The following is a 221,297-nucleotide window of genomic DNA, read 5'->3' on the forward strand; positions in this document are numbered from 1 at the left end:
AGATCCAGATCCGCATCGCCATCATGAACAGATACAACGCCCTCGGCACCGCCGAGATCACAGCCGTTCGCTGAACGCAGAGCGGGAAAGGGTCACCTTGGCCTCCATCCGATTAACGCAACAACGCCTGTCGCAACGATCAGTATAGAGGGAAGTTCCCCTCAAGACAATTCGCATAATCAGTATTATGTAAAATATATCCGTAACACCTCAGACGATGGCACGTTCCAGCATGGGTGTTCCGGCCAGCACGCGGTCTACAGAAAGCTCTGACAAATCAATCGACTGCCAGCCGCCGTTGAGAATGTGTTCGGCGATGCCGCGGCCGATGGCGGGTGATTGTTGCAAGCCGTGGCCGGAGAAGCCGCTCATCAGGTACAGGTTGGGCAGTGCCGGATGCGGGCCGAGGATGGCGTTCTGGTCCAGCGTGTTGAAATCGTAATGGCCGACCCAGTGCCGCACGACCTTGACCGCGTCGAAACCGGGCGCGCGGTGCCAGACCAAGGGCCAGATCACATCTTCGAACAGATGAAGATCAGGCTCGAAATCATCGGGATCGCAGGCGGAATCGCCTTCGGGAACGGTGGCGATGATCCAGTGGCCATGCTCGGGCCGCATGTAGAAGCCGGCGTCGATGAACAAGGGCGCGTCGGGATGGCGGGCATTCGGCGCGTCGATCACAAAGACGGTGCGCTTGCGTGGTTCCACCGGATGGGGCAGGCCGGCCCAGCCCATCACGGCGGCGGCCCGGGTGCCTGCGGCATTGATCGCGGCACCGCAGGGCACAAGGCCCCTGCCCTTGATCTCCACCCCCGTCAACCGGCCGTTTTCGACCCGCAGCCCGGTGGCCTCGGCTTTCAGGAACTGCGCCCCTTGGGCGCGGGCCGCGTTGCGGAAGCCCGCCAGAAGGCCCATGTTGTCGAACCAGCCCTCATCGCGCGGGCCAAAGCTTCCGGCGACCAGATCTTCGGTGTTCAGCCACGGGAAGCGTGCGGAAATGGCCTCGGGTCCCCGGACCTCGGTCGCGGCCCCCTCGGCGCGCTGCATGGCGGCGATCTCGCGCATGACCTCGGCCTGATCTTCGCGCGTGGTCACGAAGAGATAGCCGTTCTCCTGCAGGCCCAAAGACGGGATGCCACCCGCGGGGCCAAGCCGTTCCGCGAAATTGCGGATGAAATCCACCCCGAAGCGCGAAATCCTCACGTTCACGGCATGGCTGAACTGCTGGCGGACCGAGGCGACCGACAGCGCCGTGGCCGCCCGGGCATAGGTGGGATCGCGTTCCACAACCAGAACCCGCAGGCCCGGCTGCATCTTCGTCAGCCAGTAGGCTGCCGAAGCCCCCATCACGCCACCGCCGATGATGATGACATCTTCCGTCATGATTGTTCTCAACCCGCTCCAAGGCTCGACAGGCCAGTTGCGTCTGCATAGACAGTTGTATGTAGAAGAACAACGGGCGCGCCCCTGTGCGGGCAGCCCGCCGTTCGTGAAGGAGATTGAAGATGACCGATTGTGCCGTTTTGGGCCTGCTCTGCCGGATTGCCGAGGCGCAGAGCATCGACGCCGCCTGGGATCTGGCGACAGGACATTTCCGAAGCATGGGTTTTTCCCGCATCAACTATGGCTTCACCCGGTTCCGCCATCAGCGGACCATCGGGGATCCGGATGATGCCTTGTTCCTGACCACCTGCGATGCCGATTATGCGCAGCGCTATTTCCGTGGCGGCTTCTATGCCCGCACCCCGGCCTTCCGCTGGGCCGAGCGGAACTCGGGCGCCTGCACCTGGAAATGGGTGAAAGAGGCCTTTGAAGCGGGCCGGCTGTCGGCGGATGAGGTCGAGGCGGTGCGCCAGAATGTGGGCATGGGTGTGCTGGCCGGGATTTCCGTCAGCTTCCCCGAAGCCTCGCAGCGGGCCAAGGGCGCGCTTGGGCTGATCGCCGATCCCGGGATGGATACCGAGGCGGTGGAGCAGCTCTTCGCCGCCCGCAAGGATGAGATCGTGGCCGTGGCACAGATGATGCATCTGCGGATCGTCCAGCTGCCGCATCTGGCCCGCGCGCGCGCGCTGTCGCCGCGCCAGCGCGAGGCGCTGGAATGGGTGGCGGATGGCAAGACCACGCAGGATGTGGCGCTGTTGATGGGCGTCAGCCCGGCCATGGTGGAAAAGCACCTGCGCCTTGCGCGCGAGGCGCTGGCGGTAGAGACCACCGCCCAGGCGGTGGCCAAGGGCGCGCTGCTGAATATGATCTTCCAGTATCCCCCCGCCAGTCAGCCGCAGGCGCATGCGGCGCGCTAGCCGCACCCGCAAAGGGTTATGGTAAGGAAATCCCCACTGGATTGACGTTGCGTCAGCCGACAAAGTGCAGGCGTTCCGTGAGTGGTGGCATTTCGCCTGGAACATGCAGGCCGGGCTTCCGCGATTACGGAGCGGTCAGGCCTGCAATTCGGACCTCCTGCCCGGTCCCCTGTCCCATTTCCCCAATGGCGGGATCGGCAGGCAGAAGGCGCGGCCCAGTCCCCGGGCCGCGCCTTTTTTTTATTGCCGAATGGTAGGGATCAGCCAAAGCGCCCTGCCCCCGCACCGCCGTGATGGCCAAGGCCCTTGCAGCGCAGATCCATCGCACAAAGCAAAAGGCCGGACGCTGTGGCCCGGCCTTTCGTATTGTTCTCTCAAGGGCAGTTCAGCCCTGCAGCGCCTTGGCCACTTCGGCGGCAAAGTCTTCCGACTTCTTCTCGACGCCTTCGCCCACGGCAACGCGGGCATAGCCGGTGATTTCCACGCCCGCTTCCTTGGCCGCGGCTTCCACGGTCAGGTCGGGGTTGATCACGAAGGCCTGGCCCAGCAGCGTGTTTTCCGCAAGGAAACGCTTCATCCGGCCCGGGATGATGTTGTTGTGGATCACGGCATCGGGCTTCGGCTTGGCCGAGGCGGTGTTCTCTTCCAGCGCCTTGGCGGTCTGCACGGCCAGCTCACGCTCCACCACCACCGGGTCAAGGGTCGATTCCGACAGCGACAGCGGGTTCGTCGCCGCGATGTGCATCGCGAATTGCTTGCCGATGGTCTGCGCGGCTTCGGCCGGGCCCTTCAGCGCGACCAGCACGCCGATCTTGCCCATGCCTTCGGCAGCCGAGTTATGGACATAGGACACCACGGTGTCGCCTTCCAGAACGTGCAGGCGGCGGAAGTTCAGATTCTCGCCGATGCGGGCGATGGCTTCCTGGATCACGGTCTCGACGGTCTTGCCGTTCAGATCGGCGGCCTTGACCACCTCGACCTGATCGCCGGTTTCCAGCGCAACCTTGGCCACTTCGCGGACCAGCGCCTGGAAGTCGGCGTTCTTGGCCACGAAGTCGGTTTCCGAGTTGATCTCGACGGCGACGCCCTTGCCATTGGCGACGGCCACGCCGATCAGGCCTTCGGCCGCAACGCGGTCAGCCTTCTTGGCGGCCTTGGCCAGGCCCTTGGTACGCAGCCAGTCCACGGCGGCTTCCATGTTGCCGTCGTTTTCGGTCAGCGCCTTCTTGGCGTCCATCATGCCTGCGCCGGTCGCTTCGCGCAGCTCTTTCACCATCTGAGCGGTGACGGTCATGTTGCAGCTCCTTCAGAACGGGGCACCGGCGGGGTTATCCCCGCCGGGCAACGATAGCGTGACGGAACGGGGGCGAAACGCCCCTGCCCCGCAATAATCAGGCTTCGGCGGCTTCTTCAGCCGGCGCTTCTTCCAGCGCGCCCAGATCGACACCGGCGGCGCCCAGTTGCGCCGACATGCCGTCCAGAGCCGCGCGGCTGATCAGGTCGCAATACAGCGCAATGGCGCGGGCCGCGTCGTCGTTGCCGGGGATCACGTAATCCACGCCCTTGGGCGAGTTGTTGGTGTCCACCACGCCCACGACCGGGATGCCCAGCTTCTTGGCTTCCTGGATGGCCAGATCTTCCTTGCCCACGTCGATGATGAACAGCAGATCCGGAACGCCGCCCATTTCACGGATGCCGCCCAGCGAAGCCTGCAGCTTCGTCTGGTCGCGTTCCATGTTCAGACGCTCTTTCTTGGTCAGGCCTTCGCCGCCCGAAGCCAGGATCTCGTCGATGTTCTTCAGACGCTGGATCGACTGCGAAACGGTCTTCCAGTTGGTCAGGGTGCCGCCCAGCCAGCGGTGGTTCATGTAGTATTGCGCGCATTTTTCGGCGGCTTCGGCGATCGGCTTCTGGGCCTGACGCTTGGTGCCGACGAACAGGATGCGGCCACCCTTGGCCACGGTGTCGCGCACGACCTTCAGCGCCTGTTCCAGCATCGGAACGGTCTGGGTCAGGTCAACGATATGAATGCCGTTGCGGTCGCCATAGATGAACTCCGCCATGCGCGGGTTCCAGCGTTGGGTCTGGTGACCGTAGTGAACGCCAGCTTCAAGCAGCTGACGCATCGAGAAATCGGGGAGCGCCATGTCCATTCCTTTTCCGGTTTGCGCCTCGGCGGATGTTCTCAGGACCCCTTGTTTCCTTGGTGCCCCAACCGGTGGACCTGAACGGGATTTCTCCCCGCAAAGGCCCGCATCCGCCTGTGAAGTGGCGCGCATATAGACGGCATGCGGCGAAAGCGCAAGCAGCTTAGCGCAGACGCGGCGGTTTTGCCGGATCACTGCCGGGGGCGGCGGGACGAGGCGCCTCGGCGGCATGGTCCTCGGGCTGCGGCAGGTCGAAGCGCAGCGCCACCTTTGCCAGTGCCGCCAGCGCCGGATCGCCGGGGGGCAGGAAAGCCACGTCCATCTCTCCCGCCTCGATGCCGGAGAAGACCAAAGCCTCGCGCGCGGCGCGCGCCAGTGCGGGCTCCGCCCCGGCTGTGGCCCCCAGAAACACCAGAAGATGCCCGCGCCGCCCGTCGGCATAGCGTACGCCGGTCAGAAAGGCCGCCGCCGCCAGCCCGCCCGCGCGGGCCAGCTTGGCATCCAGCCCGGTGATCAGCGCCTCGGGCGCCGAGGGCGGCACGAATTCCTCGGGGCTGCCTTCGGTTTCCTCCGGCCCGCCCTCCAGAGTCTCGGCCAGCCAGTCCATCGCCTCGGGCGGCAAAAGCATCTCGGACGGGGCCACGCCAAGATTGACGCCCAGCCCGATCCCCTGCCCTTTCAGCTGCGCCGCGATCACCCGGCCCGGCAGCGCCGCATAGGGCGCGACACCGCCGGAGAATTCGGCCAGCCGCTCCTCGCGGTCGAAGACCAGCACCACCGGCCCGCTTTCCAGATCGAAGACCCGCGGCTCGATCGTGCCGCCGGTGGCCTCCCGCTCCAGAAGCAGGAACATTTCGCCATCGGCCAGCCGTTCATAGAACCGCAGCCGGGCGGTTTCATTCTCCGGGTCGGCCGAAACAGCGGCATGGGCGGCGTCCAGCAGGGTCAGGATCTCGGTCATCGGGCCTCCAGCACCGCGCGGACGCGGGCACGCAATTCGGGCAGCAACTCCGCGGCGAACCACGGGTTGCGCTTCAGCCACCCCGTATTCCGCCAGGACGGATGCGGCAAGGGAAAGACGCCGCGCGCCGCCGGTTCGCGCCAGTTGCGCACCGTCTCGGTCACGTTGGACCGGCCCAGATGCCAGCGGATCGCCGCCCCGCCCACCAGAAGCGTCAGTCGCAGCCCCGGCAGCGCGGCCATCACCGGCGCGCGCCATGTGGCAGCACAAAGGGGCGGTGGCGGCAGGTCGGACCCCTTGGCGTCATAGCCCGGAAAGCAGAAGGCCATGGGAACAATGGCCACCCGATCCAGATCATAGAACTCGTCCGTTGAAAGCCCCGTCCAGTCGCGCAGCCGGTCGCCCGAAGGGTCGGTGAAAGGCTGCCCCGAGGTATGGACCCGCGCGCCCGGCGCCTGCCCCGCAATCAGAAGCCGCGCGCCGGGCCGGAACCAGACCACCGGCCGCGGGCTGTGGCCGGTGGCGGTGGCGGCAAAGCGCTCTGCGCAGAGGCGGCAGGCCCGGATCTCTTCGGCAAGGGTCATGCGCCAGAGATAAGAGCGCAGCGCCCCATGGTCCATGGGGTGCGGGCGGCGATGCAACACCCTGTGCCTTCCCCGCCGCCGGGCCGTTGTCTCGATCCGCAGAGGGGGGTAATCCGGAAGGATAACCTTCGCCTGCTGCACCCGCCATGTATCGTATCTCTCCTTTTGTCCGCCATTTTGCGGTTGCCCTTCTGTCAGGTGCGGCGCTGGCCACGCTGTGGGTCAATCTGGCCCCTGCGGCCTATTACGATTTCGTCGAATGGCGGCTGGCCGATCTGGTGCTGCCGGGCTGGGTCTGGGCCGGGTCCGTCACCTTCACGCCGCTGATGATCGTCACCGACATGCTGATGGCGCTGTTCTTCTTCTTTATCGGAAAAGAGCTGTGGGAGGCGTTGATCCTGGAGCGCGGGTCCATGGCGGGCCGCCGGTCGCTGCTGCCTCTGGGCCTGACGCTGGGCGGCATGGCGGGTGCGGTCGCGCTGTGGCTGATCCTGTCGGCGCTGATCGAAACGGCCGAAGAAGCGGTGGCGGGCGGCGGGTGGACGGTGCCTTTGGGCACGGATACCGTGCTGGTCTATCTGGTGGCACGGCATCTTTTCGGACAGGGCAGCCCGGCCCTGCATCTGGCGCTGCTGACGGCGATCCTGACCGATATTCTGGCCCTGCTGATCCTTGGCCTGTCCAACCCGCATCTTTCGGTCCGGCTTCTGTGGCTGGCCCTGCCGGTTGCATCCGCGCTTGCGGTCTGGGCGCTGCACGGGCGCACACCGCCCCCCGACGCGACAGAGCGGCAGCGCCGCGCGGGCCGTGCGCTCTGGCCCTATGTGCTGGCGGGGGCGGCCTCATGGTTCGGCACCGCCGCGTCGGGCCTGCCTGCGGCGCTTGGCCTTCTGCCGGTGATCCCGGCGATTGCCCATGCCGACCGCAGCTTCGGCCTGTTTGCCGAGGCGGAGGGGCTGCTGCACGACCCGCTGAACCGGCTGGCCCATGCGCTGGTCTGGCCGGTGACGGCAACGCTGTTCCTGTTCGGCCTGATCCGGGGCGGGGTGGATCTGGCGGCCTTCCAGCCCACCACGCTGGTCACGCTGGGCAGCCTGTGGATCGGCCGGCCCGCAGGCATGGCCCTGGGTTGGGCGCTGGTGGCGGTTCTGCCCGGCTTTGCGCTGGCACGGGGGCTGCGGGCGGCGGATGTGCTGCGCCTTCTGCCGGTTCTCGCCATGGGCTTCACCGTTCCCGCCGTGGCGGTGGATGCCAGCCTGCCGGGCGGCGCCATGCAGGAGGCGGCACGCCTTGGTCTTGCCCTCAGCCTGCTGGTGGGGCCTGTGGCGCTGATCCTGGGGCGAAGGGGCGGCTGAGAGGCCGGGTTTCGGCCTTATTCGGGCCGTATTGCAACGGCATCTTGCCGAATGGAAGCCGGGCGTGAACAAAGGTTCCGGCAGAATGGAAGCGGTCGATTCGCATTCGCGTCCGGCCGGTGTGGCAGAGCAAGGCAAGGTCCCGCGCTGGTCGTCCCGCGCGAGGGGCAGGTTGGGATGATCGAGTTCGAGAATGTCTCCAAATCCTTCTGGACCGGCACCCGCCGCAAGGTGATCCTTGACCGGGCCTCCTTCCGGATCGAGCTTGGCCGCTCTCTGGGCATTCTGGCGGCCAATGGCACCGGCAAGACCACCGTCATCAACATGATGGCGGGGCTGGAAAAGCCGGACGAAGGCTTTGTGAAACGCGGCTGCCGGGTTTCATTCCCGCTGGGGTTCATGGGCGGGGTCAACGCCAAGCAGTCAGCGCATGAGAATTGCCGCTACATCGCGCGCCTCTACGGGCTGGATCCGGATTATGTGGAAAGCTTCTGCCGCTGGCTCTGCGGTCTGGGCGAATATTTCAACATGCCGCTGGCCACCTATTCCTCGGGGATGAAGTCGCGGTTCACCTTTTCGCTGATGCTGGCGATCGAATTCGACATCTACCTGATCGACGAGGGCATGCCCTCCACCTCGGATGTGGAATTCAACCGCAAGGCCGGCGCCATCCTGCGTGAGCGGCTGAAGAATTCCACCGTGGTCATCGTCTCGCATTCGGCGCAAACACTGGAACGGTTCGCCCGTCAGGCCGCGGTCCTGCGCAACGGGCAATTGTATATGTTCGACACACTGGAAGAGGCGAAGCGTCTTTATGACTACACTTAAGGCAACCCGCTTCCACATCCGTCGCCCCGATCCGGCCGCTGCGCCGAAACCGGCGCCGCGCCCCGTCGCCCCGCCCCCGGCCGAGGAGATGCCCTTTGCCAGCACGGATGACGGTTTCGGCGACATGAACTTCCGCCGTGACGAGGCCCCTTCCCGGGCCTCTGCCCCTGCCCCCTCTGCCACGCCTGCCGCCGATGCCTCGGTTGAGGCGCAGCTTGAGGCCATCCGCAAGGAAGGGCTGACCGGGCGGCAGCTGCGCACCGCGCGGCGTCTGGCGCAAAGCCGCAACATGCCCGCCACGTCGGATTACGATGCCGTGCGCCTGCTGCGCGAGGCGGGGGTGGACCCGTTCCAGCGCGGTTCCATGCTGGAACTGGTGATGGCGGAACCCGGCGGAGAGCCCGCCCCCCTTTCGGGCTCGGCCACCGGCCGTGCCCTGACGCCGCTGCCCGGCGACGGTGTAAAGCTGCCCCAGACGGTGAAGCCCATCCAGCTCCCCTCGACCGAGCAGCGGGCCGAGGTGAACCACGCCGCCGAAATCCTGAAGATGCAGGCCGATATCGCCCGTCGCCGGCGGCGCAAGCTGGCGCTTCTGGCGTCGCGGCTCTTCGTCTTCATCCTTCTGCCCACGATCATCGCAGGCTGGTATTTCTCTGCCGTCGCCACGCCGATGTATGCGACCAAATCGGAATTCATGATCCAGCAGCAGGAGCCTGCCGCCGCCGCCGGGATGGGCGGGCTCTTGCAGGGCACCTCGCTGGTGACATCGCAGGATTCCATCGCCGTTCAGGGCTATCTGCAATCGCGCGATGCCATGCTGCGGCTGGAGCAGGACCACGGCTTCCGCAGCCATTTCCAGGGCGAGGAGATCGACCCGATCCTGCGCCTGCCCGCCGATGCCTCGCTGGAAGAGGCCTACCGGCTTTATGCGCGCTATGTGCTGATTTCCTACGACCAGTCCGAAGGCATCGTGAAGATGGAGGTCAGCGCCCCCACGCCCGAGCTTTCGGCCGAATGGTCGCGCCAGCTGATCAAATATGCCGAAGAGCAGGTGGACCAACTGACACAGCGCCTGCGCGAGGATTCCATGAAAGGCGCGCGCGAAAGCTATGAGGAAGCGGAAAAGGCCGTTCTTTCCGCGCAGCAGCGCGTCGTCGAGCTGCAGGAGCGCTACAAGATCCTGTCGTCCGAGGTTGAAGTCACCCTCCTGACATCACAGATCGGCGCGCTGGAAACCCAGCTGACGCAGGAAAAGCTGTCGCTTGCTCAGATGGAATCGAACAGCAGCCCCAATACCGCCCGGATGGACCCGGTGAAGCGTCGCATCGCCACGCTGGAGGCCGAAATCGCCGAGCTGCGCCGCAAGCTGACCGAAGGCAGCGGCGACACCGAATCCCTTGCCCGGATTCAGGGGGAACTGCTGGTCGCCCAGGCCGATGTGCAGACCCGGCAGATGATCCTGGCCCAGGCGGTGCAGGCGATGGAGAATTCCCGCGTCGAGGCGAACCGGCAGGTCCGCTATCTCGCCCCCTCGGTCAACCCGGTTCCTCCCGATGAGCCGACCTATCCCCGCGTTTTTGAAAACACGCTGGTCACGCTGCTGATCCTGCTGGGCGTCTATCTGATGATCTCGATGACGGTGGCCATCCTGCGCGAACAGGTCTCGGCCTGATCCCGAAGCCGGCCAGCACCGCACAAACCAAAGGGCGCCCGACCGGGCGCCCTTTGGCATGGGCCACAGTGCACCGGATACAATCCTTCCCGCCCCAGTCCACCACCTGCCTTGACCAGCCGAGCTCTGCCCTCATGTGGCGAATGGCATTCGGGCACCCGAGCACCTCGGGCTGTTCCCCCCTTTGCCGCAGGTCCGGCGCGGTGCAGGCTGGAACCGGCCGAGATACCGCCTGCGTGGCTGGCACAGTTCCCGACCGGCGCGGAGATCATTCACAAGACGGTGGAGCGTCGGCCTGAGCATGGCACGCCACCTGACAAGTGGCTCCTGCGGCGGCGCGAATGCGAGTTCGAGATTTTCCGCAGCGTGGAGGAAACCGTGGAGCTTCCCGCGATCGGGGCGGGTTTCACAACCTTGGAAGATTTCATTTCCCGGGGCGCAAACGGTGCTGCAACGGCGCAAGGCGCGCTCCGGCAGCGCGCTGGAACTGCACATCCGCGAAATCCTGATCGAGGAACGGCTCCGCGAGGGCGTGAATTTCCGGCACGGGCCGCAATGGGAGCCCGGCAAGCGCCCGGACTTTCTGTTTCCGTCGCAAAAGGCATACCGCGATCCAAGCTTTCCAGTCGCCCGGCTTCGGATGCTCGCCACCAAAACCACTTGCCGCGACCGCTGGCGGCAGGTCATCAACGAGGCAGACCGCATTCCGGTCAAGCACCTGCTAATCTTGCAGGAAGGTGTATCCGAGACGCAGTTCCAGTTCCGTGCGATGACGCAGGCGAACGTGCAGCTTGTGGTGCCCGACCCGCTGATCACCAAGTTTCCGACCGGCATCCGGACGGATATCAACGCTTGAGAGTGTTCTGGCCGATCTTCGACTTTTGATTTAGCGCATCGAACAGGTTGCAACCCGTTGCAAAAAGCGGGGACGTCAAACTGACCGTTGGGCCGCAAAGAAAAGCTAGGCATCTGCCGAGAGGTGGTCTTGCGGGTGGATCAGCTACGGCATCCGCCAAGAGGCCAGATGATAATGCTTGTTTTTCTTCAAAATATTGGTGCCCGGTGAGGGAGTCGAACCCCCGACCCTCGCTTTACAAAAGCGCAGCTCTGGCCTCTGAGCTAACCGGGCATGCGCAGTCCTGTAGCAGCAGCAGCCGCACAGTTCAACGGTCCTGCGGACGAAATGCGGCAGGGTCGATGCGATGGCGGGCGAGTTTGTCGTAAAGCGTCTTGCGCGGCAGGTGCAGGGCCTTCATCGCGCGGGTGACCTGCCCGCCGCTGCGGCGCAGGGCCGAGCGCAGAAGCTCTGCCTCATAGGCGGAAACCATGGCAGTCAGCCCCTCGCCCGCCGGATCCGGGCCCGAGGGCGAGGGTGCAAGGCCAAGTGCCACGGATTCGGCCAGTTGCTGCAGCTCACGCAGGTTTCCCGGCCAGTCCTGCGCCATCAGCCGGGCCTGGATGGCCGCGTCCAGCGCCGGAACCGGCAGATCGGCCCGGCGGCAGGCGTCCCGCACGAAACGGCGGAAAAGGCCCGGCACATCCTCCAGCCGCGCCGAAAGCGGTGGCACCTGCAAGACGATTCCCGACAGGCGGTAGAACAGATCGGCCCGAAAGCTGCCCGCTGCCGTCAACGCCCCCAGATCGGCCGAGGTGGAGGCGATCAGCCGCAGCTCCAGTGCCCGGGGCGCGGCGGCCCCGGCCGGACGGTATTCCCCTGCCCCCAGCACCGTCAGCAACCGCGCCTGCGCCGCAGGGGGCAGATGTTCGATCCCGTCCAGATACAGCGTGCCGCGATGCGCCTGTTCCAGCGCGCCGGGCAGCCGTCCCTGCCGCGGTGATGCCCCCGCAGGCCGGCCCAGCATCTCCCCCTCGAAGGCCACCGGGTCGAGGGCGGCACAGATGATATGCACAAAGGCCCGCCCCCGCCGGGCGCCCTGCGCATGAATCGCCCGCGCGACGGCCTCTTTCCCTGCCCCCACCGGGCCGGAGATCAAAGCATCCAGCCCCGCCTCGGCCACGCGGGAGAGGGTCTGGCGCAGATGGACCATGACCGCGCTGTCGCCCAGAAGGCGCGGATCGCCCGGCTCCGGTTCAGGGCGGCTGGCGCGCAGCAGGCGGTTTTCCAGCACCAATGCCCGGGCGGAAACGGCCCGGCGCAGCGCGGCGGTCAGCGCATCGGTTCCGGCGGGCTTGGTCAGGAAATCCCAGGCGCCCGCCTTCAGCGCGGCCACCGCCATGGGCACATCGCCGTGCCCGGTCAGGAGGATCACCGGCAGGTCCGGGTCCAGCGCCTGCAGACACCGCTGCAGCTCCAGCCCGTCCATGCCGGGCATCCGCACATCCGACAGCACGACGCCCGGATAATCCGGCGTCAGGCCCTGAAGCGCGGCTTCGGCAGCCTCAAAAGTCTCCACCCGGAACCCGGCCAGCCGCAGCGCCTGTGCCGTGGCGGCCAGCAGATCGGCATCATCATCCACCAGCCGGACCAGAGGTTGCGCCATCATGCCGGCCCCCGTTTCAGATCAAAGCGGAAGGTGGCGCCCTGCCCCGGCTGCGGCGGGTCGGCCCGCAGCTCTCCGCCGAAGTCGCGCACGATTTCCTGCGCAATGACAAGCCCAAGACCCAGGCCGCCGGGCCGGGTGGTGGCAAAGGGCGTGAACAGCCGGTCCGCCACCGCGCCAAGGCCGGGGCCGTTGTCACTGACCGCAACCTCGGCCCGGTCGCCCTGCACGGCCACGCTGATCCGGATACAGGGATCAGGCCGCCCGGCCAGCGCCTCCTGTGCATTCTGGATCAGGTTGACCAGCACCTGTTCCAGCCGCACCGCCTCGACCATGACGGTCAGTTCGGGGCCGATGTCCGGGAGTTCGATCCGCGCGCCGACCTCATGCCGGCGGCTGGCGGTCAGCAGGACCGAGGCTTCGATCACCGGGCGCAGTGCCACGGCGGCCGTCTCTCCGGTGGCCTTGCGGGCAAAGCCGCGCAGGCCGGTGGTGATCTGACCGATCCGCTCGCTCATCCGGACGATAGCCGAGAGGTTGTCCGCAACATCGGCGGGCGCGCGTTTCGGCAGCAGGACCTGCGCATTTTCGGCCAGAAGGCGGATCGTGGCCAGCGGCTGGTTCACCTCATGCGCCAGACCCGCCGTCACCTGCCCCAAGGTGGCCAGCTTGTTGGCCTGCACCAGATCCGCCTGAAGCCCGGCCAGACGCGCCTCGGCCCGCGTGCGCTCGGCAATCTCATCGCGCAGGGCGCGGGTGCGGTCGGCGACCGCGGCCTCCAGTTCGGCCCGGCGGCGGGCCTCTTCCGCGCCCCGGGCCGCGGCCCGCACCCGAGCCCGGCGCCAGCGGCCAAAGCCAAGAAGTGCCAGCGCCGCAAGGCTGCCCGCCGCGCCGGAGGCCAGCGCCGCCGCCTGCCGCGCGGGTGCGACCGGCACCGCCAGCACCAGTTGCCACCCGGGCGAGGGCACGGTCTGCGTCACCGCGATCTGATCGGCGGGAACCGGAGGCTGCGGGGCAAACCGATCTCCGGTTCGGCTGGACAACAGCACCTGCCCGGCCCCGTCGGTGACCCAGGTGGTATCACGGCTGGCGGCCCATGCGGATTCGACAGCATCGAACTCCACCTTGACCACGATGACACCCAGCACCTGCCCCGCCTGAGTTACCGCATGCGAAAGATAAAGCCCGGGCCGGTGGCTGACCGTGCCAAGCGCGAATTCCAGCGCGGTCCCGTCGCGCAAGGCGCCCTGGAAATAGCCGCGGAACCCGTAATTCGACCCGACGAAACTGTCCGGCTGATCCCAGTTCGAAGCCGCCACCGCCATGCCTTCGGCGTCCAGAAGATAGATCACCGCACTTTGCGTCTCGTCCCGCAGCCGGTTCAGCTTGCGCGACACCACTGCATGATCTGCGGCCGCCCCCTGCCCCAGATCGTCGCGCACTGCGGTGTCATCGGCCAGAATAGCCGCCACGGCGCGCTGCTTGGCCAGAATGCTCTCCAGCGTTTCAACCCGCAGCCGGGCGGCGGCCGTGGCCTCATCGCGCAACCGCTCAGCCACCGGCGCATGCACGGCCAGCGCGGCCAGAGCCATGACGGCACCAATGATCCCGGCCCCGGCCAGCCGCATGATCCACCGCCGTCTTGCAGATTCGGTCCCGGCCATTCGGCGCTCCTGCGTGACCCTATAGTGCGGATATCCGCACATCATACGAAAAATTGTGCGGATTTCCATACATATTTGACACCCATGACGGTACTGAATGTCATGAAATCAACGCATTGCCGCTATGCGCCTCATTCCGCACCGTTCTGGCACCTTTCTGTATCATGCCTGACACATAACGTCACGAGCCCGCCGGAGGAGGCATCATGCAGCTCGACACCACGGCCGCGCGCGCCCATGCGCCGCGCCCCTTTTACCGTCATCTTTATTTTCAGGTTCTGGTCGCCATCGCCGCGGGCGCCCTGCTGGGCCATTTCTGGCCAAGCGTGGGCGAGGCGATGAAACCCCTTGGGGACGGGTTCATCAAACTGGTGAAGATGATCATCACCCCGGTGATCTTTCTGACCATCGTGACCGGCCTTGCCGGGATGACCAGCCTGCGCGGCGTGGGGTCCGTCGTGGGCAAGGCCTTCGCCTATTTCCTGTGTTTCTCGACCCTTGCGCTGATCGTGGGGCTGATCGTCGCCAATGTGGTGCAGCCGGGCGCGGGCATGAACATCGACCCGGCCACGCTGGATGCGTCCAAGGTCACCACCTATGCCGAAAAGGCGCATGAGACGACGCTGACCGGCTTTGTCATGGACATCATCCCGACCACGATGACCTCGGCCTTTGTCGAGGGGAACATCCTGCAGGTGCTGTTCGTGGCCATCCTGTTCGGCGTGTCGCTGATCCTGATCGGCGAGCGGGCCAAGCCGGTGCTGACCCTGTTCGAGGCCGCCGGGACCGCCATCTTCCGCATGGTCGACATCCTGATGAAGGCCGCCCCCATCGGCGCCTTCGGGGCATTCGCCTTCACCATCGGCAAGTACGGCATCGGGTCGATCATCAATCTCGCGGCGCTGGTCGGCACCTTCTACCTGACGGCAGCGCTGTTCGTCTTTGTCATCCTTGGTGCGGTGGCGCGGCTGAACGGCTTCTCCATCCTGCGGTTGATTGCCTATCTGAAGGCGGAACTGCTGCTGGTTCTTGGCACCTCGTCCTCGGAATCCGCCCTGCCCTCGCTGATGGAAAAGATGGAGGCCGCAGGCTGCCGCCGCTCGGTCGTGGGGCTCGTGGTGCCCACGGGCTATTCGTTCAATCTGGACGGCACCAACATCTACATGACGCTGGCGGCGCTGTTCATTGCGCAGGCCACCGGCATCGACCTGAGCCTTGGCGATCAGGTGCTGCTGCTGCTGGTGGCGATGCTGTCGTCGAAGGGCGCGGCGGGTGTGACCGGCGCGGGCTTCATCACCCTGGCGGCGACGCTGTCGGTGGTGCCGACTGTGCCCGTGGCCGGCATGGCGATCATTCTGGGCGTGGACCGCTTCATGTCGGAATGCCGCTCGCTGACCAATTTCATCGGCAATGCGGTGGCCACCATCGTCGTCAGCCGCTGGGAAGGCGCGCTGGATCAGGAAAAGCTGGCCGCGGCGCTTGGCGGCCGCCCTGCGGAGGACGCCCGGCCCTTCGGCACATTGAACGGCGCCCCTGTCGGCCTGAAACTGGGCGAGGCCAGCGCAGACTGATCCCCAGAGGTCTGCCTCTCGCAGGCCCGGTGCGGATCTCCGCGCCGGGTCTTTTCCGTTCAGAACGGCGGCCGGTCGAGCGGGGCGATGCAGACAGCGTTGCACTCCGTTTCACGCTCGGCCCGGGCCAGTACCGGAAGCACCAGGCCCACCACGATCAGCGCCCAGACGATCAGGGCACGCAGGGTCTGGCGCAGGATCAGGCGGGGCAGGCTGGGGAACAGGGCGGGCATCGGCGGCCTCTTTGCGGTTCATGTCCCCCTGACACGTCCCGCGGTCACCGTTCCGTCGCATCAGCCGTAAAGCTGTGCCGCCCGCGTCTCGAACGCGCGAACGATCCGCTGCATCGCCTCGTTGAAGACCATGCCGATGATCCCCTGCAGAATGGCGTTGCGGAATTCGAAATCCACGAAGAATTCCACCTCGCAGCCGCCTTCCACGTCCCGGAATGCCCAGGTGGAGCGCATATAGCGGAAAGGCCCGTCCAGATATTCGGTCAGGATACGGCTTTCCCCCGGCATGAGCGTGACCCGGCTGCCGAACCTTTCGCGGAATACCTTGAAGCTGATGACCAGATCGGCCTCCATCACCTCGCCCCCCTCCACCGGGTGGCGCGTGCGGATGCGGGCGGCGGCGTTCCACGGCAGGAACTTCGGATAGCTTTCCACATCGGCGACCAGATCGAACATCTGGCGCGCGGTATAGGGCAGGCGGCGGGTTTCGTGATGGGTCGGCATGGGTCCGGGTCGCAGGCAGTCCGCTTCCATCTCGCCCGACACGTCCCGGATTTCAAGGGCCGGGACCCGCGGCCCTTGCGCGCGGGGGCAGCTATTCCGCCAAAGCGATGGTTTCGGCCAGATTTCGGGCGGCGGCGCGGTCGGCTTCGGTCAGCCGGGCCAGCGCCGGGTCGCAGCGGCCCGTGTAATCGGTTCCGCCCTGCTGCGGCGGTTGCGCCTCGGCCCAAAGGCACCATGCGGCGGCCTGCACCTTGTCCGGAAACTGATCCGGATGGTCCCAGGCCAGTTCGGCAAGGTCCATCCCGGCCATCGCATAACCCTGCCGCGCGGCCCGGGTGTAGTAGTCCTGTGCCCGGGCCAGATCGACCGGCCCGCCCTCCCCCAATTCCAGCATCTCGGCAAAATCGCGTTCGGCCCAGTCGATGCGATGACCCGCCGCGGTTTCATATAGCGCCCGCGCGCGGAGAAGATCGGCGGGCAGGCCGTCGCCGGTGGCAAGGACATAGGCCAGATCGGCAATCGCCTCGGGGTGGCCAAGCGACACCGCGCGCTCCAGCAGCGCGCGGCCGATGGCCGGATCGGCCGGCCCGCCCTCTCCCCACAGCCACATCCGGCCCAGATTGTGCAGCGAGGCGCCAAAATCCAGCGCCGCCGCCTGTTCATACAGCACCCGGGCGCGGGCCTTGTCCTCGGCCAGCCCAAGATCGCCCACCTCATAGCTGCGGGCCAGATTGTGGATGGCCTGCGGCTGGCCCTGCGCGGCCGCCTTTTCATACCACGCCACGGCCAACGCCGGATCGGCAGCCACGCCCAGACCGTTTTCGTGGAAATAGCCCATCAGAAGCTGCGCCCGTGCCACCCCCTGCTCGGCCAGCGGGCGGGCGGCCGCGGCGGCCTCGTCATATTTGCCGTCGATGAACAGCTGCCGCGCCAGCAGCGCCTCCAGATCCTCCCCTTCAGCCCGGACCGCTGGAGACCCGACCAGAACGGCCAGAACGGCGGTTGCCATCAGAACCAACTTCATCGCAAATGCTCCTGCCGGAAATGCCGGCAGTCTACGCTCGTCCCCCTGTCCCACAAAGGCCGGAAATCCCCATGACGCACCGCCCCTATGTCATCGACCAGATGATCAGCGCCAAGGCCATCGCCGCCCGGGTCGAGGCGCTGGCGCGCGAGATCACCACGCATTACGCGGGCACGGACAAACTGGTGGTCGTGGGCCTGCTGCGCGGCAGCTTTGTCTTCATCGCCGACCTCGTGCGCGAGATCGACCTGCCGGTTGAGGTGGATTTCCTGGAGGCCAGTTCCTACGGCAATGCCATGGAAAGCAGCCGCGAGGTCCGCATCCTGAAAGACCTGCGGGGCGAGATTGCCGGCCGCGATGTGCTGGTGGTCGAGGATATCGTGGACACCGGCTTTACCCTGCACCACGTCAAGAACCTGCTGCTGAGCCGCGAGCCGAAGCGGCTGGAGATCTGCGCCCTGCTGGATAAACCCACCCGCCGCGAGGTGCCGATCCGCGCCACCTGGACCGGCTTTGAAATCCCCGACGAATTCGTCGTGGGCTATGGCATCGACTTTGCCCAACGCAACCGCAACCTGCCCTTCATCGGCAAGGTGCGGTTTACCGACGGCGCGTGAATGGACCCGATCCGCTGGCTTTTGCGGGCGAAACGCTGGGCGCAGCATCCGCCCTCGATGCGGCAGGTCCTGCTGGTCTTGGGCGTGATCGCGGCCTGCCTGCTGCTGGTCGCGGTCGAGGCCATGGGCCTGTGGCCAGATGCGCTGTCGGTCAATTCGCTGCGGGCGCGCCCCTAGGCGGGTGACGCCCCCGGCGATCCGCGCTAGGCTGGCCGCAATCCCAGCCCGCTGCCCGGAGGCCCCGATGCGAATCCTGCGCTATCTGATTGTTCTCGCGCTGGTGGCGGGGGGCGTGGCATTCTGGCTGACCCTGCCCGCCCCCCTGAACGAAGATGCCGTTGCCGGGCTGACCGGCGATCCGGCGGCGGGAGAGCGGGTCTTCCTCGCCTCGGGCTGCGCCTCCTGCCACATGGCCCCGGGCGCCACGGGCGAGGCAGAGCTGGTGCTGGCGGGCGGGCAGGAATTCCCCTCTCCTTTCGGCACGTTCCTTGCCCCCAATATCAGCCAGGACCGCGAACAGGGCATCGGCGACTGGAGCCTTCTGGACCTTGCCAATGCCTTGACCCGCGGCGTGTCGAAAGAGGGGCAGCACCTTTATCCCGCCCTGCCCTATGCCTCTTACGCCAAGATGCAGCTGCAGGATGTGGCCGACCTTTACGCCTATCTTCAGACCCTGCCCGCCGACCCCACGCCCAGCCAGCCGCACAAGCTGTCTTTCCCCTTCGACCAGCGCCTCGCACTGGGCGGATGGAAACTCTTGTTCCTTGGCCCGGACTGGGCGCTCCCCGGCCCCCTGACCCCGACCGAAGAGCGCGGCCGCTATATCGCCGAGGCGATGGCCCATTGTGGTGAATGCCACACGCCGCGCAACCTGCTGGGCGGGATGGACAGGTCCAGATGGCTGGCAGGCGCGCCCAATCCTTCGGGTCAGGGCACGATCCCGAACATCACGCCCGCCGCGCTGACATGGTCGGAGGAGGAGATCGCCAGCTATCTGACCACCGGCTTCACCCCGGATTTCGACAGCGTGGGCGGGCATATGGCGCATGTTGTGGAAAACTTCGGCCGTCTGCCCCCGGATTATGCCGCCGATGTTGCGGCCTATCTGAAACGGGTGCCCCCTGTGGCCAACTGACCCACGGGATGGGGCACCGGGACATATGTGCCACAATATCTGCCAAACTGGACGCCTCACCGGGCTGTGATATCGGGTTCCGCCGCAAAGGCGGTTACACTGGCCGCAATCACAAGAAACTGTTGAGGTAAGCAGATGAAACGTGTTTCCCCGCTGGCGCTTGCGCTGGCCGTCCTTCCCGCATCCGCCTTCGCGCAAGGCATCGAGATTGCCCCCGGAATCGTCGTCACCGGCGATGTTGCGCTGCAATATTACCATGTCGGCGGCGGCGACGAAGGCACGCTGCTGGATGGCGACGTGACGCTTGGCTGGCGCAGCGCCTCGAACGGGGCTTTGTCCTTCGGGGCCGAAGCCACCTTTGACGGGCTTTATGACAGCGAAGCCGACGATCTGCTGGCCAATTACTGGGCTTCGGTTGTCATCGGCATCGCTCCGGGCGACATCCGGATCGGCGCCCCGCGCCCGGTGATCGAAACCATGTCGGTGATGCCCGAATTCGGCACCAACCGGCTGGTGAATCTGGCGCTGACCGGGATCAGCGGCTCGGCCACCTCGCTGCTGTCGCGCGAGGATGGCGGCATGACGCCGGGCATCTCGTTCCAGACGGCCGAGGGCGCGCCGCTCAGCTGGGGTGTCTCCTACCACCGGGTCGAGGCCGCAAGCACCGATGTGGACGCGCTGGAAGGTGTTCTGAACTATTCCACCGGCACGACCACGCTGTTTGCCAAGGCCCAGCATCTGGACCCGAAGGGCGGCGCTTCGGACAGCGCCCTGTCCATCGGCGCGCTCTATGAAGGCGGCCCGCTGACCCTTGCCATCGAAACCGGGCGCAGCGACCTGATCTCGGACACCGATTTCGGGCGGCTGCATGCGGGCTATCAGATCAGCGATGCGCTGAAAGTGTCGGGCGATATGCTCTATACCGACAGCGGCAGCAGCAACACGCTGTGGTCGCTGGGGATGGAATATGGCTTTGGGCCGGGGGCCTATGTCTCGGCCGGTGCGCTGACGGGCGACGATGCCGAGGTCTATGATCTGGCCGTTGGCTGGCGGTTCTGAACCGCTGCGCAGGAAATGCAAAGGGCGCCCCGCGGGGCGCCCTTTTTTCTGGCCTCAGGCCCGGCCCAGCTTTTCCAGCCGCGCCGCCCGCATCCGGGCGAAATCGTCCCCCGCATGATAGGAAGACCGGGTCAGCGGCGTAGCCGAGACCATCAGGAACCCCTTGTTCCAGGCCGATTTTTCATAGGCCTCAAAGGCTTCGGGCGTCACGAATTCAGCCACGCGGTGATGCTTCGGCGTGGGTTGCAGATATTGCCCCACGGTCAGGAAATCGACATCGGCCGAACGCATGTCATCCATGACCTGCAGAACCTGCGGCCGCGTCTCGCCCAGCCCCACCATGATGCCGGATTTGGTGAACATGGTCGGGTCCAGTTCCTTCACCCGCTGCAACAGGCGCAGCGAATGGAAGTAACGCGCGCCGGGCCGCACCTCATGGTAAAGGCCCGGGACGGTTTCCAGATTGTGGTTGAACACATCGGGCCGCGCCTCGACCACCTTCTCAAGGGCCGAGGGCGCGCATTTCAGAAAGTCGGGCGTCAGCACCTCGATCGTCGTCTCGGGGCTGCGGTGGCGGATGGCCCGGATGGTCTGGGCGAAATGCTCGGCCCCGCCATCCTCCAGATCGTCGCGGTCCACCGAAGTCACGACCACATGGTTCAGGCCCAGCTTCTGCACCGCATGGGCAACGCGGCCCGGCTCGAACGCATCCAGCGTCTGCGGCTTGCCGGTGGCCACATTGCAGAAGGTGCAGCCGCGGGTGCAGATCTCGCCCATGATCATCATGGTGGCATGGCCCTGCGACCAGCATTCACCCACGTTGGGACAGCCCGCTTCCTCGCAGACCGTCACCAGACGGTTTTCCTTCATGATGTCGCGGGTCTTCTTGTACCCCTCGGACGTGGGCGCCTTCACCCGGATCCAGGACGGCTTTTTCGGCTGTTCCTGATCGGGGCGATGCGCCTTTTCGGGGTGGCGCTGGTCGGGGATCTTCAGATCGCGCATGGGCAGACTTCCCGCAATTTCCCCCTGACGCGGGGTGCCCCCCCGACATAAGCCGAAAGTGCCCGCAAAGCAACGCCGCGGGATGCATGGCTGCCCCGCAAGGCAGTTCAACGGTGACGCCGGAGACCCGGCGCGCAGGAGGGACAATGTTCAGGATTTTCACCGCCGAGGTGATCGGCACATTCATACTGGTCTTCTTCGGCTGCGGCGCGGCCGTCATTGCCGGGGGCGACGGCACCACGGGTGTCGGGCTGACCGGCATCGCACTGGCCTTCGGGTTGGCCATCGTGGCGGCGGCCTATGGGCTGGGCCCGATCTCGGGCGCGCATCTGAACCCGGCGGTCAGTCTGGGCGTGATGCTGGCCGGACGGATGAGCGGTGGGCGCTTTGCCGTCTATGCCGTGGCACAGGTTCTGGGTGCCCTTCTGGGCGCGGGGATCCTGTATCTGATCGCCTCGGGCAGCGCAGGCTGGACCGGAGGCATGGGCACCAACGGCTATGGCGCGGGCTATGGCGGCGAATACGATGTGATGGCCGCCCTGCTGTTCGAGGCGGTGGCGACATTCCTTTTCGTGACGGTGATCCTTGGCGCCACCCAGCCGGGCGCGTCCCCGGGCTTTGCCGGGCTGGCTATCGGGCTGACGCTGACCATGATCCACCTTGTCGGGATCAAGATCACCGGCGTGTCGGTCAATCCGGCGCGGTCCATCGGGCCGGCGCTCTTTGCGGGCGGCGCCGCGCTGTCGCAGCTTTGGGTGTTCATCCTGGCCCCGCTCGTCGGGGGTGCGCTGGCCGGTCTGGCCCATGCCGCCGGGATCACCCGCGCAGAGTAATCCGCCAGCCGGGCGCCGCGGTCACACCAGCCGCGGCGCAGGCCCGGTGCAGCGCAGGCGCACGGTGGTGTCTGCCCCGGTCATGCGGATATCGGCCACTTCCATCGGCCGGCGGTCCAGCCCGCCGCCGATGACCTCGATCGTGCCCTGCCCGTGGAAGCTGGCATCCAGCAGCCGCAGAAGCGCCTCGCCCTTCAGACGCGCCTCGACCCCGCCCGAGACGGGTTGGATGGCCGAAGGCGTGATGCGCCGGTTGCCGACGATAAGTTCCATGGCGCCTGTCCAATCTGGGCCGTTGCCCGGATACAGGACCACAGGCCGCGGGCGCCCGCGACTCCGAATCTGTGGGTAAAACCTTGAGATCTGTGGAAAACCTGCCGAATCAGGCGTCCAGTTCGGCATCCCAATACAGGTAATCGGTCCAGCTGTCGTGCAGATAATTCGGCGGGAATCGGCGGCCGTGAATCTGCATTTCCTCGGCCGTGGGGGCGCGGGCGGGCTTGCGCAACCGCAGGCCGGATTGGCGCAGCGTCTTGGACCCTTTGCGTAGATTGCAGGGCGAACAGGCCGCCACCACGTTTTCCCAAGAGGTGATGCCCCCGCGCGACCGTGGCACGACATGATCGAAGGTCAGATCGCCCTTCCCGCCGCAATACTGGCAGCAGAATTCGTCGCGCAGAAAAAGATTGAAGCGCGTGAAGGCCACGCGCTTCTGGGGTTTGACGAATTCTTTCAGTACAACGACCGAGGGGATGCGGAACTCATGCCTCTGGCTTCGCACCGTATGGTCGTATTCCGCCACGATCTGCACCCGCTCCAGCACGGCGGCCTTGATCGCCTCCTGCCAGGGCCAGAGGCTGAGCGGATAATAACTGAGAGGGCGGTAATCCGCATTCAGAACCAGCGCCGGAAAGTGCTTCAGCGCGGCTGGTTCGCGCACGAAGGAAGTTCTGAAATCGCCGTCCATTCCGCCCGAGACTCCGCCTTCGACCTGCCTGACCGGACCCGGTCACCAGGGCGGGGAGCCCCGCCCCGTCAGGCCCGACTATATCTGGGCGCCTTGCCCGTGCAACCCCCCAGAACGGGTGCGGCTGCCGCGACAGAGTGCCGTGCCGAGGAAACAGGCAGATGACGGCGGCGGCCCGCCGCAGCCGGGCAGCGGGGATTGCCCTTCGCGCCCGTGCCGCCTATGGCTTGGGCACCGCAGACCGAGGCCCGCCATGACCGTTACCCGCCGTTTCGCCCTTCTGTCGCTGGCCGCGCCCGTGGTCCTTGCCGCCTGCGGCGGGCGCCGCCGGGAAGAGAAGAAGCCGTCGGTCGGCGCCGGGGCCACGCCCGAGATGAACGCGCTGATCCGCAAATATGCGCGGGTGCATGACATACCCGAAAGCCTGCTGCACCGGGTGATCCAGCGCGAAAGCAAATACAATCCGGCGGCCCGCAACGGCCCCTATTACGGGCTGATGCAGATCCATCCGCAGACCGCGAAAACCATGGGCTATCGCGGCGCGCCCGAGGGGCTGTTGGATGCCGAAACGAACCTGATCTATGCGGGCAAATATCTGCGGGGCGCCTGGCTGGTGTCGCGCGGGTCCGAAGAAAAGGCCGTGATGTGGTATGCCCGCGGATACTACTATGAGGCCAAGCGTCTGGGGATGCTGGAGGAAACCGGCCTCAGGGGCTGAGGCCGGTCTGCATCGGATCAGGTCACCACATCGGGCGCAGTGCGTCCGGTAAAGCTTTCGATCCCGGCAATCGCATGGGCCGCGCGGATGATCGGGGCCAGTGCCTCCTGCGGATCTTCGTCCAGCCCTTCCGGCCCCGGAACATACCGTTCCAGATAGACCCGCAGCGTGGCGCCCTCGGTCCCCGTCCCTGACAGGCGGAACACCGCCCGGCTGCCGCCCGCGAAAAGCACCCGCACCCCCTGTTTCGTGGAGACCGAGCCATCGACCGGATCGGTATAGGCAAAATCATCCGCCGCCTCGATGGTCAGCCCCTCCAGCTGCCGCCCGGGAAGATCCGGCAGCGCGGTGCGCAGGGCTGTGAACATCGCATCAGCCTTGGCCGTCTCGATCGCCTCGAAATCGTGGCGGCTGTAGTAGTTACGGCCGTATTCGGCGAAATGCGCGGCAAGGATGTCCGCGACCGATTCCTTGCGCACCGCAAGGATGTTCAGCCACAACAGGATGGCCCAGAGCCCATCCTTCTCGCGCACATGGTCCGACCCGGTGCCAAAGCTCTCCTCACCGCAGAGCGTGGCCTTTCCGGCATCCAGCAGGTTGCCGAAGAATTTCCAGCCGGTCGGCGTCTCGAAGGTCGCAATCCCCAGCTTCGCCGCCACCCGGTCCGCCGCGGCGGAGGTCGGCATCGACCGCGCCACCCCCGCCAGCCCGCGGGCATAGCCGGGTGCCAGATGCGCATTGGCCGCCAGCACGGCCAGCGAATCCGAGGGCGAGACATAGATCCCGCGCCCGACCACCATGTTGCGGTCGCCGTCACCATCCGAGGCCGCGCCGAAATCAGGCGCATCCGGGCCGAACATCTCATCCATCAGCTCATGCGCCCAGGTCGGGTTGGGGTCCGGGTGCATGCCGCCGAAATCCGGCAGGGGCGTGCCATGAGTCACCGTACCGGGCGCGGCGCCCAGGCGGTTCTCAAGGATCTCGGTCGCATAGGGGCCGGTGATCGCACACATGCTGTCCATCCGCATGCGAAAACCGCCCGCGAACATCGACCGGATCGCCGGGAAGTCGAACAGCGATTCCATCAGCGCGGCATAATCGCTGACCGGATCCACCACATCGACGATCATGCCGCCCAAGGTGCTGCGCCCGATGGTGGCAAGATCCACGTCCTGCGCCTCAAGGATGTGGTATTCGGTGATCGTGGTCGTGCGCTGATAGATCGCCTCGGTCACCTGTTCCGGGGCCGGTCCGCCGTTCGGCATGTTGAACTTGACGCCGAAATCCTCTTCGGGGCCGCCGGGGTTGTGGCTGGCGGACATGATGATCCCGCCATCGGTTTTATTCAGCCGGATCAGATGGCTGGCCGCGGGGGTGGACAGCAGCGCCCCCTGCCCCACGATGACCCGCGCCGCGCCGTTGGCCGCCGCCATCCGCAGGATCACCTGCGCCGCGCGATCGTTGAAATAGCGCCCGTCACCGCCCAGAACAAAGGTCTTGCCCGTGCAGCCCACCACATCCAGCACCGACTGGACGAAGTTCTCCAGATAATGGCGGCCCATGAACACCGGGGTCTTCTTGCGCAGGCCGCTGGTCCCCGGCTTCTGGCCGGAAATTGGCTGGGTGGCGACGGTCAGGCTCATTTGCTCTCTCCCTTTCGCGGCACCGAGGCGGGGGCCGCGCGCATCATCAGAACCGACCCGGCCGGAACCGCGGCGGGCGCGGTCTCCTGCACCAGATCGGGCCGGGTCGTATCCAGCACGAGTTCCCATGCCGGGGCGGTCTCTGGCAAGACCAGCGGCACCGCAGGTCCGGAATTGAACACCAGAAACACCGCCGCGGGCGAAGGATCGCCGCCTTCGGCGGACATCCGCATCTCGACGCAGAGACAGCGGAAGGCCGGATCGTGCCAGTCCTGCGGCGAAGGCTCGGCCCCGTCAGGACGGCGCCAGATCACATCGCGCAAACCATCGGCCGCGCGCGCCCGCGCATGCAGGAACCGCCGCTGCCGCAGCACCGGATGGTCGCGCCGCAGCGCCGCCAGCCGGGCGACAAAGGCCGTCAGCGCCGCATCGGTATCACGCCAGTTCAGCCATGAAATCTCGTTGTCCTGCGCATAGGCATTGTTGTTGCCGCCCTGCGTCTGGCCGATCTCATCCCCGGCCAGCAGCATGGGCACGCCCTGCGACAGGAACAAAGTGGCCAGCAGGTTCCTTTTGCGCAGATCCCGCGCGGCCCGCACCGCCTTGTCGGGCGAAGGACCCTCGACCCCCAGATTGTCCGAGTGGTTTTCGGAATGGCCGTCGCGGTTGTCCTCGCCGTTGTCCCAGTTCCGCTTGACGGTGTAGGAGACCAGATCCTCCAGCGTGAACCCGTCATGGCTGGTGATCAGGTTGACCGAAGAGGTGGCCGCCCGGCCCGAATGGTCGAACTTCTCGGCACTGCCGCAGATGCGCGCGGCCAGATCGCGGGTCAGCCCGGCATCGCCGCGCCAGAACCGCCGCACACCGTCGCGAAAGCGGTCGTTCCATTCCAGAAACGGATGCGGATAGGCCCCCAGCTGATAGCCGCCGGGGCCGATGTCCCAGGGCTCGGCGATCAGCTTCACCCGGCTCAGCACCGGGTCCTGCCGGATCGCGTCGAAAAAGCCGCCGTTCGGGTCAAAACCGCCGACCTCGCGCCCCAGAACGGTGGCAAGGTCGAAGCGGAAGCCGTCCACATGGCAGACCTCCACCCAATAGCGCAGGGAATCCATCACCATGCGCAGCACCATCGGATGGGTCAGGTTCAGCGTATTGCCGGTGCCGGTGTCATTGGCATATTTGCGCCCGCCCTCGGCCAGCCGGTAATAGCTGGCATTGTCCAGCCCCCGGAAGGACAGGGTCGGGCCCCATTCGTCGCCCTCGGCCGAATGGTTGTAGACCACGTCCAGAATGACCTCGATCCCGGCGGTATGCAGGCGGCGGACCATGGTCTGGAATTCCCACAACCCGCCCTTGCCCATATAGCGCGGCTCCGGCGCGAAGAAGGCCAGCGTATTGTAGCCCCAGTAATTGCGCAGCCCCTTGGCCAGCAGAAACCGCTCATCCGACATCGCCTGCACCGGCAGGATTTCCACCGCGGTGACGCCGGTCTTCAGCATATGCTCGATCATCGCATCCGAGGCGAGGCCGAGATAAGTGCCGCGCAACCCCTTCTCGACATGCGGGTGCCGCATGGTCAGGCCACGGACATGCGCCTCATAGATCACCGTCTCGGACCGGGTGCGGGCGGGCGGCTGGTCGTTGCCCCAGCCAAAGGACGGATCGGTGACCACCGCTTTCGCCACCGCAAAGGCGCTGTCGCGGGTGTCATAGCTGAGATCGCCCTTCGGGCTGCCGATCCGATAGCCCATCAGCGCATCGGACCATTTCAGCCGCCCTTCCAGCGCGCGGGCATAGGGGTCCAAGAGCAGCTTGTGCGGATTGAACCGATGCCCCCGCTCCGGATCATAGGGCCCATGGGCGCGGAACCCGTAGACCTGCCCCGCCGTCAGCCCGCCCACATGGATATGCCAGATGTCGCCGTCACGGTCGCGGATCGGGACCCGGGACAGCTCTTTCCGGCCATCGCCGGAGAACAGGCACAACTCGATCATCGCGGCATGGGCCGAGAAGACGGCAAAATTCACCCCGTCGCCGGTGATCGTGGCCCCCATCGGCCACGGACGCCCGGGCGAAAGGGCATGTCCGCTCATGCCAGCAGACCGTCATAAAGCGCGGCATAGGCCCGGGCCGAAACCTCCCAGCCCAGTTGCTGCGCCATGCCGTTGCGGACCAGCCGGGTCCAGCCCTTGCGGTCGGCATGCAAGGCAAGCAGGCGGCGCAGGGCCTGGCTCAGCCCCAATTCGTCAGTGGGCCAGAAGGTGACGCCCGTGGCCACCCCCGCGGCCAAAGCCATGGGCGAGGCATTGATCACCGTATCGGCCAGCCCGCCCACGGCCGCCACCACCGGCACCGTGCCGTAGCGCAGCCCGTATAGCTGGGTCAGGCCGCAGGGTTCGAAGCGGCTCGGGACCAGCACGGCATCGCCGCCCTGGAACATCCGGTGCGACAGGCCTTCGTCATAGCCGATCCTCACCGATACCCGCCCCGGATAGCGCGCCGCCAGATCGTGCAGCGCCGCCTCCATCTCCGCCGCGCCAGAGCCCAGAACCGCCAGACCGCCGCCGCCCTCGATGAAGGCGGGCAGCGCGGCGGGCAGCAGGTCCACGCCTTTCTGATCGGTCAGGCGGCTGACCAGAATCGCCAGCGGACCCGGCACCTCCAGCCCGAATTCGGCGCAAAGCGCGGCCCGCGCCGCGGCCTTGCCCGTCATCGACTTCGCCGAATAAGGGTTCACGTCCTCCACCTCGGGCGACCAGACGGCGGTATCCACCCCGTTCAGGATGCCCGAGACGACCGCGGCCCGCTCCACGATCACCCCCTGCAGCCCCAGCCCGAATTCCGGCCGCGCCAGTTCCGCCGCATAGCCCGGAGACACGGTGGTGATCCGGTCCGCCGTCACCAGCCCCGCCTTCAGACTCGACAAACCGCCATAATACTCCAGCGCCGCCGGGTGGAAGGCCCAGCCCGGCAGCCGCAGATCGTCGATCTGACTGACCGGCGCCCAGCCCTGAAAGGCGATGTTGTGCACGGTGATGACCGACCGGCAGCCGCCGTTGCCGTGATAGGCCAGATAGGCCGGGGCATAGCCCGCCTGCCAGTCATGCGCATGCAGCACATCGGGCTTCCAGCCTGCCAGCCCCTCGCGCGCGATGCAGGCCGCCACCCAGGACAAAGCGGCGAAGCGGCGGGGATTGTCGATCCAGTCGCCCCAGGGGCCGACATAGGGCCCGCCCTCACGATCGTAAAGATGCGGCGCGTCCAGGAGCAGCACCTCGGTCCCGTCCACGGTCCCCGCCCGTACCCGCCCGTCGCCGCCCCAGAGGTTTTCCTCATGCCAGACCTCGGGCCAGGCTTCCGGCGCCTCTTCGAACAGACGGCGCAGCGAACGGTAGGCCGGCAGAAGCACCCGCATCTCCCAGCCCAAAGGCGCCAGCGCCGCGGGCAGCGCTCCCACCACATCGGCCAGCCCGCCGGTCTTGATCAGCGGAACGCATTCCGACGCCACCGAAAGGATTTTGCCGCCCATGCCCGTCTCCTGCACAGCCTGCCCCGCGGGCCTGCCCCTTCATCTTGGCCCAAATATCCTCGGGGGTCCGGGGGTGGAAAACCCCCGGCGGCCGGGCATCAGGACCGCGCTATCCCAGCTTCGCCGCGCGGCGGTTCAGCATGTCCTGGGTGATCAGGACGATGCCGTTCTCGCTGCGGCGGAACCATTTCGCATCCTCCTCCGGGTCCTGTCCCACCACAAGCCCCTCGGGGATCTGCACCCCGGAATCGATGACGCAATTCTTCAGCTCTGCCTTCCGCGCGACATCCACCCGAGGCAGGGCCACCACATATTCCATGCTGGCATAGCTGTGGGTCCGGCAACCGGTGAACAGCAACGAATTGCGGATCTCCGACCCCGAGACGATGCAATCACCCGACACCAGCGAGGAAATCGCCTGACCGCGCCGTCCGCCGTCCTCGTCATGGATGAATTTCGCCGGCGGCACGATTTCGGCATAGGTCCAGATCGGCCAGCTGCGGTCATAGAGGTCCAGCTTCGGCACGAAATCGGTCAGGTCGATATTGGCCTGCCAGAAGGCGTCGATCGTCCCCACATCCCGCCAATAGGGCTCATCCTCCAGCCCGGTGGTGACACAGCTGTCGGCAAAGCGATGCGCCATGGCCTTGCCGTTCTTCACGATGTCGGGGATCAGATCATTGCCGAAATCATGGCTGGAATTGCCGTCCACCATGTCGCGCAGCAGAAGTTCGCGCAGGAAATCCCAGTTGAAGACATAGATCCCCATCGAGGCCAGCGCATGGTCCGGGTCCCCCGGAATCGCGGGCGGGTCCTTGGGCTTTTCCAGAAAGGCGGTGATGCGCATGTCTTTGTCGACATGCATGACGCCGAAAGCGGTCGCCTCCATCCGCGGCACGGTCAGGCAGCCGATGGTCACATCCGCCCCCGTGTCCACGTGCTGCTGAAGCATCACCTCGTAATCCATCTTGTAGATGTGGTCGCCCGCAAGGATGACCACATATTTGATGTTGTAGCTGTCGATGATGTCGATGTTCTGCGCCACGGCATCGGCGGTGCCGCGATACCAGTTCTCCTCATCCATCCGCTGGCTGGCGGGCAGGATGTCCAGATATTCGTTCCGCTCGGCCCGGAAGAAGTTCCAGCCGCGCTGCATGTGGCGGATCAGGCTGTGCGCCTTGTATTGCGTGGCAATCGCCATCTTGCGGACGCCCGAATTCAGCGCGTTGGACAGCGCGAAGTCGATGATCCGGGTCTTGCCGCCGAAATAGACCGCCGGTTTTGCCCGCCGGTCGGTCAGCTCCTTCAGACGGCTGCCGCGTCCGCCGGCCAGCACGAAGGCCATGGCCTGTGAAGACAGTCTCTTGTTCAGTCTCGCCTTCATTCTTCCCTCCCGGATCGGGGCAAAAGTCACGCGCCCCTTGCTATGCATGCCGGCGCGGCTGTCAGACCGCGGCCGCCTCCTCCTGAATGACCTGCCGCAGCCAGACGGCCGATAGTGGCGGCAGCCGCACATGGGCCGAGAACGGCTGTCCCCGCGCCGGCCCCTCCACCGCGGTCACCCCGCCCAGATTGCCGCGGTTGCCGCCGCCGTAGATTTCCGCATCGGTGTTGAGAATCTCTTCCCACAGCCCGCTTGCGGGCAGGCCAAGCGGATAGTCGCGCTCGACCGGGGTCAGGTTCACCACCACCGCCACCATCGGATCGCCGGGGCCGCCCCTGCGCAGCCACGACAGGACCGAGGCTTCGGCATCGTCGGGGTCGATCCATTCGAACCCTTCCGCCCGCGCATCGTTCAGATGCAGCGCCGGATTGGCCCGGTAGGCAAGGTTCAGGTCGCGCACCAGAAGCTGCATGCCCCGGTGCGGCGGCAGGTCGGCCTGATGCCAGTCAAGACTGCGGGCATAGGCCCATTCCGCGCCTTGCGCGAATTCCTGGCCCATGAACAACAGCTTCTTGCCGGGATGGCCCCACATGAAGCCGTAAAAGGCCCGCAGATTTGCGAACTTTTGTTCACCATCGCCGGGCATCTTGGCCAGCATGCTGCCCTTGCCGTGCACCACCTCGTCATGGCTGATCGGCAGGATGAAATTTTCGCTGAAGGCATAGACCAGACCGAAGGTCATCTGGTTGTGGTGATACTTCCGGTAAACCGGGTCCAGCGCCATGTAGCGCAGGGCATCGTTCATCCAGCCCATGTTCCATTTGAACCCGAAGCCAAGCCCGCCCTGATCCACCGGGCGCGACACGCCGGGAAAGCTGGTCGATTCCTCGGCCGCGGTCAGGATGCCGGGGCATTCGCCATAAGTAATTGTGTTCATCGCCTGCAGCATGGCGATGGCCTCGTAATTCTCGCGTCCGCCGTCCTTGTTCGGGACCCACTGCCCCTCGCCCCGGGAATAGTCGCGATACAGCATCGAGGCCACGGCATCCACCCGCAGCCCGTCGACATGGTATTCTTCCAGCCAATACAAGGCGTTGGAGACAAGGTAGTTCTCCACCTCGACCCGGCCGTAATTGTAGATGAGCGTGTTCCAGTCCTGATGGAAGCCTTCTTTCGGATCGGCATGTTCATAAAGCGGCGTGCCGTCGAACCGGCCCAGACCGTGCTGGTCGGTGGGGAAATGGCCGGGCACCCAGTCAAGGATCACCCCCAGCCCCTTGCGGTGCGCCGCATCGACGAAGGCGCGGAATTCCGATGGTGTGCCGTGGCGGATGGTCGGGGCAAAAAGACCGATGGGCTGATAACCCCAGCTGCCATCGAACGGATATTCGGAAACCGGAAGCAGCTCCAGATGGGTGAAACCCATCCACAGCGCGTAATCCACCAGCTCCTCGGCAAGTTCGGTGTAGGACAGCATCCGCCCGTCCGCCGCCCGCCGCCAAGATCCCAGATGCACCTCATAGACCGAGATCGGCGCATCGACGCTGTTCTTCGCCGCGCGGGTTTCCATCCAGTCCTGATCGCCGAAGGCGCCAGTGATCGGGCGGACCACGCTGGCGTTGCGCGGCGGATGTTCGCTGCCAAAGCCTGCGGGATCGGCCTTCAGCGGCAGAAGCGTGCCGCCGGGACCGCGGATTTCGTATTTGTAGGTCTCGCCCTCGGTCAGGCCGGGGACGAAGATTTCCCAGACGCCGGTCGGCCCGCGCCGCCGCATCGGATGGCGCCGCCCGTCCCAGACGTTGAAATCCCCCACGACCGACACCCGCTCGGCATTCGGGGCCCAGACCGCAAAATGCACGCCCGCCACCCCTTCATGGGTGATCAGATGCGCGCCCAGCACCTGCCACAACCGGCGGTGCTTGCCCTCGCCCAGCAGATATTCGTCCATCTCGCCCAGCACGGGGCCAAAGCGGAACGGATCCTCGAATTCCCACACATGGCCATCCACCGCCTCGGCCCGGAAACGGTAGGCCGCGCGGCGGGCCAGCACATGGGTGAAAAGGCCGGGAATCCCGGGAAACGCCTCAGCCTCGGCCGCGGTGCCCACCTTGCCGGTCAGCACCCACAGCCGTGCGACACCCGGCACGAAGGCAGTGATAACCCATTTCCCGCCCCGCTTGTGCGGGCCGAGGGCCGAGAAGGGATCACCATGCCGGCCCTCGGCAATCGCCTGGGCCTCCGCTTCGTCCAGCATTCCGTCCCCCCTCCGTTGCCCCGGCGCGTTACAGCGCCGAAGTCACGTTCCAGACATCTTTCATGTAACCCCGGATCGTCCGGTCCGACGAGAAAAATCCGCTGCGCGCCGTGTTCATCGCCGCCATCCGCAGCCAGCGCTTGCGGTCGGCATAGGCGGTGTCAACCTCTCCCTGCGCACGGTGGAAATCCGCGAAATCCGACGAGACAAGGAAGTAATCATGGTGCCAGACGCCATGGACAATGCCGTGATAGCGTCCCGGCTCCTCAGGCGAGAAGCGGCCCTCGGCGATCATCTGCAGCACATCCTGCAATTCCTGACTGCCCTCGATGGCCTGCTTTTCGTGGTCAGCCACCTTGCGGCGTTCCATCACCTCTTCGGCGGTCAGGCCGAACAGGAAGAAATTCTCAGCGCCCACTTCCTCAAGGATTTCTACATTGGCCCCGTCCAGCGTGCCGATGGTGGGGGCGCCGTTCATCATGAACTTCATGTTGCCGGTGCCCGAGGCTTCCTTGCCCGCGGTGGAAATCTGTTCTGACAGATCCGCCGCCGGGATCAGCCGTTCCGCCATCGAGACATTGTAGTTCGGCGGATAGATGATCTTCAGAAGATCGCCCGTCTTCGGATCGTTGTTCACGACCTGCGCCACATCGTTGATCAGACGGATGATTTCCTTGGCCACCGCATAGCCGGGCGCGGCCTTGCCGCCGAAGATCTTGACCCGCGGCACGGGATTTTCGATCCGGCCCGACCGCAGCTTGTGCCAATGCGCGATGGTTTCCAGGATGTTCAGCAGCTGGCGCTTGTATTCATGGATGCGCTTGACCTGCACGTCGAACAGCGCATCGGGGCTGACCTTCACCCCGAAATCCTGCGCAATCCAGTTTGCCACCTGCACCTTGTTCGCGCGCTTCGCGGCGCCGAAGGCCTCGGCAAAGGCCGCATCGTCGACATGCGCCTCCAGCCCCTTCAACCGGTCCAGATCGTCTTCCCAGCCGTCGCCGATGGTGTCGGTGATCAGCTTCGACAGCGGACGGTTGGCCATCTTCAGCCAGCGGCGCGGCGTGACGCCATTGGTTTCATTGATGATCCGCCCCGGATGCAGCGCATCCAGTTCCGGGAACAGGTTCTTCTTCACGAGTTCCGAATGCAGCGCCGAGACGCCGTTCACCTTATGCGCCATGATGAAGGCCAGCTCGCCCATCCGCACCTCATGGTGTTTCAGGATGCCCACGTAATGCGGGCGCGAGTGGTATTCGTCCTTGTGCCAGTAGTCGATCGCCTCGATCAGCTGCATGTGCCGCGGCAGCACATTGCCGAAGGTGAAGGTCGCCCAGCGTTCCAGCGCCTCGGGCAGCAGGGTGTGATTGGTATAGCCAAGGCAGCCTTGGGCCGTCTTCATCGCCTCGCCGAAGGGCATGCCGTGGTCGTCATGCAGAAGGCGGATCAGCTCCGGCCCGGCAATCGCCGGATGGGTGTCGTTCATCTGGATTGCCACATGCTTCGGCAGATCGCGCAGATCGCTGTAGCTGGCCAGATAGCGGCGCAGGATGTCCTGCAGCGCGGCCGAGGTCAGCAGGAATTCCTGCTTCAGCCGCAGTTCCTTGCCCTGATATGTCGTGTCATCGGGATAGAGCACCCGGCTCAGGGTGCGGGCCAGCGCCTCCGGCTCGGCCGCGGCGGCATAATCGCCCCGATTGAACCGCTCCAGATCGAATTGCGTCGTGGGTTTCGCGGCCCAGAGGCGCAGCGTATTGGCCCATTTCCCCTTCCACCCGATCACCGGCGTATCATGCGCCTCGGCGATCACCGTCTCGGCCGGATACCAGGTGTGGGTGTCGCCCTTGTGTTCGACATGGCCCTTGAAGCCGATGGTATAGGCGCTTTCGGGACGCGGGAATTCCCACGGATGCGCCTGTTTCAGCCAGTCCTCCGGCGTTTCCACCTGACGCCCGCCCTCGAACCGCTGGCGGAAGAGGCCATGTTCATAGCGGATGCCATAACCATAGGCCGGGCAGCCCACCGTCGCCATGCTTTCCATGAAGCAGGCCGCCAGCCGCCCGAGGCCGCCGTTGCCAAGCGCGGCGTCCGGCTCGTCATTGATCAGGGTGCGGATGTCCTGCCCGAATTCCAAAAGCGCCTCGGCCGCCTGATCGTAAAGGCCAAGGTTGATCGCGGCATCTTCCAGAAGACGGCCGATCAGGAATTCCATCGACAGATAGTAAACCCGCTTGTGCCCGGTGCCCCAGGTCTTGCGGGTCGAAGCGAACCACGGTTCCACGATCCGGTCGCGGATGGCGAAGGACAGCGCCATGCGCCAGTCATAGATGCTGGCATGGCCCGCATCCTTGCCCAGCGTGAAGGTCAGGTGGCGCAGGATGTCTGACTTCAGGGTATTCGGGGTGAGGCTGAGATCGGTCACGGGTCCACCTGGCAATTGGATCGGGTTGCCCAAGCCTAATTGCGATGCACCGGCGGTCAAGCGCTTGCTGCACGTGCAGCATGGTGCAGGGCAACGGGCCCGGGAAACCAAACCGCTTTTCTGTTAGCGCAATCATTTGATTCCGGAAAGCCATATTTCCAACCATCTTCTGTATATAGCAGATTTCAAATCGCTTTGATGCACTCGGCAGCCCGGGCCGCAGTGCCACCTTGGGCCGGGGTCAGCGCCCCTTCGCGGATCGCGCAGATAAAAGGCATTTCTGATCTATGTCATGGCACGACCCCGGCCAAAGGCCATGATCGCCCGGAAAACCGGCGACTGCCCCAGCCAGAGGAGCCCTGCGATGCGCCTGACGATGCGAACGAGTCTTGCCATGAAAACCCTGATGTTCTGCGCGGTGAACAGCGACCGGATCGTGCGGCGGCAAGAGGTGGCCCAGGCCTGCGCGGCATCGGAGAACCATCTGGCGCAGGTGATCCACCTTCTGGCGCAGAAGAAATACCTGCGCACCATTCGCGGCCGCGCGGGCGGGCTGATGCTGGGCCGTCCGGCGCATCAGATCACCGTGGGTCAGGTCTTCCGCGATTTCGAACAGGTGCTGCCCTTCAGCGAATGCATCGGCCAGACCGACGGCGCCTGCCCGCTGAACGGGTCCTGCCGGCTGACCTGCGTGCTGGCCGAGGCGCTGGATGCCTTCTATGCCCGACTGGACCGCGCCGTGCTGACCGATCTGGTCGATGGCAACCACGCGCTGCACCGAGTGCTGCGCGTGGCCTGACAGGCCGAAATGCCGCTGCAATTGCTGCGATTGTTGTATCTGTCGCACATGTGATCGCCCTGTCGCAGAACGGTCACACGGCGGCCTTGCCTTTGCCTTGCCGAAGGAGCAGATGAGACCTTCGACAAAGGCAAACCTTCGGAGCAGACAGATGTCGTCGAACCAGCCGCAACAAGGCGGCTCTCAAACCCCCGCGCAGCAACCGCAGCAGCAGGGCAGCGCACCGCAGCAGCAACAGGCCGGCAAGCCGATCTTCAAGGACTGGGCGTCGATCTGACCCCTGTGCCCCGGCGCCGCACGCCGGCCGCCGATCCGCTGTTGACGAAACCCGGGCCAGCCGTGAGGCTGGCCTTTGTCATTTCAAGGCGGCGCCGATGTCCGATCCCGTGTCTTCGATCCCCAATCTCGGCCCGGCTTCGGATGCGGCTTTTGCCCGTGCAGGCATCCATACCGCCGAAGAGCTGCGCCATCTGGGCGCGGATGAGGCCTACCGCCGCCTTCTGCTGTCAGGATCGTCGCCGCATTTCATCGGCTATTACGCCATGGTGATGGGGCTGCAGGGCCGCCCGTGGAACGATTGCCGGGGCGACGAAAAGGCCGCGCTGCGCCTGCGGTTCGATGCGATCAAGGCCAGCCTTGCGGGGACAAGCGAAAAGGGCCGCTCCGATCTGGAGACGGCCCTTTCCATCCTTGGTGTGGTGGAGCGCGCGAAGGCGCGCCCCTGACGGCAGATCAGCCGACCAGTTCCAGACCCGAGAAGAAGAACGAGATTTCGCGGGCGGCCGCTTCCGGGCTGTCCGAACCGTGGACCGAGTTTTCGCCCTTCGACAGTGCGAATTCCTTGCGGATGGTGCCTTCGGCAGCGGCGGCCGGATCGGTCGCGCCCATGACTTCGCGGTTCTTCAGGATGGCGCCTTCGCCTTCCAGAACCTGCACGACCACCGGCTCGGACGCCATATAGGCCACCAGCTCGCCATAGAAGCCGCGCTCCTTGTGCTCGGCATAGAATTCACCGGCTTGCGCGGCGCTCAGGTGGATGCGCTTGCTTGCAACGACGCGCAGGCCCGCGTCTTCGAACTTGGCAACGATCTTGCCGGTCAGGTTGCGCTTGGTGGCGTCGGGCTTGATGATCGAAAGGGTGCGTTCAATGGCCATTGCGGCTCTCCATCGGTTCGGGGGCCTCTGGCCCGTGCGGATGGCCGGGCTGCTAGCATGGGCAGATGACAAAGGAAAGATGCCGCACCTGCGGGATGGCCTTCAACGTGTCAGGACCATCCGGTCGCCCTCGATCCGGATGGAAAACCGCCGCAGGTAATCCATCCCCAGAAGCGAGATGTCCATGGCGCCGTCGGTGACATATGCCACAAGCCCGTCATCCCGGAACGGACCCAGCACCGTTTCCTTCAGATTGACCCGCGCCGTCCGCACCACGCCGTTCGCGGTGGAGGCTTCGCCCATGAAGGTCAGGCTGCCGGTGTCGATGCCCAGCCGGGCCGCATCCGCAGGCGCCAGCACCATGTTGGTCGCCCCGGTATCGGCCATGAAGAACACCGGAACATCGCCGATCATCAGCTCGGCATAGAAATGCCCGTCCGCGGCGCGCGGCAGCTCCACCTCGCCCTCGGCCGTGACCATCTGGCGTGCGGGGCTTTGGCGCTGGATGTCGTTCCACAAGCCATAGCCTGCGGCCACGCCCAGAAACAGCAGACCCCAGGCCGCGGCAAAGCGCAGGGCCTGCCCCATCCGCTGACGGAATTCCACGAAGGCCCAGCCCGCCACCGCCATCAGCAACAGCGCCAGATAGGCCGCGCGGCCAAGGGTATAATCATCCATCGCACACTCCTTTGGCCCGATATGGGGGCTGCACCCCTGCGGGCAAGGCTCAGCCGATCAGGCCGGTCTGTTTCACCCCGTCGATCACGAACTGCACCGACAGCGCGGCCAAGAGCATGCCCAGAAGCCGGGTGATGACAATGGTGCCCGTGCGGCCCAGAAGCCGCTCCAGCGGGGGGGAGGCGAGAAGAAACGCGAATGTGACCAGAAGGATGACCGCCAGCAGGCCCATCACCGCCAGCGTCCCGCCCCAGCCGCCGCCCGACTGGCCCATCAGCAGGATCATCGTGGCAATCGCCCCCGGCCCCGCGATCAGCGGTGTGGCCAGCGGAAACACCGAAGGGTCATGATCAGGGTCCGCCGTCTGCCCCTCACGCCTCTGGGTCCGGCGTTCGAACAGCATGTCCAGCGCGGTCAGGAACAGAAGGATGCCCCCCGCAATGCGGAAGGCGGGCATGGAAATCCCGATGAAGCCCAGAATGGCCTCACCAAACAGGCCGAACAGCAGAAGAAGTGCGCCCGCGATCAGGCAGGCCCGCTGTGCCATGGCGCGGCGGCGCGCCGGGTCCATCCCGCGGGTCAGCGCGATGAACAGCGGCACAAGGCCGGGCGGGTCGATCACCACGAAAAGCGTGGCAAAGGCCGTGATCAGAAAAGCGGTTTCCGGCATATCCCCTCGCATCTGCGGCGGGGACAGCGTGGCATGGCGCGGCCCGGTCAGGCAAGCGCGAAGGGGCGGGCCAGAACCCGCCCCGTTCTCTCAGATCACTCGGCCGCGACGGTCAGGCCAAGGGTCAGGAAACGGCCGTCATCGGGCACGAAGGTCTTGTCACCGAAACCGCCTTCGTTCGAACCGAACGGCATTTGCGCCCGCAGCTTCCAGCTGGCCGGCACGTTGAACGCCTTGGCCACAGCCGCGTCGATCACCGGGTTATAGTGCTGCAGGCTTGCGCCGATATTGGCATCGGCCAGCGCGGTCCAGACCGCCAGCTGCGCCATGCCCGAGGAATGCTCGGAATGGTGCGGGAAGATGTCGGCATAAAGCGAGAACTGCTCCTGCAGGTTCTTCACCACGGCCTGATCTTCATAGAACAGCACGGTGCCCGCGCCGGCGGCAAAGGCCTTCATCTTGGCCTCGGTCGGGGCAAAGCTTTCGGCCGGCACGATGGCGCGCAGCGTTTCGGTCACGATGGACCAGAACCGGTCGCTCTCGGCGCCGAACAGGATCACCGCGCGCGAGGATTGCGAGTTGAAGGTCGAGGGCGAGAGGCGGATCGCCTCCTTGATCAGCTCTTCGGTGGCTTCAACAGAGAGCGGCAGCTTGCGGCCAAGCGCATATTGCGTGCGACGGTTCTTCAGGCTGCGGAGGGTGGCATTGGTCATGGGAGGAGATCTTTCCGGCTTCAAACACCCCCTCAACATGGGGCGCACCCGGACCCGCCGCAACGCAGCATTATGTGCACCACCGCACGGCAAGCGTGGGCTGCTGAACCGTGCAAATGCGCAGGGTCTGCGTGAATCTACGCAGGTTGACGCAGCAGGACCGGTCAGGCGCCTGCCACCTCCAGCTTTTCCTGCGCTGACAGCCACAAGGCCTCGGCCCGGTCCAAAGCTTCCATCACCTCGGCATATTTGCCGTTCCAGACACCCAGATCGCCCTTGCGGTCATCTTCATAGAGCGCCGGATCGGCCAGCTTCTTGGCCAGCTTGTCGCGCATGTCGTTCAGCTTGGCCAGCCGGTCCTCGCATTTGCGGACCTCGGCCTTCAGCGCCAGAACCTCGTCGCGGCTGGCCTTCTTGGGCTTTTCCTTCGGCGCCGCAGGTTTGGCAGGCTCATCCCCCGCCAGAAGCATCCGCCGGTAATCCTCCAGATCGCCGGTATAGGGTTCGACCGCGCCGCCCTTGACCAGCCACAGCCGGTCCGCCACCAGCCCCAGCAGGTGCATGTCATGGCTGACCAGCACCACCGCGCCGGAATATTCGGTCAGCGCCTCGACCAAAGCCTCACGGCTTTCGATATCCAGGTGGTTCGTCGGTTCGTCCAGGATCAGCAGATGCGGCGCGTCGATCGTGGCCAGCAGGAGCGACAGCCGCGCCTTCTGCCCACCCGACAGCCGCCCGACCGCGGTTTCCGCCTGATCCGCCATCAGGCCAAAGCCCGCCAGCCGCGCGCGCAGCCGGGCCTGATGTTCCGCCGGACGCACCCGCTGCACATGCTGCAACGGCGTCTCGTCGATATACAGCTCATCCACCTGATGCTGCGCGAAATAGCCGATCCGCAGCTTGGACGACCGCGTGACCTTGCCCTCGCTGGCGGTCAGCTTGGCGGCCAACAGCTTCGACAGCGTCGATTTCCCCTCGCCGTTGCGGCCCAGAAGGGCGATCCGGTCGTCCTGATCAATGCGCAGGGACAGCCGCCGCAGGACGGGCGGCCCGCCATACCCGACCGAGGCGCCGTCCAGCGTCAGGATCGGCGGCGACAGCTCTTCCGGCGGCGGGAAGGTGAAGACGGCCTTTTTCGCCTCTTCCGGCGCGGCAATCGGCGTCAGCTTTTCCAGCATCTTGACCCGGCTCTGCGCCTGCACCGCCTTCGAGGCCTTGGCCTTGAACCGGTCCACGAAGGATTGCAGATGCGCGCGCCGCGCCTCGACCTTCTTGGCCTCGGCCGCCTGCACTGCGCGGCGTTCAGCCATCTGGCGGGCGAACTGGTCGTAACCGCCCTGCCAATAGGTCAGCTTCTTGTTGTCCAGATGCAGGATCCCCTGCACCGCCCGGTTCAGCAGGCCCCGGTCGTGGCTGATGATCAGCACGGTATGGGGGTATTTCTGAAGATAGGCCTCCAGCCAGAGCGCACCTTCAAGGTCCAGATAGTTGGTCGGCTCGTCCAGCAGCAGATAGTCCGGCTGCGCAAACAGCACCCCCGCCAGCGCAACGCGCATCCGCCAGCCGCCCGAAAAGGCGCTGCACGGCATCAGCTGCTTTTCCGGCTCGAACCCCAGCCCGCGCAGAATGGCGCTGGCGCGGCCCTCAGCGCTCCAGGCGTCGATATCGGCCAGCCGGGCCTGCACCTCGGCAATCCGGTGCGGATCGGTCGCGGTCTCGGCTTCCGCCATCAGCGCGGCGCGTTCGGTATCCGCGGCCAGCACGGTGTCCAGCAGGCTGGTCCCGGAGGAGGGCACCTCCTGCGCCACCCCGCCGATCCGCGCCCGGTTCGGGATCGAGATGGCGCCGCCTTCCAGCGCAAGCTCCCCCCGGATCAGGCGAAAGAGCGTGGTCTTGCCCGCGCCGTTGCGCCCCACAAGACCAACCTTATGGCCGGTGGGAATGGTGGCCGAGGCGCCCTCGAACAAAGGGCGGCCTTCGACGGAATAGGTGATGTCCTCGATCTTCAGCATGGCCACGCCTTGCCGCAGCCGCGCGGGAAGGTCAATCCGCCGCCTGCATCCAAAGGCCTGACCGGCCCCGCACCGCCCGCGTTTTCCGCGCGCCCCGATGCGGCAACAGGCACGCCTGCGCAGAAAGGCGCACTCCTGCGCCCTGACTTTATCTTGGCACAAATATCCTGCGGAGGGGGCCGGGGAGGTGCAAAACCTCCCCGGCGCTGCGGCGGGGCGCGACCTCAACCCTTCGCGCCGCTCTCCGCCTTCTTCTCCCAGCGGCCTGAGGCATCGGCCCAGTATTCCGCCACCAGCCCCGCCGCGGTGACCGCGCGCCATTCGTTCCGCGCCGCCTGCACCTGCGCGGGGTCGGCATCCTCGAACATCAGGCAGACCCGGTCCATCGACTGCGCCTCTTGCGGGTTCACGGACATGCCGCCCATCAGCATCAGGACCTTCGCACCGTTCACCGCCGCGCCCTGCCCGATCAGCAGCGGCTGGTCGGCATCCTGCGGCCCTCCCTCCATGCCGTGCGGAAGGAACCCGTCTTCGGGATGCAGCCACAGCCATTGGTCCAGCCGGTCCAGCACGGCGCGGTCCTGCCCGCGCAGCATGACGCGGCCGCCCGTCTCCAGCGTGCGCAGCGTCAGGCGCTGCACCACCTCGGCCGGGCTGTGGCGGGTCAGATGATAGAACAGGACGGTGCCCATCGGGCGATCAGCCCTCGAACCGGTCGCGGATCAGCCGGTCCAGCGCAAGGACACCCCAGCCGGTCGCGCCCTTGGGCGCCATTGCGGTCTCGGCCTTGGTGTAGGCCGTCCCGGCGATGTCCAGATGGATCCACGGCACCTCGGGCTTCACGAAGCGCGCAAGGAACTGTGCCGCCGTCACCGACCCGCCCTCGCGCCCGCAGGAATTGCGCATGTCAGCGATCCGGCTTTTCAGCATCGCATCATAGGCCTCACCCATCGGCATGCGCCACGCCCCCTCGCCCTCCGCCGCGGCGGCCTTGAGAAAGGCATCGCACAGCGCATCATCGGTCGAGAAAACCCCGGTATTTTCATGCCCAAGCGCCACGATGATCGCCCCGGTCAGGGTGGCCAAGTCGATCATCCCCTTCGGGTTGAACCGCTCCTGCGCATACCACAGCACATCGGCCAGAACGAGGCGGCCTTCGGCATCGGTGTTGATCACCTCGATCGTGTCGCCCTTCATGGATTTCACCACATCGCCCGGGCGTTGCGCGCGGCCATCGGGCATGTTCTCCACCAGCCCGACCAGCCCCACGACATTGGCCTTGGCCCGCCGCAAGGCGAGGGCCCGCATGGTGCCCGCCACGGTGGCGGCCCCGCCCATGTCCATGGTCATCTCTTCCATCCCGGCCGCGGGCTTGATCGAGATGCCGCCGGTGTCGAAACAGACGCCCTTGCCCACCAGCGCCAGCGGCGCCTCACCCTCGCGTCCGCCCTTCCATTGCATGACCACCACCTTGGACGGGCTTTCCGAGCCCTGCCCCACACCCAGAAGCGCGCGCATGCCCAGCTTTTCCAGCGTGTCCTCGTCCAGAATCTCCACCTCCAGCCCCAGCTCCTGCATGGCGGCCAGACGGGCGGCGAAATCCCAGGTGGTCAGGACATTCGCAGGCTCCCACACCAGATCTCGGGCGAAGAACACGCCCTCGGCCAGGGCGGCACCCGGCGCGGCCTCGGCGGCCACCGTCTCGGGGTTCGTCACCATGAAAGCGACCGGGCCGAAGGGCTTTGCCTCGCCCCCGCGGTAGGTGTCAAAGCTGTAGGCCCGCAGCGCCAGCCCGAAGGCCAGTTCTGCCGCGCGCGGATGGCCTTCGGCCACCACGGTCAACGCCGCGGATTTCAGCGCCTTGCCGATGGCCGCCCCCGCCTTGCGCGCGGTCAACGGATCGGTGCGCTTCGGCAGGCGGACGAGCTGCAGCGCCTCGGCCGCAAGGCCCGCGGGAAAGGCCAGATCCAGCGCCTCACCCGGCTTCAGCTTGCCGAAAGCATCCGAAGCCAGAGCCCGCGTCACCGCGCCCCGCGTCGCCCGGTCCAGCTTGCGCGCCGCGGGTGACAGCGTGACGCCCGCATCCTGCACCAGCGCGATCCGCCCTTCCTGCGTCAAGAGCGCGTCAAGATCGGTGTCACGGAACTGGATGGAAACGGGGTGCGGCATCTGGCGGGCTCCTGCGGTCAGTGGCCCCGCAGCAACCGGCAGGACCTTGCGCGGAAAGCTATTCCCCGCCGCCGCGCTTGGCCAGATACCAGTTTCACGCCGGTGGGAAATCCGTTATCTCTCCGCCCCATATCCAGTGGAGCCCGGGCCGCGCGTGTCGAGATTCGACCGATATCTTCTGTCACAGCTGTTGCAGCTGTTCGGCTTTTTCAGCCTTGTGCTGGTGGCGGTCTACTGGGTCAACCGGGCCGTGGGCCTGTTTGACCAGCTGATCGGCGACGGTCAGTCGGCGCTGGTTTTCGTGGAATTCTCGCTTCTGACGCTGCCGAATGTGATCCGGCTGGTGCTGCCGATCTCGGCCTTTGCGGCCTGTCTTTATGCGATCAACCGGCTGATGCAGGAATCAGAGCTGGTGGTGATGCAGGCCACCGGCTTTTCTGCCTTCCGGCTGGCACGGCCGGTGGTCTATTTCGGCCTTTGCGTCATGGCCATGCAGCTGGTGCTGACCAACCTTCTGGTGCCGCTGAGCCAGAGCCGTCTGGCCGAACGCACGGCCGAAGTGTCCGAAAATGTCACCGCGCGTTTCCTGACCGAGGGGCGTTTCATGCATCCGGCCAATGGCGTGACCATCTATATCCGCGAGATCAGCCCGCTCGGAGAGCTGAACGACCTGTTTCTGTCGGATGAGCGCAGCCCCAAGGAAACCGCCGTCTACACCGCCCGGCAGGCGCTTCTGGTGCGCGAGGACGGCACGCCGCGGCTGATCATGCTGGACGGGATGGCGCAGCGCATGACGGCGGACGGCACCCGCAGGCTGGCCCTGACCCGGTTTTCCGATTTCACGCTGGACCTGTCCGGCATCGTCGGCGGCAAGGACGGACGGCAACGCAACCTGCGCGAATATGATACGGCAAGCCTGCTTCTGGCTGCACCCGCCACGGTCGAGGCGACGGGCGAAACGCGGCCTGCCTTGCTGGAGGAAGGCCACAGCCGTCTGGCGGCGCCCCTGCTGGGGCTGGCGGCGCCTCTGCTGGGCTTTGCCGCATTGATGCTGGGGGGCTATTCGCGCTTTGGCCTCTGGCGGCAGATGGGGCTGGCGGTCCTTCTGATCATCGGGCTGCAGATGGCGAATACCGCCGCTTCGGGCGTGGCGCTGCGGTCTGAAACCGGCTGGCCCGCGCTTTATGCGGCGCCGCTTCTGGGTGTGGCCGTGGCCATGGGCCTGTTGTGGTGGTCGCAGCGCCCGCGGCGCATCCGTGCAGAGGCCGCAGCATGATCCTGTCGCGCTACATCGCCCGCCGCTTCCTGATGACCGTCACCCAGGTCTTCATGATCTTCTTCGGCATCCTGATGCTGATCGACATGGTCGAGCAGTTGCGCCGCTTTTCCGGCAATGGCGTGGGTCTGGCCGAGGCGGCGCGGCTGTCGCTGATGAACGTGCCGGAAACCCAGTATCGCATCCTGCCGCTGATCTTCGTGATTGCCGCCATTGCCCTTTTTCTGGCGCTGGCCCGGTCGTCCGAACTGGTCGTCGTGCGCGCCGCGGGCCGGTCTGGGCTGCGGTTTCTGGTGACACCGGTTCTCGTGGCGCTGGTCATCGGCACGCTGGCGGTGGCGGTGATGAACCCCTTGGTGGCGGCCACGTCCAAAGCCTATGAGGACCTGCGCGCCCGCTATACCGCCGGGGGCAATTCGGTGCTCTCGGTCTCGGACTCGGGGCTGTGGCTGCGGCAGGGCGGCAGTTACGGCCAGACCGTCATTCAGGCCACCCGTGCCAATCTGGACGGGACCGAGCTGTTCGACGTGACCTTCCTGACCTTCGGCCCCGAAGGGGTGCCGGTCAGCCGGGTCGAGGCGACTTCGGCGCAGCTGACCCCGGGCGCCTGGATCGTGGACGGCGGCAAGCTCTGGACACTGACCGACCCCAACCCCGAGCTTTCGGCAGTGCAATGGCCGGACGGAACCCGTCTGCCCAGCGACCTGACGGCCGAGCGGATCCGCGACAGCTTCGGCACGCCCGCGGCGGTGCCCGTCTGGCAGCTGCCGTCCTACATCGCCGGGCTGGAACGCGCGGGCTTTTCCGCCCGCAGCTACCGGCTGTGGTTCCAGATGGAACTGGCGCAGCCGCTGCTGCTGACCGCGATGGTTCTGGTGGCGGCAGGCTTCACCATGCGGCATACGCGCTTTGGCCGAACCGGGATCATGGTGCTTTATGCCATTCTCTGCGGCTTTGCCCTGTTCTTCCTGCGCAACTTCGCGCAGGCTCTGGGGGAAAGCGGCCAGATTCCCATTGCCCTTGCGGCGTGGAGCCCGCCCGTCGCGGCCGTCCTCTTGGCCCTTGGTCTGTTACTGCATCTGGAGGACGGCTGATGCTGCGCCGGCTTCTTCTCTCGGCGGCCACGGTGATGGCTCTGTCCCAACCCGTGGCGGTTTCCGCCCAGGAACAGGCGACGCTGGTCTCGGACCGGCTGGAGATCGCGGGGGATACCCGTCTGGTCGCGGCCGGCCATGTTGAGGTGTTCTACAAGGGCCGCCGGCTGACCGCCTCGCGCATCCTTTATGATCAGGCGACCGACCGGCTGACCATCGAAGGCCCCATCGTCCTGACCGACGAGGGCGGCGGCACCGTGGTTCTGGCCAGCCAGGCCGAGCTCTCGGCCGATCTGACCGAGGGGCTGCTGACCAGCGCGCGGCTGGTGCTGAACGAACAGCTGCAGCTGGCCGCCAACCGCATGATGCGGGTCGAGGGGCGCTATACCGCGCTGGACGATGTGGTCGCCTCCTCTTGCAAGATCTGTGCGGCCAACCCCACGCCCCTGTGGGAAATCCGCGCCCGCCGGGTGATCCACGACCAGGAGGAACGGCAGATCTATTTCGATCATGCCCAGTTCCGCGTGGCAGGCGTTCCGGTGGCCTATATCCCGCGGTTGCGCATGCCCGACCCGACGCTGGACCGGACAACGGGCTTTCTCGCGCCGTCACTGCGCACCACCACCCTTTTGGGCGCGGGGATCAAGATCCCCTATTTCATCACCCTGGGGGACAGCCGCGACCTGACCGTCGCGCCCTATTTCACCACCAAGGGCTCCAGCACGGTGGACCTGCGCTACCGGCAGGCGTTCCGCACCGGCGAGATTGAGATCAATGCCGGCATCACCCGCGACGGGCTGACCGACCGCACCTATCGCGGCTATGCCTTTGCCGATGGCGAATTCGCTTTGCCCGACGATTTCCGCCTGTCCTTTGCGCTGCAGGCGACCACCGACAACGCCTATCTTCTGGATTACGGCATCTCCGATGCCGACCGGCTGGACAGCCGGATCGAATTGTCACGGGTGCGCCGCAACGGATTTTTCTCGGCCCGGATCATCAGCTTCCAATCCCTGCGCGACGAGGAGGACAACGACACCCTGCCCTCGCTGGTGACGGATGTGACCTTCCACCGCCGCTTTTCGCTGGGCCCGCTGGGCGGCGAAGGCGGGCTTCGGCTCCAGACCCACAGCCATCTGCGCACCTCGGAAAATCCGTTCGACGGGCCGGACCCCGACACGATCGCCGACGGCCGCGATGTCAGCCGCCTGTCCGTTCGGGTGGACTGGCGCCGCAGCTTTCTGTTCGGTCCGGGGATCGAGGCGACGGTTCTGGGCGAGGCGCAGGCCGATCTTTATTCCATCGGGCAGGATGCGGTTTATGAGGGCGAAGTCACCCGCACCCATACCGCCGCCGGGGTGGAATTGCGCTGGCCCTGGGTGAAGGCCGCCCCCTCCGGCGCGACCCATGTGATCGAGCCGGTCGTGCAGCTGATCTGGGCCGACCGGCAGGGCACCGGCATCCCCAACGAGGATTCCGCTCTGGTGGAATTCGATGAGGGCAACATCTTCTCGCTGGACCGCTTCCCCGGTGCCGATGCGGTGGAACAGGGGCGCCGCGCCAATGTCGGCCTGACCTGGACCCGCACCGATCCCGCGGGATGGAGCTGGGGCCTGACCCTTGGCCGGGTGATCCGCGAACAGGATTACGGTCAGTTCGGCCCCGCCTCGGGCCTGGGCGGCACGCAGTCCGACTGGCTGGCCGCGCTGACGCTGGACTGGCCCTCGGGCTTTGCGGCCACAGGCCGGGTGGTGTTCGACGACGATCTTGACATCGCCAAGGGGGAACTGCGGCTGGCGCTGAGCCAGGAGCGGCTGTCCGTCGCCGGATCGGCGCTTTATGCGGTGGCGGATCTGACGGAAAACCGCCCCGACCCCACCCGCGAAATCCGTTTCGATGCGGCATGGAAAGCCACCTCCGCGCTGACGGCCAAGGCCGAAGGCAGCTACGATTTCGAATCCGAACGCGGCACGCTGGCCGGCATTGGTGTGGAATTCCGCAATGAGTGCGTGGCCGTCGATCTTTCCCTCTCGCGTCGGTTCACGTCCTCGACTAGTGTGACGCCGACGACGGATTTCGGCCTTTCGGTCGATCTTATCGGGTTCGGCAGCGGCAAGGCGGCAGGTCCGTCAGGCCGGTGCTACTAACGGGAACGGGCCGGGACCCCGCCGATGCGGGGCATGAACACGGCCGGACGGGCAGACGATCAGGCGGTCGGGCAGAAGATGAAACAGATCGAAACGGGTCTTGGATGGGGCAAGGCGCCCCGGCGCCTTATCACGGCGCTGCTGTTGGGCGGCTCTGTCCTGGGCGGAATGTTGCCTCTGGCCATGCCGCAACCGGCACAGGCGCAGAACCTTTTCGCGCCGCGGCTTTATGTGAACGGCACGGTCATCACCGAATACGAAGTGCAGCAGCGCGCCCGGTTCTATGAACTGCTGCGCCAGCCGGGCGACCCCGAAGAGGCCGCGGTCAAGGCCCTGATCGACGAGCGGGTGCAGATGGACACCGGCAAGCGCCTTGGCATCAAACCCACGCAGGACGAAATCCTGAAGGGGATGGAAGAATTTGCCAGCCGCGCGAACCTGACCGCCGAGCAGCTGGTGGGCGAATTGCAGAAGGCTGGCGTCTCGCCCGAGACCTTCCGCGATTTCGTGACCGCCGGTCTGGTCTGGCGCCAGATGGTGCGGGCGAAATTTCTGGGCAAGGTCCCGGTGTCCGAGGCGGATGTCGACAAGGCGCTGGAAAAAGCCGCCCGCCCCCGCGCGCTGAAGGTGCTGGTGTCCGAACTGGTGATCCCGGCAGAACCCGGCAAAGAGGCCGAGGCACTGGCGCTGGCCCGGCGGCTGTCGGAAACCATCCGGGGCGAAGGGGCCTTTGCCGCCGCCGCCCGCGAATATTCCGCCGCCCCCACCGGGCAGAACGGCGGACGGGTGCCGGAATGGCTGTCATTGTCCACGCTGCCCTCTGCCATCTCGCAGGAAATCCTTGGGCTTGAGGCGGGCGATGTTTCCGGCCCGGTGGTGGTGCCGAATGCAGTCGTGCTGTTCCAGCTGCGCCAGATCGCCATGGACGAAACGGCCGAGCCGATCTCGGTCAAGGTGGAATGGGCCGAATATCTGGTCCCCGACGATGCCGAAACCATCGCCCGGGTCCGCAATTCGGTAGACGAATGCAATGATCTCTACGGTCTGGCCAAGGGACAGGAAGGGGTTCTGACCGTGCAGAATTCCACTGCCGCCGCCGTCCCCGGCGATGTGGGGCTGGAACTGGCCAAGCTGGACGCGGGCGAGATTTCCGCCGCGCTGACCCGGGGCGGCCTGCGCCGTCTGGTCATGCTCTGCAGCCGCACCCCGGTGATGGAGGCAGAGCCTGACCGCAACCGGATCAAGGAACAGGTGATCAACGAAAAGCTGGATGGCATGGCGAACGGCTATCTGGAAGAGCTGCGCTCTGCCGCGATCATCCGCCAGCCGTGAACCGCCGCGCCGACCTGCCCCCTGTCGCGCTGACCTGCGGCGATCCCTCCGGTATCGGCCCTGAAATCGCCGTCAAGGCGCGGGCGGTTCTGGGCGAAGGCCTGCCGCTCTTCTGGATCGGCGATCCCGCCCACCTGCCGCCCGGCACCCCCGTGACCGAGATCGACCGCCCCGAGGCCGCGCTTTCGGTGCCTGCCAGCCATCTGCCCGTGCTGCCCCATGCCTTTGCCGCGCCCGCGCCACCCGGCCGGCCCGACCCGCGCAATGCGGCGGGCGTGATCGAGGTCATCGCGCGCGCCGTGGCGCTGGTGCAATCCGGCGCGGCCTCGGCCGTTACGACGGCGCCCATCCACAAGAAGGCGCTGAAGGACGGCGCGGGCTTTGCCTTTCCGGGCCATACCGAATACCTCGCCCATCTGGCGGGGGTGGACCGCGTGGTGATGATGCTGGCCTGCCCCGGTCTGCGCGTGGTGCCCGCGACCATCCATATTCCCATTTCCGACGTGCCCGCAGCTTTGACCGAGGCGCTGCTGGAAGAGACGATCCGCATCACCCATGCCGGGCTGATCCGCGATTTCGGGCTGCACAGCCCCCGGATCGCGGTGGCCGGGCTGAACCCCCATGCGGGCGAAGGCGGCGCCATGGGCTGGGAGGATGAGCGGATGATCCGCCCCTTGGTCGACCGGCTGGCCGCCGAAGGCATGGCGATCCGCGGCCCGCTGCCGGCCGACACCATGTTCCACGCCGGTGCCCGCGCGGGTTATGATGCGGCGGTCTGCGCCTATCATGATCAGGCCCTGATCCCGATCAAGACCATCGACTTTGCCGGTGGCGTCAATGTCACGCTGGGCCTGCCCTTCGTGCGCACCTCGCCCGATCACGGCACCGCCTATGATATTGCAGGCCGTAGTCTGGCCGATCCGTCCAGCCTTGTGGCGGCCCTGCGGATGGCGCAAGAGATGGCGACTGCGCGCGGTGAGTGAGCGCAGGCCGGGGGCCAGCCCCCGGACCCCCGGGATATTTATGAACAGATGAAATCGGGAGCGGGTTTTGGGAACCATCGACGGGCTGCCTCCGCTGCGAGAGGTCATCGCGGCGCATGATCTGGTGGCGAAAAAGCAGCTGGGTCAGAACTTTCTTCTGGACCTGAACCTGACCGCCAAGATCGCGCGCTGTGCGGGCGATCTGTCGAGTGCCGATGTGCTGGAGGTGGGACCCGGTCCCGGCGGTCTTACCCGTGGCCTGCTGGCCGAGGGCGCACGGCACGTGGTGGCGGTGGAGAAGGACCCGCGGGCGATCCCGGCGCTGATGGAGATTGCCGCCGCCTGCCCCGGGCGGCTGACCGTGCTGCAGGGCGATGCGCTGGAGCTGGATGTGATGGCGCATCTGACCGGGCCGGTGAAGGTGGTGGCGAACCTGCCCTACAATGTGGGGACCGAGCTGCTGATCCGCTGGCTGACGCCCGCGCAATGGCCGCCGTTCTGGCAGAGCCTGACGCTGATGTTCCAAAAAGAAGTGGCTGAGCGGATCGTGGCAAAGCCGCGGAGCGACCATTACGGGCGGCTGGCGCTGCTGGCGCAGTGGCGCGCCGATCCGAAGATCGTGATGCATCTGCCGCCCGAGGCCTTTACCCCCGCCCCCAAGGTGCATTCCGCCGTGGTCCATCTGACCCGGCTGGAGGCGCCGCGCTATCCGGCCGATGAAAAAGTGCTGAGCCGGATCACCGCCATGGCCTTCAACCAGCGGCGCAAGATGCTGCGATCGTCGCTGAAGGCGCTTGGCCCGGATCTGGAAGACCGGCTCTTGGCCGCGGGGATCGCCCCCACGGCGCGGGCCGAGGAGATCGGGCTGGAGCAGTTCTGCACCCTTGCCCGATCTTATGCCTGATTATTCCGCCGTGTCCGGTGCGGCCGGTTCGGCGGCAGCGGCAGGCTTTTTCACCGTGCGCGTGCGTTTCGGCTTCGGCGCGGCTTCGGCGGCAGGTTCCGGCTGTGCCGGGGCCGCGGCAGGAGCCGGGGCCGGATCCGCAGCGGGCGCCCCGGTGATGAAGGCAGGCAGATCCTGATCCGGCGAGCCGCTGGCCGATTTCGCCGGACGGCGATCTGCCGCCGGGGCACGCGGCGCGCGCGGTTCAGAGGGCGCGCGGGATGCGCCGGTGGCGGGTGCTGCGGCCCGGGGCGGGCGGCGGTCGGCCGTTTCGGAACGCGGCGCCGGGCGCGGTTCCGGACGCGGCTCGGGGCGGGCCTCGGGCAGTTCCACCAGACCAGCCTCATCGCCGCCAAGGTCGATCACCTCGGCGCCCTGCGGCTGATCTTCGGCCTGCGGAGCACGGTCATCGACACGGTTGTCGGGACGGTCCGCGCGGTCGCGGTTGTCATCGCGGTTGCGGTCGCGCCAGTCGTTCCGATCGCGGTTGCCCCCATTGCCGTTGCCATTGCCGCCGTCACGGTTGCCGTCGCGCGGGGCATTCTGGCCGCCGTTGCCACCGTTCTGCTGGCCGCCGTTCTGCTGATAGTGCTGCTGGCGGGCTTCCTGCTCGGCTGCGAGTTCGCGCTGCGCCTCGGCCAGCATGCGGGTGTAGTGTTCGGCGTGCTGGAGAAAATTCTCGGCGGCCACGCGGTCGTTCGACAGCTGCGCATCGCGGGCCAGCATCTGGTATTTCTCGATGATCTGCTGCGGCGTGCCGCGCACCTTGCCCTCGGGGCCCGAGGAATCGAACACACGGTTGACGATATTGCCGAGAGAGCGCGGGCGGTTCTGGCTGGAACGCGAGCGTTTCTTCGAAGAGCGCATCTTTGCCTATGGTCCTGGGATCACCGTGGCCCCTGCGGTGCCGCGGCAGGCGGCGCAAATATCCGGGGGCGGGATCGGGTTCCTGCGGGGAAATGGGGCCGAATGCCCGCAGCCACCGCATGTGGTTGCTAAATCATGCGAAAGCCCTGCTGGCAAGCGGATTCTCTGGCAAATCGGCCTTAAATCGCAGGGTTTCGCCCGGAAAAGAAAGATAGTTGCGCAATTCCCGGTTTCAAGCGCTGCCGCAACCGTCCGCTGCAATAGACACTGCCGCGACCACGCGGTCGCGCCCGTCCAGATCGGGCAGGACACGGATATCGCGAAACCCCTGCGCCGCCAGCAGTCCCGCTACGACAGCGCCCTGGGTCGGGCCGATTTCCAGAAGGATCCGTCCCCCGGGCATCAGCCGCGCCGGCGCCTGCCGGGCGATGATGCGATAGGCGTCCAGCCCGTCGCCGCCCGGGGTCAGGGCTATCTCCGGCTCCCACCCACGGACCTCGGGCGCAAGGCCCGGCATCTCATCGGCGGCGATATAGGGCGGGTTTGACACGATCAGGTCATAACGGCCGGACACGGCGGAACACCAGTCGGACAGCGCGAATGTCGCGCGCGCGCCAAGGCCAAGGGCCGCGGCATTCGCTTCGGCCACCGCCAGCGCCGCGGGAGAGGCATCGACACCCAGCCCCTGCGCCGCACGCATGTCGTGCAGGCAGGAGAGCAGGATGCAGCCGGTGCCGGTTCCAAGGTCCAGAAGGCGGAAGAACGGCTGCGACAACGCCTCGGCCACCAGAACCTCGGTCTCGGGGCGAGGGTCGAGCGTGTCCTGCGTCACCCGGAACGGCAGCCCCCAGAAGAAGCGTGTGCCCGTGATCTGGGCCACCGGGCGGCGGGCCTCACGGGCGGCGATGGCCTCCTCATAGACCTCGGCCTGTGCTTCGGTGAGTTCATCGCCGGTGTGCAGCGCCAACCGGGCCGGCGGCACCTGCATGGCATGGGCCAGCAGCGCGCGGGCATCGGCAGCGGGATCCTCTACCCCGGCGGCGCGCAGCCGGGCCACCGCCGCGACCAGCGCCAGCTTGGCGATCACGCCTCCATCTCCGCCAGCTTGGCCGCCTGATCATGGGCGATCAGCGCGTCGATCACCTCGGTCAGGTCGCCCTGCATGATCTGGGACAGCGCATAAAGCGTCAGGTTGATGCGGTGGTCGGTCATCCGGCCTTGCGGAAAGTTGTAGGTGCGGATGCGTTCGCTGCGGTCGCCGCTGCCCACCTGGGCCTTGCGGTCGGCGGCACGTTCATTGGCCAGCCGCTCCCGCTCGGCCTCATAAAGCCGCGCGCGCAGGACCTGCATGGCGATGGCGCGGTTCTGGTGCTGGCTTTTCTCGGAACTGGTCACCACGATGCCGGACGGCAGGTGGGTGATCCGCACCGCGGAATCCGTCGTGTTGACATGCTGGCCACCCGCGCCCGAGGACCGCATCGTGTCGATCCGGATATCCGCGGCGGGAATGTCGATATCGACCTCTTCCGCCTCGGGCAGGACGGCCACGGTGGCGGCCGACGTGTGGATGCGGCCGCCCGCCTCGGTTTCCGGCACGCGCTGCACCCGGTGGACGCCGCTTTCGTATTTCAGCCGGGCATAGACGCCTTCACCCGTGATATGGGCGGTGAATTCCTTGATGCCGCCCAGATCGGACAGCTGGCTTTCCAGCACCTCGAACCGCCAGCCCATCCGCTCGGCATGGCGCTGATACATCCGCGCCAGATCGCCCGCGAAAAGGCTGGCCTCCTCGCCCCCGGTGCCGGGGCGGATTTCAAGAATGGCGGGCCGCGCATCGGCGGCATCCTTCGGCAGCAGGGCCAGCCGCAGCCGGTGCTCCATCTCGGGGATGCGGGCGCGCAGGCGGGGGATTTCCTCCTCGGCCAGCGCCTTCATCTCGGGGTCGGCCAGCATCGCCTCGGCCTCGCGCAGATCGTCCAGAGCCTGACGGTAAGCGGCGATCTCTTCGGCCACCGGCTTCAGATCGGAATATTCCCGGCTGAGGGCGGCAATTTCGGCGGGCGCGGCGCCCGCGTTCAGGCGCGCCTCGACAAAGCCGAAACGCTGGGTGATCTGGGCGAGTTTGTCGAGCGGAACCATGGCCCGGGTTTGACGCGGCCCGCGGGCGCGGTCAAGGGGCGGCGCCGGGTCCGCGGTCTTCGGGCAGCCCGGCGCGCAGCACGGCCAGAAGGCGGCGGCGGGCCGGACCCAGATAACGGTCAGACCATTCCATCCGGCGGCCCTTGCGATCCGTCACGACGGCACCTTCGGGCAGCGCCAGCAGCACCTCGGCCTTGACCTCTTCGCCTGGCAGGGTGATCGCCACCAGCCCGGCCCGCCGGGCACGTACCCATGGCAGCGCGCCGCGCAACCGCCCCAGCCAGAGCCGGGGATACATGAATTCGGTCGGGAATTTCACCACCAGCGAGGACGGCACCGCCCGCATCACCGGCTGCGCGCACCAGCTGATGAAACGTTCATCCGCGATCATGGGGCGGAAGCCGAAATCGGGATGACGTGCGAAGAGTGCCAGAAACCGCTCAGCAATATACCCGGTATGGGCGGGGTGAAACACCACGACCGAGGAATTGCCCCGCGCATATTTCCGCCCGCCGCTCAGCCGGAAGATCAGCCGCGCCAGCGCGCCGAAGGGCAGCACAGCACTTTGCAGGATCGCCACATTCTCGGGCCGCGGACAGGCCGAGAGCAGGCGGCCGATATCGCCAAGAACGACGGTATCCAGATCAAGGAACACTGCCGGCATATCCGCGGGCAGCAGACCCGGAACGAACATGGCGAGCTTTGCCTGACAGCCCGAACGCTTCATCGCCGGATCAAGGAATTCGGGCGGATGGGGCCGGGTCTCGACCCCCTCGGCCAGACCGGGACGATCCCTGTCGGTGATCAGGACGATGCGCGCAAGACCGGCAGAATGCGCGCGGACCGCGGCGACCAGCGCGTTGATCTCGTCAGGACCATATTTGGTGCCCCAGGCGATCAGGACCAGTTGCCAGCGGAGGTCTGCCATCATGCCCGCCGCCATGCGGACCGCAGCACGGAACCCCTCGTCCCTGTGGTCGGGGCGCAAGACCTGCGGCGGCAGGGCATCGGGTAGGGCTGGAACAGCGTGATCATGCGCCGGGTTTGACGCGGCCCGCGGGCGCGGTCAAGGGGCCGCTTCCGCCGCGGGCTAGCGGTCGCCGCTGCCGCGCAGATCGGCGATCCATCCGGTCAGCCGGTTCTGGTTGCGGCCCCAGTCTGGCAGCGGCAGCGCCGGACGGGACCAGAGGACCAGCTGCACCTCGCCCCCGACCAGCGGCAGCGCGCTGGCATCTGCCGTCACCCAGTCGGGAAAGCCCATGACGGGGCTATGCACCAGCCATGTCATGCGGCCCTTGTCCGGGGCGCCCGCCACCCGCTCGGCCCGGGGACCAAGCCGCTGTGCCAGATCGGCCAGCACCTTCTCTGCCGTGCCGTGCAGGGCGACCGTCGCCAGCACCCCGCCTCCGGGTGCGGGCTGGATTTCCTCGACCGGGGGGTAAAGCACCCAGCCCACGGTTTCCGGCATCCCGGGATAAAGTGCACCGATCAGCGGATGGCCGTTCCGGCCCGCCCGTTCGACCGGCCAGGAATGCAGTGCGACCTTCAGCGCCAAAGCGCCGAAGGCCAGACCATAAAGCACAGTGCGGAACGACAGCCTCACGCCCGGGTCCGCGCCCAGTGGTAAAGGCAGATCAGCTCATAGGCGACATGGGCGCCGGCAATGGCGGTGGCGCCGGTGGTGTCATAGGGGGGCGACACCTCGACCACATCGCCGCCGACGAGGTTTATCCCCGCCAGATCGCGCAAGACCGCCGCCGCCTGCCACGAATGCAGGCCGCCCCAGACCGGCGTGCCGGTGCCCGGGGCAAAGGCCGGGTCCAGCGCGTCGATGTCGAAGGTCAGATAGACCGGGCGGGTGCCCACGATCTCTTTCGCGCGGGCGACGACATGGGCCACACCCCGCTCATGCACCTCGCGCGCGTCGATGACGTTCACGCCCAGATAATCCTCGGTCGTCGTCCGGATGCCGATCTGGACAGAGGTTGCCGGGTCCACAAGGCCGGTCTTCACCGCCTTGTACATCATCGTGCCGTGGTCGATCCGGCTCAGGTCGTCATCGGGCCAAAGGTCGGAATGCGCGTCGAAATGGATGACGGACAGCGGCCCGAACTTTTCGGCATAGGCGCGCAGGATGGGCAGGGTGATATAATGGTCACCGCCCAGAGTGACCGTGCCCGGCCCGGCCGACAGGATGGTGCGGATATGCGCCGTCAATGCGTCGGGAAAGTCGGAAACCCTGGCATAGTCAAAAGCGAGATCGCCATAGTCGATGACCGACAGCTCTCCCAGCGGGTCGGTGGGCCAGCCATAGGGCGGATCATAGGGCTGCAGCGCGCTGGCCTCGCGGATGGCGCGGGGGCCGAAACGGGTGCCTGCGCGATGCGTCACCGCCTGATCGAAAGGCACGCCGGTGATCGCCAGATCCACCCCGGTCAGGTCTTTCGTATAGGTCCGGCGCAGGAAGCTGGTTGCCCCGCCGAACGCGTTTTCAAAGGAATAGCCCCGTAAACCTTGCCGGGTGAACGCAGTGTCGACCTGCGTCTTCGCATCTTCGAGTGCCATGGATGCCTCGGGATTTAGTCGCCACGTCATTGCCAAACGGGGCCGGAGACGCGCGGATCCGGGTGCCCCCTGCTACAGGTGCAGCCGCCCTGTCGTCAAGCGCCCCGTCAGGGATCAGAACACCTTCTGCTTGGCCTTGGCGATCTGGAAGCCGTGGCCCTGCCCGTTGGTGCAGGTCATCCCGGTCTTGGCCGAAGAGCAGGTGAAGGCGCCCAGCGATACCGATTTGCCATAGCCAAGGGTAAAGGCGTTCGGGTCCATCACGGAATCGCCCACGCAGGCCAGATAGCCGCCGCCCTGTGCATCGACCGCGAAGGACTGTCCCCATTCCAGATCGCAATCGGCCGGGCGTTTGCGATAGGTGGGGGTCAATTCCATCATGTCGCAACGGACACCTGCCCATTCGCCCGTCCAGATCGCGCAATGGATATTCCCGGTGGGAGAACGGAAGACGAGGTAATCCTGCGCCGCCGCAGGCCCCGCCAGACTTGCGCCGCCCAGTAGAATGGTGGCTGCCAGAAGTTTCCTCATCGCATGCTCCCTGCCGCTGCGCCGTGGTGATCCGCCCTGCCCCGCGCCGTGCCCGGGGTCAGAACACTGTCTGCCCGTCCGTCGTTACCGTAAAGCCCCCGCCGGAGGGATTCGTGCAGGTCACACCCTGCCCTTCGGCCCGGCACAGGAACGGCTCGATCTCCAGCACGGCACCCGGCGTCAGTGGGGTGGCCTCGGCGGGATCATAGGCCATATCGCTTTCACAGGAGGGAAAGCCCGGTCCGGTTTCCCGCACCGTGAAGAACCGCCCAAAATCGCTGTCGCAGTCTTCCGGCCGGTCAAAGGGGGACAAATTGCCCTGATAGACATCGCAGCGGACCCAGCCCTGCGCCCCGTCCGATGACAGCGCACAGAGGATGGCACCCCCGGCCACATCAAAGGCGGCATAGGCCCAGTCCGCCCGCGCCGCAGCGGGCGCCACGGCAAAGCTCAGGACAGCAAAGACAAGCGCGTTTCGCATCGGCACGGGTCCCGCAAGGCCGGCCGGAGCGTCCGGCCCGTTCCGGCCATCCTGCCACGCGGCAGCGGACGTGGCCAAGTCGGGAAAGCCCGATGCCGTTACTTCGCGGCCAAAGGCAGTGCACGCTCCACCAGCCGGGCGAAGAAGCTGGCCCCCACGGGCGAGGCTTCGTCGTTGAAATCATAGGCCGGGTGATGCAGCCCCGCCCCCGGCCCGGTGCCAAGGAACAGATAGGCGCCGGGCCGCGCCTCCAGCATATAGGAGAAATCCTCGCTGCCCATCTCGCGCGGGGCATGGGCGTTCACCGCATCGGCCCCGGAAATCTCGCGCGCGACGTCGGCAGCGAATTCGGCCTGCGCCTCGTCGTTGATGGTGGCGGGATAGCCCCATTCATACTCCACCTCGGCCCGCACGCCAAAGGCCGCGGCGGTGCCCTCGACGATCTCGTGGAAGCGGCGCTTCAGCAGCGCGCGGACGTCCGGCTTGAAGCAGCGGATGGTGGCGGCGAAGGTCCCGTCCTCGGGGATGATGTTCGAAGCACTGCCCGCATGGATCATGGTGACCGAGATCACCGCCTCGTCCAGCGCCCAGACATTGCGCGGGATGATGGTCTGCACCGCCTGCACCATGGCCACGAGTGCCACCACCGGGTCCACGCATTCATGCGGGGTGGCGCCATGGCCGCCCTTGCCGGTGACCTTGACATAGGCCGTATCCACGCTGGCCATCAGGGGCCCGGGCGTGGTCTGGAAATGGCCGAAGGGCACATTGGGCGCATTGTGGATGCCGAAGACGCGGCTGATGGCGAAACGGTCCATGATGCCTTCCTGCACCATGACCTCGCCGCCGCCGCCCTCTTCCTCGGCCGGCTGAAAGATCAGCGCCACGCTGCCCGCGAAATTCCGCGTCTCGGCCAGATATTTCGCAGCGCCCAGAAGCATGGTCACATGGCCGTCATGGCCGCAGGCATGCATCTTGCCGGGCACCGTGCTGGCATGTTCGGCGCCGGTCAGTTCGGCAATCGCCAGCGCATCCATATCGGCGCGCAACCCGATGACCGGACCTTCGCCCTGCCCGCGGATCACCGCCACAAGGCCGGTCTGCGCGATGCCTTCGTGAACCTCGTCCACGCCGATCTCTTCCAGCCGTTCGCTGATCCAGGCCGCGGTTTCCGTGCAGTCGAACGAGAGTTCCGGATGCCGGTGCAGATGCCGCCGCCATTCCTTCATCTCTTCGGCGTAGGAGGCGATGCGGTTCAGGACGGGCATGATGCTCTCTTGTGGCTGCGGCTCTCCCGGTCCTAATCCGAACCTCTGCGGCCCGCAATCGCCCTTCCCCGCCTTGACCCGGCGGAAAACGACCGCGCGCCACCTGTCCGCGCGAATCCGCTGACCGGATTCGTTTCGGGCGCAGCCCCTTGCCTGTTGCGCGCATTTCCGGCGCAACCCGGACCGTCCGAACGTGGGTCATGCCGGTCTCCGCAGCCCGCCCGGCGGGGGTGACACCGGCCGCGAAACCTCTAGTCTCCGCCCCCGCAACACGGGACCCAAGCGCATGACCGACGATTCCCTCATCCACGATCCGAACGGCGGAATGGACCGTCTGCTGGCCATCATGGCGCGGTTGCGCGATCCGGCCACGGGCTGCCCCTGGGACGTGGAACAGACCTTCGCCACCATCGCGCCCTATACCATCGAAGAGGCGCATGAGGTGGCCGATGCGATCCAGCGGCAGGCCTGGGGTGAACTGCCGGGCGAACTGGGCGATCTGCTGTTTCAGGCGGTGTTCCACGCCCGCATGGCCGAGGAGGCCGGGATGTTCGGCTTTGCCGATGTGGTGCGCGCCATCAGCGACAAGATGGTCACCCGCCATCCGCATGTCTTCGGTGACCAGTCGCGCGACAAGACGCCGGAGCAGCAGACGAAGGATTGGGAGGCGCTGAAGGCCAAGGAACGCGGCACCGCCCGGGTGCTGGACGGGGTGGCGCTGGCCCTGCCCGCGCTGACCCGTGCGGTCAAGCTGCAGAACCGCGCAGCCCGGGTCGGGTTCGACTGGCCCGATGTGGGAGAGGTGGTGGCCAAGATCGCCGAGGAAGCCGCCGAACTGGTCGAGGCGCGCGATACCCTGACCGAGGCCGAGGTGGAGGAGGAATTCGGCGATCTCCTGTTTGTCATGGCCAATCTGGCCCGCCACCTGAAGCTGGACCCCGAGGCCGCGCTGCGCGCCGCCAATGCGAAATTCACCTGCCGCTTTAACCGGATCGAGGATTGGCTGGCCGAGGACGGTCGCCACCCGCGCGATTCGGACCTAGCCGAAATGGATGCGCTCTGGAACCGCGCCAAGGCGGAGGAGAAAGCCGCCCGCGGCTGAGTGCCGGCCGCCCCGGGCCGCGGCAATTTGCCAAGTGTTTCACTCAACCATTGACCCAAGCAATTTTGTCGGATTTAAGCCGTCTCCGAACAGGAGGATCGTTCATGCGCAAAATCGCCCTTGCTGCCCTGTTGGGCTGCACCGCCCTTCCCGCCCTTGCGGAAGAGGTGAATGTCTATTCCCATCGCCAGCCCGAGCTGATCCAGCCGCTGGTCGATGCCTTCCAGGCAGAAACCGGCATCACCGTGAATGTAGCCTTCGTCGACAAGGGCATGGCTGAGCGTCTGGTGGCCGAAGGCGACCGTTCGCCCGCCGATCTGGTGCTGACGGTGGACATCGCCCGCCTGTTGCAGATCGTCGAAGCCGGGGTGACCCAGCCCGTGCAATCGGACGTGCTGGAGGCCAATATCCCCGCCACCCTGCGCGATGAGGGTGACCAGTGGTTCGGCCTGACCACCCGCGCCCGCATCGTCTATGCCGCCAAGGACCGCGTGGCCGATGGCGAAGTGACCACCTACGAAGACCTCGCCTCAGAAAAGTGGAAGGGCCGGATCTGCGTCCGCTCCGGCCTGAACGACTATAACGTCGCGCTGGTCTCGGCGATGATCGCCCATCATGGCGAGGAATATGCCAAGACCTGGCTGGAAGGCGTGAAGGCCAATCTGGCCCGCAAGCCCGATGGCGGCGACCGCGACCAGATCAAGGCGATTGCGGCGGGCGAATGCGACATCGCGCTTGGCAACACCTATTACCTTGGCCAGATGCTGGCTGATCCCGAACAGAAGCCCGCGGCCGATGCCGTGCGCCCGGTCTTCCCGGTGTTCGAGGATGGCGGTACCCATGTGAACATCTCGGGCGTGGCGATGACCAAGGCCGCCCCGAACAAGGAAGCCGCGCTGAAGTTCATGGAATGGCTGGCCTCGGACGAGGCGCAGGCGATCTATGCCGAGACGAACAACGAATATCCGGTGGAACCGGGCGTGAAGCGTTCGGATCTGGTGGCCAGCTGGGGCGAATTCACACCGGACAGCAAGACGCTGACCGAGATTGCCGCCCTGCGTCCGGCGGCGCTGAAGCTGATCGAAGAAGTGAACTTCGACGGCTAAGCTGCGGCATTGATTACGTAAGACAGGGGGTGGACCTTGGGTCCGCCCTTTTGTTTTACCCGGCTGGACAAGCGCGCAGTCCTGCGGTTTGCTGCCCGGAACAGGAGGCCCGCATGACCCATCCGCGCAAGATCATCATCGACACCGACCCCGGACAGGACGATGCCGTGGCCATCCTGCTGGCGCTATCCAGCCCGGATGAGCTGGAGGTGCTGGGCCTCACCGCCGTCGCGGGCAATGTGCCGCTGGCCCTGACCCAGCACAACGCCCGCCAGATTGTCGAGCTTTCGGGCCGCATCGTGCCGGTCTATGCCGGCTGCGACGCGCCATTGACGCGCGAGCTGGTCACCGCGGAACATGTTCATGGCAAGACCGGGCTGGACGGCATCGCCCTGCCCGATCCCGCACTGCCGCTGGCGCCGGGTCATGCGGTGGATTTCATCATCGACACCTTGCGGCGCGAACCCTCGGGCGCGGTCACGCTCTGCCCGCTGGGGCCGCTGACCAATATCGCCGAAGCCTTCCGCCGCGCGCCCGACATCGTGCCAAAGGTGGCCGAGATCGTGCTGATGGGCGGCGCCTATTTCGAGGTGGGCAACATCACCCCCGCGGCAGAGTTCAACATCTATGTCGACCCGGAAGCCGCGGAAATTGTGTTCAAATCCGGCGTGCCGCTGGTCGTCATGCCGCTGGATGTGACGCATAAGGCGCTGACCTCGCGCGCGTGGGTCGAGGAGATGCGCGGCCTTGGCACCCGCACCGGTCAGGCGGTGGCCAGCTGGACCGATTTCTTCGAAAGGTTTGACACCGCGAAATACGGCAGCGAAGGCGCGCCGCTGCACGACCCCTGCGTCATCGCCTATCTGCTGGAGCCCGGCCTGTTCTCCGGCCGCCACATCAATGTGGAGATCGAAACGAAGTCGGAGCTGACGCTTGGGATGACCGTGGCCGACTGGTGGCGGGTGACCGAGCGCGCACCCAATGCGCTGTTCATCGGTAATGTCGACCGCGACGGGTTCTATCGGCTGCTGACGGACCGGCTGTCACGGCTGTAGGCCGTCAGGTTTCCGGCAGAATAACCGAGAAAACAGAGCCTTCGCCGCGCTTGCTGTCGATCCGCAGCCAGCCGCGGTGGCGGTTCACGATATGTTTGACGATGGCCAACCCCAGCCCGGTGCCGCCCTCGGCCCGGCTGCGGTGGGTGTCCACCCGGTAAAAACGCTCGGTCAGCCGCGGCAGGTGGATCGGGTCGATCCCTTCGCCGGTATCTGCCACATCGACCCGGATCGAGGGTCCGCGCGAGGTATTCTCGCGGCTGACACTCACCCGCACTTCTTGCCCCCGCGCGCCATATTTCACTGCATTTTCAACAAGATTCAGGAAGACTTGCATCAGTTGATCGGCGTCGCCCGGGACAAAGATCGCCCCGTCGGCGCCGGAAATCACGATGCGGCTTTCCTTGTCTTCCGCTGCAGGACGGACGGTGGCGGCGGCCCCGCGCAGCACGCCGGACAGATCCACCGGATCGCGCGGGCGGACCCGCTCTTCCGATTCCACCCGGCTGAGATGCAGCAGATCGCGCACAAGCCGGTTCATCCGCCCGGCCTCCCGGTCCATGATCTCAAGGAAACGGCCCCGCGCTGCGGCATCGTCGCGCGCGGGGCCGCGCAGGGTTTCGATGAAGCCCATCATCGCGGTCAGAGGCGTGCGCAGCTCATGGCTGACATTGGCCACGAAATCGCGGCGGATCGCCTCGCTCTGCGCTTCGGAGGTGATGTCGCGCAACACGCATAGCACCCTGCGGCCGCCCGCGGCCTCCAGCGCGCTGACCGCCACCCGATACTGGCCATCATCGGTCAGCCTCAGCGGCACCTCGCGCCGCCCACCCTCGGCCAGAACCTCGGCCACGGCGGACAAGAGGTCCGGCGCGCGCAGGGCCAGCGCCAGCTTGCGGCCGATGGGCTGTTCGCTCAGCACCCCGCGGGCCGCGGCATTCTTGGCTGCGATCCGTTCATCGGCATCGACGATGAAGGCGGGCAGCGGGATGCCGTCCAGCACCTCGGCGGCGGCATCCCGCTCCATCGCTCAGACCTCGCGCAGACCGGCGCGGAAGCGCGCGGCATTGGCCCGATAGCCCTCGGCCGATTTCAGCAGCCGCGCCCGGGCTTCGTCATCCAGCTGCCGCACCACCTTGCCCGGGCTGCCCATCACAAGGCTGCCGTCGGGAATTTCCTTGCCCTCGGTGATCAGCGCGCTGGCGCCGATCAGGCAGCCGCGGCCGATCTTCGCGCCATTCAGGATGGTGGCCCCCATGCCGATCAGAGAACCCTCGCCAATGGTGCAACCGTGCAGCATGGCCTTGTGGCCGATGGTGCAGTTTGCACCGATGGTCAGCGGATAGCCTATATCGGTGTGCAACACACTGTTTTCCTGAATGTTCGTGGCCTCACCCACCTCGATCCATTCATTGTCGCCGCGCAGCACCGCGCCGAACCAGATGCCGCTGCCCGCGGCCAGCCGCACCCGCCCCATCACATGGGCGCCCGGCGCCACCCAGGCGTCGGCGTCAATCTCGGGCGCAATCCCGTCCAGCGCATAGATCATCTTGTCTCGAACTCCCTGTTCAGGCTGCGGACGAAATCCGACAGGCCGGGCTGGCGGTCGCGCTTCAGCCGTTCGGCGGTGACGATGGCGCGCAGGCGGTCGAAGGTCGCCTCCACCTCGTCGTTCACGAGCACATAGTCATATTCGGCCCAATGGCTGATCTCGTCGCGGGATTTCGCCATGCGGCCCGCGATCACCTCTTCGCTGTCCTGCCCGCGTGAACGCAGGCGGCGGTCCAATTCCGCAATGGAGGGCGGCAGAATGAAAACCGAGACCGCATCCTTGCCCAGGGCCGAATTGCGGATCTGCTGGCCGCCCTGCCAGTCCACATCGAACAGGGTGTCGCGCCCGGCGGCCATCGCCTCTTCAACAGGCGCGCGGGGCGAACCATAGAGGTTCCCGAACACCTCGGCATGTTCCAGCATGCCGCCGGTGTCGACCAGCCCACGAAAACTGTCGTGATCGTGGAACCAGTAATGCACGCCATGCGCCTCGCCCGGCCGCGGCCTGCGTGTGGTGGCCGAGACCGAGAAGCGCAGGGTCGGGTCCCAGTCCATCAGGCGCCGCGCCATGGTGGATTTCCCGGCACCCGAAGGCGAGGAGAGGATCAGGAGAAGCCCGCGGCGCAGGGGCTGTTGCGTCATGGTCATTCCACGTTCTGCACTTGCTCGCGCATCTGATCAATCACCGTCTTCAGGTCAAGCCCGATGCGGGTCAGCTCGATATCCTGCGCCTTGGACAGAAGCGTGTTCGCCTCGCGCAGGAATTCCTGCATCAGAAAATCCAGCTTGCGGCCCACCGGCGCGGCATCGGCCATCAGGGCACGGGCGGCGGCGATATGGGCGGCCAGCCGGTCCAGCTCCTCGGCCACGTCCTGCTTCACCGCCAGCAACGCCAGCTCCTGCGCGACGCGGGCCTCGTCCATCCCCTCAGCCGGGCCGCGCAGCCGGGCCAGCGCCTCGTGCAAAGCGGCGGCGGCACGGGGGCGGCGGGCCTCGGCCGCGGTTTTCGCCACCGCGACCAGCGCGGCAATGCTGTCGATCTGGCCCAGAATAACCGCCTGCAGGGCCGCGCCTTCGGCGGCGCGCATCGCGTGGAATTCGGCCAGCAGGCCCGGCAAATCGGCCAGAATGGCGGCGCGCAGGGGGGCTGTGTCCTCATCCACGCTGCCCTGCTCCAACACGCCACGCATGGACAGAACATCGGCGGGCGTGGGTTGCGCCATGGTCACACCCGCCGCCATCGCCGCGGCCTCCACCTCGGCCAGGGCGGTCAGCATGGCCGACAGCATGTCGCGGTTCAGCCGCGCCGCCGGGGCCGCGCCTTCGTCGCGCGTCACCTTCAGTGACAGGCTGACATTGCCGCGCGCCATGGCCTTTTGCAGATCGGCGCGCAGGGCGACCTCCAGCCCGTCCACCCAGTCGGGCACCCTGAGGCGCAGGTCCAGCCCCTTGCCGTTGACCGAGCGGATGTCCCAGAGCCAGCCATGCCCCGCCCCTGCGCCGCGTCCCGCGGCAAAGCCCGTCATCGAAACCGTCATCTGTCGCACCCCGCGCTCCGCCCGGGCGGAGATGTTTACCATTTGTCGAGATTTTCGGCCGAATCTGAACGATTCCGGCTAAAAGGGGATCAGGCCTCCGGGCCTGTCCATTCCCGACGCCCCGCCTTTGCCGAAGCCCCGCCGGATGCCCGGCGGTATACCTGCCTTGGCCTAGCAGAGCCGTTCCCGCGCGGCAACCGCGCGACGCCTGCTGCGCTGCCAGAACGATGGAGGAGACGATGCGACATTGCGGTTCCGGCGACGCGCCGGTTCCCCATCCCCATGCGCAGCTGCTGCGCGGCTACTGGCAGGGGTTGCGCGATGCGGCAGAGGGCGGGTTGCCCGCCCGGACCAGGCTGGACCCGCGCGGGATTTCCCGGGCATTGCATGCGGTGTTTCTGGCCGAATCGCTCTCGCCGGAGGTGCTGCGCCTGCGGATCAGTGGCGCCTTTGTGAACGGCGTGGCGGGGATGGATATGGCAGGGATGCCGCTGTCGATGCTGATGCTGCCCGAGGGCCGGGCGCCGCTGGCCACCGCAATCCGTGCCGTGCTGGCCGGGCCCGCCATTGCCACCCTGACGCTGGAAGCGGAGCGTGGCATCGGCCGGCCGGCCCTGACCGGACAGTTGCTGATGCTGCCCATGCTGCGGGCCAACGGCGATCCGGGCCTTGTGCTGGGCTGTCTGGACCTGACCGGAGACACCGGCCGCGCCCCCCGCCGCTTTGCCGTCGCGGCCATCCGGACGGAGCCTTTGGCTTCACCCGTGGCAGCCCCCCGGCCGATCCTCGCAGAACTGCCACGGCCCGCGGCGCCATCCCATCTTCGGCTGGTGCATTCCGCCTGAATGCAAAAGGCCGCGGGTCATCCCCGCGGCCCCTGTTTCCTGTGCCCGCGCTGTCAGAGCGCGATGCGGCGCGCGGCCTCCCGCTGGCGGGTCAGCTCTTCGGCCACAAGGAAGGCCAGTTCCAGCGATTGCGACGCGTTCAGCCGCGGGTCGCAGGCGGTGTGATAGCGGTCGGACAGATCCTCATCGGTCACGGCGCGCAGGCCCCCGGTGCATTCCGTCACATCCTTGCCGGTCATCTCGAAATGCACGCCGCCGGGGACGGTGCCCTCGGCATTGTGGATCTGGAAGAACTCGCGCACTTCGCGCAGCACCGACTCGAACGGCCGGGTCTTGTAACCGGTCGAGGATTTGATCGTGTTGCCGTGCATCGGGTCGCAGGACCAGACGACGCTGGCGCCTTCATCCTGAACGGTCTTGATCAGCCGGGGCAGATGGTCGCCCACCTTGCCCGCCCCAAAGCGCGCGATCAGCGTCAGCCGGCCCGGCTCATTCTCCGGGTTCAGCTTGGCCATCAGCACCTTCAGATCCTCGGCCGTGGTCGAGGGGCCGCATTTCAGGCCGATCGGGTTCAGCACGCCGCGGCAGAATTCGACATGCGCGCCGTCCGGCTGACGGGTGCGGTCGCCGATCCAGATCATATGGCCCGAACCCGCCACCGGTTGGCCGGTGATCGAGTCGATCCGGCAGAGCGCCTCTTCATATTCCAGAAGCAGCGCCTCGTGGCTGGTGTAGAAATCCACCGTCGAGAGCGACGGCGCACTGTCGCTGTCCACCCCGGCCGCGTTCATGAAGTCCAGCGCGTCCGAGATGCGGTTCGACAGCTCGCGGTAGCGTTCCGCCTTGTCCTGATCGGCAAAGCCAAGGGTCCAGCTGTGCACGCGGTGGATATCCGCGAAACCACCCGTGGAAAAGGCGCGCAGCAGGTTCAGGCTGGCCGCAGCCTGGGTATAGGCCTGCAGCATCCGCGCCGGATCGGGGGTGCGCGCTTCGACGGTGGCGTCAAAGCCGTTGATGATGTCGCCCTTGTAGCTGGCCAGTTCGACGCCATTGACCATCTCGGTCGGGGCGGAGCGCGGCTTGGCGAACTGGCCGGCCATGCGGCCCACCTTGATCACCGGCACCTTGGCGCCATAGGTCAGCACCACGGCCATCTGCAGCATGACGCGGAACGTGTCGCGGATATTGTCCGCGCTGAATTCGGCAAAGCTTTCGGCGCAGTCGCCGCCCTGCAGCAGGAAGGCCTTGCCTTCGCCTGCCTGAGCCAGTGCTTTTTTCAGACGCCGCGCCTCGCCCGCAAAGACGAGGGGCGGATACTTTGCAAGCTGTGCCTCGACGGCATGCAGTGCGGCAGCATCGGGATAATCCGGCATCTGGATCCGCGGCAGAGCGCGCCAGTCCGTCTTTTTCCAGCCCTTGGTCATGACCCCCTCCAATCAGGGTTTGCGGTAACAGACCGCCTATAGCCTCGTTCCGCCCCCGATGCAAAGGCGTTTGGCGGATTTCCGGGCAGATGTGAAACGCTGCAACTTCACCGTGACCGGCGCCCGACGGCCCTTCGGCGCCCCTTGAAGCAGGCGCGGATTTCGGATTGGATGCACGGTATACGACATGAACAGGTCGCAACCATGCCCAGCCCCACGCGCAAGGCCATTCAGGCGGCTCCGGTGACCGGACCGCGGCGCTTTGTGTTCCTTCTTCTGGACCGTTTCACCATGCTGGCCTTTGCCAGCGCGATCGAGCCGTTGCGGATCGCCAACCGCGTGGCGGGCAAGACGCTTTACACCTGGGCACTGGTCGGCGAAGGCGGGGAAACCGCGGTCTGTTCCAACGGCACCGCCTTTCGGCTGGATCTGGGTCTGGACGAGATCGACCGCGATGACATCCTGCTGGTTTGCGGCGGAATCGACGTGCAGCGCGCCACCACGCGCGGCGTCCTGAACTGGCTGCGGCGCGAGGCGCGGCGCGGCGTCACCGTGGGGGGGCTGTGTACCGGGGCGCATGCCCTGGCCAAGGCCGGGCTGCTGGACGGCAAGCGCGCCACGATCCACTGGGAAAATCAGGACGGGTTCCTTGAGGAATTCGAAGAGGTCCGGCTGACGAAATCCGTCTTCGTGATGGACGGCAATCGCTGGAGCACCGCCGGGGGCACCGCCTCGCTGGACCTGATGCTGAAGGTGATCGCGGCCGACCATGGCGAGGATCTGGCCAATACCGTGGCCGATCAACTGATCTACAATTCGATCCGCACCGATCAGGACACGCAAAGGCTGTCGATCCCGACGCGCATCGGCGTGCGGCACCCGAAGCTGTCCCAGGTCATCCAGACGATGGAAGGCAATATCGAAGACCCGATGTCGCCCGCCGATCTGGCCGAGCGGGTGGGCATGTCCACCCGTCAGCTGGAACGGCTGTTCCGCCGCTATCTGAACCGCAGCCCGAAACGCTATTACATGGAGCTGCGGCTGCAGAAGGCGCGCAACCTGTTGATGCAGACGGATATGAGCGTGATCAACGTGGCTTTGGCCTGCGGCTTCGCCTCGCCCTCGCATTTCTCGAAATGCTACCGCGCGCATTATTCGACGACGCCCTATCGCGAGCGGGGAACGCAGGGCAGCCTGCCGGGCGCGGTGGCGGCGCGGCTGTCGATCTGACCCTTATAGAGGCTTTTCGAAGAACACCCGGTCGAACCCGTCTTCCTGCCGCCGCCCGGTCTGGACATAGCCCAGCCGGGGATAGATCGACAGGTTTTCGGTCATTTTCGCATTGGTATACAGGCGGATGGCCGGCAGCCCCTGCTGCCGCGCGCAGTCTTCGCAGAACGCCATCAGCGCCCGGCCCACGCCCTGTCCCGCGGCCTTGGGCAGGACGGCGACATTCTCCAGAAGCATCGCACCGTCTTCGGGATAAAAAACGATGAAGCCCTGAAAAGCGCCCGCCGCATCCTCGGCAAGATGCACCACACCTGCGGCGATCTGCGCGGCATAATCGGCCAGCATCGGCGCCGGTTTGCGCCCGATCAACGGCACGTAGCGCGCATAGGCCAAGTCCGCGCAGTTGCGGATGGCCGCCTCATCCTCTGGTCCTGCCTGCCGGATCATCCTCTGTCCCCCCTTGCGGAGCGATGATCCGGCGGCCCGGCCCCGGGTGCAAGGCCGTTACTGCGGGGCAAGGCGGTAAAGCGCACCTTCCGTCACCGACAGGAACCAGATCGCGCCATCCGGCGCCTCGGTCACGTCGCGGACGCGGCCGGTTTCGGGCGCGGCGATGCGCTCTTCGGCCCAGCCGGTGTCGGCCCCGGTATCCGGGTCCAGCCGCGACAGGAAGTCGGAGTTGAGCGAGCCGGTGAACACATCCCCCTCCCAGTCCGGGACCAGCGCGCCGGAATAGACCATCAGGCCAGAGGGCGCGATGGACGGGTCCCAGTAATGCTGCGGCTGTTCCATGCCGTCGCGCGCCGTGCCTTCACCGATGCTGGCGCCGTTGTAATTCACGCCGTAGCTGATGACCGGCCAGCCATAGTTGCGGCCCTGTTCCACCAGGTTGACTTCGTCACCGCCTTTCGCGCCATGCTCCACCACCAGAAGGCTGCCATCCGGTCGAAGCGCGGCCCCCTGAATATTGCGGTGGCCGGTGGAGTAGATGCCGGGCGGCAGATCACCCCCGGAGGCGGGCGTGCCATCGGCCGTCAGCCGGATCACCTTGCCATGGGTGACACCGGGATCCTGCGCCTCCATCCCGTCCGGGCCGGTGCCGCGGTCGCCGGTGGTCAGGAAAATGCTGCCGTCCGGCGCCTCGACCAGACGCGCGCCAAAATGCCGCCCGCCCGCAGCCGGGGTGCCGGTGAAGACGGTGCGGAACCCCTCCAGCGCGGTGCCGTCTTCTTTCAGCGTGCCAAAGCCCGCGGCGGTGGCAAGGCCACCTTCGGCCTCGGCCGAGAAGCTGAGCCAGATGCGGCGGGTCTGCGCGAAATCTGCGGGCACCATCACATCCAGAAGCCCGCCCTGCCCCGCGACCGCCACCGCGGGAACCCCTTCGACCGGCACGGCTGCGCCGTCGCGCGCCAGAAGAAGACGGCCCTGCCGCTCGGTCAGCAGAATCGCGCCATCGGGCAGCGCCGCCACGCCCCAGGCTTCCTTCAGCCCCTCCACGACGGGCGTTATCTCCATCGGCCCGGCCGAGGTCTCGACGGTTGACGCAACGGAAGGGGCGGCAAGGCAAAGCACGGCGGCAAAGGCAAGACGGGGCGGCAGGCGGCGGGTCAGGCGGGGCATGGTCTCTCCGTTCAGGGATTTCCCGGACCCAACCCGCCAGATCCAGCAAAGACCCCCGCCCTCGCGCCAAGGTGATCGCGCGTGAAGCGCGCTCTGCCGCCTTTTCTTTTCGCAAACCCGTCGCTAGGCTTCCGTCAGGATTTCGATCCAACATGGGAGACGACAAATGAAAAAACTGCTGCTGGCTTCTGCGGCCTGCGCGCTGGTCTCGGGCGCGGCTTCGGCCGAAGAGGTCAAACTGGGGATCTTCGTCGGTTTCACCGGCCCGATTGAATCGCTGGCGCCGAACATGGCCGCCGCGGCCGAACTGGCCATTGCCGAGGTGAACGCCTCGGGCAAGGCCGCCAATGGCTGGACCTTCACCGGCGTGCGCGCCGACACCACCTGCGTGGATGCTGCCGCCGCAACCGCCGCGGCCGAACGTCTGGTCACCGCCGATGGCGTCAAGGGCATCATCGGGGGCGACTGCTCGGGCGTGACCCGTGCCGCGCTGACCAATGTCGCCATGCCGAACGGCATCGTGATGATCTCGCCCTCGGCCACCTCGCCCGCGCTGACCGATGACCCGGACAACGGCCTGTTTTTCCGCACCGCGCCGTCGGACGCGCGCGAAGGCGAAGTCATGGCGAATATCCTGGTGGAACGCGGGATCAAGTCGATCGCGATCTCCTATTCGAACTCGGACTACGGCAAGGGTCAGTCCGAAGCCATTGCCAAGTCGTTCGAGGCGCTTGGCGGCACCGTGACCATCAACGCCAGCCATGACGACGGCAAGGCCGACTATTCCGCCGAAGTGGCCGCGCTGGCCGCCGCGGGCGGCGAGGTTCTGGTCGTGGCCGGCTATCTGGATCAGGGCGGCAAGGGCATCATCCAGGCCTCGCTCGACACCGGCGCCTTCTCGGTCTTCGGTCTGCCCGGCGGCATGGTGGGCGACAGCCTGCCCGCGGCCATCGGCCCGGGGCTGGACGGCTCGTTCGGGCAGATCGCGGGGTCTGACAGCGATGGCAACACCATCCTGAAGGACATCGCTGCCGCTGCCGCGACGCCCTTCGATTCGACCACCGCCTATTCGTCGGAATCCTATGATGCCGCCGCGCTGATCATGCTGGCCATGCAGGCGGCGAATTCGACCGATCCGAACGTCTACAAGAACAAGGTCATGGATGTGGCCAATGCCCCGGGCGAAAAGATCAACCCCGGCGAGCTGGGCAAGGCGCTGGAGTTGATCTCGCAGGGCGTCGACATCGACTATCAGGGTGCCACCGGGGTCGAGTTGATCGGGCCGGGCGAATCCGCGGGCCGCTACCGCGAATTCACCGTGACCGACGGCAAGTACGAAACCGTCAAGTATCACTGATCCCGGCTTCGGGATGCCGTCCGATCCGGGGCCTTTGCCCCGGGCCGGACCCAGACAAACGAAAGCCGCCCGCCCGGGGAGAAACCCCGGGTCAACCGAGGCGGTCTCAGGGGGACGAATGATCCGGGTCGAGAACCTTCACCGGCATTTCGGCGGTTTCCGGGCTGTCGATGGCGCATCGCTGGAAATCCGCAAAGGCACCATCACCGGGCTGATCGGCCCGAACGGCGCCGGGAAATCCACGCTTTTCAATGTGATCGCCGGGCGGCTGCCGCCGACCAGCGGCCGCGTTTTCATGGGAGAGGAAGAGATCACCGGCCTGCCGCCGCATGACCTGTTCCACAAGGGCCTGTTGCGCACCTTTCAGATCGCCCATGAATTCGGCTCGATGACGGTGCGGGAAAACCTGATGATGGTGCCGGGCGCGCAGGCGGGTGAAAGCCTGTGGAATGCCCTCTTCCGCCGCGGCGGGCTGGCGGCGGATGAAAAGCGGCTGCGCGACCGCGCGGATGAGGTGCTGGACTTCCTGACCATCAGCCATATCGCGGACAACCGCGCCTCGGACATCTCCGGCGGGCAGAAGAAGCTGGTGGAACTGGGCCGCACCATGATGGTGGATGCGAAGATCGTCTTTCTGGACGAGGTCGGCGCCGGGGTGAACCGCACATTGCTGAACACCATCGGCGAGGCGATCGTCCGGCTGAACCGCGAACGCGGCTATACCTTCTGCGTGATCGAACACGACATGGATTTCATCGGCCGCTTCTGCGACCCAGTGATCGTCATGGCCGAGGGCAAGGTTCTGGCCGAAGGCACCGTGACCGAGGTCAAGAACGACGAGCGCGTGATCGAGGCCTATCTGGGCCGCGGTCTGAAGAACAAGCTGGCGGAGGAAAAGGCCCATGGCTGAACCCTTCCTGATCGGCGAAAACATGACCGGCGGCTATGGCGCCGCGGATATCCTGCATTCCTGCACCCTCTCGGTCGAAAAGGGTGAAATCGCGGTGATCGTCGGCCCGAACGGCGCCGGGAAATCCACTGCGATGAAGGCCGTCTTCGGCATGTTGCGGCTGCGGCAGGGGCAGGTGCGGCTGGCGGGCGAGGATATCAGCGCGCTGAGCCCGCAGGCCCGGGTGCGCAAGGGTATGGGCTTTGTCCCGCAGACCCAGAACATCTTTGCCTCCATGACGGTGGAGGAAAACCTTGAGATGGGCGCCTTCATCCGCAACGACGCCCATATCCGCGACACGATGGATCAGGTCTTCACCCTGTTCCCCATCCTGAAGGACAAGCGCCGCCAGCCCGCGGGAGAGCTGTCAGGCGGGCAGCGCCAGCAGGTGGCCGTGGGCCGCGCGCTGATGACGCAACCGCAGGTCCTGATGCTGGACGAACCCACGGCGGGGGTCAGCCCCATCGTGATGGACGAACTTTTCGACCGCATCATCGAGATCGCCCGCACCGGCATCTCCATCCTGATGGTGGAACAGAACGCCCGGCAGGCGCTGGCCATCGCCCACAAGGGCTTTGTCCTTGTGCAGGGATCGAACCGCTACACCGACACCGGGGCCGCGCTGCTGGCCGACCCGGAAGTCCGCAAAAGCTTTCTGGGGGGCTGAGCCATGCGCGCCGCCATTCTTCTTCTGGCCCTCACGGCCGCCCTGCCCGCGCGCGCCGCGGACTGGTCCTGCACCGCCCATGAGCAATGCCGCGCGGGCGACGGCTGCAGCGACATTGACCCGGAAGGCGAGGCGCCGCTGCGGCTGCGCATTGCCGAGGACGGGCAGACCGCCACTTTCGGCGACGGCAGCCTGAGCCTGCAGATGACATTGATCAGTGAAAGCGCGCTTGGCCGCACTTTTCTGGCCGAACAGCCGGGACAGGGCATCGGCCTTTTCACCCTGCGCGGGGATGGCAGCGTGATCGCCTCCTCGCATGAGATGTCGGGGGATGAGGTCTTCGGTCTGGTGACCCTGGCCACCTGTACGGCGGAGGCCGGCTGATGGATGTTCTGAATGCCCTTGTGGCGCTGACGAATTACGTCATCGTGCCCGGCCTGACCTATGGCAGCCAGCTGGCGCTTGGCGCGCTTGGGGTGACGCTGATCTACGGTGTGCTGCGGTTTTCCAACTTTGCCCATGGCGACACCATGGCCTTTGGCACCATGGTGACCATCCTTTTCACATGGTGGTTCAAGTCGATGGGCGTCAGCGCGGGCGTGCTGCCCACGGCGCTGCTGGCACTGCCCCTCGGCATTCTGGCGACCATCGGCTTCGTTCTTGGGACGGACCGTGTGGTCTACCGCTTTTACCGCCGTGCGAAGGCCAAGCCGATCATCCTTGTGATCGTCTCGGTCGGCGTGATGTTCGTGATGAACGGCCTTGTCCGCATGATCATCGGCACCGCCGAACAGAACTTTGCCGATGGGGCGCGGATGGCGCTGTCGCCGCAGGATTTCAAGGCGATGACCGGGCTGGCCGAACCCTTGGCGATCAAGACCACCCAGATCGTGTCGGTCGTGGTGGCGGTGATCTGCGTCGTGCTGCTGTTCTGGTTCCTGACCCGCACGCGGGCGGGCAAATCGATGCGGGCCTATGCCGATAATGAGGATCTGGCGCTTTTGTCCGGGATCAGCCCCGACCGGGTGGTGATGATCACATGGATCATCGCGGGCACCTTGGCCTGTGTGGCCGGCACACTATACGGACTGGACAAGAGCTTCCGGCCCTTCATCTATTTCGGGCTGATGATGCCGGTCTTCGCCTCGGCCATCGTGGGGGGCCTCGGCTCTCCTCTCGGGGCGATTGCGGGCGGCTATCTCATCGCCTTTTCCGAGCTGTTGCTGACCAATGCCTGGAAGAAATTCCTCAGCTATCTGGTCCCGGCGGACTGGCTGGGCGACGGGCTCTATCAGGCGTTGTCCACCGATTACAAAGTGGCGGTCAGCTTCGCCATCCTGATCATCGTCCTTCTGGTGAAACCCAATGGCCTGTTCGGAGGGGCTGCACGATGACCACGACCCGCCGCAACCTGATGCTGTTCACCGGTGTCGCCCTCTTGTTCCTGCTGACCGGCGCGATGCAGAGCTGGAACCTTGCGCTGGTCATCCTGAACCTGTCGCTGCTGTCGGCGATCATGGCGATCGGGGTGAACATCCAATGGGGCTATGCCGGGCTGTTTTCCACCGGGATCGTCGGCTCGGTCGCGCTTGGCAGCCTTGCCGTGGTGCTGGTCGCGGGCCAGCCGGTGGCGGGCGCATGGGCCGCGGGAACGCCGCGCATCTTTGCAGCCCTGGCCTTTGGCGTGGCGCTGCTGGCGCTGGCCGCCGCGATCCGCGGGCGGATGGCGCCGGGCCGGCTGCGCGCGGGCCTGATCGTGGCCGTGCTGCTGGGCGGGTTCTTCCTGTACCGCGGCATCCTTGACCCGGCGGTCAGCGCGGTCGAGGCGAACAACCCCGCGCAGGCGGGCCATATCGGCGGGCTGGGGCTGAATTCCCTGTTCGCCTGGCCGGTGGGCGCGGTTCTGGCGGGTCTGGCGGCCTGGCTGATCGGCAAGATCGCCCTTGGCCTGCGTGAGGATTATCTGGCCATCGCCACGCTGGGCATCGCCGAGATCATCGTTCTGGTGATGCGGAATGAGGACTGGCTGGACCGCGGGGTGAAGAACCTGACCGGCTTGCCCCGCCCCTGGCCCGTGCCGCAGGAGGTGGCCCTGCAGACCAATCCGGCCTTTCTGGAGCCGATGGCGGCCATGGGCTGGGATCCGGTGTCAACCTCGGCCATTCTGGTCAAGCTGATCTACGCGGCCATGTTCGGGGCGGTGCTGCTGGCGCTGATCTGGCTGAGCGAACGCGCGCTGAACAGCCCCTGGGGCCGGATGGTCCGGGCGATCCGCGACAATGAGACCGCGGCCGAGGCCATGGGCAAGGATGTGAAGTTCCGCCATCTCCAGATCTTCATCATCGGCTCGGCCGTGGTGGGGCTGGCCGGGGCGATGATGGCCTCGATGGACGGGCAGATCTCGCCCACCAGCTATACGCCTCTGCGCTATACATTCCTGATCTGGGTGATGGTGATCGTCGGCGGGTCCGGCAACAACTGGGGCGCGGTGCTGGGCGGACTCTTGATCGGCTGGCTCTATCTGGCGGTGGAATTCCTGGGGCCGCAGCTGATGGACTGGCTGACCGCCGGCCTGCCGCCCGGACCGCTGAAGACGCAGCTGAGCGAGATGGCGTCGCATATGCGGGTGCTGACCCTGGGCGCCGTGCTGCTTCTGGTGCTGCGCTTTGCGCCGCGCGGGCTGATCCCGGAAAAGTAGACGCCCTGCCGCGGCCGGGGCGGGGGTTTCACACCCCCGCACCCCCGTGGGATATTTGCTCCAAGATGAATGGGCGAAGGTCATTTACGACATTACTTGTCGTTCCAGCACATGATGCCCGTTCCCAGCACCGCCACTCTGCCGGAAAGCGGCAAAGGGTGATCGGCGATGAAGACGCATGCGCGTGTGGTGGTGATCGGCGGCGGGGTCGTCGGCTGTTCGGTACTCTATCACCTGACCAAGCTGGGCTGGTCCGATGTCATGCTGATCGAGCGGTCGGAACTGACCTCCGGCTCCACCTGGCATGCGGCGGGCGGGTTTCACACGCTGAACGGCGACACCAATATGGCGGCTCTGCAGGGCTATACCATCCGGCTGTATAAAGAGCTGGAGGCGATCACCGGGCTGAGCTGCGGGCTGCACCATGTGGGCGGCGTGACCTTGGCCGACAATATGGCGCGGTTTGAGCAGCTGAAGGCCGAACGCGCGAAACACCGCTATATGGGGCTGGACACCGAAATCCTCGGACCGGAAGAAATCTTCAAGCTGACCGAGGGTCTGGTGAACCTCGACGGCATCATCGGCGGGCTGTACGATCCGCTGGACGGCCACCTTGACCCTTCGGGCACCACCCATGCCTATGCCAAGGCCGCGCGGATGGCGGGGGCCGAGATCGTGCTGCACAACCGTGTGCTGGAGACCAATCCAACGGCCGAGGGCTGGGAGGTGGTCACAGAAAAGGGCACCGTCCATTGCGAGCATCTGGTCAATGCGGGCGGCCTTTGGGCGCGCGAGGTGGGGGCGATGGCAGGGGTCTATCTGCCGCTCTTGCCGATGGCACACCAATATCTGGTGACCGACGATGTGCCGGAAATCATGGATATTCTCGCGCAGGGGCGCGAGTTCCCGCATGTGATGGACCCCGGCGGCGAAAGCTATCTGCGGCAGGAAGGCCGCGGCTTCTGCATCGGGTTCTACGAAAAACCCTGCGAACCCTGGGCGGTGGACGGCACGCCCTGGCAGTTCGGACATGAACTGCTGAACGAGAATTTCGACAAGATCGAAGACTCGGTGAATTTCGCCTATCGCCGCTTCCCGGTGCTGGGCCGGTCCGGCGTCAAGCGGGTGATCCACGGTCCCTTTACCTTCGCGCCCGACGGAAACCCGCTGATCGGCCCCGTCCCCGGCCTGCGCAACTACTGGAGCGCCTGCGCCGTGATGGCCGGCTTCTCTCAGGGCGGCGGCATGGGTCTGGCGCTGGCGCAATGGATGATCCATGGCGAGGTGGAGCGTGACCCGCGCGGCTTTGACGTCAGCCGCTTCGGCACCTGGACCAGCCCCGGCTATACCGTGCCCAAGGTCATCGAAAACTATCAGATGCGGTTCAACGTCTCCTATCCGAATGAGGAGCGGCCCGCCGCCCGCCCCTTCCGCACCACGCCGATGTATGAGGTGTTCGATGGCATGAATGCCGTCTGGGGCCAGCAATACGGGCTGGAAGTGCCGAACTATTTCGCCCTGCCGGGCGAGCCGCGCTATGAGGAGCCAACCTTCAAACGGTCGAACGCCTGGGAGGCGACGGCCGCGGAAGTGCGCGCCGTGCGCGAAGGCGTGGGCATCAACGAGCTGCAGAACTTCGGCAAATATCTGGTGAAGGGCCCCGGCGCACGGGCCTGGCTGGACCGGATCATGGCCGGCCGGATTCCGAAACCGGGACGGATCTCGCTGACGCCGATGCTGGCGCATTCGGGCAAGATCATCGGCGATTTCACCGTGACCTGCCTGAGCGAAAGCGAATTCCAGCTGACCGCCAGCTATGGCGCGCAGGGCTGGCACATGCGCTGGTTCGAACAGAATGCGGTGCCGGGCGTGACGGTCGAGAATATCTCGGATTCGCGCTCGGGCTTTACCATTGCCGGGCCGAAGGCGCGCGATCTTCTGGCGCGGGTGACGCGGGCCGATGTCTCGGCCGGGGCGTTCCGCTTCATGGATGCGAAGAAGATCACCGTGGGCATGGCGAACTGCCTTGTGCAGCGGGTGAGCTATACCGCCGATCTGGGCTATGAAATCTTCTGCGACCACATGTCGGTGCGCCACCTGTGGGAGGTGCTCTGGACCGCCGGGCAGGAGTTCGGCATCCGTCCCTTCGGCATGCGCGCGATGATGAGCCTGCGGCTGGACAAGTGGTTCGGCAGCTGGGGGCGTGAGTTCAGTCCCGATTATACGCCCATGGAAACCGGGCTGGACCGCTTCATTTCCTGGGACAAGTCCGCGGAGTGGATCGGCAAGGCTGCGGCGCTGAAGGAAAAATCCGAAGGCGCGAAGAGGCGGCTGGTGCCGATCGTGGTCGAGGCCGAGGACGCCGATGTCGTGGCGTGGGAGCCCATCTGGCTGGACGGCGCGGTGGTCGGCTGGTGCACCAGCGGCGGGTTCAGCCACTGGACCGGCCTGTCGGTGGCGCAGGGCTTCATCCCCGCGGACCGGGTCGAGGACGGGCTGGCGCTGGAGGTGGAAATCCTGGGCCAGCGCCGCCCCGCCCGGGTGCATCTGGCGCCGATCTGGGATGATGGCGGGCGGATGCGGGGCTGAGGCCGCGCGTCCTGCAACGCGCCCGGAGGGGTTTTGCACCCCTCCGGACCTCCCCGCAGGATATTTATGAACAGATGAATGGGGCGTGGCCGAAAGGAGCTATTCGGCCGCTTTCTCGGCCGCGGCCAGTTCGGCGGCGCGCGCCTCAACCAGTTCGACGATATGGTCGATCATCTGCTCGTTCGACATCTTGTGGCTCTGCTTGCCCGCCATATAGACCATGCCGCTGCCGGCCCCGCCGCCGGTAAAGCCGATGTCGGTCATCAGCGCCTCACCCGGGCCGTTGACCACGCAGCCGATGATCGACAGGCTCATCGGGGTCTTGATATGTTCCAGCCGCTGTTCCAGCTTCTCGACGGTTTTGATCACGTCGAAGCCCTGCCGCGCGCAGCTGGGGCAAGAGATGATCTGCACGCCGCGAGTGCGCAGGCCAAGGGATTTCAGGATCTCATAGCCGACCTTCACCTCTTCCACCGGATCGGCGGACAGGGAGACGCGGATCGTATCGCCGATGCCGAACCACAGGAGCGAGCCGAGACCGATGGCGGATTTCACCGTGCCGGAGACGAGACCGCCCGCCTCGGTGATGCCCAGATGGATCGGCGCATCGGTGGCGGCGGCCAGCTGCTGGTAGGCGGCGGCGGCGAGGAAGACGTCGGACGCCTTCACGCTGATCTTGAATTCGTGGAAATCGTGGTCTTGCAGGATCTTGATATGATCCAGCCCGGATTCCACCATCGCATCCGGGCAGGGCTCGCCATATTTCTCCAGAAGGTGCCGCTCCAGCGAACCGGCATTCACGCCGATGCGAATGGAACAGCCATGGTCGCGGGCGGCGCGCACCACCTCGGCCACGCGCTTTGCGTCGCCGATGTTGCCGGGGTTGATCCGCAGACAGGCGGCGCCCGCCTCGGCCGCTTCGATGGCGCGTTTGTAGTGGAAATGGATGTCGGCCACGATGGGCACCGGGCTTTCGCGCACGATATCGCGCAGTGCTGCGGTGCTTTCCACATCGGGGGTGGAGATGCGGACGATATCGGCCCCGGCATTGGCCGAGCGGATCACCTGATCCAGCGTCCCCTTCACATCCGAGGTGATGGTGTTGGTCATGGTCTGGACCGAGATCGGCGCGTCGCCCCCGACCGGCACGTTGCCCACCATGATCTGGCGGGATTTCCGGCGCTCGATATTGCGCCAGGGGCGGATCGGGTTCAGGCTCATCTCGGCACTCCGCAGACACTGGCCCGATGTTTAGCGGCCCGCGGGCCGGGCGGCAACCGCGGCCCGGTCACAAGACGGCGGGTTCAGCTTATGGCGGTCAGTTCGCGGGCGGGCAGCTGGCCGCCAGATCGACCGGCGCCGCGCCAGAGGCATCGGCGGTGAAGATGCGCGCCAGATCACGGTCTTTCTCCAGATCGGCCACCGCATATTTCGCGGTGATCGCTTCGGGCGAAAGCTCGATATTCTTGGCCACATTGGTGCCGGGGGCGGCCGGGCCATAGGTCTGGCCGTTCACCACGAAATAGACGCCACCGGAATTACCGGTGCGGATCTTTGCGGCCTCTTCCAGCGCAGGCACGGCATAGGTCTGGCAGGCGTCGAGGATCTTTTCGAACAGCACCGTCCCATCGGCCGAGGAGATGCGGACCCAGGCCGGGCGCACAGCCAGAACCTGCACGCCGGGCTGGGCCGCGGCGGTGACCTGAATGGTTTCGTCTTCGGCGGACACGGCTTCGGCCACGGCAGCCTCGATCCCGGTGGCACCGGGTTGCGGGACGGCACCGCCGGCGCGCGGGTCGATCGTGCCGATCGGGCCGTTGCGCGACACCATCACCGGCACGTCCAGTGCCTGCGGCTGATAGAGCCGGTCCATCAGATCGGGCTCGGTCGTGGTCGATTCGGCGGTTTCGGTGGCCGGCTTCGCCGCGGGCAGGTCCGGCTGCAGCGGGTCGATCTGGACCACGACGGCGGGCGCCTCATCCACCGGGGCCAGCTGCACGCGCTGCACCTCCTGCAGGATGGACCAGCCGCCATAGCCGATGGCACCGATCAGCGCGACCAGCACCGAGAGGGAACCGACCGCGCCGGGTTCGACGCGGGACAGCCAGCTTTCCCCCTTGGGCACGAAGGCCACATTGGGATTGGCCAGCGGATCGGCGAATTCGGGATGTGGGCGGGCCTTGGCCACACGCTGCGGCGCGGCCGCCGAGGACATGCCATGCGCCGGGGTGAAATTCGCCTCAAGGCAGAAGCGGCGGAACGCCTCATCCGGGTCCATGCCCAGATAGCGCGCATAGGACCGCACATAGCCCGCCACGAAACCGGGGGTCTCAAAAGCCGAAATATCGGCATTTTCGATGGCGGCGATATAGGTGGCCTTGATCTTCAGTTCACGCTGAACATCCAAGAGCGATTTGCCCAGGGTGGCGCGTTCGCCGCGCATCAGATCCCCGAGGCGAAGATCGAAGTCGTCGAAGCCGCGCGGCTTCTCCTCGTCCGGTGCCTGAGGTTTTGACCTCCAGCCGATCATGCGAACCTGTCCCCTTGGCGCCTGCTTTGCGAGTCACTTCTTCCGGCGACTCACATGCCTTCGTATTGCGATAACGCTAGCATAGGGCAAGCGCTTTTGCACATGCAGGATCGGTCAGGCCGAGGCTTCGGCGCGATTCAGCGCACAATGCCGCCAAAGGCTGTCCATGGCGCGCACGAGCTGGTCAATTTCCGGTGATCCGTGCACGGGCGAAGGGGTAAAGCGCAGCCGCTCGGTCCCGCGCGGCACGGTCGGATAGTTGATCGGCTGGACGTAGATGCCGAAATCTTCCAGCAGCATGTCGGACAGCATCTTGCAATGGATGGGGTCGCCCACATGCACGGGCACAATATGTGAGCCGTGGTCGATGATAGGCAGGCCCAGCCCACGCAGCCGCAGCTTCAGCGCGGCGGCCTGCGCCTGATGCGTTTCGCGCAAGGCGCGCCCCTCCGGCCCTTTCAGAAATTTGATCGAGGCGGCGGCCCCGGCGGCCACGACCGGGGGGATGGAGGTGGTGAAAATGAAGCCCGGCGCATAGCTGCGGACGGCATCCACCATCTTCGCAGATGCAGCAATATAGCCGCCGAAAACCCCGAAAGCCTTGCCCAGAGTGGCGTTGATGATGTCCACCCGGTGCATCTGCCGGTCGCGTTCCGCGACCCCTGCGCCGCGCGCGCCATACATGCCCACGGCATGCACTTCGTCCAGATAGGTCAGCGCGCCGAACTCTTCCGCAAGGTCGCAGATCTCACGGATCGGGCCGAAATCGCCGTCCATCGAATAGACCGATTCAAAGGCGATCAGCTTCGGCGCGGCAGGATCGTCGGCCTCCAGCAGCGCGCGCAGATGGGCCACATCGTTATGGCGGAAAATGCGCTTCTCGCCGCCACCGCGACGGACGCCTTCGATCATCGAGGCATGGTTCAGCGCGTCGGAATAGATGATCAGCCCGGGAAAGATCACCCGCAGCGTCGAAAGCGTGGCGTCATTGGCGATATAGGCAGAGGAAAAGACCAGCGCGGCGTCCTTGCCGTGCAGATCGGCGATCTCGGCCTCCAGCCGCTTGTGATAGATCGTGGTGCCCGAGATGTTGCGGGTGCCGCCCGAACCTGCGCCCGTGGCTTCCAGCGCCTCATGCATCGCCTCCAGCACCACGGGGTTCTGACCCATGCCCAGATAGTCGTTGCCGCACCAGACGGTGATGTCGCGTTGCGTGCCATCGGGGTGGTTCCAGACGGCGCGGGGGAAGTGACCCTTCTGACGTTCGATGTCGATGAAGGTGCGGTAGCGCCCTTCGTCGTGCAACCGGCCAAGTGCGCGGTCCAGTGCGGCATCGTAGTTCATGGGTCCGTCCTCACGTCTCTTGCGCCTGTGGCTCTAGCCCCCTTGGCGCCTGCCGCCCTTGACCTGCATCAAAGGGCGCCTCCCTTACAGGGGACGAATTGTCGCCCCGGAGGCATAACTTTTCCAGTGCTACTTTCCGGGGGTGACCGTCAGAACCGTCACGCAGGGCGCCTTTCCGGTCTTCGCCGTGCTGCATGCGGCCAACGCCTCGGCCTCGGCCGTGGCGGCATCGGGCAGCCCGGCCAGCGCCACGGCAGAGGCAACAGGTTGGCCGCCGCGGATGAACCCATCATCGGGCGAGGCCGCCATGGCCGCAAACCCCTTGTTTTCCGGCACGAAAATCGCCAGCGCCTGTTCGTTCGACAAGACCAGCCGCAGCGTGGCCTTTTCCTCATCCGTCAGGAAATCGTGCAGATACAGTGTCACCTGAGACCTGCCGAGAACCGCCGTTTCCGTCGGAACATCGGCGGCCTGCACCGCGCCCGCCGCCAGAATCCCCGCCATCGCAATCGTCAGAACACGCATCTGCACCTCCGTCTTATCGGCCCTTTCCTACCTGAAACCGTGGGCTCTGGACAGTCCCCAAGGGGCTGTTAGGCTCCGCCTCCGATCACAGAGCGGAGACCGACATGACCATTGACGCCGTCCTTCAGCGCATCGACGACATGCTGCCCGAGGCGCTGGACCGCCTGCTGGACCTGCTGCGCATCCCTTCGATTTCCACCGATCCCGCCTATAAGGGCGATTGCGCCCGCGCCGCCGACTGGCTGGTCGAGGATCTGAAATCGCTGGGCTTCGACGCCCGCTCGGCCCCGACGCCCGGCCATCCGATGGTGGTGGCCCATGGTGGCGAGGGGGAACGGCATATCCTGTTCTATGGCCATTATGACGTGCAGCCGGTGGACCCGCTGAACCTCTGGGACCGCGACCCGTTTGACCCGGAGGTGCAGGACACCGCCAAGGGCCGCGTCATCCGCGGCCGCGGCTCGGCCGATGACAAGGGCCAGCTGATGACCTTTCTGGAGGCCTGCCGCGCGTGGAAGGCGGTGCATGGCGCCCTGCCCGGCCGCATCACCATCTTCCTTGAGGGTGAGGAGGAATCCGGCTCCCCCTCGCTGGTGCCGTTCATGACCGAAAACGCGGACGAATTGCGCAGCGACATCGCGCTGATCTGCGACACCGGCCTGTTCGAGGATGACGTGCCCGCGATCACCACCATGCTGCGCGGGCTGGCGAAGACGGAATTCACCGTCCATGCGGCGAACCGCGACCTGCATTCCGGCATGTATGGCGGGCTGGCGCGCAACCCGCTGCATGTGCTGGCGAAAATCCTTGGCAACCTGCATGACGAGACGGGCCGCGTTACCGTGCCGGGCTTCTATGACGGGGTGAAGGAACTGCCCGATGAGATCCGGGCGCAGTGGCAGGCTTTGGCTTTCGACCATGAGAAATTCCTTGGCGATGTGGGTCTGTCACTGCCCGCGGGCGAACAGGACCGCACGCCGCTGGAAATGATCTGGTCGCGCCCGACAGCCGAGGTCAACGGCCTTTGGGGCGGCTATAACGGCGCGGGCTTCAAGACCGTGCTGCCGGCCGAAGCGCATGCCAAGGTGTCGTTCAGGCTGGTGTCGGAACAGGACCCCGGCCCGGTCATCACCGCCTTCCGCAGCTGGCTGGAGGCGCAGCTGCCCGCCGATTGCCGGGTGGAATGGCATGATGAGATCAACGGCAGCCCAGCTTCGGTCATGGCGATCACCGATCCGGCCTTTGAACAGGCCCGGCAGGCGCTGTCGGATGAATGGGGCCGCCCGGCAGCCTTTGTCGGCGCGGGCGGGTCGATCCCGATTGCGGGCTATTTCAAGACGGTGCTGGGGATGGATTCCATGCTGATCGGCTTTGGCCGGGACGATGACAACATCCATTCGCCGAATGAGAAATATGATCTGGAATGCTTCCACAAGGGCATCCGGTCCTGGGCCCGCGTGCTGGAGCGGATTGCATGAGCCTGACCCTTCGCCCCGCCACCGCGGAAGACGAGGCGCCGTGGCGCGGCCTCTGGTCGCAATATCTGGCCTTCTACAACGTCGACCTGGCGCCCGAGGTGACCGCGCGCACATGGGCACGGGTGGTGGACCCCACCGCCCCGCTGTGCGGCATGCTGGCCTTTGACGGCGACCAACTGCTGGGATTTGCGCTGCACCACACCCATTGCTCGACCTGGGTGCTGGGAGAGGACCGCTATCTGGAAGATCTGTTCGTGGCACCCGAAGCCCGCGGCAAGGGTGTAGGCCGCGCGCTGATCGACGCGCTGATCGCGCTCTGCCGGGCCGAGGGCAATGCCCGGCTGTATTGGCACACAGATGAGGGCAACACCCGCGCCCGCGCGCTGTATGACAGCTATGCCCCAAGCGACGGGCATATCCGTTACCGGCTGAAGCTCTGAAACGAAACGGGGGCCCGAAGGCCCCCGCTCCCGCCCTGCCGGGCCGGTTCAGGCCGGCGCAAGGCTGATCAGCTGATGCGCCGTGCCCACCATATCCCATTCGACGACAACCTTGTCGCCCACCTTGAAACCATCCGTCTTGACGGTGTTCGGAATCTGATAGACCGAGCCATCGGCCAGCATCAGGGTTTCGGTCCCGGCATTGATCTCCTTGATCTTGCCCGTCACGTGATACGAGCTGGCCAGGGCGGCCGTGCCCAGAAGCGTTCCGGTCAGCAGAATCGGCAGAAGGATGCGGTTACGCATTTTAGCTCTCCGGTTGCGGGACCGTGGAGGTTCCTCCGGTCCCGACTGCGCGGCGCGCCGGGTCTGTCGTGTCGGCGGGTTCCGGTCCCGTCCGGCAGGCTCTGGCCGCGCTCCAGATAGATAGCACCGCGCCGGACGGCTGTGCAGCCCCTCTCACCGCCAGTTGATAGGCGGCGACCGGCAGCGAGGCCGGTCACAGGGCCGCGACCCTTTGTTGCAATGACCACAGGGCCGGGACCACGGGGCGGGAATGCAGAAAGCCGCCCCGAAGGACGGCTTTTCCTGCATCTGCAAGAGATAAGTGGCGCGGTTGACGGGGCTCGAACCCGCGACCCCCGGCGTGACAGGCCGGTACTCTAACCAACTGAGCTACAACCGCGCAGGCCGCACGCGGACAAACAGGAAGCAAGTGGCGCGGTTGACGGGGCTCGAACCCGCGACCCCCGGCGTGACAGGCCGGTACTCTAACCGACTGAGCTACAACCGCGCGATCTGCTTCCCGGTCATCCCGGGCGTGGCGGGTAGATACGCGGGGGCGCGGGCGGCGTCAAGCGCCGCCCGAACGAAAAATCATTTCTCCGGCGCCGGGATGAATTCCTTGTTGTCCTCAGGCGGTAGGCTGAAGCGGCCATGCATCCAGTCACCCGCGCGCCAGGCCTCCTTCGCCGCCTCGATCTTGTCGCGGGAGGAGGCGACGAAGTTCCACCAGATGTACCGCGGCCCGTCCATCGTGGCGCCGCCCAGAAGCATGATCCGCGCGCCCTGCCCGCCCGCCTTGACCGACACCCGGTCGCCGGGACGGAAGACCAGCATGCGGCCCGCCTCAAAGATCTGGCCACCCATCTCGACCTCGCCGGTCAGGACATAGACACCGCGGTCCTCATGATCATCCGGCAGGGGAATCGCCGCGCCGGGCTGCAGGACGGCATCGGCGTAGAAAACTTCGGACGGCATCGCCAGCGGCACACTTTCGCCCCAGGCATGGCCCAGCACCAGACGCACCTGCTTGCCCTCCCCCTCCAGTTCCGGCAGCGCCGTCTTCTCCACATGGACGAAGGCGGCCGCATCCTCCTCGCGGTCCTTCGGCACCGCAAGCCAGGTCTGAAGTCCGAACATCGACAGCGGGGCCTTCCGCGCCTCACCATCGGTGCGTTCCGAATGGGTGATGCCATGGCCCGCCATCATCCAGTTCACCGCCCCCGGCTCGATCCATTGATCGGTGCCCAGCGAATCGCGGTGATGCAGACGGCCCTTCATCAGATAGGTCACGGTGCCCAGCCCGATATGCGGGTGCGGCCGCACGTCGATCCCCTCTCCGGTCAGAAACTCGGCCGGGCCCATCTGGTCGAAGAAGATGAAGGGACCGACCATTTGCCGCTGGGCCGAGGGCAGCGCGCGCCGCACCTCGAACCCGCCCAGATCGCGGGCACGCGGCACGATGACGGTTTCAATGGAATCGACCTGAGAGCCGATCGGAATGGACGGGTCGAGAATGGGGTTCCAGCTCATCTTGGCCTCCTGCTACAGGACCAATATGGCGCCTTTCCCGCAACGCACAAAGCGCGATGCAGGAAGGCATATCTCTGCCCGTTTGCACAGAAGGGGAATGGTGGGTGGTGAGGGACTCGAACCCCCGACATTCTCGGTGTAAACGAGACGCTCTACCAACTGAGCTAACCACCCGATACGGGCGGATTACCGGGCGGCGGGCGGCGATGCAAGCCCCGGAAGCCGAAACGGGGAACGCCCCGGCCGGAACCGGGGCGCAGAAGTCAGGCGGGCGGCGGATCAGACCCGGGTTGGATCAGACGCGGGTCCAGGCGTTGCCGCTCTGGTCGATCAGCGTATCCGGGCCGGCAACACGGATGATCACCGTCTCGTTCACCGGGCTTTTCACCGGCGCCAGCCCAAGCGAGGGAACACCGACAGAGCTGGCGCCATGCAGGGTCAGCTCGACCGAACCATCGGCCAGAACCCGGGCCGTCCAGCTGCCCACCGTTTCCACCGTCATCTCGACCGGCTGCGGACCATAGCCGGGCACGGTGCTGATGATCGTGCCGCTGGCCCGATACGACCCGTCCGGATTGAACACCTGCAGCACATCGGCCGGGACATAGCCGATGCCGTCGATCTTGATCATGCCGTCGATTTCCCAGCCGCCCGCCAGACCGGAGGCATCAGCTGCGGCGGGCTTCGGCGTTTTCCCGTCCCCCGCTTTCGCGCCCATGGCGGGCGCCTCGGGCTCCAGCAGGGCAGCAATTTCGGTGACATCGGCCGCCGGGGCCCAATCCGCCATGCCTTCGGTCCAGACCAGCGAATCCCCGTCCAGTTCTCCGGAAGCCACCTTCTCGCGCAGAGCCGCCTCATCCAGCGGACCGACGGGCTTCCCGGCGATGCCGACGTAATAGGCAGGCAACACGGGCAGCGGGGGCGGTGTCACTTCGGCACGTTCGGCGGCAGGCAGCGCGGGCGGACCGCCGGCCCCGATGGCCGCGGCCACCACGTCCCCGGCATCCGGCGCCGGCTCCGAAGACGCGCTCGCATCCCCCTCCGCGGGGACCTCCGGCGCGACCAGACCGGGAACGGCAATACCCGGAACAGCCAGACCCGGCGCATCCGGCGCCACGCCCAGCCCTTCGGCCGTGGCAAGGGCCGGTGCCCCGAAAACCGCGCCGATAACGAAGAAGGAAGCAACAAAACGATGGGAGAATTTCATGTCGGGCCTCGCCGGAAGATCACACGATGGGTGATGGAAGGGGTTGTCGTCTGGCCCGGACAATCCCGCAAATGCCCCCGCCGGATCAAATGACAAGGGCTGTCATGCAGATTTCACCCCGGCGGACGGCGGTCGATATGGCCTTAAAGCAAAACGCCCCCGCAAGAGCGGAGGCGTCATGTCCTTGAAATCAAGGCAATAATGGTGGGCGATAACGGATTTGAACCGCTGACAGATCGAATAATATCAATAACTTACAAGACATTTTGTAACATCGTGACAGCCTTCTTAACGGCCAAAGTGACGTTACGTCAACATCCGTCGTAGTTCTTTGCGCCGCTTGCTGTGAGTGTATAGGTGCCGCCTCTTGGCCCGACATAGCAGCGCCCAGAGGAATATCCACTTGACCGGCGCGAAGTGCTGGCCGGCTTGTAGGCTTTGGACTTAGCGACCTTGGAAATTGTGCGCCCCCAATCGCAAGCTAGCCCGTCGCCGTCACCGTCTAGATTGTGTGGGTCAGATACCGGGCCTCCTGCTGCGAGAAAGAACTTTTGCGCAGCCCCACTAGTCGCAAAGTCAGAGCAGTTCTTGTCATCTGCGACACCTGCGACGGCAGAGCGCGTGTAGAGAGACCGCTCATAGGCGGCAGCCGTCTTCTGGCCCAAGTATCTACTGCCATATGAGGTCTCACCACGCGCGCCCAATTCCGCCTCTATGAAAGCCAGTTCCAGCGGCGAGTTTGTCAGCAAGTGCTGCGACCAGAGTTGACTGGTAGACATAGACGCAAAGTATGCCCCCTGCCCGGTCGGCGACTGGGGAACACCGCAGGCCACCAGACCGAGACAGGCGGCCACTAAAACAAGACTTTTCCGCATATAGATTCTCCACCCCTAGCTGTAACAAGCTGCCCGTTAACCTTTGGCGTGTCCATTTGGAATGAGGAAAGGGCAGCACTTTCGCACCGCCCTTCCCATTGGCTCGGAGTAAGTAAGGCCCGGCACCGCGCGGGCATGGAGGAACCCGCCGTGCCGTGTCGGGGTTGATGGGACAATGAATAAACCCGCGCACTCACCGACTTATCGCAACGCTGCGGCCCTGCTTGGTCGGCCCGGCGCGTCAACCGTCTATGGTGTTGATACGGTCGAACCGGGAAAGTGTCGGTTGGGATGGGAAAGAAAACGGGCACCTGTTGGGATGCCCGTTGTCGTGGTCTTGGTGATGGTTAGGCCGAATGTCAGGCGGCGAAGCGCGCCAGATATACGCTCTTGATCTGTTCAAGCGCTGCCGCCATTTCGCTGATCTTCTCCTGAACCTCAAGAAGTTCGAATTTGAGTTCAGCTTTCGACAGCTTCTCGGGTGCCGGTTCGGGCAGCCAATAGCCGTAAGCGTGCGCCAGCCGTTCAAGCCGCCTCATCCGGTCGCGGGCGGACTTCAAGAAGTGCCTGCGACCTTCACAGGTAGCAAGCACCGTGCGGCCAACTTCTTCTTCGATCTTCCGACGATGCTCCTCGAAGAACGCCAGCCGGTCGTTGTCGGCCATCTGGTCAAGAACGCTGGCGCGGGGCAGATACCCCTTCCGGTTCCGCTTCGGCGCGATGAAGTTTTTGGTCAGATCAAGCATCACGCGGCCTCGTCTTCTTCGCCGATCATCCACCGCACCGTTCGCATCAACTGCGGGCCGGGCTTCTCGCACCGCATCGTCACTTCAACCATACCTTCAGGATGGTGACGGGCGATCACAGTGCCTTCGACGGTGTTCACATAACCCTCAACCTTGCAGTAGGGGCTATCTTCGTCGTCGTATTGCTCGATCAGGAAGTTTGGCGCGTTACATGGCGTCGTGCCGGGATCGGTGATACCCTGCACCTCCGCAAGCCAGCGATAGAAGGTGTCACGGTCCATCGTGATCGTGACGGGCGTTGCCGTTTCCGGCGTTTTCGTGCAGTCTTGGGCCATGTGCGGCTCCTGTATAAAGTTGCATATCGAGAACAGAGGGCGGGCTTCACGGTCTGCAAACTAGTCGCCCGTCCTACTGTCAGGGGCCTTTCAGCCCGTCACCTTCCACTGCGGGAAGGTCCAGCGAACCTGTTTATCCAACTGGTCCAGCATCTTGTTCAGCCGGGCGGCGTCTTTCAGCGCCGCTTTCTTCGCCTCGGGTTCTGACAGGTCGGATGCCTCGATCTCGGCAAGGCGGGCTTTGATCTCTTGGCGCTTGTATTCATTCACTTTTGCCGCGAATTCGGCGGCAGCGTCGATAAGGGTCTCAATCACCAGTTCCGCACGGCCTAACGATCTAACGCTATCGTCAAGCGCAGGATCGTCGTCGTGATTATGATCGAAAACACCGTTCACGCCATGTGGTCGCGGCCCCCGGTCATCATCGAAGACCGGGGCATACATACCACCGATAGCCAAAGTTTCGGCAACCGATGAACCGCTTTCGTTGAAGAACTCGCAGAACGGCAAACGGAAGGTTTCGTCAGCAGCGGCAAGGTTCGCCAGCTTAGCTTTCTCCTTAAGCCGCTTCCGATACTGCCGCTGCATCTCTGCTTGACTTAGTGCCATGTGATCCTCCTTCGTGAGCTCACACTAACACTATCGCGTTAGGCATTGCAAGGACGAAATGCACCCCATGCATGCGACATTCCGCCACACCCCTACGCCGCCGCCACCCGCAGCCCTTCCGGCCCGTAGTTCTCACAGCAGACCGAAGGCAGCACGTTCGCGGCCATCAGGGCCTTCACAAGCTCGTCGTGCAGATCGGTGCCGGTGTTGGTGGCCGCCGTGACGAACGCCCCGGCCAGATCGGACAGCAGGCGGTCATAGGCGGTATCGGTAAGGAAGGTCGGCATGGTCATGTCCCTGTGTTGCTCGATGACAGGAATCTAGGCAGGCCGGGAATCGGTCGTCAAGAGGCTAAGCCACTGTTTTTGTTAAAGTAAGTGCTTACTTACCGAGACGGAACAGGCTGGATCTAGCTAGGTAGCTAGATAGCTAGAACTTGCCGAAGTTCGGATCAGCGCGCATCGCGGCTTCATCGTCGGCAACCTGTGCCTTGTCGGCTCGGTCGGCTTCGCGCTGGCGGATACGCACAACAAGTTCGGCCTGAATCCGAGGCTCGGGCCAGCCATCCGCCCGCTTACGCTTCATCCAGCGACTATCGGCCACCTGATCCAGCTTGCGACGGTTCTTCTGTTCCGGGGTCAGTTCCGACAGGTCGGCATTCGGTTCAGCCCTGACCTTGCGCCGGGACTGGTTCCGTTGTTCCCGACCATCACCCGCCCGCCATTTATCAATGCCACGGTGCTTGCGGGACGTGTCATCCTTGGCCCTCTGGCCTTCGCGGTCAAACAGGGCCTGCGCCTTGTCGATCAGCGGGGCCAAGACTGCCAGCCGGGTTTGATCTTCGGCGGTCAGTTCGCCTTTGGCGGTGATGGTGTCGCGCTTCGCTTCCAGTTCGCGCAGGGCAAGGCGCCTTTTGTCATAGGGCGTCAGCTTGACGACAGGCCAGATACGGCCCTCTTCATCTTCGTATTCGTCTTGTGATTCAGCGGGATTCCGCATATCATCTTCCTTGTCATAAGAAGGCTTTGCAGGGGTTCACCGTTGGCGCGGTGGCCCCTGTTTCCTATTGGGCGGCGCGCTCGATCTGATCGGCCACGTCCGCCGCGACACCGAAGGACAGCGGGTATTCTTCCCCGGTGAAGGGCGAAACCAGTTTCACGCCCTTGCCGGTGCGCTTCACCTTGATACCGGACAGAGCGGCCAGCCCCTCAATCCAGCGAAGTTTGCGGTCGGGGTCGGACAGGGCGCCGGGGTTCTTCATCAGGTCGGCCAGCGTCGGACCTTCATTCATCGGAACCGAAGCCTCAAAGCCCTTCGCCTTGATCGTGATGGTTTCGCCGTCCTTCGCCACGTCAATACCGGGGACGGTCGCGGGGATGGTGCCCGCCTCGATCTCTGCCCGGACAAGGGCGCCGATCAGATCGGGAATGGTCGTGTTCTTGGCGGCGGCAATCTGGCGAAGCTGTTCGCCGCGTTCGTCGGGAAGTTTCAGCATGAAGGACATTGGGGCCTCTTGGGGTCAGGGTATGACCAAAAGTAACACAACGCCGAATCGTGGTAAACCTAAATATAGAATAATAATGGACGTTACCGATTCTTCGGACCGGAAGCGGGTATGGAATAAAAATGGACGTTACTTAACCTGCCCGAGACAGGTAAACCTGTGTCACAACCGGGGAAGAGGATGGAATAATTTTGGCCGTATATAAGACCATTCTAAAGGTTAGTTCTTAAGAGAAATACAAGTAACGGCCAAAATTATTCCACACATGGGTTCACCTCTCCCGGTCCCGAAGGGAACCCCTTCCTCGGGATGAACTGAACCCTTCCCCGGTCAGGTCGCGGGCTGCGCCCGCTCCCCTCCCTCGGTCTGTCAGCGAAGCATCCCGCCCGGTCGCATCTGTTGAAGGATTTCCTTCTGGATCAGCCCCCGGAACATGCGTTCGGTCTGTTCCGCCATCTGCCGGGCCAAGTCGCCGTTCTGTTCCGGGGTTCCGCCCGAAGCGTTCACCGTCACCGGGGCGTTGATGGTGATGGCCGGTGCGGATGCCCCCGCAGACTCGCGGAGAGAGTCACTGGCGGCCCTTGCGACCTTTCCGGCGTCACCGACAAGGCCGCCGCTTGCATAGCCCCTGCGGGCGCTCTGGTGGAGTCTGTCAAGGTTCGCGGCCCCAAGGCGCTGGACGGTCTCTTTCGAAAAGACGAACTCGCCCTTGTGGACCACGCCCGCCGGTTCGAACTTGCCGCCGTGGCCCGTAAAGCCGCCCTCGCTGAAGCCAAGCATTCCGCCGATGAAGCCACCGATGCCGGGGCCGGAGAAAATCCCCATCATGGCCTTCTGGAACTGAATCTTCGCCATCTCCACCAGCAGGGCCGCCACCGCTTCCTCGGCAGACTTCGCACCCGTCAAGACGCTGGTGAACACATCGGACAACGCTTCGGCCCCGCGCTTGCCGCGTTCCTCGATCTTCTGCATATCCTCGGCGGCTTTGGCAGCAGCATTGCCCGCCTGAACCTGCGCCTGCGCCAGCCGGTCAATCTCGGCGGTCAGTTCGGGCGTGATGGCCCGTCCATCGCGTTGGGCCGCGTTCAGAAGTTCGGCGCGGATACGGGCGAATTCGATGGCATCGCTATACTGCAACCCGGCTTGGGCAGCAGCCACCAGCGCGACAGCTTCGGCTTCAAGCGCCTGCCGTTCGCGGTTCAGGCCCTCAATAGCCCGTTCATACTCGGAAGCCGAACGGCCACCGCCACCGCCACCCTTGCCACTGGTGCCGCCTTGGGTCGCATCGGGGATGCCGTCGCCATCCATATCGACAAGAAAGCCCTTCGGACGTGTCGCAGGGCGCGGGCTGGACGGCATATAGCCTTCACCGGGCGGCAGCAGATCGGCACCGGCCCCGGTCAAGGGAATGCCGGTGTTCATCTGGGTCAGGCCCGCAATCTCATTCCGGGCGGTGCGGGCCGCAGCAGGAAGCTGGCCGATCCAGTCAAGCAGCGCCTGCACCTGCCCGATGACACCGGACAGCCGCGCTTGGTCGAGTGCATCCATTTCGGCAATGGTCGCCTGTGCCTCGGCGACCACCTCGCGCAGACGCTCGGCGTATTCCTCGCCCGTGATCGTGCCTTCCGCGAAGGCCCGCGCTGCATCCCCGATCCGGCTGGCAAGATCGGTCAGCGCGGTTGCGTCAGCCTCATTGCCAAGGCCGCGCAACATGCTGGACGCTTCGGACAGTGCGGGCACCAGCAGCTTTGCTTCGGACGCAAGGTCGCGGTATTCGATCTTCAGGCTTTCCACCTGCGCCAAGGCATCCTGCGGAACCTCAGGCAATGCGCCAAGGGCATCGGCAGTGTCGTCGCCTAGCAGACGGGCGGTGTCCACCGGGTCAAAGGTCAGCTTTTCGCGTTCGCGTTCGATCAGCCCGAAGAACTCGGCAGCACCGACAACACCCGTGCGCCAGACCGATTGCAGACGCGCCTCGACTTCGCGGAACTTGGATCCGTTCCCCGGCCTTCCGCACCGCGCCGTCATCCAGCACAAGGCCAAGATCGCGGGCGCGGGCGATCTGCGCCCGCAGGCCCGCTTCGCCCTTGCCGATCAGGGCAGAGAATTGTTCACCACCGGCCCCGCCGAACAGTTCTTCCAGAAGGAAGCTCTGCCCAGCCTGATCGAACTTGCCCAAACGGCCAAGGATCTCAACCATCAGCGCGGACGGGTCTTGCAGCTTCTCTTTCAGTTCATCGGCGGAATAGCCAAGTTTCTTGAAGGCTTCGGCACCGGCCCCGGTGCCATCAAGCAAGAACTCCCCCGCGCGCAGGTTCATTTCCTTGAAGCCATCGGTCAGGGCGTCAATGCTGATCCGGTTCTGGTCGGCCACATAGGACCATTCCTGAAAAGCTTCAGCCTGAATCCCGGCGCGCTTGGCGGCATTGCCGATCTCGGCAATCCCGGCCACGGTCTGACGAACAGCCGCCGCACCACCGGCGACACCGATGCCCGCCACCGTGCCCGCGATACCGGCGAACTTTGGCAGGACAATGGATTTGAACGCGCCAGAGATACGCCCGCCCGCAGATTCATAGGACTTCGCCATACGGTCGGCGGATTGCTTCGCGCGCCGCTCCATATCACGGGCGGCTTTGCCTTGGGCTTGGTTGGCCTTTTTCAGCGAACGTTCAAGGCGGTCAATCCGCGCCTCGATCGGCACCACAAGGCCGGGAAGATCAACAGTCGTCATATCAAATACTCACTATCAAAATACGAATAGGCCGCCCGCATCGGGCGCGTTGTAAGCCGACTGACTGGTGGCACCCAAAGCCAGACGGCCCACGGCCATTGCAGCGGCCACAGAGCCGTCGATATGGCCGTGCTGCGGATCGGCCTTCGCCTGCCGGATCAGGCCGGTATCGTTCACCACCGCCGCGACACCGGCAAAGTGGTTGCGAAGAACCGGGTGGCCGTCATGGCGGATCAGACGGCCATTTACGGCGCGCACAAGTTCACCGTTCGCCGGTCCCATGGTGGCGATGCCCTGCCGGACCTCCACCATGGGGATTCCATCGTCATGCAGTTCAGTAGCAGCAGCGCGGAACTTCCACGGATCATAGGCGACTTCCTCGACCATATGCCGGGCGCATATCGCCTTGATCTGGTCCTGAACCACCTGTTGCGGGATCACCGGGCCGGGCACCTCGACAATCAACCCGTCCTTCACCCACTGGCGGTAAGGGACGCCTTCAAGACGTTCACGTGCCTGCAAGCCTTCGCCCTGAACGAAGAACCACGGTTTCAGGGTGACCTGCCCGTCATCGTGGCGCCACGCGGCCACCACGGCGGCAAGGTCGCCACTCTGGGCATAATCAACACCCAGATAGCACGGCAGGTCTTCAAGGTCGGCTTCGTCGTCATTAAACCGGCGGGCATCATAGGTTTCAAAGTTGAACAGGGGCGCCGTGCTGTTCCCCATCCATTCGTTCAGATTGAACTGCCGGAAAGCATACATTTCGGCGGGGTTGTCGGCGGCTTCCTTCGCCATGCTGCGAAGCGATGCCAGATCAGGGAAGCCGAAGGCCAGACCGGGGTTCACGCGGTGCCACAGGGTTTCGTCCTGCCAGTCGTCGCCTTCCTGCGGTTCGAACAGGATCGGCAGATATTCCGGGTTCACGATCTCGCCCAAGGCTACTTTGCGCGCATAGGCGTAGCGTTCAGCGGCCAGCCCCTCGCGGCCCCGGCCTGCGGTCGTCGCCACGACAGTAAGACCGCCGGGCCGCTTCGCCATACCGGACTTCAGCGCTTCCCACAGGTCGCGGCCCCGCCAAGCGTGGATTTCATCCACCAGAACGAAGGTCGGTGTCGTGCCGTGCTGCGCCTTCCCGTCCGAAGAAATGGCCTTCAGCGTGGACCCATCCAAGGCGCTCCTGATCGTCTTGGGCGCGTTGTTCGCGTCATAAATCCTCGTGACACCGCGCAGGGTCGGCCCCTCGCGCACCACGTCCGCAGCTTCGCGAAACCCGATGCCCGCCTGTTCGCGGTCGCAGGCGGCAAAGATGATTTGCCCCGCAGGCACCCGTTCCGGCCCCAATAGGTGCAACAGCGCCAAGGCTGCGGCCAGCGAAGTCTTGCGGTTGCCGCGCGGGATCAGAAGGAACACCTCTTTGACGACCCGCGAACCGTCAGGGTGGCGCGGACCATAAATGCGCCGAACGATCCGCTCTTGCCACGGGGTCAGCTGGAACGCGCGGCCCCTTGCCGTGCTGGCCGGGTGTTTCAACCGGCGAAGGAAGGTGACGGCTCGTTCCCCATGCCCCAGAGGGTCAGGGATAGGCGAGGTGTCAAAGACCCAAGCCGGGTAAGTGCTGGCCGTCATGGTCACACCGCCAAGGGGTCGTCGTCGTCCGCCCCGTCTGGCGCCGCCGTTCCGATCCGCGCCCGGCTGGTCGGGGTCAGGCCATATTCGGCGGCAAGCTGGCGGGCGGTCTGGGCCGCACGGTTCCAGATGCCGAACTGCACCTTGTCGATGATGCCACCGGCCAAGGTCCGCTGTTCCTCGATCTGGCGGCAGATGCCCACGGCAGAAGCGTAAGCCTCCACGCCCGCCAGATCGGCGCGGGTGATGATCCGCCGGGCGATCAGTTGCGGCATGACCCGCTTCCACTCGGCCTTGGCCTGCGCGGACAGGTAAGACGGCGCGGGCGGGGCCTTGGTCAGGGCCTCGGTGTCAGGTGAAAGGCCCGGTTTGACGCCGCGAAGGTGCTTGGAACTCATTGCAGCACCTCATATGCTACGCGAGGAATAAACTCGGAAGATGCTTTATGAGCCGGATACTTATCGTCGGTCTTCTCATTTCGAACGCGGCAACGGGCTATGGATTCTACCAATATAAGCAAGCCTATGCGCAGGTGACATCCAATATGACCACTAACCAAGAACGGGCGAGTTATGGCGCTCGCTGTGTTGAGTGGATTGAAGAGTGGATTGCAGAAAAGAGCGACGAAGATGCCGGGTTGTTTCTTGGACGCTCTTGGCGAAAGCACGGACAATTGGTCTTTGAGGTGTATTCCGACCCGAAACTGAAGCCTGAAACGTCCGTCGAATTGCTGTGCGTAGCCGATGCGCAAAGTGGGATGATGTTTTCGTATTCCGGCGAAGACCGAAGCCGCTGGATGTTTTTCGAATAGGTTCACGCTGCCACCGCCCGCAGTTCAAGGCCGCGCCTGCGTCCGATCTCGGCAATGGCGACGATGTTCCAGACCTTCCCGCCGTGGATGATCCGATCCGACACCGACACGCCCGGAATCCACCGGATCAGGAACACCGCCGTGTTGCTGGTGCCTTCGCCGTAGCCGGTCAGGAACTCCGACAGGCCCGCTTGGCGCAGTTCGGCCTTGCCGGTCGCATAGGTCGCCCATGTCTCTGACACGGCACCGGACGCGGCCACGGTCTCAGCCACGCGCTGCAACTCGATCCGGTGTTGAAGTTTGCCCGCTTGCATCATGTTCAGACCCTCCACCGCACGACAGCTTCCAGCGTCATCACACCGTGGGTCAGGGTCAGTTCGGGCTTCGGGTCGCGCAGCCAGACCATGCGGGGCCGGTGCCATTCATCCACCACAACCCCGGCGGCGTCGGCAGGGCCGAACTCAAGCGCCTGATAGACCGCAGCGCCGATCTGGCGGGCGGTGTCTGCACCATCTTCCTGCGCCCATACATGCAGGGTCAGGGTCACGCGGGCCAAGCGCTGCGAACCGGCAGCAACACCCAGGTATTCAGTTTGCGCATCGGCAAGGATCACCGAAGGCAACTTGTCGGGCCGGGTTGGTCGGTCACGGATCAGGTCAAGGTTCACCAGCGCCGCCACCGCAGGCGATGCCACCAGCGCAGCGCGGACAGCCGTTCGGAAGGCCAGTGCAGGGTCAAGCATTGCCAGCCCCAGCCTTGCGGATGGCCTGCGCCACCGCCCGCCCGATCCGGCGGCGGGTGCGGTCTTCGGTCAGCCGGGCCGCAGGCAGAAGGAAAGGCTGCGGATCGGTGCCGGGGTGTTGCGAACCGGCGAACTGCCCGCCGTTGATATGCGGGTCGGTGCCGAACTCGACCAAGTGCCCGTGCCTTGCTTCGGGATTGCCCACGGTCACAAGCGCTTGGTTCTCGGCAGCAGCACGGCGCCCGCCACCCTTAGCATAAGCAGGCGTCACGGCACCGGGCGGGGTGACAGCGATTGAGGCTTTCAGGTCGCCTTCATCTTCGGGCACCAGCGCGCGGGCCATGTCGGCCAGATCGTCAGCCCCTTGCACCAGCGCCGGGCGAACATGGGCGACAATCTCAGCCGGGATGGCAGCAAGGCGCTTCGCCAGCTTGGCCGATTGCTTCATAAGGTCGTCGGCCATGATCACACCACCCAAGCGCGGTGCGCTTGCAGAAGGTCATGACAGCCGAAGGGAACCGCGTAAGGGTTGCCGCCCACGGTCGCGGCCTCGCGGGCCTCATACCAATAGGCAGCAAGCATCAACACCGCTTGCTTGATCGTGGCCGGAACCGGGTCAGGGATCGGGCCGCCGATGAAGCTGGCACAATAGGCTTCTGCGGCCTCGATCTTCAGCGACAACAGGGCGTCGTCGGTGTCGGAATCAAGGTTCAGTTGGGCCTTCAACTCGGCCACGGTAATCGCAACAGGCATGAACAACACTCGCCATCATCAAATGCAGTGATGATAACAGGTGTGATCCATCAGGAAAAGTTATATTCGGCGTATCTTGCGCGGACCTCCCCCCGCCGGTCCAAGAGATAGGGCGGAAGTTTGGAGGGTGCCCCGCTGGCACTTCTTAATCAGGTTGCTTGGCAAGAGGAACAACCTTAAAATACGCTGGCCACTTCGCCATTCCGGGGATTTTATCGTTGATTTCATTGATTTTAAGCATGGTTCCGATTGCCATTATCCTGGGTTCATTCCGGAACATATCCGCTGAATATAAGAGAGAAATTCATCGAGCAAGACGAGATTCCAACCTGAATAAGTCCAACGGAAGCACCATTCCGTATGATGACATCAAATGCCTACTGATTTTACTAATTCCCCTATACGTTGCGGCGGTGATACTACTATTCATCATTGACTATGGTAACATATGGATTCCGATTGCGACGGCCTTCGTTCTTTCAGTCATAATCCCGTTGACAATAAAGCACCACTTGAAGAAGGTTCGACTCTTCCTTGTGAAGGAGGAGGAGTCTGAGGTCCACCAAGTGGAATGTAAACTTCTTCTCCTGAACAGCATCCGCCCAGAACACAACGCAGCGGAGCAGGACGAAATTATACGGAGAAGGAGGGCGGATGCAGTTTTGCACAGAGATTCAGACCACCAGTCCAAACCTTACGCTTATGAGATCGGCCGGCACGCACTGGAAACACTAGCGATGAGATATGGAATAGCTCATTATGAAAAAACGCCCGATGGAAAAATGAGAGAAGGAGAATATATTAAAATAAGAAAAATACGACCCATCGGCGGTGCGAAGTATGAAGCACTGCTAACCGAGTATAGGGATCGACAAGTGATTGCTGTCATCGAAAAAGGAACAGAGTATGTGAAGACATTTTACCCGCCAACTGGTCGTGCGTGGTTCGATGATAACAAAGAGTGGGAGGCCGCCATTAAGGGAAACTCCGGATTCAGCATAAAAGAAATGGCAAAGATGCATTTCGAGCAGATGAAGCGAAAATCGAAATAATGATTGGATCATTCTGATCAATGTCGGATCTATCGACCGATAAGGCGATAGATATGAAACTAGACAATCTGGCCAAGCAGCACTTCCTGCCACAGGCCGCGTTCAGACATCATGCAGACCGCGCGAACGGACCATGCAAGAGGTTCGCCGCGTTATCATAAGCCGCCTTCGCCTCGGCTACTGTGTCGAAGACGCCAATATGCGACCTTTTTCCATTTGCGCGAATTTCAGTGCGGAAACGCTTCCCATGTGCCGACACACCTTTGACGCCGATCCTGCTACTAATGGAAACGCCGCGATTTGCCATGTTTTGTGAGCGATTCGCCGGGCGCAAATTGCACCAGCGATTATCTGAGGGGTCGCCGTTGGCATGGTCAACCATGTCGGGCGGAAACGCGCCGGTCATATAAAGGAAAGCAAGGCGGTGGAGCAGATAGAGATTCCCATCAATCTTAATTCGCGTCCGCAAGTCTGGTGTTGGTGATCCTGCCACCTGTCCGGCTTTCGCCAGTCTGCCGCGATCAATGCGCCACCGAAACAGGCCGGTTATAGGATCATAGGTCAGAAGTTCTTTCAGGCGTTCACTCGTCAACATTTCGATACTCTCTAACTTCATTCCTCTGTGCAGGGCCATCGTGGCAAACCTTGCAGAGGGGCTGCCAATTCACCCGGTTCCAGAACAGCGCGTCATTCCCCCGGTGCGGGATAATATGGTGAACAACCGTTGCAGGGGCGAAGCACAGGGTGCAGTTCGGATGCGAGGCGAGGAAGGCCGCGCGGGCCTTGCGCCATTCGTGGTTATAGCCCCGTTGCGCCGCCGTGGGGCGGTTCTGGTCGTGGCGGCGGTTCCGGGCCCGGTTCTGGTCGCGCTGGCACTCACAGAGGCTTCCGGCGGCCACCAGACGGCCACAGGCGCAGGCACGGGGCGGGCGAGGCATTAGCCGATCCGGCCAGTCAGGGGCAGCAAGGTCGATCCTTCAGTGCTGGTCTCATCCACGGCGTTCTCGATCCGAAGCTGGCCGCTGATCATGCTGCCGCCCACAACGCACTCACCGTAGACAATCGGGATGATACCGCCTTCACGGGTGGAATTGGTCGGGCCTGCCATGGTGTAAGACGGGTCAGACTCGCCCGTGTCCTGCGAAGGGGCCAGAAGCTGCGCAACGCCGGTCAGGGTCAGACCAAGGCCCATATGGCCGACTGCGGTTCCTACCGTCATGCCACCGGCACCAAGGGACGTTGCCATAAGCGGGCCACCGAAGGCCGCAAGGCCCACAAGCAGGATACCGGCCAGCACTTTGCCAAGGCCGCCACGGCCCCGGCCTTTGGTGGCGGGGATGATGTGAATATCCTCGGTGCCGATCCGGTGCGACAGGATGGTTTTTTCGTCCAGTTCGGTTCCGGTCGTCCGGGCACCGATGATCAACTTATAGAAGCCATGACGCAGCTTGTCGGTGAAGCGCGGGAAGTTCGCGGCAAGCGCTTGGAAGGCTTCGCCGGGGCTGGTGATGGCAAAGCGATGTTCGGTGCCGAACTCTTTGCCAAGGGCACCATATAGACGGATCGTGTTCATCAGAGTTTCGCTTTCAGGGCGCGCAGGCCCTCACGGTCAAAGGCAGGGTCGAACCCCTGTTCCTCGATCTGGCGCAGGCGTTCTTTGGTATATACGCCGGGGCCTTTGCGGCTGTTCGCCGGGATGGTGTCGGGGGTCAGACCGGCGGCGCGCAATTCGCGGTCGGATTGCGCTTCAAGGGCGGTGACGATCTCGGCCACGGAAGCGTTCCAGACCTCGGACGGGGGCCAGCGAAGCCAGCTTGTCGCAAGGCTGAACAATTGCGTGAAGAACTGCGCCAAGGGGATCGGGTCGGACGGTTCGGAAGGGGTTGCCTCGCCCTGCGCTGGTTGGAGTAGCGATACTAGCAGGGCGAGGCAGGCCGCTTGTGCAGCACCATGAAACTGCACAAGCGGTAGGGCGGCGGCATGGGCCAGAAGGGTTTCAGCCTCTTGCCGGTTGGTGGCGGCGGTGCGGATGACCGCATGAATGGGCGTGAGTTTCTGCCGGGCGATCTCATCCCAAAGGGAAGCGATACCGCCCGGAAGGGCTTCAAGGGCGACGGCCACCCGCAGGGATGCCCGCAGCGTCACGGCATGGGGGCCGATCTGAAGCGGGATTTCCGAAGCGGGTTGCAGCGCCGAAGGCATGGCTTACGCGGCCATCTTCAGCTTGCGGAACACATCGCTGCGCACGACACCAGCACCCACGCGGCGGCGGGCGTGGAAGCGGGCAAGGCCGGTGATACGCTGCGTCAGCAGGTCGGGCATCACGTCCAGTGCCACGCGGTCATAAATGCGATAGCCCGCCTTGAAGTCGCCGAAGATGATGGGCGTGGCAGCCGATGCGACGTTCGGCATGTCCAGCACCTCGACCACCGGGCGGCCCAGAATGGTTTCGGGCTGGCCCGCCTGATAGGACGGTTGCCACAGATAGTTGTTCTGGCCGTCCTTCAGCTTGCGCACGGTCGCAAGCGTGGTGCCGTTCATCACCCATGCCCCCCGGTTCCGGTAGGTCGCGGGCATCGCATAGAACAGGTTGATCAGGGCATCCGGCGACAGGTTGGTAGCATGGCCGTTCAGCGTCTCGGCAATACCTGCGGCGGTCATGAAGCCGGTCGGTTCAGTGGCAAGGGTGCCGTTCACAAAAGCGGTGGCCTCTTTCGCGCCGAAGTCTTCGGCCAGCGCAAGGCGAACCTCGGATTCCACGTTGCCGGAATCTTCCAGCATCCGCAGCGACAGGTCCACATAGGTCGCCAGTTCCTTCACCGTGATTTCGGACTGGCCGAAGGTCGGTTCGGAGGCGGTGCGGGCGGCGGTTTCACCCACCCAGACGGCATTGGTAATGCCGGTTCGTTTCGGCAGCAGAATGGTATGACTTGCCGTGGTGCGCACATCGGCAATCGAACGGATGGGCGAGAACTCCACCAGATTGCGGATGAACTCGCCGGAGGTTTCTTCCGGTGCCAGCACATAGGCCGGGGCATCGGCGGCGACGGTCAGCGCCTTCTGGTCGATCTGGCCGGATTGCAGGAAGCTGACGAACGCTTTCTTGTCTTCACTCGCCTGCACGATGGCAGGGGCACCCGGACGGTTGCCCTTGGCCTCGATCTTGTCGAGACGGGATCGAATGTCATCAAGAGCCTTGGTGTCGATCTGCGGCGCATTGGCCGGGGTCGGCTGATCTTCATTTTCCATGTGAACTTCCTTGTTCAATGTATTGGATTTCAAAGAGGTAATCTGCGCGCCCGGATGGGCCGGGACCGCAACAATGCTGATTTCGTGCAGTTCAAGGGCGCTGATCGTGCGGCCCTTTGCGTGGCGCTTGGCACCCTTGGTGACAAAGCCGATGGACAGGCCCGACACCGCGCCAGCCTTGACCATGGCGCGAACCTCGCGGGCGCGTTCCACGTCATCCACCAGCAGACGGCCCTTGACGGTCAGCCCTTCGGCGGTTTCTGCGATCTGTTCCCAAACGCCGATCACCTGCGCCTGATCATGGCTGAACAGCATGGGCAGCGTGGCCGGGCCGGTGAAGGCCCCTTTCTCGATCACATCGCCCACGCGGTCAGGGGAACCGAAGGGCCATGCAAGGCCCGTAATCTCGCCCGTGTCGGTGACGGCCAGCGCGGCCTTGATCTCGATACGGTCGGTCATGCCGCCACCGGGGCCACCGGGTCAGCTTTGCCATTCCACCGGGCTTCCATGATCTCGAAGGCCAGCGGGAACACCTCGGCCAGCGGGCGGTTTGCTGCGTAGGTGTCGCAAAGGCGCTTGGCATCTTCGGGCGTGGTGCCTGCGCCGATCAGGCCAAGCCGGATGATCTCGCGCAGCACTTCGGCGGGATAGGCCATATTCACCAGCTGGAAATACATCGCACCGACACCAAGGCCGGTAATCCGTTCCAGTTCGGCCAGCATGGGATCGGTCAGGGTGAAGGCGTGTTCACCGTCACCGAAGAAGGCGCGGTGCGTGATCTGGTCAGTCATCTTTGGGTTTATCCTTGGGATCATCCGGCGGCGGGGTCTGGCCGGTCGTGGTCGTGGTGAAGGGATTGGACAGGGTGTTGCCATCGGCCAGCGGCGGCAGGTTCAGGCCCCCGCGAACCTCGTTCGCGGTCATGGCACCCATGGCGCGATATTGGCCGTAAGCGGTCGCACGGGCGGCGGCAGTCGTGGTCAACAGGTCATCGGTGACGAACTCGACATAGAGGCGCTTGCGTTCGTCGGGCGTCAGCAGGCAGCGCGCATAGGCCCAAGCCCAGGACGACAACCAAGGCTTCAGCGTGACTTGCAGGAACTGCCGGGCCATTTCTTCAGTGTTCGACCAAGTGCCACGGGTCAGTTCAAAGAGCATGGTCGGCGGCACCCGGAAGGTGCGGGCGATCTCGCGGATTTGTTCAAGGCGGTTTTCGGCGAACTGCGCGTCCGTCAGGGTCATGGTGACGGATTCATAGGTCATGCCTTCGTCCAGAATGGCGGTGCCACCGGAACGGCCCGCACCATGGGCGGCGGTCCAGCTTGCGGCCAGCTTGGATTTGGCCTCATCGCCAAGGTTCTTTTCGCTGCGAAGGATGCCGCCGGGTTTGCCACCATTGGCGAACAGCTTGGCAATGTGCTGTTCAAAGGCCAGTGCCAGCCCGATAGCCTCGCGGCCAAGTTGCACCGGGGCGATGCCACCAAAGGCGCTGATATGCAGAATGTCTTGGAAGGGCACCCGGCGCTGGCCGTCATCAAAGGCGACGATATAGGACGGTTCACCATCGGGAAGGGTGTCGATCTGGACCGCGCCCGGTTCCAGCCGGTGCAGTTCAAGGGGTGCGCCTGCATCATTGCGCACCACCAGAGCGAAGCCGTGACCATGCAGAAGGGCATCGGTCGTGATCTGAACGCGCAGGGCCTCGGCGCTGGTCCAAGGGTTCGCCTCGTCATGGATCAGGGCATAGGCGGGGTGCGCCTTGTCCGTCTCGCGCGTGTCGCGGTCATAGACCTTGGCGGGCAGGCTTCCCACGGTTTCCGCGATCAGCGACACCGCACATGCGACGGCAGGAACCTTCATGGCAGAACGGGGGCCGATAGAAACACCGGCCCCCGTTCCCGTGATACCGAAAAGCTGGAACGCCTCGGGATCGGTCAGGGTAAAGGACTTCGCTTCCGGCTTGGGGCCGAAGGCTGATTTCAACCGTTCAACAATCTGAAACACAAAACACCGGAAATTCGGGCACTCGTTAATGTGCCAAGAATCTCACAGGTGGAATCCGGGATCAAGCAGAAACGTTATATTATATCATTTCAGGTTGTATTCCGGCAGGGCGTCGATAACCCTCAGCTTTGCTGCAATGCTTACATCGCCATAACCATCGGATGCGGTGCGTCCGGCGTGGCCCTGTATTCCATCCACCACCCGAATATCAGCGCCCATATCCCGCGCCTGTGTCTTGAAGCGGTGCCGCCATGCGTAATTCGGTTGAACACCATCAGGAACGATACCGCTTTCTTGAAGCCAAGTTCCGACTTGGTTTGTCATGCGAACGGCTTTAGCTGCGAACTTCTCAGGGTCTTTGCCGGTATGAAACAATGGGCCTTCCTCGGCCTGTTCCACGAACTGAATGAAGCCCTCTGCGACCACCTGCCGGTGCAATGGCACATCGCGGAAATGACCCGCCTTCATGGTGCCAGCGTCCGGCGTGATACGGATTATCCAGCGGCCGCCCTCTTGGCGAATATCCTCTTTCCGAAGCTGCGTTATCTCGGAAACGCGGGCACCGCTAAAAGCGCATAGAAGCGGAACCCATCGCTTCGCGTTCACAGATGCGGACGTTTCACGGACCCGCCCATATTCATCGGCTTTAGGCTCATAGGACCGGGACAGCTTCAACACCTTGACCGCCTCGGCATCGGTATAGCCCGCCTCGCGGGCACGTTGCTTCTTGGGCTTCGCCTGTTTCACCACAGCGGCGGGATTCTCTGGCAGCCGCTCATTCTCATGCGCCCACTGGAACAGGGACCGAACCGCAGAGAGATACATGTCGGAAACGGTCTTGGCGGAAAGGGTCGCAAGCAACTGGTCGCGCCAGTCCAGAAGGTTCTTCTTGGTGACTTTGCGCGCGTCGTTGTGCCCGAGGAACTTCCGTAGGCTGGCGGCAACGGGGCGCATCCGCTTGCCCCCGTCCTTCATGAACCCCGCAGTGGTGCGGGCCTTGATGTAGTCATCCCAGAGTTTCGACAGGCTCACCGGCTCGGGCTGTTCCTCTGGCAGCTTGGCATTGACGATCAGCGGGTGTTCGGGCTTGCCGGTGAAGTCGCCTTCGTCGCGCTCTGCCACACGCGATAGCGCTTCGTATTCCGCCACACACAGCGCGCGGGCGATCTGGCGCCATTCGTCGGAACCGGGTTCGGCTGTCAGGTTGCCCGCAGCACGGAACCGTTCGATCTTCGGGCCGATCAGCGAAGCAAGTTCAACATCGGCCAGCTTGCCCGCCATGGCATCGCGCAGGCGCTGCACCAGCAGATCGTCAACATAGCCCATCGAGTGCCGGACATCGTTCCGCAGTTCATCGTCAAAGGCGAGACGCTGGTGATAGTGGCTAAGCGCGATCTGATCGGGTGCCAGAGGGTAGCGCGCTTGTGTGTCTGCAACTCTGGCCGGTGCCGTCTTTCGTTCGGCTTGGGCGATATGGTGTTGAAGCTGCGCCACCGCACCCGGCAACAGCTTCATAGCGGTCCTGCGATCAGGCCCGAGAGCCGCCCGCAGTTCAGACTTCCCGACAGCCGCCCGAAGGTCTTTCGGCACCACCAGCCGGGCGAAGAATCTGCCGTCGCGGTTCAGAAGGTATCGTTGTTCGCCAGCCATCACAGACCCGTTTTGTAACAGAGTTTGTAACGGTAGAATGGAAAAGGCCCAGCAAAACAAGGGATTTCCTTAGTTTGCTGGGCCAATAATGGTGGGCGATAACGGATTTGAACCGCTGACATCTTCGATGTGAACGAAGCGCTCTACCGCTGAGCTAATCGCCCGGTGAGGGGCTTCTAGCTGTCCTCGCCGTCGTCTGCAAGAGCCTCTTTCCCGTCTTTCTCGCGCTTTTTGTGCGGACCCCGCTTCAGCTTCAGGGTCAGGAGGGCGGCCCCGTCCTTTTCCGCGGATTTCGCCACGCGGGTCCGGCCCAGGCCCGGAAGATTCAGTTCCTCGCCCCGCGAAAGCGCCTCGCCCAGCTCGGTCAGGGCAGCCTCGACGATCTCCTTCACGCCCTTTTTCTTGCCGCCGGTGGCGTCGGCCACTTTCTGCACGAGGTCGCGGATCTTAAGGCTGGGGGCCTTGGCCTTGGTGTCAGAGGTGTCAGCAGGCACCTCGGCCGCCGCGGCGGGCTCTGCCGCTTTTTTCTTCGTCGCCATTGTGGAAAACACCTCTCGATCCACGATTACAGGGGCAGATTATCCTTGATCCGGAAACGGTTCCACTGATTTGCGCAGGTTGGCTCCCATCACATCACAAGTCATTCACGAAAATGTTGACGAATGACCGGCAGCGGCGCAGGGTCGCATTCTCAGGATGCCCGACTTCGTCGCAGACTATGAGATTTCGCTGTCCGGATCCGGTCAGGAAAAGACCGCCCCGGACAAGATCAATGACCCTGCGCGGGTCGAACCCGGAGGAGAACATGCGCAAACTGACCGTATCCGTTGTCACTGCCCTTGCCCTGTCGGGGGCCACTGCGCAGGCGGGGGGCATGCCCGAAGTCATCATGCAGCCCGAGGTGATTGAGCAGAATACCTCGTCTTCTTCCGCGGGGGTGATCGTTCCCCTGCTGCTGCTTGTGCTGATCGCCGTGGCCGTGGGCGGCGGCGGTGGCGGCAGCGCCCCTGTTCCGCCCACCTGATCCGACAGACCAGCCGGCAAACAGAAGGGCGCCCCTGGGGCGCCCTTCGCGGTTTCATGGCCTTGGCTGTCAGTGCGCCACGGCCTGCGGGCTTTCCGGCGCAGCGCGGCGGGCGGCAGCAGCCGCCTCTTCCGCAGCCTCATCCCATTCCACCGGATCGGGTTGCCGCACCAGGGCACGGGCCAGAACCTCGCGCACATGGGTCACGGGGACGATCTCCAGCCCCTCCTTCACATTTTCCGGAATCTCGGCCAGATCCTTGGCGTTCTCTTCCGGAATGAAGACGGTCTTGATGCCCCCGCGCAGCGCGGCCAGCAGCTTTTCTTTCAGCCCGCCGATGGGCATGGCATTGCCGCGCAGGCTGACCTCGCCCGTCATGGCAATATCCTTGCGCACGGCGATGCCGGTCAACGAGGACACAATCGCCGTCACCATCGCCAGACCGGCCGAGGGGCCGTCCTTCGGCGTGGCGCCATCCGGCACGTGGACGTGGATGTCCATCGCATCGAACTTCGGCGGCTTCACCCCCAGTTGCGGGCTGATCGAGCGGACATAGCTGGAGGCTGCGTCGATCGATTCCTTCATCACATCGCCCAGTTTCCCGGTGGTCTTCATGCGGCCCTTGCCGGGCAGCTTCAGCGCCTCGATGTGCAGCAGATCGCCGCCGACGCTGGTCCAGGCCAGCCCAGTGACCACGCCGACCTGATCTTCCTTCTCGGCCAGGCCATAGCGGAAACGCTGGACACCCAGATAGGATTCGGCCTTGGCCTCATCCACCGCCACCTTCTTCGACTGGCCTTTCAGGATCTCGGTCACGGCCTTGCGGGCCAGCTTCGCGATTTCCCGTTCCAGATTCCGAACGCCCGCCTCACGCGTATAGTAGCGGATGACGTGGTTCAGCGCCTCGTCCGAGATGGTGAATTCACCCTTGCGCAGGCCGTTCGCCGCAATCTGCTTGGGCAGCAGGTGCTGACGCGCGATCTCGCGCTTTTCATCCTCGGTGTAGCCGGCCAGAGAGATGATCTCCATCCGGTCCAGAAGCGGGCCCGGCATGTTGTAGCTGTTGGCCGTGGTGATGAACATCACGTTCGACAGGTCGTATTCCACCTCCAGATAGTGGTCGACGAAGGTGCCGTTCTGTTCCGGGTCCAGAACCTCCAGCAGGGCCGAGGCCGGGTCGCCGCGGAAATCCTGCCCCATCTTGTCGATTTCATCCAGCAGGATCAGCGGGTTGGTGGTCTTGGCCTTTTTCAGCGACTGGATGATCTTGCCGGGCATGGACCCGATATAGGTCCGCCGGTGGCCGCGGATTTCCGATTCGTCGCGCACCCCGCCCAGCGAGATGCGGATGAACTCACGCCCCGTCGCCTTGGCCACCGACCGGCCAAGCGAGGTCTTGCCCACGCCGGGCGGACCGACGAGGCAGAGGATCGGGCCCTTGAGCTTGGTCGAGCGGGCCTGCACGGCCAGATATTCGACGATCCGCTCCTTGACCTTCTCCAGACCATAATGGTCGGCATCCAGCACCTTCTGCGCGGCGCCAAGGTCCTTCTTGGTGCGCGACTTCACGCCCCACGGCACGCCCAGAAGCCAGTCGAGGTAATTGCGCACGACGGTCGCCTCGGCGCTCATCGGGCTCATGGACTTCAGCTTCTTCAGCTCGGCCTCGGCCTTTTCGCGGGCCTCCTTGGACAGTGCGGTCTTGCGGATCCGCTCTTCCAGCTCGGTCAGCTCGTTCTGGCCATCCTCGCCATCGCCCAGTTCCTTCTGAATGGCCTTCATCTGCTCATTCAGATAGTACTCGCGCTGCGTCTTCTCCATCTGGGTCTTGACGCGGGACTTGATCTTCTTCTCGACCTGCAGGACCGACAGCTCGCCCTGCATCTGGCCATAGACCTTCTCCAGCCGCTCGGCCACGGTCAGGGTTTCCAGAAGGTCCTGTTTCTGCGCGACATCCACACCCAGATGCCCGGCCACCAGATCGGCCAGCCGCGCAGGTTCGCGCGTTTCCGATACGGCGGCGATGGCCTCTTCGGGGATGTTCTTCTTGATCTTGGCGTAGCGTTCGAACTCTTCGCCCACGGCACGGACCAGCGCCTCGACCGTGTCCTGATCGCCTTCGGGTTCGTCCAGAATCCGGGCACGCGCCTCGAAGAAGGCGGGATTGTCCAGAAACTCGGTGATCTGCACCCGCGCCTTGCCTTCGACCAGCACCTTCACGGTGCCATCGGGCAGTTTCAGCAATTGCAGCACATTCGCCAGCACGCCCGTGCGGTAAATCCCTTCGGGCGAGGGGTCATCCACCGTCGGGTCAAGCTGGCTCGACAAGAGGATCTGGCGATCGTCCTGCATCACCTCTTCCAGCGCCCGAACCGACTTTTCGCGCCCGACGAACAGCGGCACGATCATATGCGGAAACACCACGATGTCGCGGAGCGGCAGGACGGGGTGGATGGTCAGGGAGGTATCGCTCATTCAATCATCCTTCCATAACGGCAGACAGTGCGGCCCCGGTCATCGGCAGCCATCGCCGTCTCCATAGGATCGGTCTGTTAATTTGTGCTGCGCGCGCGGGGAATTCAACCCGGTCACGGATCGGTGCACTCTGAACCTGCTGGGCCGCGGCTGCAAGCGCGGAACGATAGGCGGGGTCAGGCCCGCAGCACTTGCCGGGCGGGCCGGGCGGGGTCAGGATGGCGGGATTGCACACAAGAGATTGGACCCATCATGCCGACCCGCCGTTCCGTTCTTGCCACAGCCGGGGCCATGGCCGCCGCGGCCGCCCTGCCCCGCCCGCTTTGGGCCGAAGCCGCAGGGGAGAGCCTGCTCCTCGCAGACCTGTCGCGCCTGCCCGCAGCGGCGCTGCAACGCCCGGCCGACGGCCCCGCGGCCGAGGTGATCTGGGCCGATCTGACGGCCATCGCAGCGCAGGGCCTTGGCGATGACACATGGGGGCCGTGGGCGCGGCTGACACAGGGCTTCGGGCTGGAATACCTGGCCTATGGCGGGACCGGGGGCTGGGGCCGCACCGCCGGATTCATCGCAAACGAGGTTCGCCGCTTCACCACGCTGCGGCTGGACGGTGCGGTTGGCGCATCGCTGGTCCTGGATGCGGAGGCCGCGGCGCGCGCGCCCGCGGTGCTGCAGGACTATGGCTATGCGGCGGAAACCCGTGACGGGCTGACGGCGCTGGCCAAAGGCGGGGTGGACAATGCTTCAGATCTTGCGGCCCGCGATCCGGCCAATCCCTTCGGCGGACCGCTTGGCCGGGCATCCCGGGTCCGGATCGACGGGGACCGGCTGGATCAGGCCAGCACATGGCCGCTGCTGGCCGCGATGACCGGGACGGCCGGGCCGCAGGGCCATGCCGATCTGGCGGGGCTGGCCGCCGCACTGACCACGCTGGAGGCAATGCCGCTGCAGGCCATGATGCTGGCCGATCCCTTCGGCCTGACCACCGCGCCCCCCGGCAGCGGCATCGCGCCCTGGCGGCTGGCGCTGCTGGCCGATGTCTTTGCCGAAGGTGCGGACCATGCGCTGGCGCTGTTTTCCTATGACACCGCAGCGCTGGCCGCCGACAGCGCCGCCCGGATCGCCGCGCTGTGGCAATCGCAGCCGATGCCGGACGGGCGCAGCTTTACCGATGTGATCGGCCCGCTGACCACTGGGACCGCGGCAGGCGCCCTGCCCGTGGCATGGGCCCGCGTCACCCAGCCCCGGGGCGAGACGGCGCAGAATCTGGCCTACCGCCGGGTGCTGCAGGCGATGATGCGCGGAGAGCTGACGCCCTTTGCCGCCTAGGCCTGCGCCGCGCGCAGCAGGGACAGGACCGCATCTGCGGGCACGTCCTCGGCCACGAAGGCATGGCCGATGTCGCGGGCAAGGATGAAGCGCAATCGGCCGTCGATCACCTTCTTGTCCTGTCCCATCAGATCCAGCAAAACCTCCGGCCCCGGCAGATCGCCGGGGATATCCGACAGATCGACCTTCATGCCCATGGCGCGCAGATGGGCGCGGACCCGGCTGGGCGCCTCTTGCGCGCAAAGGCCAAGACGGGCGGAGAGATCGAAGGCCAAGGCGCAGCCGATGGCCACGCCCTCGCCATGCAACAGCCGGTCGGAATAGCCGGTGGCCTTTTCCAGCGCGTGACAGAAAGTATGGCCAAGGTTCAGAAGCGCCCGCTCCCCCTCTTCCGTCTCGTCTCGGGCAACGATCCCGGCCTTCATCTCGACGCTGCGGGTGACGGCGCGCAGCCGGGCTGCGGCATCGCCCGCGGCCATCCGCGGCCCTTCGACCTCCAGCCATTCAAAGAACAAAGGATCGCCCAGAAGGCCGTATTTCACCACCTCGCCATAACCGGCCAGAAAGTCGCGCGGCGTCAACGTGTCCAGCGCGGCGATATCCGCCAGCACGAGGCTGGGCTGATGGAAGGCGCCGACAAGATTCTTGCCCTGCGCGGTGTTGATCCCGGTCTTGCCGCCCACGCTGCTGTCGACCTGCGCCAGCAGCGTGGTCGGAATCTGCACGAAGCGCACACCCCGGCGCAGCACGGCGGCGGCAAAGCCCACGAGGTCACCGATGACGCCACCACCGAAAGCCACCACGACATCGCGGCGTTCGACCTTCTGCTCCAGCAGCCATTCGACCGTACGCGCGAATTGCGGCCAGCCCTTGGTCCCTTCGCCCGGCGGCAACGCCAGCGCGCTGACCGCGATTCCCTCGGCGGACAGCGCGGCGGTCAGCCGGTCCAGATGTGCCGCGGCCACTGTCTCATCCGTCACCACGGCCACGCGGGGACGCCGCAGCAGCGGCGCGATCTCGGCGCCCGCCCGATCGATCAGCCCGGGGCCGATCCGCACCTCATAGGCACGATCGCCCAGTTCCACCGCCACCACATTCGTCATCCGCCCACCTCTTCCAGCACATCGGCCCGCGATTTCAGCGCCTCGGCCACGCGGGCGGCCATCTGCTCGACCGCGTAGTCGGGCGAGGCATCCACGACAAGATCGGCCAGCGCATAGACCGGCATCCGCGCCTCATAAAGCGCGCGCAGGGTTTCGCGGGGGTTGGCCGTGCGCAGCAGCGGCCGGTTCTGCTTGTGCCGGACCCGCTGCCATAACAGATCCAGATCGGCGCGCAGCCAGACCGATATGCCCGCCTCGCGGATCAGATCGCGGTTGCGGGCGGACAGAAACGCGCCGCCGCCGGTCGAAAGGACACAAGGCGCACCCCGCAACAAGCGGCCGATCACCTCGGATTCGCGGTCGCGGAAGAAGGCCTCACCGTCACGGGCAAAGATCTCGGGGATCGAGCGGCTGGCCGCGCGGACAATCTCTTCGTCCGAATCAAGGAACGGCACCTTCAGCATCCGCGACAGCGCCGTGCCGACCGCGGTCTTGCCCGCGCCCATCATCCCGATCATCACCACGGTCTTTTTCAGCCGCACCATCGCCTTCACCATGTCGTGAATGCCGCTCCCTTCACCGCCGATTGCGCGCAATGCGTGCCTCAATGGCGTGATCTTGCGCAGAAAGCCATATATAAAAGCCGCAGAGGCCCCGGCCCCGGCCGGATCTCCGGGCGGGGAGCTGACAACCGCGGGGCCGGAAAACCGAAGGCAAGGCAAGGGCAGACGGCATGGGGCGTATCATCAAGGCAGTGTTCATCCTGGCGATTCTGGGGCTGATCGGGCTGACGGCCTTTGCCTATCTGGGCGATCTGACCCCGGCGCAGACCGATGTAACGAAACCCGTGGTGCTGGATGCGAACTGACTCTGGCCTCCTGCGTGCCCTGGGGCCGGCATGCGCGCTGATTCTGGCGGCAGCCGGGCCGTGGCCTGCACAGGCCCAGGATGGTCCGCTGTCGGCCATCGACTGGCTGTCGAAATCGGTCTCTGCCCCCGCAGCGGGTCCGGTTCCCGCCTCGATGCCGGTGCCGCATCCCGACCCGGACGAACCGCCGGTCGCTGCGGGCGGCGCGCTGCCCGAAGCGGTCTCCACCACGCCGCTGGACGGCCCCTCGGCCGATGGCGCGGGGCTGATCGCGCCTGCCGTCTCGGGCCTGCCGCGCGACCTCTGGGGGGTCGGGCTGACCGATGAGATTGCGGCCGCCATCATCCGCGACCGGATGGACAGCCTGCCCGCCCTGCGCCAGCTGTTCCTGACCATGCTGCTGGCCGAAGCCGCGCCGCCCATCGATTCGGGCGGGCGCGGGCTTTTGCTGCAGGCGCGGATCGACAAGTTGCTGCAGCTGGGTGCGCTGGAACAGGCGGCCGCGCTGATCAGCATTGCCGGGGCCGATACGCCCGAGATGTTCCGCCGCGCCTTTGACATCGCGCTTCTGACCGGGAACGAGGATCGGGCCTGCCGCACCATGCAGGAGGCGCCGGGGCTGGCTCCCACCCTGCCCGCCCGGGTGTTTTGCCTTGCGCGCGAAGGCGAATGGGATGCCGCCGCGCTGACCCTGCAGACTGCGAAAGCACTGGGTCAGGTGACGGGCGCACAGGCCGATCTTCTGGCCCGGTTTCTTGAGCCCGATCTGGCCGAAGAGGCTTTTGCCCCGCCGCCGCCCAGCCCGGTCACGCCGCTGGACTGGAAAATCTACGAAGCCATCGGTGAGACATTGCCCACGGCCAACCTGCCGGTGGCCTTTGCCTATGCCGAAATCGGCCCCTCCGCCGGATGGAAGGCCCAGATCGAGGCGGCCGAACGGCTGACCCGTGCGGGAACCATCGCGCCGAATGTCATTCTGGGCCTTTATACCGAGCGGGATGCCGCCGCCTCTGGCGGGGTCTGGGACAGGGTCGATGCGTTTCAGGATTTCGAATCCGCCCTGCGCGCGGGCGATCCCGCCGCCGTGGCCCAGACGCTTCCGGTGATCTGGGAACGCATGCAGGAGGTGGAGCTGGAGGTGCCCTTCGCCGTCCTCTATGGCAAAACGCTGGCCGAGATGAATCTGGACGGAGAGGCCGGCCGTATCGCCTTCCGCGTGGGGCTTCTGTCGCCCGCCTATGAGACGGTGGCCCGCGCCCGCACGCCCGAGGACGGGACCGAGGCCTTTCTGAAGGGCCTTGCCACCGGCAGCATCGCCGGGTTGACCGCGCCCGACAGCATGGGCCGCGCCGTGGCCCCCGCTTTCACCGCGCCCGCGCCCTCTCCGGCCGCATTGTCCCTCCTGGCCGGGCGGCGTCTGGGAGAGGCAATCCTTCTCGCCATCGAAGAGGTGGCCCGCGGCGTCGAAGGCGACATGACCGCCATCGCGCAGGGCCTGTCGCTCTTGCGCAGCGTCGGGCTGGACGGTGTGGCGCGGCGCACCGCGCTGGAGCTGATGATTCTGGAACGGCGTGGCTGAGATGGCTGCCCCTGCAACCGACCACCAGTGGATTTCCACCTTTCTGGACGCCATCGCCGCCGAGGCAGGCGCCGCGCGCAACACGCGGCTGGCCTATGGCCGCGACCTGCTGGATTACGCCGCATGGTGCGCGGGCCGCGGCACCGGCTTTGCCACCGCCGACCGGCGCGCGGTCGAGGATTATCTGGTGTTCTGCGATGCGCAGGGCCTGTCAAAAGCCACCCGCGCGCGGCGGCTGTCCGCAATCCGGCAGCTCTATCGCTTTGCCTTTGACGAAGGCTGGCGCGCGGACAATCCCGCGCTGCGGATCGGAGGCCCGGGCAAGACGGCGCGCCTGCCGCAGACCCTGTCGGTGGAGGAGGTCGGGCGCCTGCTGGAGGCCGCCCGTTCGCAGGGCCGCACCCCGGCCGACCGGCTGCGCAACACCGCGCTGATGGAGCTTCTCTACGCGACGGGCCTGCGCGTGACCGAACTGGTCAGCCTGCCGCAGGCGGCGGTCCGGGGCGATCCCGAGATGATCCTTGTCCGCGGCAAGGGGGACAAGGAACGCATGGTCCCCCTGTCGGCCCCCGCGCGGGTGGCGGTGGCGGACTGGCTGGCCCATCTGGATGCCGAGGCGCCCGCCCTGCGCAAGGCGGGTCGTCCGGTGCCGAAAGCGTTGTTCCCCGGCACGGCGAAGGACGGGCATATGACCCGGCAGAATTTCTTCGTGCTGCTGAAAAGCCTTGCGCTGAAGGCGGGGATCAACCCCGCTACGGTCACGCCGCATGTGCTGCGACATGCCTTTGCCACCCATTTGCTGGCAGGCGGGGCCGACCTGCGGGTGATCCAGACGCTTCTGGGCCATGCCGATGTGGCCACGACCGAAATTTACACCCATGTTCTGGATGACCGTCTGAAGGATCTGGTGCTGACCCGCCATCCCTTGGCGCGGCCGCCCTCTGACAAGACCTGAGCCCCCGAAAGGACCCGATGGACACCGCCTTCTGGCTGACTGCCGCTGCCATCCTGCTGCTTCTGATCGCCTCGGCGTTTTTCTCCGGCTCGGAAACCGCGCTGACCGCCGCTTCACGCGCACGGCTGAAATCGCAGGCCGACAAGGGGTCCCGCGGGGCGGGGGCGGCCATGAAGGTGTCCGAAGACCGTGAGCGGATGATCGGCGCGCTGCTTCTGGGCAACAACGTCGTGAACATCCTGTCGGCCGCGCTGGCGACGGCGCTGATGACCCGGCTGTTCGGCGATTCCGGCATTGCACTGGCCACGCTGGGCATGACGCTTCTGGTGCTGATCTTTGGTGAGGTGCTGCCCAAGACGCTGGCCATCACCTTCCCCGAAGCGGTGGCCTCCAAGGTGGCCCCGCTGGTCCGGGTGCTGATCCTTGTCTTTTCGCCCGTGGTGGCGCTGGTCGGGCTGGTCGTCAGCGGCCTGCTGCGGCTCCTGGGCATTCAGGCCGATGCGCGCGACGGCTATGCCGCGGTCCGGGATGAGATTGCAGGCGCGCTGGCGCTTGGCCATTCCGAAGGTGCGGTAGAGAAAGCCGACCGTGACCGCCTGCTGGGCGCGCTGGATCTGTCGGACCGCACCGTGGACGAAATCATGCTGCATCGCCGCCAGATCGAGATGATCGACGCCGATGCCGGGCCGGAGGCGATTCTGGCGCAGGTGCTGGCCTCGCCCCATACTCGGCTGCCGGTCTTCCGCGGTTCCGATGACAACATCCTTGGCGTGGTCCATGCCAAGGACCTGCTGCGTGAGGTGCACCGTCTGGTGCGCGAGGGCGACGGGCTGGAAGGCGCCCTGCCCCAGCTGGACATCGTCAAGGTCGCGATGAAGCCCTATTTCGTGCCGGAAACCACCACGCTGGCCGAACAGATGCGGGAATTCCTGTCCCGCCGCACGCATTTCGCGCTGGTGGTGGACGAATACGGCGGGTTGCAGGGCCTTCTGACGCTGGAAGACATTCTTGAAGAAATCGTGGGCGAGATCACCGACGAATTCGACGTGGTGCGCCGCGGCGGTCAGGTGCAGCCCACCGGCGACGGTGCCTTTCTGGTGGACGGCGCCATGACCATCCGCGACCTGAACCGCGCGATGGACTGGGACTTGCCCGATGACGAGGCGAACACCATCGCCGGGCTCGTCATCCACGAGGCGCAGATGATCCCGAACGAGGGGCAGATCTTCAGCTTCCACGGCTTCCGCTTCCGGGTGGAGACGCGGCGCGAGAACCGCATCGCCCGGCTGAAGATGCGGCCCCTTTAACGCTTGCCGAAAAGCGTGCCGAAGATGCCGCGCACCACCGCCTGCCCCCCCTTGGTGCCCAGCTGGCGCGCAAAGCTCTTGGCAAAGGTTTCGGTGATGGAATCCGACCGGCGGGCGGTGCCGGTCTTGGTGCTGCCGGTCTTCTTGGGGGCCGGCGCGGGGGCACTGGCACCGCCCGCGGATTTGCTGCCGCCATAGCGTTTGGCCCGGTTGAATCCGTCAGAGGGGTCCGGTTCCTCTCCCTGCTCTGCGGCCGTATCAGCGGCGCGTTTTGCCCGGGCCTGCAGGATTTCCCATGCGCTTTCGCGGTCGATCTCGTGGTCATATTTGCCTGCCACGGGCGAGGCCTGCGCCGCCGCCGCCCGCGCCGCCGGATCGGCCACGCCCAACCGGCTGAACGGCGGGCGGACCAGAGTGCGCTCCGCGATGCCTGGCACACCCTTCGCCTCAAGGAACGAGGTCACCGCCTCGCCCGTGCCCACCTCACGGATCGCCTCCTCGATCGAAAACCGCGGGTTCGGGCGATAGTTCTGCGCGGCCAGCCGCAGGTCCTTCTGGTCCTTGGCGGTAAAGGCGCGGAGCGCATGCTGCACCCGGTTGCCCAGCTGGCTGAGGATATTCTCGGGCACATCGGCGGGGTTCTGGGTGATGAAATAGACACCCACGCCTTTCGACCGGATCAGCCGGGCCACCTGCTCCACCTTGCTGACCAGTGCCTTGGGCGCGTCATCGAACAGAAGATGCGCCTCGTCGAAGAAGAAGACCAGCTTCGGCTTCTCCGGGTCACCCACCTCGGGCAGGGTTTCGAACAGTTCCGAAAGCAACCACAGAAGGAAGGTCGCATAAAGCCGGGGGGCGTTCATCAGCCGGTCGGCAGCAAGGATGTTCACATAGCCTTCGCCCTGCGGGGTCAGGCGCATCAGATCGGCCAGATCCAGCGCGGGTTCCCCGAACAGCTTCGTGCCGCCCTCATTCTCCAGCACAAGGAGCCGGCGCTGGATGGCGCCCACCGAATCCTTGGCCACAAGACCATAGCGGGCCGAAACCGCATCGCCGTTTTCCGCCACATAGGTCAGCAGCGCGCGCAGATCCTTCAGGTCCAGCAGCGGCAGGCCTTCGTCATCGGCCAGCCGGAAGGCCACGTTCATCACACCCTCCTGCGCCTCGGACAGCTCCAGCAGGCGCGACAGCAGCAGCGGCCCCATCTCGGCCACGGTGGTGCGGACGGGATGGCCCTTTTCTCCGAACATGTCCCAGAAGATCGCCGGAAAGGCGCGGTATTCCAGATCGACCCCGATGGTGGCGGCCCGTTTCGTGAACGGCTCATGCGTCTTGGCCGTGGGATCGCCGGGCTGGCACAGGCCCGACAGATCGCCCTTCACATCGGACAGGAAAACCGGAACCCCCGCGGCCGAAAATCCCTCGGCCAGCACCTGGAGCGTCACCGTCTTGCCGGTGCCGGTGGCCCCGGCGATCAGCCCGTGCCGGTTGCCGTATTTCAGAAGCAGGTTCTGCGCAGTGCCATAGCCTTCGCCGCCACCGCCCACAAAGATCGCCCCATCCGTCATTCCTGCGCCCCGTCCTGTCGTCTTGCACCGTCCCACGATACAGCTTTGCCCCCGCCGCGCCAGAGGCCTGCACAAGGCGTTGGGAACCTGCGGGAAAGACAGGTTTTATCCTCAGGATTTGTTGTTCCGCGGGGTTGAAAATACCCGTTGACGGGCAGGTGAAAGCCCCGTAGCGTCCGGACCCAGTAAAGTCGGCCAGTCCGACAGGGAGCAAAAATGAGTGCGCCTCAGGCGCAGGAAAGGGCCGGGAAACCGGCCCTTTCGTCTTTTCCGGCCCCCTCTGCAACCATCGCGCAGAGCGGCCGATCCCGGGGGGCGCAGGGTTCCGCCGCGCACGCTTTTCTGACCTGACAGCGCGTGGCCCGCATGATATTCACGCCGCAACGCAGAGCCGCCCGCACCCGGCGCCACAGCCCGGCTGCCAGCCCCTGCAGGTCCAGAACAAAGGAAACTCGGCCCATGATGACTTCGCGCCTTTCCCTTCTCGCGCTTGTGCTTTCTCTGGGAACGGCCCTGCCCGCTCTGGCGCAGGAAACCGCCCCCGCCGAAGGGGCGCCCGCCGATGGCAGCACCTCCAGCGACCTTTCGATGGGGGTCGAGGTTGGCAGTGGTGAGACGAAGGTGGGCGACAGCTATATTGCCGCCAAGTTCGAATCCTGGGAACAGCGCTGCGTCAAGACCCCGACCGGCGCCGATCCCTGCCAGCTGTATATGCTCCTGAAGGACAGCGAAGGGTCGAACGTGGCCGAACTGTCGATCTTCAACCTGCCCGAAGGGTCGGAAGGCCCGGCCGTGGCCGGTGCGACCTTCATCGCCCCGCTGGAGACGCTGCTGACCGCGGGCGTGCAGCTGGTCGTGGATTCGGGCAAGCCCCGCGCCTATCCCTTCACGCTCTGCACCCAGATCGGTTGCGTCGCGCGCATCGGCTTTACCGCCGAAGAGATTGCCCAGTTCAAGAAGGGTTCGAACGCGGTCCTGACCATCGTGCCGTTTGTCGCCCCGGACGAACAGGTAAAGGTCACCGCCTCGCTGAAGGGCTTCACCGCCGGATATGATGCAGTGGCCGCCGCCAACAAGGTGGCCGATGCCGCCGCGGCCGCCCCCGCTGCCGCAACCGAAGCGCCTGCCGCCCCCGCCGCGCCCTAAGCTGCGCGCCCTAAGCGGCCCGCAGGGCCAGAACCGCGTTCAGCCCGCCGAAGGCGAATGAATTCGACAGCGCCGCATCCACACGGGTGCGGCGCGCGTCATTTGCGACATGGTCCAGCGCGCAATCCGGGTCGGCCCGATCCAGGTTCAACGTGGGCGCGATGATCCCGTCGCGCAGCGCAAGGATGCAGGCCAGAAGCTCGATCGCGCCGGTGGCACCGATGGCATGGCCGTGCATCGCCTTGGTCGCGCTGACCGGCACCCGGTCTGCCGCCGCGCCCAGAACGGCGCGGATCGCCGCCGTCTCGGTCCGGTCATTGACCTGCGTGCCGGTGCCATGGGCGTTGATATAGCCCAGATCACCCGGAGACATGCGCGCTTCCTCCAGCGCCGCGCGCATCGCCGCAGCCGCCCCTTCGACCGAGGGCACCACCAGATCGGCCGCATCCGCCGTCATGCCGAAGCCCGCCACCTCAGCCAGCGGCACAGCCCCCCGGGCCGCGGCGCGGGCGGCATCCTCCAGCAGGAAGACCGCGGCCCCTTCGCCCATCACCATACCGTTGCGGGCGGAGTGGAACGGGCGGCAGCCGTCGGGTGACAGGACACGCAGCCCCTCCCAGGCCTTGATGCCGCCGAAACACAGCATCGCCTCGGCCCCGCCCGCCAGCATGGCCGGGGCCACCCCATCGCGCACCATGCGGAAGGCCAGCCCGATCGCGTGGTTCGAGGTGGAACAGGCCGAAGACACCGCAAAGGACGGCCCGGTCAGCCTATGCCGCATGCCGACCTGGGACGATGCCGCATTCAGCATCAGCCGCGGCACCGTCAGCGGCGGCACCCGGTTTTTCCCCTCGGCAAAGACCGCGCGGTAATTGTCTTCCCAGGTGGAAATGCCGCCCGCCGCGCTGCCGATGACGACACCTGCGCCTTCCGCGGCGCCCGGTCCGGCCATGGCCATGGCCTCATCCGCGGCCACCAGCGCGAACTGGCTGAACCGGTCCAGCTGCGACAGCAGGTTGCGGGGAAAGCGTACGGCCTCGTCCCAGTCCCGCACCGCAGCGCCGATCCTGACCGACAGCCGGTCGGCATCGCGGAAATCCAGCGCCCCGATCCCCGACCGTCCCGCCGCAAGGGCCGCAAAGGTGCCCGGCACGTCCTGCGCCAACGCATTGACCGTGCCCGCGCCGGTAATGACGACCCGCCTCATTGCGGCTTCTGCGCCACCAGTTGTTCCACCGCGGCGACCATGCGCCCCACGCTGGAAATGTCGAAGGCCGGCGCCGCGTCCGGTTCGCCGGGATTGAACGGCACGGTGATGTCAAACGCCTCTTCTATGGCGAAGATCGCCTCGACCAGGCCCAGACTGTCCAGACCCAGACTTTCGGGCGCGGCGGTCAGGTCAATGTCGGCGGGGTCCAGCAGGGCCTGCGCGGCCAATATGCCGATCACCTGTTCCGCAACCGTGCGCATCGCCGCCCGCTCCCTCAGTCGTCACCATGTCCGGTGTCATGCCCCGCGCCGGGGACCAGCTTTTCCAGCCCCGCCACCCGCGCGGCCAGCCGCGGCAACCGGCGCAGCGCCTTTTGCATTTCGACATGCGCCTCCATCTTCACCGCCGGATAGCCCAGCAGCACCCGGCCCGCGGGTGCATTGGTGAAGATCTTGGTCGCCCCGCCGCAGATCACATCGTCGCCCACGAAGATGTTGTCATTCACGCCGCATTGCCCGGCCAGCACCACGCGGTTGCCGATCCGCGCCGATCCGGCGATGCCGACCTGGCCGCAGATCAGGCAATCCTGCCCGATCTGAACGTTGTGGCCGATGTGGACAAGGTTGTCGAGTTTGGTGCCCCGGCCGATGACGGTGTCGCGGATCGTGCCGCGGTCGATGGCGGTATTGGCCCCCACCTCCACATCGTCACCGATGGTGACGGCACCCAGAGAATGAATGCGGGTCCAGCTTTGCTGGGTGATCGTATCGCGCTGGCCAAGCGTCTGGCGGATCTCCTCGACCCCCGATTTCTCGGGCGTGACGAAAGAGAACCCGTCCGAGCCGATGACAGCGCCCGGCTGGCAGATGAAACGGTCGCCGACGGTGACCCGCGCACCGATCCGCGCGCCCTGCAGGATCAGCGCCTCGGCGCCGATGCGCACCCCTTCGGCGATAGAGGCATGGCTGGCGATCCGGGCGTTCGGCCCGAGGGTCACACCGCGGCCGATCACCACGAAGGGGCCGATGGCCGCGCCCTCACCAATCTCGGCCGAAGGATCGACCACGGCCAGCGGATGCACGCCCGGCGCGATATCCGGGCCCGCATCCAGCATCCGGGTCAGCCCGGCCATGGCCAGCCGTCCGCGCGGCGCAAAGATCGCAGCCTTCAGCCCCATGCTGCGCCAGTCGGCGCCCGGCCAGACGACCGCCGCCTGCGCACGGCCCTTGCCGATTCCGTCCGCATAGCGCGGGTCCATGGCCAGAGCCAGCTGATCCGGCCCAGCCGCCTGCGGCTCTGCCGCGCCGGTGACCCGCAAATCCAGCGCACCTTCGGCCTCTGCGCCAAGGGCTGCGGCGATCTCGCCGATGGAATGCGACATGAGCCTCTCCCCGGGGAGTTGTCCCCGCGGAAATGATTACTGCGAAACCGAGGGCAAGGCCACCCCGGCCGCCGCAAGCGCATCCCACAGCATGGCGTCACGGTCATAGACATCTGCGCGATAGCCGATGCGGCCAGAGGCTTCCGGATAGGCGGTGAAATAGACCAGATGGACCGGGATCACCCGCTCGAACTTCACCGGACTTTCCAGACCGGATTTCAGATAGCCGTCGAACTCTTCCTCCACCGCATGGGACTGCGCCGAAAGCAGCACATGGGCAAAGTCGATGGGATCGGCCAGACGGATACAGCCGTGGCTATAGGCCCGCACATCATGCGAAAACAGGGATTTCGCAGGCGTATCATGCAGATAGATGTTGTACTTGTTCGGGAACATGAACTTCACCTTGCCAAGCGCATTGCCGTCACCCGGCGGCTGGCGCAGGCCATAGGGGAAGCTGCGCGCGGTGAAGCGGGCAAAGTTGACCGATCCGCGCGGCACCACGCGGCCCGCGCTGTCGATCACCTGCAAATGGCTGACGGCATGCGGATTGCCCTGCAGAAGCGGCAGGTATTCGTTCACGATGATCGACCGCGGCACGCCCCAGGACGGATTGACCACCATGTGGTTCATCTCGTCCGAGAATTCCGGGGTGCGGCGGTCCATGTCCTGCCGCCCGATGACGGCGCGGGTGCTGAAGGTCAGCACACCGTCATCCAGAATCTTTGCGGTGAAATCCGGCAGATTGACCCAGATGATCCGGCCTGAACGGTCGATGTCCATCCAGCGCTCGCGCTCCATGGCGACGAGGATGGATTTCATCCGCTCTTCCGGCGGCACGTTCAGATGGGCAATGGTCTCGGCGCCGGCGGTGCCGGTGACCTTCAGCCCGTTTTCGGTCTGATAGGCGGAAACCGCGGCCTCGATGTCGCGGTCATAGGTCTGGGTCGCGCTGCGGTGGAGATAGCCCATGGCGATCAGCCGGTCGCGCAGCGCCACGACTCGTCCGCCCTGTGCGCCGGGCCCAAGCGCGCCGCCGCCCGGCACAACCGGGCCCCAGCCGCCTTCGGTCATCGCGATTTCAAGTCCGATCTTGGCCTTGACCAGCTGCGCATAGACATTGGATTGCGGCAACAGGTCCTGCATCGCCTGCCAGGGATTGCCCTGCGTCACCGCCAGCATCAGCGCCTGCGGATCCTCATGCACGATGTCGCGCACGATGGTGCTGTCGATCGCCTTCGGCTCCAGCATGCCGGAGGTCAGATCGTCCGCCCAGGTCAGGTAGCTGCGCGTCATCGCCACTTCCAGACGGGCCAGATCCTCGGCGGTGGTCACCTGCCCGAAGGCGGCCTGCAGGCCTTCCAGATCATAGCGGGCGGGCGGCAGGCCGTGATCTGCCGCCGTGGCCAGCGCCGAAAACAGCGCGGTGCGCCGTTCGGCATCGGTCTCTCCCGTCCAGACCGGAACGTAGTCTGTGCTGCGATACCAGTCCGCCACCGCCTGATCGGACGAGGCCGCCGCAGCCATGGTCTGGAGGAAAGTCGTCACCTCCGCCCTTGCGCCCGGGGCGGTGCCGATCAGCGCCAGAACCACCGCCGCCGAGGACAGAAGACGGCGGACAAAGGGGCGGCGCGCGAGAATCGGCAACATGGAAAACCTCTGGCTCTGGAACAGCATCTGATTGACACACAAAGGATTCAGGCTTTTCCGCTGTGCTGTCCATTCACAAACCTGCGGGATCGGGCCGAAGCTGCGCCGAACCCGTCAAGCCCGGTCGATTTGCGCCAGACCGTTGCATCGGCGACACGCCGCGTGCTGCCGCCGCATTCAGCAAATATTTGCCTATTTGACGGACCAAGGGGGAACCGGCGGCAATCTTTGCTTGGGCTTCGAATCGTGCTGTGCCATAACTTCGGCAGCACCTTGGGGAAGTTGTGCGAAAGAAGCTGCCGGACAGGCGGCCGACTGGACTAAACGGGACAGGCTTCTGATTATGACCGACACGGGATCGAACGGGTTTTCGCGGCGCAACCTGCTGCGGATCTTTGCTGCAACCGCCATCGTGGCAGCACCGACCTATTCCAAGGCTTTCGGCGTGCTGAAAGGCGCGGGCGATATCCGGCGGATCCGGATGTATTCCGGCCGGACCGGCGAAAGTATGGACACGATCTACTGGATCGAAGGGGAATATATCCCCGAGGTTCTGAAGGAAGTGAACCATTTCATGCGCGACTGGCGCACCGGCGATGCCCTGAAGATGGACCCGCGCAATCTGGATATCATGGCGGCATCGCACCGTCTGATGGATGTGAGCGAACCCTACATGCTTCTGTCGGGCTACCGCAGCCCCAAGACCAATGCGATGCTGCGCTCCAAATCCTCGGGCGTGGCGAAGAATTCCCTGCATATGGTGGGCCAGGCGGCGGATCTGCGGCTAAAGTCGCGCTCGGTCGGGCAGATGGCCAAGGCGGCGGCGGCCTGTGCAGCAGGTGGTGTCGGGCGCTATTCGCGGTCGAACTTCGTGCATATGGATTGCGGCGCGGTCCGCAGCTGGGGCGCCTGAGGCACAGAATCGGACCGGACGAAGCGGCGCCCCTTGAGGGCGCCTTTTCTATTGCGCCGCCGCGATCAGGGCCGCGATCCGGTCCCGCCACAGCAAGGCCTCCTCCTCGGACCGGAATGCTGCGGCCTCCGGCGCGCGCCCCCGGGGCAGCGGCTGGCGAAGGATGGCAAAGCGCCCCTCCTCCGAATCGCGCAGGATCACCCGGGGCGGTGACAAAGCGGCCAGCGGAAACTCATCCACCCTGACAAGCCAGCCGCCACCGCGCCGGCAGGTGGCGGTGCCGGTGTCCGGATCAAGCCGCAGCTCTGCCGTCCAAACCAGCGCCACCCGCAACAGGAAGGCCGCGAAGGTGACCGCCACAAGGATCACCGTCACAGCCAGCAGAAGGACAGGCGCGGGCCGTGTCCATTCCGCATGCACCAGATAGGGGGCCGGAATCACCACGCCGATCCCGACCGCCAGAACCAGGATGAAGCTACGCAGCGCCACCGGAATTCTGCCTTCGCGCAGAACAATGGCAGGCCCGTCCATCGTCAGCATGCTGGCCCCTGTCCCGCAACCGGCGCGCGCTCAGTCCTCGTCCGTCAGATAATCGCGCGGGTCGCCGCCCTCAGGGTCCGGCGCCTGAGAGCGGCCCCGGAAGCCCTGTGCCACAACGAATTTCTCGGAACTGTCGGCGCGGCTGGACGGGGGTTTCACATTGGCGACCTTGGTGAAATTCCGCTTCAGCTCGGCCTGCATGTGGTTTTCGGCGCCCCCGGCCAGCACCTTGGCGACGAAGGTGCCACCCTCTTCCAGCACGTCATAGGCGAATTCCAGCGCCGCCTCGATCAGGGCGACGATGCGCAGGTGATCCGTCCCCTTGTGGCCACTGGCCGCGGCCGCCATGTCGGACATGACCACATCGGCGCGCCCGCCCAGCCAGCCCTTCACCTGTTCATCCGCACCGTCGGACAGGAAATCCAGCTGGTGAAGTTCCACCCCGGCGATCGGCTCCACCTCCTGCAGATCCACGCCGATGATGCGGCCCTGTGCCTTCTTGCCGTTCTCGCCCAGCGAGTTGATGCGCGGCACAGCCACCTGACACCAGCCGCCGGGCGCACAGCCAAGGTCAACCACCCGGGCGCCGGGCTTCAGAAAGCCGAAGCGGTCATCCAGCTCCATGATCTTGAAGGCCGCGCGGCCGCGGTAGCCCTCTTTCTTCGCGCGCGCGACGTAGGGGTCGTTCAGCTGCCGCTCCAGCCAAAGGGTGGAGGACAGCTTGCGCCCCTTGGCGGTCTTCACCTTCACCCGCAGGTCACGTTGTCCGCGGCCCGAGGTGTTCTTGCCGGTGGGCGTGCCCGAGGGCCCCTTGGTCGGCGGTTTGGTCACAGGTAGGGTCCTTCTTCCAGAACGCCGTCCGCGCTCATCTGTGCATAAAGCAGCCCCTCGCGCAGGCCGCGGTCGGCCACCGAAAGCCGGTCGGTCGGCCAGATCCGCATCAGGGCCTGCAGGATCGCCGCGCCCGACATGATCAGCGTATGCCTGTCCCGCCCGATGCGCGGATCGGTGCGGCGGCCTTCTGGGCCAAGGGAAAGGTAATCGCGGATGACCGAGTCGATCTGCGTGCTGGTCATCTGCAACCCGTCCACCTTTGCCCGGTCATAACGGCGCAGGCCCAGCCATGAGGCGGCCACCGTGGTGATCGTGCCCGAGGTGCCGATGATCTGGAACCCCGCCCGCGGCGCCTGCGCATGATAGGGGCTAAAGGGGCCAAGCTGTTCCTCGAAGAACCAGCTCATCAGGGCAAAGCGGGCCGAATCGTCCTCGACATCGCCGAACTGGTCTTTCAGCGTGGCCACGCCCAGGGGAACAGAAATCCAGTCCACCACCCGCGCAGCCCCCGCACCCGGCGCGTTGAACCCCATGCGCAGCTGCATGATCGCGCGGGCGCGTTCATCCGGCGCGACCGAGGAGAGGTCGATCCACACCAGCTCGGTCGAGCCGCCGCCGATATCCACGATCAGCAGCTGTTCCGTCCGCGCATTGACCAGGGGCGCGCAGGAGATCACGGCCAGCCGCGCCTCCTCCTCAGCCCCAATGATCTCCATCTGCAGGCCCGTCTCGCGCCGGACCTGCCGCATGAACTCCCGCCCGTTGCGGGCGCGGCGGCAGGCTTCGGTCGCCACCAGCCGCATGCGGGTGACGCCGTGCTTTTCCAGCTTTTTCTGACAGATGCGCAAAGCCTGAATGGTGCGCACCATCGAAGCGCGTGACAGCCGCCCCGATGACTCCAGCCCCGCGCCAAGCTGCACGGTTTTGGAAAAACTGTCCGTGACCTGAAACTGGCTGCCCCTTGGCTGGGCAATCAGCATCCGGCACGAATTCGTACCAAGGTCCAGCGCTGCATACAGCGCTGTCCCCCGGCCTGCGGGGACGGACGATCCGACCGCAGGGGAACCGGGGGGTGCCGGCTCGACCGATGCGGGGGTCGCGTCCGCCCTTTGGGGACGCTCGGGCGCCATAACCGCCCTCCAACTGTGGTTGCCCCCAAAGTAAGCCCTGGGGTGCCCCCTTGGCAAGGCGGCCCTCACAGGAATGCGACAGCGCGGCGGAACTTTCTTCCGCGGCGCCGCCGCCTGCCGCGGCGCGGGCTTCGTCGCGGACGATGCGCGCCATGTCGAAAACCGACTTCGGCTGCCGCAAACGGACGTTATCAAGAAGGCAGAGGAGCCCCCGGAATCGCAATGATCGCCATGCACGAAGTGACCATCGTCTATTGGAGAGACATCCCCGCCCAGGTCATCGTGGGCAAGGGGCGTCGGGGTGCCAAGGTGCAGTTGCCCGAACGGTTTGAGCAGGCGATCGACCGCTGCGCCATGAAGATCGGCGCCAAGGATGCCGATGCCTATCTGGCGGAATGGCGCAAGGTGCCCTCCGGTCAGGCCGAGGGCGAGATGGACGAGATCGCCCGCACCACCGCCGCCCGGCTGGAGGCGGAATTCGATACCGCCCGGATCAAGACCCTGATTGAAAACGACGGTTGGGCGAACGCCTGACCATGACCCCGCCCACCCTGAGGGAGCGACTGATGGCCCTGTTTTCCTTCCGCAAGCCTGCCGCCCCCGCGCCCATGGACCGGGCCTGTCAGGTCGAATCCTTCCTGCGCGGCTTTTCCATCGAGGTGATGCCCCGCACCGCCGAAAAGGTGGCCGATTTCCGCGCCATTCTGCCCGAAGGCACCCGGGTCTACATCGCCCATATCGACGGCACGCCCATCGAAGAGATGGTCGCCACCGCAAAGCGGATCGGTGACGAAGGCTTTGCCGTCATGCCGCATTTCCCGGCGCGGATCATCAAGGACAAGGCCACTTTGCTGGACTGGGTGGCGCGCTACCGCGATGTGGGCGTGCGTCAGGGGCTGATCCTTGCCGGCGGCGTGGCCGCACCCGTCGGCGATTTCTCCACCTCGATGCAGCTTCTGGATTCGGGCGCCTTCGGCGATTTCGACCGTCTGCACGTGGCGGGCCACCCCGAGGGGAACAAGGACATCGATCCCGACGGCAGCGACCGCATGGTGATGGAAGCCGCCCGCTGGAAGACCGCCTTCGCCGAGCGCACCGATGCCAAGATGGCGATGGCGACCCAGTTCTGTTTCGAGGCGCAGCCAGTCATCGACTGGGTGACCCGCTTGCAGGCCGAAGGCGTCGCCCTGCCCGTCCATATCGGCGTGGCGGGTCCCGCCAAGCTGCAGACACTGATCAAATTCGCCATCGCCTGCGGCGTCGGCCCCAGCCTGAAAGTGCTGCAAAAGCGGGCGCTTGACGTCACCAAGCTGCTGCTGCCCTATGAACCCACCGATTTCATTGCCGAACTGGCCGCCCACAAGGCCGCCAATCCCGGTTTCGGCATCGAACAGGTGCATTTCTTCCCCCTTGGCGGGATCAAGACCAATGCCGAATGGGTGACCGCCAATGGCGGCGCCTCGGGCAAGCCCGCACGCGCCGCGTAACCGGGTCAGCGACTTTCACACACAGGTTGAGCCATGACCCGCACTATTCTTGAATCCAAAACGAAAACCGTGATCATCGGTTTTGATGAACCCTTCTGCGTGATCGGCGAACGGATCAACCCCACCGGCCGCAAGAAGCTGGCCGCCGAGCTGGAGGCCGGGAATTTCGACACGGTCATCCGCGATGCGCTGGAACAGGTCGCCTGCGGTGCCACCGTGCTGGATGTGAACTCGGGCGCGGTCTTCACCAATATGATGGCGCAGGATCCGCGCTATGCCGACAACAACTTTGTCGAGCCGCCGCTGATGAAGCAGCTGATCGAGATCGTGCAGCAGACGGTGGACGTGCCGCTTTGCATCGACAGCTCGGTTCCCGCCGCGCTGGAGGCGGGTCTGGCCGCCTGCGAGGGGCGTCCGCTCCTGAACTCGGTCACGGGCGAGGAAGAACGGCTTGAGCTGGTGCTGCCGCTGGTCAAGAAATACAACGTGCCTGTGGTGGCGATTTCCAACGACGACACCGGCATCTCGCCCGATCCCGATGTGCGCTTTGCCGTGGCAAAGAAGATCGTCGAACGCGCCGCCGATTTCGGCATCCCCGCCCATGACATCGTGGTCGATCCGCTGGTCATGCCGGTGGGCGCCATGGGCAGCGCCGGGCAGCAGGTCTTTACCCTTGTCCGCCGCCTGCGCGATGAGCTGGGGGTGAACACCACCTGCGGCGCCTCCAACATCTCGTTCGGGCTGCCGCACCGCCACGGCATCAACGGCGCCTTCCTGCCGATGGCGATCTGCGCCGGCATGACCAGCGCCATCATGAATCCGGTCCGCCAGCAGGAGATGGAGGCGATCCGCGCCGCCAATTTCCTGATGAACCATGACCCGAACGGCGGCGAATGGATCCGCTTCGCCAAGGTGGCCGAGGCGGTCGAAGGCGGGCTCAGCTTTGCCGAGGCCTCTGCCGCGGCTGCTAGCGCCGCCTCGGGGCGCCGCGGCGGACGCCGGGCGCGGGGCTAAGCCTGCGACAAGCCTCCGGGGGCGGATCAAGATCCTTCGATGGCCCGAAGGCTGGCCGCCCGTGCGGCGGGCACGCCTGCCACGGCCACGCAGGTAAAGACATGCAGCGTGTCCAGTTCCCGGTCGGCGACCGCATGGTCGCTGACCCATCCCCCCATGGCCAGATAGCTGCGCAGGAGTGGCGGCAGCCCCGCCTGTGCCGTCCGCAGATCGGGCATCGGGCCGGTCAATGCGGGGTAATCGACTTGCTCCGCCGCCCGCCCTCCGGGCCGCAGCGCCTCGGGCCCCAGATGCCGCGCCGCCAGGAGCGCCAGCGCCGCGCGGTGCCGTGTCCAGTCCGCGCCCGCGAAGGACGGACAGCCGGTCATCAGCGCCGCCCCCGCCCCTTCGACGATCCGCGTCATCGCGCCCCAGACCAGCCGCAGCGCCTCCCACCCGCGGGGATCGGGCGTCAGGCACAGCCGCCCCATTTCGACCAGCGGACTAGGCTCTGCCGCAAGGGGTGACAGATCGTAGAACCCGGCGGCATAGCTTGCCTCCAGCGCCCGTCCCGAGGGCAGGACCAGCGCCCGGAAGGCGGCCAGCAGGCGGCCGTCCGGCGCCTCGACCACGCATTGCAGACAGCTTTCATCCAAGGGCTCCCAGCCGGGCGGACGGCCGTCGGCGCGGGGGAAGGCCACCGCGCGCAACGCCAGCACGGCCGCCCGATCCCCTGCCCCCGCCAACCGCGCCCGCAATCCGCCGCGCTCCAAAGGCTTCATGCACCGCCCTCTCCGCCCTTGGCTGCACGCCCGCGGCAGCCTACATATCCTGCATCCCCCCAAGGACGGAGCCCCGGATGACCAAGATCGTCAAGACCGATGCGGAATGGCTGTCGCAACTGGGCGACCTTGCCTATCGCGTCACGCGCCAGGCCGCGACGGAACGGCCATTTTCGCATGATGACACCCCCGAAGGCCAAGGCAGCTATCGCTGTATCTGCTGCGGCGCCGAGCTCTTCACCTCCGACGCGCGCTACAACTCGGGCTGCGGCTGGCCAGCCTTCACCACCCCCGCCCGGGACGAGGCCATCGACAACCATCTGGACCTGACCCACGGAATGAAACGGGTCGAGGTGCGCTGCCATGAATGCGATGCCCATCTGGGCCATGTCTTCCCCGATGGCCCGCCCGACCGCGGCGGGTTGCGTTACTGCATCAACGGCGTGGCGCTGGCCTTCGACCGCGACGAATGAAAGACGCCCCGGGGGCACGTTGCGGCCCCCGGGACACAATGCCTGATACGGCGTCAGTCGCTCAGCAGGTCGTCCGCGCGAACCCGGCCGATGCTGCCCAGAAGCTGCCGGATGAAGCTGATGCCCTTGATGTTCGAGTCGGTGACGCGGCGGGAAATGTCGATCACGCGGCCGTCTTCCAGCCCGTAACGCCCCACCCCGTCGACCACGCCCGCTTCGGTAAAGGTCACGGCGACGACCTGACGGTCGATCTCCTGCGGCTCTTTGGGGCCGTAGTGCTTGAACCGGCTTTGCACATAGAACCAGCCCACATCGTTCAAAAGCCCCTGCGCCGAGGGCCGGCCGATCTTCTGGGCCACCGTCTCGCGGGTGTCCTTACCCACCACGACCGTCGCCAGCTCGTCTTCGGCGGGGACATACCCGTGATTGCGATAGATCGCCGTGCAGGCTGCCGCCAGCAGCAGAAGCGCGGCCGCGGCCATCCGAAACGCGATTCTGCCCGCGCGCGCCCGACCCGTGGTTCCTGCCATCCCTGCCCCCGTCTGCGCCCGGAGTTGCGATCCCGGCGGCCTGTCCCGGCTTTGCCGGTTGATCGCGGGCCGGATTGGCCCTTGCGCCTTGGGATAACAGATGCCACGCCCTATGTTCAAGAACGGACGGCGGTTCCCAGCGGACAGCCTCCGGCAATCCCGACCCTTTCTGCCCTCCGGACCCGCTGATGACCGACGATACCCAACCCGCCCTGCGTCTTGCCACCCGCAGCCTGTCGCACCGCAAGCCGACGCGGTTCCGCTGGCAGGCCGATGCGGCGGCCCGCACCGCCCTTGCGCAGGCGCTTGACCTGCAGGCGGTCGAGAGCCTGTCGCTGGAGGGCGAGATTCTGCCCGAAGGGCGTAATGATTTCCGGCTGGAGGCGCGGCTGCATGCCAATGCCGTGCAATCCTGCGTGGTGACGCTGGCCCCGGTTCCCGCCAAGGTGGAAACCGCGGTCCTGCGCCGCTATCTGGCCGACCTGCCGCAGCCGACCGGCGAGGAGGTGGAAATCCCCGAGGATGACAGCCAGGAGCCGCTGCCCGAAACCATCGACCTGGAGGCCATCGCGGCCGAGGCCCTGGCCTTGGCCCTGCCCGACTATCCCCGCGCCGCCGGGGCCGAACTGGGCGAGGCGGTCTATGCCGAAGAGGGCGTGGCCCCCCTGCGCGACGCCGATCTGAACCCTTTCGCCGCGCTTGCGGGCCTCTTGAAACCCGAAGGTGGAAAAGGTTCGGAAGGATGATGCCGAACCTTGTGCAAAGGGGCTTGCGCCCGCGCGGAATCCGTCTATGTTCCGCGCCTCATTCAAGCTGTGAAACAGCCGCGGATCGCGCTTGCCCTTCGCCCTGATTCACAAGGAAAAACTGGGGTCTGTCCCCGCACTAGCCCCCGAGGTTGTCACATGGCCGTTCCGCAGAACCGCACCACCCGCTCCCGCCGCAACATGCGCCGCGCTCATGACGCGCTGGTTGCCGCGAACCCCAACGAATGCTCGAACTGCGGCGAATTGAAGCGTCCGCACCACGTCTGCCCGTCCTGTGGCCACTACGATTCGAAAGAAGTCGTGGCGATGACCCGCGAAGTGGACGTTGACGAGGACGCGGCGTAAGCGCTTCCGCGCCCGCCGTCCGCCGTCTGAACCATGTCGCAGGGACTTCACAGCCCCGAGGGTGCAGGACGCGAACGGACCGTCATTTCCGTTGACGCCATGGGCGGCGACAAGGGGCCGGCGGCAGTCGTCGCCGGCATTGTCGATTCCGTTTCCTGTGCGCCGGGGCTGGATATCCTGCTTCATGGTGACGAGGCGCAGCTTGCGCCCCTGCTGGCCCGCGAAACCGCGTTGGCCGGCCGTGTGACGTTGCGTCATGCTTCCGGCGTGGTGACCATGCACGACAAGCCCAGCCATGTGATGCGGCACGGGCAGGATACGTCGATGTGGTCCACCATCGACTCGGTCCGCAGTGGCGAGGCCGCCGCCGCCGTGTCCTGCGGGAACACTGGCGCCTTGATGGCCGTGTCGATGATCCGCCTGCGCCGCCTGCCCGGCGTCAACCGCCCCGCCATCGCCTGCCTCTGGCCCAGCCGGAATCCCGGCGGGTTCAACGTCATGCTGGACGTGGGCGCCGATGTGAAGGCGGATCCGCGCGACCTGCTGCAATATGCCATCATGGGCGCCGCCTATGCCCATACCGGGCTGCATATCGCGCAGCCCCGCGTCGGCCTGCTGAATGTCGGCACTGAAGAGCACAAGGGCCGCCCCGAGATGAAGGAGGCGGGCGAGTTGCTTGCCGCGCAGGCCGGGGCCGAATCCTTCGATTACATCGGCTTTGTCGAAGGCGTGGACCTGCCCGCCGACCGGGTGGATGTGATCGTGACCGACGGCTTCACCGGCAATATCGCGCTGAAGACCGGCGAGGGCACCGCAAAGCTGATCTCGGATTTCATGCGCGAGGCGTTCAACGCCGGGATCCTGTCGAAATTCGCGGCGCTGCTGGCGATGAACTCGCTGAAGCGGCTGCAACGCCGGATGGACCCGCGTCGGGTGAATGGCGGGGTCTTTCTGGGCCTTCGCGGCACCGTGGTAAAATCGCATGGCGGGGCCGATGCCACCGGCGTCGCGGCGGCCATCGGACTGGCGCACCGTCTGGCGCAGGCCCGGCTGACCGACCGGATCGCGGCACGGGTTGCATCCGCCGGGGACGCGGGGCAGGATGCGCCGCCAGTGGGGTCCGGCCCGGGTGCCGGCAATGGGAGCCAATCTTCCACATGACGATACGCGCCGTTGTCCGGGGCGTCGGGCATTACCTGCCCGACCGCATTGTTCCCAATGCCGAATTCGAAGCGAAGCTGGAAACCTCGGATGAATGGATCCGGTCCCGGTCCGGGATCGAGCGGCGGCATTTCGCGGCCGAGGGTCAGACGACCTCCGACCTTGGCGCCCGTTCGGCCGAGGCGGCGCTGATGGATGCCGGCCTAGTTGCCGACGACATCGACGCCATTGTTCTGGCCACCTCGACCGCGGATCTGACCTTCCCCTCGGCCGCCACGATGATCCAGCAAAAGCTGGGCATGACCCGCGGCTTCGCCTTCGATCTTCAGGCGGTCTGTGCCGGTTTCGTCTTTGCGCTGACCAATGCCAATGCGCTGATCCTGTCCGGCCAGGCCCGCCGTGTGCTGGTCATCGGGGCCGAGACGTTCAGCCGGCTGATGGACTGGAACGACCGCACGACCAGCGTGCTGTTTGGCGACGGCGCCGGAGCCTTGGTGCTGGAGGCGCAGGAGGGCACCGGCAGCAAGGATGACCGTGGTATCCTGTCTTCGGACCTGAATTCCGACGGGCGGTTCAAGGACCTGCTTTATGTGGACGGTGGCAGTTCCACCGGAACGACCGGCTATCTGCGGATGGAAGGCAAGGAAGTCTTCCGCCATGCGGTGGAAAAGCTGGCCGCCACCGCCCATACCGCGCTGGAAAAAGCCGGGATGACCAGCGAGGATGTGGACTGGATCGTGCCGCATCAGGCGAATATCCGCATCATCGAAGCCACGGCCAAACGCATGCAGGTGCCGATGGACCGGGTGGTGGTGACGGTGCAGGATCATGGCAACACCTCTGCCGCATCGATTCCCCTCGCGCTCTCCGTGGGCAAGGCCCGCGGCCAGATAAAGCCCGGCGATCTGTGCGTGGTCGAGGCGATCGGGGGCGGTCTGGCCTGGGGATCGGTCGTCCTGCGCTGGTAACGGCCTGCAACGGCGCTTCAAAAGCCCGCCCCAAGTCTTTGATATTGACAAGGCAATTCCAAAGCGCCCATCCTGCGGCAAAAGCCCGGGGGGGATTTTGACATGAGCGAGAAGACTCTTACACGCATGGACCTGACCGAAGCGGTGTTCCGCGAAGTCGGGCTCAGCCGCAACGAATCGGCCGATCTGGTCGAATCCGTCCTGCAACATGTTTCCGACGCGCTGGTCGCGGGAGAGACGGTGAAGATTTCGTCCTTCGGCACCTTCTCGGTCCGGGCGAAATCGGCCCGTGTGGGGCGCAATCCGAAAACCGGGGATGAGGTGCCGATCTCGCCCCGCCGTGTGCTGACCTTCCGGCCCTCGCATCTGATGAAGGACCGTGTGGCGGCCGGCAGCACCAAATAGGTCCCGGCATGGACAAATCGCCCGAGGCCTTCCGCACCATCTCGGAGGTGGCCGAGGCGCTGGAAACCCCGGCCCATGTGCTGCGGTTCTGGGAAAGCCGTTTTCCGCAGATCCGGCCGGTGAAGCGCGCAGGCGGGCGGCGGTATTACCGGCCGTCCGATGTCGCACTTCTGGCCGGAATCAAACGCCTTTTGCATGACGAAGGCATGACGATCCGCGGTGTGCAGAAAATCCTGCGCGAACACGGGGTTCGCCATGTCTCGGGCCTGAGCGAGGAGACCAGCCCCGAGGCCGAGGCGCTGGAAGCGGCAATGATCGCCCGCCACGATGTGGAAGCCGAGATCGCACCCTCTGAGGCGGCCGAGGCCACCGCCGCGGCGCTGGAGGCCGCGCTGGAGGCGCCGGTGTCCAACATCATCGCCTTTCCCCCGGCCGACCCTGCCGCCCCCGCTGCCCCGGAGGAGCCCATGCCGATGCCCGCCGCAGACCCGCGCCAGACACATTTCCCGGGATTCGAACCGGAAGAACCCGAGCCGGTGATCGAGGCTGCGGGCGTGCCGGAGCCGCCGCCTGCCGAAGTGCCGGGGCCGCCGCCCGAAGCTCCGCCCCCCCCGCCCGAAGAGGCGCCGCCCGCCCCGCCGCCGGAGGCACCGCCTGCCCCCCCGACCGAGGTACCGCTCGATTCGCCGCCCCCCGAATCTGCGCGCCCTTCCGATGGCCCGCGCCCCACGGCGGCGGCGCGGCTGCGCGCCCTCAGGCCCGGAACACTGGCAGGACGGCAGGTCGCCTTGGGAGAGCTGGCCCAGAGGATTGCCAGCCTGCGCGCAAGATTGGGCAATCCGCCGCCCGGCGCATGATCCGCAGGACGATGCGCTTTCCCGCTTGCCCCCGCCCGAGAATCCGTTATCTAGGCGCCGTGTCGGGCCGTAGCGCAGCCTGGTTAGCGCGTCCGTCTGGGGGGCGGGAGGTCGTGAGTTCGAATCTCACCGGCCCGACCATCGTAAAACCGCCTGCCTGCCCTGTGCAGCGCGGGCGGTTTTCGTTTCCGGCGCTTGGGAGGAACTGAGATGACCAGCGCCGGGGTTCTGCCCGATTTCGCGATCCGCCAGCTGATCGGCAGCTGCGCCCTGCGCGCCCAGCCAGAGATCACCGCAGCACAGGTACAACCTGCCAGCCTTGACCTGCGGCTTGGCGCGGTTGCCTGGCGGGTGCGGGCCTCGTTCCTTGCCGGCCGCGGCCGCAGCGTGGCCGAGCGGATCGCCGAATTCGGCATGCACCGGATCGACTTGTCGGCCGGCGCGGTGCTGGAAAAGGGCTGCGTCTATGTGATCCCGCTGGCCGAATCGCTGGCCCTGCCGCCGGGGGTGACCGCGGTGGCCAATGCCAAATCCTCGACCGGGCGGCTGGACCTGCTGACGCGGACCATCACCGATGGCGGCACGGAATTCGACCGGATTCCGGATGGTTACACCGGCCCGCTTTATGCGGAGGTCTGCCCCCGGTCGTTTTCCGTTCTGGTGCGCGAAGGCCAGCGGCTGAACCAGATCCGCTTTCGTCAGGGTCAGGCGCAGCTGTCAGACAGCGCGCTTGCGGCGCTGCATGCGTCAGAGCCGCTGGTGGACGGCACGCCGCTGATCTCGGAAGGGCTGGGCTTTTCGGTCGATCTGCGGCCCGCCACCGGCACGCTGGTTGGCTGGCGCGCGAAGCCGCATACGGGGGTGGTCGATCTCGACCGGATCGGCCATTATCCCGCGCGTGACTTCTGGGAAGAGGTGCATTCCGAAGATGGCTGCATCATTCTGGACCCCGGCGCCTTCTATATCCTTGTCAGCCGGGAAGCCGTGACGATCCCGCCGGGCTATGCCGCCGAAATGGCGCCCTATCTGGCCATGGCAGGAGAGTTCCGGGTGCATTATGCCGGTTTCTTCGATCCCGGTTTTGGCCATGCGGCGGCCGGGGGCCAAGGCAGCCGTGGTGTGCTGGAGGTGCGCTGCCACGAAGCACCTTTCGTGCTGGAACACGGGCAGGTGGTCGGACGGTTGGTTTATGAACGTATGTTCGAAATTCCGGAACAGCTGTATGGTTCGGGCATCGCCTCGAACTATCAGGGACAGGGGCTGAAGCTGGCGAAGCAGTTCCGCGCGGGTTAACGGCCGATCCTGCGGCTGATCCGGGCGGCCTGCTGCGCGCGCTTGGCCAGATCCTGCGCCTTCTTGGCCTGTTCCCGCTCGGCCGGGGTCATATCCTCACGCCGCTTGCCCTTGCCCGCAGCCATGCCGACGGCGGTGTTGATTCCCTTCGACATGGCCCGGCGCATCAGCCGGTTCAGGATCATCTGGATGATACGGTTCAGGTCCATCGGCGCACCTCTCAATCCTCGAACAATTCGCTCTGGCCGCTGCGGGCCTCGTCCTCGTCTTCGTCCTTCAGGGCGGCCTGCCCCGGCATCGGGCGGCTGTCCAAGAGCCCCGCAGCCCGCAGTTCCTTCAGACCGGGCAAATCCCGTGCCGACTCTAACCCGAAATGGTCCAGAAAGGTTTCCGTCACAACAAAAGTGACCGGGCGGCCTGGCGTCATCCGGCGGCGGCCAAAGCGGATCCACTCCAGCTCCATCAGCTGGTCTATGGTGCCCCGGCTGACAGCAACCCCGCGGATTTCTTCAATTTCCGCGCGGGTGACCGGCTGATGATAGGCCACGATAGCCAAAGTCTCGATCGCGGCCCGCGACAATTTGCGCGTCTCTTCGGTTTCGCGCCGCATCAGATGGCCCAGATCGGGCGCCGTGCGGAAGGCCCAGGCATCCCCGACGCGCACCAGATGGACGCCTCGCCCCTCATACCGGCGGCGCAGATGGGCCAGCGCCTCGGCCGGGTCGCAGCCATGCGGCATCCGCGCGGCCAGTTCCGGCACCGTCACCGGCGCGGTGCTGGCAAACAGGATCGCCTCGACCATCCGCTCCTGATCGCCCATCGGCGGGGCGGCAAAGAGGCTGTCCTCACTCATGGGTTTTTACTCATGGGTCTTTCCGCCGGATCTCGATCGGCGCAAAGGTCTCGCCCTGTCGCAGCACCAGCTGGCCGCGCTTGGTCATTTCCAGAACGGCGGCGAAATGGGCGGCCATGGCCGACCGGCGGGCCATCGGCGACACGTCCCAGCCTTCGGGCAGGAAGCTGGCCAGATCGGCCCAGTCGCCGACATAGCCCAGAAAGCCGCGCATCCGTTCCAGCGCCTGCTCCATTGTGAACACATGTTCACGATCCAGCACGAAGGGACGGAATTCATCCTTGGTTCTGATCCGCGCATAGGCCCGCATCAGATCCAGCAAGGTCGCGTCATAGCTGACGCGGCGGGACAGGCCCATCGTTTCGGGCGCACCGCGGGCAAAGAAATCGCGCCCCAGCCGGTCCCGCGCCATCAGCCGGGCCGCCGCCTCACGCATGGCCTGAAGCCGTTCCAGCTGAAAGGCAAGATGGGCGGCCAGATCCTCGGCGCTCGGCCCCTCTTCGCCCGGTTCGGGCGGCAGCAGCAGGCGCGATTTCAGAAAGGCGAGCCAGGCCGCCATCACCAGATAATCCGCCGCCAGTTCGATCCGCAGCCGCGCGGCACGGTTCACGAAGACCAGATATTGCTCGGCCAGCTGCAATACGGAAATCCGCCGCAGATCCACCTTCTGGGTGCGCGACAGGGTGAGAAGCAGATCCAGCGGCCCTTCGAACCCGTCCACATCGACGATCAGCGCCTCGGCCTCCAGCCGCTCGGGCTGGGTCCATTCATCGGACAGCGATAGCTGCGTGGCCTCGGGGTCGCTCATGCCGGCTCGTCTTCGGACAGAGCCCGAAGGTCGGCTTCCAAAGCCGCGATGTCAACCGTTGCAGGCGCCGGGCGCTGCGCCAGCACGCGCGCCGCCCGCCGTTGCGCCTCCACCCCCATGGATCCGGCCGCGGCGGCCACAACCTGCATCTCGGCCAGATCGCCGTTGCAATGCAGCGCCACATCCACCCCGGCGGCAATCGCCCGCGCCACCCGGGGGCCAAGCTCGCCCGACAGCGCCTTCATCGTCATGTCATCGGTCATCAACAGCCCGTCAAAGCCGATCTCCTGCCGGATGACCTGCACCATCCGGGGGCTGAGCGTGGCAGGGTTTTCGCCATCATAGGCCGAGAACACCAGATGCCCGGTCATCCCCATCGGCAGATCGCGCAGCCCGCGGAAGGGCGCGAAATCCCAGGTGTTCAGCTCTGCGGCGCTGGCCGTGACCGTGGGCAGGTCGTGATGCGTGTCCATGACCGAACGGCCATGCCCGGGCATATGTTTCATCACCGGCAGAACGCCGCCCGCCATCAGCCCTTCGGCCACGGCGCGGGCGATGGTGGTCACGGTGGCCGGATCACGGCCATAGCAGCGGTTCTTCAGGAAAGGATGCGTCGCGTCATCGGCCACATCGCCCACCGGGGCGCAATCGGCGTCGATCCCCACGGCGCGCAGCTCCATGGCCAGAATCTGCATGCGCAGCCGCATGGCCCGCGCCGCCTTGCTGAGCGAGCGGAAGCGGTCCACGGTATCCAGCGGCGGCGCCCATTCGCGCCAATGCGGCGCGCGCAGGCGTTGCACCCGCCCGCCTTCCTGATCCACCAGAACCGGCGCATCGCGGCCCACGGCGTCACGCAGACCGGCGGTCAGGCGGCGCAGCTGATCGGGGTTGTCCACATTGCGGGCGAACAGGATAAAGCCGAACGGATCGGCCTCACGGAAGAAATCCCGTTCCGCGGGCAGCAATTCGGTCCCTGCAAGGCCAAGGATGGTGGCGCCCAGACCTGCGGTCATCTGTGGGCCACCGGAATGCACTTCGGACCCTCGGCCTTGACCGCAGCGCAGAACCGGCGTGAGTCGCTTTCGTCCACGAAGCCCTCGCCCCGCAGGCGCCAGAAGGTGCGCCCGCCGCTTTCGGCAGACTGGATGACCATGCCCTTGCCCTCCATCAGCGCGGGCAGCGTGGCCGCCAGCCGCTGCCATTCACGGCGTGCATCCTCGGGCGTGTCGAAGGCGCCGAACTGCACCAGCCGGGTGCCGGGGGCCAGCGTGGCCGGGTCCACCTCGCGTACGGCAACCCGCACAGCGGATTCGGTGGCGGGCGCCGCAGCCCGGCCCGCCCCGGGCCGCGGCATCGGACGCGGCGAACGGGTGATTGCCCCTTCCGGCGGCGGCAGGCCCTGATCGTCCAGCGCGGCGGTTTCGACCACATCCTCGGCCCTGGCTTCATCCGCGCCCAGATCCCCCGCCAGATCGGTGCCGGCGGCATCATCGCCCAGTGCCATGGCCAGCGCGGCGGCAACTGCATCGTCCTGACCGCCGTCCACCGCAACCGGACCTTGCGGCACCTCGGGCGGCAGCGCCACGCCGCTGTCCAGCCGGGTAGAAGTTTCGGTGATTTCCAACGGGACGGCGGCGGCCAGACCGGCCGAATCCTCCAGGGACAGCACAACCGGCGCAGGCGCCAGCACCAGCCGCTCGGGCGGCGGCGCGGCCGAGCCTTCGGCAGCGACATCGTTCACCGCAAGACCCTGGTGATCCACCACCTCGCCCCCGGGTTCCACCGGGGCGATCCGCATCGGGCCTTCGGCCGCGCGGATGATCGGCACGCCGCGCGCATCGCGCACCGCCACATCCCAGCCCCACCAGGCAAGAGTGGCCACAAGCGCCACCGAACCCGCTGCGCCCGCCATGTTGATCAGCCGCTGACCGCGGCCCGGCGCCGGTTGCGCCGCACCATATGCGTGAAATTCGCCGTAATCAGCGTCCGCCATGCCTGCCTTTGCCCGGCGGGTTTGCCCCGCCTGTTCTGCCCGATCCGCCTTGGCCGTGGCGCCTGTTGTCAGCGCATTTCTTCGACCGGCGTCACCCCAAGGATAGCAAGACCGCTGCAAATGACAACGCCCACGCTCCGCACCAGTGCGATTTTCGCCTGAGATGTGGCAGCATCGTCCTGAATGAAGCGCAGGGACAGCTCGTCATTGCCGCGGTTCCACAGCCCGTGCAGGTCCGAGGCGAGTTCATAAAGATAGAAGGCCACCCGGTGCGGTTCGTTGTTCCGCGCGGCGATTTCCACCAGACGCGGCCATTCGGCCACCTTTTTCAGCAGCGCCATTTCCGCCGGATGCGTCAGGATCGCATGATCCGCCGCCATCAGCACCGGATCGTCACAGGCAATCCCCGCCTCGCGCGCGCGGCGCAGAACGGAATTCACCCGGGCATTGGCGTATTGCACGTAGAAGACCGGGTTGTCCTTCGACTGTTCCAGCACCTTGTCGAAGTCGAAATCCAGCGCCACGTCGTTCTTGCGCGTCAGCATGATGAAGCGGGTCACATCGGCCCCGGCCATTTCCACCACGTCACGCAGGGTGACAAAGGTGCCTGCCCGCTTGGACATCTTGAAGGGCTCACCGTTCTTCCACAGCTTCACCAGCTGGATCAGCTTGATGTCCAGCGGCACCTTGCCCTGCGACAGGGCCGAAACGGCCGCCTTCATCCGTTTGACATAGCCGCCATGGTCGGCGCCGAAAATGTCGATCAGCTGATCGAAGCCCCGCTTCACCTTGTTGTAGTGATAGGCGATGTCGGGTGCGAAATAGGTCCAGCTGCCGTCGGATTTCTTCACCGGCCGGTCCACATCATCGCCATGCAGCGTGCTGCGGAACAGGGTCTGTTCCCGCGGCTCCCAATCCTCGGGCGTCTTGCCCTTCGGCGGTTCCAGCACGCCTTCATAAATCAGGCCCGCCGCGCGCAGCTCTTCGATCGCGGCCTCGATCTCGCCCGTGCCATACAGCGCCTTTTCCGAGGAATAGACATCCATCCGCACGCCAAGCGCGTCCAGATCCGCACGGATCATCTGCATCATCATTTCGGTGGCGAATTCGCGCACCTCGGCCAGCCAGTATTGCTCGCCCTTGTCCAAAAGGTCGTCGCCGTATTTCGCCTTCAGCGCCTCACCCACCGGGATCAGATAATCGCCGGGATACAGCCCCTCACGGATTTCCGGCTCAAGGCCATGGGCCTCGCGGTAGCGTTCATAGGCCGACCGCGCCAGCACATCGACCTGCGCGCCGCCGTCGTTGATGTAGTACTCCCGTGTGACGTTCCAGCCCGCAAAGGCCAGCAGGTTGGACAAGGCATCGCCCACCACCGCGCCGCGGACATGGCCCACATGCATCGGCCCGGTCGGATTGGCCGAGACGAATTCGACATTGACCCGCTCGCCCTGCCCGATCTTCGACCGGCCATAGGATTTGCCTGCCGACAGCACGTCGCGCACCACCCCCTGCCAGACCGCCGGAGCAAGCCGCAGGTTCAGGAACCCCGGACCCGCCACATCGGCCCCCTCGATCCGCGGATCGTCCAGCAGACGGTGCGCCAGCCCCTCGGCAATGGCGCGGGGCGGCTGTCCCGCCGGTTTCGCCAGCACCATGGCCGCGTTGGTCGCCATATCGCCATGGGCCGCATCGCGCGGCGGCTCCACCGCGACGGCCGACAGGTCCAGCCCCTGCGGCAGGTGCCCCTCGGCCTGCATCCGGCCAAGCGCATCCACCACCACACCGCGGATATCCGCAAACAGGTTCATCTGATCAAATCCCTATCCTTGCCCTAGGCCATGCCAGAGCCGCGCCGACAGGTCAAGCGAGGCGCCCGCCGCCGCCGGTTCGCGCGGGCGCGAAACGGTGGCTTCAAAGGCGTGCGGCCACGCCCTCTCCGGGCGTGGCCGCTCCATGTCATTGGCCCGCGGGCCGGGGTCAGGCGCCGCGCCAGTCCTCCAGCGCGGCATTCGGCTCTTCCGCTTCGGGCGCCTGCGGGCCGCTTCCCGGTTTGATTTTGGTATTGCGGAAATACCACGTCTCCCGCGCGCCGAAATAGAAGGCGACGATAGCCCCCAACAGCCACCACAACGGCTCCGGCACGGTGTTCAGCCCCGTCATCCTGAGGCCGAACCCCGCGGGGTCCACCATCGCATAGACGAAAAGGCCCAGGGTGCCAAAGGCAAGGAATGGCCGCGGCATCCGGTTCAGCCCGTTCACCATGCGGTCAAAGCCCGATAGGGCCGGATGCTGGTATTCCTCGCCCAATTGCCTCAGCGCGGCCTGCTGCGCCTCGGCCGACAGTTCCATTCGCCGCGTGGCCGAGGGCACGAAGACCTCCGCCACGCCCCGCGCCGCATCGCCAAGCGCCTGCACCGCCGCGGCCCCGCCGGCGATCTTTCCCATCACGCTCATGCCCTTACCCCCATGCCGCCGTGCGCGCGCGGTGCTGATCATCGCTCAGATGATAGCGGGGTGAGATGAATTCCTCCGCCCGGGTGATCCAGCCGCCCTTGCCGCCATCCTTGCGGCGGGCGAACTTGCGGCTCGCCGGGCGCAGATCGGCCAGAGCATAGTAATAGTTGCGCCGGGCGATCCCGTAGGCATCGGCCAGATGGCCCGGCGCCGCATCCTGCGCCCTTTGCGCCGCGCGGATGGTCTGCGGCCCGATCTGCCCGTCCGGATCGCAGACGTGGCCCATCTGGGTCAGCAGCCGCTGCAGCACCTTCACCGCATTCGGCCCGGCATTGACATACATGTCAAAGACCGAGGGCTGCAGCGCCTCGGGCAGCCCGCCGATGCCGGGGCGGGTGAAATAATGCTCGACATAGATCTCCACCGCCTGCGCCCGGGTCAGCGCCCGCACATCCGCAATGTCGATCCGCGTGTCCTTGTTGATGTCGATCCCCAGCCGCCGCAGCGTGGGCAAGGTGACGCCGTATTTCGTCGGCCCGCCCGGATCATCGGGATCGTTGACGAAGCCGCCCTCGCGGACAACCACCTCTTCGGCCAGTTCCTTCACAGTCTTCATGCGCAATCCCCAAGGGTGACGCTCCCCCGGGATCAGAATGCAAAGCAAAGGTTAATGCGCCCCATGCGGAGCGGCCGTTTCCTCCAAGGATCGGGATCTTGCATTCCATCGTGAAGGAAGATCATCCCGGGTTGCGAAAGGCGGCCGCCGACGGCCCGGTCCTGAGGAACCTTCAAAAGTTCGAAGGGTCCGTTACTTGACCGGCTCCTGATAGACGCCCTGTTCCTTCAGCGCATCCACCACTTCCTTGGGCATATAGGTCTCGTCATGCTTGGCCAGAAGTTCGGTCGCCTCGAAAGTGCCGTTCACCAGCCGCCCGGTGGCGATCGTGCCCGTGCCCTCCTTGAACAGATCCGGCCGGGGCGAGGTGCCGATATAGGCCACCGGAACCTCGTTCGCGCCATCCGAGATCACGAAGGCGAAACGCATCCCCTCGCCCGGCACCATGGAGCCTTCCTTGACCAGCCCGCCCAGACGAAAGGTCTCCTCGGGCCCGGGCATTTCATCGAACACCTGCGTCGGGCTGCGGAAAAAGTTGATCCCGTCGCGCAGGGCATAGCCGACCAGTGCCGTGGCCGCGATCAGCGCCACGAATGCCACGATGATCACCTGGATCCGGCGCTGTTTCTTCAGGCCCTTCAGCCCGCGGATCTGCGGCTTGGCTGTGCTCTGCATCGCTGCCCCTTCCTTCCCGTTCCGGCCTCGTCTAGCGCGGCCCGCCCTGCGGCGCCTTGATCCCCGTCAAGCCGCCCCGCGCCGGGGTTCAGGGGAAGACCGGCGCCAGCATCAGGCCCGCGGTCTCCTCCAGCCCCAGCATCAGGTTCGCGTTCTGGATCGCCTGTCCCGAAGATCCCTTCGTCAGATTGTCCAGCACCGCCACCACAATGGCCCGCCCGGGGATGCGGTCCGCCGTCACCCCCAGATGACAGAAGTTGGACCCCGCAATGTCCCGTGTCGAGGGGAGTGTGCCAAAAGGCAGCACCCGCAGGAACGGTTCTTTGGTATAGGCCCCGGCCAGCGTGGCATGCACCGCCTTCGGATCGCCCTTCACATAGACGGTCGCCAGAATTCCGCGGTTCATCGGCAAAAGATGCGGCGTGAACTGCACCAGCACCGGCCGCCCGGCGATTTTCGAGAATTCCTGATCGAATTCACCCAGATGCCGGTGTTTTCCTCCGGCGGAATAGGCATGCGTGCCGCCCGAAAGCTCGGCATGCAGCAGGTTCTCCTTCAGGCTGCGCCCCGCGCCCGAGACGCCCGCCTTCAGGTCGATCACGATATCGTCAAGGTCGATCACCCCTGCCGCGATCAGCGGCCGCAGCGCGAATTGCCCGGTCGCCGCATTGCAGCCGGTGCCCGCCACCAGCCGCGCGGCGGTAATCTCGTCGCGGTAGAATTCGGTCAGCCCGTAGACCGCCTCCTTCTGCATCTCCACCGCGGAATGCGCCCGGCCATACCATTTCTCATATTCCGCCGGATCCCGCAGCCGGAAGTCGGCCGACAGGTCCACGATCTTCAGATCGCGCGGCAGTTTTGAGATCACCTCCTGCGACGTCGCATGAGGAAGCGCGCAGAAACACAGGTCAATATTGGAAAAATCGATCTCGTCGATCTTCACCAGCTTCGGCAGATCCAGATGGCGCAGAAAGGGGAACACATCCGCCATCTCCATCCCGGCCTTGCGGTCGGCCGACAGCGCAGTGATGCGCATCCCGGGATGGGTGGCGATCAGCCGGACAAGCTCGGCCCCGGTATAGCCCGAGGCGCCCAGAATGGCGATGCGATGGGTCATGACGGTCCCCTTTCAGATGACGCGCCCTGCATAAGCCAAAGCCGCCCCAATGCAAGCCTTGCGCGCGACCGCGGCCGCGGATGCCTCCGGCGGGGATATTTGCGCCAGTATGAAAGACCTTTGTGATTTCATACTGGCCAAAATATCCCGGGGGTGAGCGCGGCACGCGCGAGGGGGCAGCGCCCCTACCCGGCCGGCACCCAGAGCACGTCCGAGATCCGCGGCGCGCCGGTGGCCAGGAGGACCAGCCGGTCAAAGCCAAGCGCGCAACCCGCGGCGGGCGGCATCAGAGCCAAGGCGGACAGGAAATCCTCGTCTATGGGATAGCTTTCGCCATAACGGTCGGCCTTGATCGCCATTTCCTCCTGAAACCGGCGGCGCTGTTCTGCGGGATCGGTAAGCTCGCCAAAGCCATTGGCCAGTTCCACGCCGCAGGCATAGACCTCGAACCGTTCCGAGACGCGCGGATCACCGGGCACGCGGCGGGCCAGCGCCGCCTCGGCCGCGGGATAGCGGTCAAGGACGGTCAGCCGGCCCATGCCCAGATGCGGCTCCACCCGTGCGGACAGGACGCGGGAGAACAGGTCGGACCAGCTTTCCCCCGGCATATGCGAAATACCCGCGCGGTCCATCTGGGCGGCCAGCGCCGCGGCATCGGTCTCTCCGCCCGCGTCCATCGTGGCCAGAAGGTCGATCCCGGCATGGGCGGCAAAGGCCTCGGCCACCGAGACCCGCGCATAGGGCAACGCGGGGTCGCAGGTCCGGTCGCGGAAGCGCAGCAGCCCCTCGGGTCGCGCCAACCGGACCCAGTCGGCGATGTCGTCCATCAGCTGCGCATAAGGCTCGCCCACGCGATACCATTCCAGCATGGTGAATTCCGGCTCATGCAGCGGCCCGCGTTCGCGGTTGCGCCAGACATGGCCAAGGCTGAAGATCCGCCGCTCTCCCGCCGCCAGAAGCCGCTTCATGGCGAATTCGGGCGAGGTGTGCAGATACATCTGCCGCCCCTGCCCGTCATCACCGATGGCGGTGGTGGCGAAGGCATGAAGATGCGCCTCATTCCCCGGGCTGACCTGCAATCCGGCCGGGTCGACCTCGATGAAATCGTGGTCCGCCATCCACGCCCTTATGCCCGCCGCAATACGGTTGCGCGCCAGAAGAATCGGGCGGCGGTCGGCGTGGCGGGCGGGGTGCCACCAGCGGGTGTCGCTCATTTCGGCATTCCTTGCTGGAAATATCGCGGCGGATGCGTTACCAGCCCCGCCATCCGGCCTGTCGGGCCGCCATATCACAAGGATCACCGCGCGTGAAAGTCATCGCCTCGTCCCTCCGCAAGGGCAATGTCGTCGAGATGGACGGCAAGCTTTATGTCGTCCTGCTCGCCGAAACCTACCGCCCGGGCAAGGGCACGCCGACCACCAGCGTGGACATGCGCCGGATCTCGGACGGGGTGAAGGTCTCGGAACGCTGGAAGACCACCGATCAGGTCGAAAAGGCCACCGTGGACGAGCGGGACTATGACTTCCTGTATCAGGACGGCGAAGGCTTTCACTTCATGCAGCCGGAATCCTATGAGCAGGTCGTCGTGACCGAAGACGTCATGGGCGCGAACAAGGTCTATCTGCAGGAAGGCATGCGCTGCTACGTCAAGACCTTTGACGGCGCACCGATCGCCATCGAAGTGCCGCAGAAGATCACCGTCGAGATCACCGAGACCGAGCCGGTCGTGAAGGGTCAGACCGCCTCGTCGTCCTACAAGCCCGCGATGACCGACAGCGGCTTGCGCGTGATGGTGCCGCCGCATATCGGGCCGGGCACCCGCATCATCATCAACACCGATGATGACAGCTATGTGGAACGCGCGCGGGACTGATCCGCTGCCGCAATTCTGATCAGGGGGCGTCCGCTGCGGGCGCCCCTTTTCCTTTGCGCGGTTCCGCCCCTTGCGGGAAGGCGCGCCGGGCGCTAACCCGCAGGCATGACCGAACCCCATCGCCACAGCCTGTTCGAGGATGCGCAGGGCCTGTTCTTCGGAACGCTCATGTGCGCGCTTGGCCTGCAATTCCTGCAACATGCCGGGTTCATCACCGGGCAGACCGCGGGTCTGGCGCTGGTCATCTCCTACGCCGGGGGCTGGGCCTTCGGGCCGGTGTTCTTCCTGATCAACCTGCCGTTCTATTGGCTGGGCTACAAACGGATCGGGCTGGCCTTCACAGTGAAAAGCCTGATCTCGGTCAGCCTCTTGTCCGCGATGACCTGGGCGCTGCCGCAGCTGATGGCGTTCAACCGGCTGGACCCGCTGCTGGCGGGTGTCCTCTTCGGCTTTACCACCGGCGCGGGCCTGCTGGCACTGTTCCGCCATGGCTCCAGCCTCGGCGGGATCGGTATCATCGCGCTGATGGTGCAGGACCGGACCGGGTTTCGTGCGGGCTGGCTGCAAATGGGCTTTGATGCGGTGCTGTTCGTGATCGCTTTGGGCTGGATTCCCTGGGACCGCGTGCTGTGGTCGTTGCCCGGCGTGGTGATCCTGAACCTTGTTCTGGCGATCAACCACCGCCGCGACCGCTATATCGCCACCTGAGCCATTGCTTGCGCGCATGTCATCCATGCGCGATGCGCAATAGACGCAAGACCCGTTCTGTCGCAAAATAAGGTCATGGAAACTGACCTTTCATCCAAGCGCTACACCCTGTTCGAAGATGTGCAGGGGCTGATCATCGCCTCGATGCAGGCGGCGCTTGGCATCCACCTCTTGCGGGCGGCGGGGCTGGTGACGGGCGGCACGGCGGGCACGGCGCTGATCCTGTCCTATGCCTTCGACTGGAATTTCTCGGTCGTGTTCTTCGTCATGAACATCCCGTTCTTCGCCTTCGCCTGGATGGCGCGGGGGCCGGTCTTCTGCCTGAAAAGCCTGATCACCGTCACCTTCGTCTCGCTGATGGCCGAGGCGCTGAAGCCGCTTCTCCACATCGACAGTGTCCACCCCGGCGCGGCCGCCGTGCTGTTCGGCGTGTCGGCTGGGGTGGGTCTGCTGGGCCTCTTCCGCCATTCCGGGTCTTTGGGCGGCGTCTCCATCGTGGCGCTGATTTTGCAGGACAAGTTCGGCTTTCGCGCCGGCTGGACGCAGCTGACCCATGACCTTGTGCTCTTCGCCATCGCCCTTTGGCTGTTGCCTACGGACCGGGTGGCGTGGTCCCTGCTGGGGGCAGTCATCCTGAACGCGGTAATCGCCTTCAATCACCGGCGCGACTGGTATGTGGTGACTTAATACAGCGGCTTCTTCGGCTTGCAGGGCACCGGCAGGCCGGTCGGCCCCTTGCAGGCGCGTTCCACCACCGGGGCGTCCTGCGGCAGCTGGGGCGCCACACCCGCCGAAACCGCGAATGCGGCCAGCACCATGACCTTCATCACCATCGCCGCGACAAAGAATTTCACGAAAGCGTTCATATCCGGGATCCTTCTGTTCCGGGGCGGATCCATTTCCGCCGATGCCTTCACCCTGCCCGCTTTTGTGCGGCCGGTCTGTTCCGCCGGGAACAGCGGAAACAGCCCGCCAAACGGGCAACCACGGCAATGGGACAGCGAGACTGCCCCAAAGCTCTGGCCATCTGGGCATAAACCCTGTAAGCCGCGCGCAACTCAGCACACCGGACTGGACCCTATGGACCTTCGCAACATCGCGATCATCGCCCACGTTGACCACGGCAAGACCACGCTTGTGGACGAGCTTCTCAAGCAATCCGGCACGTTCCGCGAAGGACAGGCCACCACCGAACGCGCGATGGATTCGAATGACATCGAACGCGAACGCGGCATCACCATTCTGGCCAAGGCCACCTCGGTCGAATGGCAGGGGATGCGCATCAACATCGTCGACACCCCCGGCCACGCCGATTTCGGCGGCGAGGTGGAGCGGATCCTGAACATGGTCGATGGCGTGGTCCTGCTGGTCGACGCCGCCGAAGGCCCGATGCCGCAGACCAAGTTCGTGACCTCCAAGGCGCTGGCGCTTGGCCTGCGTCCCATCGTCGTCCTGAACAAGGTGGACAAGCCCGATGCCGAGCCGGAGCGCGCGCTGAACGAGGTGTTCGACCTCTTCGCCAACCTCGGCGCCTCGGACGAGCAGCTGGATTTCCCGCATCTCTATGCCTCGGGCCGCTCCGGCTGGGCCGATACTTCGCTGGACGGTCCGCGCAAGGATCTGTCGGCGCTGTTCGAACTGGTCGTGAAGCATGTTCCCGCGCCGAAGCAGATCGCCAAGGCGGATGAACCCTTCTCGATGCTGGCGACCACCCTGTCGGCGGATCCGTATCTGGGCCGCATCCTGACCGGCCGCGTCGAATCCGGCACCATCACCACCGGCACCTCGCTGAAGGCACTGTCCCGGGACGGGGAGCGGATCGAACAGTTCCGCGTGACCAAGATCCTCGCCTTCCGCGGTCTGGCGCAGACCCCCATCGACGAAGCCACCGCCGGCGACATCGTCACGCTGGCCGGCATGACCAAGGCCACCGTGGCCGATACGCTCTGCGCGCTGGAGGTGGACACCGCCATCGCCGCCCAGCCCATCGACCCGCCGACCATCACCGTCACCTTCGGCATCAACGATTCGCCCTTGGCGGGGCGTGACGGGTCCAAGGTGCAAAGCCGCGTCATCCGCGACCGGCTGATGAAGGAAGCCGAACAGAACGTCGCGATCAAGATCGCCGACACCCCCGGCGGCGAGGCCTTCGAAGTCTCGGGCCGCGGCGAACTCCAGATGGGCGTGCTGATCGAAAACATGCGCCGCGAAGGGTTCGAACTGTCGATCTCGCGCCCGCGCGTGATCTTCAAAGAAGAAAACGGCGAGCGGATGGAGCCGGTGGAAGAAGTCATCATCGACGTGGATGACGAATATTCCGGCGCCGTCATCGACAAGCTGACGGGCGAACGCAAGGGCGACCTGGTCGAGATGAAGCCCGCGGGTGTCGGCAAGACCCGGATCATCGCCCATGTCCCCTCGCGCGGGCTGATCGGCTATCACGGCCAGTTCCTGACCGACACCCGCGGCACCGGCGTGCTGAACCGCATCTTCCATGGCTGGGTCCCGCACAAGGGCCCGATCCAGGGCCGTCGCCAAGGCGTGCTGATCTCGATGGAAGCGGGCGTGACCGTCGCCTATGCGCTGTGGAACCTGGAAGAGCGCGGCAAACTGTTCCTCGGTCCGCAAGAGCAGGTCTATGTCGGCATGCTGATCGGCGAACACAGCCGCGACAATGACCTTGAGGTCAATCCGCTGAAGGGCAAGAAGCTGACCAACATCCGCGCCTCGGGCACGGATGAGGCGGTGCGCCTGACCCCGCATATCCGCATGTCGCTGGAAGAGGCCATCGCCTATATCCAGGATGACGAACTGGTCGAGGTCACACCCAAGATCGTGCGTCTGCGCAAGCGCCACCTCGACCCGCATGAACGCAAGCGCGCCTCGCGGTCCGAATAATGAAAACGGCGCCTCCCGGGGGCGCCGTTTTTCTTTGCCGCACCCGCCGGGGCGCTGCCCCGGACCCCGGGATATTTAGGCCAGTATGAAAGCCGCAACCTTCCCCCTTTCATACTGGTGCAAGTATCCTCGGGGGTCCGGGGGCAGACAGCCCCCGGCGGGTGCCGCCTATTCCGCGGCCAGCTTCTTCGGCTTCAGCATCGGCCCCAGATAGCGCCCGGTGTGGCTGTCCTTGACCTTGGCCACCTGTTCCGGCGTGCCCTTCGCCACAATGCGCCCGCCGCCGTCACCGCCCTCGGGCCCGATGTCGATGATCCAGTCTGCGGTCTTGATGACATCCAGATTGTGTTCGATCACCACGACGCTGTTGCCCTGGTCCACAAGGGAATGCAGCACTTCCAGAAGCTTGCGCACATCTTCGAAATGCAGGCCGGTGGTCGGCTCATCCAGAATATACAGCGTTCTGCCGGTCGAGCGGCGGCTCAGCTCTTTCGAGAGCTTCACCCGCTGCGCCTCGCCGCCGGACAGCGTGGTCGCCTGCTGGCCGACCTTGATATAGCCAAGGCCGACCTCGCACAAAGCATCCATCTTTTCACGAATGCTGGGCACAGCGCTGAAGAAGTCGCGGGCATCTTCACAGGTCATATCAAGAACATCGGCGATGCTCTTGTTCTTGAATTTGATTTCCAGGGTTTCTCGGTTGTAGCGATGCCCTTTGCACGTCTCACAGGTGACATAGACATCGGGCAGGAAGTGCATCTCGATCTTGATGACGCCGTCGCCCTGGCAGGCCTCGCACCGGCCACCCTTCACGTTGAAACTGAACCGACCCGGACCGTAGCCGCGCGCCTTCGATTCCGGCAGACCGGCGAACCAGTCGCGGATATGGGTAAAGGCCCCGGTGTAAGTGGCCGGATTGGACCGCGGAGTCCGTCCGATGGGCCGCTGGTCGATGTCGATCACCTTGTCCAGATGTTCGAACCCTTTGATCGTCTCACAGGGCGCGGGCGTCTCATGCGCGCCGTTCAGCTTCATCGCGGCGGTCTTGAACAGGGTTTCAATCGTCAGCGTCGATTTCCCGCCGCCTGATACGCCCGAGACGCAGACGAACCGGCCCAAGGGAAACTCGGCCGTCACCTCTTTCAGGTTGTTGCCGGTGGCCTTGACCACGGTCAGCACCTTGCCGTTCCCCTCACGCCGCGCCTTCGGCACGGCAATTTCGCGGGTGCCGGCCAGATATTGCCCGGTCAGGCTGGCCGGATCGGCGGCAATCTCGGCCGGGGTGCCGCGGGCCACGATCTGCCCGCCGTGGACGCCTGCGCCGGGGCCGATGTCAAAGACATAATCCGCCTCGCGGATCGCATCTTCGTCATGCTCCACCACCAGCACGGTATTGCCCTGATCGCGCAGCCCCTTCAGCGTTCCCAGAAGCCGGTCGTTGTCGCGCTGGTGCAGGCCGATCGAAGGTTCATCCAGCACGTAAAGCACGCCGGTCAGCCCGCTGCCGATCTGGCTGGCCAGCCGGATCCGCTGGCTTTCCCCGCCCGAAAGCGTGCCTGCATTCCGCGCCATGGTCAGATAGTTCAGCCCGACATTCACAAGGAATCCAAGCCTTTCGCGGATTTCCTTCACGATCGCGCGGGCGATTTCATTCTGCTGCGCGGTCAGGACACCCGGTACGGTTTCGACCCAGGCAAAGGCCTCGTGAATCGACATCTGCACCACTTGCCCCACATGCAGCCCGCCGATCTTCACCGCCAGCGCCTCCGGCTTCAGCCGGTAGCCGCTGCAAGCGCTGCAGGGGCGGTTGGCCTGATACCGCTCCATATCCTCACGGCTCCACGCGCTGTCCGTCTCGCGGTAGCGGCGTTCCATATTGGGGATGATGCCTTCGAAGACGCGGCGCACCTTGTAGACGCGGCCACCTTCGTCATAGGTGAAGTCGATCTCCTCACCCTTCGATCCCTGCAGGAACAGCTGCTGCACCTTTTCCGGCAGATCGCGCCATTTGGTCTTTTTGTCGAAACCATAATGCTTGGCCAGCGCGTCGATGGTCTGGGTGATATAGGCCGATTTCGACTTGGCCCATGGCGCCAGCGCGCCCTGGGTCAGCGACAAGGCCTGATCCGGCACGATCAGCCGTTCATCGAAGAACAGCTCCACCCCCAGCCCGTCGCATTTCGGGCAAGCCCCGAAGGGCGCGTTGAAGGAAAACAGCCGCGGCTCGATCTCGGGGATGGTGAAGCCGGAAACCGGGCAGGCGAATTTCTCGGAATAGGTGATCCGCTCCGCCTCTTCGCCCTCGGGCACCGCCATTTCGATGACGGCGATCCCGTCGGCAAGGTTCAGCGCGGTGCGGAAACTGTCGGCCAGCCGCGTCTCCAGCCCCTCGCGCACGACGATGCGGTCCACCACCACGTCGATGTTATGGCGGAATTTCTTGTCCAGCGTCGGCGGCTCTTCCAGCTCATGAAAGGTGCCGTTGACCTTGATCCGCTGGAACCCCTGCTTGCGGAGTTCCAGAAATTCCTTGCGGTATTCGCCCTTGCGGTCGCGGACGATGGGGGCCAGCAGATAGGCCCGCGTCCCTTCGGGCATCGCCATGACCGCATCCACCATGTCCTGCACCTGCATCGCGGTGATCGGCAGGCCAGTCGCCGGGCTGTAGGGCGTGCCCACGCGGGCGAACAGCAGGCGCAGATAATCATATATCTCGGTCACGGTGCCGACGGTCGACCGCGGGTTCTTGGAGGTGGTCTTCTGCTCGATCGAAATCGCCGGAGACAGGCCCGAGATATGGTCCACATCCGGCTTGCCCATCATATCCAGGAACTGCCGCGCATAGGCCGAAAGCGATTCGACATAACGGCGCTGGCCTTCGGCATAGATCGTATCAAAGGCGAGAGAGGACTTGCCCGAGCCGGACAGCCCGGTCATCACCACCAGCTGATCCCGCGGTATATCCAGATCCACGCCTTTGAGGTTATGCTCGCGCGCGCCGCGCACCTCGATGAACTTCTGTTCCGCCATGGCACCACCCCGGTTGACCCCCAACAGATAGGGTATACGCAGCACATTTCCAACCGGATTTTGAGAACATAGGCGGAACATGCTGCGGCTGCATCTGGTCGCATCTATCCGGGATCGCATTGCCTGTGCCAACCGCGGCGCATGCGGGGGCGCTCTGGCCCCTTCCGGCACCCCTGCCACAAGCACCACAAGCGTCAGACCTGACCGCCTTGCCGCCGCCGCCGCTGCCAGTAGTGGATCAGCACACCGGCCAGACAGCCCAGAACCGCCACCAGCGCCAGCGCACCCGGCCCGCCCTGCACCAACAGCGCGGCCAGAACCGGCGTGCCCGTCGTGGTGCCCAGATTGCCCAGCTGCGCGATGGCGCCCGCTGCACGCGCGCGATCCTCGGGCGCGGTGTTCAGCTCCGGGATCGAGGCGAAGCTCGCCCCCTGCACGATGCCAAGCGCGGCGGCCAGCCACAGCCCGGCCAGCACCATACCCGGCCCCTGCCCCCAGGCGGCCCAAAGCAGGATAAACCCCGGCAGCGCCGCCAGATAACCCGCCTGCACCAGCGCCACTGCGCTCATCCGGCCCAGAAGCCAGACGCCAAGCGTCAGCGACACCGCGATAGAGATCAGCGGCATTCCGGTCGCCATAGCGGCCCGCACACCATCCGGCGCAGCGGGCGGCAGCAGGGTCAGGCAGGCGACATAAAGGAAGGTGTAAAAGCAGAACCCCATGGCCGGCGCCGCCAGCCGGGGCGAGGCATAGATCGCGAGATGCTCGGCCAGGAGATTGCCCAGGCGCCGCACCACCCGCGGCGGATCCTCCGGCAGTGCCAGCGCCAGCAGAACCGCCACCGCCGCCATCCATCCCGCATGGGCCAGAAACAGCGCAGGCGCCCCGCCCATGGCGATGATCCCCGGCGCCACCAGTGCCAGAACCGCATAGGTCACGCCAAAGAAGCTGGACCACAGCGTCATCGCCAGCGGCCGCTTCGCCTCGGGCGCCAGTGCGGCAATCATCACCGGCCCGACGACGACAATTGCCAGATGCGACACACCTTCCATCACGCGGACAAGAATCATCAGCGGATAGGCGGGAAGCAACGCCTCCACCGCCGAAACCGCGGCCCCCAGAATCATGGCGCCCACGATGGCCCGTTTCGGCCCGATCCGCGCCACCAGAAGCCCCGCCGTGGTGCCGAAGATCAGCCCCACCATCCCCACGACCGAAACGACAAGGCCAAGCCCCGCCTCTCCCGCGCCGCCATAAAGCGCGCGAAGGTCTTCGTAGAGAACGGAAATCTTGCCGAACTGCGCCGCGGCCCCCAGACCGGCGGCCCAAAGCAGCAGAACCAGCACCATGGGAGGAAGTTTGATCATGCGCCCATGCCTAGGCCAGCCGCAGCGAAATGACCAGATGGCGCAAGAAGGGGGCGCTGCCCCCGTCCCTTTCAGGGACTCCCCCGGGATATTTAAGCAAACTGGAATGGGCTTTCCGCTTTGTGCAAATATCCCCGCCGGAGGCACAGCCCGAGCCGGTTGGCCGGAACGGCCAGAGGCGAGACAAAAGGCTTGCGACCGCGGCTCTGCCGCGGGCGCGCCTTCAGATCTGCTGCGCCTTTGCTCGGGCCACCGGTGGAAAGTCGGGATCGTTGGTCAGGTGGTTCTCCGGCTATGCCTTGGGCGGATCCGGATTGCGCAGCGGCGCGGCGCGGTCGCCCCATTGCGCGGATAGGACGTGTCGCCGTTGAGCCCGGCCTCGACCAGCAGGTTTCGCAACCCGCGGGCGGACCAGCGGCTGCAATCGACAGGAACGGCACCGCAGGGAATGAAGAAGGGCGCGGCGAAAAGAACCAGCCGCCGCGCTTCAGCATCTTCAGCACGTTCTTCGTGGCCGCATAGGGGCGGTCGATATGCTCCCACACCTGATTGGCAAGGATCACGTCGAATTTCAGCGCCTTGCCCCCGTCATCCGTGAAAGGCCCGGCGCAGGGGTCATGGTCGGGGTAGTGAAAGCTGCGGAACCCCAGCTTCTCGCCCCAATTCCCTTAAGTCCCGGCCGCGTCTGGTCTGGCCGGGTCAAAGGAGGTCAGCCAGTCGCGGCCGACCTTCTGCATCACGATCCGGTTGGGCGAGGCCATGCCTCAGATGTGCAGGGCACGGCCGTAGGCATCGAGCACCGCTTCGTGCATCATCTCGGAGAGGGTCGGATGCGGGAAGACGGTGTTCATCAGGTCTTCCTCAGTGGTCTCCAGCGTGCGGCCGACGACATAGCCCTGGATCAGTTCCGTCACCTCGGCGCCGATCATATGCGCACCCAGGAGCTCGCCGGTCTTGGCGTCGAAGACCGTCTTGACCAGCCCCTCGGATTCGCCAAGCGCAATCGCCTTGCCGTTGCCGATGAAGGGGAAGCGGCCGACCTTGATGTCATAGCCCTGCTCTTTCGCCTTCGCCTCGGTCAGGCCCACCGATGCCACCTGCGGGTGGCAATAGGTGCAGCCCGCGATGGAGCCGGGCTTGATCGGATGCGGATGGCCGCCCGCGATCAGCTCCGCCACCATCACGCCTTCATGGCTGGCCTTGTGCGCCAGCCAGGGCGCGCCGGCGATATCGCCGATGGCATAAAGACCCGGCACGCCGGTGCGGCAGAATTCATCCGTCACCACATGGGTGCGGTCGATCTTCACGCCCAGTGCTTCCAGCCCGAGGTTTTCGACATTGCCGACGATCCCCACGGCCGAGATCACCGTATCGAACTCCTGCGTCTCGACCTTGCCGCCCACTTCGATATGCGCGGTGACGCCCTTGCCGGGCTTGCGGTCCAGCTTCTTGACCGCAGCCTTTTCAAGGATCTTCATCCCCTGCTTGACGAATTGCTTCTTGGCGAAGGCGCTGATTTCGGCGTCTTCCACCGGAAGAATGCGGTCCATCACCTCAACCACGGTGGTTTCGGCGCCGAGGGTGTTGAAGAAGCTGGCGAATTCGATGCCGATGGCGCCCGATCCGATGACGAGGAGTTTCTTGGGCATCCGGTTCGCCACCAGCGCGTGCTTGTAGCTCCAGACCAGATCGCCGTCGGCCTCCAGCCCCGGCAGTTCACGGGCGCGGGCGCCGGTGGCCAGAACGATATCCTTGGCGGTCAGGGTTTCCTTGCCCTTGTCGGTGGTCACCTCGACCGTGCCGGCCTTGGGCAGGAAGGCGGTGCCCATGAAGACGGTGATCTTGTTCTTCTTCATCAGATGGCCGATGCCGCCGGACAGCTGTTTCGCCACCCCGCGCGAGCGGGCAACGACGGCGGGCAAGTCATAGCCGATCCCGTCCGCCTTCAGGCCGAAATCCTTGGCCCGGTGCATCAGGTGGAACACTTCGGCCGAACGCAGCAGTGCCTTGGTCGGGATGCAGCCCCAGTTCAGACAGATGCCGCCCAGATGCTCCCGCTCTACAATGGCGACCTTGCGGCCCAGCTGCGCGGCCCGGATCGCGGCCACATAGCCGCCCGGTCCAGCACCGATCACGATGACATCGAAACCCTGTTCCGCCATTCTTTCCCTCCCTCGGAAAACTGGTTTACCCTTAAACAATATCGTTCAATGCAGCAACAAGCCTGGCGCCCGGGGCCTATGCACCCGGTGCATGGCTGGAGCGCAGCTCATCCACCAGTGCCATATAGCCGCCCCCGGTCAGAAATGCCGTCTCCTCCGCCGTAGAGTCGCGGCCAAGGGCTGCATTGCGCAGCGGAAACCGGCCATAGCGGCGGATCATTTCACGATGCGCCTTGGCATGCAGCGCCATTTCGGGGTCTGAGGCCATCCGTTCCTCCATCAGGCGGACGGCAATATCCTGATCCGCCGGATCCTCGGAATGTTCGAACGGCATGTAGAAGAACTGCCGTTCCGGCTCGGGTGCACCAAGGTCCCAGCCTTCGTCCAGCGCACGGCGGGCGGCGTCCCGGGCCTGCGCATCGGTGGCAAAGGCCTTCTCCGTGCCGCGGTGGATGTTGCGGGCAAACTGGTCGGCCACGACCAGATAGGCCAGCGTGCCCACCGTGCCATCGACCCAATGCTCCAGCCCGCCCTCATGCAGCGCCTGCCACAGATCGCCGAACTGCGCCGCACAGGCGTCGTCAATCTCTTCCGTTCCGGCATACCAGCCTTCGGGGCCAATCTCGCCCAGCCAGAAATCCAGAACCTCGACCGGATCGGACATATGCGCCTCCCTTTCGGGGCAGACTGGCAGGGGCGGCGGCGGGGTGCAACCTCAGCTGTGCGGTTCGGCGGGGTTTTCCTCGTCGGCCCTGGGCGTGATGATCAGCGCCTCGGCCGCTGCCGCGGCCGCTTCGGGCGTCTCGGGCGAGGGGTTGATCTCGGGCGCGGCCTCCAGCACGGCCACCGCGGCCAGTTCGGTGGCCACCGGCGACATGCCCCGGAAGGCGCCCGTGGTCGCGGGCGAGGCGCGCTGCCGCATCCGCCAGATCGCATAGGCCGACTGGATCGCGTAAAGCGTGCCCATGAACAGGAAGAACCCGCGCGGCCCCGCCACCCCCATCAGCCAGCCCGTCACCAGGGGACCGAAGATCGCGCCGAACCCGTTCAGAAAGATCATCCCGGCCGAGGCGGCGGCCATCTGCTCCTTCGACAGGAAGTCGTTGGTATAGGCGATCAGCAGCGAATACATCGGATAGGTGATGCCACCCAGAAGCGCCGCCACGATCAGCAGCGCCCAGAACGGCAGCGGCACGAAACTCGCCACCGCCAGCACCGCCGTGGCCGTCAGCGCCAGCCCCAGCATGATCTGCCGCCGGTCCATCCGGTCTGACAGCCAGCCCACCGGATATTGCAGCACCAGCCCGCCGACATAGAGCGAGGAGGTGAACAGCGCGATCTGCCCGACCGACATGAGGCTGAGCGTGCCCCAGACCGAGGCCATGCCGAACATCGCCGAGAACACGCCGCCGGAAATCAGCATCCCCACACAGCCCAGCGGGGAAATCCGGAACAGGTCGCGGAAACCCAGCCTCTCGGTCGCGCCGAAACTGGGGGTCGGGCTGTCGGCCAGCAGAAGCGGCAGAAACGCCAGCGAGACCAGAACCGAGGGGATCAGGAACAGATCATAGCCGAACGGGTCGCCCGCGGCCAACAGCGCCTGACTGGCGACGATGCCCAGCATCTGCACGATCATGTAAAGCGACAGCGCCTGTCCGCGCGTCTCGTTCGTGGCGGTGTTGTTCAGCCAGCTTTCGGCGGTGATGTAGATCCCCGCAAAGCCAAAGCCGATGATGACCCGCATGATCGCCCAAGCCTGCCAATGCACCAGCATGGGATACAGCACCAGCACCGCTGAGATCAGCGAGCCGAGCGCCGCGAAGACCCGCACATGGCCCACTTTCTGCAACAGCCCCGGCGCAAGACGAGAGCCCAGAAGGAAGCCCAGAAAATAGGCCGACATGACGAAAGACAGCTGCAGCGTCGAAAACGCCTCCAACGTGCCGCGGATGCCCAGAAGCGAGCCCTGCACCCCGTTGCCCACCATCAGGAGCAGCACGCCCAAAAGAAGCGGCCACGTGCTGGCCATGACCCTGATCATTGCAGCAATCCCCTAAAGTTTCAGGACCATTCGGGTCCGCCCCACTGCCTCAGAACATGTATCGGCACCGTCAGGCCACAGCACCCGGCCGATGTCATCCCGAACCCACACGCAGAAATACAAGAACCGGCACGACCTGCGGCGGTTGCGGGCCCGCCCTGCCCCATCCGCATCATGACGGGCGCCGTCACTGCCGCAACAGACAGGATACCACTGGTGACAAGCACGGTTCTTTCCTCCTCATGGTATCAACAGCGAGGCATCGCCGTAAGAAAAGAAGCGATACCCCGTCCTGACCGCATGATCGTAGATCCGGTCGATCCTTGCCTTGCCCATCAGCGCCGAAACAAGCATCAGAAGCGTCGATTTCGGCAGGTGAAAGTTGGTCATCAGCGCATCGGTCACGCGAAAGCGGTATCCGGGATAGATGAAGATGTCGGTGAACCCTTCCCAGGGGGCGATGCTGCCGCCTGCCGCCGCGCTTTCGATCAGCCGCAGCGCGGTGGTGCCCACCGGAATGACGCGCCCGCCCGCGGCCTTGGTCGCGGCAATCTCGGCCGCGGCTTCGGCGGTCACCTGCCCCCATTCGGCATGCATCCGGTGCGTCGTCACATCTTCCACCTTGACCGGCAGGAAGGTGCCCGCGCCCACGTGCAATGTGACTTCGGTGAAGGAAACGCCTTTCGCGGCCAGTGCACGCAGCAGCGGCTCATCGAAATGCAGGCTGGCGGTCGGCGCGGCCACTGCACCGGCATGGCGGGCAAAGACGGTCTGGTAATCAGCCTTGTCCTGTTCATCCGCCGGGCGTTTGGCGGCGATATAGGGGGGCAGCGGCATGGCCCCTGCCTCGGCCAAAGCCGCGTCGAAATCCCCGCCGGTCAGGTTGAAGGCCAGCCGCAGGTCGGTGTCAGACTTTTCGGCGACAGTCGCGGACAGGTGGTCGGAGAAGCGAATGACCTCTCCCTCTTTCACCTTGCGCAGCGGCTTGGCCAGCGCGCGCCAGCCCTCTGCCGCGGGCTCCAGCAGGGTGATCTCCACCTTTGCCACCGCATCCCCGCGGGTGCGTGTGCCGAACAGCCGCGCCGGGATCACCCTTGTGTTGTTCAGAACCAGCCGGTCGCCGGGGCGGAAAATCTCCACCAGATCGCTGACGCGCCGGTCACTGATCCCGTCCCCCTCGGCCAGCAGCAGCCGGGCCGAGGTGCGGGGCCGCGCGGGCCGGGTGGCGATCAGCGCCTCCGGCAGGTCGAAATCGAAATCCGCAAGCTGCATCAGCCGCCACTCTCCAGCTTCGGCGCCGGGCGCCGGAAGATTTCCCGGAACATCCCCGGAGTCAGAATCGACAGGGGGTTCACGCTGACCTGCGGATTATCCGCCTTTCCGGTCAGGCGGTAGGTGAAGCCGAACAGCCCCTCGCCCCGCCGCCCGAAGATCGCCCCGATGCCATTCAGCAGATAAAGCGGCGAGACCGTGCCCTGAATGTCCAGACGGCCGGTGGCAGCCCGGTAAAACCCTTCGAAGGAAATCCCCATCGACGCGCCAACCGCTGCGCCGCGCAGGATCTGCACACCCTCGGGCCGGATCAGGAATTCCGTATCGCCCTCGGCGAAATGGATGCCCTGCCCGTTCAGCTGCTCCAGCAGCCCCACGACCGAGGCGGCCGACAAAAGCGCGGCCAGCGCCGGGGCATTCTGCACCGACATGCCCGTGAAACTGGCAAAACCGGCATAATTCCCCTCGGCGCCCGAAGGCTGCAGCGTCATGTCCAGCGTGCCGCCACGGCCCTTGGTGAAGATGCCCGCCGCCGCCATCACAGCGCCCGCATCCTTGGCGGTGATCCGCACCGCCGTGCCGCCGCGGTAGGGCATGGCCGCGCCCTCGATCCGGCCGGTGCCGTTGACCGCCGCCACGAAATGCCCGTCCAGCCCGCCGCCGCGGCTGATGAAATCGCCGCTGAACCCTGTCAGCGCAATGCCCGAGGAAACGGTCAGCCGGTCAAGGTTCACCTCGATCGGCGCGCTGGCCCCGCCGTCGCCACCACTGCCGCCCGATGGTCTTTCGCGCAGATCGGCCGAGCCGCCGGTCAGCCGCACCGAAACCGCATTCGGCCCCTGTCCGGTGATTTCGGCCGTGGCATCCAGCCAGCGGCCCGCGCGCAGCTGCGACAGGCTCATCCGGTCCAGCCCGCCGCCGGCCTTTGTGGTCAGCCGGCCCTCGACCTCCAGCCCGGGTGCCGCCAGCGACAGCGCAGTGATCTCGGGCCTTGCGCCCAGCACCGCCGAAAGCGTCAGCCGTCCCCCCGTGCCCCGCGCCTTCGACCAGCTCAGCGGCGGCACCGCCAGCCCCGCGCCCGCAAGCGTGCTGGTCAGGTCCAGCACAGCGGGCTGCCCGCGGGCAAGGCTCAGCACCACCTCCGCCTCGGTGCGGCCTGAAAGCCAGCCCTGCGGCAGGCTGATCCCCAGCTTGCGCAGCCCCTCGTCGCTCAGCGTGGCGGTGCCGCGCAGGCTGGCCTTGCCGCCGGTGTCCTTGCCGAAGGGCTGGTCATAGCGGGCCACCACCGGCACGCCCTCGATGGCGCCCGCCCCCGAAACCGTCAGGCCCGCAGGCGTGACCTTGACGGCCAGATCCTCACCGGTGATCTCCCGCCCCTCGACCAACGTCGAGGAGTGGAAATCCAGCACCCGGCCTGCCACGTCATAATCCACATCAGCGGGCTGCAGCCCGGCCTTCAGCGGAAAGCGCAGATCGGCCGCCATCACCGCGCGTCCTTCGCCCAGATCGGGGCTGCGCCCGGCTTTCGAGATGAAGCGGAACGGCTCCTGATCCAGAAGCTGCAAAAGCGCGCGCAGGGACGAGTCGGAAATCAGCCGCACCTCGGCCATGGCGGGCATGACGGTGATATCGGGCACACGGAAGACGCTGCCCGCCACGGCCACCGGATCGGCCTCCAGCCCCGGCGCGGTGACTTCGCCCCCTTCCAGAACCACGGTATAGGCATTGTCCTCGATCGTGGCGCGGCCGCGACCGTCGCGCACCGGCGGCAGCGCCCGGATCACCCGAACCTCGGCGCCCGAGAAATTGTAGTTCAGCGCGAAATTCGGCCGCTCTCCCTGTACAAAGCGCAAAGCGGCAGCCAGATCGGTGAATTCGCCCTGCCCCAGATTGCTGGCCAGCCAGTCGCGCGTCTTCGGCACCACCGACACCGGCCAAAGCCGGATCAGCCGGTCCGAACCGATGCGGTTCAACGCCACATCTAGCGCCCCGCGCCAGCCGCCTTCCGATGCCACGCCCAGATCGCCGGTCAGGCGCAGGGTCTCGTCCCCCTCGCGCAGCGTGACCTCGCCGATTTCAGCCCGGAACGGACGCAGGCTCAGCCGCAGGCTGGCCGCCCCCGAGGAAAACCGCACCGGCGCCTCGAACAGGCCCTCGGGATCCACCATCATCTCGGACACGGCCAGCTGCACCACCGCCGCAGCGGGCAGTTCACCGGGCGAGACGGGCGCCCCGCCGGCATCGAACAGATCGGCCGTCCCGCTCGCCTTCAGCCGCAGCGAGGCGCTTTCCACCCGCAGCCGGTTCATCGTCACCCGCTGGCGCTGCGGATCATAGCTCAGGGCGATCTCGCCCGGTTCGAACGGGACAGGCAGCGCGGTTTCCGAAACGCGCAGGCTGCCCGCCGCCACCGAAAGCTGCGCCTCCAAAGGCCCGATGCTGCCATCCGCCTCCAGCGCACCGGACAACCGCCCCGAGATCGGGGCATCCAGCAGGTTGAGAAAGGTCAGCGGCGCGGCCTGCGCGGCCAGATCGGCGGCGGCGATCTGATCCACCGTCACCGTCAGCCGGGCCGAACTGTCGGCCTTGTTGGTCTCGATCGTCAGCCGGGCCTGCGCCGGGGTGGCCCCGTCCAGAAGCGTGACACCCAGTTCCCCCGCAACCGAACCTTCGCGGTTCTCGATCACCAGCCGGCCGTCGCCCAGTTCCCAACTGCGGCCCGCGCGGCGGTCCTCCAGCGTCAGGGCCAGCGCCTCCGCCTCGATCAGATGCAGCTTCGACAGGGCGGGCGTGCCGAACATCCGGTCCACCGCATCCAGCACTTCGGCCGGGCTTTGCAGCGCGGGCGCCCCGCTCATCCCCGCGAAATCCAGTGCGATCCGGCCATCGGCATCGCGCGTCACGCTCAGCCGCGCGCCGGTCAGCCGCAGGCCAGAGACGCGCGTCTCTCCGGTGATCAGCGCGCCGGGGTCCAGCGTCACCCGCACCTCGGGCAGGGTGACGATGGACCGCCCGCCCGGCTGGTTCAGCCGCAGGTCACGCAGGACAAGGCGCGGCGTCAGGTCGCGCTCGACCGCGATATCCACCCCGCCCAGCGACAGCGCCACACCGGGGGCCAGATGCCGCGGCGCAAGGGTGTCGTTCAGCCGCGTCTCGATCTGCGCCACGGCCCAGACCGGCAGCGACAGGGTGCGCCCGGTCAGCACCATCGTGGCAAAGCCAAGACCCAGAACCAACAGGATCAGCACAAGGACCAGACGCAGCGGGATGCGCGGGCGCAGCCGGGCTGCCCGGGCCTTCCGCGCCTCGGCGCGCGAGGCAAAGAACCTGCGGCGCGGCTTTGTAGCAGGCCGCTCCGGGGAAAGCGCTTCCGGGGAAAGCCGCTCCGGGGGCTGCGGGCTGGTGTGATCCTCGGCGCCGTCGCCCACGCTCTGCGGTCTCCTGTCTTTGGCCTGCTTGTCCCGCAGGGGCGGGCCACGTTGCCCCTTGCCTTTATCCTTGCCGGAAGACAACAGGAACACAAAGACTTGCGAAACCCTTGGCAAGAGGTTGCCCATGACCATGCGTTCCGCCGGAGATACCGCCCCCGATTTCACCCTGCCCCGCAACGGCGGCGGCACGGTCACATTGTCCGCACTGCGGCCCGGCAAGGTGGTGCTGTTCTTCTACCCCAAGGACAGCACGCCCACCTGCACCACCGAGGCGCAGGATTTCTCGCGCCTTGCCGGGGAATTCGCCGCCGCGGGCGTCACGCTGATCGGCCTGTCGAAGGACAGTGTGCGGTCGCATGACAATTTCTGCCGCAAACACGCGCTGGAGGTCATCCTCGCCTCGGACAAGGACGGGCAAACCTGCGAGGATTATGGCGTCTGGGACGAGAAGACCATGTATGGCAAGACCTATATGGGCATCGTCCGCTCCACCTTCCTGATCGACGGGACGGGGCGCATTGCCGAAGTCTGGCCCAAGGTCAGCGTCAAGGGCCATGCCGAAGAGGTGCTGGCCGCCGCCCGCGCCCTGTGACCCCAACCCTTTGACCACCGGAGGCCTGCCATGACCCGGACCCTTGCCGAAATGGCGGTAGAGGTGCTGACCACCGCGGATGGGCGCGAAAAGACAGCGCTCGGCCGCCGCCATGCCGCGGCGTGGTTTGCGTCACGCGCGTCGGGAACGCCCATTCCGCTTGGCCATGCCGCACCGCCGCTGCAACCGGCCCGGCCCGCACGGCCCGAACTCCTTCCCCCGCGCGAGGTGCCCAGGCGACGGCCGGGCACCCTTCCCGGACGGATCGCACTGCTGCATGCCGTGGCGCATATCGAGCTGAACGCGGTCGACCTGCATTGGGACATCATCGCCCGCTTCACCCATCACCCCATGCCTCTGGGCTTTTACGATGACTGGGTGAAGGCCGCGGATGAGGAAGCCAATCATTTCAATCTGGTGTCCGATGTGCTGGAACGGATGGGCAGCCATTACGGCGCGCTTCCCGCCCATGCGGGCATGTGGCGCGCGGCCGAGGATACCGCAGAGGACCTGAAAGGCCGCCTTGCCGTGGTGCCCATGGTGCTGGAGGCGCGGGGCCTTGATGTAACGCCCGGAATGATCGGCCTTTTCCAAAAGGCCGAGGCGCAGGGCGAAGGGGCCGGTGCCGTGGCCGCACTGGAAACCATCTATGCCGAGGAGGTGGGCCATGTCGCCTATGGCTCCAAATGGTTCAACTGGCTGTGCGGGCGGGATGGCGAGGATCCGAAGGACGTGTTCCACGCGCTGGTCCGCCGCTATTTCCACGGCCAGCTGAAGCCGCCCTTCAACGAAGAGAAACGGGCCGAGGCCGGGCTGCCGCCGGATTTCTACTGGCCGCTGACCGAAGAGGAAAGTCAGGACGATATTCCCTGATCGGCGGGTTTCTGCCGAGAATTCAGGGCCCAAAGGCTGTTTCCGCCCCTCTCCGGTCAAGTCTGTTGCGACGGAACCAGCCCGCCGCTAGGAAGATCGCGCCCACAGGAGGACGGACCGATCCCGTGCTGACACGCCTTGCCATCCGCATCAACGCGACGCTGGAGCGCTATTTTCCCGAACAGCGCCTGTTCCTGAAGTCGGACCACGGCACCCACTTTCTGCGGCTGCGGCCCGCAACCCAGGCGGTGGCCGTCACCGTGGGGGCGCTTGGTCTGGCCTGGACCATCGTCGCCACCGCGCTGATCATGATGCAGACCATCGGCGCCGGGTCTTCGCGCGAACAGGCGCAGCGCCAGGGTGAAATGTTCGAACATCGCCTGACGCTGATGTCGGCCGACCGCGATGACCGCGCGGCCGAGGCATTGCGGGCGCAGGACCGCTTCAACTTCGCGCTGGAGCAGGTCTCCTCGATGCAGGAGATGCTGCTTGCCTCCGAAGACCGCCGGCGCGAGCTGGAGACCGGGATCGACGTGGTGCAGAACACCCTGCGCCGCACGATCAAGGAGCGTGACGAGGCCCGGGCCGAAGTGGACCGGCTGACGCTGGCGCTGAATCAGGAGGCGGGCGGCGCCACCGAAATGGGCCGGATGCGCGATATCGTGGCCACGCTGGAGTATCTGACCGGCACGCTGGCCCGCACGGCGCGCGAACGCGACGCCAAGGAAGACGATGCCGAGGCAAGCCGTGCGCTGCTGATTGCCGCCGAGAATGATCGCCGCGCGCTGGAACTGCGCCATGACGCCATCTTCGCCCGGCTGGAAGAGGCGGTCACCGTCTCGGTCGAGCCGCTGGAAAAGATGTTCCAGGCCGCGGGGATGGACCCGGACGACCTGATCTCGACCGTGCGCAAGGGCTATTCCGGACAGGGCGGGCCGCTGACGCCGATCTCGGCCTCGTCCATGGGCGGGGCGCTGACCCCGGAAGAGATTCGTGCCAATGCCATCCTGAAATCCATGGAGGAAATGGACCTCTACAGGATCGCCGCGTTCAAGGCGCCCTTCGCTTTGCCGGTCACCTCGAACGCGGTCCGCTGGACCTCCAGCTTCGGGCGAAGGAACGATCCGCTCGGCGCCGGTTCGCGCATGCACGAAGGCACCGACATCGCCGGCCCCTATGGTACACCGATCTATGCCACCGCCGATGGCGTGGTGATTCATGCAGGCTGGCAAAGCGGTTACGGCCGTCTGATCAAGATCCAGCACGCCTTTGGGGTGGAAACCCGCTACGCCCACTTGTCACAGATCCGTGTAGAGGTGGGACAAAAGGTGTCGCGCGGCGACAGGATCGGTGATATGGGCAATTCAGGCCGGTCCACCGGCACTCACCTTCACTACGAAGTCCGCATCGGCGGGACTGCCGTCAATCCGATGAACTTCATAAAGGCAGCCAGGAATGTTTTCTAAGAGCCGCATCAACGAGCCGGGTCCGAAATCCGAGGCCGAAAAACCCAAAGCAGCGGAGACCCCCGTGTCGAAACCCCAGTCCGAATTCACCCCGTCGGCACCGAAGGGCAAGGCTGTCGCCTCGGTCCTGTCGTCGGACCTGACCGTGGTGGGCAATCTGCGCACCACCGGCGACATTCAGGTCGAAGGCACTGTGGAAGGCGATATCCGGGCCCATCTGCTGACGGTGGGAGAAAGCGCCACCATCCGGGGCGAGATCGTGGCCGATGACATCGTGGTGAACGGCCGGGTGATCGGCCGCGTGCGCGGGCTGAAGGTGCGGCTGACCTCCACCGCGCGGGTGGAAGGCGACATCATCCACAAGACCATCGCCATCGAATCGGGCGCGCATTTCGAAGGTTCGGTGCAGCGTCAGGAAGACCCGCTTGCCCAGGGCCGTCCCTCGGCCCCGCCGCCCTTCCCGCCCGCCGCCAAGGCCGAGGCCGAGACGCCCTGAGGCGTTTCCGACGAAAGCGTTCCGAAAGCCCTGCCCTCCGGCGGGGCTTTTTTGTTGAAGCCGGTCGGCAAGAAGGGAAAGCCCCGTGTCTTTTCGCATAGATGCCCTTTGCCTCTGCCTGCTAACCGCGGCCATTCCCGGCACCGCCTCTGCGCTGGACCGGATGGAGCGGCTGGTCCTTGAAGAACTGGCATGCACCGATCTGCCGCATTCTTTGATCATCCTGTCCCAGCTGCGCGACGAAGGCCGGATCGATACGGCGCAGAACCTTGGATATGACAGCCTCAGCTGCTTTCAGATTGCGGGCGGGCTTGCGGTGCAGGGCATCACTTTCACCTCGGTCTGCGCCTACGAAGAGGATGCCGCGCTGCAGGCGGCCCACCCCGAGTTTTACTATCGCGGACCGGGAACCTCCCCCGGCCAGACCCTGTCATTTGGCACCCTCACCGACCCAGACGCCCTTTCCGACTGGTATCTGGCCCTGTTCGGACCAGAGCTGGTCGCCTCGGCCATCTCTGACGGTCAGACCCCCGGAGAGGCGGGATCGGTGTCCTGCAACAGTTGGATGCACTGATCCTGCGGCCGGTGCCTGCCGCGCTTTGTTACAGCACCTGACGGGCTTTTGACTTGCCCGCCTGCACCCGCCCCCGCATAACCGCACCCATGATCCTGCGGGTGTTCCTTCTGTGCGCCGTCGTGCTGAGCCTGGCCTTTCCTGCCACGGCCAGGTCTTTCACGACCCCCGACTGCCCGTCGCGCAGCAGCCAATGGTCCTGTCCGGTCGATCCGGCAAAGATCGGCAATCTCACCCCCTCGGTCGAGCTGCCCTGCCCGGGCAAAGGCCTGCTGGCAGCCGCCTCCGGCGCAGCCTGCCCTGCGCCCGTTCTGGCCACTGCCTTGCCGGTATCGCGCCATTCTGTCACGCTGTCCGGCATTGGCGGCGGTGGCATTGACCGGCCGCCCAAGCACGCAGGCTGAGCACCGCCCGTTCGCCGGGCACACTCTTCCCACGAAATTCCGAAAGACGCCCCCGCGCAGGCCCATGAACGGGCCGCCGAAGGGCTTTGCATGAAAGACCGACCCATGTCCCATTCCCCGATTGCCGAGCGTGTGCCGGCCCTCCGCCCGTTCTACGCCGCCTTCCACACCAGCGCGGAAACCCTGATGCGGGTGATCTGCGGCGGTATCTTCGCCATCCACGGCTACCCCAAGCTGATGGACCCCTTCGCTGCCGCAGGCATGGTCGAGGGCCTTGGCTTCGCACCGGGTGCCTTCTGGTCGCCGCTCCTGTCGGTGACCGAGTTCTTTGCCGGTGTCCTGATTGCCATCGGTTTCCTGACCCGCCCCGCCGCGGTGGCCGCCAGCATCATTCTGCTCGTCACCGTCTATGCGCATTGGGTGGCCTTCGGTCAGGGCTATGACGGCGCTGAAAAGTCCATCCTCTGGCTGGGCATGACGATCTTCTTCGCCTTCCGTGGTGCGAATGCGCATTCGGTGGACGCGAAGCTGGGCCGCCAGTTCTGACGATCCCGGGCGGACCGGCCTGCCCGGTCCGCCTATTCCACCGCCCGGCGGTAAAGATGCCAGCTGGCGTGGCCGAACAGCGGCAGCACGACCAGCAGGCCCAGAAACCCGGGCAGCATGGCCAGAAACAGGCAGGCCGCGATCAGCGCGCCCCAGCCCAGCATCAGCACCATATTCTCGCGCACCAGTGCAAAACTCGTCAGCATGGCGGTGACGTAATCCACCTCTCGGTCCAGCAGCATGGGCAGACTGACCACGGTCAGCGCATAGAGCACGGCCGCAAAGACCGCCCCCGCAACCGTGCCGAAGGCCAGAAAGACCAGACCTGCGGGCGTCAGGAACACCTCCAGCGAGGAGGAGACATTGGTCATCGTCGCGGTGCCCAGAAAGACCGCAAAGATCATGTGCGACAGAAAGTTCCAGAACAGGAAATAGATCACGATCATCGCCGCCATGGACGGGATCTGCCGGTCCTTCTGGCGGAAGATCACGGCCAGAACCTCGTTCACCCGCAGGGGGATGCCCTGCTCCAGCCGCCGGCTGACCTCATAAAGCCCGACGGCAACAAAGGGGCCAAGGATCGGGAAGCCGGCGGCGGCGGGCAGTGTCCACCAGATCTGCCCCTCGGTGGTCAGCGCCCATAGGATCAGCCAGCCACCCGCCACATAGGCGCTGGCAAAGAACAGGCCATAGAGTGGTGCCCGGCGGAAATCCTGCCAGCCCGCCGCCAGTGCATGGTGCAGGTCTGACAGGTCCAGATGCATGATCTGCGGGCTGGCGGGCGCCCCGGCGCTGTCTGTCATGGTAGTCCTCCCTCTGACGAGGAAGGCTATGTCCCGAAGACCGCTTTGGCAAAGATGTATTTCATCTCCGGGATTTAGGGCCCGGAGCGCCCTCAGCCCTCGGCGTCGGCGCGGCTTTTGCCGGACATGTCCAAGGCCAGCGTGGCCGCCATGAAGGCGTCCAGATCACCATCCAGTACGCCTTGGGTGTCGCTGGTTTCGTGGCTGGTGCGCAGGTCCTTCACCATCTGATAGGGCTGCAGCACATAGCTGCGGATCTGGTTGCCCCAGCCCGCATCGCCCTTGTTTTCATGCGCGTCGTTGATGGCAGCCGAACGCTTGTCCAGTTCCATCTGATAGAGCCGCGCCTTCAGGGCGTTCATGGCGATGTCGCGGTTCTGGTGCTGCGATTTCAGCGAGGAGGTCACGACGATCCCGGTCGGGAAGTGGGTGATCCGCACGGCCGAGTCGGTCTTGTTGACGTGCTGACCGCCCGCGCCGGACGACCGGAACGTGTCGATGCGGATATCCTTGTCCAGCACCTCGATCTCGATATTGTCGTCGACCACGGGATAGACCCATACGCTGGCGAAAGAGGTCTGCCGCTTGTCGCCCGACCCGAAGGGAGAGATGCGCACCAGACGGTGCACGCCGCTTTCGGTCTTCAGCCAGCCATAGGCGTTGTGGCCGGAAATCTTGTAGGCGACCGACTTGATCCCGGCTTCCTGCCCGGCTTCTTCCGACAGCATCTCGACGTTGAACCCGCGGCGTTCGGCCCAGCGGGTGTACATCCGCGCGAGCATTTCGGCCCAGTCCTGCGACTCGGTCCCGCCGGCGCCTGCATTGATTTCCAGGAAGGTGTCGTTGCTGTCCGCCTCGCCGTTCAGCAGCGCCTCAAGCTCTTTCTGCGCCGCCACCTCGACCAGCGCCTTCAGCGCGGCCTCGGCCTCGGTCACGATGCTTTCCTCGCCCTCGGCCTCGCCCAGTTCGATCAGATCGACATTGTCGGTCAGCCCGCTTTCGATCAGCTTGTAGCCGTTCACCGCATCCATCAGCGCCTGCCGCTCGCGCATCAGTTTCTGCGCGCGGGCGGGGTCGTTCCACAGATCGGGCTGTTCGATCAGGGCGTTGAATTCCTCAAGGCGATGGGGCGCAGTCTCCCAGTCCATCCGCTGCGCCAGAAGCGACAGGGATTTGCGGATCTGATCGACATTGGCTTGCGTCTCGGCGCGCATCTCTCACCCTCGTCTCGGTCGCAGGCGCTCATATCCCCTGCCCGGGCTTCGGGCAAGAGCGGCGCCGTGGTTTCGGTTGTCAGTAAAGCCCGCCCGAGGACACGGTGCCGAAATCGGCCTTTCCCGGAATGACCTTCGTCTCGCCCGTGGCAGTGGTGACAGACGCGCTGGAGGCGCTTTCCGTCTCACCATAGGCATAAAGCGGCAGGTTCTGGCCCATCTCGAAGCCGCCATCCACCAGCGCGCCCAGACCGAAGATCGGCTCTTCGCCCTCGCGGAAATATTCGGCCACCACATTGTCGCCGCTGGCCGTGTCGGGCAGGCGCGCGCCGGTAAAGCGGTCGATCTTCACGAAATAGCCGCCCGGGGGCACCTTGAACTCGGTCCCGCCGTATTTCTTGATGGCGGTCGCCATGAATTCCTCGAACACCGGGCCGCAGAAGCCGCCGCCCGAGACCGAGCCCAAGCCGCGCGGCTGGTCATAGCCGATATAGCAGCCCGCCACGATGTTCGAGGTATAGCCGATGAACCAGACGTCTTTCGCGTCGTTCGTCGTGCCGGTTTTGCCCGCCACAGGCACCGGCAGGTTGATGCCGCGCGCGGTGCCGCGCTGGATCACACCCTGCATCATGCTGGTCAGCTGATAAGCGGTGATCGCATCCATCACCCGTTCCCGGTTCGAGGTGACGGTGACGCCATCGCCCCGCGGCAGATCTCCTGCGGTGCAGTTCTCGCACACCCGCTTGTCATGGACATAGACCGTGCGGCCGGACCGGTCCTGCACCCGGTCCACCAGCGTGGGTTCCACCCGTTCGCCCCCATTGGCGAACATGGCATAGGCGGCCACCATCTTCATCAGCGTGGTTTCCTGCGCACCAAGCGCATTGGCCAGATAGGGGGCAAGGTTGTCATAGACGCCGAACCGCTCGGCATAGCCGGCCACGGTCTGCATGCTGATTTCCTCGGCGATCCGGATGGTCATCAGGTTCCGGCTCTGCTCGATCCCGGTGCGCAGCGGCGTGGGTCCGTAGAATTTGTTCGACGCATTCTTCGGCGTCCACAACCCCTGCGGCGTGTTCACCTCGATCGGCGCGTCGATGACGATGGTGGCGGGGGTGAATCCACTGTCCAGAGCAGCGGCATAGACGAAGGGCTTGAAGCTCGACCCCGGCTGACGCATCGCCTGTGTGGCACGGTTCCAGATCGAATACTGATAGGAGAACCCGCCCTGCATCGCCAGAACGCGGCCCGTGTTCACATCCATCGCCATGAAGGCGCCCTGCACCTCGGGCACCTGACGGACCGACCAGCGCACAAAGCTGCCGTCGGCATTCTTCGTCACCCGGCGCACATGGATCACATCGCCACGCTTGAAATTGTCGGCAAAGCTGCCGCGCATCCAGTCGATGTCAGACCGCGGCACCACCTGCGGCTCTGCCTCGGTCACGGGGACGCCCTCGATTCCCACCGAAAGCGTGCGGTCGCCCACCTCCAGCACCACCGCCGGATACCAACCGTCGATGTCACGCGGCACATCCACCGCGGACAGCGCCTTGCGCCAGCTGTCCTCGCTGGTCAGCTGATCCTCGGGCACGGTCTTGCCGGTGCCGCGCCAACGGCCAAGCCCGCGGTCATAGCTTTCCAGCGCCTTGCGCAGCGCGGCCTCCGCCTCGACCTGCAGTTCCGGGTCGATGGTGGCCCGGATGGTCAGGCCGCCGTTGTAGAATTCATCCTCGCCGAAATGGGTGGACAGCTGGCGGCCGATTTCCTCGGTGAAATAGCTGCGCTCCGGCAGGCTGTCGCGGAACGAGGGATAATCGCCGTTCTGCACCGTCAGAAGCGGCTTGTCCTTCTCGGCCAGATAGGTTGCCTCGGTCAGATAGCCGTTGTCCCACATCTCGCGCAGCACATAGTTGCGGCGTTCGACCGCGCGGTCATAGTCGCGCACCGGATGCAACCCGCGGCCCGGCGATTTCGGCAAAGCGGCCAGATAGGCGGCCTCTCCCGGGGTCAACTCGTCCAGCGTCTTGTTGAAATAGCTTTGCGCCGCCGCGGCGACGCCAAAGCTGCGCTGGCCCAGGTCGATCTGGTTCATGTAGATTTCAAGGATACGGTCCTTGGTCAGCGTCTCTTCCAGACGGGTGGCCAGAATGATTTCCTTGATCTTCCGCTCCACCCCCTTGGCGCCGGTGCGGGTGCCGTCCAGCAGCATGTTCTTCGCCACCTGCTGGGTGATGGTCGAGGCGCCGCGCAGATCCTGCCCGCGGCTTTTCACCGCGTCGATCAGCGCCGCGGCCATGCCGGTCGCATCATAGCCGTGGTGGACGTAGAAATTCTTGTCCTCGGCAGAGATGAAGGCCTGCTTCACCAGATCGGGGATATCCTCGGCCGGAACGAAGACCCGCCGCTCGCCCTCCTTGACGAATTCGTCAAGGATCCGCCCCTCGCCGGTGTAGATTCGGCTGATGGTGGCGGGGGAATATTGCTTCAGCACCTCATGGCTGGGCAGGTCGCGCGAATACATCCAGAAGATCGCGCCAACGGTCAGGGCACCGAAGAAGATGCCCAGCGTGACCGCGGTGAAGATGGCCCCGAAGAACGAGCCGATGAATCGCAACACTGTTCTGCCCCTGCCTTTCGGCTTCCCCTATATCAGACGTTCGGGTCCGTCAAAACCTTGGACCTTACACCCCCTACCTGCGGCGGGTTCCCGCGCCTGCTGACGACACCAGATTCCCCAACATTCATCTGTTCAAAAATATCCTCTGGGGGTCCGGGGGGCGAAGCGCCCCCGGGCGGGTGACCAGGGGCGCATCGCTATGGACTGGCCGCCCGCAAGGCCCGGATCGCCTGATCCTCATCCGCCCAGGCGATCAGCCCCTTCCTGACCGCCTCGGCCATTGTCGCACGCCAGGCCGGATCGGTCAGCCGCTTCAGGTCGCGCCCCGAGGAGAGAAATCCCACCTCCAGCAGGACCGAGGGGATGTCGGGCGATTTCAGCACGGAGAACCCCGCCTCCTGCCGCGGATGGCGGTGCATGCGCAGATCCGCCGCCTTGATCGCGGTTTCCAGCGCCATGGCCAGCCGGGCGGTGCGCGGCGTCGTTTCCGTCCGCGCCATATCCATCAGGACCGAGGCCACGATATCGTCCTGCGCCGAGAGATCGACGCCCGCCAGCAGGTCGTCGCGCTCATGCCGTTCGGCCAAAGCCTCGGCCGCCTCGTCGGTGGCATCCTCGGACAGGGTGTAGATCGTCGCCCCCTGCGCCTCGCCCTCGGCCAGGGCATCGGCATGCAGGGAAATGAACACATGCGCCCCGGCCTTGCGCGCAATCGAGATCCGGGTTTCCAGCGGCACGAAGGCGTCTTCCTCGCGCGTCATCACCACGCGGAACCGGCCGTCACGCAGCAACAGCTCTTTCAGCCCGCGCGCGAAGGTCAGCATCAGATCCGCCTCCTTGTGGCCGTCGCGTTCGGCGCCGGGGTCGATCCCGCCATGACCCGGGTCCAGCACCACGACGATGGGTCCGTCGCCGCGCGCCACCGGCGGCGGCAGATCGGCGGGCCTGGGCAGGGCCCAATCCTCCGGCTCCGGCTGCGCGGCCGCCTTGGCAAAGTCCTGCGCCGTGGCCGGGTCCAGCCGCAGCCGGATCAGCGCCGGCCCGTCCGACGTATCCATCGAGGCCTGCGTCACCAGCATCGGCCCGGTCAGCTCCACCACCAGCCGCGACCAGCCGGGCCGGAATATCCCGGCCCGCAGATCGGCCACCTGCGGCGCGGTGCGGGTGACGCTGTCGATCCCGGTCCAGTCCACCTCGCGCACGTCGAGGATCAGCCGCGGCGGGCTGTCCATCACCCGCACGCGCCACGGCACCGGCTGGCTGATCGCAAGGTCCAGCGTCAGCGCCGCCTGATCGGCCCGGATCACCGACCCCGCGGCATCCAGCCGGGCCAGCGCCGAAAGCTCCTGCGCGGCGGCACTCAGGGGTGCGATCGCCATCAACAGCCAAAGGATGACGGCCCGGATCGCCTGCACCTGCCCTGCCCCGTTCTTTGCGGAAATGCCGCCCGGACTATCCCGGTCCGGCGGCGGAAAGTCCATTCACCTTCGCGCCATGAACTCCTGCAGCCGCGCGATGCCTTCGGCGATGTCCGCGGTGGAACGGGCATAGGAAAAGCGCAGCGTCTGCCGCCCCCGGCGCGGATCGAAGTCCAGTCCCGGCGTGACGGCCACCCCCGCGCGGTCCAGAATCTCCTGCGCGAAGGACAGGCTATCTTCGGTCAGATCGCTGACATCGGCATAGATATAAAAGGCCCCGTCCGGCGGCGCGATCTTGGTGAAGCCGGCCTTCGGCAGACCTTCCAGCATCAGCCGGCGGTTCTCGGCATAAACCGCGCGGTTCGCCTCCATCTCGGGCACGCAATCCAATGCGGCCAGCGCGGCCAGCTGGCTGGCATGGGGCGGGCAGATGAACATGTTCTGCGCCAGCCGCTCCACCTTGCGGACCTGATCCTCAGGCACCACCATCCAGCCCACGCGCCAGCCGGTCATGCTGAAATATTTCGAGAAGCTGTTGATCACCCAAGGCGCGTCCGAGATTTCCAGCGCGGTCACCGCCCGGTCGCCGTAATGCAGCCCGTGATAAATCTCGTCGGAGACGAAGGGGATGCCCTTGGCCTCGGCCCAGTGGACCAGCGCCGACAGTGCCTCATGCGACAGCATGGTGCCAGACGGATTGCCGGGCGAGGCCACGATCAGCCCGTCCAGATCATGCCCTTCCAGATCCGCGGGCACGGGTTGCAGCCGGTTCTCCACGCTTGCGGGAATGCCCACCGGCTCCAGCGACAAGGCGCGCAGGATCTGGCGGTAGCTGGGATAGCCCGGCTCGCCCAGACCCACCCTTTGTCCGGCGTCGAACAAGGCGGTGAAGGCCAGCAGGAACGCGCCCGACGACCCTGCCGTCACGATCACCCGCGCGGGGTCCAGATCCACCCCATACCAGCGGGCATAAAGCTGGGCGATCCCGGCGCGGAGTTCCGGCAGGCCAAGGGCCACGGTATAGCCAAGCGGCTGATCCAGCGCTGCGGCCAGCGCACGGCGCGCGCCTTCGGGGGCGGCAGTGCCGGGCTGGCCCACCTCCATATGGATGATCCGGCGGCCCGCGGCCTCGGCCTGGCGGGCGCGTTCCATCACATCCATCACAATGAAGGGATCGACTTCACCGCGCCGCGATCCCTGACTTGATCTGTTCATGCCCTGCCCCGTATGGTCCGCCGGTATTCCATGCCGTTCAGTGCCGCCCGGAGGCGGACAGGTCAACCCCGGAAGGACCCGAGTTCATGCGCCACGCCCTGATCCTTGCCACGCTTCTGGCGACGGCCGCACCCGTGGTTCAGGCGCAGGACCTGCCGGGCACGGCGCCGATGACCGAAGAGCAGCGCGCCGCTTTCGATGCCGCGGTGCGCGACTATCTGCTGCGCAATCCCGAGGTGATCGTCGAGGCGATGACCGAGCTGCAGATGCGCGAAGATCAGGCCGCGGCCGACCGCGACGTGCAGATGCTGGCCGAGAATGCGGACCGCATCTACAAGAACCCGGCCGACTGGGCCGGCGGCAATCTGGAGGGCGATATCGTCCTTGTCGAATTCATGGATTACCGCTGCGGCTATTGCCACAAGGCCTATCAGGATGTCGAGGATCTGGTCTCGACCGACGGCAATATCCGCTTTGTCCTGAAGGAGTTCCCGGTTCTGGGCGATCCGTCCGTTCTGGCGTCGAAATTCGCCATCGCGGTGCGGATGCTGTATGGCGATGACGCCTACAAGGCGGCGCATGATGCGCTGTTCAACTTCCGGGGTGAGATCGACCCCGACAGTCTGGCCCGGCTGGCAAGCGATCTGGGTCATGACCCCGCCGCCGTCGCCGCCCGGATGGCCATGCCAGAGGTTCAGGCCGTGATCGACGCCAATTATGAGCTGGCCCAGATCATGGAGATCAACGGCACGCCGACCTTCGTGATCGACGGCACGATGGTCCGTGGCTACGTGCCGTTGGACGGCATGCGCCAGATCGTTGCGCAGGAACGCGCCGACGGCTGAGTTCGGCATGGCCGGGCGCGGCCTTTCCATCCTGATCCTTGCGGCGGGGGCCTCGTCCCGGATGGGAGAGGACAAGCTGTTGCTGCCGCTGCGGGGCCGGCCGCTGCTGCGCCATGTGGCGGATGTGGCCCTGTCCTGCGGACTGCCGGTCACGGTGGTGCTGCCGGCCCCGCCCGGGCCGCGCGCGGCGGTGCTGGAGGGGCTTTGCCTGATGCAGGTGACGGGCGGCGCGGGCATGGGCGACAGCCTGAGCGCCGGCGTGGGCGCCCTGCCCGAAGACCATGCCGTGCTGGTGATGCTGGCCGACATGCCGGACATTGGCCCCGCTGACCTGATGCTGCTGACCGCGGCGCATCGGGACGACCCGCAGGCCATCCTCCGTGCCAGCAATGCCACGGGTGACCCCGGCCACCCCGTGCTGTTCCCGGCCGATCTGCGGCCTGCGCTGCTGTCGCTGCGGGGCGATACCGGCGCGCGCGCGGTGATTGCGGCCCATCCCGAACGGCTGCGCCCGGTGCCTTTGCCCGGCAACCGGGCGCTTTGCGATTGGGACACGCCCGAAGACCGGGCGCGCTGGCTGGCGTCAGGCGGTCAGTAGCACCCGCGCCTCATGCGCTTTCAGCGACAGCCGGGCCGAGGCAAAGGCCACCTCCAGGCTGGCGAGTTCGGGGAAGAGTGCCAGGATTTCCTCGGCCTGCGCCTCCTCCATCCCGCCCATCATCCGCTGCGCGGGCTGGAAGCTCTCGGTCCAGAGCCCGGCCGACTGCACGATTTCGTGCCGGTCGAACATGATATGCACATAGGTCACACCCTGCACCACCGGAGAGGAGACGCCCGGCGCCCCCGCCAGATGGCGCGCGGCCACCAGAACCTCGGCCTCGCCAAACAGCATTTCGGCCCGCGCCCCACCGATCAGCAGGCGATGCTGGGGGGAAACCGTCAGGTCCTGCACGGGCAGGTCCGGCCCCATGGCCCCTGCCGAAATCCGCACCGGACGCAGCGCGGGATTGACCACCAGATCCGCCGCCGAAAGGCTGCGTCGGCCGGTCCAGCGCACCGGCTGCAACCCGTTGTCGCGCGTCAGCACCAGATCGCCCGGCACCAGCGTTTCGACCGGAACCTCTCCCCGCGCGGTCAGGATCGGCGTACCGGGGGTGAAGCAGGGGATGACCTTCTCGATATCGGTGAAGGTCATCGTGCCGATCACGGCGCCGTTCTCATCCAGAAACTCGACATAGCCGTTTTCGGGATTGTTCGGGTTGTAATGGATATTCGTGCGGTCCCAGCCCCAGGCCGACAGGTCGAGGACATCGTAATCGTCGCCCTCGCTGCCGCCATCCACCACATCGCCGACATCGCCGTAGATGTAGTCGCGGCCACCGCCGCCATAGATCGTATCGGCGCCCTCGCCACCCGACAGCGTGTCGTTGCCATCGCCGCCGAACAGCCGGTCATTGCCCTTGCCGCCCTGGATGACGTCATTGCCCTGATCGCCGTAGAGCGTGTCGTCGCCGTCGCCGCCGTCGATGAACTCGTCGCCCTCAAGGCCGAAGATCACGTCGTTTCCGGCGCCGCCATACATGATGTCATTGCCGAAGCCGCCGAAGAGCTGGTCGTTGCCCTCGCCCCCCAGCATGGTGTCATCGCCATAGCCGCCGATCAGGCTGTCATCACCCGATCCGCCGTCGATATAGTCATTGCCATAGCCGCCATAGGCGGTGTCATTGCCTGCACCGCCATACAGCGTGTCGTCATCATCATAGCCGAACAGACTGTCGTTGCCGTCGCCGCCGAACAGGCTGTCAAAGCCGACGCCCCCGTCCACGACATCATCGCCCGCACCGCCGTAGATCGTATCGTCGCCCGCCTCGCCCAGAAGCGAATCGTTGCCGGTGCCGCCGTCGATGCTGTCGTTGCCGGAGCCGCCATGCACGGTGTCATTGCCCGCGCCGGTGGTAACGATGTCATTGCCCGCGCCCGCATCGACGTAGTCGTCATCCACCTGAGTGCTGAAGAACTGGATGTCCGAGACAAGGATCAGCTGGCCGCTGCTGTAGTTGTTGTTGTAGTCGATCAGGAAATAGGACACCGGGCCGGGAATGCTGACCAGCACAGAACCTGCAGCCGAATTGGTCGAGTCGCTGCTGTTTCCGGCGGTGATCGTATTGCCGGAAACCGTGTCATTCCCCGCCGGTGTGATCGTCACGGTGACAGGCTGACCATCCGGCCCATAGGCGGTGATGGTGATGATGTCCTGCCAGTTGCCCATGGACATATCGACATCATTGATGCGGAACTGCACCCCCGTCACGCCCGGCGCATAGCCCGGGTCCGGGGTGAAGTCGATCCGCGTGGTCGATGTGTTGCCCACCCCCGTCCCGGCCAGATAGAGGCTGGAATTCGGGTTGAAAGTCTCTCCCGGTGCGACATAGGTGGCCGAGCTGGTGTTGATCGTGGCCGCCGTGCCTGCCCCGTCATTGGTATAGGTCATGGTGACGGTAGTGCCGCCGGTATCCTGCGTTGCCCCGCCCGCCACATTGGCGTTGTTGCCGCCCACCTGGGACCAGTTCAGATCCTCGGAGGCGCTGGAAACGCTGTTGACGCCCGTATCGATGCGGTCATCGCCATCGCCGCCGTAAACCGTGTCATTGCCCAGCCCGGTGGAAACCGTGTCGTTCCCTGCCCCGGCATCCACAAGGTTCGCATCGTCATTGCCGGTGATGCTGTCCGCATAGCCGGTGCCGGTGACATTCTCGATCCCGCTCAGCGTGTCGACATCGGTGGCGCCCGTGGTGCCGGTGCCCGTGGTCAGGTTCACTGTGGCCCCGGTCGAGGCATAGGAATAATCGACCGTATCGCTGCCTGCACCGCCGATGATCACATCGTTTCCGGCACCGCCCTGCAACAGATCGTTGCCCGCCCCGCCGTCCAGCCTGTCGGCCCCGGCGCCGCCGTAAAGCGTGTCCTGCCCCTCGCCGCCCGACAGCGTGTCGGCATCGGCGCCGCCATCGAGCAGATCATTGCCCGCCCCGCCATCCAGGCTGTCCGCGCCCGCCCCGCCGTAAAGCGTATCGTTGCCCTCGCCGCCCAGCAGCGTGTCGGCCGCATCGCCGCCATCCAGCAGGTCATTGCCGGCCCCGCCGTCCAGGCTGTCCGCACCCGCCCCGCCGTAAAGCTGGTCGTTGCCCGCGCCACCGAACAGGCGGTCGTTGCCATCCTCGCCATAGAGCGTGTCGTCGCCGTCCTGGCCGCTGATGGAATCGTTGCCGGTGCCACCATAGGCGATGTCGTTGCCCGCCCCGGCATTGATCGTGTCATTGCCGCCGCCGCCGTAGAAATCATCGGCACCGGAAGTCCCGGTCTGCGAGTTGTTGCCCGATCCGCCGTAATAGCTGGCCATGTCACCACCGAATTCTGCCTGACCGACTGATACCCCCCCTCCGGGGCCGAAACGGGGCACCATTGCGGAGAGTTTGGCGCGGGATTTCCGGATCAGCCGCGGATTCCGGCCCCGAGGGCGGGGAATACGGCGGTTTCATGGCCAAGACGGGCGACGCGCCGACAACAGGGCCAAATGAAAAGGGGCCCGTTGCCGGGCCCCTTTCCGTCGGGCCGGTCCGAAGACCCGCCCGGGCTGCATAAGCCGTGATCAGCGCGCCAGCAGGCGGGCTTCGTGTTTCTTCAGCGTGCGGCGGGCGGCCTGATAGCCGTCCAGACCCGCTTCGGTCTTCAGCTCGGGGAAGAGCTCGAAAATCTCGTTGCGCTGTGCATTGCCCATGCCCTTCAGCGTGTAGTCGCCGGGCTGGAAGCTTTCGGTCCAGGCCCCGTTCGACAGCACCACCTCGTGCTGGTCGCACATGAAGTGGATATAGGTCGTGCCGATCGCCTCGATCGCATGGATGCCGGGGTTGCCGACCAGATGCTTGGCCGCAACCAGCACTTCATGCTCGTCAAAGTACAGCTGGGTCCGGTCATTGGCCACCAGCAGACGGTGGTTGGGCGACACCAGCATGTCCCGCTCGGGCAGGCCATTGCCAAGGCTGTGCGCCTTGACCAGCACCGGCTGCAGATGGCTGTTCAGCCGCAGTTCCTGCCCGCTCAGCGCCTTTTCACCCTTCCAGCGGATTTCCTGAATGCCGTTGTCGCGGGTGATGACCTTGTCGCCGGCGCGCAGTTCCTCGACCGGGACCTCGCCCTTCGGCGTCGCGATCAGGGTGCCGGGGGTGAAGCAGGGGATGCAGTTCTCGATATTGATGAACCGCAGCGTGCCGGTCTCGTTGCCGTCATTGTCAAAGAAGGTGACCACGCCGTTTTCGGGGTTGTCCGCATCATAGACGATGTTCAGCGGGCCAGCGCCGCGCAGGTCCAGCGTGTCGAAATCGTCGCCGCCTTCGTTGCCGTCGATGAAGTCGCCGATCCCGTCCTGCGCGCTGCCGACGATGAACACATCCCGGTCGGCCCCGCCGAACATCCGGTCAGCTCCTTCGCCGCCATAAAGCGTGTCATTGCCGCGGTCACCGTGCAGCTCGTCCTCGTCAACGCCGCCGTAAAGCACGTCATTGCCCGCGCCGCCATAGAGCGTATCGTCGTCGTCGCGGCCATAGATCGTGTCGTTGCCGCGGCCGCCATACAGCAGGTCCGGGTTGTTGTTCGGGCGCAGGTCGCCGTCGGCATCCGGAATATCCAGCAGGTCATTGCCCACCGGGCCAAGGCCGCCATAGATCAGGTCGTCGCCCGCGCCGCCATAGACGGTGTCAGCGCCTTCGCTGCCGATGATCGTGTCATTGCCATAGCCGCCGTAAACCAGATCGGCGTCGATCCCGGCATCGACATAATCGTCGCCCTGTTCGGCATAGATCGTGTCGGCATCGTCGCCGGTCAGGATCGTGTCATTGCCATAGCCGCCATAGACCAGATCGCGGTCATCGTTCGGGTCGGTGTCGGCGGGGTAGAAGCCCGGATAGTCGATATCGGGCATGGGCGAGCCGCCCGAAGTGTCGATATAGTCGTCGTCCTGACGGCCATAGACGGTATCGCTGCCGTCGCCGCCATAGATCGTGTCATTGCCGGTGTTGCCGATCAGCGAGTCGTCGCCCTCGCCACCATAGACCAGATCGTCGCCCGACCCGGCACGAACGGTGTCATCGCCCAGGCCGGACAGGATGGTGTCATTGCCGGCGCCCGCAACCACGCGGTCGTCGTTCAGCGCATCGCCGGGGATGATCGCATCATTCGCGTCGATGCGGTCGCCGTCCCAGGGGTCGACATAAGAGGTGTCGATCAGATCGTCGCCCGAGGTGCCGCGGACGATGCCGTCACGGTCGGGATCGACGGGGTCGATGTTGTCCACGCTGTCGGACAGCGAGAAATAATCCACCTCGCCCTGGAAATGGTTTTCCAGATTGTTCAGCATATAGGGATCAGAGGCGTTCTGACCGGCGCCCAGCATCCACGGCTGCGAATTCGGCTCCATCACCAGCGAAACGGTGTTCGGAACGTCTTCCTCGAAGGTGGTGCCGGTGGTCGCATTCTCGATCTGGAGAAGCCCGCCCTCGCCGCCCATGTCCCAGGAATGCGACAGGTTGATCGTGTCACCCGCGGTGTAGAAGCCCGGGCCGGTCGAGTAGCTGACCGAAGAGCCGTCCAGCTCCTGCGTGACCACCACAGACCCGTCCGCATTCACCTCGATCCGGTAGCTGCCGGCATGCTCACCCGCGGTGTCGCGCGACAGCACGGTCTGCGGGCCTTCGAAATCGGTGGCGGTCGGCTTGAAGCTGATCTCAAGCGTGCCGCGGTCCAGCTGGAACGCGTCCGAAGCGTAAATCTTGGCCTTGTCGTTCATCCCGTCCACGACAAGGAACCCGCCGGTGGCCGTGGCCCCGTCAAAGTAGCCGCCGTTCTGCAGGCCGTTTTCCGGCGCGTCGTCGATGACCGTCGAGGCGTCGCTGAAGTTGTAAAGCGCGATGACCGGCATGTTCGCTTCCCTGTCTCTCCAAACGACGGGTCCCCGTCGCACTCCGTTTCCACATCCGGCCCGGTTCAGCGGACCACCAGACGCAACGGTTATGTTCGTTGCGCCGCAAGCAGCCTGCCGGATGAGGTGGGTGAAGAGGGGGATGCCAGTCAAAACACGACCACCCGCCGAAAACGGCGGATGCATCCGGAAACGGGATGCGGCAGCACTCTCGTCACGCTTAACGCGCTTATGGGCGCGCCACCAACATACGACCGCCCCCACGGCCAATACGTCTAAGTTGACCTGTTCTGATTACCCTTCGTTCACCTTGGAGTGAAGCGAAATTGCGGCGGCACGGCGCCCGCGGCTGCCCGGCGACCCTTGTCAGAGCCCATGCGGATCAACCCGTTACCCTGTTCCATTCCCGTGATTGTTGAGCACCCGGAAACGTCCTGCCGCCCCTAACCCGGCGATTCCTCTTATCTTCGGCCCAACTGCGGGATCACCCTGTTGCCGGCACCCCAGAGTTTGTTTCCATCGCCGCCGCAGCGGCATTCAACCATAGCGCGAATTAACCAGATTCAGAATTTCGCCATTAATTTGCCCCGGTCGATCCGGCCCGTTCACCGTTTCGCACCAATCCGCAAGATTGTCCGGATCTGGTGATGGTTAATGCACAGCCTTCAAAACGCGGCGGCGAATCGCCCCTTCCGGCCGGACCTGAAAACGGGCAAGGCGCGGCCGCACCGCGCCCGCGCCAATCCTGTCACGATATGCTTGAAAGCTGATTTGGTACCCGAGGTCGGACTCGAACCGACATACCTTGCGGTGGCGGATTTTGAATCCGCTGCGTCTACCATTCCGCCACTCGGGCCGCGGCGCCTTGGCGCTGCCTGCGCACCGGGTCTAGCGCCGCGCCGCGCCCGCGTCAACGCGGCATCGCAGATCGCGCGGGCTCAGAGGTCCCGCGCCTCGAACGTGTTGCAGGCGTCGATCCGGCCCGAGTCCAGCCCGGTCTGGAACCAGCGCATCCGCTGCTCTGAGGTGCCGTGGGTAAAGCTGTCGGGCATCGGCCGCCGCCCGGCATTCTTTTGCAGCGTGTCGTCGCCGATCTGCGCCGCGGCATTCAGCGCCTCTTCGATGTCGCCCTGCTCCAGCGTGCCAAGGCTATGCGCCGCCTCCCGCGCCCAGATGCCGGACAGACAATCGGCCTGCAGCTCGATCATGACCGAAATCCGGTTGGATTCGACCTCGCTCACCTGCTGGCGGATCTCGTTCGCCTGGCTCAGGATGCCCAGTTCGTCCTGCACATGATGGCCGATCTCATGCGCCACCACATAGGCCGCCGCGAAATCGCCCCCAGCCCCCAGCCGGTCGCGCATCGTGGCAAAGAAGGCGGTGTCCAGATAGACCTTCTGGTCCGCCGGGCAATAGAACGGCCCCGTCGCCTCGGACGCCGTACCGCAGGCAGAGGTCGTGCCCTCGCGGAACAGCACCAGCGTCGCCGGATCATAGCTGCGGTTCAGCTGATCGCGGAACAGCTTGGTCCAGACCACCTCGGTATCGCGCAGGGTGACCGCGACGAATTCGCCCTCGGCCTGTTCCTTGGCAGACAGCTCTGCCGTTGAACCGCCGGTCTGCCCGCCCTGCCCATCCAGCTGCTGGAGAAGCTGCGAGGGGTCCACGCCCAGGAACAGCGCGATCACCACGATCACCACCGCGCCAAGGCCGCCCACCCCGGCCACCCCGCCCCGGCTGGCGCCCATGCGGCGGCGATCCTCGACATTGCGGCTTTGCTGCCGGCCTTTCCACTGCATGATGCACCTCCTGCGCGTGCCGCTGACTCGGGGTCTCCGATCACAAACGCGAGACTAGCCGTCCCGTTCCGGGGCCGGAAGCGGCAAAACACGGCGGCGTGAGGGCGCAACGGCCTGCCTTCCCCCCGCCGGGCCAGAGGATTATGGTGCGCCCGAACAGCGGCAGAGGTCCTTCATGCGCATCGGTTCCGCATCCGTCACCCTGGCCGGGCTCGGCTCGGCCGCCATGCTCGGCGCGGCGTTCTTCTTTCAATATGTCGGCGGCCTGCCGCCCTGCCAGCTCTGCATCTGGCAACGCTGGCCGCATGCGGCGGCAGTGGCGGTGCTTCTGGTCTGGGCGGGCACGCGCTGGCGCATCCTGCCCTGGCTCGGCGCGCTGGCCGCGCTGACCACGGCCGGGATCGGCATCTTCCACATGGGCGTGGAACAGGGCTGGTGGGAATTCATCTCCTCCTGCACCTCAGGCTCCATCGCCGGGGAATCCGCAGCCTCGCTCCTGCCCGGATCGGGCGCCGATGTGGCGCCGCCCGTGCGCTGCGACCGGATTCCGTGGGAATTCCTTGGCCTGTCGATGGCGGCATGGAATGCCATCACCTCGGCCGGGCTCGCCGCCCTCTGGATCTTCGGCGCCACCCGCAGGGATTGAGTGCCGCCTGCGGCGACAGCCTCCGGCGGGGATATTTGACCCAGCATGAAACCGCAAAGGCCTTTCATACTGGTGCAAATATCCCGGGGGTGAGGCGCGTTCCGCGCCGAGGGGGCAGCGCCCCCTCCCCGGCCGCGGTCAGGCGCCGAGGCCTACAACCGGCGCGCAGCCCATCAGCCTTGCATGTTCCTGAATGGCGAAGCGGTCGGTCATCCCGGCCACGTAATCCGCCACCACCCGGGCCAGCGCCGTCTCATCCCGGGCTGCGGCCACATCCGATTGCCACTCCGGCGGCAGAAGCCCGGGCTGCGACAGGAACAGCGGGAACAGCTCATCCACCACCTGCGTGACCTTGGCCCGCACCTCCATGACCGAGGGCGCGCGATACATCCGGTGGAACAGGAAGCTGCGCACCGCCTTCAGCTCCTGATACAGCGGTTTCGAGAAGCGGATGATCGTTGTGCCCATATGGCGGATGTCATCGACCGATTGCGGCTGCGCGGCGGCCAGCCGGTTCTCGGCGACATGGATCACATCCTCGACCATGCGGCCGAAGACGCGGCGCAATGCCTCGTGCCGGCGGCGCATGCGGTCCAGCCCCGGATGCAGGCGGTCCACCTCCTCGAAGGCGGGACCGGCGACCGGCAGTTCCATCAGATCGTCTTCGGAGAAGAGGCCGGAGCGGAGACCGTCGTGCAGATCGTGGTGCGAATAGGCCACGTCATCGGCGATGGCCGCCACCTGCGCCTCGGCCGATGCATGGGTGTCGAGTTCCAGATCCCAGGCCGCATTCACCTCGGCCAGGGCATAGGGCAGCGGGCCGTCATGTTTCTTGTCGGCATTCGGGCCGGTCACCGGGCCATTGTGCTTGGCGATGCCCTCCAGCGTCTCCCAGGTCAGGTTCAGCCCGTCAAAGCCCGCATAATGCCGCTCCAGCCTTGTGACGATCCGCAGCGCCTGGGCGTTGTGATCGAACCCGCCATAGGGCGCCATCAGCCGTTCCATCGCGTCTTCGCCGGTATGGCCAAAGGGCGTGTGGCCAAGGTCATGCGCCAGCGCGATCGCCTCGGCCAGATCGGTGTTCAGGTTCAAAACGCCCGAGATGGTGCGCGCCACCTGTGCCACCTCGATCGAATGCGTCAGGCGGGTGCGGTAATAATCGCCCTCATGTTCGACGAAGACCTGCGTCTTGTGCTTCAGCCGCCGGAAGGCGCTGGAATGGATGATCCGATCGCGGTCCCGCTGGAACGGGCTGCGGAAAGACGACATGCCTTCGGGGAAAAGCCGCCCGCGGGTGGCAGTCGGCTGGCAGGCGAAGGGGGCGAGTGACACGGGGAGCGGGCCTTGGCTTGTTCGGAACGTCGGTTCCCCCTATATTCACTGGCGAAGCCGAAGGATACCGGAACAGCCATGGAACTTGCCCTTCCTCCCCGCGTCACCGACCGTGCCTTCGCACGGCTGGCCGAAATTGCCGAAGCCACCGGCGAGGTGAAGCCCCTTCGGGTGGGCGTCTCCGGCGGCGGCTGTTCGGGCTTTCAGTATGAGATCCGGCTGGATGATCCCGCAGCGGATGACATGGTGCTGGAAAAGGCCGGGCAGAAGGTGCTGGTCGATCCGGTCTCGCTGCCCTTCCTGCAGAATGCGGTGATCGACTTCACCGATGAGCTGATTGGCGCACGATTCGTGATCGAGAACCCGAATGCCAGCAGTTCCTGCGGCTGCGGGACCAGCTTTTCGATCTGATTTTCCGGTTATGGCCGTCGCAGGGGGGGCTCTGCCCCCAAGGCTGCCATGCAGCCTCCCCCCGGGATATTTGAGCCAAGATGAAGGGATCAGGCGGGATTTTGGCCCAGCCGTGCCTCCAGCCAGCGATAGTAGCTGCGACCCTGACCTTCGGCCGAATAGGCGGCGTTCAGCGCGATCTTGGCGCGGAAGACCTGAGCCGCTTCGGGCGCGTCGTGCAGGGCGTCGACATGGGCCAGATAGGCGCGGTGGACGCGGGCGCTGAAATCATCGGCGGCGGTCACGCTTTCAGGCCTTAAATTCAGGAGATAGGGCGCGGGGGAAAGCGGCAGGCTGCCACCCTGTGCCTCCATGATCTGAAGCATATGCAATATGTCCTGTGACAGCGCATCGGCGAAGGGCGGGCAGCGGTCGCGGGCGAAGAGGCCGCGGGCCGAGGCGCCGCTTTCCGCCATCACCGCCGGGGTCAGCCGGTCATGGTCGTGCCAGAGGCGCAGGAGCGGCACGCCATGCTCCCGCACCTCCAGCGCCGAGGCTGCGGCGCCTTCGGCCCGGGCCAGCGGCAGCAGGGCGGCAAGCCAGCCCGGAGCCAGCTGGTCATCGGCGTCGAGATAGGTCACGAAAGGCGCCGTGGCGCGGGCCAGCGCCCGGTTGCGGGCCGGGCCGACACCCGAGCGGATCGCGCCCGTCACCTGCACCTGGACCGAAGGCAGGGCCGAGGCGGCGGCATAGGCTGTGCCGTCATCGGATTCGACCAGAATTTCCAGCGCATCGGCGGGCAGTCCCCCTGCGAGCACGCTGTCCACCGCGGCGCAAAGCGTGGCCTCGGCGCGGCAGGCGGGGATCAGCACGGAAACCAGCGGCGGCATTCTTCCCCTCCTTCAGGCCCGCGGCAACCTTGCCCTTCCCGGCGCGGACCGGCAAGATGGCACCCTGTGCGGAGGGTTTCCATGAAGATCGCCACCTTCAACATCAACGGCATCAAGGCCCGGATCGAGGCCCTGCCCCGCTGGCTTGAGGCGGCCAGCCCCGATGTGGTCTGCCTGCAAGAGATCAAATCGGTGGATGAGGGTTTTCCGCGCGAGGTCTTCGAGGACATGGGCTATCGGGTGGAGACCCATGGCCAGAAAAGCTTCAACGGCGTCGCCATCCTGTCGAAGCTGCCCTTGGAGGATGTGACGCGCGGCCTGCCCGGCGATGATGGGGACGAACAGGCGCGCTGGATTGAGGCGACGGTGATCGGCACCCGGGCGGTGCGGGTCTGCGGGCTTTACCTGCCGAACGGCAACCCGGCGCCGGGGCCGAAATACGAATACAAGCTGGGCTGGATGGCCCGGCTGGAGGCGCGGGTGAAAGCCCTGCTGGCCGAAGAGATGCCCGTGGCGTTTCTGGGCGATTACAACGTGATCCCGCAGGCCATGGATGCCGCAAAGCCCGAGGCCTGGGTGACGGATGCTTTGTTCCTGCCGCAAAGCCGGGCGGCGCTGCGGCGGATCCTGCATCTGGGGCTGACCGATGCCGTGCGGATGCGCGACCCGCGGCCGGGCCTCTATACCTTCTGGGACTATCAGGCGAATTCCTGGGAACGCGGCAACGGCATCCGCATCGACCATGTGCTGCTCAGCCCGCAGGCCGCGGATCTGTTGCAGGAGACCGGGATCGACAAGGAGGTGCGGGCGGGCGACAAACCCTCGGATCACGTGCCGGTCTGGGTGGAACTGGCGGCCTGATCGGCCTCTTCCGCGCCGGGCAGCGCCAGCGCCTGCCGCGGCCAGAGAACGCCGAGATGCCCGCGCAACCGGATCAGCAGCAGATCGGCCAGCGCGCCTTCGGGCCGTGCCGCCCATTGCAGCGCGGCGCCCCCGATGATCGCCTGCAGCAGGGCAGCCGTGCCTTCGGGCGCATCGCCGGGCAGGCGCTGTTCGATCGCCTCGCGCAGCATCCGGTCGCGTTCGGCGGCCAGCCGGGCCAGTTCGGGATCGGCCGCCTCGACCGCGACCATTGCCGCGCGGGACGCGGGGGCGGCCCCCGCCTCCATCCGCAGGGCTAGATCGGTCAGGAACAGCCATGTGCCCTTGCGCCCGCGGTCAGGCGGCAGGGCGGCCAGATCGGCGGCCAGCGTCTCGGTCTCGCGCAGCGCCAGCGCGCGCAGCAGCGCCTCGCGGCTGCCAAAGCGCTGGATCAGCGCCGGGCGCGAAATGCCGGCGGCATCCGCGGCATCGGTCAGGGTGAACCCCTGCGGCCCGCGGTCCAGCAGCACCCGGCGGGCGGCGGCCAGCAGATCGTCGTCGGAAAAGGTTCTAGGTCGCGCCATGGGCGGCTCCGGGCGTGGTCTGGGTGACGTCGTGGCGATAGATCCAGTCAAACCGCGACAAGGCGAGCCCCGGTGCCACCGCCCCGCCCAGCTGCAGCGCCAGATGCGCCAGAGGCCGCATCGGTCCCGACAGGTGATAGCGGCGCGCGTTGCGGTTCGCCGCCTCGACAATGCGGGCGCAGCGGGGCGCGCGGGCGGCCTGATAGGCGGCCAGGGCGGCGGCAGTATCGTCCAGCGCCTCCAGCCGGTCGGCCAGCAGCCAGATATCCTCCAGCGCCATATTGGCCCCCTGCGCCAGAAAGGGCAGCGTCGGATGGGCCGCATCGCCCGCCAGAACAGCGGCGCCTTCGGCCTGCACGGCCGACCAGCGTTTCGCCACCGGGTGGCGGAACAGGCCCCAAAGCCAGACATCCTGCACCTGATCCAGCCAGCCGCGCACCCGCGGACCAAAGCCTTCGAAGGCCAGCCGCAGTTCCATCGGATCATCGCGCAGAGACCAGCCCTCCTCGACCCAGCGGCGGCGTTCCTCGACCGCCACGATGTTGCGCAAGGTGCCACCCCGCAGGGGATAGCTGACCAGATGGCGGCCCGGCCCCATATGCACCTCGGCCACTTTCGGCGCGTCCGGATCGCATGGCAGAAGCGCACGCCAGGCGATCTGATGGGTGAAGAAGGGGGCCACCCTTCCGTTCAGCGCCTGCCGCACCGGCGAATGCAGCCCGTCCGCGCCGACCAGCAGCTCTGCCTCGATCCGGGCACCGGTGGAGGTGGTGATCACCGGGCGCGGACCGGACAGGTCCACGTTTTCCGCCTTCTGCAACAGGCGCAGATCCACCCCGGCCGCCCGCGCCGCGGTGAGCAGAAGCCCGACCAGATCCGCACGGTGCAGGAAGTGCCAGCCCTCTTCGGGCCGCAGCCGCGCCACCTCCAGCCGGGTGACCAGCCGTCCGTCCAGCCCGTCACGCAGTTCCACCGCCTCCGCCCGGACAGAGGCCGCCTCCAGCGCGGGGCCAAGGCCAAGGCCGCGCAGGACAGCCGCACCATTCGGGCTGATCTGGAGGCCCGCCCCCACCTCGCGGATGGCGCCGGCCTGTTCCAGCAGGGTGACGCGTGCGCCGCGCTGTGCAAAGCGGCAGGCCGCGGCCAGACCGGCGATGCCCGCGCCCAGTATGGTGATGCTGCGGTCCTTCAGTCCCATGAAGCCCCTGCCCGCCCGATGCCCGTCTCATGCAAACGCCGGACGGTGGCCCCGCCCGGCGTTCCTTTTTCCAAGGTTCCTTGCCCGTCTGCAACCCCGAGAGAGACAGCAGCCCTGCGACAGGAAATTCAGTCGTCGCGATGCACCTTTTCCCGGCGCTCGTGCTTTTCCTGCGCTTCCAGCGTCATGGTGGCAATCGGCCGGGCGTCCAGGCGCTTCAGGCTGATCGGCTCTCCGGTCATCTCGCAATAGCCGAACTCGCCGCTTTCGATCCGCCGCAACGCCGCATCAATCTTGGAAATCAGCTTGCGCTGCCGGTCACGGGTGCGCAGTTCCAGCGCGCGGTCCGTCTCTTCGCTGGCCCGGTCGGCCAGATCGGGGACATTGCGGCCGCTTTCGGTCAGGTTGCCCAGGGTTTCCGCAGATTGCTCCAGAAGCTCCTGCTTCCAGATCACAAGCTTGCGGCGGAAGTATTCCAGCTGACGATTGTTCATGAAGGGCTCGTCCTCGGCAGGACGATAATCGTCAGGCAGGAAGGTTTCGGCCTTCATCGCAGTTCTCTCCATGTCGCCGGACTGCGCCGACAGGTGGTCTGCTGTCATGGACGCACTCCTGTTGGGCGGGCATGTAGCCCAACCGACAGGGGATGTCACTACACAATAGCACAGGATGTCGAAGCGGCCGTGGCGTCAGACCGCGGCAGAGGGCCGCGCTGCCTGCCGGTTGGGCAGTCCGGGCAGCGGGACGGGGTTTGCGCCCGAAGGCCGCGCCACACTTGACAGAAAGGCCGCCGCCCGCCTCTCTGGCGGCTGTCCTGCGCCAGAACACCAGGGGCCATTTCAGGCCGCCAGGATATCCAAAGCTGCCGCCGCCGGGAGTGGCCCGGGGCGTTTGAGATCAACCCATGTCCCGGAGCGGACCCGATATGACCAGCAGTCATCTTTTCTCTGCCGCAGCTGCCCTGGCCCTGATGGCGGCCCCTGCCCTTGCCCAGTCGCCCGACTATTCCGTGGGCAGCGGCACGCTTTACGCCTCGGTCAAAGGCTGGAGCATCGCCAAGAGCGAACAATACGGCTGTTCGGCCTATCTTGATGCGATGCAGATCGTCATCAACGCGCCGCCCGCGGGCGGCTGGCAGCTGATCTTCCCCTATGACGGCGCAGATGGAGAGTTCCAGGGCTCGATCGACGTGGACAAATACAGCTTCACCGAAACCTATTTCGGCGAAGCCGGGTGGATGTATTCCAGCTTTCCCCTGGGCATGCGCCAGGCCGTGGGCGCGGGAAGCATGATCCATCCCATGATCGGCCCGGTGGATGAGGAGATTGCGCTGACCGGCTCGACCGCCGCGATGTTGAAGGTCGAGGAATGCTGGAAAGAGCTCAGCGGCTGGACCCCGGCCTCCAGCCGCGCGGGGACCTTCGCCTTCTCGGGCGACTGATGCCGCCGCGGCCGGGTGTCTTGCCATGCCCGGCCGCGCGCCTTACCCCTTGTGCTGCACCTGCATCACCGGAGGGACAGGCCCATGCGTTTTGACGGCACCGCGGATTATGTCGCCGCCCCCGATCTGACCGTGGCGGTCAATGCCGCAGTGGCACTTGGGCGCCCCCTTCTGGTGAAGGGCGAACCCGGCACCGGCAAGACGGAGCTGGCCCGTCAGGTGGCCGCCGCGCTGAACCTGCCGTTTCTGGAATGGAACGTGAAATCCACCACCAAGGCGCAACAGGGGCTTTATGAATATGATGCCGTCAGCCGGCTGCGCGACAGCCAGCTGGGCCCCGGACTTGGCGGTGAACGAGTGAACGACGTGCGGAACTACATCCGCAAGGGCAAGCTCTGGCAGGCGTTCGAGGCGCCGGGCCGCGTGGTCCTGCTGATTGATGAGATCGACAAGGCCGACATCGAATTCCCGAACGACCTGCTGCAGGAACTCGACCGGATGGAGTTCCACGTCTATGAGACCGGCGAGACGATCAGCGCACGCCAGCGACCGGTGGTCATCATCACCTCGAACAACGAGAAGGACCTGCCGGACGCCTTTCTGCGCCGCTGCTTCTTCCACTACATCCGCTTTCCCGATGCGGACACGCTGTCACGTATCGTCCGCGTCCATTTCCCCGACATCAAGGAACGGCTGCTGGCCACCGCGCTGAGCGAGTTCTTCGCCATCCGCGAGACCCCGGGGCTGAAGAAGAAACCCTCCACCAGCGAGGTGCTGGACTGGCTGAAGCTGATCCTGGCTGAGGACCTGACTCCGGAGGAGCTGAAGCGCGACCCGAAGCATCTGCTGCCGCGGCTGCACGGGGCGCTTTTGAAGAACGAACAGGATGTGCAGCTGTTCGAGCGGCTGGCCTTCATGGCACGGGGCGAGCGTTAGGCGGAATTGAGGCAGATGCCGCCACAATTCCGTCCGATTCGGGAGCCTATGCCTCGCTTTGGACACAGTGTTGCCACAATTCAATCACCTATCCACAGAAATTTGAAATAAACTGCAATAATGCGTGACATAGGGGCCACATATCTGGCCCCCTCCCCACCCACCACCGCCATGGATAGTGGCAGGCCGGGCGCCAAGATTCCGCGCAATTGACATGAACCGGCCCTGATCCCGACACTCCTGTCACGACGAATGACAGATGAGTGAAGTTCAGGTGAAGGCCCCCTCCATGTCCGAAGGACAGATCCGCAATCCGCATCCTGCCCCGGCCCTGCCGGGACAGCGCGGCGCTGCGGTTCCGGGGCACCGCCACGATTTCCAGCCCCGTCCGTCTGCTGCGCGCCCTGCCCGGCCGCAGCACGGCGGGGCATCCCGCGCGCCCGGCCGGCCGGTCCACGGTCAGGGATTTTCCGGCGCAGATCCGAGGGGCACCACGTCTGCTCGCCCCCTCGGCTCTGCGCCGGCCCGCGCGTCACAAAGGGACCACCGGACGTTCCGGCCGGATCGTGATGCGGGGGCATCGCGGTCCGGCTGGCCGGCCCGGCACCGCAACCGCCGGGGGCGAACCCCCGCATCCTTGAGCCGAGCTGCCAACTCATGCGTAAACTTCCGTTGCTTGCGGCCTTCCTGGCCGCCACCGCCTGCGCGCCTGCCGCACAGGTTCAGGTAACCAAGGCCACCGACCGCCTGCCCGCGGCCGCGCCCGAAGCCTTCTCCGCGCCCGCCCTTGCGGCCGAGGCCTTTCCGGGCGCCCTGCCCGGCCACGGCGGCCACAGCGCCTCCGAGATGGCAGCCAATTTCATGGAACTTGCGTTCAATCTGGAAAGCGGGCGCCCGCTGGCCACCTTCAGCCGGTTCGAAAAGACCATCACCGTGGCCCTGACCGGCGATGTGCCGGCAACAGCCGCGGCGGATCTGTCCCGCCTGATCGGCCGCCTGCGGGCCGAAGCCGGGATCGACATCCGCCCCGCCGCCCCGGGCGAGGCCGCCGCCGTCACCATCGAATTCAGCCCGCGCAGCGCGCTGCGCAAGGCCGCGCCGAATGCCGCCTGCTTTGTCGTGCCGAATGTGACCACCCTTTCGGACTACCGCGCCAACAAGGGCAGCGCACAGCAGGATTGGGCGAATGTGGCGCAGCGGCAGAAGGTCGGGATCTTCGCCCCCTCCGACGCTTCGGCGCAAGAGGTCCGGGACTGCCTGCATGAGGAATTGGCCCAGGCCATCGGCCCGCTGAACGACCTGTACCGGCTGTCCGACTCCGTCTTCAACGACGACAATTTCCATTCGGTGCTGACGCCCTTCGACATGGCCATCCTGCGCGCCTATTACGCGCCGGGTCTGGCGTCAGGCATGTCCCGGGCCGAGGTGCAGTCGCGCATCAGCGGGATCATGGCGGGCATCGTCGCCTCGGACGGCTGGGGCACGCCGGACCTGTCGGCCACGCCGCGCAGCTGGACCCAGGCGATCGAGGGCGCGCTTGGCGGCAAGGGCAGCGCAGGCGCCCGCCGCGGGGCCGCAGAACGCGCGCTGGCGATCGCAGCAGCGCAGGGCTGGCGCGATGGCCGCATGGCCTTCAGCCATTTCGCTCTGGCCCGGCTTCTGGTCAGCACGGACCGCGCCCGTGCGGTTGAGGAATTCACCCGCGCCTCTGCCATCTACCGCGGCCTGCCGGGCGGTGCGGTGCAGGTGGCCCATATCGACATGCAGCTGGCCGCCATCGCCGTGGCTTCGGGCCAGCCGGAACAGGCGCTGCGCTTTGCCGACCGTGCGCTGCCGGTGATCCGCGCCGCCGAAAACCACGCGCTGGCCGCCACCGTCCTTCTGATCCGCGCCGAGGCTCTGGACCTGCTGGGCCGCGGGGCCGAGGCGGCACGGGCGCGTGTGGACAGTCAGGCAGACGCGCGCTATGGCTTCGGCACGGAAGCGCAGATCCGGGCCCGCACACGAGAGATTGCGGCGCTTGGCGCGCGCGGATCGCGCGGCTAGGGCACCTTTGCCCCTGCCGTCAGACGACAGCGGGGGCAGAGATGATCGTGATCGGCGGCTTCATTCTGGGGGCCTTCATCGGCGCCGCCAGCGCGCGGCGGCAAAAGGGCAAGGCCGTGGATATTGCGCAATATGCCTTTGCCCACGGCATCCTGCTGGCGCTGATCGGGCTGTTCCTGACCATCGTCATCGACCGGATGACCTGACCTCTGCGGGGGAACCGGCCATGTTCCTGCCCTTCTTCGAAACCCTGCGCCGCGAAGGTGTGCCGCTCTCCCTGCGGGAGCATCTGGCCTTTCTGGAGGGGCTTTCGGCCGGTCTGGTGACCTGGGACAGCGAAGGGTTCTACCATCTGGCCCGGACGGCGATGGTAAAGGACGAACGCCATCTGGACCGCTTCGACCGCGCGTTTTCCGCCTGTTTTTCGGGGCTGGAGCATCTGCCCGACGAGGCCGTGCTTCAGGCGCTGAACCTGCCCGAAGACTGGCTGCGCAAGCTGGCCGAACGGCATATGACGGATGAGGAAAAGGCGCAGATCCAGGCGCTTGGCGGATTCGATGCGCTGATGGAGGCGCTGAAGAAGCGGCTGGAGGAGCAGAAGGGCCGCCATCAGGGCGGCAACAAATGGATCGGTACCGCCGGAACCTCTCCCTTTGGCGCCCATGGCTACAACCCCGAAGGCATCCGTATCGGGCAGGAGGAAAGCCGCCACCGCCGCGCGGTCAAGGTCTGGGACCGGCGCGAATTCCGCGATCTGGACGACCGGGTCGAGGTGGGCACCCGCAACCTGAAGGTGGCGCTGCGCGCGCTCCGCCGGTGGGCGCGCACCGGCGCGGCCGAAGAGCTGGATCTGGACGACACGATCCGCGCCACCGCCCATCAGGGCTGGCTGGATGTGAAGACCCGGCCCGAGCGGCGCAATGCCGTGAAGGTGCTGCTGTTTCTGGACATCGGCGGCAGCATGGACAGCCATGTGCAGGTGATGGCCGAACTCTTCTCCGCCACGCGGTCCGAATTCCGCACGCTCGAGGTCTATTACTTCCACAACTGCCTCTATGAAGGCGTCTGGCGCAGCAATGCGCGGCGCTGGTCGGAACAGACCCCCACATGGGATGTGCTGCGCAGCCATGGGCCGGACTGGCGGGCGATCTTCGTGGGCGATGCCGCGATGAGCCCCTATGAGATCACCCATCCCGGCGGCGCGGTGGAGCACTGGAACAAGGAGGCGGGCGCCGTCTGGCTGGCGCGCGCCACGGCGCAATGGCCGCATCACCTGTGGATCAACCCGGTGGCCGAACGGTATTGGGACCATACCCATTCGACGAAACTGATCCGTCAGGCCATGGGCGGACGCATGGTGCCGATGACACCGGAAGGCATCGCCCGCGGGGTGAAAGAGCTGCGCTGAGCGCCACCATCGCGGTGCGGGCGCGGATCCCTGCTTCGGGGCGTGTTCCCGTCCGGCGCAGGCCTTCGGCTTGGGGCGGTTTCACTTTACAGACACCACAACGGTCGCAGGCCTGAGCTGGAATTCCGTTCTGGCGAGACCTGAACCACTTGGTCTGCACTCGTATCCTTGGCCTTCCGGCGGCGGGACCAAGGCAGTCGATCCAGACCGGGAATTGCCGCGACGGCTGCGCCCCGGACAGTTGGCCCTTTCCCCTGCACCCGCAGCGCCCCATATTGGCGGTATGATCCGGCTTCTGATCCCCGTTCTTCTGGCCGCCGCCTTCGCCTGGGCGATGATGCGGTTTTCGCTCTGGCAAACCCGCCGTAAGCTGGAGGCTGAGGCCGTGCCGCTGCGCGACCCTGCGCTGGAGGCACAGGCCGCGCGCCTTGCCCGTGCCTTGGGGCTGGAACGGGTTGAGGTCCGCATCCTGCCGACCGAGGTGGTGAATGGCCTCGCCGATGCCGATGGCCGCATCTACCTGACCCGCGGTTTCCTGACCCGCCGCGCCCGGGGCGAGGTGACGGATGAGGAACTGGCCTCCGTCATCGCGCATGAGCTGGGCCATGTGGCGCAGGGCCATATGAAGCGGCGGATGATCGACGTGACCGGACAGAACACCGTGCTGATGGCGGTGTCCGGGCTGTTGCACCGGGTGCTGCCCTATGCCGGCCCGTGGCTCGCGCGGCACGCGCTGTCGGCGCTGATGGCGGGCCTGTCGCGGCGGGATGAGTTCGAGGCGGATGCCTGGGCCTCGGCCCTGCTGATCAAGGCCGGGATCGGCACTGCACCACAGAAGGCATTGTTCCAGAAGCTGGACCGGCTGAGCGGCAACGCGGGCGCCGACATTCCGGCCTGGCTGCGCAGCCACCCGACCGCTGCCGACCGCATCGCTGCGATCGAGCGGAACGAGGCGCGCTGGCTGGGCGCGCCCAAGGCGGATTAGACTCCCATGGCCTTGGCCAGCCGGTACAGGCGCAGCCGTTTCAGGATGGCCTTCACCGTCACGGGCTGGCCGGAAATCGCCTGAGCTTTCGCGCGGGACGCTTCCACAATGGCGGCCATGGTTTCGGGCGCGCCGGACTGCAGTTCCCACAGGAACCCGTCGGGGTCACGCCGGGCAATGCCTTCGGCGGCCAGGGCATGGCCGGGGAAATCCTGCGCGTTGAAGGTCACGATGGCATCGGCATGGCCCGCAATCGCCACGGCCAGAACATGCAGATCGGCCGGATCGGGCAGGATAAGGCGGGATTCGATATCGGGCCGGGCGGCGATCCGCCCGCGCGGAAAGGCGGCGGCAAAGGCAGCGGCCTCTCCTTCCGCCACGGCCTGCGCGCCGGGACCCAGCTTGGCCGTGGCCCGGGTCCATTCGCCAAGGATACGGTCGGACCACAGCGGTTCATAAAGCCCCGCCGCCCCTGCCGCCTGCAGGATTTCCCGCAGGATGGTGGGGTAAAGAACGCAGGCGTCCAGAACGGCCTTCACGCAGGCCTCAGCCGTCCAGCCGGAAGGCCAGCGCCTTCAGATAGCCCCCCTCGGCCAGTTGCGGCAGGACCGGGTGATCCGGCCCGGCAAAGCCGGTGTAGAGGAGCTGCGACCGCCGCCCGCCCCGGCCGATACCCCGGGCGCTGGCATTGCGGAACGCCGACAGATCCGCGGCGTGAGAGCAGGAGCAAAGCACCAGACAGCCGCCCGGCGCCACAAGGGGTGCCGCCAGCCGGGCAATCCGTTCATAGGCGCGCAGGCCCGCCTCCAGCGCGGGTTTCGCGGGGGCAAAGGCGGGCGGGTCGCAGATCACCAGATCGAACCGCGCGCCTTCGGTCCCCAAAGCCTCCAGCACGGCAAAGGCATCGCCCTGCCGGGTGGAGAAGCGCGCACCCAGACCCGCCGCTTCGGCCCCGCGGGTGGCAAGGTCCAGCGCGGCGGCGCTGGCATCCACGGCCAGCGCGCTTTCGGCGCCCTGCGCCAGCGCCGCAAGGGCAAAGCCGCCGACATGGGAAAACACGTCCAGCACCCGCGCGCCATGGGCCAGCCGGGCGGCAAAGGCATGGTTCTCGCGCTGGTCGAAGAACAGGCCGGTTTTCTGGCCGCCCATCAGATCGGCCATATAGGTGGCGCCGTTCATCGTCACCGCAACCGGACCTTCGGGCGCCGGGCCATGGACCACGGCCATCTCCTCAGCCAGCCCCTCCAGCCCGCGCGACCGGCCGGAGCCGTTCTTGATCACCGTCTGCACGCCGGTGACCGCCACCAAGGCGGCGACCAGCGGCTGCAGCAGCATCTCGGACCAGGCGGCATTGGGCTGCACCACGGCCACATCGCCGAAACGGTCGATCACCACGCCGGGCAACCCGTCCGCCTCGGCATGTGCCAGCCGGTAGAAGGGTGCCGCATACAGCCGCTCCCGCAGGGCCAGCGCGCGCGACAGGCGCAAGGTGAACCATGCCTCGTCAATCTGCGCCTCGGGGTCGCGGTCCAGCATCCGGCAGGTGATCTTGGACGCGGGGTTCACCGTGACCAGCCCCAAAGGCCGCCGCTCGGCATCCTCCAGAACGGCCAGCGTGCCGGGGGTCAGCGCCTGCGTGCGGCGGTCCAGCACCAGCTCATCGGAATAGACCCACGGGAAACCATGGCGGATCGCCCGCGCCTCGGCCTTGGGGCGAAGACGGACGACGGGGCGGGCGGGGCGGGCGGAATGCGAAAGGGAGGGCTCCATGCCCTCCCCCATATCCGGTTCCGCAGGGGCCGGAAAGTCTCAGTTCGCAGCCAGGGCCACCGGATCGGCGGCACCGCGCGCGGTCAGCCCCGCCACCGCAGGATCGACATTCAGGGCCTTCAGCTCGCGCCGGATGACATTGGCCAGCCGCTGGCGCACCACATCGCGCTGCGTGATCCCCTCATAATCCTGTTTCACCGCCGCCTGACCGCCGGGAGCAGCCACATCGGCATTCACCACGCGCGGACCGGACAAGATCTCGCCCGTCTCGGCATGGCGGATGGTCAGCAGGAAATGCAGCGAATGCACCCCGCCAAAGGTATAGCGGGTCTTGTCGGTGACGCAGTGGAAGCGGGTCACCTCGATCTCGGCCACGACCGGAATGCCGGATTTCAGCGGCGCCACCGCGGCAGTGGCGGCCTCGTCATAGATCGCCTGAATCTGGGCATAGCGGTCGCCCCGCGGCTCTCCGCGCCAGACGATATCGGCGATGGGATAGAAGACCTCGGCCTCGCTGACGCGCAGGTCGCGCGGCACGGTCACCGTGACGGCGCGCACCTCCAGCGGCATCGTCACCGTCTGCACGCCATGGCCGGGCTTGCCGCCCCCTGCCGTGGCCAGCGTCACACCATGCGGCGCAGGCGTTGCCGCCCGTGTCGCCGGACCGCCGGAGCCGCAAGCCGCCAGAGCCGCCACCAGCCCCAGAGCTGTTCCCAGTTTCACTGCCGTCCCGAAGCGCTGCATGTCCCTACTCCGCCTCTCTGGGCCTTCTGACCCGTTGCTTGCCGCCAATTTCCCTCCGGATTGCGGCGAAAATGGGCAGGCATCGGTCCGGCTTCACGGCGGCCTGCGGGTATTATCGCGGCAACGGAAACAATTGCGACCGGGGTCGTGCACATCCCGGCAAAGCGCGCTAGACTGCCGTCGTCACCGGCGCATTCGTGCCGATGCCCGCCCCGCTGCCCTCCCCCGATCCGAATGTCGGGCAAGGGGATTGTTAGCGCTAACACATTCTGCTAGTCTCTGCGCGCCAGCCCGCCAGCGTGAGGACCCGATGACCCTCCATCCGACCATAGCCCGCGTCACCGACCGGATCCGTGCCCGGTCCGAACAGACCCGCAGCGCCTATCTTGACCGCATGGCCCGCGCCGTGGCCGCAGGTCCTGCCCGCGCCCATCTGACCTGCGGCAATCAGGCCCATGCCTATGCCGCGATGGAAGAGGACAAGGCCCCGCTGGCCGAAGGCCGCGTACCGAACATCGGCATCGTCACCGCCTATAACGACATGCTGTCCGCGCACCGCCCGTTTGAAAGCTACCCCGAGCGGATCCGCGCCGCCGCCCGCCGTGCGGGCGCCACGGCGCAGGTTGCGGGCGGTGTCCCGGCCATGTGTGATGGTGTGACCCAGGGCCAGCCGGGGATGGAACTATCGCTTTTCTCCCGCGATGTGATCGCCCTCGCCGCCGGCGTGGCGATGAGCCACAATTGCTTTGACGCCGCGCTCTATCTGGGTGTCTGCGACAAGATCGTGCCCGGGCTGATCATCGCGGCGGCCACCTTCGGCCATGTGCCCTCGGTCTTCGTGCCCGCCGGGCCGATGACCAGCGGCATTCCGAACGACCAGAAATCCAAGGTCCGCAACGCCTATGCCGAGGGCAAGGCCACGCGCGAAGAGCTGATGGCGGCCGAGATGGCCAGCTATCACGGCCCCGGCACCTGCACCTTCTATGGCACGGCCAACACCAACCAGATGTTGATGGAGGTGATGGGCCTGCACCTGCCCGGCGCCAGCTTCGTCAACCCCGGCACCCCCCTGCGCGACGCCCTGACCGAGGCCGCCGTCGCCCGCGCCGCCGAAATCACCGCCCTTGGCAATGACTTCCGCCCGGTGGGCGAGATTCTGGACGAAAAGGCCTATGTCAACGGCATCGCCGGGCTGATGGCCACCGGCGGCTCGACCAACCTGATCCTGCACCTGCCCGCCATGGCGCGGGCCAGCGGGATCCTCCTCGACCTTGAGGATTTCGATGACCTCTCCGGCGCGGTGCCGCTGATGGCCAAGGTCTATCCGAACGGTCTGGCCGATGTGAACCATTTCCACGCCGCGGGCGGGCTGCAATATATGATCGCCCAGCTTCTGGACGCGGGCCTGCTGCATGAGGACGTGCGTACCGTCGCGGGCGATGGCCTCACCCCTTACCGGCAGGAACCGAAGCTGATCGACGGCCGCCTCAGCTGGTCGCCCGCCCCGGCGGACAGCCTGAACGACAAGATCCTGCGCCCCGCCTCCGACCCCTTCGCCGTGACCGGCGGGCTGAAACAGCTGGCGGGCAACATGGGCCGCGGCGTCATCAAGGTCTCGGCGGTGGCGCCCGAACGCCATGTGATCGAGGCGCCCGCCCGCATCTTCCACGATCAGGCTTCGGTGAAAGAGGCCTTCAAACGCGGCGAGTTCACTTCCGACACCATCGTCGTCGTCCGCTTCCAGGGCCCGCAGGCCAATGGCATGCCGGAACTCCACTCGCTGACACCCGTCCTCTCGGTCCTGCAGGACCGCGGCCTGCGGGTGGCGCTGGTCACCGACGGCCGGATGTCGGGCGCCTCGGGCAAGGTGCCCGCGGCGATCCATGTCTCGCCCGAGGCGGCCTCCGGCGGCCCGCTGGCCCGGCTGCGCGACGGCGATCTGGTGCGGCTGGATGCGGTGGCGGGCACACTCTCCTGCCTCGCCGAGGATTTCGAAAACCGCATCGCCGTCACCGCCGATCTCTCGGCCAATGGCTTCGGCATCGGCCGCGAGCTCTTCGAAGCCTTCCGCCGCAATGTCGGCCCGGCTGAAACCGGCGCCGCCGTGGTGGTCTGACAAAACCCCCTGCCCCTTTCCTCTTGATCCAAATACTCTGCGGGGGTCCGGGGGTGCAAAACCCCCGGCTTTCCGCCCGAAACCACCGGAGCCCCCGATGACCCCCGCCGAACAATCCGCCGCCGCCCTTTCCGTCTGCCGTCTGGCCCCCGTGGTCCCGGTTCTGGTGATCGAGGATCTGGCCCATGCCGCGCCTCTGGCGCAGGCTCTGGTGGCGGGCGGCCTGCCCGCGCTGGAGGTGACCCTGCGCACGCCCTGCGCGCTGGATGCGATCCGCGCCATGGCCGCGGTGCCGGGCGGCGTCGTCGGTGCGGGCACGCTTCTGACCCCCGCCGATGTGAAGGCCGCCAAGGCCGCGGGCGCCACTTTCGGGGTCAGCCCGGGCGCGACCGAACGGCTTCTGGATGCCTGCGCGGAACATGACCTGCCGCTCCTGCCGGGCGCTGTGACCGCGTCGGAGATCATGGCGCTGCTGGAAAAGGGCTACAATGTGCTCAAGTTCTTCCCGGCCGAACAATCGGGCGGCGCGGCGTTTCTGAAATCCATCGGCTCACCCATCCCGCAGGTGAAATTCTGCCCCACGGGCGGCATCGGGATCAGGAATGCGGGCGATTATCTGTCGCAGAAGAACATCCTCTGCGTCGGCGGAAGCTGGGTCGCCCCCAAGGATGCCATGGCCCGCGGCGACTGGGCCGCGATCACCGCGCTGGCGGCCGAAGCCGCCAAACTGCCCCGCGCCGCCTGAGGTCTGACCAAGGCCCGAGGGCGCCTAGCCCTCGGCCTGACGCATCCGTGCCATGCGCCCGCCGCGCCGTCCGGTGGCGGCGGGCAGGCCCAGCCCGGCCTCCAGCACGCCGTTCATCGGATGGCCGGGCGTGGGCAGCGCATATTCCGCCATCAGCGTGCGGATCGCATCGGGCACGTCGCGGCCCGCGGGCAGGCTCAGCGACCAGTCCAGAAAGATCGACCGGCATTCGCCGAGGGTGATCCCCTCGATCCGATAGCTTTCCCGGACCAGCCCCTTGGGGTCCGCCTCTTCCAGCCGCATGGCCCGTCTCCCCATCCTGCCGCCTCCGCTTTCAGGCAAAGTGCCGTGCCGCCACGACGGCGGCAAGCTCGGTTACCGACCGAAGACGTGCCGAAAGCGCCGCCGCGCTGGTTTCGCCGGTCTCGCGCAGCAGAAACGCCAGCCCACCTTCGCCCAAGGCCTCCGGTGCCAGCGGCTTTTCGGTCAGCAGACGCGCTGAGCAATGCAGCTGCCACAGGAACCGGAACGCCATGAGCAGCGTATTGCGGTCATCGGCGGGCAGCACGTCCTTGGCACCCGCCAGCTGCCGCTCCACCGTGCGGGCCGGGTTCGCGGTGATCAGCGCCGCCATTTCCGCCATCAGCTCGATATCCATGATCCGGCCGGGGCCGTTCTTGGTCTCCCAGTCGCCCTTGGCGGGCTTGGCCTCCTGCAGGCGCAGGCGCATGGCCGCCACATCGGCGCGGACCTGCGGGCCCTGCCCTTTTTCGGCAATGATCTCGCGCCGCAGCGCCTCGACCTCAGCGGCAAGCTCCGGCGCACCCGCCATCACCCGCGCGCGGGTCAGGGCCAGATGCTCCCAGGTCCAGGCCTCGGTCCGCTGATACTCGCGCCAGCCCGACAGCGGCGTCGCCACCGGACCCTGCCGGCCCGAGGGGCGCAGCCGCACGTCGACCTCATAAAGCCGCCCCTCGGCGGTATGGGCCGAGAGCGCGGTCACCATGGCCTGCGTCAGCCGGGCATAATAGGTCCGCACCGCAAGGGGCTTGCGCCCCTCGGACTGTTCGGCCTCACCCGCGTCATAGATCAGGATCAGGTCAAGATCGGAAGCCGCGTTCAGCTTGCCCGCGCCAAGGCTGCCCATGCCCAGAAGCACCGCGCCGCGGCCGGGCATATCCCCATGCTTCTGCGCGAATTCGGCCAGCACGCAGGGCCAGACGCAGGCCACCACCGCCTCGGCCAGATCGGCATAGCTCTTCCCGGCCTCGAACGCGTCGATCAGGCCGCGCAGATGGTGCACCCCCACCCGGAAATGCCATTCCTTCATCCAGCGCCGCGCCGCATCCAGCTGGCGTTCGTAATCCGGCACCGCGGCCAGCCTCTTGCCCAGATCGGCCACCAGCCCCGCCACGCCGGGCCAGGGTTCGAAGAACGATCCGCCGATCACCGCATCCAGCACGCCCGCATTGCGCGAGAGATAGGCCGCCAGCGCGGGCGCGGTGCCCGCGATATCCACGATCAGGTCGATCAGCGAAGGATTCGCCTCGAACAGCGCGAAGACCTGCACCCCGGCGGGCAGGCCCGCAAGGAAACCGTCCAGCGCCACCAGCGCCTCATCGGGGTTGGCGGCGCGGGCCAGCCGCTTCAGGAACTGCGGCGACAAGCGGCGGAAGATGCCCTGCGCCCGGTCTGACCGCAGGCAGGGGTAATGCTGCCAGCCCGCCACGATGCCCCGCGCCTTCTCCGACAGATCCGGCACCGCCTCGGCCGCACCGGGCGAAAAGAACCCCTCGGTCAGCCGGTCGGTGCGGTTCAGCCGGTCCAGAAGGTCGCGCCGGAAGCTGGCCTCGTCCTGCCCCATGAAGGCGGCGATCCGGGCCACGCCCTCGGCCGTGGGGGGCATGGTCTGGGTCTGGGCGTCGTTCACCATCTGAAGCCGGTGCTCCACCTCGCGGTGGTAACGGTAAAGCTCGGTCAGCTCTCCGGCCACCTCGGGCGGGATCCAGCCCTTCTGGGCCAGCGCATCCAGCCCGCCCACCGTGGTGCGGTCGCGCAGGTCGGGGTCTCGCCCGCCCGCGATCAGCTGCCGGGTCTGGGTAAAGAACTCGATCTCGCGGATGCCACCCGGCCCCAGCTTCATGTTGTGGCCTTCGACCCCGATCGCATGCAGCCCGCGGTGGTCGCGGATGCGCAGGCGCATGTCATGGGCGTCCTGAATGGCGGCATAGTCCAGATGTTTGCGCCAGACAAAGGGCGTCAGCGAGGTCAGGAACCGTTCCCCCGCGGCCAGATCGCCGCCGCAGGGCCGGGCCTTGATATAGGCCGCGCGTTCCCATGTCCGGCCCTCGGCCTCATAATAGCTGTAGGCCGCCGCCATCGACAGGCAGACCGGCGTGACGCTGGCATCGGGCCGCAGCCGCAGGTCGCTGCGGAAGACGTAACCCTCCGCCGTCACATCGGACAAAAGCGCGGTCATCTTGCGGGTGACGCGGATGAAGGCCGCGCGCGCCTCCTGCCAGTCCTCGCCATAGCGGTCCTGATCGAACAGCGCGATCAGGTCGATGTCCGAGGAATAATTCAGCTCTCCCGCACCCATCTTGCCCATGGCCAGCACGGTCAGCCCCGCGGCATCGGCGGCATCCTCCGGTCCCGCCCCGGGCAGTTTGCCGCGGCGGATTTCTTCCGCCACCAGCCAGCGGACCGACAGGTCCACCGCCGTATCGGCCAGCGCGGTCAGCGCGGCCGTCACCTCTTCCAGCGGCCAGACGCCGCCCAGATCGCAAAGCGCGGTCAACAGCGCCGTCCGCCGCTTGGCCTGACGCAGGGCAGCGCCCAGAGTGTCCAGCCCTGCCTCGCGCGGTTCGGTCAGGATCGAGGCCATGGCGTCTTCGGGCGCACCGGCAAGGGCGGCGCGCAGCCACTCCCCCTCGCGCCCCATCAGCCCGCGCAGATAGGGCGAGCAGCCCGCGGTTGCGGACAGAAGTCCCCGCAGTTCAGGCGCCAGATCGCCAAAGGCGCCCGCGGTATCCCGCGCCGCCTCAGGGTCAAAGGGCAGCGGCTGACGGGTCAGCCGTGCGGCAAAGGGCGGCAGGTCGGCGGGCAGAAGATCGGGGGCGGAACTGTTCATGCCGCGCACCATTGCGCGAGCCCGCGCCCGCGGTCAACGGGGCGCGGCAGCACAGGGCCGGCGCCGCTTGCCCCCGGCCGCGGCAGGGTCCAGAACAGCGGGGCCGATGACGGAGACCGCCATGTCGAAAAGCCTTGCCCGCGTGACCGCCGCCCTTGCCGCAGCAGGACTGCCCGGCCGCCCGGTCGAGATGGCGGAAGAGACGCGCACCGCTGAACAGGCCGCTGCGGCGGCCGGATGCGCGCTGGACCAGATCGTGAAGTCGATCCTGTTTCAGGGCGTCAGCGGGCGGCTTTACCTGTTCCTGACCGCGGGCGGCAACCGCGTGGATGCGGACCGCGCCTCGGCCCTTGCCGGAGAGCCGCTGGGCCGGGCCGACGGCCAGACCGTGCGGGCCGTGACCGGCTTTGCCATCGGCGGCGTGGCGCCGCTTGGCCATCTGACGCCCCTGCCGGTGTGGATGGACCCGCGGCTGACCGAATTTGCCGAGGTCTGGGCCGCCGCGGGCACGCCGCGCCACATCTTTCCGGCCGATCCCGACGCGCTGGCCCGCGCCGCAGGGGCCACGGTAGCCGCCTTCTGCGCAGGCTGATCCGCAGGGAAACCGGCGGAAAATCGCCTGAAACCACTTTATGTGAATATTCTTAACATACCCACTTGAAACGAAGCCCAATGGCGCGCATCTTTGCGATGTGAAAGCAATTCACATGAACGCAACGGGAGACACCGCCGATGAACACCACCACCACCTTCAGCGCCCCCTCCGGCCCCCTGGGCTGGCTGCGCCGCGCCGAGGCCTGGCTGGACGCGCGGGGCAGATGGGCCTGGATCGCCGCCATGGTGGCGGGATTCGTCTTCGTCTGGCCCGTCGGCCTTGCCCTTCTCGCCTATATGATCTGGGGAAAGAAAATGTTCGGAAAATCCTGCCGCAACGGCCATGACCGCCACCACCATGCCGCCCGAGAATGGGCGCGCGAATGGGGCCGCCCCGACCGCGCCGCCTTCCGCCCATCGGGCAATGCCGCCTTCGACAATTACAAGTCGGACACGCTGCGCCGGCTGGAGGAAGAGCAGGAGGCCTTCGAATCCTTCCTCAAGCGTCTGCGGGAAGCCCGCGACAAGCAGGAGTTCGACCGTTTCATGGACGAGCGCGCCCGTGCCGGACGTGATGTGACGGAGGCCGACACGGCAACGGCTGCGGCCGAAACCCCGGCTGACGCCCGCCGTGGCGAATACTGAGGCGGATACTGGGGCAGCTGAACCGCAGCCCACCCCGCAAAAGCATCCTGCCCCGCCCGGAAACGGGCGGGGCTTCGCATTTGTGATACATGCCCCCTTTGCGGCACAGCGCGGGCTTGCTAGGCTCTTGCCCGACCGTCATTCTTTCATCAGCCCCTCTCCTTCCCAGATCCTTTCACCCGATGCGCCATACGCTTCCCATTGCGCCGCAGTTCTATGTGACGGCCCCGCAGCCCTGCCCCTATCTGGAGGGGCGGATGGAGCGGAAGCTTTTCACTGCACTGCAGGGGGAACATGCGCAGCGGCTGAACGACAGCCTGTCGAAACAGGGCTTCCGCCGCAGCCAGAACGTGCTCTACCGGCCGTCCTGCGCCGAATGCTCGGCCTGCCTGTCCGCCCGCATCCGGGTGGCGGATTTCGAACCCACCCGCACACAGCGCAAGATCATGCGCCGCAACGCGGATCTGCGCCGCAACGCCACCAGCCCCTGGGCCACCGACGACCAGTTCGCGCTGTTCCGCCGCTATCTGGACCAGCGCCACGCCGATGGCGGCATGGCCGACATGGATATCTTCGAATTCGCCGCCATGATCGAGGAAACGCCGATCCGCAGCCGGGTGATCGAATATTCCCGCCCCGCGGACGAGGGAGAGGCCGGCCGCCCGCTGACCGCCGTCTGCCTGACCGATGTCTTCGACGACGGGCTGAGCATGGTCTATTCCTTCTACGATCCCGACCTTCAGGCCCGCAGCCTGGGCACCCATGTGATCCTGGACCATGTCGCCATCGCGCGTGAGGCGGGCCTGCCTTACGTCTATCTGGGCTACTGGGTGCCTGGCAGCCGCAAGATGGGATACAAGGCCGGTTTCAGCGCGCTGGAAATCTACAAGGGCAGCCGCTGGATCCCCTTGGGCGACCCGGCCGACCACCGGACAGAGCTTCATCCCCTCTCCGTTGACCCGATCGCCGAACAGGTCGCGCGCATCAGCCTGCCCGAAGCGCGGGCGGCCCGGGAATGACGTTGCGTCACCTTGGGCCTCTCCCGGGTGTGCGGGCCAAATTGGTCAAATTTTCTTACCACACCTGCGTTGACGCAGGTTTATGGCCCCGCTAACAGAACTCTGCCGCGGCAGAGCAGGCTGTATATGCTCTCGGACGGAAAACGGCCATCAGAGTCGTTTGCAACTGTATAAAGGGGAGGCTCAATGACAGCTTTACTGGCATTGTCCCGGCTGATCGACCGGGTCAATGAAATCATCGGCAGGGTCGCAGGCTATGCAATCCTGCTGGCCGTCCTGATCAGCGCGGGCAATGCGGTGATCCGCAAGGTGGCACCGCAATATTCATCGAACGCCTGGCTTGAGGCGCAATGGTATCTGTTCGGCGCGGCCTTCCTTCTGGCCGCCGCGCTGACGCTAAAGCAGAACGAACACATCCGGATCGACATCGTCTATGGCCTCTGGCGGCGCCGGTCGCAGCACTGGATCGACCTCTTCGGCCATGTGCTTTTCCTGCTGCCGTTCTGCATCGTTATGCTGATCTACCTGTTCCCCTATGTCTCGCGCTCGTTCAACTCGGGCGAGGTGTCCACCAATGCGGGCGGGCTGATCATCTGGCCGGCCAAGGGCCTTTTGCTGGTGGGCTTCATCATGCTGACCGCGCAGGCCATTTCGGAAATCATCAAAAAGATCGCCGTCATGTCCGGCGTGATCGAAGACCCCACGCCTTTCGTCTCCTCGCATGATGCCGCCACGGCCGAGGCCGAGGCCCTGATCGAGGAGATCAAGAAATGATGGAGCTTATCGCGCAGAACATGGCGCCGATCATGTTCCTGTCGCTGATCGTGTTTCTGCTGCTGGGCTATCCGGTGGCGTTCTCGCTGGCGGCACATGGCCTGTTCTTCTTCGTCATCGGCGTCGAACTGGCACCCCTGTCCGAGGGCACGATCAACCTTTCATGGCCGCTGTTGCGGACCTTGCCCGACAGGTTCTGGGGGATTCTGTCAAACGAGACCTTGCTGGCCATCCCCTTCTTCACCTTCATGGGGGTGATCCTTGAACGCAGCGGCATGGCCGAGGATCTGCTGGACACCATCGGCCAGCTGTTCGGCCCGGTGCGCGGCGGTCTGGCCTATGCCGTGGTTCTGGTGGGCGCGCTTCTGGCCGCAACCACCGGCGTCGTCGCGGCCTCGGTCATCGCCATGGGCCTGATCTCGCTGCCGATCATGCTGCGCTACGGCTATGACAGGTCCACCGCTGCGGGGGTGATTGCCGCGTCAGGGACATTGGCGCAGATCGTTCCGCCCAGCCTCGTGCTGATCGTCCTGGCCGACCAGCTGGGCCGTTCGGTGGGCGATATGTACACCGGCGCGCTGATCCCGGGTCTGGTGCTGACCGGGCTTTACATCGTCTATATCTTCGTCATGTCGATCCTGCGGCCGAACAGCCTTCCGGCCCTGCCGATTGAAGCGCGGACGCTCGGCTCGGGCGTCACCTCGCTCTTTGTGGCACTGGCCGTGGGCGCGGGCATCACCTATGCCGCCTATAAGTGGATGGCCGCCACCTATGGCGATGCCAATGCCGAAATGGCGGGCTTTTCCATCGCGGTTCTGGCGGTCTATGCCTATGCGCTGATCGACAAGGGCCTGAAGATCAACCTGATGAGCCGTCTGGCCCAGCAGGTCATCATCGTGCTGATCCCGCCGCTGGCGTTGGTATTCCTTGTCCTTGGCACCATCTTCCTTGGCATCGCGACCCCGACCGAAGGCGGCGCCATGGGTGCCACCGGCGCGCTGATCCTGGCTGCGGCCAAGGGCCGGCTGAACTGGGGCGTTATCAGCCATGCCGTCGCCTCGACCACGCGGCTGTCGGCCTTCGTGCTGTTCATCCTAATCGGCGCGCGGGTGTTCTCGCTGACCTTCTACGGCGTGAACGGCCATCTCTGGGTCGAACATCTGCTGGTCTCGCTGCCGGGCGGAGAACTGGGCTTCCTGATCGTCGTCTCGGTTCTGGTGTTCTTCCTGGCGTTCTTTCTGGATTACTTCGAACTGGCCTTCATCATCGTGCCGCTGCTCGTCGCACCTGCGAATGCGCTTGGCATCGACCTGATCTGGTTCGGTGTGATCCTGGCCGTGAACATGCAGACCTCGTTCATGCACCCGCCCTTCGGCTTTGCGCTGCACTTCCTGCGCTCGGTCGCGCCGCGGGTGCCCTATCTGGACAAGGTGACGGGCAAGACCATGGCCCCGGTCTCGACCATGCAGATCTACAAGGGCGCAATCCCGTTCCTGTTCATCCAGCTGTTCATGATCGGCGTGGTGATCGCCTTCCCGCAGATGGTGATGCACTACAAGGGCCCGGTCGTGGACATGACCAATGTTGAAGTGGTCATCCCGCAGGGCGGCTTCGGTGAAGGTCTGGGCGGTGGATTGGGCGGCTTGGGCGGTGGTCTGGGTGGCGGCCTCGGCGGCGGTCTGGGCGGCGCCCCGGCTCCCGAAGGCGGCGCTGCGCCCGCCCCGGCTCCGGCCGATGGTGGTCTCGGCGGTGGCTTGGGCGGTGGCGCGGTTCCGCCGGGCCTTGCCCCCGCTCCGGCTCCGGCCCCCTGACAGGATATGAAAACGGAAAACGGGCGGCGCGATGGCGCCGCCCGTTTGCATTCGGACCGCCCGGTCTCAGCCGCCGAACAGTGCCCGCAGCCAGCCGCCCGGCCCCGGAGGGGCGACAGCCGAGCTGCGGTCCGCCGTGAAATCGACCGGCACAGTGACGGTCCCGCGATAGCCCGTGGCCGGATCGCCCGTCATGGCCAGCATCTGCTGCGCCAGCGCCGCAGGGGGATTGTCGCCAAAGACATTGTCCCCGGCCAGCGTGATCCGGCCCAGATTGCGGGTGCCGTTGGAATAGCGCGGATCGGCCGCATAGACCGCCGCACAATCCGCCTCGGGCAAAGCGATCTGCGCGGTCAGTACCGAGGCCTCACCGGAGACCGCCGCCTCGGCCGAACGGAACACCTCGAAATGGATATGCGGCCAGCGCCCGTCATAGCAGCCCGGGAAAATGGTCGTGAACCGCACCTGCCCCGCCGCATCGGCAATGCCCACGCCGCGCAGCCAGTTTGCGTCGGTCACGTCGTAAAGCGAATATTTCCCGGTCGTATCGCAATGCCAGACATAGATCGCATGACCCGCGAGCGGCGTGCAGCCCGCGGCATCCTGCAAGGTGATCTCCAGCTCCAGCGTCACGCCTTCGGCGGCCGCGCTCATCCCCGCGAAGGAGCCGCGGATGTCCTGCCGGACCACCCCGCTTTGCGTCAGCGCGTTGACCGTCTGCCCTGCCTTGGCATTGCTGCCATCCGCCGGATAAGGCCCCGCGGTTTCCCACGGCAGGGCCACACATTCGGCTGCCATCCCCCGCCCCGCCGAGACGGCCAGCGCCAGCCCGGCCGCCAGCGACAGGACGTCGCGCCGCCCGATCATGCGCGGCAGGTCATGGGCAAAGCCCAGATCGTGGTCATCGGTGTGAGAGAGGTGATCTTCGGTCATTATGCGGTCCTTGCCGTATCTTCGGCGGGGTGGCGTTCCGGGAATGATACGCCTGCCCTGCCCTGTTCCGTCGCGCAAAGAAAAACCCCGGCACCTTGCGGCACCGGGGCAAATCCGATCAGACGGGGCAGGCCTTACAGCTTGCCGGCGTTCTGCTGGATCATCATGAAGGTGTCGTAGTTGTATTCCGCAACCTGCGACCAGGTGTAGTATTCCGAGCGGAAGGCCTTGATGGAGTCCCAGATCTTCTTGAACGGAGCGTTGGTGGCTTCCATCTCGGCATAGGTGGCGTTGGCCGCCTCGAAGCAGGCTTCCAGAACCTCTTTGGTATAGGGCCGCAGCTGCGTGCCCTGCGCCACCAGCGATTTGATCGCCGTCGGGTTCTTGTAGTCATACTTCTGCAGCATGTCGGCATCTGCCGCCTGTGCGGCGGTGCGCAGCAGCGACTGATAGGCCGGGGTCAGGCCTTCATAGGCGGCCTTGTTGAAGTAGAAGTGGACCGTCGGGCCACCTTCCCACCAGCCGGGGTAGTAGTAGTAGGGCGCGACCTTGAAGAAGCCGAGCTTTTCATCGTCATAGGGGCCGACCCATTCGGCGCCGTCGATGGTGCCCTTTTCCAGCGCCGGATAGATGTCGCCGCCCGCGATCTGCTGCGGCACGACGCCCAGACGTTCCAGCACCTTGCCGGCAAAGCCGCCGACGCGGAATTTCAGGCCCTTCAGGTCTTCGACGGTGTTGATTTCCTTACGGAACCAGCCGCCCATCTGCACGCCGGTGTTGCCGCCGGGCAGCGCATAGATGTTATGGGTGGCCATGAACTCGTTATAAAGATCGATGCCGCCGCCATGATAGTGCCAGGCGTTGATGCCGCGCGCCGAGAGCGAGAACGGTACCGCCGCGGCCAGGGCGAAGGTCGGATCCTTGCCGAAATAGTAGTAACCCACCGTGTGGCAGGCTTCGACCGCGCCATCGGTCACGGCATCGGCGGCCTGCAGACCGGGGACGATTTCGCCCGCGGCAAAGACCTGGATCTGGAAATTGCCGTCCGTGGCTTCCGACAGGTATTTCGACAGGACTTCCGCACCGCCATAGATCGTATCCAGCGATTTCGGGAAGGACGAGGTCAGACGCCAGGTGACCTTGGGGCTGCCCTGCGCGATGGCCGGGGCCGCCAGCGCGGCCGCACCGGCCGCCGCCGTGCCACCGATCGCGGCCTTGGTCAGGAATGAACGACGATCCATATGCTCCTCCGGGTTGGGGGACCCGCTCTCCCGGCGGGTCTTCATGGAAAAGCACCGTAACGGTCTGGAACGCTTATGCAATCCGCTTTTGGCAGGATCGGCGAAAAGGCCGTGATTTTCGCCCTCATCCCGGTTGCGGGGCAAGTCCGGCCCGCTGCCGCACCCGGCAGAGCTGCGGTTTTCGGCGCCGATTGCTGCCTTGTTCAGCAGCTTTCCGCCTCCCTGCCCGCAGCAGGGCAAAGGGCACCCCAGTTGACGCAGCGTCACCTTTCATGGTGCCGCGGAACGGGCAATTGCATCCCGGGCGCTGATTCTGGCCACCCAGACATCCGACTGTATCTTTGCGGAAATTGCGGAGAAATCCGGCGTATAGAAAGAAAATTCCAAAATTCTGCCATCGGGCGACACTTTTCGTGCCGATTTGCCATTGACGGTGCCTGCGGCGCGTCCTAGTTTCCGCCGCGGGCCCGGTGGAACCTTTCCCCGGGCAAGGAGCGACGATGCAAGCCCTTCTTCTGGTAGTCATTGAGGTTTGGCGCATGGGCCGGTGACGGTTGACCATAATGGTTCCCATGCGCCCCCGGAATGAACCCCGGGGGCTTTTTGTTGCGCGGATCGGGCGCAGAGATTTCGGGGCCGCAGGGGCGGCAAGAGGTGTGGAATGAGCGACAAGGTGATGACCGGCGCAAGGATGGTGGTGCAGGCCCTGAAGGATCAGGGTGTCGAGGTGGTCTTCGGCTACCCCGGCGGCGCCGTCCTGCCGATCTATGACGAGATCTTCCAGCAGAACGACATCCGCCACATCCTTGTCCGCCATGAACAGGGCGCGGTGCACATGGCCGAAGGCTATGCCCGTTCGACCGGCAAGGTGGGCGTGGCGCTGGTGACCAGCGGCCCCGGCGCAACCAATGCGGTGACCGGTCTGGTGGATGCGCTGATGGATTCGATCCCGATCCTCGTGCTCTCGGGTCAGGTGCCCACCTTCATGATCGGCACCGACGGCTTTCAGGAAGCCGATACCGTGGGCATCACCCGCCCCTGCACCAAGATGAACTGGTTGGTGAAGGACACGGAAAAGCTGTCGGAGACCATCCATCAGGCGTTCCATGTGGCCAAATCCGGCCGTCCCGGCCCGGTGCTGGTGGACATCCCCAAGGATGTGCAATTCGCAACCGGCACCTATTCCCGCCCGGAAAAGGCGAAGACCGACCATTACAAGCCGCGGGTGAAGGGCGATATCGACGCCATCACCCGGCTGGTGGAGATGATGGAAACCGCCGAACGCCCGGTGTTCTATACCGGCGGCGGCGTCATCAACTCGGGCCGCGCGGCCAGCCAGCTGCTCCGTGAATTCGTGGATGCCACGGGTTTCCCCATCACCTCGACCCTGATGGGTTTGGGCGCCTATCCGGCCAGCGGCAAGGGCTGGCTCGGCATGCTGGGGATGCACGGCCTTTATGAAGCCAACCTCGCCATGCACGGCTGCGACCTGATGATCAACGTGGGCGCCCGTTTCGACGACCGGATCACCGGCCGGGTGAAAGATTTCTCGCCCCGGTCGAAAAAGGTGCATATCGACATCGACCCGTCGTCCATCAACAAGGTGATCCGGGTGGATGTGCCGATCATCGGCGATGTGGGCCATGTGCTGGAAGACGCGCTGAAGATCTGGAAGGCCCGCGGCCGAAAGGTCAACAAGGCCGGGCTGGCCAAATGGTGGGCGCAGATCAATGAATGGAAGAAGGTCGACTGCCTGGCCTTCACCCCCTCGCAGAAGTCGATCAAGCCGCAATATGCGCTGGAACGGCTGGAGGCGCTGACCCGCGGCCGCGACCGCTATATCACCACCGAAGTGGGCCAGCACCAGATGTGGGCCGCGCAGTTCCTGCACTTTGACGAGCCGCACCGCTGGATGACCTCCGGCGGTCTCGGGACCATGGGCTACGGCATCCCCGCCTCGATCGGCGTGCAGGTCGCCCATCCGGAGGCGCTGGTGATCAACGTCGCGGGCGAGGCGTCGTGGCTGATGAACATGCAGGAGATGGGCACCGCCATGCAATTCCGTGCCCCGGTGAAGCAGTTCATCCTGAACAACGAACGGCTGGGCATGGTGCGCCAGTGGCAGGAACTGCTGCACGGTGAACGTTACTCGCATTCCTGGAGCGAAAGCCTGCCCGATTTCGTGAAGCTGGCTGAGGCCTTCGGCTGCAAGGGCATCCGCTGTTCGGACCCGAAGGATCTGGACGATGCGATCAACGAGATGCTGGCCTATGACGGCCCGGTGATCTTTGACTGCCTGGTCGAGAAGCATGAGAACTGCTTCCCCATGATCCCGAGCGGAAAGCCGCATAACGAGATGCTGCTGTCCGCCGACGCCAGCGCCTTCAAATCGGGCGCGGTTCTGGTGTGATGCGTCGCAGTGGGGGCTTTGCGCCCCCACACCCCCGCAGGATATTTTTGAACAGATGAAAAGGCAGAAGAATGTCTGCGTTGAATATCAAAAAAGGCTCCACCAGCCATTCCGCCTATGACCTGCGCGATCCGCATTTCGAGGTGGAGGCGAGCCACACCCTTGCGGTGATCGTCGAGAACGAGCCCGGCGTGCTGGCCCGCGTGATCGGCCTGTTCTCGGGCCGCGGGTACAACATCGACAGCCTGACCGTGGCGGAGGTCGATCATACCGGCCACCGGAGCCGCATCACCGTCGTGACCCGCGGCACGCCTGCGGTGATCGACCAGATCGAGGCGCAGCTGAGCCGGATGGTCCCGGTTCATGCCGTCCACGACCTGACCGCCGAAGGGCCAAGCGTGCAGCGCGAACTGGCGCTGTTCAAGGTGTCGGGCAAGGGTGATCACCGGATCGAGGCTTTGCGTCTGGCCGAGATCTTCCGGGCGAATGTGGTGGATTCCACGCTGGAAAGCTTCATCTTCGAGATGACCGGCACGCCCGAAAAGATCGACGCCTTTGCCGAGCTGATGCGCCCGCTGGGCCTGCGCGAAATCGCCCGGACCGGGGTTGCGGCGCTGGCGCGCGGCGCCGAGTGATCAGCGGGGGCGGCGGCTCCGCCGCTCCTCCACCCGGCCCTTGACCAGCCAGGCCACGGCAAAGGCCCAGATCGCGATGGCCTCGAACCACAGGACCAGAAGGCCGCCTTCGACCACGGCCTTCGGTCCCTCCGGGCCGCGAATCTTGAACCAGCTGGCCACGATCACCGCCACCGTCATCAGAACGATCAGCCAGCCACAAGCCCGGTAGATCCGGCGGCGCAGGGGCCGCGACGTGCGGGCGAATTTGCGCAGGCACATGGCCGCAAGCCCCGAGAGAAAGACGATGGCGCTCAGGTAATGGGCCGCCGCCGCCAGCTTGTAGCCCAGCATCTGCTGGGTGATGGAGCCGAGGAGATTGGCGTTGGTCCGCACCTCGTTCGGAAAATAGGCCACGCCGAAGGCGGCGATTCCGGCCACCGTGGTGATCAGATCGTCCGACACATGCTCGCCCCGGGCCGGATCATGGCCGGGATAGGCGATCAGAAAAAGGCCGATCGCTGTCAGAACCCCCACGAAGGCATCCCGCATCAGCGTGTGGTAGTAATCCGAGATCGACGGCTCCACCGCGCCCTTGGACAGCCAGCCCCCCAATATCAGGACGAAGGGCAGCGCCACGCCCAGCCAGCCCAGCATCCGCCGGATCCGGTAATAGGCGCGGACGACATCGTCGCGTTCGGGGTCCATCGGGCTCTCCTTTCCGGCCGCACCCTAACCCCGCCTGCGGCAAAGGAAAACCGCAAGCCCCTTCATCTTGGCACAAATATCCCCGGCGGAGCCCGCCTGAGCCTGCGCCGCCCTGCGGCGCGGGCGAGGCAAAAGGCTTGCGCGTCAGCGCACCTTGAGATCAGGTTGCGGCGGGGATCAGCGGCCCGAAAACAGCGGCGGGCGCTTTTGCAGGAAGGCCGTCACCCCTTCGGTGAAATCGGCCGACCGCCCGCATTCCCCCTGCAGCCGCGCCTCTTCGGTCAACGCCTGAGGCAGCGTCAGGTCGAAACTGCGGCGCAGCGCCTGTTTCAGCGCGGCATAGGCCGTGGTCGGCCCCTTCGCCAGATGCGCCGCCCGCGCGCCCACGGCGGCGTCGAATTCGGCATCAGGCACCGCCTCCCAGATCATGCCCCAATCCGCCGCCTGCCGCGCGCTGATCTTTTCGGCAAACAGCGCCGCGCCCATGGCCCGGGCCAGTCCGATCTGCCGTGGCAGCCAATGGGTCCCGCCCGCATCCGGGATCAGCCCGATCCGGGTAAAGGCCTGAATGAAACTGGCGCTTTCCGTGGCGATCACCACATCGCAGGCCAGCGCCAGATTGGCCCCTGCCCCGGCCGCCGCCCCGTTCACCGCGGCGATAACGGGCACCCGGGCCTCGGTGATCCGGGTCAGCAGCGGCCCATATTCCTCATTCAGGATGCGCTCGAAATCCACCGCGGCGATGGATTTCGCATCCTGCAGATCCTGCCCCGAACAGAAGGCGCGTCCCGTCCCGGTCAGCACGATCACCCGCGCTTCGGTGGCCGCGTCGAAGGCCGCGATCAGCTCGCGCCGCATTTGCGCCGACAGCGCATTCATCACCTCGGGCCGATGCATCGCGATTGTGGTGATGCCGCCGGTCGCGGTCACGCGGATGGTCTGATAATCCATGAAGGCCTCCCTTTGCCGGGAACCCTAGCAAGCCGGACGGCGGCGCACAGCGGAAACGCTGCGTCAGTCCTGCAGCAGGTCCTTCAGCCGCGCCTCTTCCTCGGGCGTCAGCCCGTCATCCGGTACTGGCCGGCGGCGCAGTGCCAGAACCGCGATGCCCCCCGCCACCAGCAGCATGACCGGCCCCGCCAGCCAGAGGATCAGGTTCGACCCCGTTGCCCGCGGATTGAACAGCACGAATTCGCCGTAGCGGGCGACGATGAAATCCACCACCTCCTCGTCGCTATCTCCCGCGACCAGCCGTTCGCGGATGATCAGCCGCAGGTCTCGGCTGATGGGCGCGTTGGAATCGTCGATGGTCTCGCCCTGACAGACCGGGCAGCGGATGTCGCGGCTGATCGCCCGCGCCCGCGCCTCCAGCGCGGGATCGGCCAGCATCTCGTCGGGCTGCACCGCAAGGACGGGCGTGGCCAGCAGGCAGAACAGGGCCAGCAGCAGGTGTTTCATTCCGCAGGCACCCCCTGAGCCGCCCCGCGCCGCGCACCTGCGGCCACGCGATAGCGCCGGTCCGACAGGCTCAGGAGCCCGCCAAGCGCCATCAGCCCGCATCCCGCCCAAAGCCAGTTGGCAAAGGGCTCGATATAGGCGCGGACCGCCCAACCGCCGCCGGCCTGCGGATCGCCGATCACCAGATAGATGTCGTTCAGCAGGCTGTAGCCGATGGCCGCCTCGGTCGTGGGCATGGCCTGGACCGGATAGATCCGCTTTTCCGGCTGGAGCACGAAGATCTCGTTCCCGCCGCGGAGGACGGCCATCGTGGCCATGGTAGAGGTATAATTCGGCCCCTGCACCTGATCCACCTTGTCCAGCCGCACCGAATAGCTGCCCAGCTCGAAGCTCTGGCCCTCCTGCACCACCAGAACCTTTTCGACCTTCCAGGCGTTCAGCGCGGCCACGGCAAAGATCACCATCCCCATGCCGCCATGCGCCACAGCCTTGCCCCAGTCGGCCCGCGGCAGGCGGGCCAGCCGACCCAGCCGGTCGCCGCCGCGCCCGGTGCGCGACCAGAGGTCCACCACCGCCCCGAAGACCACCCAAGCCCCCAGCAGGACGCCAATGGGGCCGAGGGCCGACCGCCCGGTCTGCATCGCAAAGGCCAGCAGCGCCAGCGCCGCCGCCGCGATCATGGCCGGCACCAGCGACCGCAGCACCCGGTTCAGATCGCCCCGCTTCCACGCCAGCATCGCGCCCGCGGGCAGGATCAGCGCCAGCAGCACGAAGAAGGGCGTGAAGGCCGCGTTGAAGAACGGCTCTCCGACGGAAACGGTGCGGCCCATGAACAGCTCGGCCAGCAAGGGCCAGATCGTGCCGATGAAGACGACGAAGGCCGCGACGGCCAGAAGGACATTATTCGCCACCAGCGCGCTTTCGCGGCTGACCAGGCCGAAGATCCCTTTCGCCTCCATAACCCCCGCGCGCCATGCATAAAGGACCAGCGCCCCCCCCGTGAAGAAGGCCAGGATCCCAAGGATGAACACCCCCCGCTCCGGATCATTGGCAAAGCTGTGCACAGAGGTGATGACGCCCGACCGCACGATGAACGTCCCGATCAGGCTGAAGCCGAAAGCAAGGATCGCCAGCAGGATCGTCCAGCTTTTCAGGCTCTCGCGCTTTTCCACCACGATGGCGCTGTGCAGCAAAGCGGCGGCCAGCAGCCACGGCATGAAGCTGGCATTCTCCACCGGGTCCCAGAACCAGAACCCGCCCCAGCCCAGTTCGTAATAGGCCCACCACGAGCCCAAGGCGATGCCGATGGTCAGGAACACCCAGGCCGCCAGCGTCCAGGGCCGCACCCACCGGGCCCAGGCCGCATCGACGCGGCCTTCGATCAGCGCGGCCACGGCAAAGGAAAACGCCATGCTCAGGCCCACATAGCCCAGATACAGGAACGGCGGATGGAAGGCCAAACCCGGGTCCTGCAGCAGCGGGTTCAGGTCCTGCCCATCCAGAGGGGGCACCTCCAGCCGCCAGAACGGGTTGGAGGTCAGGATCAGGAAGGCCAGAAACGCCACCCCGATCAGCCCCTGCACCGCGATCACCCGCGACCGCAGCCGCGCCGGCAGATTGCGCCCGAAGACCGCGGCCGAGGCGCCGAACAGCGCAAGGATCAGCACCCAGAGGAGGAGCGAGCCTTCATGGTTCCCCCAGACCCCGGTGACCTTGTAGAGCATCGGCTTCAGCGTATGGGAATTCGCCGTCACCACCGCCAGCGAGAAATCCGACACCACGAAGGCCCATGTCAGCACCCCGAAGGCCACGGCGACCAGAAGGAACTGTGCAATCGCCGCCGGCCCGGCCAGCGCCATCAGCACCGGATCGCCGCGGCTCGCCCCCCACATCGGCACCACGGCCTGCACGCAGGCCACCATCAGGGCAAGGATCAGGGCGAAATGCCCCAGCTCGACAATCATCTGGCTCTCCTCATGTCGCGGTCAGTCTAACCGGCCCGGCCCCCGCTTCCAATGCCCTGCGCCGATGCGTCGCAAAGGCGTGAGCGGCGCGGTATCGGAGCGCGGCCCCGTGGACCCTGCGCGCGCCGGGAAGACCCCACGGACGGCCGCATCTGCGGCCCTGCGCCCTTGCCCCGGCGCGACCCCTCTGGCCCCCGCG

216 protein-coding genes and 7 tRNA genes are annotated in these 221,297 nt (G+C 65.8%); 88 read left to right on the plus strand and 135 right to left on the minus strand.

The genetic code is table 11. The annotated features are described in order from the left end of the window. Positions 1-210: 210 nt before the first annotated feature. On the minus strand, positions 211-1,383 hold the full coding sequence (locus ACO2Q5_RS00005; protein ID WP_423287184.1) for an NAD(P)/FAD-dependent oxidoreductase: 1,173 nt from the start codon (positions 1,381-1,383) through the stop codon (positions 211-213). Positions 1,384-1,505: 122 nt separating this feature from the next. Between ACO2Q5_RS00005 and ACO2Q5_RS00010 the strand changes: the two genes are divergently transcribed. Further along, positions 1,506-2,300, plus strand: coding sequence for a helix-turn-helix transcriptional regulator (locus tag ACO2Q5_RS00010; RefSeq protein ID WP_423287186.1), 795 nt, complete (start codon positions 1,506-1,508; stop codon positions 2,298-2,300). Between the two features lie 385 nt (positions 2,301-2,685). Here ACO2Q5_RS00010 and tsf read toward each other — a convergent pair whose 3' ends face one another. From tsf to ACO2Q5_RS00030, 4 genes are all read right to left on the minus strand, one after another. Next, on the minus strand, positions 2,686-3,594 hold the full coding sequence (gene tsf, locus ACO2Q5_RS00015) for a translation elongation factor Ts (protein WP_423287188.1): 909 nt from the start codon (positions 3,592-3,594) through the stop codon (positions 2,686-2,688). A 97-nt stretch (positions 3,595-3,691) separates the two neighbouring features. Then, complete coding sequence (gene rpsB / locus ACO2Q5_RS00020) at positions 3,692-4,453, minus strand: 30S ribosomal protein S2 (protein WP_423287190.1); 762 nt, start codon at positions 4,451-4,453, stop codon at positions 3,692-3,694. 157 nt (positions 4,454-4,610) lie between these two features. Beyond that, the gene (locus tag ACO2Q5_RS00025; protein ID WP_423287192.1) at positions 4,611-5,408 is read right to left on the minus strand and encodes an SseB family protein; all 798 of its coding nucleotides are present in this window, start codon (positions 5,406-5,408) and stop codon (positions 4,611-4,613) included. Then, entirely contained in the window at positions 5,405-5,992 is a 588-nt protein-coding gene (locus tag ACO2Q5_RS00030) for a uracil-DNA glycosylase family protein (RefSeq protein WP_423287987.1), read from the minus strand. Before ACO2Q5_RS00030 ends, ACO2Q5_RS00025 begins: the two co-directional genes overlap by 4 nt. 146 nt (positions 5,993-6,138) lie before the next feature. Between ACO2Q5_RS00030 and ACO2Q5_RS00035 the strand changes: the two genes are divergently transcribed. The 4 genes from ACO2Q5_RS00035 (at position 6,139) to ACO2Q5_RS00050 (ending at position 10,703) form a co-directional block, all read left to right on the plus strand. Beyond that, positions 6,139-7,347, plus strand: coding sequence for a Na+/H+ antiporter NhaA (locus ACO2Q5_RS00035; protein WP_423287194.1), 1,209 nt, complete (start codon positions 6,139-6,141; stop codon positions 7,345-7,347). A 177-nt stretch (positions 7,348-7,524) separates the two neighbouring features. Next, entirely contained in the window at positions 7,525-8,175 is a 651-nt protein-coding gene (locus ACO2Q5_RS00040) for an ABC transporter ATP-binding protein (RefSeq protein WP_423287196.1), read from the plus strand. Further along, positions 8,162-9,847, plus strand: coding sequence for a capsule biosynthesis protein (locus ACO2Q5_RS00045; RefSeq protein ID WP_423287198.1), 1,686 nt, complete (start codon positions 8,162-8,164; stop codon positions 9,845-9,847). Before ACO2Q5_RS00040 ends, ACO2Q5_RS00045 begins: the two co-directional genes overlap by 14 nt. Before the next feature lie 445 nt (positions 9,848-10,292). Next, complete coding sequence (locus ACO2Q5_RS00050; protein WP_423287200.1) at positions 10,293-10,703, plus strand: type II restriction endonuclease; 411 nt, start codon at positions 10,293-10,295, stop codon at positions 10,701-10,703. 197 nt (positions 10,704-10,900) lie between these two features. On the opposite strand, the gene ACO2Q5_RS00055 is transcribed toward ACO2Q5_RS00050, so the two are convergent. From ACO2Q5_RS00055 to ACO2Q5_RS00065, 3 genes are all read right to left on the minus strand, one after another. Further along, positions 10,901-10,976, minus strand: a tRNA-Thr gene (locus ACO2Q5_RS00055). A 34-nt stretch (positions 10,977-11,010) separates the two neighbouring features. Continuing rightward, on the minus strand, positions 11,011-12,351 hold the full coding sequence (locus ACO2Q5_RS00060; protein WP_423287202.1) for a sigma-54-dependent transcriptional regulator: 1,341 nt from the start codon (positions 12,349-12,351) through the stop codon (positions 11,011-11,013). Further along, positions 12,348-14,012 (minus strand): sensor histidine kinase, encoded by a 1,665-nt coding sequence (locus ACO2Q5_RS00065; RefSeq protein WP_423287204.1) that lies wholly within the window; start codon positions 14,010-14,012, stop codon positions 12,348-12,350. The genes ACO2Q5_RS00060 and ACO2Q5_RS00065 overlap by 4 nt, the downstream gene beginning before the upstream one ends. Before the next feature lie 206 nt (positions 14,013-14,218). Here ACO2Q5_RS00065 and ACO2Q5_RS00070 point away from each other — a divergent pair, with 206 nt between their 5' ends. Continuing rightward, positions 14,219-15,583: a dicarboxylate/amino acid:cation symporter gene (locus ACO2Q5_RS00070; RefSeq protein WP_423287206.1), complete on the plus strand. Its 1,365-nt coding sequence runs from the start codon at positions 14,219-14,221 to the stop codon at positions 15,581-15,583. A gap of 59 nt (positions 15,584-15,642) precedes the next feature. Here the strand turns inward: ACO2Q5_RS00070 and ACO2Q5_RS00075 are convergent, their stop codons facing one another. The 3 genes from ACO2Q5_RS00075 to ACO2Q5_RS00085 all read right to left on the minus strand — a co-directional run bounded on the left by ACO2Q5_RS00075 (position 15,643) and on the right by ACO2Q5_RS00085 (position 17,344). After that, positions 15,643-15,816 (minus strand): hypothetical protein, encoded by a 174-nt coding sequence (locus tag ACO2Q5_RS00075; RefSeq protein WP_423287208.1) that lies wholly within the window; start codon positions 15,814-15,816, stop codon positions 15,643-15,645. Positions 15,817-15,876: 60 nt separating this feature from the next. Beyond that, positions 15,877-16,320, minus strand: a complete 444-nt coding sequence (locus ACO2Q5_RS00080) for a type II toxin-antitoxin system RatA family toxin (protein WP_423287210.1) — start codon at positions 16,318-16,320, stop codon at positions 15,877-15,879. A 91-nt stretch (positions 16,321-16,411) separates the two neighbouring features. After that, a complete protein-coding gene (locus ACO2Q5_RS00085) occupies positions 16,412-17,344 on the minus strand; it encodes a tetratricopeptide repeat protein (protein ID WP_423287212.1) in 933 nt (310 codons plus the stop codon). Positions 17,345-17,415: 71 nt separating this feature from the next. Between ACO2Q5_RS00085 and hpt the strand changes: the two genes are divergently transcribed. The 4 genes from hpt to ACO2Q5_RS00105 all read left to right on the plus strand — a co-directional run bounded on the left by hpt (position 17,416) and on the right by ACO2Q5_RS00105 (position 20,155). Then, positions 17,416-17,961 carry a hypoxanthine phosphoribosyltransferase gene (gene hpt / locus ACO2Q5_RS00090; protein ID WP_423287214.1) on the plus strand — a complete coding sequence of 182 codons (546 nt, stop codon included), beginning with the start codon at positions 17,416-17,418 and terminating at the stop codon, positions 17,959-17,961. Further along, a complete protein-coding gene (locus tag ACO2Q5_RS00095; protein ID WP_423287216.1) occupies positions 17,962-18,138 on the plus strand; it encodes a hypothetical protein in 177 nt (58 codons plus the stop codon). Between the two features lie 67 nt (positions 18,139-18,205). Then, the gene (locus tag ACO2Q5_RS00100) at positions 18,206-19,096 is read left to right on the plus strand and encodes a c-type cytochrome (protein WP_423287218.1); all 891 of its coding nucleotides are present in this window, start codon (positions 18,206-18,208) and stop codon (positions 19,094-19,096) included. A gap of 135 nt (positions 19,097-19,231) precedes the next feature. Continuing rightward, the gene (locus ACO2Q5_RS00105; protein WP_423287220.1) at positions 19,232-20,155 is read left to right on the plus strand and encodes a porin; all 924 of its coding nucleotides are present in this window, start codon (positions 19,232-19,234) and stop codon (positions 20,153-20,155) included. 54 nt (positions 20,156-20,209) lie between these two features. Here ACO2Q5_RS00105 and lipA read toward each other — a convergent pair whose 3' ends face one another. Continuing rightward, on the minus strand, positions 20,210-21,160 hold the full coding sequence (lipA, locus tag ACO2Q5_RS00110; RefSeq protein WP_423287222.1) for a lipoyl synthase: 951 nt from the start codon (positions 21,158-21,160) through the stop codon (positions 20,210-20,212). A gap of 146 nt (positions 21,161-21,306) precedes the next feature. On the opposite strand from lipA, the gene ACO2Q5_RS00115 reads away from it, so the two are divergent. Beyond that, entirely contained in the window at positions 21,307-21,993 is a 687-nt protein-coding gene (locus ACO2Q5_RS00115; protein ID WP_423287224.1) for an MIP family channel protein, read from the plus strand. 21 nt (positions 21,994-22,014) lie between these two features. Here the strand turns inward: ACO2Q5_RS00115 and ACO2Q5_RS00120 are convergent, their stop codons facing one another. Both ACO2Q5_RS00120 and ACO2Q5_RS00125 read right to left on the minus strand, forming a co-directional pair. Continuing rightward, positions 22,015-22,266, minus strand: a complete 252-nt coding sequence (locus ACO2Q5_RS00120) for a hypothetical protein (protein ID WP_423287226.1) — start codon at positions 22,264-22,266, stop codon at positions 22,015-22,017. Positions 22,267-22,375: 109 nt separating this feature from the next. Next, positions 22,376-22,960 (minus strand): HNH endonuclease, encoded by a 585-nt coding sequence (locus tag ACO2Q5_RS00125; RefSeq protein WP_423287228.1) that lies wholly within the window; start codon positions 22,958-22,960, stop codon positions 22,376-22,378. A 253-nt stretch (positions 22,961-23,213) separates the two neighbouring features. Between ACO2Q5_RS00125 and ACO2Q5_RS00130 the strand changes: the two genes are divergently transcribed. Continuing rightward, complete coding sequence (locus tag ACO2Q5_RS00130; RefSeq protein WP_423287230.1) at positions 23,214-23,678, plus strand: transglycosylase SLT domain-containing protein; 465 nt, start codon at positions 23,214-23,216, stop codon at positions 23,676-23,678. Positions 23,679-23,695: 17 nt separating this feature from the next. Here the strand turns inward: ACO2Q5_RS00130 and ACO2Q5_RS00135 are convergent, their stop codons facing one another. The 6 genes from ACO2Q5_RS00135 to ACO2Q5_RS00160 all read right to left on the minus strand — a co-directional run bounded on the left by ACO2Q5_RS00135 (position 23,696) and on the right by ACO2Q5_RS00160 (position 34,910). Beyond that, the gene (locus ACO2Q5_RS00135; protein WP_423287232.1) at positions 23,696-25,321 is read right to left on the minus strand and encodes an alpha-D-glucose phosphate-specific phosphoglucomutase; all 1,626 of its coding nucleotides are present in this window, start codon (positions 25,319-25,321) and stop codon (positions 23,696-23,698) included. After that, positions 25,318-27,414, minus strand: a complete 2,097-nt coding sequence (gene glgX / locus ACO2Q5_RS00140) for a glycogen debranching protein GlgX (RefSeq protein ID WP_423287234.1) — start codon at positions 27,412-27,414, stop codon at positions 25,318-25,320. The genes ACO2Q5_RS00135 and glgX overlap by 4 nt, the downstream gene beginning before the upstream one ends. Continuing rightward, complete coding sequence (glgA, locus tag ACO2Q5_RS00145) at positions 27,411-28,850, minus strand: glycogen synthase GlgA (protein ID WP_423287236.1); 1,440 nt, start codon at positions 28,848-28,850, stop codon at positions 27,411-27,413. Before glgA ends, glgX begins: the two co-directional genes overlap by 4 nt. A gap of 109 nt (positions 28,851-28,959) precedes the next feature. Beyond that, on the minus strand, positions 28,960-30,234 hold the full coding sequence (glgC, locus tag ACO2Q5_RS00150; protein ID WP_423287238.1) for a glucose-1-phosphate adenylyltransferase: 1,275 nt from the start codon (positions 30,232-30,234) through the stop codon (positions 28,960-28,962). A 61-nt stretch (positions 30,235-30,295) separates the two neighbouring features. Then, complete coding sequence (glgB, locus tag ACO2Q5_RS00155) at positions 30,296-32,488, minus strand: 1,4-alpha-glucan branching protein GlgB (RefSeq protein WP_423287240.1); 2,193 nt, start codon at positions 32,486-32,488, stop codon at positions 30,296-30,298. Positions 32,489-32,516: 28 nt separating this feature from the next. Then, positions 32,517-34,910 carry a glycogen/starch/alpha-glucan phosphorylase gene (locus ACO2Q5_RS00160; RefSeq protein WP_423287242.1) on the minus strand — a complete coding sequence of 798 codons (2,394 nt, stop codon included), beginning with the start codon at positions 34,908-34,910 and terminating at the stop codon, positions 32,517-32,519. Positions 34,911-35,274: 364 nt separating this feature from the next. Here ACO2Q5_RS00160 and ACO2Q5_RS00165 point away from each other — a divergent pair, with 364 nt between their 5' ends. From ACO2Q5_RS00165 to ACO2Q5_RS00175, 3 genes are all read left to right on the plus strand, one after another. Then, entirely contained in the window at positions 35,275-35,709 is a 435-nt protein-coding gene (locus tag ACO2Q5_RS00165) for an RrF2 family transcriptional regulator (RefSeq protein ID WP_423287244.1), read from the plus strand. A 151-nt stretch (positions 35,710-35,860) separates the two neighbouring features. After that, entirely contained in the window at positions 35,861-35,986 is a 126-nt protein-coding gene (locus ACO2Q5_RS00170; RefSeq protein ID WP_423287246.1) for a hypothetical protein, read from the plus strand. A 97-nt stretch (positions 35,987-36,083) separates the two neighbouring features. Continuing rightward, entirely contained in the window at positions 36,084-36,434 is a 351-nt protein-coding gene (locus ACO2Q5_RS00175) for a TfoX/Sxy family protein (RefSeq protein WP_423287248.1), read from the plus strand. A 7-nt stretch (positions 36,435-36,441) separates the two neighbouring features. Here the strand turns inward: ACO2Q5_RS00175 and ndk are convergent, their stop codons facing one another. The 7 genes from ndk to ACO2Q5_RS00210 form a co-directional block, all read right to left on the minus strand. Continuing rightward, positions 36,442-36,864, minus strand: a complete 423-nt coding sequence (gene ndk, locus ACO2Q5_RS00180) for a nucleoside-diphosphate kinase (protein ID WP_423287250.1) — start codon at positions 36,862-36,864, stop codon at positions 36,442-36,444. A 102-nt stretch (positions 36,865-36,966) separates the two neighbouring features. Continuing rightward, positions 36,967-37,542, minus strand: coding sequence for a retropepsin-like aspartic protease family protein (locus tag ACO2Q5_RS00185; RefSeq protein ID WP_423287252.1), 576 nt, complete (start codon positions 37,540-37,542; stop codon positions 36,967-36,969). 49 nt (positions 37,543-37,591) lie between these two features. After that, positions 37,592-38,212 (minus strand): MarC family protein, encoded by a 621-nt coding sequence (locus tag ACO2Q5_RS00190; RefSeq protein WP_423287254.1) that lies wholly within the window; start codon positions 38,210-38,212, stop codon positions 37,592-37,594. Positions 38,213-38,307: 95 nt separating this feature from the next. Beyond that, a complete protein-coding gene (locus ACO2Q5_RS00195) occupies positions 38,308-38,925 on the minus strand; it encodes a nitroreductase family protein (protein WP_423287256.1) in 618 nt (205 codons plus the stop codon). A gap of 164 nt (positions 38,926-39,089) precedes the next feature. Further along, the gene (locus ACO2Q5_RS00200) at positions 39,090-40,937 is read right to left on the minus strand and encodes an ABC-F family ATP-binding cassette domain-containing protein (RefSeq protein WP_423287258.1); all 1,848 of its coding nucleotides are present in this window, start codon (positions 40,935-40,937) and stop codon (positions 39,090-39,092) included. A gap of 224 nt (positions 40,938-41,161) precedes the next feature. Next, positions 41,162-41,629 (minus strand): DNA polymerase III subunit chi, encoded by a 468-nt coding sequence (locus ACO2Q5_RS00205; protein WP_423287260.1) that lies wholly within the window; start codon positions 41,627-41,629, stop codon positions 41,162-41,164. Positions 41,630-41,636: 7 nt separating this feature from the next. After that, positions 41,637-43,106, minus strand: coding sequence for a leucyl aminopeptidase (locus ACO2Q5_RS00210; RefSeq protein WP_423287262.1), 1,470 nt, complete (start codon positions 43,104-43,106; stop codon positions 41,637-41,639). Positions 43,107-43,260: 154 nt separating this feature from the next. Between ACO2Q5_RS00210 and lptF the strand changes: the two genes are divergently transcribed. From lptF to rsmA, 6 genes are all read left to right on the plus strand, one after another. Then, positions 43,261-44,382 carry an LPS export ABC transporter permease LptF gene (gene lptF, locus ACO2Q5_RS00215; protein WP_423287264.1) on the plus strand — a complete coding sequence of 374 codons (1,122 nt, stop codon included), beginning with the start codon at positions 43,261-43,263 and terminating at the stop codon, positions 44,380-44,382. Continuing rightward, positions 44,379-45,476: an LPS export ABC transporter permease LptG gene (gene lptG / locus ACO2Q5_RS00220; protein WP_423287266.1), complete on the plus strand. Its 1,098-nt coding sequence runs from the start codon at positions 44,379-44,381 to the stop codon at positions 45,474-45,476. The genes lptF and lptG overlap by 4 nt, the downstream gene beginning before the upstream one ends. Then, positions 45,476-47,623 carry an LPS-assembly protein LptD gene (locus ACO2Q5_RS00225; RefSeq protein ID WP_423287268.1) on the plus strand — a complete coding sequence of 716 codons (2,148 nt, stop codon included), beginning with the start codon at positions 45,476-45,478 and terminating at the stop codon, positions 47,621-47,623. Before lptG ends, ACO2Q5_RS00225 begins: the two co-directional genes overlap by 1 nt. A 78-nt stretch (positions 47,624-47,701) precedes the next feature. Next, positions 47,702-48,955: a peptidylprolyl isomerase gene (locus ACO2Q5_RS00230; RefSeq protein ID WP_423287270.1), complete on the plus strand. Its 1,254-nt coding sequence runs from the start codon at positions 47,702-47,704 to the stop codon at positions 48,953-48,955. Next, positions 48,952-49,938, plus strand: a complete 987-nt coding sequence (gene pdxA / locus ACO2Q5_RS00235) for a 4-hydroxythreonine-4-phosphate dehydrogenase PdxA (protein ID WP_423287272.1) — start codon at positions 48,952-48,954, stop codon at positions 49,936-49,938. The genes ACO2Q5_RS00230 and pdxA overlap by 4 nt, the downstream gene beginning before the upstream one ends. A 67-nt stretch (positions 49,939-50,005) precedes the next feature. Further along, positions 50,006-50,842, plus strand: a complete 837-nt coding sequence (gene rsmA / locus ACO2Q5_RS00240) for a 16S rRNA (adenine(1518)-N(6)/adenine(1519)-N(6))-dimethyltransferase RsmA (protein ID WP_423287274.1) — start codon at positions 50,006-50,008, stop codon at positions 50,840-50,842. Here the strand turns inward: rsmA and ACO2Q5_RS00245 are convergent, their stop codons facing one another. From ACO2Q5_RS00245 to ACO2Q5_RS00285, 9 genes are all read right to left on the minus strand, one after another. Further along, positions 50,843-51,748: a DUF4167 domain-containing protein gene (locus tag ACO2Q5_RS00245; RefSeq protein WP_423287276.1), complete on the minus strand. Its 906-nt coding sequence runs from the start codon at positions 51,746-51,748 to the stop codon at positions 50,843-50,845. Positions 51,749-51,980: 232 nt separating this feature from the next. After that, a complete protein-coding gene (prmC, locus tag ACO2Q5_RS00250; RefSeq protein WP_423287278.1) occupies positions 51,981-52,835 on the minus strand; it encodes a peptide chain release factor N(5)-glutamine methyltransferase in 855 nt (284 codons plus the stop codon). Then, positions 52,832-53,887, minus strand: coding sequence for a peptide chain release factor 1 (gene prfA / locus ACO2Q5_RS00255; protein ID WP_423287280.1), 1,056 nt, complete (start codon positions 53,885-53,887; stop codon positions 52,832-52,834). Before prfA ends, prmC begins: the two co-directional genes overlap by 4 nt. Positions 53,888-53,918: 31 nt before the next feature. Beyond that, complete coding sequence (locus ACO2Q5_RS00260) at positions 53,919-54,818, minus strand: hypothetical protein (RefSeq protein ID WP_423287282.1); 900 nt, start codon at positions 54,816-54,818, stop codon at positions 53,919-53,921. Positions 54,819-54,977: 159 nt separating this feature from the next. After that, on the minus strand, positions 54,978-55,490 hold the full coding sequence (locus ACO2Q5_RS00265; protein ID WP_423287284.1) for a hypothetical protein: 513 nt from the start codon (positions 55,488-55,490) through the stop codon (positions 54,978-54,980). Beyond that, positions 55,487-56,452, minus strand: coding sequence for an agmatinase (speB, locus tag ACO2Q5_RS00270; RefSeq protein ID WP_423287286.1), 966 nt, complete (start codon positions 56,450-56,452; stop codon positions 55,487-55,489). The genes ACO2Q5_RS00265 and speB overlap by 4 nt, the downstream gene beginning before the upstream one ends. Positions 56,453-56,566: 114 nt before the next feature. After that, entirely contained in the window at positions 56,567-56,983 is a 417-nt protein-coding gene (locus tag ACO2Q5_RS00275) for a DUF6636 domain-containing protein (RefSeq protein ID WP_423287288.1), read from the minus strand. A gap of 58 nt (positions 56,984-57,041) precedes the next feature. Continuing rightward, complete coding sequence (locus ACO2Q5_RS00280; protein WP_423287290.1) at positions 57,042-57,464, minus strand: DUF6636 domain-containing protein; 423 nt, start codon at positions 57,462-57,464, stop codon at positions 57,042-57,044. Between the two features lie 98 nt (positions 57,465-57,562). After that, entirely contained in the window at positions 57,563-58,732 is a 1,170-nt protein-coding gene (locus tag ACO2Q5_RS00285) for a M20 aminoacylase family protein (RefSeq protein WP_423287292.1), read from the minus strand. A 286-nt stretch (positions 58,733-59,018) separates the two neighbouring features. On the opposite strand from ACO2Q5_RS00285, the gene mazG reads away from it, so the two are divergent. From mazG to ACO2Q5_RS00300, 3 genes are all read left to right on the plus strand, one after another. Then, positions 59,019-59,834, plus strand: a complete 816-nt coding sequence (gene mazG, locus ACO2Q5_RS00290; RefSeq protein WP_423287294.1) for a nucleoside triphosphate pyrophosphohydrolase — start codon at positions 59,019-59,021, stop codon at positions 59,832-59,834. 104 nt (positions 59,835-59,938) lie between these two features. Beyond that, positions 59,939-60,940, plus strand: a complete 1,002-nt coding sequence (locus tag ACO2Q5_RS00295) for a Fe(3+) ABC transporter substrate-binding protein (RefSeq protein WP_423287296.1) — start codon at positions 59,939-59,941, stop codon at positions 60,938-60,940. A 113-nt stretch (positions 60,941-61,053) separates the two neighbouring features. Beyond that, a complete protein-coding gene (locus tag ACO2Q5_RS00300; RefSeq protein ID WP_423287298.1) occupies positions 61,054-61,995 on the plus strand; it encodes a nucleoside hydrolase in 942 nt (313 codons plus the stop codon). Between the two features lie 4 nt (positions 61,996-61,999). On the opposite strand, the gene ACO2Q5_RS00305 is transcribed toward ACO2Q5_RS00300, so the two are convergent. Genes ACO2Q5_RS00305 through ACO2Q5_RS00320 form a run of 4 tightly spaced genes read right to left on the minus strand, consistent with a single transcriptional unit; the run spans position 62,000 to position 65,084 of the window. After that, complete coding sequence (locus ACO2Q5_RS00305) at positions 62,000-63,022, minus strand: ATP-binding protein (RefSeq protein ID WP_423287300.1); 1,023 nt, start codon at positions 63,020-63,022, stop codon at positions 62,000-62,002. 3 nt (positions 63,023-63,025) lie between these two features. Further along, positions 63,026-63,544, minus strand: coding sequence for a gamma carbonic anhydrase family protein (locus tag ACO2Q5_RS00310; protein WP_423287302.1), 519 nt, complete (start codon positions 63,542-63,544; stop codon positions 63,026-63,028). Further along, on the minus strand, positions 63,541-64,188 hold the full coding sequence (gene gmk, locus ACO2Q5_RS00315; protein WP_423287988.1) for a guanylate kinase: 648 nt from the start codon (positions 64,186-64,188) through the stop codon (positions 63,541-63,543). The genes ACO2Q5_RS00310 and gmk overlap by 4 nt, the downstream gene beginning before the upstream one ends. A gap of 2 nt (positions 64,189-64,190) precedes the next feature. Continuing rightward, complete coding sequence (locus tag ACO2Q5_RS00320; protein ID WP_423287304.1) at positions 64,191-65,084, minus strand: YicC/YloC family endoribonuclease; 894 nt, start codon at positions 65,082-65,084, stop codon at positions 64,191-64,193. Between the two features lie 239 nt (positions 65,085-65,323). Here ACO2Q5_RS00320 and ACO2Q5_RS00325 point away from each other — a divergent pair, with 239 nt between their 5' ends. Further along, on the plus strand, positions 65,324-65,929 hold the full coding sequence (locus tag ACO2Q5_RS00325; protein ID WP_423287306.1) for a PAS domain-containing protein: 606 nt from the start codon (positions 65,324-65,326) through the stop codon (positions 65,927-65,929). A 53-nt stretch (positions 65,930-65,982) separates the two neighbouring features. Here the strand turns inward: ACO2Q5_RS00325 and ACO2Q5_RS00330 are convergent, their stop codons facing one another. Further along, positions 65,983-67,353, minus strand: coding sequence for a class II 3-deoxy-7-phosphoheptulonate synthase (locus ACO2Q5_RS00330; RefSeq protein WP_423287308.1), 1,371 nt, complete (start codon positions 67,351-67,353; stop codon positions 65,983-65,985). Between the two features lie 204 nt (positions 67,354-67,557). Between ACO2Q5_RS00330 and ACO2Q5_RS00335 the strand changes: the two genes are divergently transcribed. Continuing rightward, the gene (locus ACO2Q5_RS00335; protein ID WP_423287310.1) at positions 67,558-68,583 is read left to right on the plus strand and encodes a GlxA family transcriptional regulator; all 1,026 of its coding nucleotides are present in this window, start codon (positions 67,558-67,560) and stop codon (positions 68,581-68,583) included. 3 nt (positions 68,584-68,586) lie between these two features. On the opposite strand, the gene ACO2Q5_RS00340 is transcribed toward ACO2Q5_RS00335, so the two are convergent. Both ACO2Q5_RS00340 and ACO2Q5_RS00345 read right to left on the minus strand, forming a co-directional pair. Continuing rightward, complete coding sequence (locus ACO2Q5_RS00340) at positions 68,587-69,030, minus strand: GNAT family N-acetyltransferase (protein ID WP_423287312.1); 444 nt, start codon at positions 69,028-69,030, stop codon at positions 68,587-68,589. A 57-nt stretch (positions 69,031-69,087) separates the two neighbouring features. Then, positions 69,088-70,203 (minus strand): PQQ-dependent sugar dehydrogenase, encoded by a 1,116-nt coding sequence (locus ACO2Q5_RS00345; RefSeq protein ID WP_423287314.1) that lies wholly within the window; start codon positions 70,201-70,203, stop codon positions 69,088-69,090. Between the two features lie 166 nt (positions 70,204-70,369). Between ACO2Q5_RS00345 and ACO2Q5_RS00350 the strand changes: the two genes are divergently transcribed. From ACO2Q5_RS00350 to ACO2Q5_RS00380, 7 genes are all read left to right on the plus strand, one after another. Next, the gene (locus ACO2Q5_RS00350; protein WP_423287316.1) at positions 70,370-71,560 is read left to right on the plus strand and encodes an ABC transporter substrate-binding protein; all 1,191 of its coding nucleotides are present in this window, start codon (positions 70,370-70,372) and stop codon (positions 71,558-71,560) included. 118 nt (positions 71,561-71,678) lie between these two features. Then, positions 71,679-72,470, plus strand: coding sequence for an ABC transporter ATP-binding protein (locus tag ACO2Q5_RS00355; RefSeq protein ID WP_423287318.1), 792 nt, complete (start codon positions 71,679-71,681; stop codon positions 72,468-72,470). Beyond that, positions 72,463-73,176: an ABC transporter ATP-binding protein gene (locus tag ACO2Q5_RS00360; RefSeq protein ID WP_423287320.1), complete on the plus strand. Its 714-nt coding sequence runs from the start codon at positions 72,463-72,465 to the stop codon at positions 73,174-73,176. Before ACO2Q5_RS00355 ends, ACO2Q5_RS00360 begins: the two co-directional genes overlap by 8 nt. A 3-nt stretch (positions 73,177-73,179) precedes the next feature. Beyond that, the gene (locus tag ACO2Q5_RS00365) at positions 73,180-73,560 is read left to right on the plus strand and encodes a hypothetical protein (RefSeq protein ID WP_423287322.1); all 381 of its coding nucleotides are present in this window, start codon (positions 73,180-73,182) and stop codon (positions 73,558-73,560) included. After that, on the plus strand, positions 73,560-74,570 hold the full coding sequence (locus ACO2Q5_RS00370) for a branched-chain amino acid ABC transporter permease (protein ID WP_423287324.1): 1,011 nt from the start codon (positions 73,560-73,562) through the stop codon (positions 74,568-74,570). The genes ACO2Q5_RS00365 and ACO2Q5_RS00370 overlap by 1 nt, the downstream gene beginning before the upstream one ends. Then, on the plus strand, positions 74,567-75,874 hold the full coding sequence (locus ACO2Q5_RS00375; RefSeq protein WP_423287326.1) for a branched-chain amino acid ABC transporter permease: 1,308 nt from the start codon (positions 74,567-74,569) through the stop codon (positions 75,872-75,874). Before ACO2Q5_RS00370 ends, ACO2Q5_RS00375 begins: the two co-directional genes overlap by 4 nt. Positions 75,875-76,042: 168 nt before the next feature. Continuing rightward, on the plus strand, positions 76,043-78,463 hold the full coding sequence (locus tag ACO2Q5_RS00380; protein WP_423287328.1) for a GcvT family protein: 2,421 nt from the start codon (positions 76,043-76,045) through the stop codon (positions 78,461-78,463). A gap of 99 nt (positions 78,464-78,562) precedes the next feature. Here ACO2Q5_RS00380 and ispG read toward each other — a convergent pair whose 3' ends face one another. From ispG to ACO2Q5_RS00400, 4 genes are all read right to left on the minus strand, one after another. After that, positions 78,563-79,684, minus strand: a complete 1,122-nt coding sequence (gene ispG / locus ACO2Q5_RS00385; RefSeq protein WP_423287330.1) for a flavodoxin-dependent (E)-4-hydroxy-3-methylbut-2-enyl-diphosphate synthase — start codon at positions 79,682-79,684, stop codon at positions 78,563-78,565. Between the two features lie 97 nt (positions 79,685-79,781). After that, entirely contained in the window at positions 79,782-80,993 is a 1,212-nt protein-coding gene (locus ACO2Q5_RS00390) for a helix-turn-helix domain-containing protein (RefSeq protein ID WP_423287332.1), read from the minus strand. Between the two features lie 114 nt (positions 80,994-81,107). Further along, a complete protein-coding gene (gene hemA / locus ACO2Q5_RS00395; protein WP_423287334.1) occupies positions 81,108-82,337 on the minus strand; it encodes a 5-aminolevulinate synthase in 1,230 nt (409 codons plus the stop codon). Between the two features lie 129 nt (positions 82,338-82,466). After that, the gene (locus ACO2Q5_RS00400) at positions 82,467-82,862 is read right to left on the minus strand and encodes a hypothetical protein (protein ID WP_423287336.1); all 396 of its coding nucleotides are present in this window, start codon (positions 82,860-82,862) and stop codon (positions 82,467-82,469) included. 104 nt (positions 82,863-82,966) lie between these two features. On the opposite strand from ACO2Q5_RS00400, the gene ACO2Q5_RS00405 reads away from it, so the two are divergent. Together ACO2Q5_RS00405 and ACO2Q5_RS00410 are read left to right on the plus strand one after the other, a co-directional pair. Beyond that, complete coding sequence (locus tag ACO2Q5_RS00405; RefSeq protein ID WP_423287338.1) at positions 82,967-84,340, plus strand: M20/M25/M40 family metallo-hydrolase; 1,374 nt, start codon at positions 82,967-82,969, stop codon at positions 84,338-84,340. After that, positions 84,337-84,780, plus strand: a complete 444-nt coding sequence (locus ACO2Q5_RS00410; protein WP_423287340.1) for a GNAT family N-acetyltransferase — start codon at positions 84,337-84,339, stop codon at positions 84,778-84,780. The genes ACO2Q5_RS00405 and ACO2Q5_RS00410 overlap by 4 nt, the downstream gene beginning before the upstream one ends. Before the next feature lie 48 nt (positions 84,781-84,828). Here the strand turns inward: ACO2Q5_RS00410 and ACO2Q5_RS00415 are convergent, their stop codons facing one another. The 16 genes from ACO2Q5_RS00415 to ACO2Q5_RS00490 all read right to left on the minus strand — a co-directional run bounded on the left by ACO2Q5_RS00415 (position 84,829) and on the right by ACO2Q5_RS00490 (position 96,632). Continuing rightward, positions 84,829-85,086, minus strand: a complete 258-nt coding sequence (locus ACO2Q5_RS00415; protein WP_423287342.1) for a DUF1344 domain-containing protein — start codon at positions 85,084-85,086, stop codon at positions 84,829-84,831. Between the two features lie 302 nt (positions 85,087-85,388). Further along, positions 85,389-85,465 (minus strand) — tRNA-Asp (locus ACO2Q5_RS00420). A gap of 31 nt (positions 85,466-85,496) precedes the next feature. Then, positions 85,497-85,573 (minus strand) — tRNA-Asp (locus tag ACO2Q5_RS00425). 83 nt (positions 85,574-85,656) lie between these two features. Further along, positions 85,657-86,595 carry a pirin family protein gene (locus ACO2Q5_RS00430; RefSeq protein WP_423287344.1) on the minus strand — a complete coding sequence of 313 codons (939 nt, stop codon included), beginning with the start codon at positions 86,593-86,595 and terminating at the stop codon, positions 85,657-85,659. Between the two features lie 98 nt (positions 86,596-86,693). Then, positions 86,694-86,769 (minus strand) — tRNA-Val (locus ACO2Q5_RS00435). Between the two features lie 121 nt (positions 86,770-86,890). Further along, complete coding sequence (locus ACO2Q5_RS00440) at positions 86,891-87,802, minus strand: DUF4339 domain-containing protein (RefSeq protein WP_423287346.1); 912 nt, start codon at positions 87,800-87,802, stop codon at positions 86,891-86,893. A 311-nt stretch (positions 87,803-88,113) separates the two neighbouring features. After that, positions 88,114-88,677, minus strand: coding sequence for an excalibur calcium-binding domain-containing protein (locus tag ACO2Q5_RS00445; RefSeq protein WP_423287348.1), 564 nt, complete (start codon positions 88,675-88,677; stop codon positions 88,114-88,116). A gap of 359 nt (positions 88,678-89,036) precedes the next feature. Then, positions 89,037-89,423 (minus strand): hypothetical protein, encoded by a 387-nt coding sequence (locus ACO2Q5_RS00450; protein ID WP_423287350.1) that lies wholly within the window; start codon positions 89,421-89,423, stop codon positions 89,037-89,039. Beyond that, entirely contained in the window at positions 89,423-89,758 is a 336-nt protein-coding gene (locus ACO2Q5_RS00455) for a hypothetical protein (protein ID WP_423287352.1), read from the minus strand. The genes ACO2Q5_RS00450 and ACO2Q5_RS00455 overlap by 1 nt, the downstream gene beginning before the upstream one ends. Before the next feature lie 90 nt (positions 89,759-89,848). Beyond that, on the minus strand, positions 89,849-90,367 hold the full coding sequence (locus tag ACO2Q5_RS00460) for a hypothetical protein (protein ID WP_423287354.1): 519 nt from the start codon (positions 90,365-90,367) through the stop codon (positions 89,849-89,851). 92 nt (positions 90,368-90,459) lie between these two features. Beyond that, a complete protein-coding gene (locus tag ACO2Q5_RS00465) occupies positions 90,460-90,654 on the minus strand; it encodes a hypothetical protein (protein ID WP_423287356.1) in 195 nt (64 codons plus the stop codon). 142 nt (positions 90,655-90,796) lie between these two features. Further along, positions 90,797-91,366 (minus strand): hypothetical protein, encoded by a 570-nt coding sequence (locus ACO2Q5_RS00470; RefSeq protein ID WP_423287358.1) that lies wholly within the window; start codon positions 91,364-91,366, stop codon positions 90,797-90,799. A gap of 64 nt (positions 91,367-91,430) precedes the next feature. Continuing rightward, the gene (locus ACO2Q5_RS00475; protein ID WP_423287359.1) at positions 91,431-91,871 is read right to left on the minus strand and encodes a hypothetical protein; all 441 of its coding nucleotides are present in this window, start codon (positions 91,869-91,871) and stop codon (positions 91,431-91,433) included. A gap of 1,882 nt (positions 91,872-93,753) precedes the next feature. After that, positions 93,754-94,605: a phage tail tape measure protein gene (locus ACO2Q5_RS00480; protein ID WP_423287361.1), complete on the minus strand. Its 852-nt coding sequence runs from the start codon at positions 94,603-94,605 to the stop codon at positions 93,754-93,756. Positions 94,606-94,620: 15 nt separating this feature from the next. Then, the gene (locus tag ACO2Q5_RS00485; RefSeq protein WP_423287363.1) at positions 94,621-96,234 is read right to left on the minus strand and encodes a terminase large subunit; all 1,614 of its coding nucleotides are present in this window, start codon (positions 96,232-96,234) and stop codon (positions 94,621-94,623) included. Between the two features lie 2 nt (positions 96,235-96,236). Continuing rightward, on the minus strand, positions 96,237-96,632 hold the full coding sequence (locus ACO2Q5_RS00490; protein ID WP_423287365.1) for a phage terminase small subunit P27 family: 396 nt from the start codon (positions 96,630-96,632) through the stop codon (positions 96,237-96,239). A gap of 47 nt (positions 96,633-96,679) precedes the next feature. Here ACO2Q5_RS00490 and ACO2Q5_RS00495 point away from each other — a divergent pair, with 47 nt between their 5' ends. Continuing rightward, on the plus strand, positions 96,680-97,045 hold the full coding sequence (locus ACO2Q5_RS00495; protein WP_423287367.1) for a hypothetical protein: 366 nt from the start codon (positions 96,680-96,682) through the stop codon (positions 97,043-97,045). A gap of 2 nt (positions 97,046-97,047) precedes the next feature. On the opposite strand, the gene ACO2Q5_RS00500 is transcribed toward ACO2Q5_RS00495, so the two are convergent. From ACO2Q5_RS00500 to ACO2Q5_RS00515, 4 genes are read right to left on the minus strand one after another with little or no spacing between them, the layout of a single operon-like run. Further along, a complete protein-coding gene (locus tag ACO2Q5_RS00500; protein ID WP_423287369.1) occupies positions 97,048-97,362 on the minus strand; it encodes a phage head closure protein in 315 nt (104 codons plus the stop codon). 2 nt (positions 97,363-97,364) lie between these two features. Then, positions 97,365-97,787: a DUF3168 domain-containing protein gene (locus ACO2Q5_RS00505; RefSeq protein WP_423287371.1), complete on the minus strand. Its 423-nt coding sequence runs from the start codon at positions 97,785-97,787 to the stop codon at positions 97,365-97,367. Beyond that, entirely contained in the window at positions 97,780-98,250 is a 471-nt protein-coding gene (locus tag ACO2Q5_RS00510; protein ID WP_423287373.1) for an HK97 gp10 family phage protein, read from the minus strand. Before ACO2Q5_RS00510 ends, ACO2Q5_RS00505 begins: the two co-directional genes overlap by 8 nt. A 2-nt stretch (positions 98,251-98,252) precedes the next feature. Further along, on the minus strand, positions 98,253-98,540 hold the full coding sequence (locus ACO2Q5_RS00515; protein WP_423287375.1) for a head-tail connector protein: 288 nt from the start codon (positions 98,538-98,540) through the stop codon (positions 98,253-98,255). 239 nt (positions 98,541-98,779) lie between these two features. Between ACO2Q5_RS00515 and ACO2Q5_RS00520 the strand changes: the two genes are divergently transcribed. Next, complete coding sequence (locus ACO2Q5_RS00520) at positions 98,780-99,592, plus strand: hypothetical protein (RefSeq protein WP_423287377.1); 813 nt, start codon at positions 98,780-98,782, stop codon at positions 99,590-99,592. A gap of 109 nt (positions 99,593-99,701) precedes the next feature. Here ACO2Q5_RS00520 and ACO2Q5_RS00525 read toward each other — a convergent pair whose 3' ends face one another. The 10 genes from ACO2Q5_RS00525 to ACO2Q5_RS00570 all read right to left on the minus strand — a co-directional run bounded on the left by ACO2Q5_RS00525 (position 99,702) and on the right by ACO2Q5_RS00570 (position 107,034). Next, entirely contained in the window at positions 99,702-100,226 is a 525-nt protein-coding gene (locus ACO2Q5_RS00525; protein WP_423287379.1) for an HNH endonuclease, read from the minus strand. Continuing rightward, positions 100,174-100,530, minus strand: a complete 357-nt coding sequence (locus ACO2Q5_RS00530; RefSeq protein WP_423287381.1) for an HNH endonuclease signature motif containing protein — start codon at positions 100,528-100,530, stop codon at positions 100,174-100,176. The genes ACO2Q5_RS00525 and ACO2Q5_RS00530 overlap by 53 nt, the downstream gene beginning before the upstream one ends. Then, positions 100,530-101,165, minus strand: a complete 636-nt coding sequence (locus ACO2Q5_RS00535) for a hypothetical protein (RefSeq protein WP_423287383.1) — start codon at positions 101,163-101,165, stop codon at positions 100,530-100,532. Before ACO2Q5_RS00535 ends, ACO2Q5_RS00530 begins: the two co-directional genes overlap by 1 nt. Then, entirely contained in the window at positions 101,165-101,794 is a 630-nt protein-coding gene (locus tag ACO2Q5_RS00540; protein ID WP_423287385.1) for a hypothetical protein, read from the minus strand. The genes ACO2Q5_RS00535 and ACO2Q5_RS00540 overlap by 1 nt, the downstream gene beginning before the upstream one ends. 3 nt (positions 101,795-101,797) lie before the next feature. After that, on the minus strand, positions 101,798-103,300 hold the full coding sequence (locus ACO2Q5_RS00545; protein ID WP_423287387.1) for a phage major capsid protein: 1,503 nt from the start codon (positions 103,298-103,300) through the stop codon (positions 101,798-101,800). Continuing rightward, complete coding sequence (locus ACO2Q5_RS00550) at positions 103,297-103,632, minus strand: gene transfer agent family protein (protein ID WP_423287389.1); 336 nt, start codon at positions 103,630-103,632, stop codon at positions 103,297-103,299. Before ACO2Q5_RS00550 ends, ACO2Q5_RS00545 begins: the two co-directional genes overlap by 4 nt. Beyond that, positions 103,625-104,824, minus strand: a complete 1,200-nt coding sequence (locus tag ACO2Q5_RS00555; protein WP_423287391.1) for a phage portal protein — start codon at positions 104,822-104,824, stop codon at positions 103,625-103,627. Before ACO2Q5_RS00555 ends, ACO2Q5_RS00550 begins: the two co-directional genes overlap by 8 nt. A gap of 105 nt (positions 104,825-104,929) precedes the next feature. Next, positions 104,930-106,495 carry a DUF6538 domain-containing protein gene (locus ACO2Q5_RS00560; protein WP_423287393.1) on the minus strand — a complete coding sequence of 522 codons (1,566 nt, stop codon included), beginning with the start codon at positions 106,493-106,495 and terminating at the stop codon, positions 104,930-104,932. A gap of 89 nt (positions 106,496-106,584) precedes the next feature. Further along, positions 106,585-106,659: transfer RNA gene (locus ACO2Q5_RS00565), tRNA-Val, on the minus strand. Between the two features lie 12 nt (positions 106,660-106,671). Continuing rightward, the gene (locus ACO2Q5_RS00570; RefSeq protein WP_423287395.1) at positions 106,672-107,034 is read right to left on the minus strand and encodes an HU family DNA-binding protein; all 363 of its coding nucleotides are present in this window, start codon (positions 107,032-107,034) and stop codon (positions 106,672-106,674) included. Between the two features lie 266 nt (positions 107,035-107,300). Here ACO2Q5_RS00570 and ACO2Q5_RS00575 point away from each other — a divergent pair, with 266 nt between their 5' ends. Next, positions 107,301-107,519 (plus strand): hypothetical protein, encoded by a 219-nt coding sequence (locus ACO2Q5_RS00575; RefSeq protein ID WP_423287397.1) that lies wholly within the window; start codon positions 107,301-107,303, stop codon positions 107,517-107,519. 69 nt (positions 107,520-107,588) lie between these two features. Here ACO2Q5_RS00575 and lon read toward each other — a convergent pair whose 3' ends face one another. Continuing rightward, positions 107,589-109,994 (minus strand): endopeptidase La, encoded by a 2,406-nt coding sequence (gene lon, locus ACO2Q5_RS00580; protein WP_423287399.1) that lies wholly within the window; start codon positions 109,992-109,994, stop codon positions 107,589-107,591. Positions 109,995-110,246: 252 nt separating this feature from the next. On the opposite strand from lon, the gene ACO2Q5_RS00585 reads away from it, so the two are divergent. Beyond that, positions 110,247-111,320, plus strand: coding sequence for a hypothetical protein (locus ACO2Q5_RS00585; RefSeq protein ID WP_423287401.1), 1,074 nt, complete (start codon positions 110,247-110,249; stop codon positions 111,318-111,320). Here the strand turns inward: ACO2Q5_RS00585 and aroB are convergent. Beyond that, positions 111,317-112,423: a 3-dehydroquinate synthase gene (aroB, locus tag ACO2Q5_RS00590; protein WP_423287403.1), complete on the minus strand. Its 1,107-nt coding sequence runs from the start codon at positions 112,421-112,423 to the stop codon at positions 111,317-111,319. The two genes, ACO2Q5_RS00585 and aroB, sit on opposite strands and share 4 nt — an antisense overlap. After that, positions 112,420-112,968: a shikimate kinase gene (locus ACO2Q5_RS00595; RefSeq protein ID WP_423287989.1), complete on the minus strand. Its 549-nt coding sequence runs from the start codon at positions 112,966-112,968 to the stop codon at positions 112,420-112,422. The genes aroB and ACO2Q5_RS00595 overlap by 4 nt, the downstream gene beginning before the upstream one ends. A 188-nt stretch (positions 112,969-113,156) precedes the next feature. On the opposite strand from ACO2Q5_RS00595, the gene ACO2Q5_RS00600 reads away from it, so the two are divergent. From ACO2Q5_RS00600 to ACO2Q5_RS00615, 4 genes are read left to right on the plus strand one after another with little or no spacing between them, the layout of a single operon-like run. Beyond that, the gene (locus ACO2Q5_RS00600; protein ID WP_423287405.1) at positions 113,157-113,291 is read left to right on the plus strand and encodes a hypothetical protein; all 135 of its coding nucleotides are present in this window, start codon (positions 113,157-113,159) and stop codon (positions 113,289-113,291) included. Continuing rightward, entirely contained in the window at positions 113,281-114,870 is a 1,590-nt protein-coding gene (locus ACO2Q5_RS00605; RefSeq protein ID WP_423287407.1) for a hypothetical protein, read from the plus strand. The genes ACO2Q5_RS00600 and ACO2Q5_RS00605 overlap by 11 nt, the downstream gene beginning before the upstream one ends. 1 nt (position 114,871) lies before the next feature. Next, the gene (locus ACO2Q5_RS00610; protein ID WP_423287409.1) at positions 114,872-115,825 is read left to right on the plus strand and encodes a site-specific tyrosine recombinase XerD; all 954 of its coding nucleotides are present in this window, start codon (positions 114,872-114,874) and stop codon (positions 115,823-115,825) included. A 17-nt stretch (positions 115,826-115,842) separates the two neighbouring features. Next, positions 115,843-117,132 (plus strand): HlyC/CorC family transporter, encoded by a 1,290-nt coding sequence (locus ACO2Q5_RS00615; RefSeq protein WP_423287411.1) that lies wholly within the window; start codon positions 115,843-115,845, stop codon positions 117,130-117,132. Here the strand turns inward: ACO2Q5_RS00615 and ACO2Q5_RS00620 are convergent. Then, a complete protein-coding gene (locus tag ACO2Q5_RS00620) occupies positions 117,129-118,700 on the minus strand; it encodes a helicase HerA-like domain-containing protein (protein ID WP_423287413.1) in 1,572 nt (523 codons plus the stop codon). The genes ACO2Q5_RS00615 and ACO2Q5_RS00620 overlap by 4 nt on opposite strands. A gap of 459 nt (positions 118,701-119,159) precedes the next feature. On the opposite strand from ACO2Q5_RS00620, the gene ACO2Q5_RS00625 reads away from it, so the two are divergent. Then, positions 119,160-119,846: an invasion associated locus B family protein gene (locus ACO2Q5_RS00625; protein WP_423287415.1), complete on the plus strand. Its 687-nt coding sequence runs from the start codon at positions 119,160-119,162 to the stop codon at positions 119,844-119,846. A gap of 10 nt (positions 119,847-119,856) precedes the next feature. On the opposite strand, the gene ACO2Q5_RS00630 is transcribed toward ACO2Q5_RS00625, so the two are convergent. Genes ACO2Q5_RS00630 through ACO2Q5_RS00645 form a run of 4 tightly spaced genes read right to left on the minus strand, consistent with a single transcriptional unit; the run spans position 119,857 to position 124,087 of the window. Continuing rightward, a complete protein-coding gene (locus ACO2Q5_RS00630; RefSeq protein WP_423287417.1) occupies positions 119,857-121,053 on the minus strand; it encodes a beta-ketoacyl-[acyl-carrier-protein] synthase family protein in 1,197 nt (398 codons plus the stop codon). Then, positions 121,050-121,316, minus strand: a complete 267-nt coding sequence (locus tag ACO2Q5_RS00635) for an acyl carrier protein (RefSeq protein ID WP_423287419.1) — start codon at positions 121,314-121,316, stop codon at positions 121,050-121,052. Before ACO2Q5_RS00635 ends, ACO2Q5_RS00630 begins: the two co-directional genes overlap by 4 nt. 14 nt (positions 121,317-121,330) lie before the next feature. Continuing rightward, positions 121,331-122,437, minus strand: coding sequence for a UDP-3-O-(3-hydroxymyristoyl)glucosamine N-acyltransferase (locus ACO2Q5_RS00640; RefSeq protein WP_423287421.1), 1,107 nt, complete (start codon positions 122,435-122,437; stop codon positions 121,331-121,333). Between the two features lie 36 nt (positions 122,438-122,473). After that, on the minus strand, positions 122,474-124,087 hold the full coding sequence (locus tag ACO2Q5_RS00645) for a L,D-transpeptidase family protein (RefSeq protein WP_423287423.1): 1,614 nt from the start codon (positions 124,085-124,087) through the stop codon (positions 122,474-122,476). A gap of 343 nt (positions 124,088-124,430) precedes the next feature. On the opposite strand from ACO2Q5_RS00645, the gene ACO2Q5_RS00650 reads away from it, so the two are divergent. Beyond that, positions 124,431-125,000 carry a YcbK family protein gene (locus ACO2Q5_RS00650; RefSeq protein WP_423287425.1) on the plus strand — a complete coding sequence of 190 codons (570 nt, stop codon included), beginning with the start codon at positions 124,431-124,433 and terminating at the stop codon, positions 124,998-125,000. Positions 125,001-125,048: 48 nt separating this feature from the next. Here ACO2Q5_RS00650 and ACO2Q5_RS00655 read toward each other — a convergent pair whose 3' ends face one another. The 3 genes from ACO2Q5_RS00655 to ACO2Q5_RS00665 are packed head-to-tail and all read right to left on the minus strand — an operon-like array spanning position 125,049 to position 127,504. Beyond that, on the minus strand, positions 125,049-125,540 hold the full coding sequence (locus ACO2Q5_RS00655) for a hypothetical protein (RefSeq protein WP_423287427.1): 492 nt from the start codon (positions 125,538-125,540) through the stop codon (positions 125,049-125,051). Between the two features lie 30 nt (positions 125,541-125,570). After that, positions 125,571-126,371, minus strand: coding sequence for an RlmE family RNA methyltransferase (locus ACO2Q5_RS00660; RefSeq protein ID WP_423287429.1), 801 nt, complete (start codon positions 126,369-126,371; stop codon positions 125,571-125,573). Beyond that, positions 126,368-127,504 carry a Ppx/GppA phosphatase family protein gene (locus tag ACO2Q5_RS00665; RefSeq protein ID WP_423287431.1) on the minus strand — a complete coding sequence of 379 codons (1,137 nt, stop codon included), beginning with the start codon at positions 127,502-127,504 and terminating at the stop codon, positions 126,368-126,370. The genes ACO2Q5_RS00660 and ACO2Q5_RS00665 overlap by 4 nt, the downstream gene beginning before the upstream one ends. Positions 127,505-127,735: 231 nt before the next feature. Here ACO2Q5_RS00665 and ACO2Q5_RS00670 point away from each other — a divergent pair, with 231 nt between their 5' ends. The 3 genes from ACO2Q5_RS00670 to ACO2Q5_RS00680 are packed head-to-tail and all read left to right on the plus strand — an operon-like array spanning position 127,736 to position 130,005. Further along, positions 127,736-128,038 (plus strand): virulence factor, encoded by a 303-nt coding sequence (locus ACO2Q5_RS00670; protein ID WP_423287990.1) that lies wholly within the window; start codon positions 127,736-127,738, stop codon positions 128,036-128,038. A 32-nt stretch (positions 128,039-128,070) separates the two neighbouring features. Next, positions 128,071-128,991, plus strand: a complete 921-nt coding sequence (locus ACO2Q5_RS00675) for a methylenetetrahydrofolate reductase (protein WP_423287433.1) — start codon at positions 128,071-128,073, stop codon at positions 128,989-128,991. A gap of 33 nt (positions 128,992-129,024) precedes the next feature. Continuing rightward, complete coding sequence (locus tag ACO2Q5_RS00680; protein ID WP_423287435.1) at positions 129,025-130,005, plus strand: methyltetrahydrofolate cobalamin methyltransferase; 981 nt, start codon at positions 129,025-129,027, stop codon at positions 130,003-130,005. 26 nt (positions 130,006-130,031) lie between these two features. Here ACO2Q5_RS00680 and ACO2Q5_RS00685 read toward each other — a convergent pair whose 3' ends face one another. Then, on the minus strand, positions 130,032-130,766 hold the full coding sequence (locus ACO2Q5_RS00685) for a GNAT family N-acyltransferase (protein WP_423287437.1): 735 nt from the start codon (positions 130,764-130,766) through the stop codon (positions 130,032-130,034). 77 nt (positions 130,767-130,843) lie between these two features. Here ACO2Q5_RS00685 and msrB point away from each other — a divergent pair, with 77 nt between their 5' ends. Beyond that, entirely contained in the window at positions 130,844-131,239 is a 396-nt protein-coding gene (gene msrB, locus ACO2Q5_RS00690; RefSeq protein WP_423287439.1) for a peptide-methionine (R)-S-oxide reductase MsrB, read from the plus strand. A gap of 53 nt (positions 131,240-131,292) precedes the next feature. Here msrB and ACO2Q5_RS00695 read toward each other — a convergent pair whose 3' ends face one another. Then, positions 131,293-131,769: an outer membrane protein assembly factor BamE gene (locus ACO2Q5_RS00695; RefSeq protein WP_423287441.1), complete on the minus strand. Its 477-nt coding sequence runs from the start codon at positions 131,767-131,769 to the stop codon at positions 131,293-131,295. Positions 131,770-131,957: 188 nt separating this feature from the next. Between ACO2Q5_RS00695 and ACO2Q5_RS00700 the strand changes: the two genes are divergently transcribed. The 8 genes from ACO2Q5_RS00700 (at position 131,958) to ACO2Q5_RS00735 (ending at position 137,565) form a co-directional block, all read left to right on the plus strand. Next, positions 131,958-132,515: a YceD family protein gene (locus ACO2Q5_RS00700; RefSeq protein ID WP_423287443.1), complete on the plus strand. Its 558-nt coding sequence runs from the start codon at positions 131,958-131,960 to the stop codon at positions 132,513-132,515. 159 nt (positions 132,516-132,674) lie between these two features. Continuing rightward, a complete protein-coding gene (gene rpmF / locus ACO2Q5_RS00705; RefSeq protein WP_423287445.1) occupies positions 132,675-132,881 on the plus strand; it encodes a 50S ribosomal protein L32 in 207 nt (68 codons plus the stop codon). A 33-nt stretch (positions 132,882-132,914) separates the two neighbouring features. After that, positions 132,915-134,042: a phosphate acyltransferase PlsX gene (gene plsX, locus ACO2Q5_RS00710; RefSeq protein WP_423287447.1), complete on the plus strand. Its 1,128-nt coding sequence runs from the start codon at positions 132,915-132,917 to the stop codon at positions 134,040-134,042. Beyond that, positions 134,039-135,010, plus strand: a complete 972-nt coding sequence (locus ACO2Q5_RS00715; RefSeq protein WP_423287449.1) for a beta-ketoacyl-ACP synthase III — start codon at positions 134,039-134,041, stop codon at positions 135,008-135,010. The genes plsX and ACO2Q5_RS00715 overlap by 4 nt, the downstream gene beginning before the upstream one ends. 102 nt (positions 135,011-135,112) lie before the next feature. After that, complete coding sequence (gene ihfA / locus ACO2Q5_RS00720; protein ID WP_423287451.1) at positions 135,113-135,415, plus strand: integration host factor subunit alpha; 303 nt, start codon at positions 135,113-135,115, stop codon at positions 135,413-135,415. Positions 135,416-135,423: 8 nt separating this feature from the next. Next, positions 135,424-136,272, plus strand: coding sequence for a MerR family transcriptional regulator (locus ACO2Q5_RS00725; protein ID WP_423287453.1), 849 nt, complete (start codon positions 135,424-135,426; stop codon positions 136,270-136,272). 63 nt (positions 136,273-136,335) lie between these two features. Then, a tRNA-Pro gene (locus ACO2Q5_RS00730) sits at positions 136,336-136,413 on the plus strand. Between the two features lie 69 nt (positions 136,414-136,482). Further along, positions 136,483-137,565, plus strand: coding sequence for a 2'-deoxycytidine 5'-triphosphate deaminase (locus tag ACO2Q5_RS00735; RefSeq protein WP_423287455.1), 1,083 nt, complete (start codon positions 136,483-136,485; stop codon positions 137,563-137,565). On the opposite strand, the gene ACO2Q5_RS00740 is transcribed toward ACO2Q5_RS00735, so the two are convergent. The 11 genes from ACO2Q5_RS00740 to epmA form a co-directional block, all read right to left on the minus strand. Further along, positions 137,562-137,774, minus strand: a complete 213-nt coding sequence (locus tag ACO2Q5_RS00740; protein WP_423287457.1) for a hypothetical protein — start codon at positions 137,772-137,774, stop codon at positions 137,562-137,564. The two genes, ACO2Q5_RS00735 and ACO2Q5_RS00740, sit on opposite strands and share 4 nt — an antisense overlap. An 11-nt stretch (positions 137,775-137,785) precedes the next feature. Further along, positions 137,786-138,418 carry an SMC-Scp complex subunit ScpB gene (scpB, locus tag ACO2Q5_RS00745; protein ID WP_423287459.1) on the minus strand — a complete coding sequence of 211 codons (633 nt, stop codon included), beginning with the start codon at positions 138,416-138,418 and terminating at the stop codon, positions 137,786-137,788. Positions 138,419-138,428: 10 nt separating this feature from the next. Continuing rightward, positions 138,429-139,226: a segregation and condensation protein A gene (locus ACO2Q5_RS00750; RefSeq protein WP_423287461.1), complete on the minus strand. Its 798-nt coding sequence runs from the start codon at positions 139,224-139,226 to the stop codon at positions 138,429-138,431. Continuing rightward, a complete protein-coding gene (locus ACO2Q5_RS00755; RefSeq protein WP_423287463.1) occupies positions 139,223-140,239 on the minus strand; it encodes a glycoside hydrolase family 3 N-terminal domain-containing protein in 1,017 nt (338 codons plus the stop codon). Before ACO2Q5_RS00755 ends, ACO2Q5_RS00750 begins: the two co-directional genes overlap by 4 nt. Beyond that, positions 140,236-141,219 (minus strand): SPOR domain-containing protein, encoded by a 984-nt coding sequence (locus ACO2Q5_RS00760; protein WP_423287465.1) that lies wholly within the window; start codon positions 141,217-141,219, stop codon positions 140,236-140,238. The genes ACO2Q5_RS00755 and ACO2Q5_RS00760 overlap by 4 nt, the downstream gene beginning before the upstream one ends. A gap of 68 nt (positions 141,220-141,287) precedes the next feature. Continuing rightward, positions 141,288-143,030, minus strand: coding sequence for an arginine--tRNA ligase (gene argS / locus ACO2Q5_RS00765; RefSeq protein WP_423287467.1), 1,743 nt, complete (start codon positions 143,028-143,030; stop codon positions 141,288-141,290). A gap of 169 nt (positions 143,031-143,199) precedes the next feature. Beyond that, a complete protein-coding gene (locus tag ACO2Q5_RS00770) occupies positions 143,200-143,676 on the minus strand; it encodes a holin family protein (RefSeq protein WP_423287469.1) in 477 nt (158 codons plus the stop codon). 4 nt (positions 143,677-143,680) lie between these two features. After that, positions 143,681-144,292, minus strand: coding sequence for a holin-associated N-acetylmuramidase (locus tag ACO2Q5_RS00775; protein WP_423287471.1), 612 nt, complete (start codon positions 144,290-144,292; stop codon positions 143,681-143,683). A 192-nt stretch (positions 144,293-144,484) separates the two neighbouring features. Beyond that, a complete protein-coding gene (ccmE, locus tag ACO2Q5_RS00780; RefSeq protein WP_423287991.1) occupies positions 144,485-144,934 on the minus strand; it encodes a cytochrome c maturation protein CcmE in 450 nt (149 codons plus the stop codon). Between the two features lie 121 nt (positions 144,935-145,055). Further along, positions 145,056-146,084 carry an N-acetyl-gamma-glutamyl-phosphate reductase gene (gene argC, locus ACO2Q5_RS00785; protein ID WP_423287473.1) on the minus strand — a complete coding sequence of 343 codons (1,029 nt, stop codon included), beginning with the start codon at positions 146,082-146,084 and terminating at the stop codon, positions 145,056-145,058. A 185-nt stretch (positions 146,085-146,269) separates the two neighbouring features. Continuing rightward, complete coding sequence (gene epmA / locus ACO2Q5_RS00790) at positions 146,270-147,298, minus strand: EF-P lysine aminoacylase EpmA (RefSeq protein WP_423287475.1); 1,029 nt, start codon at positions 147,296-147,298, stop codon at positions 146,270-146,272. A 92-nt stretch (positions 147,299-147,390) separates the two neighbouring features. Here epmA and efp point away from each other — a divergent pair, with 92 nt between their 5' ends. The 3 genes from efp to ACO2Q5_RS00805 all read left to right on the plus strand — a co-directional run bounded on the left by efp (position 147,391) and on the right by ACO2Q5_RS00805 (position 149,352). Continuing rightward, positions 147,391-147,957 carry an elongation factor P gene (gene efp / locus ACO2Q5_RS00795; protein ID WP_423287477.1) on the plus strand — a complete coding sequence of 189 codons (567 nt, stop codon included), beginning with the start codon at positions 147,391-147,393 and terminating at the stop codon, positions 147,955-147,957. Between the two features lie 105 nt (positions 147,958-148,062). Further along, positions 148,063-148,665, plus strand: coding sequence for a YitT family protein (locus ACO2Q5_RS00800; RefSeq protein WP_423287479.1), 603 nt, complete (start codon positions 148,063-148,065; stop codon positions 148,663-148,665). A 75-nt stretch (positions 148,666-148,740) separates the two neighbouring features. Beyond that, on the plus strand, positions 148,741-149,352 hold the full coding sequence (locus ACO2Q5_RS00805; protein ID WP_423287481.1) for a YitT family protein: 612 nt from the start codon (positions 148,741-148,743) through the stop codon (positions 149,350-149,352). On the opposite strand, the gene ACO2Q5_RS00810 is transcribed toward ACO2Q5_RS00805, so the two are convergent. Further along, positions 149,349-149,531, minus strand: coding sequence for a hypothetical protein (locus ACO2Q5_RS00810; protein ID WP_423287483.1), 183 nt, complete (start codon positions 149,529-149,531; stop codon positions 149,349-149,351). The genes ACO2Q5_RS00805 and ACO2Q5_RS00810 overlap by 4 nt on opposite strands. A gap of 214 nt (positions 149,532-149,745) precedes the next feature. Here ACO2Q5_RS00810 and typA point away from each other — a divergent pair, with 214 nt between their 5' ends. After that, the gene (gene typA / locus ACO2Q5_RS00815; protein ID WP_423287485.1) at positions 149,746-151,563 is read left to right on the plus strand and encodes a translational GTPase TypA; all 1,818 of its coding nucleotides are present in this window, start codon (positions 149,746-149,748) and stop codon (positions 151,561-151,563) included. Between the two features lie 168 nt (positions 151,564-151,731). Here the strand turns inward: typA and uvrA are convergent, their stop codons facing one another. From uvrA to ACO2Q5_RS00855, 8 genes are all read right to left on the minus strand, one after another. After that, positions 151,732-154,593, minus strand: a complete 2,862-nt coding sequence (gene uvrA / locus ACO2Q5_RS00820; RefSeq protein ID WP_423287487.1) for an excinuclease ABC subunit UvrA — start codon at positions 154,591-154,593, stop codon at positions 151,732-151,734. A 194-nt stretch (positions 154,594-154,787) separates the two neighbouring features. Beyond that, positions 154,788-155,960 (minus strand): MFS transporter, encoded by a 1,173-nt coding sequence (locus ACO2Q5_RS00825; RefSeq protein ID WP_423287489.1) that lies wholly within the window; start codon positions 155,958-155,960, stop codon positions 154,788-154,790. A 92-nt stretch (positions 155,961-156,052) separates the two neighbouring features. Further along, the gene (locus ACO2Q5_RS00830; protein WP_423287491.1) at positions 156,053-156,523 is read right to left on the minus strand and encodes a hypothetical protein; all 471 of its coding nucleotides are present in this window, start codon (positions 156,521-156,523) and stop codon (positions 156,053-156,055) included. Between the two features lie 201 nt (positions 156,524-156,724). Beyond that, positions 156,725-158,122 carry a dihydrolipoyl dehydrogenase gene (gene lpdA, locus ACO2Q5_RS00835; protein ID WP_423287493.1) on the minus strand — a complete coding sequence of 466 codons (1,398 nt, stop codon included), beginning with the start codon at positions 158,120-158,122 and terminating at the stop codon, positions 156,725-156,727. A gap of 76 nt (positions 158,123-158,198) precedes the next feature. After that, positions 158,199-158,786, minus strand: a complete 588-nt coding sequence (locus tag ACO2Q5_RS00840; protein ID WP_423287495.1) for a DUF924 family protein — start codon at positions 158,784-158,786, stop codon at positions 158,199-158,201. Positions 158,787-158,837: 51 nt separating this feature from the next. Continuing rightward, a complete protein-coding gene (locus ACO2Q5_RS00845) occupies positions 158,838-160,163 on the minus strand; it encodes an MFS transporter (protein ID WP_423287497.1) in 1,326 nt (441 codons plus the stop codon). A gap of 240 nt (positions 160,164-160,403) precedes the next feature. After that, the gene (gene queA, locus ACO2Q5_RS00850) at positions 160,404-161,435 is read right to left on the minus strand and encodes a tRNA preQ1(34) S-adenosylmethionine ribosyltransferase-isomerase QueA (RefSeq protein WP_423287499.1); all 1,032 of its coding nucleotides are present in this window, start codon (positions 161,433-161,435) and stop codon (positions 160,404-160,406) included. Continuing rightward, entirely contained in the window at positions 161,435-164,863 is a 3,429-nt protein-coding gene (locus ACO2Q5_RS00855) for a hypothetical protein (RefSeq protein WP_423287501.1), read from the minus strand. The genes queA and ACO2Q5_RS00855 overlap by 1 nt, the downstream gene beginning before the upstream one ends. Positions 164,864-164,996: 133 nt before the next feature. Here ACO2Q5_RS00855 and ACO2Q5_RS00860 point away from each other — a divergent pair, with 133 nt between their 5' ends. The 7 genes from ACO2Q5_RS00860 (at position 164,997) to ACO2Q5_RS00890 (ending at position 169,817) form a co-directional block, all read left to right on the plus strand. After that, positions 164,997-165,458, plus strand: coding sequence for a peroxiredoxin (locus ACO2Q5_RS00860; RefSeq protein ID WP_423287992.1), 462 nt, complete (start codon positions 164,997-164,999; stop codon positions 165,456-165,458). 30 nt (positions 165,459-165,488) lie between these two features. After that, positions 165,489-166,331 (plus strand): ferritin-like domain-containing protein, encoded by an 843-nt coding sequence (locus ACO2Q5_RS00865; RefSeq protein ID WP_423287503.1) that lies wholly within the window; start codon positions 165,489-165,491, stop codon positions 166,329-166,331. Between the two features lie 125 nt (positions 166,332-166,456). Next, on the plus strand, positions 166,457-167,797 hold the full coding sequence (locus tag ACO2Q5_RS00870) for a DUF5930 domain-containing protein (RefSeq protein WP_423287505.1): 1,341 nt from the start codon (positions 166,457-166,459) through the stop codon (positions 167,795-167,797). Then, positions 167,787-168,293: a bactofilin family protein gene (locus ACO2Q5_RS00875; RefSeq protein ID WP_423287507.1), complete on the plus strand. Its 507-nt coding sequence runs from the start codon at positions 167,787-167,789 to the stop codon at positions 168,291-168,293. The genes ACO2Q5_RS00870 and ACO2Q5_RS00875 overlap by 11 nt, the downstream gene beginning before the upstream one ends. 85 nt (positions 168,294-168,378) lie before the next feature. Beyond that, entirely contained in the window at positions 168,379-168,867 is a 489-nt protein-coding gene (locus ACO2Q5_RS00880) for a hypothetical protein (protein WP_423287509.1), read from the plus strand. Between the two features lie 89 nt (positions 168,868-168,956). Continuing rightward, entirely contained in the window at positions 168,957-169,271 is a 315-nt protein-coding gene (locus tag ACO2Q5_RS00885; protein WP_423287511.1) for a hypothetical protein, read from the plus strand. Between the two features lie 105 nt (positions 169,272-169,376). After that, a complete protein-coding gene (locus tag ACO2Q5_RS00890; protein ID WP_423287513.1) occupies positions 169,377-169,817 on the plus strand; it encodes a DoxX family protein in 441 nt (146 codons plus the stop codon). Between the two features lie 32 nt (positions 169,818-169,849). Here ACO2Q5_RS00890 and ACO2Q5_RS00895 read toward each other — a convergent pair whose 3' ends face one another. The 5 genes from ACO2Q5_RS00895 to ACO2Q5_RS00915 all read right to left on the minus strand — a co-directional run bounded on the left by ACO2Q5_RS00895 (position 169,850) and on the right by ACO2Q5_RS00915 (position 177,087). Then, positions 169,850-170,620, minus strand: a complete 771-nt coding sequence (locus tag ACO2Q5_RS00895; protein ID WP_423287515.1) for a DUF2189 domain-containing protein — start codon at positions 170,618-170,620, stop codon at positions 169,850-169,852. 92 nt (positions 170,621-170,712) lie between these two features. Beyond that, positions 170,713-171,834 carry a peptide chain release factor 2 gene (prfB, locus tag ACO2Q5_RS00900; RefSeq protein ID WP_423287516.1) on the minus strand — a complete coding sequence of 374 codons (1,122 nt, stop codon included), beginning with the start codon at positions 171,832-171,834 and terminating at the stop codon, positions 170,713-170,715. Between the two features lie 79 nt (positions 171,835-171,913). After that, a complete protein-coding gene (locus tag ACO2Q5_RS00905; protein WP_423287518.1) occupies positions 171,914-174,454 on the minus strand; it encodes a penicillin-binding protein 1A in 2,541 nt (846 codons plus the stop codon). A gap of 197 nt (positions 174,455-174,651) precedes the next feature. Continuing rightward, complete coding sequence (locus tag ACO2Q5_RS00910; RefSeq protein WP_423287993.1) at positions 174,652-175,833, minus strand: N-acetylmuramoyl-L-alanine amidase; 1,182 nt, start codon at positions 175,831-175,833, stop codon at positions 174,652-174,654. A gap of 102 nt (positions 175,834-175,935) precedes the next feature. Further along, on the minus strand, positions 175,936-177,087 hold the full coding sequence (locus tag ACO2Q5_RS00915; protein WP_423287520.1) for a pyridoxal phosphate-dependent aminotransferase: 1,152 nt from the start codon (positions 177,085-177,087) through the stop codon (positions 175,936-175,938). 86 nt (positions 177,088-177,173) lie between these two features. Between ACO2Q5_RS00915 and ACO2Q5_RS00920 the strand changes: the two genes are divergently transcribed. Next, positions 177,174-177,932 carry a DsbA family protein gene (locus ACO2Q5_RS00920; RefSeq protein ID WP_423287522.1) on the plus strand — a complete coding sequence of 253 codons (759 nt, stop codon included), beginning with the start codon at positions 177,174-177,176 and terminating at the stop codon, positions 177,930-177,932. Between the two features lie 7 nt (positions 177,933-177,939). After that, positions 177,940-178,530, plus strand: coding sequence for a nucleotidyltransferase family protein (locus tag ACO2Q5_RS00925; RefSeq protein ID WP_423287524.1), 591 nt, complete (start codon positions 177,940-177,942; stop codon positions 178,528-178,530). On the opposite strand, the gene ACO2Q5_RS00930 is transcribed toward ACO2Q5_RS00925, so the two are convergent. The 4 genes from ACO2Q5_RS00930 to ypfJ form a co-directional block, all read right to left on the minus strand. Then, positions 178,516-181,332, minus strand: a complete 2,817-nt coding sequence (locus tag ACO2Q5_RS00930) for a Hint domain-containing protein (protein ID WP_423287526.1) — start codon at positions 181,330-181,332, stop codon at positions 178,516-178,518. The genes ACO2Q5_RS00925 and ACO2Q5_RS00930 overlap by 15 nt on opposite strands. Positions 181,333-181,581: 249 nt before the next feature. Next, positions 181,582-183,906, minus strand: coding sequence for a Hint domain-containing protein (locus tag ACO2Q5_RS00935; RefSeq protein WP_423287528.1), 2,325 nt, complete (start codon positions 183,904-183,906; stop codon positions 181,582-181,584). 772 nt (positions 183,907-184,678) lie between these two features. Beyond that, positions 184,679-184,762, minus strand: a tRNA-Leu gene (locus ACO2Q5_RS00940). A gap of 82 nt (positions 184,763-184,844) precedes the next feature. Beyond that, a complete protein-coding gene (ypfJ, locus tag ACO2Q5_RS00945) occupies positions 184,845-185,705 on the minus strand; it encodes a KPN_02809 family neutral zinc metallopeptidase (protein ID WP_423287530.1) in 861 nt (286 codons plus the stop codon). A gap of 175 nt (positions 185,706-185,880) precedes the next feature. On the opposite strand from ypfJ, the gene ACO2Q5_RS00950 reads away from it, so the two are divergent. After that, the gene (locus tag ACO2Q5_RS00950) at positions 185,881-186,351 is read left to right on the plus strand and encodes a disulfide bond formation protein B (RefSeq protein WP_423287532.1); all 471 of its coding nucleotides are present in this window, start codon (positions 185,881-185,883) and stop codon (positions 186,349-186,351) included. A gap of 138 nt (positions 186,352-186,489) precedes the next feature. On the opposite strand, the gene ACO2Q5_RS00955 is transcribed toward ACO2Q5_RS00950, so the two are convergent. Then, on the minus strand, positions 186,490-187,683 hold the full coding sequence (locus ACO2Q5_RS00955) for a deoxyguanosinetriphosphate triphosphohydrolase (RefSeq protein ID WP_423287534.1): 1,194 nt from the start codon (positions 187,681-187,683) through the stop codon (positions 186,490-186,492). A 78-nt stretch (positions 187,684-187,761) separates the two neighbouring features. Between ACO2Q5_RS00955 and ACO2Q5_RS00960 the strand changes: the two genes are divergently transcribed. Further along, complete coding sequence (locus ACO2Q5_RS00960) at positions 187,762-188,094, plus strand: HesB/IscA family protein (RefSeq protein WP_423287536.1); 333 nt, start codon at positions 187,762-187,764, stop codon at positions 188,092-188,094. 89 nt (positions 188,095-188,183) lie between these two features. On the opposite strand, the gene ACO2Q5_RS00965 is transcribed toward ACO2Q5_RS00960, so the two are convergent. Then, the gene (locus ACO2Q5_RS00965; protein ID WP_423287538.1) at positions 188,184-188,963 is read right to left on the minus strand and encodes a glycosyltransferase family 2 protein; all 780 of its coding nucleotides are present in this window, start codon (positions 188,961-188,963) and stop codon (positions 188,184-188,186) included. An 81-nt stretch (positions 188,964-189,044) separates the two neighbouring features. Here ACO2Q5_RS00965 and xth point away from each other — a divergent pair, with 81 nt between their 5' ends. Beyond that, a complete protein-coding gene (xth, locus tag ACO2Q5_RS00970; RefSeq protein ID WP_423287540.1) occupies positions 189,045-189,824 on the plus strand; it encodes an exodeoxyribonuclease III in 780 nt (259 codons plus the stop codon). On the opposite strand, the gene ACO2Q5_RS00975 is transcribed toward xth, so the two are convergent. From ACO2Q5_RS00975 to dksA, 3 genes are all read right to left on the minus strand, one after another. Then, on the minus strand, positions 189,791-190,408 hold the full coding sequence (locus ACO2Q5_RS00975; protein ID WP_423287542.1) for a TetR/AcrR family transcriptional regulator: 618 nt from the start codon (positions 190,406-190,408) through the stop codon (positions 189,791-189,793). The genes xth and ACO2Q5_RS00975 overlap by 34 nt on opposite strands. Then, a complete protein-coding gene (locus ACO2Q5_RS00980; protein WP_423287544.1) occupies positions 190,395-191,606 on the minus strand; it encodes an FAD-dependent monooxygenase in 1,212 nt (403 codons plus the stop codon). The genes ACO2Q5_RS00975 and ACO2Q5_RS00980 overlap by 14 nt, the downstream gene beginning before the upstream one ends. Before the next feature lie 128 nt (positions 191,607-191,734). Next, positions 191,735-192,157, minus strand: a complete 423-nt coding sequence (gene dksA / locus ACO2Q5_RS00985; RefSeq protein WP_423287994.1) for an RNA polymerase-binding protein DksA — start codon at positions 192,155-192,157, stop codon at positions 191,735-191,737. 374 nt (positions 192,158-192,531) lie between these two features. Here dksA and ACO2Q5_RS00990 point away from each other — a divergent pair, with 374 nt between their 5' ends. The 6 genes from ACO2Q5_RS00990 to ACO2Q5_RS01015 all read left to right on the plus strand — a co-directional run bounded on the left by ACO2Q5_RS00990 (position 192,532) and on the right by ACO2Q5_RS01015 (position 198,422). Next, the gene (locus ACO2Q5_RS00990) at positions 192,532-193,047 is read left to right on the plus strand and encodes a hypothetical protein (RefSeq protein WP_423287546.1); all 516 of its coding nucleotides are present in this window, start codon (positions 192,532-192,534) and stop codon (positions 193,045-193,047) included. 84 nt (positions 193,048-193,131) lie between these two features. After that, a complete protein-coding gene (locus ACO2Q5_RS00995; protein ID WP_423287548.1) occupies positions 193,132-193,983 on the plus strand; it encodes an AAA family ATPase in 852 nt (283 codons plus the stop codon). Between the two features lie 657 nt (positions 193,984-194,640). Continuing rightward, a complete protein-coding gene (locus ACO2Q5_RS01000; protein WP_423287550.1) occupies positions 194,641-196,029 on the plus strand; it encodes a DUF2927 domain-containing protein in 1,389 nt (462 codons plus the stop codon). 41 nt (positions 196,030-196,070) lie between these two features. Further along, on the plus strand, positions 196,071-196,235 hold the full coding sequence (locus tag ACO2Q5_RS01005; protein ID WP_423287552.1) for a hypothetical protein: 165 nt from the start codon (positions 196,071-196,073) through the stop codon (positions 196,233-196,235). A 20-nt stretch (positions 196,236-196,255) separates the two neighbouring features. After that, positions 196,256-197,437 carry a vWA domain-containing protein gene (locus ACO2Q5_RS01010; protein ID WP_423287554.1) on the plus strand — a complete coding sequence of 394 codons (1,182 nt, stop codon included), beginning with the start codon at positions 196,256-196,258 and terminating at the stop codon, positions 197,435-197,437. A 283-nt stretch (positions 197,438-197,720) separates the two neighbouring features. Then, a complete protein-coding gene (locus ACO2Q5_RS01015) occupies positions 197,721-198,422 on the plus strand; it encodes a M48 family metalloprotease (RefSeq protein WP_423287556.1) in 702 nt (233 codons plus the stop codon). Here the strand turns inward: ACO2Q5_RS01015 and ACO2Q5_RS01020 are convergent. The 3 genes from ACO2Q5_RS01020 to ACO2Q5_RS01030 are packed head-to-tail and all read right to left on the minus strand — an operon-like array spanning position 198,419 to position 200,936. After that, positions 198,419-198,961 (minus strand): RSP_2648 family PIN domain-containing protein, encoded by a 543-nt coding sequence (locus ACO2Q5_RS01020; RefSeq protein WP_423287558.1) that lies wholly within the window; start codon positions 198,959-198,961, stop codon positions 198,419-198,421. The genes ACO2Q5_RS01015 and ACO2Q5_RS01020 overlap by 4 nt on opposite strands. A 7-nt stretch (positions 198,962-198,968) precedes the next feature. Beyond that, positions 198,969-200,192, minus strand: coding sequence for an RSP_2647 family RNA methyltransferase (locus tag ACO2Q5_RS01025; protein ID WP_423287560.1), 1,224 nt, complete (start codon positions 200,190-200,192; stop codon positions 198,969-198,971). Between the two features lie 39 nt (positions 200,193-200,231). Further along, complete coding sequence (locus ACO2Q5_RS01030) at positions 200,232-200,936, minus strand: DUF6778 family protein (protein WP_423287562.1); 705 nt, start codon at positions 200,934-200,936, stop codon at positions 200,232-200,234. Positions 200,937-201,246: 310 nt separating this feature from the next. On the opposite strand from ACO2Q5_RS01030, the gene edd reads away from it, so the two are divergent. Both edd and eda read left to right on the plus strand, forming a co-directional pair. Next, entirely contained in the window at positions 201,247-203,052 is a 1,806-nt protein-coding gene (edd, locus tag ACO2Q5_RS01035; protein ID WP_423287564.1) for a phosphogluconate dehydratase, read from the plus strand. A gap of 97 nt (positions 203,053-203,149) precedes the next feature. Then, positions 203,150-203,797, plus strand: a complete 648-nt coding sequence (eda, locus tag ACO2Q5_RS01040; protein ID WP_423287566.1) for a bifunctional 4-hydroxy-2-oxoglutarate aldolase/2-dehydro-3-deoxy-phosphogluconate aldolase — start codon at positions 203,150-203,152, stop codon at positions 203,795-203,797. Between the two features lie 24 nt (positions 203,798-203,821). Here eda and ACO2Q5_RS01045 read toward each other — a convergent pair whose 3' ends face one another. After that, positions 203,822-204,100, minus strand: coding sequence for a hypothetical protein (locus tag ACO2Q5_RS01045; RefSeq protein ID WP_423287995.1), 279 nt, complete (start codon positions 204,098-204,100; stop codon positions 203,822-203,824). A 31-nt stretch (positions 204,101-204,131) separates the two neighbouring features. Then, a complete protein-coding gene (locus ACO2Q5_RS01050; protein ID WP_423287568.1) occupies positions 204,132-206,927 on the minus strand; it encodes a glutamine-synthetase adenylyltransferase in 2,796 nt (931 codons plus the stop codon). Between the two features lie 121 nt (positions 206,928-207,048). On the opposite strand from ACO2Q5_RS01050, the gene ACO2Q5_RS01055 reads away from it, so the two are divergent. The 5 genes from ACO2Q5_RS01055 to ACO2Q5_RS01075 all read left to right on the plus strand — a co-directional run bounded on the left by ACO2Q5_RS01055 (position 207,049) and on the right by ACO2Q5_RS01075 (position 211,770). Next, on the plus strand, positions 207,049-207,519 hold the full coding sequence (locus ACO2Q5_RS01055) for a YbaK/EbsC family protein (protein WP_423287996.1): 471 nt from the start codon (positions 207,049-207,051) through the stop codon (positions 207,517-207,519). A 140-nt stretch (positions 207,520-207,659) separates the two neighbouring features. Continuing rightward, a complete protein-coding gene (locus ACO2Q5_RS01060; RefSeq protein ID WP_423287570.1) occupies positions 207,660-208,166 on the plus strand; it encodes a DUF2852 domain-containing protein in 507 nt (168 codons plus the stop codon). Positions 208,167-208,348: 182 nt separating this feature from the next. After that, a complete protein-coding gene (locus ACO2Q5_RS01065) occupies positions 208,349-209,185 on the plus strand; it encodes an arginyltransferase (protein WP_423287572.1) in 837 nt (278 codons plus the stop codon). 186 nt (positions 209,186-209,371) lie between these two features. Continuing rightward, complete coding sequence (locus ACO2Q5_RS01070) at positions 209,372-209,959, plus strand: TRAP transporter small permease subunit (RefSeq protein ID WP_423287574.1); 588 nt, start codon at positions 209,372-209,374, stop codon at positions 209,957-209,959. Then, positions 209,956-211,770, plus strand: coding sequence for a TRAP transporter large permease (locus ACO2Q5_RS01075; protein WP_423287576.1), 1,815 nt, complete (start codon positions 209,956-209,958; stop codon positions 211,768-211,770). Before ACO2Q5_RS01070 ends, ACO2Q5_RS01075 begins: the two co-directional genes overlap by 4 nt. Before the next feature lie 66 nt (positions 211,771-211,836). Here the strand turns inward: ACO2Q5_RS01075 and ACO2Q5_RS01080 are convergent, their stop codons facing one another. Together ACO2Q5_RS01080 and ACO2Q5_RS01085 are read right to left on the minus strand one after the other, a co-directional pair. Continuing rightward, positions 211,837-212,703, minus strand: coding sequence for a hypothetical protein (locus tag ACO2Q5_RS01080; protein ID WP_423287578.1), 867 nt, complete (start codon positions 212,701-212,703; stop codon positions 211,837-211,839). 134 nt (positions 212,704-212,837) lie between these two features. Next, complete coding sequence (locus ACO2Q5_RS01085; RefSeq protein WP_423287580.1) at positions 212,838-213,944, minus strand: TRAP transporter substrate-binding protein; 1,107 nt, start codon at positions 213,942-213,944, stop codon at positions 212,838-212,840. Positions 213,945-214,605: 661 nt separating this feature from the next. Here ACO2Q5_RS01085 and ACO2Q5_RS01090 point away from each other — a divergent pair. Both ACO2Q5_RS01090 and ilvN read left to right on the plus strand, forming a co-directional pair. Beyond that, positions 214,606-216,354, plus strand: a complete 1,749-nt coding sequence (locus tag ACO2Q5_RS01090) for an acetolactate synthase 3 large subunit (RefSeq protein WP_423287582.1) — start codon at positions 214,606-214,608, stop codon at positions 216,352-216,354. Positions 216,355-216,425: 71 nt separating this feature from the next. Continuing rightward, the gene (ilvN, locus tag ACO2Q5_RS01095; protein ID WP_423287584.1) at positions 216,426-216,989 is read left to right on the plus strand and encodes an acetolactate synthase small subunit; all 564 of its coding nucleotides are present in this window, start codon (positions 216,426-216,428) and stop codon (positions 216,987-216,989) included. On the opposite strand, the gene ACO2Q5_RS01100 is transcribed toward ilvN, so the two are convergent. The 4 genes from ACO2Q5_RS01100 to ACO2Q5_RS01115 all read right to left on the minus strand — a co-directional run bounded on the left by ACO2Q5_RS01100 (position 216,990) and on the right by ACO2Q5_RS01115 (position 221,098). After that, on the minus strand, positions 216,990-217,676 hold the full coding sequence (locus tag ACO2Q5_RS01100; RefSeq protein ID WP_423287586.1) for a hypothetical protein: 687 nt from the start codon (positions 217,674-217,676) through the stop codon (positions 216,990-216,992). Between the two features lie 177 nt (positions 217,677-217,853). Beyond that, positions 217,854-218,627, minus strand: coding sequence for an enoyl-CoA hydratase-related protein (locus ACO2Q5_RS01105; protein ID WP_423287588.1), 774 nt, complete (start codon positions 218,625-218,627; stop codon positions 217,854-217,856). A 63-nt stretch (positions 218,628-218,690) separates the two neighbouring features. Continuing rightward, positions 218,691-219,134, minus strand: a complete 444-nt coding sequence (locus ACO2Q5_RS01110) for a cytochrome c-type biogenesis protein (protein WP_423287590.1) — start codon at positions 219,132-219,134, stop codon at positions 218,691-218,693. Beyond that, a complete protein-coding gene (locus ACO2Q5_RS01115; protein WP_423287592.1) occupies positions 219,131-221,098 on the minus strand; it encodes a heme lyase CcmF/NrfE family subunit in 1,968 nt (655 codons plus the stop codon). Before ACO2Q5_RS01115 ends, ACO2Q5_RS01110 begins: the two co-directional genes overlap by 4 nt. Positions 221,099-221,297: the final 199 nt, after the last annotated feature.

It is taken from the genome of Neotabrizicola sp. VNH66 (assembly GCF_049445895.1).
Classification (GTDB): Bacteria; Pseudomonadota; Alphaproteobacteria; order Rhodobacterales; family Rhodobacteraceae; genus Pseudogemmobacter.

Bases quoted from the DNA above. Each gene is read 5' to 3' on its own strand.
- ACO2Q5_RS00080 (WP_423287210.1), bottom strand. From the start codon at position 16,320: ATGCCGACCCATCACGAAACCCGCCGCCTGCCCTATACCGCGCGCCAG.
- ACO2Q5_RS00520 (WP_423287377.1), top strand. From the start codon at position 98,780: ATGGTTCCGATTGCCATTATCCTGGGTTCATTCCGGAACATATCCGCT.
- ACO2Q5_RS00770 (WP_423287469.1), bottom strand. From the start codon at position 143,676: ATGAGCGTGATGGGAAAGATCGCCGGCGGGGCCGCGGCGGTGCAGGCG.
- ACO2Q5_RS00845 (WP_423287497.1), bottom strand. From the start codon at position 160,163: ATGATCAGGGTCATGGCCAGCACGTGGCCGCTTCTTTTGGGCGTGCTG.
- ACO2Q5_RS00245 (WP_423287276.1), bottom strand. From the start codon at position 51,748: ATGCGCTCTTCGAAGAAACGCTCGCGTTCCAGCCAGAACCGCCCGCGC.
- argC (WP_423287473.1), bottom strand. From the start codon at position 146,084: ATGACCCATCGCATCGCCATTCTGGGCGCCTCGGGCTATACCGGGGCC.
- ACO2Q5_RS00070 (WP_423287206.1), top strand. From the start codon at position 14,219: ATGCAGCTCGACACCACGGCCGCGCGCGCCCATGCGCCGCGCCCCTTT.
- glgB (WP_423287240.1), bottom strand. From the start codon at position 32,488: ATGCTGGACGAAGCGGAGGCCCAGGCGATTGCCGAGGGCCGGCATGGT.
- ACO2Q5_RS00490 (WP_423287365.1), bottom strand. From the start codon at position 96,632: ATGAGTTCCAAGCACCTTCGCGGCGTCAAACCGGGCCTTTCACCTGAC.
- ACO2Q5_RS00630 (WP_423287417.1), bottom strand. From the start codon at position 121,053: ATGAGGCGGGTCGTCATTACCGGCGCGGGCACGGTCAATGCGTTGGCG.
- ACO2Q5_RS00450 (WP_423287350.1), bottom strand. From the start codon at position 89,423: ATGCTTGATCTGACCAAAAACTTCATCGCGCCGAAGCGGAACCGGAAG.
- ACO2Q5_RS00805 (WP_423287481.1), top strand. From the start codon at position 148,741: ATGGAAACTGACCTTTCATCCAAGCGCTACACCCTGTTCGAAGATGTG.
- ACO2Q5_RS01060 (WP_423287570.1), top strand. From the start codon at position 207,660: ATGAACACCACCACCACCTTCAGCGCCCCCTCCGGCCCCCTGGGCTGG.
- ACO2Q5_RS00615 (WP_423287411.1), top strand. From the start codon at position 115,843: ATGGACACCGCCTTCTGGCTGACTGCCGCTGCCATCCTGCTGCTTCTG.
- ACO2Q5_RS00695 (WP_423287441.1), bottom strand. From the start codon at position 131,769: ATGGCAGGAACCACGGGTCGGGCGCGCGCGGGCAGAATCGCGTTTCGG.
- ACO2Q5_RS00495 (WP_423287367.1), top strand. From the start codon at position 96,680: ATGAGCCGGATACTTATCGTCGGTCTTCTCATTTCGAACGCGGCAACG.
- ihfA (WP_423287451.1), top strand. From the start codon at position 135,113: ATGAGCGAGAAGACTCTTACACGCATGGACCTGACCGAAGCGGTGTTC.
- ACO2Q5_RS00175 (WP_423287248.1), top strand. From the start codon at position 36,084: ATGTCCGATCCCGTGTCTTCGATCCCCAATCTCGGCCCGGCTTCGGAT.
- ACO2Q5_RS00045 (WP_423287198.1), top strand. From the start codon at position 8,162: ATGACTACACTTAAGGCAACCCGCTTCCACATCCGTCGCCCCGATCCG.
- ACO2Q5_RS00010 (WP_423287186.1), top strand. From the start codon at position 1,506: ATGACCGATTGTGCCGTTTTGGGCCTGCTCTGCCGGATTGCCGAGGCG.
- prfB (WP_423287516.1), bottom strand. From the start codon at position 171,834: ATGCGCGCCGAGACGCAAGCCAATGTCGATCAGATCCGCAAATCCCTG.
- ACO2Q5_RS00005 (WP_423287184.1), bottom strand. From the start codon at position 1,383: ATGACGGAAGATGTCATCATCATCGGCGGTGGCGTGATGGGGGCTTCG.
- ACO2Q5_RS00515 (WP_423287375.1), bottom strand. From the start codon at position 98,540: ATGCCTGTTGCGATTACCGTGGCCGAGTTGAAGGCCCAACTGAACCTT.
- ACO2Q5_RS00190 (WP_423287254.1), bottom strand. From the start codon at position 38,212: ATGCCGGAAACCGCTTTTCTGATCACGGCCTTTGCCACGCTTTTCGTG.
- ACO2Q5_RS00120 (WP_423287226.1), bottom strand. From the start codon at position 22,266: ATGGAACTTATCGTCGGCAACCGGCGCATCACGCCTTCGGCCATCCAA.
- ACO2Q5_RS01105 (WP_423287588.1), bottom strand. From the start codon at position 218,627: ATGGATTATCAGACCATCCGCGTGACCGCGACCGGCGGCATCACCACA.
- ACO2Q5_RS00165 (WP_423287244.1), top strand. From the start codon at position 35,275: ATGCGCCTGACGATGCGAACGAGTCTTGCCATGAAAACCCTGATGTTC.
- ACO2Q5_RS00390 (WP_423287332.1), bottom strand. From the start codon at position 80,993: ATGATCGGCTGGAGGTCAAAACCTCAGGCACCGGACGAGGAGAAGCCG.
- ACO2Q5_RS00980 (WP_423287544.1), bottom strand. From the start codon at position 191,606: ATGGGACTGAAGGACCGCAGCATCACCATACTGGGCGCGGGCATCGCC.
- ACO2Q5_RS01075 (WP_423287576.1), top strand. From the start codon at position 209,956: ATGATGGAGCTTATCGCGCAGAACATGGCGCCGATCATGTTCCTGTCG.
- ACO2Q5_RS00685 (WP_423287437.1), bottom strand. From the start codon at position 130,766: ATGAAGCCTTTGGAGCGCGGCGGATTGCGGGCGCGGTTGGCGGGGGCA.
- ACO2Q5_RS01005 (WP_423287552.1), top strand. From the start codon at position 196,071: ATGATCGTGATCGGCGGCTTCATTCTGGGGGCCTTCATCGGCGCCGCC.
- ACO2Q5_RS00600 (WP_423287405.1), top strand. From the start codon at position 113,157: ATGGGGCGTATCATCAAGGCAGTGTTCATCCTGGCGATTCTGGGGCTG.
- ACO2Q5_RS00095 (WP_423287216.1), top strand. From the start codon at position 17,962: ATGGACCCGATCCGCTGGCTTTTGCGGGCGAAACGCTGGGCGCAGCAT.
- ACO2Q5_RS00440 (WP_423287346.1), bottom strand. From the start codon at position 87,802: ATGAAATTCTCCCATCGTTTTGTTGCTTCCTTCTTCGTTATCGGCGCG.
- ACO2Q5_RS00300 (WP_423287298.1), top strand. From the start codon at position 61,054: ATGACCCATCCGCGCAAGATCATCATCGACACCGACCCCGGACAGGAC.
- ACO2Q5_RS00500 (WP_423287369.1), bottom strand. From the start codon at position 97,362: ATGATGCAAGCGGGCAAACTTCAACACCGGATCGAGTTGCAGCGCGTG.
- ACO2Q5_RS00060 (WP_423287202.1), bottom strand. From the start codon at position 12,351: ATGATGGCGCAACCTCTGGTCCGGCTGGTGGATGATGATGCCGATCTG.
- ACO2Q5_RS00665 (WP_423287431.1), bottom strand. From the start codon at position 127,504: ATGGCGCCCGAGCGTCCCCAAAGGGCGGACGCGACCCCCGCATCGGTC.
- ACO2Q5_RS00540 (WP_423287385.1), bottom strand. From the start codon at position 101,794: ATGCCTTCGGCGCTGCAACCCGCTTCGGAAATCCCGCTTCAGATCGGC.
- ACO2Q5_RS01045 (WP_423287995.1), bottom strand. From the start codon at position 204,100: ATGCGGCTGGAAGAGGCGGACCCCAAGGGGCTGGTCCGGGAAAGCTAT.
- ACO2Q5_RS00355 (WP_423287318.1), top strand. From the start codon at position 71,679: ATGATCCGGGTCGAGAACCTTCACCGGCATTTCGGCGGTTTCCGGGCT.
- ACO2Q5_RS00930 (WP_423287526.1), bottom strand. From the start codon at position 181,332: ATGGCCAGCTATTACGGCGGATCGGGCAACAACTCGCAGACCGGGACT.
- ACO2Q5_RS00035 (WP_423287194.1), top strand. From the start codon at position 6,139: ATGTATCGTATCTCTCCTTTTGTCCGCCATTTTGCGGTTGCCCTTCTG.
- ACO2Q5_RS00030 (WP_423287987.1), bottom strand. From the start codon at position 5,992: ATGACCCTTGCCGAAGAGATCCGGGCCTGCCGCCTCTGCGCAGAGCGC.
- ACO2Q5_RS00645 (WP_423287423.1), bottom strand. From the start codon at position 124,087: ATGTTGCCGATTCTCGCGCGCCGCCCCTTTGTCCGCCGTCTTCTGTCC.
- ACO2Q5_RS00480 (WP_423287361.1), bottom strand. From the start codon at position 94,605: ATGACGACTGTTGATCTTCCCGGCCTTGTGGTGCCGATCGAGGCGCGG.
- ACO2Q5_RS00075 (WP_423287208.1), bottom strand. From the start codon at position 15,816: ATGCCCGCCCTGTTCCCCAGCCTGCCCCGCCTGATCCTGCGCCAGACC.
- ACO2Q5_RS00065 (WP_423287204.1), bottom strand. From the start codon at position 14,012: ATGGCCGGGACCGAATCTGCAAGACGGCGGTGGATCATGCGGCTGGCC.
- mazG (WP_423287294.1), top strand. From the start codon at position 59,019: ATGACCGACGATTCCCTCATCCACGATCCGAACGGCGGAATGGACCGT.
- ACO2Q5_RS00445 (WP_423287348.1), bottom strand. From the start codon at position 88,677: ATGCGGAAAAGTCTTGTTTTAGTGGCCGCCTGTCTCGGTCTGGTGGCC.
- ACO2Q5_RS00920 (WP_423287522.1), top strand. From the start codon at position 177,174: ATGCGCCACGCCCTGATCCTTGCCACGCTTCTGGCGACGGCCGCACCC.
- queA (WP_423287499.1), bottom strand. From the start codon at position 161,435: ATGCAGCTTGCGGATTTCGATTTCGACCTGCCGGAGGCGCTGATCGCC.
- glgX (WP_423287234.1), bottom strand. From the start codon at position 27,414: ATGAGCGGACATGCCCTTTCGCCCGGGCGTCCGTGGCCGATGGGGGCC.
- ACO2Q5_RS00605 (WP_423287407.1), top strand. From the start codon at position 113,281: ATGCGAACTGACTCTGGCCTCCTGCGTGCCCTGGGGCCGGCATGCGCG.
- ACO2Q5_RS00280 (WP_423287290.1), bottom strand. From the start codon at position 57,464: ATGCGAAACGCGCTTGTCTTTGCTGTCCTGAGCTTTGCCGTGGCGCCC.
- ACO2Q5_RS00475 (WP_423287359.1), bottom strand. From the start codon at position 91,871: ATGTCCTTCATGCTGAAACTTCCCGACGAACGCGGCGAACAGCTTCGC.
- lon (WP_423287399.1), bottom strand. From the start codon at position 109,994: ATGAGCGATACCTCCCTGACCATCCACCCCGTCCTGCCGCTCCGCGAC.
- ACO2Q5_RS00340 (WP_423287312.1), bottom strand. From the start codon at position 69,030: ATGATCCGGCAGGCAGGACCAGAGGATGAGGCGGCCATCCGCAACTGC.
- ACO2Q5_RS01015 (WP_423287556.1), top strand. From the start codon at position 197,721: ATGATCCGGCTTCTGATCCCCGTTCTTCTGGCCGCCGCCTTCGCCTGG.
- ispG (WP_423287330.1), bottom strand. From the start codon at position 79,684: ATGAGCCTGAACCCGATCCGCCCCTGGCGCAATATCGAGCGCCGGAAA.
- ACO2Q5_RS00295 (WP_423287296.1), top strand. From the start codon at position 59,939: ATGCGCAAAATCGCCCTTGCTGCCCTGTTGGGCTGCACCGCCCTTCCC.
- ACO2Q5_RS00350 (WP_423287316.1), top strand. From the start codon at position 70,370: ATGAAAAAACTGCTGCTGGCTTCTGCGGCCTGCGCGCTGGTCTCGGGC.
- ACO2Q5_RS00085 (WP_423287212.1), bottom strand. From the start codon at position 17,344: ATGAAGTTGGTTCTGATGGCAACCGCCGTTCTGGCCGTTCTGGTCGGG.
- ACO2Q5_RS01080 (WP_423287578.1), bottom strand. From the start codon at position 212,703: ATGACCGAAGATCACCTCTCTCACACCGATGACCACGATCTGGGCTTT.
- glgA (WP_423287236.1), bottom strand. From the start codon at position 28,850: ATGGGCGGCAAAATCCTTTCGGTGGCGTCGGAATGCGTTCCGCTGATC.
- ACO2Q5_RS00135 (WP_423287232.1), bottom strand. From the start codon at position 25,321: ATGAGCCTGACCGTCGCCACCCAGCCAATTTCCGGCCAGAAGCCGGGG.
- ACO2Q5_RS00170 (WP_423287246.1), top strand. From the start codon at position 35,861: ATGTCGTCGAACCAGCCGCAACAAGGCGGCTCTCAAACCCCCGCGCAG.
- ACO2Q5_RS00890 (WP_423287513.1), top strand. From the start codon at position 169,377: ATGTCCCATTCCCCGATTGCCGAGCGTGTGCCGGCCCTCCGCCCGTTC.
- gmk (WP_423287988.1), bottom strand. From the start codon at position 64,188: ATGACGCAACAGCCCCTGCGCCGCGGGCTTCTCCTGATCCTCTCCTCG.
- ACO2Q5_RS00410 (WP_423287340.1), top strand. From the start codon at position 84,337: ATGAGCCTGACCCTTCGCCCCGCCACCGCGGAAGACGAGGCGCCGTGG.
- ACO2Q5_RS00040 (WP_423287196.1), top strand. From the start codon at position 7,525: ATGATCGAGTTCGAGAATGTCTCCAAATCCTTCTGGACCGGCACCCGC.
- ACO2Q5_RS00510 (WP_423287373.1), bottom strand. From the start codon at position 98,250: ATGGCCGACGACCTTATGAAGCAATCGGCCAAGCTGGCGAAGCGCCTT.
- ACO2Q5_RS01055 (WP_423287996.1), top strand. From the start codon at position 207,049: ATGTCGAAAAGCCTTGCCCGCGTGACCGCCGCCCTTGCCGCAGCAGGA.
- ACO2Q5_RS00185 (WP_423287252.1), bottom strand. From the start codon at position 37,542: ATGGATGATTATACCCTTGGCCGCGCGGCCTATCTGGCGCTGTTGCTG.
- ACO2Q5_RS01110 (WP_423287590.1), bottom strand. From the start codon at position 219,134: ATGAAACACCTGCTGCTGGCCCTGTTCTGCCTGCTGGCCACGCCCGTC.
- ACO2Q5_RS00360 (WP_423287320.1), top strand. From the start codon at position 72,463: ATGGCTGAACCCTTCCTGATCGGCGAAAACATGACCGGCGGCTATGGC.
- ACO2Q5_RS00700 (WP_423287443.1), top strand. From the start codon at position 131,958: ATGACCGACGATACCCAACCCGCCCTGCGTCTTGCCACCCGCAGCCTG.
- ACO2Q5_RS00100 (WP_423287218.1), top strand. From the start codon at position 18,206: ATGCGAATCCTGCGCTATCTGATTGTTCTCGCGCTGGTGGCGGGGGGC.
- ACO2Q5_RS01085 (WP_423287580.1), bottom strand. From the start codon at position 213,944: ATGGATCGTCGTTCATTCCTGACCAAGGCCGCGATCGGTGGCACGGCG.
- ACO2Q5_RS00935 (WP_423287528.1), bottom strand. From the start codon at position 183,906: ATGCCGGTCATCGCGCTTTACAACTTCAGCGACGCCTCGACGGTCATC.
- glgC (WP_423287238.1), bottom strand. From the start codon at position 30,234: ATGAAGGCGAGACTGAACAAGAGACTGTCTTCACAGGCCATGGCCTTC.
- ACO2Q5_RS01065 (WP_423287572.1), top strand. From the start codon at position 208,349: ATGCGCCATACGCTTCCCATTGCGCCGCAGTTCTATGTGACGGCCCCG.
- ACO2Q5_RS00545 (WP_423287387.1), bottom strand. From the start codon at position 103,300: ATGACCGACCGTATCGAGATCAAGGCCGCGCTGGCCGTCACCGACACG.
- ACO2Q5_RS00800 (WP_423287479.1), top strand. From the start codon at position 148,063: ATGACCGAACCCCATCGCCACAGCCTGTTCGAGGATGCGCAGGGCCTG.
- ACO2Q5_RS00115 (WP_423287224.1), top strand. From the start codon at position 21,307: ATGTTCAGGATTTTCACCGCCGAGGTGATCGGCACATTCATACTGGTC.
- eda (WP_423287566.1), top strand. From the start codon at position 203,150: ATGACCCCCGCCGAACAATCCGCCGCCGCCCTTTCCGTCTGCCGTCTG.
- ACO2Q5_RS00960 (WP_423287536.1), top strand. From the start codon at position 187,762: ATGGAACTTGCCCTTCCTCCCCGCGTCACCGACCGTGCCTTCGCACGG.
- ACO2Q5_RS00530 (WP_423287381.1), bottom strand. From the start codon at position 100,530: ATGCCTCGCCCGCCCCGTGCCTGCGCCTGTGGCCGTCTGGTGGCCGCC.
- ACO2Q5_RS01030 (WP_423287562.1), bottom strand. From the start codon at position 200,936: ATGCAGCGCTTCGGGACGGCAGTGAAACTGGGAACAGCTCTGGGGCTG.
- ACO2Q5_RS00320 (WP_423287304.1), bottom strand. From the start codon at position 65,084: ATGACGGTTTCGATGACGGGCTTTGCCGCGGGACGCGGCGCAGGGGCG.
- ACO2Q5_RS00260 (WP_423287282.1), bottom strand. From the start codon at position 54,818: ATGATGGCAGACCTCCGCTGGCAACTGGTCCTGATCGCCTGGGGCACC.
- lptG (WP_423287266.1), top strand. From the start codon at position 44,379: ATGATCCTGTCGCGCTACATCGCCCGCCGCTTCCTGATGACCGTCACC.
- ACO2Q5_RS00400 (WP_423287336.1), bottom strand. From the start codon at position 82,862: ATGCGTGTTCTGACGATTGCGATGGCGGGGATTCTGGCGGCGGGCGCG.
- ACO2Q5_RS01025 (WP_423287560.1), bottom strand. From the start codon at position 200,192: ATGGAGCCCTCCCTTTCGCATTCCGCCCGCCCCGCCCGCCCCGTCGTC.
- ACO2Q5_RS00405 (WP_423287338.1), top strand. From the start codon at position 82,967: ATGACCATTGACGCCGTCCTTCAGCGCATCGACGACATGCTGCCCGAG.
- ACO2Q5_RS00735 (WP_423287455.1), top strand. From the start codon at position 136,483: ATGACCAGCGCCGGGGTTCTGCCCGATTTCGCGATCCGCCAGCTGATC.
- typA (WP_423287485.1), top strand. From the start codon at position 149,746: ATGGACCTTCGCAACATCGCGATCATCGCCCACGTTGACCACGGCAAG.
- ACO2Q5_RS01100 (WP_423287586.1), bottom strand. From the start codon at position 217,676: ATGGACCCCGAACGCGACGATGTCGTCCGCGCCTATTACCGGATCCGG.
- ACO2Q5_RS00910 (WP_423287993.1), bottom strand. From the start codon at position 175,833: ATGGCGATCGCACCCCTGAGTGCCGCCGCGCAGGAGCTTTCGGCGCTG.
- rpsB (WP_423287190.1), bottom strand. From the start codon at position 4,453: ATGGACATGGCGCTCCCCGATTTCTCGATGCGTCAGCTGCTTGAAGCT.
- ypfJ (WP_423287530.1), bottom strand. From the start codon at position 185,705: ATGCAGTGGAAAGGCCGGCAGCAAAGCCGCAATGTCGAGGATCGCCGC.
- ACO2Q5_RS00755 (WP_423287463.1), bottom strand. From the start codon at position 140,239: ATGACCGCAGGTCTGGGCGCCACCATCCTTGGCCTTGCAGGGACCGAA.
- ACO2Q5_RS01115 (WP_423287592.1), bottom strand. From the start codon at position 221,098: ATGATTGTCGAGCTGGGGCATTTCGCCCTGATCCTTGCCCTGATGGTG.
- ACO2Q5_RS00725 (WP_423287453.1), top strand. From the start codon at position 135,424: ATGGACAAATCGCCCGAGGCCTTCCGCACCATCTCGGAGGTGGCCGAG.
- ACO2Q5_RS00620 (WP_423287413.1), bottom strand. From the start codon at position 118,700: ATGACGGATGGGGCGATCTTTGTGGGCGGTGGCGGCGAAGGCTATGGC.
- ACO2Q5_RS00925 (WP_423287524.1), top strand. From the start codon at position 177,940: ATGGCCGGGCGCGGCCTTTCCATCCTGATCCTTGCGGCGGGGGCCTCG.
- ACO2Q5_RS01000 (WP_423287550.1), top strand. From the start codon at position 194,641: ATGCGTAAACTTCCGTTGCTTGCGGCCTTCCTGGCCGCCACCGCCTGC.
- ACO2Q5_RS00595 (WP_423287989.1), bottom strand. From the start codon at position 112,968: ATGGTGCGGCTGAAAAAGACCGTGGTGATGATCGGGATGATGGGCGCG.
- scpB (WP_423287459.1), bottom strand. From the start codon at position 138,418: ATGAGTGAGGACAGCCTCTTTGCCGCCCCGCCGATGGGCGATCAGGAG.
- ACO2Q5_RS00485 (WP_423287363.1), bottom strand. From the start codon at position 96,234: ATGACGGCCAGCACTTACCCGGCTTGGGTCTTTGACACCTCGCCTATC.
- ACO2Q5_RS00460 (WP_423287354.1), bottom strand. From the start codon at position 90,367: ATGGCACTAAGTCAAGCAGAGATGCAGCGGCAGTATCGGAAGCGGCTT.
- ACO2Q5_RS00635 (WP_423287419.1), bottom strand. From the start codon at position 121,316: ATGCGCACGGTTGCGGAACAGGTGATCGGCATATTGGCCGCGCAGGCC.
- ACO2Q5_RS00275 (WP_423287288.1), bottom strand. From the start codon at position 56,983: ATGAGGAAACTTCTGGCAGCCACCATTCTACTGGGCGGCGCAAGTCTG.
- ACO2Q5_RS00505 (WP_423287371.1), bottom strand. From the start codon at position 97,787: ATGCTTGACCCTGCACTGGCCTTCCGAACGGCTGTCCGCGCTGCGCTG.
- ACO2Q5_RS00330 (WP_423287308.1), bottom strand. From the start codon at position 67,353: ATGACCAAGGGCTGGAAAAAGACGGACTGGCGCGCTCTGCCGCGGATC.
- ACO2Q5_RS00525 (WP_423287379.1), bottom strand. From the start codon at position 100,226: ATGGCCCTGCACAGAGGAATGAAGTTAGAGAGTATCGAAATGTTGACG.
- ACO2Q5_RS00715 (WP_423287449.1), top strand. From the start codon at position 134,039: ATGACGATACGCGCCGTTGTCCGGGGCGTCGGGCATTACCTGCCCGAC.
- ACO2Q5_RS00560 (WP_423287393.1), bottom strand. From the start codon at position 106,495: ATGGCTGGCGAACAACGATACCTTCTGAACCGCGACGGCAGATTCTTC.
- ACO2Q5_RS00740 (WP_423287457.1), bottom strand. From the start codon at position 137,774: ATGGACCTGAACCGTATCATCCAGATGATCCTGAACCGGCTGATGCGC.
- ACO2Q5_RS00375 (WP_423287326.1), top strand. From the start codon at position 74,567: ATGACCACGACCCGCCGCAACCTGATGCTGTTCACCGGTGTCGCCCTC.
- ACO2Q5_RS00380 (WP_423287328.1), top strand. From the start codon at position 76,043: ATGAAGACGCATGCGCGTGTGGTGGTGATCGGCGGCGGGGTCGTCGGC.
- ACO2Q5_RS00105 (WP_423287220.1), top strand. From the start codon at position 19,232: ATGAAACGTGTTTCCCCGCTGGCGCTTGCGCTGGCCGTCCTTCCCGCA.
- ACO2Q5_RS00130 (WP_423287230.1), top strand. From the start codon at position 23,214: ATGACCGTTACCCGCCGTTTCGCCCTTCTGTCGCTGGCCGCGCCCGTG.
- ACO2Q5_RS00875 (WP_423287507.1), top strand. From the start codon at position 167,787: ATGTTTTCTAAGAGCCGCATCAACGAGCCGGGTCCGAAATCCGAGGCC.
- speB (WP_423287286.1), bottom strand. From the start codon at position 56,452: ATGGCACTCGAAGATGCGAAGACGCAGGTCGACACTGCGTTCACCCGG.
- ACO2Q5_RS00535 (WP_423287383.1), bottom strand. From the start codon at position 101,165: ATGAACACGATCCGTCTATATGGTGCCCTTGGCAAAGAGTTCGGCACC.
- ACO2Q5_RS00210 (WP_423287262.1), bottom strand. From the start codon at position 43,106: ATGCCGCACCCCGTTTCCATCCAGTTCCGTGACACCGATCTTGACGCG.
- ACO2Q5_RS00430 (WP_423287344.1), bottom strand. From the start codon at position 86,595: ATGAGCTGGAACCCCATTCTCGACCCGTCCATTCCGATCGGCTCTCAG.
- ACO2Q5_RS00950 (WP_423287532.1), top strand. From the start codon at position 185,881: ATGCGCATCGGTTCCGCATCCGTCACCCTGGCCGGGCTCGGCTCGGCC.
- prfA (WP_423287280.1), bottom strand. From the start codon at position 53,887: ATGGTTCCGCTCGACAAACTCGCCCAGATCACCCAGCGTTTCGGCTTT.
- lpdA (WP_423287493.1), bottom strand. From the start codon at position 158,122: ATGGCGGAACAGGGTTTCGATGTCATCGTGATCGGTGCTGGACCGGGC.
- ACO2Q5_RS00670 (WP_423287990.1), top strand. From the start codon at position 127,736: ATGCACGAAGTGACCATCGTCTATTGGAGAGACATCCCCGCCCAGGTC.
- ACO2Q5_RS00310 (WP_423287302.1), bottom strand. From the start codon at position 63,544: ATGATCTATGCGCTGGACGGGATTGCGCCCGAGATTGACGCCGACGCC.
- ACO2Q5_RS00025 (WP_423287192.1), bottom strand. From the start codon at position 5,408: ATGACCGAGATCCTGACCCTGCTGGACGCCGCCCATGCCGCTGTTTCG.
- ACO2Q5_RS00575 (WP_423287397.1), top strand. From the start codon at position 107,301: ATGCGCAAACTGACCGTATCCGTTGTCACTGCCCTTGCCCTGTCGGGG.
- ACO2Q5_RS00895 (WP_423287515.1), bottom strand. From the start codon at position 170,620: ATGACAGACAGCGCCGGGGCGCCCGCCAGCCCGCAGATCATGCATCTG.
- ACO2Q5_RS00465 (WP_423287356.1), bottom strand. From the start codon at position 90,654: ATGCCGACCTTCCTTACCGATACCGCCTATGACCGCCTGCTGTCCGAT.
- ACO2Q5_RS00370 (WP_423287324.1), top strand. From the start codon at position 73,560: ATGGATGTTCTGAATGCCCTTGTGGCGCTGACGAATTACGTCATCGTG.
- xth (WP_423287540.1), top strand. From the start codon at position 189,045: ATGAAGATCGCCACCTTCAACATCAACGGCATCAAGGCCCGGATCGAG.
- ACO2Q5_RS00470 (WP_423287358.1), bottom strand. From the start codon at position 91,366: ATGCGGAATCCCGCTGAATCACAAGACGAATACGAAGATGAAGAGGGC.
- ACO2Q5_RS00225 (WP_423287268.1), top strand. From the start codon at position 45,476: ATGCTGCGCCGGCTTCTTCTCTCGGCGGCCACGGTGATGGCTCTGTCC.
- ACO2Q5_RS00230 (WP_423287270.1), top strand. From the start codon at position 47,702: ATGAAACAGATCGAAACGGGTCTTGGATGGGGCAAGGCGCCCCGGCGC.
- ACO2Q5_RS00760 (WP_423287465.1), bottom strand. From the start codon at position 141,219: ATGGCGGACGCTGATTACGGCGAATTTCACGCATATGGTGCGGCGCAA.
- ACO2Q5_RS00680 (WP_423287435.1), top strand. From the start codon at position 129,025: ATGACCCGCACTATTCTTGAATCCAAAACGAAAACCGTGATCATCGGT.
- ACO2Q5_RS00125 (WP_423287228.1), bottom strand. From the start codon at position 22,960: ATGGACGGCGATTTCAGAACTTCCTTCGTGCGCGAACCAGCCGCGCTG.
- ACO2Q5_RS00335 (WP_423287310.1), top strand. From the start codon at position 67,558: ATGCCCAGCCCCACGCGCAAGGCCATTCAGGCGGCTCCGGTGACCGGA.
- ACO2Q5_RS00205 (WP_423287260.1), bottom strand. From the start codon at position 41,629: ATGGGCACCGTCCTGTTCTATCATCTGACCCGCCACAGCCCGGCCGAG.
- ACO2Q5_RS00305 (WP_423287300.1), bottom strand. From the start codon at position 63,022: ATGGAGCGGGATGCCGCCGCCGAGGTGCTGGACGGCATCCCGCTGCCC.
- ilvN (WP_423287584.1), top strand. From the start codon at position 216,426: ATGTCTGCGTTGAATATCAAAAAAGGCTCCACCAGCCATTCCGCCTAT.
- ACO2Q5_RS00325 (WP_423287306.1), top strand. From the start codon at position 65,324: ATGCGACATTGCGGTTCCGGCGACGCGCCGGTTCCCCATCCCCATGCG.
- msrB (WP_423287439.1), top strand. From the start codon at position 130,844: ATGACCAAGATCGTCAAGACCGATGCGGAATGGCTGTCGCAACTGGGC.
- ACO2Q5_RS00995 (WP_423287548.1), top strand. From the start codon at position 193,132: ATGCGTTTTGACGGCACCGCGGATTATGTCGCCGCCCCCGATCTGACC.
- ACO2Q5_RS00775 (WP_423287471.1), bottom strand. From the start codon at position 144,292: ATGAAGACTGTGAAGGAACTGGCCGAAGAGGTGGTTGTCCGCGAGGGC.
- ACO2Q5_RS00550 (WP_423287389.1), bottom strand. From the start codon at position 103,632: ATGACTGACCAGATCACGCACCGCGCCTTCTTCGGTGACGGTGAACAC.
- ACO2Q5_RS01070 (WP_423287574.1), top strand. From the start codon at position 209,372: ATGACAGCTTTACTGGCATTGTCCCGGCTGATCGACCGGGTCAATGAA.
- ACO2Q5_RS00585 (WP_423287401.1), top strand. From the start codon at position 110,247: ATGCCGACCCGCCGTTCCGTTCTTGCCACAGCCGGGGCCATGGCCGCC.
- ACO2Q5_RS00200 (WP_423287258.1), bottom strand. From the start codon at position 40,937: ATGCTGAAGATCGAGGACATCACCTATTCCGTCGAAGGCCGCCCTTTG.
- ACO2Q5_RS00345 (WP_423287314.1), bottom strand. From the start codon at position 70,203: ATGCCCCGCCTGACCCGCCGCCTGCCGCCCCGTCTTGCCTTTGCCGCC.
- ACO2Q5_RS00675 (WP_423287433.1), top strand. From the start codon at position 128,071: ATGGCCCTGTTTTCCTTCCGCAAGCCTGCCGCCCCCGCGCCCATGGAC.
- ACO2Q5_RS00840 (WP_423287495.1), bottom strand. From the start codon at position 158,786: ATGTCCGATCCGGTCGAGGTTCTGGATTTCTGGCTGGGCGAGATTGGC.
- lipA (WP_423287222.1), bottom strand. From the start codon at position 21,160: ATGCGCGATCTGAAGATCCCCGACCAGCGCCACCCCGAAAAGGCGCAT.
- ACO2Q5_RS01050 (WP_423287568.1), bottom strand. From the start codon at position 206,927: ATGAACAGTTCCGCCCCCGATCTTCTGCCCGCCGACCTGCCGCCCTTT.
- rpmF (WP_423287445.1), top strand. From the start codon at position 132,675: ATGGCCGTTCCGCAGAACCGCACCACCCGCTCCCGCCGCAACATGCGC.
- ACO2Q5_RS00415 (WP_423287342.1), bottom strand. From the start codon at position 85,086: ATGCGTAACCGCATCCTTCTGCCGATTCTGCTGACCGGAACGCTTCTG.
- ACO2Q5_RS00860 (WP_423287992.1), top strand. From the start codon at position 164,997: ATGCGTTCCGCCGGAGATACCGCCCCCGATTTCACCCTGCCCCGCAAC.
- ACO2Q5_RS00810 (WP_423287483.1), bottom strand. From the start codon at position 149,531: ATGAACGCTTTCGTGAAATTCTTTGTCGCGGCGATGGTGATGAAGGTC.
- plsX (WP_423287447.1), top strand. From the start codon at position 132,915: ATGTCGCAGGGACTTCACAGCCCCGAGGGTGCAGGACGCGAACGGACC.
- epmA (WP_423287475.1), bottom strand. From the start codon at position 147,298: ATGAGCGACACCCGCTGGTGGCACCCCGCCCGCCACGCCGACCGCCGC.
- ACO2Q5_RS01010 (WP_423287554.1), top strand. From the start codon at position 196,256: ATGTTCCTGCCCTTCTTCGAAACCCTGCGCCGCGAAGGTGTGCCGCTC.
- ACO2Q5_RS00570 (WP_423287395.1), bottom strand. From the start codon at position 107,034: ATGGCGACGAAGAAAAAAGCGGCAGAGCCCGCCGCGGCGGCCGAGGTG.
- hpt (WP_423287214.1), top strand. From the start codon at position 17,416: ATGACGCACCGCCCCTATGTCATCGACCAGATGATCAGCGCCAAGGCC.
- ACO2Q5_RS00915 (WP_423287520.1), bottom strand. From the start codon at position 177,087: ATGAACAGATCAAGTCAGGGATCGCGGCGCGGTGAAGTCGATCCCTTC.
- ACO2Q5_RS00455 (WP_423287352.1), bottom strand. From the start codon at position 89,758: ATGGCCCAAGACTGCACGAAAACGCCGGAAACGGCAACGCCCGTCACG.
- ACO2Q5_RS00965 (WP_423287538.1), bottom strand. From the start codon at position 188,963: ATGCCGCCGCTGGTTTCCGTGCTGATCCCCGCCTGCCGCGCCGAGGCC.
- ACO2Q5_RS00655 (WP_423287427.1), bottom strand. From the start codon at position 125,540: ATGCTGACGATGGACGGGCCTGCCATTGTTCTGCGCGAAGGCAGAATT.
- ACO2Q5_RS00285 (WP_423287292.1), bottom strand. From the start codon at position 58,732: ATGCCCGTCCTGAACCGCATCGCCTCCTACGCCGAAGAGATGAAGGAA.
- ACO2Q5_RS00865 (WP_423287503.1), top strand. From the start codon at position 165,489: ATGACCCGGACCCTTGCCGAAATGGCGGTAGAGGTGCTGACCACCGCG.
- edd (WP_423287564.1), top strand. From the start codon at position 201,247: ATGACCCTCCATCCGACCATAGCCCGCGTCACCGACCGGATCCGTGCC.
- ACO2Q5_RS00625 (WP_423287415.1), top strand. From the start codon at position 119,160: ATGATGACTTCGCGCCTTTCCCTTCTCGCGCTTGTGCTTTCTCTGGGA.
- ACO2Q5_RS00650 (WP_423287425.1), top strand. From the start codon at position 124,431: ATGACCGACACGGGATCGAACGGGTTTTCGCGGCGCAACCTGCTGCGG.
- argS (WP_423287467.1), bottom strand. From the start codon at position 143,030: ATGAACCTGTTTGCGGATATCCGCGGTGTGGTGGTGGATGCGCTTGGC.
- hemA (WP_423287334.1), bottom strand. From the start codon at position 82,337: ATGAACTACGATGCCGCACTGGACCGCGCACTTGGCCGGTTGCACGAC.
- aroB (WP_423287403.1), bottom strand. From the start codon at position 112,423: ATGACGAATGTGGTGGCGGTGGAACTGGGCGATCGTGCCTATGAGGTG.
- uvrA (WP_423287487.1), bottom strand. From the start codon at position 154,593: ATGGCGGAACAGAAGTTCATCGAGGTGCGCGGCGCGCGCGAGCATAAC.
- ACO2Q5_RS00640 (WP_423287421.1), bottom strand. From the start codon at position 122,437: ATGTCGCATTCCATCGGCGAGATCGCCGCAGCCCTTGGCGCAGAGGCC.
- tsf (WP_423287188.1), bottom strand. From the start codon at position 3,594: ATGACCGTCACCGCTCAGATGGTGAAAGAGCTGCGCGAAGCGACCGGC.
- ndk (WP_423287250.1), bottom strand. From the start codon at position 36,864: ATGGCCATTGAACGCACCCTTTCGATCATCAAGCCCGACGCCACCAAG.
- ACO2Q5_RS01090 (WP_423287582.1), top strand. From the start codon at position 214,606: ATGAGCGACAAGGTGATGACCGGCGCAAGGATGGTGGTGCAGGCCCTG.
- ACO2Q5_RS00365 (WP_423287322.1), top strand. From the start codon at position 73,180: ATGCGCGCCGCCATTCTTCTTCTGGCCCTCACGGCCGCCCTGCCCGCG.
- ACO2Q5_RS00825 (WP_423287489.1), bottom strand. From the start codon at position 155,960: ATGATCAAACTTCCTCCCATGGTGCTGGTTCTGCTGCTTTGGGCCGCC.
- ACO2Q5_RS00975 (WP_423287542.1), bottom strand. From the start codon at position 190,408: ATGGCGCGACCTAGAACCTTTTCCGACGACGATCTGCTGGCCGCCGCC.
- ACO2Q5_RS00885 (WP_423287511.1), top strand. From the start codon at position 168,957: ATGATCCTGCGGGTGTTCCTTCTGTGCGCCGTCGTGCTGAGCCTGGCC.
- ACO2Q5_RS00990 (WP_423287546.1), top strand. From the start codon at position 192,532: ATGACCAGCAGTCATCTTTTCTCTGCCGCAGCTGCCCTGGCCCTGATG.
- ACO2Q5_RS00195 (WP_423287256.1), bottom strand. From the start codon at position 38,925: ATGACCAATGCCACCCTCCGCAGCCTGAAGAACCGTCGCACGCAATAT.
- ACO2Q5_RS00610 (WP_423287409.1), top strand. From the start codon at position 114,872: ATGGCTGCCCCTGCAACCGACCACCAGTGGATTTCCACCTTTCTGGAC.
- dksA (WP_423287994.1), bottom strand. From the start codon at position 192,157: ATGAAGGCCGAAACCTTCCTGCCTGACGATTATCGTCCTGCCGAGGAC.
- ACO2Q5_RS00750 (WP_423287461.1), bottom strand. From the start codon at position 139,226: ATGAGCGACCCCGAGGCCACGCAGCTATCGCTGTCCGATGAATGGACC.